This window comes from Pseudomonas chlororaphis subsp. piscium, assembly GCF_003850345.1.
GTDB lineage: Bacteria > Pseudomonadota > Gammaproteobacteria > Pseudomonadales > Pseudomonadaceae > Aquipseudomonas > Aquipseudomonas piscium.
Genome location: NZ_CP027707.1, coordinates 4401513 through 4627308, shown reverse-complemented (window position 1 = coordinate 4627308; position 225796 = coordinate 4401513). Strand labels below are relative to the sequence as shown.

Genomic DNA, 225796 nt, shown 5'->3' with positions numbered 1-225796 from the left:
CCAGTGCATCGAGCAGGGCACGGCGGATCAGCGCGATGTTGGCGCTGGCATCGCCGCCCAGCCGGCCTTCCAGCAGCGGCGTCACGGCCTCGGTCAGCTCCGGGAAGTCGCGATTGAAGTTCTTGCCGCTGCCGAACTCGAAGCGGCCTTGATGGGTGGCCTGGAACATCTGGGCGATGCCGATCGGGTTGGCCATCGGCACCAGCTCGATCACCCCCGTCAGGCGGCCTTGTTCTTCCAGCTCGAGCAGGCGCCGCTTGAGTTCGACGGCCACCCGCATGCCCGGCAGTTCGTCGGCATGCAGGGATGCCTGGATGTACGCCTTGCGCGGCCCGCTGCCGAAACGGAACAGCGTCAGCTGGCGTTCGGTGCCCGAGGCGCTCCAGGGCAAGCGGTATTGAATGTGCTCCATGACAGCTCCTTAGTGCTTGCGCGGTGCCAGGTACGCCAGCCAGCGGCGCTCGGCCAGCTTGAACAGACGCACCAGGATGAAAGTCAGGACCAGGTAGATGAGCCCGGCGGTGATGAAGGCCTCGAACGGCAGGTAGAAGCGCGAACTGATGGTGCGCGCGGCGCCGGTGATGTCGACGAGGGTGACGATGGACGCCAGGCTGGTGGTTTGCAGCATCATCAGCACTTCGTTGCTGTACTGCGGCAGCGCTCGGCGCAAGGCCGAGGGCAGGAGGATGCGCCGGTACAGGGTCAGGCGCGACATGCCCATGGCCCTGGCGGCCTCGATCTCGCCGTGGGCCGTGGCCTTCAGGCTGCCGGCCAGCAGTTCGGCGCTATAGGCGCCGGTATTGAGGGCGAAGGCCAGGCAGGCACAGAAGGTGGCGCTGGAGAGGTAAGGCCAGAGCAGGCTCTGGCGTACCGCTTCGAACTGGGCCAGGCCGTAGTAGATCAGGAACAGTTGCACCAGCATTGGCGTGCCGCGGATCACGTAGGTGTAGAGCCAGGCCGGGAAGTTGATCAGCGGCGAGCGGGACACCCGCATCAGCGCCAAGGGAACCGCCAGCGCCAGGCCGCAGGCCAGGGAAATCAGCAGCACTTTGAGGGTTACCAGCACGCCACCGAAATACAGCGGCAGGTTTTCCCAGATCAGGTGGTAGTCGAGAATCATGGGGGGCTCCCAATCACAGTTCGGCGGCTTTGAGGCCGACCGAGTAGTGTTTTTCCAGATAACGCAGCACCAGCAACGACAGGCTGGTCAGCAGCAGGTACAGCGCCGCCACGGCGAGAAAGAAGGTGAAGGGTTCGTGGGTGGCGTCCGCCGCGTTCTTGGCCTTGAACATCATGTCCTGCAGGCCGATCACCGAGATCAGCGCGGTGGACTTGGTCAGCACCAGCCAGTTGTTGGTGAAGCCGGGAATGGCGAAGCGAATCATCTGCGGCACCAGGATCCGCCAGAACACCTGGGCGCCACTCATGCCATAAGCCGCGCCGGCCTCGGCCTGGCCCTTGGGGATCGCCATGAAGGCGCCGCGAAAGGTCTCCGAGAGATAGGCGCCAAAAATGAAGCCCATGGTGCAGACGCCGGCGATAAAGGGATTGATGTCGAAATAGCGGGTGTAACCGAGCGCCAAGGCAATGCGGTTCACCAGATCCTGGCCGCCGTAGAAAATCAGCAGGATCAACACCAGGTCGGGAATCCCGCGAATCAGGGTCGTATACCCTTCGCCGAGCATCGCCAGCCATTTCAGCGGCGACAGGCGAAAGGCCGCGCCGACCAGGCCCAGGGCAATAGCCAGGGTCATGGAGGTCAGGGCCAGGTTGATGGTCAGCCAGGCGCCATCGAGAATGCTCGATCCGTAGCCGTGGAGCATGATGAAGTTCCTCAAGCGAGCGCCGCGAGGCGCAAGGCAGGCCCGGTGCGGCACCGGCAAGGGGCCGGCGCCAGGGCCCTGGGTAAGGCTTATTCGCCGTAGATATCGAACGCGAAGTACCGGGCCATTACCTGCTGGTACTTGCCGTTGGCGCGGATGGCGTCGATGGCCGCATTGAGGCGCGCGACATTGGCGCCATCGCCTTTGCGCACGGCGATCCCGGCGCCCCTGCCGAAATAGTTCGGGTCGTTGATGTCCGGCCCGACCAGGGCGAAACCCTTGCCTGCCGCGGTCTTGATAAAGCTCTCGTCGGTGTTGACGATGTCGGCGAGGGTGGCGTCCAGGCGTCCCGAGGCGAGGTCGAGGAAGGCTTCATTCTGCGAGGCGTAGCGCACCACCTCGACCCCGGCGCTGGCCAGTTGCTCGGTGGCGAAGCGGTCGTAGGTCGAGGAGCGCTGCACGCCGACTTTCTTGCCCTTGAGGTCCTGCAGCGGGTCGTTGATCACGTTGCCGGCCTTCATCGCGAACTTGCCCGGCGTGTGGTAGTACTTTTTGCTGACGTCGACCGACTTCATCCGGTCCTCGGTGATCGACATCGACGACAGCACGGCATCGATCTTGCGCACCTTGAGCGACGGGATCATGCCGTCGAATTCCTGGATGACCCACTCGCATTTCACCTTCATCTCTGCGCACAGGGCGTTGCCGATGTCGTAGTCGAAACCGCTGACGTTGCCCTCCGGTGTCTTGAAGGAAAAGGGCGGGTAGGCGGCCTCGATGCCGATGCGCAGGCTGTCTTCGTCGGCGTGGGCCAGGAAGCTTGCGGCGCACAGCGCCAGAGCACCTAGAAGTTCTGTCTTGTTCATATTGTTGACTCCTTGGAGGGGCGTTGGGGTGGTACGGGTACAAGCCGTCCGTTCTGGCGTGGTTCGGTCCTGGTGATCTTCGTGTGGTTATAAATGACATGTATTATTTCATAAATAAACATTGTGAAAATAATAATGTCAGAATGGCGCGTGCGGATATCGGGCTGTGCCGGTTGGCGCAGCCTGTTCAGGTGGATTCGGGGAGGGGGGAAGGGGGTGTGTGCGTGATGCAGGGGCAGGGTTATTACGGTGTAGGAGCGAGGCTTGCCCGCGATGGAGTCATCAGCGACGCCATCGCGGTCAGGCTTATGCCGCGCTGTTCGGCGTCACATCGCGCATCAACAAGGCAAAACGCAGATCCACCGCGTCCGGGATCGGCAGGTACACCCTGTGCCCGTCCCCCGGCGCGACCTCGATCGGCTCGCCATGGATGTTCTGCAGCTGGTGCAGGTCGAAGTGGAAGTTGCCCTTGGGGGTCATCAGTTCCATATGGTCGCCCAGGGCAAAGCGGTTCTTCACCTTCACTTCCGCCAGGCGGTCACGGCGTTCGCCGGTGAGTTCGCCGACGAACTGCTGGCGTTCCGACACCGAGCTGCCGTTCAGGTAGTTCTGGTATTCGTCGTGCACGTGGCGGCGCAGGAAACCTTCGGTGTAGCCACGCTGGGCCAGGGACTCCAGGTCGTTCATCAGGTTGCGGTCGAACTCGCGGCCGGCTACGGCGTCGTCGATGGCCCGGCGATAGACCTGGGTGGTGCGGGCGCAATAGAAGTGCGACTTGGTGCGGCCCTCGATCTTCAACGAGTGCACGCCCATGCGCGTCAGGCGCTCGACGTGCTGCACCGCGCGCAGGTCCTTGGCGTTCATGATGTAGGTGCCGTGCTCGTCCTCGAAGGCGGGCATCGCTTCGTCCGGGCGATTGGCCTCGCGCAGCAGGAACACTTGGTCGGTCGGCGCGCCCAGGCCCAGGGTCGGTTCCGGCTGGAACTGCTGGACGATCTCGCCGACGGTATTCTCCGTGGCCTCCTCGGCTTGGTATTTCCAGCGGCAGGCATTGGTGCAGGTGCCCTGGTTGGCATCGCGCTTGTTCATGTAGCCCGACAGCAGGCAGCGCCCGGAATAGGCCATGCACAGGGCGCCGTGGACGAATACCTCGAGCTCCATGGCCGGCACCTGCTGGCGGATTTCCTCGATCTCTTCCAGGGACAGCTCGCGGGACAGGATGATCCGGCTCAGGCCCTGTTGCTGCCAGAACTCGACGCTGGCCCAGTTCACCGTATTGGCCTGCACCGACAGGTGGATCGGCATCTGCGGGAAGTGCCGGCGCACCAGCATGATCAGCCCCGGGTCGGACATGATCAGCGCGTCCGGGGCCATGGCGATCACCGGCTCCAGGTCCTTGAGGAAGGTCTTGAGCTTGGCGTTGTGCGGGGCGATGTTGACCACCACATAGAAGCGCTTGCCCTGGGCCTGGGCCTCGCGAATGCCGAGGGCCAGGTTGGCGTGGTCGAATTCGTTGTTGCGCACCCGCAGGCTGTAGCGCGGCTGGCCGGCGTATACCGCATCGGCGCCATAGGCGAAGGCGTAGCGCATGTTTTTCAGGGTGCCGGCGGGGGCGAGCAGTTCGGGGCGGGTCAGGGGCGTCATGGCGAGTGTCGATGGCAAAAGGTCGCGAGGGTAAGGCCTGGGCTCGCGGCCTTCATTGACCTGGATCTATGCTCGACGAATAAAACAGGGCGCTTGAGTGAGCGCCTGGCGCGAACCGGGTTGCCGTTGCCTCAGGCGTGCAGGACGCGTTGCTCGATCTTTTGCGACAGGGCCTGGGCGGCGGTCAGCGAAGTGAGCGGGCCGCTGACTGGCTCGCCGTCGCGTACCAGGTACCAACACGCCAGCAACCCCAGATCCCTGAGCGAGGTAGGAACGGCGCTGCCGATAACGGACATGATCTGAACCTTGGGCATAAGTACCTCCATCAATCAATGGGGCTACCTTACGGGCCGAGAGGTTCTACGAAAAATCACCGCGCTCGATAGTGGACATCGATACCGGCGAAAACAGCGCCAGCCCGATCAGTCGACGACCTGATCGAGCATGTGGACCACTTCCGGGTCGTGCAACAGGCCCTTGCGCACCAGGTGCTCGGCCAGCAGGGCCAGGAACTTGGCGCTGCGGTGGCCTTCCAGATGCTTGAGTTCGGTCAGGGCGCTGTACACCTTGCTGGCGGTGCCCAGGGTGGGGGAGTGGTGGGGGTTCTGGGTTGGCATGGGCGTCGTCCTTGTTGTTATGTGGCCGTTTTGTGGACAGATCCGATCTTGCGGACCTGGCATGATATAAATATGACAGCCGCAGGCTTCAACATACGGGCTGCCTTTGGCAACACTATTGCCGGATTGAATCGCAAAAGCTGTCCCGGCTGCGACCTCTGCAAGATTTATTCAGACGTTTCAGGGTTGTTTCAAACGCAACAGGCCCCGCTTGCGCAAGCGGGGCCTGTCGGTGGGGGCTGTCTGGCTTACCAACGGCCAGGACCGTAATAGTAGTGGCGAGGCGGGCCGTAGTAGCCGCGAGGTGGGCCGTAGTACACCGGGGCCGGACGGTAATAGACCGGCGGGCCTTCCACGTACACCGGCTGTGGCTGGTAGTAGACCGGTGGCGGCGCGGCATAGATCGGTTGCGGCTGAACATAGACCGGTTGTTGCACGTAGACCGGGCGGCTCTGGTTGGCGATCACCGAACCCACTACCGCGGCGCCGACCACGGCACCGACTACCGCCGGTCCACCCCAACCACCGCCACCGTGGGCGGACGCTTGACCGGCGACAGCAAGTGCACCAATGAGCAAGGCTATCTTGGGGATTTTACGCATCATGGCTATTCCTCGGTTCCGACCCCAGCGCTCGGTCTGCAATAGACACGAGAACTGTCGCGGGGATACTTCTAAGACAGCGATTTTCCGAAAAACTGCACAGCCGCCGGGTAAATTTTGTGTAAGGTCTGTACCGGCTTCTTTACCCCTCATCCGTGGGCGGCGGGCCTGTTTTTCAGGCACCGTCGATATGATCGGGCAGAACCCGATGGCTGGCTAATCCCGTCTATCCGAAAGTGCGTTCCAAGGAGATCAACATGCAGATGAACCCCAACAAAGACACCCAATTGTGTATGTCGTTGTCAGGGCGTCCGGGGAATTTCGGCCTGCGCTTTCACAATCATTTGTATGAACAGCTGGGCTTGAACTTCTACTACAAGGCGTTCAGCAGCCAGGACCTGCCAGGCGCCGTCGGTGGGATCCGTGCCCTGGGCATTCGCGGCTGTGGCGTGTCCATGCCGTTCAAGGAGGCCTGCATTGCCCTGGTGGACGAACTGGACGCCTCGGCCAGCGCGATCCAGTCGATCAACACCATCGTCAACACCAACGGCCACCTCAAGGCCTACAACACCGATTACATCGCCGTCGCCCAGTTGCTCGACAGCCACCGGATCCCCAAGGACACCCGCTTTGCCCTGCGCGGCAGCGGCGGCATGGCCAAGGCGGTGGCCAGCGCCTTGCGCGATGGTGGCTACCGCGATGGCGTGATAGTCGCCCGCAATGCCGGGGCCGGGCAGGCCCTCGCCGACTCCCTGGGCTATGCCTGGCAGGCGGAGCTGGGCGAGCTGCGCCCGCAGATGCTGATCAACGTCACCCCGATCGGCATGAACGGTGGTCCCGAGGCCGATCAGCTGGCGTTCCCGGTCGAGGCGATCCAGGCCGCGCGCACCGTGTTCGACGTGGTGGCGGTTCCGGCGGAAACCCCGCTGATCCTGCGCGCCCGGATGGAGGGCAAGCAGGTGATCACCGGCCTGGAAGTGATCGCCATCCAGGCCCTGGAGCAGTTCGTGCTGTACACCGGCATGCGCCCCAGCGCCGAGCAGTTCCAGCAGGCGGTGGCCTTCGCCAGGGCCTGATCGGCGGGGGGAGCGGGGTATGTTGGTGGGGCGTGGAGCCGTGCCTATACTGGTCGCCAGCAAGCCAAGACTTGCCCCTGCTCCACGCCACCCTGATCGAGGTCTGTATGCCACCTGCCATTCTCAATCTGGATCAGGCGGATCTTCAGCCGCTGCCTGAAGCCCTGAGCCCCACCGGCGACACCGCCGGCCGTTATGTCCAGCGCATCGCCCGTATCGGCCAGCAACTGGGCGCGCAGAAGCTCGGTTACCGGCTGATTGCCCTGGGCCCGGGGATGCGCGCCAGCCCCTTCCATAACCATCGCGTCAACGAAGAAATGTTCTACATAGTCGCTGGCGAGGGCGAAATCCGCCTGGGCGCCGAGCGTTTTGCCATCCGCGCCGGTGACGTGATCGCCTGCCCGCCGGGCGACATGGACACCGCGCACCAGATCATCAACACCAGCCAGGGTGAGTTGCGCTACCTGGCGGTCAGCACCCAGGAAGCACCGGATATCTGCGAGTACCCGGATTCCGGCAAATATGTGGTGATGAAGGACTTCAAGATCGACGACCAGGGCAATGCCTCGGGATTCGTCGCGGTGGCGCGGCATGCGGACGAGGTGGATTACTGGGATGGGGAGTAGGGGGCTTTTGTAGCCTTCGAGGCGTTGCTCCGACTGCGGCAGCGGCTACCAGGCGCTGCCGCAGGAGCGGGGGTGATCAGCCTTCGAGTTTCGCCAGGCGTTCTTCGAGGGCGGCGATGCGCGCTTCCAGCTCTTCGATGCGCTCCGCCGATACGCCGCCGGCCGAGCTGCGTTCCACCGGGTTCTGCCGGGCGGCGAGGATCGCTTCGATATCCGCCGGGTCTCCCAGGGCATGCATGTAGCGATCTTCGCGCTGGCCGGCCTGGCGCGGAATCAGCAGCGCCAGGCCACGGGCGATCAGGCGCTCCAGTTGATGCACCACCTGTTCGCTGTCTTCGAAGTCGTGCATGCGCCCGCTGCGGGTCAGCAGTTCGTTGACGGTCTGCGGGCCACGCAAGAACAGCAGGCCAGCCAGTGCCACTTGCGCTGGCACCAGTTCCAGCGCCTTGTCCAGGCGATGCTCCCAGCGGTCGGCACGGCTGCCCATCACCAGGCGGGCGAAGCCGCTGTTTTCCAGGGCGCGCAGGCTCTGGCCGACCTGGCCCTGGGTCAGGTTCATCACCGGTTCGCGGCTGGTTTTCTGGTTGCAGGCGATGACCAGGGCATTGAGGGTCAGCGGATAGGTTTCCGGGCTGGTGGCCTGCTTCTCGATCAGCGACCCGAGAATGCGCAGTTCGGTGCTGCTCAGTTGCAATTGCTCGCTGGAGGTTTCTTGCTCGATGCTCATCGCGCTTTCCCTATGCTGTCGAAGGCGACTAGCCTAATCCTTGCTGGATAAAAGACAAGCCGCCGGCGAGGCCCAGGCAGGTCTATAATCGCGCCACCTTTGTTTCCGCTTTTTTCCGTCAGCCTGTCGAGATCACCATGACCATTTCCCTGTACGCCGCCTCCGTTCCTGTCTTCAAGCAAATGCTCAACGCCCTGAGCGATGTCCTGAACAAGGCCGAAGCCCACGCCACGGCAAAGAACATCGACCCGAATGCCTTCCTGCAGGCCCGCCTGTACCCGGACATGTTCCCGCTGATCCGCCAGGTGCAGATCGCCGTCGACTTCGCCAAGGGCGTTTCGGCCCGCCTGGCCGAAGTCGAGCTGCCGAAGTACGACGATACTGAAACCACCTTTGCCGAGTTGCAGGCGCTGCTGGCCAAGGTCCTGGCCTTTATCGACGGCATCCAGCCGGCGCAGATCGATGGCAAGGAAGGCATCGAGATCGTCACCCGTCCGGGCACCCCGAAAGAGAAGCGCTTCAGCGGCCAGTCCTACCTGCTGACCTACGGCCTGCCGCAGTTCTTCTTCCATGTCACCACCACCTACGCGATCCTGCGTCACAACGGCGTGGAAATCGGCAAGCGCGACTACATGGGCGCTTTCTGAGACAGCCGTCTTCTGATGTAGCCGGCTGCTAAGCCGATAAAAAAGCCCGGCAAGGTGCGAGCCTTGCCGGGCTTTTTAGTGCGCGCTGTTCATGCAGGCTCAGGCGGTCTGGCGGACCTTCTCTTCCTGGGCCATGCACGCGGCGGCGGTGAAGAGCACATCGGTGGAGGAGTTCAGCGCGGTTTCCGCCGAGTCCTGCAGCACGCCGATGATGAAGCCGACCGCGACCACTTGCATGGCGATTTCGCTGGGGATGCCGAACAGGCTGCAGGCCAGCGGAATTAACAGCAGCGAGCCACCAGCCACGCCGGAGGCACCGCAGGCGCAGATGGCGGCGACCACGCTGAGCAGCACGGCGGTAGGCAGGTCGACGGCGATACCCAGGGTATGCACGGCCGCCAGGGTCAGCACGGTGATGGTGATGGCGGCGCCGGCCATGTTGATGGTGGCCCCCAGCGGGATCGACACCGAGTAGGTGTCTTCATGCAGGCCCAGGCGCTTGCTCAGTTCCAGGTTGACCGGAATGTTGGCCGCCGAACTGCGGGTGAAGAAGGCGGTGATGCCGCTTTCACGCAGGCACATGAGCACCAGCGGGAACGGGTTGCGGCGGATCTTCCAGAACACGATCAGCGGGTTCATTACCAGCGCGACGAACAGCATGCAGCCGATTAGCACCGCCAGCAGGTGCATATAACCGAGCAGGGCGCCGAAGCCGGAGGTGGCCAGGGTCGAGGCCACCAGGCCGAAGATGCCCAGCGGGGCGAAGCGGATCACTACTCGGACGATCAGGGTCACGCCATTGGACAGGTCGTCCAGCACGGTGCGGGTGGTGTCGCCGGCGTGGCGGATGGCCACGCCCATGCCGATGGCCCAGGCCAGGATGCCGATGAAGTTGGCGTTCATCAGCGCGCTGACCGGGTTGTCCACCACGCTCAGCAGCAGGCTTTGCAGGACTTCGTTGATGCCGCCGGGGGCGGAGATGGCGACGTCATGGGTGCTCAGCACCAGGGAGGAGGGGAACAGGCTGCTGGCGACCACCGCCACCGCCGCCGCGGCGAAAGTGCCCAGCAGGTAGAGCCAGAGGATCGGGCGGATATGGGTTTCCTGGCCGTGCTTGTGGTTGGCGATGGAGGCCATCACCAGCACGAACACCAGGATCGGCGCGACGGCTTTCAGCGCCGAGACAAAGACCTTGCCGATAAAGGCGGTGGATTTCGCCAGTTCGGGGGCCAGCAGTGCCAGGGCGATACCGGCGACCAGGCCAATGACGATCTGCGTGACCAGGCTGGTGCGTTTGAGTTTTTCCAGGAGCGACGGGGGTGAAGCAGTCATAACGGTATCTCTGATTTTTTTAATGTGCCGTGCGTCGACGGGGGACGCCGTGCTGATGAGTTGCTAAAGGTACGGGGTGTTGCGGCAGGGGGCGGACTTTATCACACGGGGTTCACCCACGGATGTGACGATCTGCCACCTGAGCCTTCAGGGCAGCCTGTGGTTTTTTCGCCGCTGCCCCAGACATGCGCGGACACATTCTGTTAGGATTCGCCATCCTCTTCTCATCTCCAGTCAGCGGGCCCCCAGGCCATCGCTGATGTCGTTGTTTCCGGAGTTTTCCATGCTGTTGCCTATTCTGCTGTTGTCGGCCGCCGGTTTTACCGTGCTGACGACGGAGTTCATCATTGTCGGCCTGCTGCCTTCGATTGCCCGGGATCTTGCGGTCAGCGTGCCGCAGGCCGGCCTGCTGGTGACCTTGTTCGCCTTCACCGTGGCGGCATTCGGGCCGTTCCTCACGGCCTATTTCGCCCGTTTCCAGCGCAAGCGCCTGTTTATTTCGGTGCTGGTGATGTTCGGCCTGGCCAACACCCTGGCGGCGCTGGCGCCGAATATCTGGGTGATGGCGGTCGCGCGGCTGATCCCGGCGCTGGGCTTGCCGGTGTTCTGGGCCCTGGCCAGCGAAACCGCGGTGGACATCGTCGGCCCCGACTATGCCGGACGGGCCATCGCCAAGATCGGCTTCGGCATCGTCTGCGCCACGGTGTTCGGCATTCCGGTGGGCACGCTGATTTCCGATGCCTTCGGCTGGCGCAGCGCGTTTGGCATCCTGGCGCTGGTGGCCTTTGCCAAGGCGTTGCTGCTGTATGTCTACCTGCCGCAGACCCGCGTGCACAACGAGCAGGCCAGCCTGCGCTCGCAGTTCGGCATCCTGCGCAGTCCCTTGATGCAGGGGCATGTGCTGCTGTCGATCCTGGTGTTCAGCGGCATGTTCACCGCCTACACCTACCTGGCGGATATCCTCGAACGCCTGGCCGGTTTCAACGGCACGCTGGTGGGCTGGTGCCTGATGGGCTTCGGCGCGGTGGGGCTGATCGGCAACTCGCTGGGCGGCCGGGCGGTGGACCGTCATCCGTTGCTGGCGTCCATGGGCTTCTGCGCCTTGATGATCGGCGGCATGGTGGCGCTGGTGCCGAGCATCCACTCGCCGGTGGGTCTGGCGGCGGCCATGGGTATCTGGGGGGTGACCCAGGCGGCGCTGTTTCTGGTCAGCCATGTTCGCCTGATCAAGGCCGCGCCCCAGGCGCCGGCGTTTGCCGCATCGTTGAATATCGCCGGGGCCAACCTGGGGATCGGCCTGGGCGCCATGGTCGGTGGCCGGGTGATCGACACTCTGGGGCTGGGCAGCCTGGGGTTCGCCGCCGCCGGTTTTATCCTGGTGTCGATCCTGCTGGCCCTGCTGTTGATGACCCTCAAGCCACAGGCCAGCTGCGCCTGACTCTCCTCAAGCACCCATGGCGGTGAACAGCTCGCGGCGGGCGCCTTCGGTGATCGCCACGATGCCGGGGTGCTTGACCTTGCGTTCGACCGAAATGGCGTAGAACGACTCGCTGACCGCGTCGGTCTGGCCGATCAGTTGCACGCCGTATTGGCGCCGCACTTCGTCGGCGATCACGCTGGGACTGATAAAGATCCCGCTGCCCGACTGGCCGAATGCCTGCATCAAGGCGCTGTCGTCGAACTCACCGATGATCCTGGGTTGTATCTGTTGCTCGGCCAGCCAGCGCAGCAAGCGGCTGCGTACTACTGTTTCCTGTCCGGGAATCAGCAACGGAGCGCCATGCAGGCTGTGGGGGAAGTCCGTTCCATAGCGCTCGGCCAGTTCCTCGGTGGCGAAAAAACTGATGCCGCATTCGCCGAGTTTCTGGCTGTAGCCCTTGATGTCCAGGTGCGAGGGCATGGGGCTGTCGGAAATCACCAGGTCCAGACGCTGGATGGCCAGGTCGGCCAGCAGGCGTTCGAGTTTGTCCTCGCGGCAGGTGATGCGGATCGGCTCGTTCAGTTCCATGGTCGGGGCGATCAGGCGGTAGACGATCGATTTGGGCACCACATCGGCCACGCCGACCCGAAACAGGATCTGCTGCTCGTTGGGCTGGGCCTGGAGCATGGCTTCCAGCTCGCCGCCGAGCTGGAACATCTGCTCGGCGTAGGGCAGGGTCTGGCGCCCGGCTTCGGTCAGCTCCAGTTGCCGGCCGACCCGGCGAAACAGCTCGATGCCGTAGGTCTGTTCGAGCAGGGTGATCTGCCCGCTGATGGTTTGCGGGGTCAGGTTCAGTTGCTCGCAGGCTCGGACGATGCTGCCGGTCTTGGCGACGACCCAGAAGTAGTGCAGTTGGCGGTAATTGAGCATGGCTGGCTTTTGATTCGTAAAAACCGAAGTATAGCTGTTAAAAATACGAATTTTCCTGAAGTGTTCACCTCCATAGAATGCCTCGCTATTAACGGGCCATCCTCTCGGCCCGCTCCGTTCTAACGAGGAAAGCGCAATGACCTATAAATCCATCGCCGCATCGTTGCTGGCGTTGTCCTTGATCACCCTCGCCGGTTGCGAGCAAGCGGAAAAAAGCGCGCAACAGCTGTTGGGCAAGGCCGCGGAAAACGCCAAGCAGGCGATCGACGACACGCACAAGGCCGCCGAACAGGCGATCAGCGACGCGACCCAAGGCTTGATCAGCAAGCAGGAAAAGCCGGCTGACGAGGCCAAAGAGCCTACCTCGTCGTCCCAGGAAATCTGATCCCCTCATACCCCCGACTCAGGACTGAGCCATGGAATACCTTTTACAACTCGCCGCCAGCCCCACCGCCTGGGTCGCCCTGGCAACCCTGGTGGTCATGGAAATCGTGCTCGGCATCGATAACCTGATCTTCATTTCGATCCTGACCAACAAGCTGCCCGAGCAGCACCGAGCCAAGGCCCGGCGGATCGGTATCGGCATGGCCCTGATCCTGCGTCTGGCGCTGCTCAGCACCATCGCCTTCATCGTGCAGCTGACCGAGCCGGTGATCGATGTCTTCGGCCAGGTCTTCTCCTGGAAGGACATGATCCTGATTGCCGGCGGCCTGTTCCTGCTGTGGAAGGCCACCACGGAGATCCATCACAGCATGGACCCGGAGCCGCAGGACAGCAAAAGCGAGACCGCTGGCGTGTCCCTGGGTTTTGCCGCGGCGATCGGCCAGATCCTGATGCTGGACATGGTGTTCTCCATCGACAGCATCATCACCGCGGTCGGCATGACCGAACACTTGCCGATCATGATCATCGCGGTGGTGGTGTCGGTACTGGTGATGTTGCTGGCGGCCGAGCCTCTGGCCAAGTTCATCAATGACAACCCGACGGTGGTCATGCTGGCCCTGGGCTTCCTGATCATGATCGGCATGACGCTGATTGCCGAAGGTTTCGGTGCCCATGTGCCAAAAGGTTATGTGTACGCGGCCATGGCCTTCTCGGCGGCCATCGAAGGGTTGAATATGCTGGCCCGTCGTGCCCGGCAGAAGCGGGCGGTGGCGGAGGCTGAAGTCGAAGCCTGATTCGCGGCAACAACTGACGGCGGCCTGTGTTCAAGGACACAGGCCGCCGTTTTTTATTGGGTGGGAGAAACAGCGCCAGTCAGTGCGCAGTGGCGTGATGCCGGGCCGGGCTTGCGGTTTTCGCGGTGGGAGTCGGCAAGCGCGGATGATGGTGTCGGCGAGCGATCCGCAGGACGCCCCAGAGCATGGCAGCGGCGACGGCCAGCCAGCCGCCGATCAGCATCAGGATTGTCGTTGTCAGGCTCATACATGCCTCCTTTTTGCCCTGTCCGGGCACACTCTCTTTGCAATGGACAGTCTAGTCGTGGATGTGTTTCAAGCCATTGACCAATAGTCGAGTGTCCTCAAACTGTTTGCTCTATGGGGCGCAAATTACTGCGGCTGGACGCTATACCCCTGCATCGCGGCGCCCTATGATCAGCGTTTCGGCCGGGGCTCCTGGCTTGGCGTCTGCACAAGAGAGTCATGATGGAACGGATGTTTCTGCGATTTCGAACACTGTTGTTGGCGGGCGCCTGCGCCCTGACGCTGGCCGGTTGCGCCAGCAGCGTGCAGCCGGAGATTCAGCGCCTGCCCGAGCGGGTGGAACTCAACGGCGTAGCGTTTTTCCGCGGCGAAACCTTTCAGAGCGGCCCTGGCGCCCTGGCCAGCATGCTGTCCCAGCAAGGTATCGCAATTACTCCAGGTCTGCTGGACAAGCCGCTGCATCTGCCAGGCGCCGAGGCGAAGTTGCAGCAGAACATGCTGACCCTGGCGCGTGAGTACGGGATGGTGGTCTATCCGCTGGACGCCAATCTGGCGGCGCTGCTGACCCAGGTTGCCGCGGGATACCCGGTGATGGTGCGTTACACCGAAGGCTCGGCGTTCTGGGCCGAGCCTCGTTATGCCGTATTGGCCGGTTACAACCGGCACAAGCAGACGGTGTTGCTGCGAGCGGGAATGAATCGTCGCCTGTTGATAGACTTTGCCAAGTTCGAGTCGGCCTGGAGCAGCGCGGGGCGCTGGGCGGTGCTGATTCAGGGGCCGACCCAGGTGCCGGCCCAGGTCGATCGTCAGCGTTGGCTGAAGGCGGCCGATGAGTTGGCCCAGGCCGGGCAGGAGAACGCGGCGGCGCGGGCGACCAAGGCGTTGAGCGCCAACTGAGGTTGCAGAAACGCTGACGGCGCCCTTGGGCGCCGTCCTTTGAAAGGGCTGCGATCGACGGATCTGCAGCCTTTTTTGTGTCTGCCAGGTTCTATTCGGCAGTCTGGGCGACGCCGCTCTGACGACTTTTCAGGTTTTTACCGGCCTTGTAGCTCAAGGCGGCATTCGGTACCGAGCTGCTTTTACCGGTTTCCAGCCACTGGCGGATGCGGCTGGCATCGGCGAAGTGCGTGTATTTGCCAAAGGCGTCGAGAATCACCAGGGCGACCGGGCGGTTGCTCATGCTGGTCACCAGTACCAGGCAGTGGCCTGCTTCATCGGTAAAGCCGGTCTTGGTCAGCTTGATGTCCCAGTTGGCCTTGTTGACCAGGTGATCGGTGTTGCGAAAACCCAGGGTGTAGTTGGGTTTGCGGAACGCCACGGTCTTTTCCTTGGTGGTGCTCAGCTCGCTCAGCAGCGGGTATTTGCGCGCCGCCAGCAACAGTTTGCTCAGGTCCCGTGCGGTGGACACGTTATGGACCGACAGGCCTGTCGGCTCGACATAGTGCGTGCTGGTCATGCCCAGCGCCTTGGCCTTGGCGTTCATGGCGGCAATAAAGGCTGCGTACCCGCCCGGGTAGTGGTGGGCGAGGCTGGCGGCGGCGCGGTTTTCCGACGACATCAGGGCGATCAGCAGCATCTCCTTGCGCGGCAGCTCGCTCTTGAGCTTGACCCGGGAAAACACGCCTTTCATTTCCGGGGTGTTGCTGATGTCCACGGAAATGTACTCATCCAGTGGTTGCTTGGCGTCGAGTACGATCAGGCCGGTCATCAGCTTGGTCACCGACGCGATGGGCACGACCACGTCGGGATTGCTGGAATAGATGACCTTGTTGGTCTGCAGATCCAGCAGCAGGGCGCTGCCGGAGGCAATATGCAGTTGGGAAGGGTCGCGCGGCGCTTCGGTGGTTTCGCGAGCGACGACGCTCTGCGTGATAAAGGTGCCTGTAAATGCAAAAAATAGGCTCAGGATAGAAAGACGGATTTTCACGCGGGCGGACTCATAAAGTGGATATGCCGTTCTACAACGGGCTGCTTTCAGAAAAACGTTACATTTTATGAGTATGTGCCAGGAAAGAGCTACACGCCCGTAGGTAAAGGGCTTCAGGTAAATTAAATTTCATCCTGTATCAGTTTTGTATCAGTTCGATCCCCTTCTTTCTGGTGGGGTGATCGTCACTGCAAGCGGGGAGATTCGCTTCAGGGTTTCGGCGAGCAGAAACAAAGAACCCCGCCAGTGGCGGGGTTCTTTTATCCGGGCTATTTCCCAGGGTCAGTCGTGCAGCGTTTCTGCCGCATACAGCGTGTTTTCCAGCAGGCAGGCGCGAGTCATCGGGCCAACGCCACCGGGTACCGGGGTGATCCAGCCGGCGCGGGGCAGGGCGGTCTCGTAGACCACGTCGCCCACCAGCTTGCCGTCTTCCTGGCGGTTGATGCCGACGTCGATGACGATGGCGCCTTCCTTGATCCACTCACCCTTGACCAGGCCCGGCTTGCCGGCGGCCACGACCACCAGATCGGCACGCCCGACGTGGCCGGCCAGATCCTTGGTGAAGCGGTGGGTGACGGTAACGGTGCAACCGGCCAGCAGCAGCTCCATCGCCATCGGACGACCAACGATGTTGGAAGCACCGACCACTACTGCATCCATGCCGTACAGATCGGCACCGGTGCTTTCCAGCAGGGTCATGATGCCTTTCGGCGTGCATGGACGCAGCAGAGGGATGCGTTGGGCCAGGCGACCGACGTTATAAGGATGGAAACCATCCACGTCTTTATCCGGGCGGATGCGCTCCAGCAACTTGGAGGCATCGAGGTGTTCGGGCAGTGGCAGTTGCAGCAGGACGCCGTCGATGTTCGGGTCATCGTTGAGGCGGTCGATCAGGCCGGCCAGTGCTTCTTGAGTGGTGTCGGAAGGTAAGTCATAGGCTTGTGAAAGAAAGCCGACCTCTTCGCAGTCTTTACGCTTGTGCGAGACATAAACCTGAGAGGCCGGGTCGCTGCCGACCAGGATCACCGCGAGGCCTGGAGTACGCAGGCCTTGCTGGCGACGCTCGGCGACACGTTTGGCGATCTGCTGGCGCAGGCTAGCGGCGATCGCTTTGCCGTCGATTAGTTGTGCAGTCATGACGCGTGATTAACCATCGAGAGGGAGAGAAAAAGAGCACGCATTCTCGCATGCCAGGACGTGAGGGCAAAGGCGCTTGGTCTGCAAATTCCCCTAACTCCTTTAATTAAATGAATTTTTTTCAAAAAAGAGTTGACGACCTAGCGGCTCGTCTATAACATTCGTCGCACTTGTCGGGCACAGCCTAGCACTGGTTAAGAAGGTCGGGCGGAGTTGATGTTTAGCTCGTAACGACTGAAAGCACTTAGTTTGTAATCATTAAAGAATACAGATTAATAAGGCGCCCGTAGCTCAGCTGGATAGAGCATCCGCCTTCTAAGCGGATGGTCGCAGGTTCGAGTCCTGCCGGGTGCGCCATTAGGCAGCTTTGGCACAAGTAACGCAACAACGCAATATGGTGGGCGTAGCTCAGTTGGTAGAGCACAGGATTGTGACTCCTGTTGTCGTGGGTTCGATCCCCATCGTCCACCCCATATTCCGAAAGGCGCCAGATTAATAGTCTGGCGCCTTTGCTTTAAAAGCTTGATACGCGGACGTGGTGGAATTGGTAGACACACTGGATTTAGGTTCCAGCGCCGCAAGGTGTAAGAGTTCGAGTCTCTTCGTCCGCACCAATTAAGTAGCTATTTATATAGCAGATAACGGCGCAGCACCTGAAAAGGGCTGCGCCGTTTTCGTTTCAGAAGTCTGCATTTCCAGTGGGTCGCAGGTGCTGGGCCAGGGAAGCGACGAAACACTCGTCCTTTTGTCGCTGGAATGCTGGAGGTTTACCGGTCGGGTTGTGGTCTGGTCCGGCCATCAGGGATGTGATGCGCCATTCCTTCTATATATAGAAGCGTTGGTGCAGAGGCCCTGGTTTGATTCGCTGTATTTGCTCTCAGGGCGAGGCTCAACCCTTGGTCCCCGCCTTTAAATCGCCAGCTGTTTTTTTACCCGTTTTCAGTAGGGTGACTTCTTGAGTTTGACCCACTAGAATGCATGCCCTTGATTCTGGGGTCGGAAACGGCCGGCTAACGTCTGTGCAACGAGGAATATCCATGCAAGTTTCTGTTGAAAATACTTCTGCTCTTGAGCGCCGCATGAGCATCACCGTGCCGGCTGAGCGCATCGAGACACAGGTCAACAAGCGTCTGCAGCAGACTGCCCAAAAGGCCAAGATTCCAGGCTTCCGTCCTGGCAAAGTCCCAATGAGCGTGATCCGTCAGCGTTATGAAGCTGATGCGCGTCAAGAAGCTGTGGGTGACGTGATCCAGGCTTCCTTCTACGAAGCTGTTGTCGAGCAGAAGCTGAACCCGGCTGGCGCTCCTTCGGTTGAACCAAAGGTTCTGGAGAAGGGCAAGGATCTGGAATACGTTGCAACGTTCGAAGTGTTCCCTGAGTTCACCGTTGCCGGTTTCGAGTCCATCGCCGTTGAGCGCCTGAGCGCTGACGTGGCTGATGCCGATCTGGACAACATGCTGGAAATCCTGCGCAAGCAGAACATTCGCTTCGAAGTGGCCGAGCGTGCCGCCCAGAACGAAGATCAGCTGAACATCGATTTCGTCGGCAAGGTCGACGGTGAAGTGTTCGCTGGCGGTTCCGCCAAGGGTACTCAGCTGGTACTGGGTTCCGGCCGAATGATCCCGGGCTTCGAAGAAGGCCTGGTCGGCGCCAAGGCTGGTGAAGAACGCGTTCTGAACCTGACTTTCCCTGAGAACTACCAGAACCTGGACCTGGCTAACAAGGCTGCCGAGTTCACCGTGACCGTCAACACCGTTTCCGAGCCTAAGCTGCCAGAGCTGACCGAAGAGTTCTTCGCTCAATTCGGCATCAAGGAAGCCGGTCTGGAAGGTTTCCGCGCCGAAGTTCGCAAGAACATGGAGCGTGAACTGCGTCAGGCCATCAAGTCCAAGGTCAAGAATCAGGTAATGGACGGCCTGCTGGCTGCCAACCCGATCGAAGTGCCTAAGGCTCTGCTGGACAACGAAGTGAACCGTCTGCGCGTTCAGGCCGTTCAACAGTTCGGTGGCAACATCAAGCCTGATCAACTGCCGGCCGAGCTGTTCGAAGAACAAGCCAAGCGTCGCGTTGTGCTGGGTCTGATCGTGGCCGAAGTGGTCAAGCAATTCGACCTCAAGCCTGACGAAGCCCGCGTGCGTGAGCTGATCCAGGAAATGGCTTCTGCTTACCAAGAGCCGGAGCAGGTCGTGTCCTGGTACTACAAGAACGAGCAGCAACTGAACGAAGTCCGTTCGGTTGTGCTGGAAGAACAAGTTGTGGATACTGTTCTGCAGAAAGCTAGCGTGACCGACAAATCGGTCTCTTACGAAGAAGCGGTCAAGCCGGTAGAAGCACCACAAGCCGACTGATTTTTTACTCGTTCGAAAATACACACCATAAGCCAGCCTTCGTGCTGGCTTATGCGTATTCAAGACATGACTACTTGGGAGTGACTGCAGGACATGTCCCGCAATTCTTATTATCAGCAGAGCTCTGACATCCAGGCCGCAGGCGGCCTGGTCCCGATGGTTATCGAGCAGTCCGCCCGTGGCGAACGCGCCTATGACATCTACTCGCGCCTCCTCAAGGAGCGGGTGATCTTCCTGATTGGCCCGGTAGAAGACTACATGGCCAACCTGGTCGCGGCACAATTGCTCTTCCTTGAAGCGGAAAACCCGGACAAGGACATCCATCTTTACATCAACTCGCCAGGCGGTTCGGTGACTGCAGGCATGTCGATCTACGACACCATGCAATTCATCAAGCCGGACGTTTCCACCATCTGCATCGGCCAGGCCTGCAGCATGGGGGCCTTCCTGCTCGCCGGTGGCGCAGCGGGCAAACGTCATTGCCTGCCTAACTCGCGGATGATGATTCACCAGCCATTGGGCGGTTTCCAAGGCCAGGCGTCGGATATCGACATCCATGCCAAGGAAATCCTGCACATCCGTTCGCGTCTGAACTCGCTGCTGGCTCATCACACCGGTCAGAGCCTGGAGACCATCGAGCGCGACACCGAGCGCGACAACTTCATGAGCGCAGAGCGTGCGGCTGAATACGGCCTGATTGACTCTGTGATCACCAAGCGTCAAATGCCCGCCTAAGCAACTCAAATGTAGGTGGTTGGTTTAACCGGCCACCTGCGGACTTGAAAAAGCCCGCAATTGCCTTCATCTTGTGTTGCAAGCCTATCGGATTTGGATCGATCGAATGACTGACACCCGCAACGGCGAGGACAACGGCAAACTGCTTTATTGCTCCTTCTGTGGCAAGAGCCAGCATGAAGTACGCAAATTGATTGCCGGCCCCTCGGTCTTTATCTGCGACGAGTGCGTCGACCTGTGCAATGACATCATCCGTGAGGAGGTGCAGGAAGCACAGGCCGAAAGCAGCGCGCATAAATTGCCTTCGCCTAAAGAAATCAGCGGCATCCTTGATCAGTATGTGATTGGTCAGGAACGTGCGAAAAAGGTTCTGGCAGTAGCGGTATACAACCACTACAAGCGCCTCAACCAGCGTGACAAAAAGAATGACGAGGTCGAACTGGGCAAGAGCAACATCTTGCTGATCGGCCCTACAGGTTCGGGCAAGACTCTGCTGGCAGAGACCCTGGCGCGCCTGTTGAATGTACCGTTCACCATTGCCGACGCCACCACTCTGACCGAAGCCGGTTATGTGGGTGAGGACGTCGAGAATATCATTCAGAAATTGCTGCAGAAGTGCGATTACGATGTAGAGAAAGCTCAAATGGGCATCGTCTATATCGATGAAATCGACAAGATTTCCCGCAAGTCTGATAACCCTTCGATTACCCGTGACGTTTCGGGCGAAGGCGTGCAGCAGGCCCTGTTGAAACTGATCGAAGGTACTGTGGCTTCCGTTCCGCCTCAAGGTGGTCGCAAGCATCCACAGCAAGAGTTCCTGCAGGTCGATACACGCAACATCCTGTTCATCTGCGGTGGTGCGTTCTCGGGCCTGGAAAAGGTTATTCAGAACCGTTCGACTCGCGGCGGCATCGGCTTCAATGCTGAAGTACGCAGCAAGGAAGAGGGTAAGAAGGTCGGCGAATCCCTGCGTGAAGTCGAACCGGACGATCTGGTCAAGTTCGGCCTGATTCCGGAGTTCGTGGGCCGTCTGCCAGTTCTGGCGACCCTGGACGAGCTGGATGAGGCTGCGTTGATCCAGATCCTCACCGAGCCGAAAAATGCCTTGACCAAGCAGTATGCCAAGTTGTTCGAGATGGAAGGCGTCGATCTGGAATTCCGTACCGATGCCCTCAAGTCGGTCGCCAAGCGTGCGCTTGAGCGCAAGACCGGTGCTCGCGGATTGCGTTCGATTCTCGAAGGCGTGTTGCTCGACACTATGTACGAGATCCCCTCGCAGTCCGAGGTGAGTAAAGTAGTGATCGATGAAAGCGTTATAGAAGGTAAGTCCAAGCCACTGTATATCTATGAAAACAGTGAGCCGACTGCCAAGGCAGCCCCGGACGCTTAAGCGCCGGACTGCTGGTTTGACAGAAGGGGCCTTCGGGCCCCTTTGTTTTTACTGCCTTTAAAGTACTGTCTTTGAGCTTGTTTTTTTTCGAGGCAGCCCCCATCTTGGTTTCAAGCTTACTTCCATCTGTTTACGGCCTTATGGCCGCCGTAGAGGCGAAATCATGAAGACAACCATCGAATTGCCTCTCCTGCCATTGCGTGATGTCGTGGTTTATCCGCACATGGTTATCCCGCTGTTCGTGGGGCGCGAGAAGTCTATCGAAGCCCTCGAGGCCGCGATGACGGGCGACAAGCAGATTCTTCTGTTGGCTCAGAAAAATCCTGCTGATGATGATCCCGGTGAAGATGCACTCTATCGCGTAGGTACCATCGCCACAGTTCTGCAATTGCTCAAGTTGCCCGACGGCACCGTCAAAGTACTGGTCGAGGGCGAGCAGCGGGGCGCTGTGGAGCGTTTCAGCGAAGTGGATGGCCACTGCCGTGCCGAAGTCTCCCTGATTGACGAGGTAGACGCTCCTGAGCGCGAGTCGGAAGTCTTTGTCCGTAGCCTGCTGTCCCAGTTCGAGCAGTACGTGCAGTTGGGCAAGAAAGTCCCTGCCGAAGTGCTGTCGTCCCTCAACAGCATCGATGAGCCGAGCCGCCTGGTAGACACCATGGCCGCCCACATGGCGCTGAAAATCGAGCAGAAGCAGGAAATTCTCGAAATCATCGACCTGTCGGCGCGTGTCGAGCACGTGCTGGCGTTGCTGGATGCGGAAATCGATCTGTTGCAGGTCGAGAAGCGCATTCGCGGTCGCGTGAAGAAACAAATGGAGCGCAGCCAGCGCGAGTACTACCTGAATGAGCAGATGAAGGCCATTCAGAAAGAGCTGGGCGATGGTGACGAAGGTCACAACGAAGTCGAAGAACTGAAAAAGCGCATCGACGCCGCCGGCTTGCCAAAGGACGCCCTGGCCAAGGCCCAGGCCGAGCTGAACAAGCTCAAGCAAATGTCGCCGATGTCGGCTGAAGCCACAGTGGTGCGTTCCTACATCGACTGGCTGGTTCAGGTGCCGTGGAAGGCTCAAAGCAAGGTTCGTCTGGATCTGGCGCGTGCCGAGGATATCCTCGACGCCGACCACTATGGCCTGGAAGAAGTCAAAGAGCGGATTCTCGAATACCTCGCCGTGCAAAAGCGCGTGAAGAAGATTCGTGGTCCGGTGCTGTGCCTGGTCGGGCCTCCCGGGGTCGGTAAAACCTCCCTGGCGGAGTCGATTGCCCACGCCACCAACCGTAAATTCGTGCGCATGGCCCTTGGCGGCGTACGCGATGAAGCGGAAATTCGTGGCCATCGTCGTACCTACATCGGTTCGATGCCAGGAAGATTGATTCAAAAGATGACGAAAGTGGGTGTTCGCAACCCGCTGTTCCTGCTCGATGAAATCGACAAGATGGGCAGCGACATGCGTGGCGATCCGGCTTCGGCATTGCTCGAAGTGCTCGATCCCGAGCAGAACCACAACTTCAACGACCACTATCTGGAAGTCGATTACGACCTCTCCGATGTGATGTTCCTCTGCACCTCCAACTCGATGAACATTCCGCCAGCGTTGCTGGACCGGATGGAGGTGATTCGCCTGCCGGGTTACACCGAGGACGAGAAGATCAACATCGCGGTCAAATACCTGTCGCCGAAGCAGATTCAGGCCAACGGTCTGAAGAAAGGCGAGCTGGAATTCGACGAAGAAGCCATTCGCGACATCATCCGTTACTACACCCGCGAAGCCGGTGTGCGTGGGCTGGAGCGCCAGATCGCCAAGGTCTGCCGCAAGGCGGTCAAGGAACATGCGCTGGAAAAACGCTTCTCGGTGAAGGTCACTTCCGACCTGCTGGAGCATTTCCTCGGCGTGCGCAAATTCCGCTACGGCCTGGCCGAGCAGCAGGATCAGATCGGTCAGGTAACGGGCCTGGCCTGGACCCAGGTCGGTGGTGAGCTGCTGACCATCGAAGCCGCCGTGGTGCCGGGAAAAGGTCAGTTGATCAAGACTGGTTCGCTGGGCGACGTGATGGTCGAATCGATCACTGCGGCGCTGACGGTGGTGCGTAGCCGTGCGAAGAGCCTGGGGATCCCCCTGGACTTCCACGAGAAGCGCGACACCCATATCCATATGCCGGAAGGGGCGACCCCGAAAGACGGCCCTAGTGCTGGCGTAGGCATGTGCACGGCCCTGGTTTCGGCTCTGACCGGCATTCCGGTGCGGGCTGATGTGGCCATGACCGGGGAAATTACCCTGCGTGGTCAGGTGTTGGCGATCGGTGGTTTGAAAGAGAAACTTCTTGCAGCACATCGCGGCGGAATCAAGACAGTCATCATTCCAGAAGAGAATGTGCGTGATTTGAAGGAAATTCCTGACAATATCAAGCAGGATCTGCAAATTAAGCCAGTTAAATGGATTGACGAAGTCCTCCAAATTGCGCTGCAATACGCGCCGGAGCCCTTGCCGGATGTGGCTCCCGAGATAGTTGCAAAGGATGAAAAACGCGAGTCTGACTCTAAGGAAAGAATTAGCACGCATTAGCACGCATTAGTACGCATTAGCCTGGGGGGCTTCCTTGACAGCTTTTTAGAGCCCTTGTTATAAAGCGGCTCTTAAGTGTCTGTAGGCCATTCAGCACTGGTTTTTGCTTTCACCAAAAAACTTAGAATCATACTCAAATAGATATATAAGGGGACTTAGAGTGAACAAGTCGGAACTGATTGATGCTATCGCTGCATCTGCTGATATCCCGAAAGCTGCTGCTGGCCGTGCGCTGGATGCAGTAATCGAATCCGTCACTGGCGCTCTTAAGGCTGGCGACTCCGTTGTACTGGTTGGTTTCGGTACTTTCTCTGTTACCGATCGTCCTGCTCGCATTGGTCGTAACCCACAGACCGGTAAGACGCTGGAAATCGCTGCAGCCAAAAAACCAGGTTTCAAAGCTGGTAAAGCACTGAAAGAAGCCGTTAACTAAGCTTCCTTCAAGCCTTTGCCTACCCGGGTCGGGGTCTTTCCCGACCTGGCAGCGGAGCGGTAGGGCAGCCGGTTAGAAATCCGGTTTGTCACATCGGGGATCGAAGGTTCGATCCCCTGTCCGCTCCGCCAGTTACGAGAAAGGCGCATCCTCGGATGCGCCTTTCTTCTATCCGGACTCTACCCACGCTCCACGGTTGCTTAATTTGAAGTACAACCGTTTCTGGGGGACGCATGCTGCAGAATATCAGGGACAATTCACAAGGCTGGATTGCCAAGACCATTATCGGGGTCATCGTCGCACTGATGGCGCTGACCGGTTTCGATGCCATTTTTCAAGCCACTTCCACCAGTCAGGACGCGGCCAAGGTCAATGGCGAAGAAATCACCCAGAATGAGCTGAGCCAGGCGGTTGATATGCAACGCCGTCAGCTCATGCAACAACTGGGCAAGGATTTCGATGCTTCCTTGCTCGACGAGAAGATGCTGCGCGAAGCGGCTCTCAAAGGTCTGATCGACCGCAAACTGCTGCTGCAAGGCGCGGAAAACTCCAAGTTCGCCTTCTCTGAAGCCGCTCTGGATCAGGTGATCCTGCAAACGCCGGAATTCTTGGTGGACGGCAAGTTCAGCCCTGAGCGTTTCGACCAGGTAATCCGTCAGCTGGGCTATAGCCGGATGCAGTTCCGTCAGATGCTGGCTCAGGAAATGCTGATCGGCCAGGTACGCGCCGGTCTGGCTGGCAGCGGTTTCGTGACCGATGCCCAGGTGCTGGCATTCGCTCGTCTGGAAAAACAGACCCGCGACTACGCTTCCCTGACCATCAAGGCCGACCCGGCGGCAGTCAAGCTGACCGACGATGAGGTCAAGGCTTACTACGACGAACACGCCAAGGAATTCATGTCGCCGGACCAGGTGGTCATCGACTACCTGGAATTGAAGAAGGCTTCCTTCTTCGATCAGGTCAGCGTCAAGGACGAAGAGCTGCAGGCGCTGTATCAGAAAGAAACCGCCAACCTGTCCGAGCAGCGTCGTGCCGCGCACATCCTGATCGAAGTGAACGACAAGGTGAACGAAGCACAGGCCAAGGCCAAGATCGAAGAGATCCAGGCGCGCCTGGCCAAGGGCGAAAGCTTCGAGGCACTGGCCAAGGAGTTCTCCCAGGACCCGGGTTCGGCGAACAACGGTGGTGACCTCGGTTATGCCGGTCCTGGCGTCTATGACCCGGCCTTCGAGGAAGCGCTGTACGCCTTGAACAAGGATCAGGTTTCGGCGCCGGTACGCACCGGTTTCGGTTTCCACCTGATCAAGCTGCTGGGCGTCGAGGCACCTGAGGTGCCGAGCTTCGCCAGCCTGAAAGACAAGCTGACCCGCGAGCTGAAAACCCAGCAGGTCGAGCAGCGTTTTGTCGAGGCGACCAAGCAGCTGGAAGACTCGTCGTTCGAAGCTTCGGATCTGGCCCAGCCGGCTCAAGAACTGAAACTGACCGTGCACACTTCCGCTCCATTCGGGCGTGAAGGCGGCGAGGGCATCGCTGCCAACCGCGCCGTGATTCAGGCTGCTTTCAGCCCTGAAGTGTTGGATGAAGGTGCCAACAGCACCGCCATCGAGCTGGATCCGGAAACCGTAGTGGTCCTGCGCGCCAAAGAGCACCGCAAGCCAGAGCAGCTGCCGCTGGAAAGCGTCGCCAGCAGCATCCGCACGCAATTGGCCAAGGAGCACGCCAGTGCTGCCGCCAAGACCAAGGCCGATGCCTTGATCGCCAGCCTGCGTGAAGGCAAGACTGCGCTGAATGCACCTGTCGACGGTCAGAGCTGGAAGGTTGCGCAAGCCGTGACCCGAGGCCAGGAAGGCGTCGAGCCGATCGTGCTGCAGGCCCTGTTCCGCATGACCAAGCCAGCGGCCAAGGACAAGCCGACCTTCAGCAGTGTGACCCTGCCGAACGGTAGCCTGGTGGTCCTGCAACTGAGGGGCGTGAATGAAGCCGCTGCACCGACTGATGAAGAGAAGGTTCAGTACCGTCGTTTCCTCGCTTCGCGTGTGGGTCAGCAAGACTTCGCGGCATACCGCAAGCAGTTGGAAAACCAGGCTGACATCAAGCGCTTCTGATGCCCGACTGAAGTAACAAACAGAGACCCCGGCCAACGTGCCGGGGTTTTTGTTTTTAGCGTGCGGCGGGAAAGCCGTGATGCCGGGCATTCACGGCGACCAACAGACAAACCAGCAGCAGGCCGATGATCACCCAGGGAAACGACAGAACGCCCGGGCCTTCCAGCAGTACGCCACCCACCAGCCCGCCACCGGCGATGGCCAGGTTCCATGCAGTCACCAGCATCGACTGTGCGGCGTCGGCGGAGGAACCGGAGGTCTTCGCCAGGGCTGTCTGCAGCAGGGTGCCGAGGCCGCCGTACGACAGACCCCAGAGGACCATCGAGACGTAGACCGCGGCAGGCGCGTCAGGGCGGAACGCCAGCAGCAGTGCGCAGAGACCGAACAAGGTGCAACTGATGAGTACCAGCCGCCGCAACCAGCGATCGATCAGCAGACCGACGATCCAGATGCTCAGCACCGCGGTCAACCCGAATACCAGCAACACTCGGTCGATCTGCCCGGTGATACCGGCCGGCTCCAGGAGCGGCGCGATATAGGTGTAGAGGATGTTGTGGCCCAGGACATAAGCGAAGGTCACGAACAGCACCGGCTTGACCCCGGGCAAGGCGAATACGCTCTTCAGCGACAGGCGCTTGTCGCTGCGCAGGCCGGGAAAGTCCGGGACCTGCCAGCGCACCCAGCCGAGCAGAACCAGAGTCAGCACAGTCATCAAGGCAAAGCTGGCCCGCCAGCCGACCAATGCACCGAGCAGTGTGCCCGCTGGAACTCCCAGGGACAGAGCCAGCGGCGCGCCAAGCATGGCGACGGCGATGGCCCGGCCCTGCAAGTGCGGTGCGACCATGCGGCTGGCATATCCGGCCAGCAGGGCCCAGAGCAGCCCGGCGAATATCCCGGCAAAAAAGCGCGCGACCAGGATCAGGCTGTAGTTGCTGGAGAGGGCCGTGACGCTGTTGACCACGGCAAAACCGCCTATGGCGATCATCAGCAAGGGGCGGCGGCGCCAGCCTTGGGTGAGGATCACCAAGGGAATCGCCGCCAGTAGCGAACCAATGGCATACAGCGTGACCAACTGGCCGACCAGCGCCGGGGACACCGCCAGGTCCTGGCTCATTTGTGGCAGCAGGCCGGCTGGCATGGCTTCGGTAAGGATGGTGATGAAACCGGCGGTCGCCAGCGCCAGCAGGCCGCCCAGTGGAAGTCGGTCGCGACGCCTGGACTCGATGTCCAGCAGGTCGACGGTGGCAAGAGGTTCGGTCATGGTCTCAGGCTCGCTACAGGTTTCAGGAAGTAGGGAGGCTGAGGGTAGGGCGCTGTGATAAAGAGAAAAATAGGCTAAGGTTCCGAACTTATCGGACATCCATGTCCGCAATAGCGAGGTCGGCAATGGACTGGTTGAGCAATATCTCGGTCTTTCTGCATGTGGCGAAAACCCGCAGTTTTACCGAGGCGGGGCGGTTGTTGGGGGTATCGTCGTCGGCTGTCGGCAAGAGCATCGCACGGCTCGAGGAGCGCCTGGAGACCCAGCTGTTCCATCGCAGTACCCGCAGTATCACCCTGACCGCCGAGGGCGCGAGTTTTCTCGAGCGCTGCCGCCGGATTGTCGCCGAGGTCGAGGCGGCCGAATTCGATCTGTGCAAGTCTTCCAATGTTCCGCGGGGCAAGCTGCGGGTCAGCCTGCCGCAGGTTCATGCTCTGGTGATGCCGGTGTTGGTGGAGTTCATGCAGCGTTATCCGGAGATCGAGCTGGATATCGAGCTGACGGACCGCATAGTGGATGTCGTGGAAGAGGGTTTCGATGCCGTGATACGCACCGGCAGCCCCGGCGATTCACGGCTGGTAGCCCGATCGTTGGGGCAGTTCCGCCTGGTGCTGGTGGCCACGCCTGAGTACTTTCGCGAGCATGGCGTTCCGCAGACGCCCGCCGACCTGGCCAACCACGGATGCTTGCGGCATACCTTCCACAACACGGGCAAACTCGAACACTGGCCATTGCGACGAGCGGTCGACGCCCCGGAACCGCTGCTGCCGACACGTTTTGTCAGTACCTCTATCGAAGCCGTGGACCATGCGGTACGACGTGGCCTGGGGATCGCCTGCCTGCCCGATTTCATGGTGCACGAGGCGCTCGTGCGAGGAGAGTTGCAGCCAGTGCTCGACGAGCATCTCGAATACAACGGCACCTTCTGGCTGCTCTGGCCGGCGAGCCGGCACACCGCCGCCAAGCTGCGGGTATTCATCGATCATCTGTGCGCGCGACTTTTTCCGGCAAACCGTGGTCAGTAACCTTGTATTCACCTTAAGACACTAATCCGCGAGCCCTGTAGCCTCGAACTGTTGCACAATACGCCCCGGACCGTTTTCCTCAGGATTTTCGATGTATAGATCATTTCACCTGCGTGCCGCCGGGTTGACGCTGCTGCTGGCGGCCGTCGCTGGTTGTTCGTCGCAAAAGACCGCCATTTACGAGCATGAAAACTTCGATGACTCCGGCACCTTTTCGCGCAATTACCCGGTGAGTGACACGGCGTCCTGCGAGGCCGCTCGTCGTGCCTTGCTCAGCCAGGGCTACATCATCACCAGCAGCGATCCGAAACTGGTCAGTGGCCATAAGAGCTTCCAGCAGACGGGCGAAACCCACATGGAGATCAGTTTCAGCGTGGTATGCGCCCAGGACGGCAGCACCGATCACCGCTCCACGGTGTTCGCCAACGCCCTGCAGGACCGTTATGCGCTGAAGAAGGTCAACAACTCGGCGAGCCTGGGGGTGGGCGTGCTGGGTTCGGTGTCGATGCCGATCGGCTCGACCGACGACTCGATGGTCAAGGTCGCCAGCGAGACGGTTTCCTCGGCGAAGTTCTACGAGCGTTATTTCGCTCTGGTGGAGCTGTTCCTGCCACAGGAAGCGAAAAAGGCCGCGCACATCATCGAGAAACCGAAGACCGACCTGGGGGTGCCTGAACCCCAACCCGCCGAACCTGCCGCGGCCCCAGCTCCGGCGCCAGTGACGCCGCAACCGGCGCCTGTCGTACCGCCTGCTGTACCGGCTATCGAGCCTGCTCCGGCCACGCCGCCGGTTGTGCCGGCCGAATCGAGCCTCTCGCAGCCGCTAGCGCCACCTGCGGAAGCGGCGCCCATCGCGCCGGGCGCACCTGCCGCGCCGACGCCGTCCAGCGAGATCGTTACCCCACCTCCCGCCAGCACCTTGCCGGCCCCGACAGAGCCGATTCCGGCGCTGCCACAGTAAGCATCTGCGGATTGCTGCGAGATCGACCCAGGTGTCGATCCCGCGGTTGCCGAGCCTCTCTGAAGATTTCTTTGCCAGCCTGCGGGTAAATCCGTTGCCAGCTGCTACGTTCCATTTGAGGGACGAAGATTGCTCGCGGTATTTTTTCTGTCATGCCGGCACTTTATGCTGGTGCCCAAGGTCAGTTAAGAAGACTGCTCAGCAAGCAGGTTACCTACACCCCATACACAAGGAGTCCGCCATGGACGATTACCAAGAAGAACTGCTGGAATTCCAGGCTTTCGAACTGGACCCGCTGGAACCCGCAGAAGACGCCACCGAGCTGTAACGCCGGTGGCGTTTTTTTTCAGGCGGACTGCCGGTGGCTGCGACGAAACTCACCCGGTGTCTGGCCGCTCCAGCGCTTGAAGGCGCGTTGAAAGGCCTCGGCTGAGGCAAACCCCAACAGATAGGCAATTTCCCCGAAGACCAGTTCGGTATCGCGAATGTAGGTCATGGCCAGATCGCGACGGGTGTCGTTGAGAATGGCGCGAAACTGCGTCCCTTCCTCGGCGAGTTTGCGGCGCAGGGTCCAGGTTGGCAGCTTCAGGCGTGCCGCCACTTCTTCCAGGTCGGGCTCCCGGCCACCATTGAGCAAAGGCCCCAGCAACTGAGTGATGCGTTCACGCAGGCTGCGGGTGCGGGTCAGTTGTTCCAGTTCCCGTTCACAGAGTTGCAGCAGATGGCGCCAGGTACTGGGGCAGTGCTCGACATTGCGCTGGGCCAGGGTGGCCAGGCTCAGGCGCAGCTGATTGTGCTCGGCGCCAAACTGGATCGGGCAATCCCCCAGGCTGTTGTAGCGGTCGCGGTAATCGGTCTGGGCAAACTCGATCTCGATGCGTTCGGCCTTGACCGGCGAGCCGAGGCTGCCCAGTTGCTGCAGCCAGCCGGCCAGGATCGAGTCCACCACAAAGCGGTTGTAGGCGTTATAGGGGCTGATGGAGTAGAAACGCAGCCAGGCGCCGTCGGCGTCTTCATGGAAGCTCGACTGGCCACGATAGTTCGAGCCATACAAAGCTTCGAAACGGGTCAGGCAGCGCGCGGCCTCGCGTACGGTCGGCGCCTGGGCAGCGGTGACGCCCGCCAGCCCGGCCTGGCTCAGGCGGCTGAGCTGGCCCATGCACAACCCGAGTGCCGGATCGCCGGTCAGTTGAATCGCCGCGTGGCCCAGGCGCATATAACGGGGAATCGACAACCGCGCTCCGGCCTCGGCCAGGCGCGCGGCATCCAGTCCGTATTGCTCCAGCAGCGGCTGCGGGTCAAGGCCATGGCTGCGCACGGCGTCGGCCAGGCTATGGACGAAGCCCACCGACAGGTCTCCGAGGCGCATCGGCTGGGGCTTCATGGGTTACAACCAGATATTCAGCAAACGCGCGCCACGGGCATCGCCATCGGCGAAGTGCTCGCCGTTGCTGTTGATGAAGCTTTGCCCGGCGCTGCCCTGATCCCAGAACTGGCCGCGCAGAAACACGCTGACGCCGGCGCTGGCCAGGCTGCTGGGGGCGCGGCTGGTGAGGGTCAGGCGACGCCAGGCTTCGCCTTCGCTGACTTCCTCGGGCTTGAGGCTGACCTCGCTCGGGGTCGAGAGATTCTTGTAGCCGCGCCATGGCCTGTCCCAGGCGCCACGGCCCATGACGAAGGCCGGGACCGCCACCAGTTGCGCGCCCTGGGCGTTGAGCTTGCGATAGTTGTCCGGGTACCAGCTGTCGCTGCCGATCAGCACGCCCAGGCGGCCGGCCGGGGTGTCGACGACCTGGACAGCCTGGTCGGCGCTGGCCTGGATAAAACCGCGCTCGTCGAAGGTCGGGTACAGCTGGCGTTGCGGCTGGCCGATTGGCAGGCCGTCGCTGCCGAAGACCAGGGTGGTGTTGTACAGCGCGCCGCTGCCGATGCGCAGGTTGTTGTCTTCGATCACCGGTTCCGGCAGGACAATGGAGCCCGCGACCAGGGTAATGCCAAATTCCTTGGCCAGGCCGCCGAACAGCCGCTGGTACTGCTCGGCCATGCTCTGGGCCTTCATCCGCAGGTGGGCGTCGTTCAGGCGGTTGTCGCCCTTGGCGGTGATCAGGGCGCGTAGGAAGGGCAGGGGGTTGCTCACCGCCAGCCAGTTCATCGCCTCTTTCAGGCTGGCGGCCTGGTACAGCTCGTTTTTCTCGCCACTGACCATCAGCCAGGTGCCGATGTGCTCCGGCAGCACCACCACGGTCTTTTCATTCAGCAGCCCCTGGTCCCGGGCCTGTTGCAGGTAGGCCGCGAGCTTGCGGTGCAGGCGCTCGGGGCTCTGGTAGTCGGTGGGGAACAGCTCGGGCTGGATGCCCAGCAGGTTGCCGTGGTCGGCGGGGGTGCCCTGGTCCACCGCGAGCTGGATGCGCAGGTCGGACAGGTAATGACCGATCGGCCGCTCGCGGGTCCACAGGGCGTAGCTGGTGATGGCGGCAATCAGGGCCAGGGTGAAGGTGAAGTAAAGAAGTTTGCGCATGGGAAGACAGTCGGCAGCCGTGTGCGGGATTCGCTGACTAGGGTAGGGCCCATGTCCGCGATTGCCAAGGGCGGGCTGCGCATTTGGATCAATAAGTTGTCAGTTACGGTCATTGAGCACCTTGGGGGCTGCTCTTAGTCTGTCGAACATGACCGACGGAGGCCGCAGAGCTTCCGCATTTTTTCCGTGATCGTTCGATGTGGAGTTACCGATGGCCGCCGCTCACTACCCGCATTTGCTGGCCCCGCTGGACCTGGGCTTTACCATCCTGCGCAACCGTACCCTGATGGGCTCGATGCACACCGGCCTGGAAGAAAAGCCCGGCGGTTTCGAACGCATGGCGGCCTACTTCGCCGAGCGTGCCCGCGGCGGCGTCGGCCTGATGGTGACCGGCGGTATCGGCCCCAACGACGAAGGCGGCGTGTACTCCGGTGCGGCCAAGCTGACCACCGAAGAAGAGGCGCTCAAGCACCGTATCGTCACCCGCGCCGTGCATGAAGCGGGCGGCAAGATCTGCATGCAGATCCTCCACGCCGGGCGTTATGCCTACAGCCCGAAACAGGTGGCGCCGAGCGCGATCCAGGCGCCGATCAACCCGTTCAAGCCCAAGGAGCTGGACGAAGAGGGCATCGAGAAACAGATCCGCGACTTCGTCACCTGTTCCTCCCTGGCCCAGCAGGCCGAGTACGATGGTGTCGAGATCATGGGGTCCGAAGGCTACTTCATTAACCAGTTCCTCGCCGCGCACACCAACCACCGTACCGACCGCTGGGGCGGCAGCTACGAAAACCGCATGCGCCTGCCGGTGGAAATCGTCCGCCGCGTGCGCGAAGCGGTAGGCCCGAACTTCATCATCATCTTCCGCCTGTCGATGCTCGACCTGGTGGAAGGCGGCAGCACCTGGGAAGAAATCGTGCAACTGGCCAAGGCCATCGAGCAGGCCGGCGCGACCATCATCAACACTGGTATCGGCTGGCACGAAGCGCGGATCCCGACCATCGCCACCAAGGTGCCGCGTGCCGCCTTCAGCAAGGTCACGGCCAAGCTGCGCGGTTCGGTGTCCATCCCGCTGATCACCACCAACCGTATCAACACTCCGGAAGTGGCCGAGCAGATCCTCGCCGAAGGCGACGCCGACATGGTCTCCATGGCGCGGCCGTTCCTTGCCGACCCGGAGTTCGTCAACAAGGCGGCCGCGGGGCGGGGCGATGAAATCAACACCTGCATCGGCTGCAACCAGGCCTGCCTGGACCACACTTTCGGCGGCAAGCTCACCAGCTGCCTGGTCAACCCGCGGGCCTGCTACGAGACCGAGCTCAACTACCTGCCGGTGCAGCAGATCAAGAAGATCGCCGTGGTCGGTGCCGGCCCTGCCGGGCTGTCCGCCGCGACCGTGGCGGCCGAGCGCGGTCATCAGGTGACGCTGTTCGATTCGGCCAGCGAAATCGGCGGCCAGTTCAATGTCGCCAAACGCGTACCGGGCAAGGAAGAGTTCTTCGAGACCCTGCGCTACTTCAAGCACAAGCTGCAGACCACCAATGTCGAGCTGTGCCTGAACCGTCGGGTCGATGTCGAGCAACTGGTGGCCGGCGGTTATGACGAAATCATCCTGGCCACCGGTATCGCCCCGCGCACGCCAGCGATCCCGGGCGTCGACAACTCCAAGGTCCTGAGCTACCTGGACGTGCTGCTGCAGCGCAAGCCGGTGGGCCAGAAAGTGGCGGTGATCGGGGCCGGTGGCATCGGCTTCGACGTCTCCGAATTCCTCGTGCATCAGGGCGTGGCCACCAGCCAGGACCGTGAGGCGTTCTGGAAGGAGTGGGGCATCGACACACACCTGGAGGCCCGTGGTGGCGTCGCGGGCATCAAGCCCGAGCGTCATGCTCCGGCGCGGCAGGTGTTCCTGCTGCAGCGCAAGACTTCCAAGGTCGGCGACGGCCTGGGCAAGACCACCGGTTGGATCCACCGCACCGGCCTGAAGAACAAGCAGGTGCAGATGCTCAACAGCGTCGAATACCTGAAGATCGACGATGCCGGCCTGCATATCCGCATTGGCGAGAGCGGCGAGCCGCAGGTGTTGCCGGTGGACAACATCGTGATCTGCGCTGGCCAGGACCCGCTGCGCGAACTGCACGAAGGCCTGGTGGCCGCTGGGCAGAACGTGCACCTGATCGGTGGCGCCGACGTGGCCGCCGAGCTGGACGCCAAGCGTGCGATCAACCAGGGCTCGCGCCTGGCCGCGGAACTCTGATCCAGCGGTAATCATGGCCACCGCGGACTCTGCGAAGAGTCCCGGTGGCTTTTTTATGTCTGCTCCGACGCCATCGCGGGCAAGCCTCGCTCCTACAGAGCGAGCGGGCGGCGATCCGACTTGCCCGCGGTAGCGCCCCTGAGGCTGGTAAACTTGCCGCCTTCGTCATTCAGAACCCGCCCGCGATGCATTGCCTTCCCGCTGCCGTTCCAACCCGCCCATGAGCCTCGGACCTTTCCACTGGCTGCCGAGCGCGCCCCTGCAACCCCTGGTCCTCGATTGGCTGTCCCGCGCCGGGGTGGAAGTGGCGGTCCTGCGCCTGGACCGGATCGACCCGCTGATCTCCGGCAACAAGTGGTTCAAGCTCGCCCCGCATCTGGCGGCGGCTGGCGAAGCCGGCGCCCGGGGCATCATCAGCCTGGGCGGTGCTCATTCCAATCACCTGCACGCGTTGGCGGCCGCCGGCAAACGTTTCGGTTTCGCCACCGTGGGACTGCTGCGCGGCCATCCGCAGGACACACCCACCGTGCTCGACCTGCAAGGCTTCGGCATGCAGCTGCACTGGCTGGGTTACGCCGGCTACCGGGCGCGGCATGAGCCAGGGTTCTGGCAGCCCTGGCAGGCCCAGTACCCTGAATTGTTCCCGGTAGCGGAGGGCGGTGGCGGCCTGCTCGGGGCGACCGGCTGCATGCCGTTGGTGAAGCAGGTGCGCAGTCAACTGAATGCCTTGGGCTGGGACGACTATCACGGCTGGTGGCTGGCTGCCGGTACCGGGACCACCCTGGCCGGGCTGGTGTTGGGAGAGGACGGCGCCCGGCCGGTGTATGGCGCCTTGGCGGTGCCGGACGATCACGGTGTCGCGCAACAGGTGGCGGCGATTATGCAGGAGGCGGGCTTGCAGGCTGCGGGTTATGAGCTGCTCGACAGCAGTCGCGGCGGTTTCGCCAAGGTCGATCCGCTGCTGCTGGCGTTTATCGAGGAGAGCGAACGACACAGCGGCATCCCCCTGGAGCCGCTGTACACCGGCAAGGCTTTGCTGGCCCTCAAGCAACAGGTGGAGGCCGGGCGGTTTGCCGCGGGCAGCCGCCTGGTCTTCGTCCATACCGGCGGCTTGCAGGGCCGCCGGGGTTTCGCCGCTTAGCCGCGCTTGGGCAGCATGCGTTGCAGGGTGTTGTCGCGCATAAAGTAGTGGTGATAAAGCCCGGCCACCGCATGCAGCCCGATCAGCCAGTAGCCGACGGTGCCCAGCAGCACGTGCCAGCCTTCGACCTGCTTGGCGAACGCTTTGTCTTCAGCCACCAGCAGCGGCAGGTCGATGCCGTAGAACATCACTTGATGGCCTTCGGCGCTGGTAATCAGCCAGCCGAGGATCGGCATGGCGATCATGAACAGGTACAGGGCCCAGTGCATCAGCTTGGACAGCAGCATCTGCCAGCTCGGCGGTGTGGGCAGGATCTTCGGCGCCACCCCCAGGCTGCGGGCGAACAGGCGTAGCCAGACCAGCACGAACACCGTCAGGCCAAGCATGAAGTGAGCTTCCTTGATCAGCGTCCGGCCGCCGCTGCCCTTGGGAAAAATGCCGCGTAATTCGATGCAGGCGTAGACCGCGATCAACAACACCAGCATCAACCAATGCAATGCAATCGACACCGTGCTGTAACGGCTGTCGGAGTTCTTCCAGGGCATAGAGCCTTCCTCGTTCTTCAGGTCAGTAGCCTCCGTTCTTAACGACGGAGTGCTGTAACTGTAATCCTGTTTCCGAGGCTCTGCCCGGGGCAAATGCGCGGTTTGAGCGGGTATCGATAAAAAAACGGCAGCGCCATGCCGGGCTGCCGTTCGGGGGAGGCCAATGGCCGGTCAGCAGCCTTGCGGCATCTCGCCGTTGGCCAGGCGCTGGTTGATGTCGGCGATCACCTGCGGCAGGTCGCTGATGGTGTCGATCATGTAGTGCGGGCGCGAGCCCTCGAACAGCCCGTGGATACGCTGGCGCTCGCTGGCCAGGGTGTCGCTGCCCAGGGCGCGATAGGCTTCGTAGGTCAGGCCCAGGGCGTTGCCGGAGCAGATCAGGGCCACGGTCCACATGCCGGCGCGACGGCCTTCGAGAATGCCCGGCACGGTGTCGTCGATCTTCACGCAGGCGGCGACATCGTCGATCCCCAGGGCGATCACATTGGTCAGGGCCTGGGCCGGCCATGGGCGGCCGTTCGGCACCTCATCGGTGGCCACCACATGGTCGGCGACGTAGCCATTGCTCGCGGCCAGTTCCACCACCTTGTCCATGACCTGTTTCGGGTAGCCGGAGCAGGAGCCGATCCGGATGCCTTGCTGGCGCAGGTTGGCGATGGTTTCCAGGGCGCCGGGGATCAGCGCCGAATGTTCGGCGATCTTTTCGATCTGCAGCGGCATGAAGCGCTGGTAGATGGCGGTGACGTCATCGTCGGTCGGGGTGCGGCCGAACACCTGGCGATAACGCTCGGCGACCTGCGGGAGGTCGCACAGGGTGCGGATGTGGTCCCACTTGCCCATGCCCATCGGGCCGCGGGCTTCTTCGATGGAGACCTGCACATCGAACTCGGCGAAGGCCTCGACGAAGATCTGGGTCGGCGCGAAGGAGCCGAAGTCGACCACGGTGCCGGCCCAGTCGAGGATCGCGGCTTGCAGCTGCTTGGGGGTGTTGTAGTTCATGTGTTGAAGACCTGTGTAGGAGCGAGGTTTGCCCGCGATGAACGATGACGAGGTGAACCTGATGGAGCGCGGTGCCTGCGATCGCGGGCGAGCCTCGCTCCTACAGGTTGTGTGTTGGGGTCAGATATCCAGCACTTCCATTTCCCGCAGCACATCGGCGATGGCCTGGACCGCGGCGCGCATCCCGGCCGGGTCGACATGGCCGATGCAGCCGACGCGGAAGGTTTCGACCTGGGTCAACTTGCCGGGATAGAGGATGAAGCCCTTGGCCTTGACCCGTTCGTAGAACTCCTTGAATTGGTAGCGCGGATCTTTCGGCGCGTGGAAGGTGACGATGATCGGCGCCTGGATCGCCGCCGGCAGGAAGCTGCGCAGGCCCAGTCGGGTCATGCCATCGAGCAGCGCCTGGCAGTTGGCGGCATAACGCTGGTGACGCGCCGGCAGGCCGCCTTCTTCGTGATATTGCAGCAGGGCTTCGTGCAGCGCCGCGACCACGTGGGTCGGCGGCGTGAAGCGCCATTGCCCGGTCTTGGTCATGTAGCTGTGCTGGTCGTGCAGGTCCATGGCCAGCGAGTGCGAGTTGCCGGCGGCCGCGGCCAGGGCTTCCTTGCGGGCGAACACGAAACCCATGCCGGGAACGCCTTCCAGGCATTTGCCGGACGCGGCGATCAGCGCGTCGAATGGCACCTGTCGGGCATCGATCGGCAGCGCGCCGAAGGAACTCATGGCGTCGATGATCAGGCGCTTGCCATGACCGGCCACCACCTGGGCGATGTCCGGCAGTGGGTTGAGAATCCCGGTGCTGGTTTCGCAGTGGATCAGCGCCACATGGCTGATGGCTGCATCGGCGTGCAGCAGGCGATCGACGTCAGCAGCGGTGGTCGGCTGGTCCTCGGCGGTTTCGAAGGTGCTGAAGTCACGGCCCAGCACTTCGCAGATCTTCGCCAGGCGCTTGCCGTAGGCGCCGTTGATCAGCACCAGCACCTTGCCATCGCGCGGCACCAGGGTGCCAATGGCGGCTTCCACGGCGAAGGTACCGCTGCCTTGCAGGGGCACGCAGTGGTGGCTGGCGGCGCCATTGACGATGGCCAGTAGCTGTTCGCAAAGGCTGGCGGTCAGCTGGTTGAAACGGTCATCCCATGAACCCCAGTCCAGCAGCATCGCCTGGCGGGTACGGGCCGAGGTGGTCAGGGGGCCGGGAGTGAGCAGGATGGGTGCGGCGGTACTCAATTCGGGTGTCCTCGCAGAAGCGTTATGGGGTGCGCTTGGGATAAAAACTACGGGGCCTAAATTGCAGTTTGGCTCGCTATCAATCAAATTGTTTGTTGTTATGCCAGCCATAAGTGAGGCCGATAGATATGAACCTGTTCCAACTCCGCGCATTCGATGCCGTGGCCCGTGAAGGCAGCTTCACCCGCGCCGCCGCCCGGCTGTTCATCAGCCAGCCGGCGGTCACCGGGCATATCAAGGCGCTGGAGGAGCACTACCAGATCACCCTGCTGCGTCGCACCGCGCGCCGGGTCGAGCTGACGGAAGAGGGCACCAAGTTGGCGGCGATCACCCGCGCCATGTTCGGCCTGGCCGAAGAGGCCCAGGCCATGCTCGAAGCCAACCGGCAGTTGCTCACCGGGCGCCTGGAAGTGGCGGCCGATGGCCCGCACTTGGTGATGCCGATGCTCGCCAGCCTGCGCGAACGCTATCCGGGGATTACCGTCAACCTGCGCCTGGGCAATGCCCAGGAAACCCTGGCGGCCCTGCTTTCGGAGCACGCCGATGTGGCGGTGCTGACCGAGGTCGAACCGCGCAAGGGCCTGCATCTGCAGAGCCTCGGCGAGTCGCGGATCTGTGCTCTTGTGCCGCAAGGCCATCCCTGGCTGGCCGAGCCCGAGGGCGTGCGGCTGGAGCGACTGGACCAGGTGATCATGGTCCTGCGCGAACCCAGCTCGATTACCCGTCGCACCTTTGACGCGGCCTGCACCCAGGCCGGGGTCCACCCCAAGGTGCTGCTGGAACTGGACAGCCGCGAAGCGGTGACCGAGGCGGTGGCGGCGCAGTTGGGGGTGGGCGTGGTGTCATCGCTGGAACTCAGCCCGGACCCGCGGGTGCGGGCGCTGCCGATCATCGGCGAGGGGCTGCTGAACCGGCACATGCTCGGCTGCCTGGAGCGGCGTCGGGAATTGCGCTTGATCCAGGCCTTCCTGGGGCTGGCGCCCACCAGTTGATACTTCGGATTGCGCTGAACCTGTAGCCGCTGCCGCAGGCTGCGATAAGGCCGAAGGCCTTCGGCGATCTCAAGAGCACGTCTCCTGCGGAGCCGATCGCGGCCTGCGGCAGCGACTACAGGGAACGAGCCGGGCGGTCGCGCAGCCTATCGAGAATGGTCGCCACTTTGGGCAAACAGGGTTCCCGTGCGCAGTCGATGCGACATGCGCCTGGCCCTCGTCGCGGCGACGGCGGGCATGGCCGACAAGGGCTGAAGGGCGGGACAGGTGGTCGCGGATCTGACTTTTTGGTCGATTGGTGCCTTCAGGCCGTATAAACTTGCCCATCGCGTCGGCCAAATCCAACTCGACGCCACAGATCAAAGAGAGTGAGTAATGGGCGCACAGTGGAAGGTTAAACACAAAGAAGCAGCAGCCAACGCCAAGGGCAAGATCTTCGGCAAGCTGGTCAAAGAGATCACCATTGCTGCCCGCAACGGCGCTGACGTCGCCACCAACGCACACCTGCGTCTGGTGGTGGAGCAGGCGAAAAAGGCCTCGATGCCCCGCGAGACCCTGGAGCGTGCGATCAAGAAAGGTTCGGGCCAGCTCGGCGAGACCGTGCAGTACCACCGCGTGACCTACGAAGGTTTCGCGCCGCACCAGGTGCCGCTGATCGTCGAATGCGTGACTGACAACATCAACCGCACCGTCGCGGAAATCCGCGTGGCCTTCCGCAAGGGCCAGCTGGGCGCTTCGGGTTCGGTGTCCTGGGACTTCAACCATGTCGGCATGATCGAAGCCGCGCCGGACAGCCCGGACGCCGATCCGGAACTGGCGGCCATCGAAGCCGGGGCCCAGGATTTCGAGCCGGGCGAAGAGGGCGCGACCCTGTTCCTGACCGAGCCTGCGGACCTCGACGCGGTGCAGAAAGCCCTGCCCGAGCAAGGCTTCACCGTGCTCTCGGCCAAGCTGGGCTACCAGCCGAAGAACCCGGTCAGCGGCCTGTCCGACGAGCAGATGGCGGAAGTCGAAGCTTTCCTCGAAGGCCTGGACAACCATGACGACGTGCAGGACATGTTCGTCGGCCTGGCGGGTTAAGCCCGGCCCGGTGAATCGCGTTACCTGAGCGATTCTTGCGCCAGCCGGCGAGTTCCAGCAGGAACGAACTGGCTGGCGATGCTCTTCAAATCCCCCGCAACACGTCCCCGACTTCGGCAAACCCCGGCCGCGCCAGCACCTGCGGCTGACAGCAGTCGCTGACCAGCGCCTGCAGGCGTTCACGCTGCCGCGGGCTCAGGCCCGACTCGATTCTTTCCAGCAACTCCTCCAGCAGAATGCCGAAGGCCCGTACTTCGATGCGTTGCAGGCCCCGGGTTTCCTCGGTATCGGCCAGCGCATGGAAGGACGCCGCGCCAAAATCCCCCAGCAGGCACTCGCCCTGTGGGTTCCACAGAATGTTATGGCCGTACAGGTCGCCGTGGGTGATGCCCTGGCGGTGCAGGTGCGCGCCGACCGAAGCGATGCCGCGGGCCATGCGCAAGGCCGCGTCGGCGCTGAAACGGATGTTCTCGTCGTAGATATCCCGGGTGCAGGAGGCCAGGCTCGGCAAGGCCGCCAGGTTGCGGTAGCTCGGCTCGATCAACTGCATCACCAGGCCGTTCTGCCCCTGGGGATGATCGCTGATCCGGCCTTCGACCCGGATCAGGTTCGGGTGCCGGCCGGCGCTGATGCAGGCGTTCATTTCATGCAGCGGCGAGCCGTCGCTGGTCATGCTGCCCTTGTACAGCTTGACCGCCACCTCGCTTGGCGCCTGTCCGGGGCGCTGCCAGCGGGCCTGGTGAATCACCCCCGAGGCGCCTTCGCCCAGGCGCTGCTGCAACTCCAGTTCAGCCCAGGGAATCTGCGCCACCGACTCCAGCGCCGCCGCGTCGGCCTCGGACTCCAGCGGGTTGCCGGCATAGGCCAGCCAAGTCAGGCGCGGCAGGCCCAGCAGGAAGGCTGGCAACTCGCTGAGGTGGTTGGCGGCGATGCGGATCAGCTCCAGCTGGTGGCATTGGCCGAGGCTCTGGGGCAGCCGGGTCAGGCGGTTGCCGGAGAGCATCAGCTTTTGCAGGTGCGGGCGCTGGCCCAGTTCGTCCGGCAGCTCCTCGATGCGGTTGTCGGTGAGGATCAGCCAGCGCAACAGGGGCGGCAGGGCGGCGGCGGGCACCCGCTCGATCCGGTTGGCCTTGAAGCCGATCATGCTCAGCTGCGCACACTGGCCGACGCAGGCCGGCATTTGCGTGAAGTGGTTATCGGAGCAGAACAGCACCCGCAGGCGGGTCAGGCGGTGCAGGTCGTCCGGCAGGCTGCTCAGGGCATTGCCACTGAGGTTGAGCACTTCCAGCGAGTCCGCCAGGTCAAAGATTTCCCGGGGAAACTCGGTCAGCCCGCAAGACAGGTCCAGACGCTTGAGCCCGGCCAATTGACCGGCTCGCAGTTGGGCAAGGGTATCCATGAACAGATTCGACACTCAGGCAGGAGGAGGGCGCGCGGCCCTGGAAATGGCCGCCATGATAGCGGCGCGGGGCGGCGGGTGGCGAACGCCGGTTCAGGGTAGCGGCGTATCCGCGCTGATTTCCTGCAACTGGCCCAGGCGGCTGCGGGTGCGCGCCAGGTCGATGGCGTTGCCGCCCAGGCTCTCGCGCAGGGAGCGTTCGCCGATCAGGGTCAGGTGCTTGTCCTGGTCGTACAGCACGTCGATCAGGTTGATAAAGCGCTGCTGCACGGCGATCGGGCATTCGCCCAGTTCGGGCAGCTCGTCGATGATCCAGTGGTCGAAACGCCGGCTTAGTTCCAGGTAGTCCATGACCGCGGTCGGCTGTTCGCACAGGTCACTGAAGGCAAAACCCACGCTACGCTGTTCGCACAGCCGGACCTGGAGCTGGCGCGCGCCGACCATCAGCGCCGAGGTCGGACCGTTGCGCCGCGGCAGGCCCAGGCCCAGGCTCTGGCGCTGCTGCTCGCTGCCGGGCCAGAGGTAACGACCCTGGGTGAATACCTGCTGCGAATGGCTGCGGGGCTGGCTGCGGTAGTCGTGGGGGCCGCCGACCTCCATCACCTGCATGCGGCTGGCGATCAGGTCGATCACCGGTTTGAAGCGCGCGTGGTAGAGCGGATTGGGCAGCAAGCCCTGGGGGGCATAGTTGGAGGTCACCAGCAGCAGTATGCCGCGCTGGAACAGGGCCTTGAACAGCCGCGTGATCAGCATCGCATCGCCGATGTCGTGGACGTGGAACTCGTCGAAGCACAGCACGCGGCAGTGGCTGAGCAGTTCGTCGAGGGTGGCCTCCAGGGCGTCGGGCTGCTCGCGGTGACGGAACATACCCTGATGCAGCTGGGCGAAGAAATCGTGGAAGTGCAGGCGCTGTTTTTCCGCCAGCGGGATGGCGCGGAAGAAACCGTCCAGCAGCCAGCTCTTGCCCCGTCCCACCGCGCCATGGAGGTACAGGCTGCGGCTGGCGTGTGGCCTGGCGCCTGGCTGGAGCAGGGCGTTGGCCTGCTGGGCCATGTAGTCGATCACCCGCTGCTGGCTGTGGCTCAGGGTGTAACCCTGGTCGTGGGCCTTGTGCCGGAAATACTCGTGAATCACCCGGCCATGGCTGGTACTGGCAGCGGGCCGGGCGAAGGCCTTGCCGAAGAACGCGCGCAGCCTGGGCCAGCGCGATGGGCGTAGCGAGCGGTTTGGCGGTAAAGCGGCCAATGGTGTCACCCCGATTGTTCCAGGCCCGCTCCCCCCCTGGAACCGGCGCGGTAATTTAACCAATCCCCGGCCCGGCATCCAGCGCTGTCTGAAGGCGCTGGTTGGTTCTACGAAAAGCTCTGGTCGGTACAGCTTTTTGCCCGTGTCACTGTGCTCAACAAGGGTGCGCCGGGCGCTCAGTGGGGGTGGTTTAAGGTAGGGCAATTCGCCACCGCTGCTGGCGATTTCCCCGGTGCTGACTAACCTGAGCTGTACCTATCGTTCCTCAAAAGGATTGAGGCGTTGAATGGCAAGCTGGTTTTCGCAGTCATGAGCATGCTGCTCAGCGCGACGGCATGGGCCGTGGAGCTCCAGGTGGAGGTCCGGGTCAACGTGCAGCGTGGCTGCCAGCTGGTGGGACAGCAGCGCGATGCCGGCATCGAGCAGCTGGGCGTGCTGGATTTCGGCAGCAGCCCGCGTCTCGACAACCCCGCCGGCCCCCTCAGCGCGGCGTTGCTCGATGCCCGCCTGCCCAGGCTCGAATGCAATCCGGATACCCCTTATCAATTGCGCGTCGACGGCGGGCAACACGGGGGCGTCGGCGAAGTGCGTTACCTGGCCAGCAGTGCCGAACACAGCAAGCCCATTCCCTATCGCCTGTACCAGGACGCGGCCCGGCGCATTCCGCTGCCGGTGAACGTGCCGGTGAGCGGCCGGGTGCCGGACTCGGGTTCGGTGGACCTGCCGCTGTACGGGCGGATCGAACCGCTGGCCGAGATCCCGCGGGTCAGCCGTTATTCCGATCTGCTGAAAGTGACGGTTACCTGGTAGTGGCCGCGCACCGAGGCTGGGCAAGGGGAGAGAGCCGATGGATCTAGGATGGCGGCGATGAGGATCAGCAACTGGGCGCTGGCGGCCCTGGGTTCGTTGCTACTGCTGGCTGACGACACACAAGCGGCGATCAGCGGGCAGATCCACGCGCGGCTGACCATCATCGCCGGCTGTGAAGTGACCAATGGCGCGACCCGCACGCCCGAGAGTCCGGTCGAGGACTTCGGCCTGCTGGATTTCGGCCAGCATGGCCCGACCTGGAACGCGCCCCTGAGGGCCAACGTCAGCGGTAGTAGCAGCGGGCGCCTGGGGGTGGCCTGCAACCCTTCGGTGACCGGTTTCACCGTGACCATCGACGGTGGCCTGAATGGCGACGGCGGCACCCGCCGCCTGAGCAATGGCCGCCAGACCATTGCCTATCGGCTGTTCCTCGATGCCTCCGGCAGCGACAGCTACAGCATCGGTCAACAACGCAATTTCGCCGTTACCAGTGGGGCCCAGATACCGATCCCGGTGTTTGGCTCGGTGGTCGCGAATACCCACGCGCTGCCGGCAGGGGTCTATACCGACACCCTGACGGTGACGCTGGATTGGTAAACCCCAAGAGGACGAATGTCATGCACATGCTTGTATCCCGGATCGCCCTGTCGCTGCTTGGACTGGCCATGTTTTCCGTGGCCCAGGCCACGACGGTCACCGGCCAGATCACATCCAGCCTGATTCTCACCAGCAGTTGCCAGGTCAACGGCGCGGGCGGCAGCAGCGGCCTGAACTTCGGCGCCCTGAACTTCGGCACCACCGACAGCCTGTTCACCCAGGCCTCGGCCCAGGTGCTCGGCGGGGGCGGCGGCGCCTTGTCGATCCTCTGTTCCAGCGGCACCAGCCCGGTGGTGAAAGTCCGCGCGGGCGCCCATGACGGCCAGTCCGCCGGTGGCACCCGGGCCCTGGCCGACGGCAGTGGCAATTTCGTGCCTTACGACTTGTACACCGACTCCGGCCACTCGCAGCTCCTGGCCGTCGACGATGTCATCAACCTGGCCACCAGCACCGGCGTGGCACAGACCGTGAATATCTACGGCAAGGCGGTCGGCAAGGCCGGTCTGCCGGCGGGCACCTACACCGACACCATCGCCGTCGAACTGACCTTCTGACGCCATGGCCCGTCACGCGTGCGCGGCGCTGGTGCTGCTCGGTGCCAGCAGCCTGCCGCTGCCCCTGGCGGCGGTGACCAGCCAGAGCTTCCAGGTCAGCGCCACGGTGGTCGCCGGGTGCCTGGTGGTGGGTGGGGTGAGCAATTACGGCAGCCTGAACTTCGGCAGCCAGTCGGCGTTGTCCACCAGCACGCTGCAGGTCGCCCTGGCGAGCAGTGTGCAACTGCAATGCACGCCGGGGGTGACCCTGAACATGAGTGTCGACGGCGGCCAGTACAACAGCAGCGGACGGCACATGCAGCTCAATGGCGGCAGTGCGCGGGTGGCTTATCAGCTGTTTCGCGACGCGGCGTTCAGCCAGAGCCTGGGCATCGGCCAGAGCGTGGCGGTGGCCTACAGCGACGCGAACAACATCAGCCTGCCGATCTACGGCCAGGTGCAATTACCGGGCAACCAGCCTGGGGGGACGTACAGCGATGTGCTGCAGGTGCAGCTGTCGTGGTGATGGAGCAAGACCATAAGGAGTAGCGGTATGTATTCGACTTCCCGGCGGTTGCAGGTCGTTGGTTGTGCCGTGCTGGCCATGGCATTGCTCGGGGTGACCCAGGCCAGGGCCGCCAGTTCGGTGCTGATCTGGCCGATCGACCCGGTGCTGGAGGCCGACCAGCAGGCCAGCGCCTTGTGGCTGGAGAACCGCGGCACGGAAACCGCGAACCTGCAGATCCGGGTCTTTGCCTGGAGCCAGAACGGCTTCGAGGACCAGTACCAGAACCAGCGGGACGTGATCGGCAGCCCGCCGGTGGCGAAGATCGCGCCCGGGCAGAAGCAACTGGTACGCCTGACCCGCACCCGCGAAGTTCCGCCCGGCCAGGAGCTGGCCTACCGGATCATCATCGATGAAATCCCCTCGGCCCAGCCGCCGATCGCCGACAGCGAGGGCAAGACGGCGGCGGCGATCCGTTTCCAGATGCGCTATTCGGTGCCGCTGTTCGCCTACGGTGCCGGGCTCTGGAGCAAGGAAGACAGCACCCGCCAGCGTGATCCGAAAGGCGCCGGCGTGCCCGAGCTGAGCTGGCGCAAGGTGGCGGTGGACGGGCGCAATTACCTGGAGGTACGCAACCAGGGCGCGGTGCATGCGCGCCTGACCGACGTGGCCTTCAAGCAGGCGGGGCAGACCCGGCCGCTGGTGGAGGGGCTGCTCGGCTACGTGCTGCCGGGGGCGATCATGCGTTGGCCGGTGCCGGCTGCGCCCACCGCGGACGCGGCGTTGCAGGTGCGGGTCAATGGCGCGCCGCAGGTGCAGAGCGTTGCGCCGGCCCGCTGAGGCCACCCACCGCCGTGAGCCGGCAGGGTTGCGCGGCTGCCCGCCGATCGGCGACTCAGGCTGAGCGATAACGGGAACCACGGCTGGCCATGGAAGAAAGGTCTCCATCGATGGACGAAAAGCCACAATGAGCCTCGGCGCAGCTCGTCGTTTCTGGCGCCCGGGGTGGGCGGTGAGCGGGCTGTGTTGCTGGGTGTTCGCCTCCGCCAGCCTGGGTGGCGAACTGCCGCCGCCGCCCAGCGGCATGGACGCGATCAGCGATGCCCAGCTGTTCCTGGAACTGGTGGTCAATCAGATGAATACCGGGCGAGTGATCGCTGTCGAGCAACGTGCCGGGCGCCTGTTCGTACCGGCCCAGGCCTTGCGTGAAACCGGGATGAAATTGCCCGAGGGGCTCGACGCGCAGGTCGCCCTCGACAGCCTGCAAGGGCTGCACAGCGACTATGACAGCCAGGGCCAGCGCCTGTTGCTGGATGTGCCGCCGGACTGGCTGCCGGAGCAACTGATCGGCAGCCGCCAGGCCTATCCTCGAACCCCGGCGCTGAGCAGTTTCGGCGCCTTGCTCAATTACGATCTGTACCTCAACAACACCGACGATGCCGGCACCTACCTGGCCGCCTGGAACGAGGTACGGCTGTTCGACAGCTGGGGCACCCTGTCCAACACCGGCCAGTATCGGCGGACCTTTTCCGACCTCGGCGAAGGCACGCTGAACAACGGCTACCGGCGCTACGACACGACCTGGCGCTACTCCGACGACGAACGCCTGCTGACCTACGAGGCCGGCGACCTGGTCAGCGGCGCCTTGCCCTGGAGCAACGCGGTGCGCCTGGGCGGCGTGCAACTGTCCCGCGATTTTGCCGTGCGCCCGGACCTGGTGACCTACCCCTTGCCACAGTTCGCCGGGGAGGCGGCGGTGCCGTCCTCGGTGGACCTGTTTATCAACGGCTACAAATCCAGCAGCGCCGACCTGCAGCCGGGGCCCTACACCCTGACCAATATCCCGTTCATCAACGGTGCCGGCGAGGCGGTGGTGGTGACCACCGATGCCCTGGGGCGACAGGTGTCCACCACCGTGCCGTTCTACGTCACCAGCAGCCTGCTGCAAAAAGGCCTGAGCGATTTCTCGGTGGCCGCCGGGACCCTGCGCCGCGACTACACGCTAAAGGATTTCAGCTACGGCCCCGGCGTCACTTCCGGCAGCCTGCGCTACGGCCTGAGCGATAATCTGACCCTGGAAGGCCACGCCGAAGCCGCAGAGTCCCTGACCCTCGGCGGCTTTGGCGGCAACCTGCGCCTGGGCAACTTCGGCGTGCTCAACAGCGCCATCAGCCAGAGCCGCTTCGACGGCCAGGGCGGGCAGCAGGTGAGCCTCGGTTACCAGTACAGCAGCCAGCGCTACAGCCTGTCCTACCAGCGCATGCAGCGCCGCGATGGCTACGCCGACCTGACGGTGGTGGACAGCCCCTACGCCAGCCTCAGCCAGCGCAGTGAGCAACTGACCCTGAGCCTCAACCTCGAGCGCTACGGCAGCCTCGGTGTCGGTTATTTCGATGTGCGCGCCACGGACGATTCGCGCACGCGCCTGCTCAACCTGACCTGGAGCAAACCGCTGTGGCGCAGCAGCAGTTTCTACCTGTCGGCCAACCGTGAGATCGGCGACAGCAACTGGGCGGTCCAGGCCCAGCTGGTGATTCCGTTCGACCTCCACGGCAGCCTCAGCCTGAGCAGCGAGCGCAGCAAGGACGGGCAGAGCCGGCAGCGGGTCAACTACAGCCGGGCGGTGCCCAGCGAGGGCGGCGTCGGTTTCAATCTCGGATATGCCCAGGGTGATACGCCGGACTACCGCCAAGCCGACCTGACCTGGCGTTTGCAGTCGGTGCAATTGCAGGCCGGGGTCTATGGCTCCAGCGAGGCCGAAACGCGCTGGGCCGATGCCAGCGGTTCGCTGGTGTGGATGGACCATCAGGTGTTCGCCGCCAACCGCATCGACGACGCCTTCGTTGTGGTCAGCACCGACGGCTACCGGGATATTCCGGTGCGCTACGAAAACCAGCTGGTAGGAAGCACCGATAAGAACGGCCATCTGCTGGTGCCCTGGAGCAGCGCCTATTACCGCGGCAAATACGAGATCGACCCGCTGAACCTGCCGGCCAACGTGCAGAGCCCGCTGGTCGAGCAGCGGGTCGCGGTGCGTCGTGGCAGCGGCTACCTGGTGGAGTTCCCCTTGACCCGCATCGTCGCCGCTAGCCTGGTCCTGGTGGACGCCCGGCACCGGGAACTGCCCCTGGGCAGCCTGGTGACCCACGAGCAGAGCGGCGCCCAGGCGGTGGTGGGCTGGGATGGCCTGGTGTACCTGGAAAACCTGGCGCCGAACAACAACCTGCGGGTCAGCCTGGCCGACGGCGGCAGCTGCCAGGTGAGCTTTGCCCTGGAGCCGGAGCAGGAACAGGTGCCGCTGATCGGGCCGCTGGTGTGTCAGTGAGGATTCATGAACGGAATCGGGAGGCGGTGAACATGGACAGGTTGTGTCGCAATTGGGGGCGAGGGCTGTTGTTGATGGCACTCCTGTTGTCGGGCCAGGCTTTTGCCCTGTGTTCGGTGGTCAGTACCTCGCCGGCGAGTTTCGGCACCCTCAGTTCGATCCTGGTGCGCACCACCACGCAGTCCGCTTCCAGCACTAACGCCGGCCTGGCCTGTACCGGCTCGTTGGCGTCCCTGATGGCCAGCAACGACCATTTCTACGCCACCATCACCTCCTCGCAGAGCGGGTTGCTGGGCCCCACCGGCGATGTCATCGGCTATACGATCTACGGCGACAACAGCACCAACTACCCCATCACCCGTGGCGTGCAGTTCGACTTTGCGCGCAACTCGATTGTCGACGCCCTGGGGTTGCTGGGCAGCCCGACCGTGGCCAAGGCCATTCCGGTCTACCTGGGCAGCATCACCGGCAGCAACGTGGCCGCCGGCATCTACACCGAGACCCTGAGCATTGCCTGGAGCTGGAACTACTGCGCGGGGATCGGTGCACTGGGCGTATGCCTGGGGCGCGATATCGGCAGCGGCGTCGCCAGCCTGACGGTCAACATGACGGTGAGTAACGATTGTGTGATCACCGCGCCCAACATCAGCTTCGGCAGCGCGCCGGTGATCAGCGCCTTCGCCACTGTCAGCGGGCAGACCATCAACCTCGCCTGTACCAAGGGCAGTGCCTACACCGTGGGCCTGGACGATGGCCAGCATGCCGTCAGCGTCGGCGGGCGGCGGCGGATGATCTCGGGGAGCAATTACCTGGCCTACGACATCTTCAAGAGCGCCGGCACCACCCGCTGGGGCAGCGTGGGTGCGGCGCGGCGGGCCAGTTCCGATGCCGAGGTGAACCCGGGCAACGGCCTGGGCACCGGCAGCCAGGTGTTCAACTACAACGCCAGGATCTACACCGACCAGGCCACGCCGCCGGCGGGGACCTATATCGACAACGTGGTGCTGGATGTGGGGTTCTAGGCGGGGGAGACAAGCTATGGGGCGCAGGGTTACGGCTCATAGTGTGCTGGTCTCAGGCCCCGGCGGTGTTCTGGATATCCTGCGGCCGCTGCGCTGCCGATCGCAGGCTGCGATAGGTCCGAAGGACCTTTGACGGTTTCAAGGCTGGCCCACGGGGTGCGGGCGCTGTGGCTCAAAATTTCTGGGTGTTCTGCAGCCGCTGCGCCACCGCCGAGCCGCTCGGGCTGACCATGGCGTAGTTGTAGCCGCTGTCGGACCAGTAGTCGGCATGCAATTCGCCATCGCTGCGGCTGCCCCGGGGCAGCAGGTAGTTCTTCGGTCCCGGCGGGCGGATATAGAAGCTGATCCGGTGCCCGTTCCGGTCCTCGTACAGCACCATCGCCGCCGGCCCTTGATCGGTGCTCAGCAGGCGCCCGCTGACCGCCTGGAAGCCGGCCTCGCGCAGGTCCGGCAGGCGCTCGGCCTGGCTGAAGTAGCGGTCGAGCCAGGCCTGCATGGCGCCGTTGCCCTGGACCTTGAGGTCGGCCGGGAGGACGCCTTGCTGGGCGAACAGGCGGTAGGCCTGCAGGGCGTCGGTCATCGGCAGCGGAGCATTGGCCAGGGTCATTTCCCGGGCCTGCCAGCCACTCAGGCCGCCGACGCCGAGGGCGATCAACAGCAGCGCGGCGCTGGCCAGCTGGCGGCGCGACTGGCGCTTGAGGCGCTGGCGAATCAGCGTCGGGTCGAGGTTGGGGTTGATCGGTTGCCGCAGGGCGCCGCCGAGGGCCGCGCGCAGCTGCTGGGCGTCCTGTTGCCAGGCCTGGACTTGGGCGGCGAGCTGCGGGTGGCTGCTCAGGTAGCTTTCCAGCAGGCGCCGGTCGCTCTCGCTGAGCTGATGATCGACGTAGGCGTGCAAGTCGCGTTCGCTGGGGGGCAGGCTGATCATTTGAGTATCCGCAAAGAAGGGCTGCTGATTTCGCCGTCGCTGAGCTGGCGCAGGGCCTGGCGCGCCCGGGACAGGCGGGACATCACGGTGCCGGTGGGCACGTCGAGGATAGTGGCGACTTCCTTGTAGCTCAGGCCTTCCACCGAGACCCAGAGCAGCAGGGCGCGCTGCTCGGCGGGCAGGCGGTCGAAGGCTTCCAGGGTCGATTGCGCGACTACGCTGCGTTCCACCGAGGGCTGGGCGTCGTCGCGCCCGGTGAAGAATTCCAGCATGCGCGCATAACGCCGTGAGCGGCGGTGCGCGTCGAGAAACTGCCGGTAGAGAATGGCGAACAGCCAGGCCCGCAGATCGCCCTCGGGGCGTTTTTCGCTCCAGCTCGACAGTGCCCGTTCCAGGCACGCCTGCACCAGGTCGTCGGCGCTGCTGGGCTGGCGGCTCAGGGACAGGGCGAAGCGCCGCAACCGGGGGATGATTTCACGCAGCTGTTCGTCGATATCGTTCATGGGGTCCTGCGGGTCGTTGGCCAGTCGCTACGCTTGCAACAGCACACTTGCGCCAGACGCCCGGCAACGCAGGTTATTCCCTGGCTCGAAAAATAAATAGCGGGCCAGGGAATAACCGCTGCCGGGGTTCGTCTGACCTGTCCTTTCCACCTGTGGCCCGCGGCCCTGGAGATATTCATGGTAGATCGTCCATCACCCCCTGATCGTCCCCCCTTGAGCGCGGCCAGCCTGAGCCTGCGTCTGGCCGGGATCGCCCTGGTGGTCGCGGGCCTGGCCGGCGCCATGGCCTATGTGCACGGCACTTTCGATCCGCAGCGCCTGACCCCCAAGGCCCTGGTGGATGTGCTGGAGAAAAACAACGGCGTGCATCCGGGCTTTCGTCGCAACCACGCCAAGGGCGTGTGCGTGGCCGGTTATTTCGAGAGCAGCGGCGAGGCTCGCAGCTATTCTAGCGCCCAGGTGTTTAATGAAGCGCGGACCCCGGTGGTCGGGCGTTTTGCCTTGCCGGCCGGCAACCCCTATGCGCCTGACGGCAGCGTGTCGATCCGCAGCCTGGCCCTGCGTTTCACCCAGGCCAACGGCCAGCAATGGCGCACCGGGATGAACAGCATGCCGGTGTTCCCGGTGGGCACCCCCGAGGCGTTTTACCAGTTGCAGCAGGCCAGTTCGCCAGACCCGGCGACCGGCAAGCCGAACCCGGCCAGCGTGCCGGCATTTTTCGCTGCCCACCCGGAAGCCATGCCGTTCCTGCAATGGATCAAGGGCGCCAAGCCTTCGGCCAGCTATGCCACCGAGACCTACAACGGCATCAACGCGTTTTACCTGGTGAGCGCCAGCGGGCAACGCCAGGCGGTGCGCTGGGGCGTGGTGCCGCTGACCCAGGACGCGCCCGGCGCGGTAGTGCCTGAGGGTAACGACTTCCTGGAAAAAGACCTGGTGCAACGCCTGGCCGCGGGACCGTTGCGCTGGCGCTTGAACATCACCCTGGCCAACCCGGGCGACCCGACCGACGACGCCAGCAAGGCCTGGCCCAGCGAGCGCAAGGTGCTGAATGCCGGGACCCTGGTGCTGGAGCGCAGCCAGCCGCAGAACGATGGCGAATGCCGCGACATCAACTACGACCCGCTGGTGCTGCCGAGTGGCATTGCCGCCTCCGACGATCCGCTGCTGGCGGCCCGTTCGGCGGCCTACGCCAGCTCCTATCTGCGCCGTACCAGTGAAGTCGACCAATTGCCCCGCGCTGCCCAGGAGTCCCGCCCATGAGCGCCCAACCGAACCACTTCGCGCCACTGGCGCGCCTGCTGCACTGGCTGATGGCGCTGATGATCATTGCCATGCTGTTTATCGGCGCCGGCATGGTGGCCTCGGTGTCCGAGCGCCATGAGTGGCTGATCCACCTGCACAAGCCGTTGGGCATTGCCATTTTGCTGCTGGTGATCGTGCGCCTGTTCGTGCGCTTTACCACCCGGCAACCGCCGTTGCCGGCGGATCTGCCGGGCTGGCAGGCGTTGGCGGCCAAGGCCTCCCACGTGCTGTTGTACGCGCTGATGCTGATCCTGCCGCTGCTGGGCTGGGCGATGATTTCGGCGGCGGGCGACCCGGTGATGCTCGGCAGCTCGCTGCAATTGCCGTCGATCCTGCCGGCCAATGCCCAGCTGTTCGCCTGGCTGCGCAAGACCCACGGTTTTCTCGCCTACCTGCTGTTCCTGACGGTACTGCTGCATCTGGCGGCGGCGCTATTCCATGGCTGGGTACGCCGCGACGGGGTGCTGGAGAGCATGCTGCGCGGCAAGGACTGAGGGGAGGGCGGTGCGCTCGAAAGGGATCGCACCGGCCCTGTCTCAACCGGCACACACCAGGGCTTTGCGCGGGTTCAGGCTCCACAGCCAGTACAGCAGCGCCACGCCATTGATCGCGGCGCCCAGCAGGCACACCCCGGTCCAGCCGGCCCAGGCGTACATGGCGGTGGCGCCGATCGAACCGCTGGCGCTGCCGATCGAGTAGAACAGCATGTAGCCCGCGGCCAGGCGGCTCTGGGCCTCGGGGCGGGTGCTGTAGATCAGGCTCTGGCTGGTGACATGCACCGCCTGCAAACCCAGGTCGAAGACGATCACCCCCAGCAACAGGGCCCAGAGCGACGATTGGGCGTAGGCGATCGGCAACCAGGAGGCCAGCATCAGGCTCAGCGCCAGGCCGCTGGTCCACTGTCCCAGGCCACGGTCGGCCAGGCGTCCGGCGCGCGAGGCGCCCAGGGCCCCGGCGGCGCCGGCGAGGCCGAACAGACCGATCTCGGTATGGGACAGCGACAGCGGCGGGGCGCTCAGGGGCAGCACCAACGGGGTCCACAGCACGGTGCCGGCGCCGAAGATCAGCATCGCCAGCACCGCTCGGTCGCGCAGGACCTTCTCCTCGCGGAATAGGCCGAACAGCGAGCGGATCAGCTGGCCGTAGCTGTGCATTGCCGCCGGTTGCTCGACCTTGGGCAGCACCCGCCACAACAGCAGCGCCATCAGCAGGGTCAGCCCGGCCGACAGCAGGTACACCGAACGCCAGCCGGCCAGGTCGGCCATGGTTCCCGACACCGTGCGCGCCAGCAGGATCCCGAGCACGATGCCACTGGTCACGCTACCCACCACCCGGCCACGTTCGCCCGGCGCGGCCAGGTTCGCGGCATAGGCCACCAGTACCTGGGTCACCACCGCGAGCAGCCCGGTCAGGGCCATGCCCAGCAACAGCCAGGTGCTGTCCGCCGCCAGCGCCACCATCAACAGGGCAACGACCGACAAGCTCATCTGGCCGACGATCAGACGCCGCCGGTTCAGCAGGTCGCCCAGCGGCACCAGGAACAGCAGGCCGAGGCCATAACCGACCTGGGTCAGGGTGATGACCAGGCCGATGGTCGCTCGCGGCATGTCCAGGCTATGGGCCATGGCGTCGAGCAGGGGTTGGGCGTAATAGACATTGCCCACCGCCAACCCGCAGGCAATGGCAAAGAGCAGCACCACCGACGCAGGAATGGTGGCGGATGGCAAAGGGGCGATTGCGGCTGTCATGCTCGGCTCCGTGAGTCATGGTTGCTTTATGAAACCAGTTGTACGGTAGAGAGGCTGGTTTTATATTGCAACCACTTTCCTGTCGCGAGTCTGCATCATGGTCAAACGCACAAGCCTGGAGGGCGCCGAATGCCCGGTGGCCCGTTCGCTGGACGCTATCGGCGACTGGTGGTCGCTGCTGATCATTCGCGATGCCTTCGACGGCATCCGCCGTTTCAGCGAGTTCCAGCGCAATTTGGGGATGGCCAAGAACATCCTCGCCGCCCGCCTGCGGACCCTGGTGGCCCACGGCATCTTCGAAGTGCTGCCGGCGTCGGACGGCAGTGCCTATCAGGAGTACGTGCTGACGCAGAAGGGCAACGGCCTGTTCAACCTGATCATCGGTCTACGGCAGTGGGGCGAGGCGTATTTCTATGAGGCGGGGGAAGCGCATTCGCTGATGGTCGACCGCGAGCAGGGGCTGCCGCTGCGCCCGTTGGAATTGCGTTCGGCGGACGGGCGCTTGCTCGGGCCCGAGGATTGCCGGCGGGTGCCGGTGCAATAGGCGCTGGCCGCGGTACGAGCCGCGGCCAGCGCAGCAGGATCAGCGCAGGATGCCGACCATGTCGGCCACGGTGCTGAGGACGTCCTTGCCCAGTTGCATCGAGCGTTTGCCCGACCAGCCGGTGAGTGGGTTGGGGTTGTCGTCGTGGTCCTTGAACGGCATTTCCAGGGTCAGCGACAGGCAATCGAACTTCTCGCCGACGCTGTTGCAGGCCAGGGTCATGTTGGCTTCGCCGGGCTTGTCCCTGGTGTAGCCGTGGGTGGTCTGGAAGTCCCGGGTCTTGTGTTTCAGGTGGCTGCGGAAATGCTCCTCGAGCTTGGCCAGGCGCGGCGTGTAGCTCGGGTTGCCTTCGCAGCCGGCGGTGAACACGTGGGGGATCTCCTCGTCGCCGTGCACGTCGAGGAACAGGTCGACGCCGTACTGCTCCATCTGCTGCTGGACGAACAGCACTTCCGGGCTGAACTCCTGGCTGGCGCTCTGCCAGGCGCGGTTCAGGTCCTGGCCCATGGCGTTGGTGCGCAAGTGGCCGTGGAAGGCGCCGTCGGGGTTCATGTTCGGCACCAGGTACAGGTCGGCGCTGGCCAGCAGTCGGTTCAGTTCGGCGTCGTCGCGATGCTGCAGGCGCTCGATCACCCCCTCCATGAACCATTCGGCCATGTGCTCGCCAGGGTGCTGCTGGGCGATGATCCAGACCTTGCGCCGGCCTTCGCCGCCGCTGCCTTTGCGCAGCAGCTGGATGTCACGGCCCTCGACGCTTTTGCCGGTGGCCAGCAGTTCGGCGCCGGCCTTGTTCAGCGCCTGCTCGATCAGCCAGTCATGCCGGCCGCGGCTGTAGGGTTCGAAGTAGGCGAACCAGGCGTGGGTCTGGGTGGCTTCCAGGCAGAAGCGCAGGGTGTCGCCTTCAAAAATCGTCGGCACGCGGAACCAGTTGACGTGATCGTAGGACGCCACTGCCTGATAGCCGCTCCAGGCCTTGTTGTACGAAGATTTGCTGGCATTGCTCAGGCGGAACCAGTGTTCCTGGCCGACATGCAGGCCGCTGGCCTTGAAGTGGAACCACTGGAAATGCGCGCTGCGAGTGTCGGGCTTGATCGCCAGCAGGACTTGCGAGGGGTTGCTGGTATCCAGTACTTCGATATTGCCGCTGTCGAAATTGGCAGAGATTTGAAACGAGCTTTGAGCCACGGTCATGGTCGATTCCTGAACAGGATTTTTTATGGCCGTTACTTTAGCAAGGCAGGGAATTACCGGGGGTAATTTCCGCGGGAGAGGGGGGCGTCGTCCTTGACGCGAAAGCAGCTTAGAAGCTATGCGATTGATTCTCAAGCGCTGTTTTTACATTTGCGAGCCGTTGCGGCGGGCGTCGGCTTGCAATGAGGCATTCTTTTGCTATCATCGCCGCCAATTTAGCGGTACCCAGTCTTCATTAGCCTGAAGCCAAGCCAGAAAAACTGGCAGAAAAAAAAGACCCGGCAAAAAGCCGGGTCAAAAACCGTGATTAGCCTGATGAGGAGATAATCCAGGAGTCCGACCTAAGGTCTCTTGGGTTATCGACTGATCTCGCGACCAGTTGCTTGCAATAATAATCATTATCATTTGCAAGTCAAATGTTTTTCCCCGCCTTTTGGAAAATAATTTCCTGTCCCTGTTGCCAGCCCTGTTCATCGGCCGGATGAACCGTGGGCGAATTCCGCCGTGCATCTCATTCCTGGCGCTGGCTGTCCAGCGAGCGATCCACCAGCGCCTTGGCCATGTCGATCATGTGCACCACGGAAAACGCCAGGTCCCGACGGGTGCCCCGCAGGTGGTCGGCGGCCTCGTAGGCGCTGGCCGCGGCGCACCGCAGCAGGTCGGAAGCATGGATCATCGCTTCCTCGCTGCTGATGCTGTGCTTGACCTCGAAGAATTTCTCGTCGAGCGCCGATTCTGAAACAGCCGGTTTCAAGTAGTAGTCCATGGCCCGGCGGGCGGCCTCGCTGTCCTTGAGGGCGTTGAAGCCGACATCGACTTCCAGTTCTGGCGCGTCTTTGCTGGTTGTGCTCATGAGCGGTTCCATCCTTTGAAGTGGAATAAGAGGGTCTGAGGAATGGTAATACTTAATGTATTTGTGACTAGGTTTCAAATACTACAACTTGTGTGTTGAGGGCCGAAATACACAACGTATTGTTCCGGCCATGGACAAATGGATCGAGTTGGTTAAATCCAACATGAAGGACCGCAAGGTCACGCAAGAAAAGCTCGCGGAGCGCCTGGGTATGTCCCAAGGCGGCATCGGTCACTGGCTGAGCAAACGGCGCCAGCCGAAGATCGAAGACATGAACCGCGTGCTGGAAGAAATCGGCCTGGGTTTTCTCGAAGTCGCGCTGGTGATCCGCGAAAAACCACAGGTGGATGACGAGGGCCAGTTACTGCTGGAAGGACCGTCGTTGGTGCAGAAGTACAACCCGTATTTCCGCTATCCGGTCAGCGACTGGCGGGGCGTTGGCGAGGTGCGCGAGGCCGGTGGCGCGGGCTACGCCGCCGAGCGTTACGAGCTCTCTGACTACCAGGCCGAAGGCTCGGCCTTCTGGCTGGTCGTGGTGGGCGACGCGATGATTGCTCCGAGCGGCTTGAGCATCGCCCAGGACATGTTGATCCTGGTGGATCCGGCGGTGGAGGCGGTTCCCGGCAAGCTGGTGATCGTGCAATGCCCGGGCAGTACCGAAGCGATTTTCCGCAAGCTGGTGGAAGAGGGTGGGCAACGTTATCTGGTGCCGCTGAATCCGACTTACCCGAAGGCGCTTTATAGCGATGAGTGTCGGATCATTGGTGTAGTGGTGCAGGCCACTGCGAAATTCTGACGTAAAAATACGATCGTTCCCGCAAAGCTGCGGGAACGATCTTCTGCCTCAGGAGCTTATTCCAGCTCCACCAGGGCACTTCCCTCACTGACCATCTCGCCTTCCTGGCAATACAGCGCCTTGACCACCCCGGCTTGGGGGGCGCGGATGCTGTGTTCCATCTTCATCGCTTCCAGGACCACCAGTTGCGCGCCGGCTTCGACACTCTGCCCGGCCTGCACCAGAACCCGCACGATGCTGCCGTTCATGGGCGCGGTCAGGCCGCCATGATGACTGTGGCTGGCCTCCACCGCGGCAATCGGGTCGTAGGCCGTGACGCGGTGCATCTCGCCCTGCCACTGCAGGTACAGGCTGTTGCCCTGGCGAATCGCCCGGTGCTGCTGGCGCAGGCCCTTGTGTTCGATCGACAGCTGTTCGCCGTGCAAGGCGATGGCGGCGTTGTTGGTGTCCAGCTTGATCGCCCGGTCCTGGCCCTCGCAGTCGAGGTGCAGCACGGTTTCCCGCGGCAGGCCGATGCGCAGGCCACTGGCCTTGGCCCAGGGGGAATGACGGTCGTCGGTACGCAGCTGGTCCGGCTGGCTCTGGGCGAACGCCTGGGCGGCGGCCTGCCAGAACTCGTCGCTCAAGGCGGTGGCCGGTGGCAGCAACTGATCCTGATAGCGCGGGATAAAGCCGGTATCCAGCTCGGCGGCGGCGAAGGCCGGGTGGGCGATGATGCGTCGCAGGAACGCCAGGTTGGTCTTCAGCCCACCAATGGCGAACTCGTCGAGCATGCCCAGCAGGCGTAAACGCGCCTGCTCGCGGTCCTCGCCCCAGGCGATCAGCTTGCCGAGCATCGGGTCGTAGAACGGCGACACGCTGTCGCCTTCCTCGACGCCGCTGTCCACCCGCCGCCCTGGACCCGCCGCCGATTCGCGGTACAGCGCCAGGCGCCCGGTGGCCGGGAGGAAGTCGTTGCCCGGGTCCTCGGCGTACAGCCGCACTTCGATCGCATGCCCGATCAGCGGCACCTGATCCTGGGTGATCGGCAGCGCTTCGCCCTGGGCCACGCGGATTTGCCAGGCCACCAGGTCCAGCCCGGTGATGGCTTCGGTGACCGGGTGCTCCACTTGCAGGCGAGTGTTCATTTCCATGAAGAAGAATTCGCCGCGGGCGTCCAGCAGGAACTCCACGGTGCCGGCGCCGACGTAACCGATGGCCTGGGCCGCGCGTACCGCGGCTTCGCCCATGGCCTTGCGCTGTTCGACGCTCAGGCCAGGGGCCGGGGCTTCTTCGACGACTTTCTGGTGGCGCCGCTGGATCGAGCAATCGCGTTCGTTGAGGTACAGGCAGTTGCCGTGCTGGTCGGCGAACACCTGGATCTCTACGTGGCGCGGCTTGAGCACGTACTTTTCCACCAGCATCCGCGAGTCGCCGAAGGACGACTGCGCTTCACGCTGGGCCGAGGCCAGGGCTTCGGCCAGCTGGCTGACGTTCTCCACCACTTTCATGCCCTTGCCGCCACCGCCGGCGGTGGCCTTGAGCAGCACCGGGTAGCCGACGCGTTCGGCGGCGACGCGGAAGGTTTCCAGGTCCTGGGCTTCGCCGTGGTAACCGGGGACCAGGGGCACGCCGGCGGTTTCCATCAGCGCCTTGGCCGCCGACTTGCTGCCCATGGCGTCGATGGCCGACGCCGGCGGGCCGAGGAAGATCAGGCCGGCGGCTTCGATGGCGCGGGCGAAATTGGCGTTTTCCGACAGAAAGCCGTAGCCGGGGTGAATCGCCTGGGCACCGCTGGCCTTGGCGGCGGCGATCAGTTTGTCGATCTGCAGGTAGCTGTCGGCGGCCTTGCTGCCGCCCAGGTCGACGCGCAGGTCGGCTTCGCGGCTGTGGCGGGCGTCACGGTCGGTGGCGCTGTGCACGGCCACGGTGGTCAGGCCCAGGGCCTTGGCGGTGCGCATCACGCGGCAGGCGATCTCGCCGCGGTTGGCCACCAGCAGGGTGGTCAGGACAGGGGCGCTCATCAACGCGGCTCCTTGGTGGTCGGGGCGGGCTGCCAGCTGGGCGGGCGTTTTTGCAGAAAGGCGCGCAGGCCTTCCTGGCCTTCGGGGCTGACGCGGATGCGGGCAATGGCGTTCTCGCAGTAGCGACGCAGGGCCGGGGTCAGGGCGCCGTTGCCGACTTCGCGCAGCAGGTCCTTGCTGGCGCGCATGGCGCACGGGCTGTTGAGCAGCAGGTTGTCGATCCACGACGCCACCTGTTGTTCCAGTTCGGCCGTCGGGTAACTTTCCGACAGCAGACCGATTTCCCGGGCCCGCTGGCCGCTGAAACGTTCGGCGGTCAGGGCGTAGCGGCGCGCCGCGCGTTCGCCGATGGCCTGCACCACGAACGGGCTGATCACTGCCGGGGCCAGGCCGATGCGGACTTCCGAGAGGCAGAACTGCGCGTCGTCGGCGCCGATCGCCATGTCGCAGCAACTGATCAGGCCCAGGGCACCACCAAAGGCCGCGCCTTGTACCACGGCCAGGGTCGGGATCTTCAGCTTGGCCAGGTTGTACATCAGCTCGGCCAGCTCGCGGGCGTCGTCGAGGTTGGTGTGGTAGTCGAGTTCGGCCGACTGCTGCATCCAGGCCAGGTCGGCGCCGGCGCTAAAGTGCTTGCCACGGCCGCGTACCAGCAAAAAGCGCAGGGCCGGATCGCTTTGCACCTGATCCAGGGCGAGGATCAACTCACGGATCATTTCGGCGTTGAAGGCGTTGTTCTTTTCTTCACGGCTGAGCCACAGGGTGGCGAAACCACGCGGGTCCTTCAGCAGTTCCAGGGTGTTGAAGTCGTTCATGTCGGTTTCGCTCCGGGTCACATGCGGAACACGCCGAAGCGGCTCTGTTCGATAGGGGCGTTGAGGGACGCGGACAAGGCCAGCGCCAGGACGTCGCGGGTCTGCGCCGGGTCGATGACGCCGTCGTCCCACAGCCGGGCGCTGGAGTAATACGGATGGCCCTGATGCTCGTACTGATCGAGGATCGGCTGCTTGATCTCGGCTTCCTGGGCGGCGCTGAATGGCTGCCCGCCACGTTCGGCCTGCTCGCGCTTGACCTGCACCAGCACCCCGGCGGCCTGCTCGGCGCCCATCACGCCAATCCGCGCGTTGGGCCACATCCACAGGAAACGTGGGTCGTAGGCGCGACCGCACATGCCGTAGTTACCGGCGCCGAAGCTGCCGCCGATGATCACCGTGAACTTCGGCACCTTGGCGCAAGCCACCGCGGTCACCAGCTTGGCGCCGTGCTTGGCGATGCCGCCGGCTTCGTATTTCTGCCCGACCATGAAGCCGGTGATGTTCTGCAGGAACAGCAGCGGGATGCCGCGCTGGCAGGCCAGTTCGATAAAGTGCGCGCCTTTCTGCGCGGCCTCGGCGAAGAGGATGCCGTTGTTGGCGAGGATGGCGATCGGGTAGCCATGCAGGTGAGCGAAGCCGCACACCAGGGTGGTGCCGAACAGCGCCTTGAACTCATCGAAGACCGAACCGTCCACCAGACGCGCGATGACTTCGCGGACATCGAAGGGTTGCTTGGCGTCCGCCGGAATCACCCCGTACAGCTCATCGCTGGCATACAGCGGGGCGATCGGCGTGCGTTGCTGCAGCTCGCCCTGCTTGCGCCAGTTGAGGTTGGCGATGCTGCGCCGGGCCAGGGCCAGGGCGTGTTCGTCGCTGTCGGCGTAGTGGTCGGCGACACCGGAGATCTTGCAGTGCACATCGGCGCCGCCGAGGTCTTCGGCACTGACCACTTCGCCGGTGGCGGCCTTCACCAGCGGCGGGCCGGCGAGGAAGATGGTGGCCTGTTCGCGGACCATGATCGCTTCGTCGGCCATGGCCGGCACGTAGGCCCCGCCGGCGGTGCAGGAGCCCATGACCACGGCGATCTGCGGGATGCCCTGGGCGCTCATGTTGGCCTGGTTGAAGAAGATCCGCCCGAAGTGCTCGCGGTCGGGGAACACCTCGTCCTGGCGCGGTAGGTTGGCGCCGCCGGAGTCCACCAGATAGATGCAGGGCAGGCGGTTCTGCTGGGCGATGGTCTGGGCGCGCAGGTGTTTTTTCACGGTCAGCGGGTAGTAGGAGCCGCCTTTCACCGTGGCGTCGTTGGCCACGATCATGCATTCGACGCCTTCCACCCGGCCGATGCCGGCAATCACCCCTGCGGCCGGCACGTCTTCGCCATACACCTCGTACGCTGCCAGTTGGCTGACCTCGAGGAAGGGCGAGCCCGGGTCGAGCAGACGATTGATGCGCTCGCGCGGCAGCAGTTTGCCGCGCGAGGTGTGCCGTTCCTGGGCCTTGGCGCCACCGCCTTGCTGGACCTGGGCGAGCAGGGTATGCAGGGCGTCGACCTGTTTGAGCATCGCTTCACTGTTGGCGACGAACTCCGCCGAACGGGGGTTGAGCTGGGTATGCAGGATAGCCATTCAGGACTCCGGGTCGAGAGTGATTGCGATGCTCTCGGCTTTCGCCGAGTCGAGCCGCTCAGGGTCATAAACGAAGTGAACCCAGTTCGGCGTTTTGGCTTCTCTATTGATCGGCTCATAACCAAGCGTCCGCAATTGCTGTGCAATCTGTCCGCCGACGCGGCGTTGCTCGCTGGTCAAGGAGATCAATGCGACGAAGCCATCCGCAATGAAGTCCTGGACCATCTGTGCGATGGGGAAGGGGGAAGTGCTGTAGACCTTCATGGCGCTTCCTTACTTGGTTTCGTTGAACAGTTCGCGACCGATCAGCATGCGGCGGATTTCGCTGGTGCCGGCGCCGATCTCATACAGCTTGGCGTCGCGCAGCAGGCGGCCGGCGGGGAATTCGTTGATGTAGCCGTTGCCGCCGAGGATCTGGATCGCGTCCAGGGCCATCTGGGTGGCGCGTTCGGCGCTGTAGAGGATTACCCCGGCGGCGTCCTTGCGCGTGGTCTCGCCGCGCTCGCAGGCCTGGGCCACGGCATACAGGTAGGCGCGGCTGGCGTTGAGCTGGGTGTACATGTCGGCGACCTTGCCCTGGATCAGCTGGAACTCGCCGATGCTCTGGCCGAACTGCTTGCGGTCGTGGATGTAGGGCACCACCAGGTCCATGCAGGCCTGCATGATCCCGGTCGGGCCGCCGGAGAGCACCACACGCTCGTAGTCCAGGCCGCTCATCAGTACCTTCACGCCGCCATTGAGGATGCCGAGGATGTTTTCTTCCGGCACTTCCACGTCATCGAAGAACAGTTCGCAGGTGTTCGAGCCGCGCATGCCCAGCTTGTCGAACTTGTTGCTGCGGCTGAAACCTTTCCAGTCGCGCTCGACGATGAATGCGGTAATGCCATGCGGGCCCTTTTCCAGGTCGGTCTTGGCGTAGATCACGTAGGTGTTGGCGTCGGGACCGTTGGTGATCCAGGTCTTGCTGCCGTTGAGCACGTAATGGTCGCCGCGCTTGTCGGCGCGCAGCTTCATCGAGACTACGTCGGAGCCGGCGTTGGGTTCGCTCATGGCCAGGGCGCCGATGTGTTCGCCGCTGATCAGCTTGGGCAGGTACTTGCTTTTCTGTTCGTGGTTGCCATTGCGGTTGATCTGGTTGACGCAGAGGTTGGAGTGGGCGCCGTAGGACAGGGCGACCGAGGCCGAGCCGCGGCTGATTTCTTCCATGGCCACCACGTGGGCCAGGTAACCCAGGCCGGCACCGCCGTATTCTTCCGGCACGGTGATGCCCAAGAGGCCCATGTCGCCGAACTTGCGCCACATGTCGGCGGGGAACAGGTTGTCGACGTCGATCTGTGCCGCCCGTGGCGCCAGCTCGGCCTTGACGAAGGCCTGCACCTGGTCGCGGAGCATGTCGATGGTTTCGCCGAGGGCAAAGTTCAGGGTCGGATAGCTCATGGGGGCACCTTCAAACTTGTTTTTATGTAAGGGAGTCGGGCTGTGGAGAGCGGGTGATCCGGCTCTCACCTTTACGTTAACGTAAGCCTGCGACGGGTGGCTGTCAATCACCCTTTACGTAAACGTCAACTTGCGCCAGAGTAAGGGCGTTTTCGCTGGGGGCCAGGCTCCTTCGCTACATGCCTGGCTCATGCTTACCCACTAATAAAGACAATAGGGGTCATCATGGATCAACTCGCATCCGCGCCGGGGCGCAGCTACACTCGCGGCACGCAGGACAAAGCCTTGCTGGCGCTGACCATCGGTCAGGCGTTCGATCGCACGGTGGCGTCATACCCGCAGGGCGAAGCCCTGGTGGTGCGTCATCAGCAGCTGCGCTACAGCTGGCAGCAGCTGGCCGAAACCGTTGATCTGCATGCCCGGGCGCTGCTGGCCCTGGGGCTCAAGACCGGCGACCGTCTGGGTATCTGGGCCCCCAACTGCGCCCAGTGGTGCATCAGCCAGTTCGCCAGCGCCAAGATCGGCGCGATCCTGGTGAACATCAACCCGGCCTATCGCAGCTCCGAACTGGAATACGTGCTCAAGCAGTCCGGTTGCCAGTGGCTGGTGTGCGCCGGCGCGTTCAAGACCTCCGACTACCACGCCATGCTCCAGGGCCTGGCGCCCGAGCTGGCGCAGCAGTCCATCGGTCAGTTGCAGAGCGAGCGCCTGCCGGATTTGCGCGGCGTGATCAGCCTCGACGCGCAGCCGCCGTCGGGCTTTCTGCCCTGGTCGCAGCTGGCCGACCTGGGGGCCGGCGTCAGCCTCGAAGCGCTGCGCGAACGCCAGGACAGCCTGGACCCCGACCAGGCGGTGAATATCCAGTACACCTCCGGCACCACCGGTTTCCCCAAAGGCGCGACCCTCAGTCACTACAACATCCTCAACAATGGCTATATGGTCGGCGAGAGCCTGGGCCTGGGCCACGAGGATCGCCTGGTGATCCCGGTGCCGCTGTACCACTGCTTCGGCATGGTCATGGGCAACCTGGGCTGCGTGACCCACGGTACCACCATGATCTACCCCAACGATGCCTTCGATCCGCTGCTGACCCTGAGCGCCGTGGCCGAGGAAAGGGCCACCGGGCTGTACGGCGTGCCAACCATGTTCATCGCCATGCTCGACCAGCCACGAAGGGCCGAGTTCAACCTGTCGAGCCTGCGCACCGGGATCATGGCCGGGGCCACCTGTCCGATCGAGGTGATGCGCCGGGTGATCAGCGAGATGCACATGAGTGAAGTGCAGATCGCCTACGGCATGACCGAAACCAGTCCGGTGTCATTGCAGACCGGCCCGGCGGACGACCTTGAACTGCGCGTGACCACGGTCGGCCGCACCCAGCCGCAGCTGGAAAGCAAGATCATCGACGAGGCGGGCAATATCGTGCCGCGCGGCACCATCGGCGAGCTGTGCACCCGCGGCTACAGCGTGATGCTGGGCTACTGGAACAACCCCCAGGGCACGGCCGAAGCCATCGACCAGGCCGGCTGGATGCACACCGGCGACCTGGCGACCATGAACGAGCAGGGTTACGTGTGCATCGCCGGGCGCAACAAGGACATGATCATCCGCGGCGGCGAAAACATTTATCCGCGCGAGCTCGAGGAGTTTTTCTTCACCCATCCGGCGGTGGCCGATGTGCAGGTGATTGGCATTCCGTGCTCGAAATACGGCGAAGAGATTGTCGCCTGGATCAAGTTCCACCCTGGCCACACGGCCAGCGAGGAGGAGCTGCAGGCCTGGTGCAAGGCGCGTATCGCCCATTTCAAGACGCCGCGTTACTTCAAGTTCGTCGAGGAGTTTCCGATGACCGTCACCGGCAAGATCCAGAAGTTCAGGATGCGCGAGATCAGTGTCGAGGAGTTGCGCGGGCGTTCCTGAGCCCATTCCAGCAGGCTCCCGCAAGGTTGCGATACCTGCGGGGGCGGCTCGCGGTAGCACTCAAAAGGTCGCAGCCGGGGGCAGGAGAGGGGAAGAAAACAGGAAGGCCGGAAAGCACAAAGGGGAGCCGAAGCTCCCCTTTAATTTTTGTCGTTGCGTGCTCTTTTTTTATTATTGAGGGGCGGTCTGTTGTTGTTTTTGGCAACCGTTACCCTTTACCGCTGTTTTTGGCGATCCCCATCCGGGATCAAGAGCAAACGTATTTTTTTGAGCGCTGATCTATTTTCTCGCCGCAGCGACCAACCAGTTCGGGAGCTACCTTGGGGTAGTTTTATTGTTCTCTGCCCGGTTGCGGGTGGCTCTTATTGTTAAAGACACCCTGGAAAACACATCCTCTCCAAAAAAATCTGTTAGCTGCGTCTCTGCCGTGTTGTTTTTGTTATGTCAGAGTCGTTTCGTCTTATTTTTATTAGCTTTGCTGCTTTTTATTCTTGTTATGGCAGAGATATAGCAGAAGCCGTGCCAACTTTTTAAAGCCCTTTAAAATCAACAGCTTGATAAAAATGGCATTTCATCTGTACCGCTAGAAAATCGACAAACTGTTTCCGTGTTACCCGTTTCGAGCGTGCGCCAGAGCGGCCGGTAACACCCTGAAACAGGCAACCCCCCCTCAACCTGGGTAACGGGCCTTGGCGACGCGCGAGCCGGTGGGGCGCCCCAGCACGGAGCAGATCTGCTGGCCGGCGAGGATCAGGCGCTCCATGTCGATACCGGTTTCGATGCCCAGCCCATTGAGCAGGTACAGCACGTCCTCGCTGGCGACGTTACCGCTGGCGCCCTTGGCGTAGGGGCAGCCGCCGAGCCCGGCGATGGAGCTGTCGAACACTGCGATGCCTTCCAGCAGGCTGGCGTAGATATTGGCCAGGGCCTGGCCATAGGTGTCGTGGAAGTGCCCGGCGAGCTTGTCCAGCGGAACGTGGGCGGACACCACCTCGAACATGCGGCGGGTAGCGCCGGCGGTGCCGGTGCCAATGGTGTCGCCCAGGGACACCTCGTAGCAGCCCATGCTGTACAGCTCGCGAGCGACCACGGCGACCTGTTCCGGCGCTACCTCGCCTTCGTAAGGGCAACCCAGCACACAGGACACGTAACCGCGCACGGTAACGCCATGCTGTTTCGCCGCCTCCATGATCGGCACGAAGCGTTCCAGGCTTTCGCTGATGGAGCAGTTGATGTTGCGCTGGGAGAAGGCCTCGGAGGCGGCGGCGAACACCGCGACTTCCTTGACCCCGGCGGCCAGGGCATCTTCGAAACCGCGCAGGTTCGGGGCGAGGGCTCCGTAGGTCACCCCCGGCTTGCGCTGGATCTGCGCGAACACCTCGGCGGACCCGGCCATCTGCGGCACCCATTTGGGTGAGACGAAACTGCCGACTTCTATATAGCCAAGCCCGGCCGCGCTCAGGGCGTCCACCAGTTGCACCTTGTCGGCGACGCTGATGGGCTGGGCTTCGTTCTGCAAACCGTCGCGAGGACCGACTTCGACCAGGCGCACATGGGTGGGGAGGGACATGAGAGCTTTACCTATATTAAGTGGGCACTAATGTAGCCGCTGCCGCAGGCTGCGATCGTCGGCGAAGTCGACGCAAAACCAGGCGCTACGGTCTGTCTGGCAGATTATCTGTGTTACTGGTGCGGCCGCTTTGCGGGCGACCGCAATCGGGGTGGTTACTGCACGGCGCTTTTCTGATTCTGGATGGTCTGCTCCAGCGCCTGGGTGCAGCGCTCTTCCGCGGTGTCCAGTTCCAGCTTCATCTGTTCGATGTCCAGCAACTGCTGCTCCAGCTGTTCGCGGCGCTCGGCGATTTTCGCCAGCATGCTGTGCAACTGCTTCAGGTTGCCGCTGCTGGGGTCGTAGAGTTCGATCAGCTCGCGGCATTCGGCCAGGGAGAAGCCGATGCGCTTGCCGCGCAGGATCAGCTTCAGGCTGACCTTGTCCCGTGGCGAGTAGATGCGTTCCTGGCCACGACGTTCGGGGGCGAGCAGGCCTTGTTCCTCATAAAAGCGGATGGCCCGGGTGGTGATGTCGAGCTCGCGGGCGAGGTCGGAAATGCTGTAGGTCTGGCTGCTCATGGGGGCACTCGAAAAAGGTCTTGGCGTTAAGCTAATTCGAGGTTGACGTATACGTCAAGCAAGATGCAACCCTATCCGCAGGCACGAGGCTTGCCCGCGATGGATACGCTGAGGTTTCCCTGAACCACCACGTTCTCCCTTATCGCGGGCAAGCCTCGCTCCTACAGATTACTTCTCGAGTTTCTTCTCGTGGGCCGTCACCTGCTGGCACAGCTCGATCATCTGCTCGCGCATCCAGCGGTTGGCCGGGTCCTGGTCGGTGCTTTCGTGCCAGTAGAGGTGGGTTTCCAGCGGCGGCACGTCGTTGACCGGCAGGTTGAACGCCTGCAAGTCGTGGCGCCGAGCGAAGCGCTCGGGCACGGTCATGACCATGTCGGTCTGTTGCAGCACTTGCGAGGCCATCAGGTAATGCTGGGAGCGCAGGGCGATCTTGCGCTGGATGCCCATCTTGCCCAGGGCCAGGTCGACGTAGCCCAGGCCGCTGCGGCGGCTGGAGATGTGGATATGGGTCAGCGACAGGTAGTCGTCGAGGCTGAGTTTTTCCTTGTTCGCCAGCGGGTGGCTCTTGCGCATGGCGCAGACATAGCGGTCTTCCATCAGCTTGACGTGGCGGACCTGCGGGTCGGTGTTGAGCGGGGCATCGACGGCGAAATCCAGGCGGCCGGCGGCCAGTTCCTTGGTGGTTTCCCGACGCTTGGACAGGAAACTCTCGATGATCACCGTGGGGGCCAGGCGCCGCAGGCGCTGGAACAGCGGCGGCAGGATCACCGCCTCGGTCAGGTCGGTCATGCTGATGCGGTAGGTCTTGACCGCCTGCAAGGGGTTGAAGATGCGGCTTTCCTGCACCGATACCCGCAGCAGCGACAGGGCGTTGCGCACCGGGCCGATGATGTTCTGCGCCATGGGCGTGGGCACCATGCCCTGGGCGGTCCGCACGAAGAGCGGATCGTTGAAGGTTTCGCGCAGGCGGGCCAGGGCGTTGGAGACAGCGGGCTGAGTGATGCCGACGATCTGCCCGGCGCGGGTCAGGTTGGCTTCGGTGTAGATCGCGTCGAAGACGATGAAAAGGTTGAGGTCGACCTTGCTCAGATTCATTGCGCTGCACTCTTATTGTTAGGGCCGGGAGGGATGGACTGATGGCCTGCACGATCAGTCAATCATATATCGGTGATGAATGTTAATACACGCCGAGAATAGGCTAGGTAAATTTTCGTAAGCTGTTCTAGCATCGGTTCCATGCCCTCAACCACCTTGCCAAGAAGGTAGCTGCCCATGGATTTCGCCTATTCACCCAAGGTTCAGGAACTGCGTGAACGCGTGACCGCGTTCATGGACACTTATGTCTATCCGGCTGAAGCGGTGTTCGAACGCCAGGTCGCCGAAGGCGATCGCTGGCAGCCGACGGCGATCATGGAAGAGCTCAAACTCAAGGCCAAGGCCGAGGGGTTGTGGAACCTGTTCTTGCCCGAGTCGGAACTCGGCGCCGGCCTGACCAACCTCGAATACGCGCCGCTGGCGGAAATCATGGGCCGCTCCCTGCTGGGGCCGGAACCCTTCAACTGCTCGGCACCGGACACCGGCAACATGGAAGTGCTGGTGCGCTACGCCAATGAAGAGCAGAAGCAACGCTGGCTGGAGCCGCTGCTGCGCGGCGAGATCCGTTCCGCCTTCGCCATGACCGAGCCGGACGTGGCGTCGTCCGACGCCACCAACATGGCCGCCCGCGCCGTGCGCGATGGCGACGAATGGGTGATCAACGGCAAGAAGTGGTGGACTTCGGGCGCTTGCGATCCGCGCTGCAAGATCCTGATCTTCATGGGCCTGAGCAACCCGGACGCACCGCGCCACCAGCAGCATTCGATGATCCTGGTGCCGGTCGACACCCCCGGGGTGAAGATTGTCCGGCCGCTGCCGGTGTTCGGTTATGACGACGCGCCCCACGGCCATGCCGAAGTGCTGTTCGACAACGTGCGGGTGCCGTACGAGAACGTGCTGCTGGGCGAGGGCCGTGGTTTCGAGATCGCCCAGGGTCGCCTTGGCCCGGGCCGGATCCACCACTGCATGCGTTCGATCGGTATGGCCGAGCGTGCGCTGGAATTGATGTGCAAGCGTTCGGTGAGCCGCACCGCGTTCGGCAAACCGTTGGCGCGCCTGGGCGGCAACGTCGACAAGATCGCCGACTCGCGGATGGAGATCGACATGGCGCGCCTGTTGACCCTGAAGGCGGCGTACATGATGGACACCGTCGGCAACAAGGTGGCGAAAAGCGAAATCGCCCAGATCAAGGTGGTGGCGCCGAACGTGGCCTTGAAGGTGATCGACCGGGCCATCCAGATTCATGGCGGGGCCGGGGTGTCCAACGATTTCCCGTTGGCCTACATGTACGCCATGCAGCGCACCCTGCGCTTGGCCGACGGTCCGGACGAAGTGCACCGCGCGGCCATCGGTAAGTTTGAAATCGGCAAGTACGTGCCCAAGGAAATGCTGCGTAGCGGGCACTGAAAGCGATCGCGGGCAAGTCGGATCGCCGATTTTCCTTCCCTCAATACACCCAGACCTCCACCCGCCGATTCTTGATCCGCCCCTCGTCCGCGGTATTGGCCGCGACCGGCATCTGCGCGCCAAAACCGCGAATCTCGCGCAGCACCACACCGTTTCTCACCAGCTCCCGGCGCACGGTCATGGCTCTCAGCTTGGACAGCAATGCCGCGCGCGCCGGATCGTTCTTGGCATCGCCGAAGCCGACCAGGGTCACACGGTTGTTCAGCTTGTCGTGCCGCTTGAGAAAATCCAGGACCCGCGCCAGATCCTGGCGTGCCTTGTTGTCGAGGGTGGCGCTGCCTTCCTCGAAGCGGAAGTTCACGGTCAAGCGCTGCGCCTGCCGAGCGATGGCCTGGTAACCCTCGGGCATCTGCGGGGCGGGGGCGACGCTCATGGCCAGCACCGTCTGGGCGATAAAGCCGTTGGCCGCGACTATGGCCTGGCCTCTGGCGCTTTGGGCGAAACGCACCAGGGCGCGGGCCCAGGGGTTTTGCTGATCGGGCGGCAGGTAGAAGTACAGGCGCCGGGACAGCGGGTAGTCCTCGGTGGCGATCAGGCTGTCGAGGGGCAACATCGGTTGCGAGCCGCCGTCGACGAGCGCCACGGCCTTGGCCTGGCGTACATAAGGCAGGCCGATAAAACCGATGCCCTGGGGATCGTGGCTGACCGCGTCGGAGAGTTGCTCGCTGGACTCGAAGCGTTTCGCCGTGGCGCTCAGGTTCTTGCCACGGTGGGCCAGCACCAGCTCCTTGAAGGTGTCGTAGGTGCCGGACCGGTCATCTCGGGTGTACAGGTGAATGGCGCCGCCGACGCCGCCCAGTTCTTCCCAGGTATTCACCTCCCCGCTGAATACCCGCGCCAGTTGCTCGGTGTCCAGCCGCGCCAGCGGGTTTTGCGGGTGGAGGATGATGGCCAGGCCGTCGATGGCGATCACTTGTTCGGCGTCGGGGTCTTTCAGGTCGCCGAGGGCTTCCAGTTCCACCAGTTCGCTGTCCTTGATCGGTCGTGATGCGGCGGCGAGGTCGGCGCTGGCGTTCTTCAGCGCGGCAAAGCCGGTACTGGAACCATGGGCGGCGATCTCGACGAGAACGCGCCGGCCCTGGGCATCCTGGCCTGTCACCCGACGCTCGTTGTCTTTGCCCGCCGCCTCGATCCGGATGTCGAGCAAACCCTGTTCTTGCATCAGGCCCTTGACCAGGGCCGGACCCAGCGCGGCGCCGATGGTGTTGGAGCCCTGGATGCGCAGCACCGGCTGGTTGTCGCCGGCCAGGGGCAGGGCGGCGAACACCGACCAGGGTAGGGCGTAGCAGACGAAGCCGACCAGCAGCAGGCAGAGGGTGCGGCACCAGAGGTCCCGTTCACTGACGGTGGAAACGCGTGACATGCGGCGATGGCCTTCTATGGCGGGAGCGAGTGCGGCGAGATTAAGTCAGGGAGGTGACGGGGATGTGACAGTTGATGAGGGTAACCAGAGCCTTCCCATGGCTTTTCAGAATGCTCTTAAAGACCCGGCTCGGCGGGCTCAGTAGAGTTGAAAACTTTGTCTGGAGGGGAATTGGCGCACGCCGACTCTCGTCGTCACCAGGCGTCGATGCAGCCCTGGCTGCAATTTGCTTGTGTCAAAGGAGTATGAAATGAGTGGCTGGTTCGAGCTGAAGCAATATGGCAGCGGAGGTTTCAGGTTCTTGCTGAAGTCCAAGGACGCGCAGACCATGCTTCAAAGCGACCGTTACCCTTGTCGTGAGAGTGTCGAGGCAGCCATCGCGCTGTTCCGCAAGCACTGCACGTCCCCGGGTAGTTACGAAAAGAAGATCGCCCCTGGTGGCAAATCCTACTTCAATCTCAAGGCCGGCAAGGAGGTGATCCTGGTCAGCCATTTGTATGACTCGGAGCCGACCCGTGAGTCCGCCATCGAGGCCATCATGCGGGTCGGCACCAGCACTCGGGTCGAGCTGTGTTGAGACGCTGAAGCAATAAAAAAAGCCCATCGCAGGATGGGCTTTTTTGTGCCTGGCGATCAGCTCAGTTCGAGCCAGATCGGTGCGTGGTCGGAAGGTTTCTCCATGCCACGCAGGTCGTAGTCGACCCCGGCATCCTTGATCCGTGGCAGCAGGCCGCGGGAGGCCATGATCAGGTCGATGCGCAGGCCGCGCTTGGGCTCGTCCTCGAAGCCGCGGCTGCGGTAGTCGAACCAGCTGAATCGATCGGCCACCTCTGGGTTGAGGTGACGGAAACTGTCCACCAGGCCCCAGTTCTTCAGGCGGGCCATCCACTCGCGTTCTTCTGGCAGGAAGCTGCACTTGCCGGTTTTCAGCCAGCGTTTCATGCTGTCCGGGCCGATGCCGATGTCGCAGTCTTCCGGGGAAATGTTCACGTCGCCCATGACCACCAGCGGCTGCTCGTTGCTGAAACGGGTTTCCAGCAGGTGCTGCAGGTCGCTGTAGAAACGCTGCTTGGCCGGGAACTTGGTGGGGTGGTCGCGGCTTTCGCCCTGGGGGAAGTAGCCGTTCATGATGGTCACCGGGGTGCCATCGACGTCGGCGAAGGTGCCCCAGATAAAACGCCGCTGGGCATCTTCCTCGTCACCCTCGAAGCCCTTGTACAGCGCCAGCGGCGCCTGACGCGAGAGCAGGGCGACACCGTAGTGGCCTTTCTGCCCGTGGAAATGCACGTGATAACCCAGTGCCTGGACTTCGGCCAGGGGGAACTGGTCGTCCGATACCTTGGTTTCCTGCAGGCCGATGACGTCCGGTTGATGCTTTTCGATCAGCGCCGCCAACTGATGGGGGCGGGCACGCAGCCCGTTGATGTTGAACGAGACGATCTTCATGGTCGGCGGTCCTGGCAAAACTGCGATGCTAGCCGACAAGTCGCCCGGCGGCCAGCGTGGCGGCAGGAAGGATGCGCTGCTAAGGTCCATGAGCAGCGCGCAGTGGAACGATTGCGGGCCTGCAAGGCTCGTAGCTATGAGCACACCAAGAACTGGCACAAGTTTGCCGTCATCCAGCGCGGCCACTTCAAGCCGGGCCCAGGGGGAGACCAATCGCCATGCCTGAAACCTCGACTGCCATCGCCGACATTCATATGCTCGACAGCGGCTATGCCCGCGAAGCCCGTTCCCTGCTGTATCAGGCTTATCGTCACGAGCCGACCTTCGCCTATCTGTTCGAGTCCGAACGCCCGGGTTACGAACAACGGGTGCGGGCCACGGTGCGTGAACTGGTCAAGCAGCACTTCATTCAGGACCTGCCGGCCATCGGCCTGCTGGTCAACGACCGGTTGATCGGTATCGCCCTGATCGCGCCGCCCCAGCGTCGCCTGGGCATTACCGAGAGCTGGGCCTGGCGCCTGCGCATGGTGCTCAGTACCGGTTTCCGCTGTACCCGGCGCTACCTGGACTATCACGCGGCGGTGCTGGGTTGCCTGCCCAGCGATGCGGTGCATGTGCTGCCGCTGCTGGGAATTCATCCGCAGTTCCAGGGCAAGCATTTCGGTGAGCAATTGCTGCAGGCGGTGCACAACTGGTGCGCGGTGGACGAACATTCCCAGGGCGTGGTGCTGGACACCGGCAACCCGCGTTACCTGGCGTTCTATGAGCGCCAGGGTTACGAAGAGATTGGCGAGATCGCCGTCGGCCCGGTCCGCGAGCACATTTTCTTTCACGCCAACCCGCAGGTTCTGCAAAGCGCGACCGGCTGAATAGAACTTTCCTCACATTTGTGCGCTCTATCAGGCTCCCAGCTCGTGATAGCATTCGCGCCTATGAAGTTTTCAGGAAGATTCACCAGCAGCTTGTTGCTGCTGTTCACAAGCTGTGCGGCACTGGCGCAAAGCGAATTGGACGTCAGGGTCAAACCCTCTAACGATGAACTCAAGGCCAATGTGGAGGGCTACATTGGCGGGGTCGGCGATCGCGACGAGGAGGCTCTGCTGCGTTTCAGCCGTGGCGCCGAGGAGCAGGCCCGCAAGGCCGCCCAGGCCCTGGGCTACTACCAGCCGCAGATCAGCAGCGAAGTCAAAGGCGGCGAAAAGCCGCGCTTGGTGCTGAATATCGATCCTGGCGAGCCGGTGCATCTGCGCAATGTCACCATCCGGCTCGACGGCCCGGCGGCCTCCCTCAAGGGTTTTCGTGTGCCCAGGAGCGATCAGCTGAAAAGCGGCGCGGTCCTCAATCACGGTCATTACGAAGACGCCAAGCGGTTGATCCAGAACCAGGCGTCGCGCTACGGCTTTTTCAGCGGGCGTTTCACCCGGCAGAAGCTGGCCGTGGACCCCCAGGCTGGGGTGGCGGATATCGAGCTGGTCTACGAAAGCGGTCCGCGTTACGCCCTGGGCAAGGTCAGTTTTGCCGGCGACACGCCGTTCGACGAAGACCTGCTGCAACGCATGGTGCCGTTCAAGGCCGGTACTCCCTACGACTCCGAACTGATCGCCGAGCTTAACCAGGCGCTGCAATCGAGCGGTTACTTCGAAGGCGTGCGGGTCGACGCGGCACCGACCGCGGCCGCCGCCGAGGTGATTCCGGTGGCGGTCCAGCTGGAAACGCGCAAACCGCGCACCATGGGCCTGGGCCTGGGTTTCTCCACCGACGTCGGGCCACGGGCCAAGGCCAACTGGACCCGGCACTGGGTCAACGCCCAGGGCCACAGCTATGGCTGGGAAACGGAAGTCTCCGCGCCGCGGCAGAACGTCGGCCTGTTCTACGACATACCGCTGGACCCGCCGTTGACCGACAAGCTGCGTTTTGCCGGTGGCTATCAGAACGAAGAGATCGCCAATACCGACACCCTGAGCAAGTTGCTCACCCTCGGCCCCGAGTGGCACAGCAAGTTGCCCAGCGGCTGGCAGCGGGTCATCTCGCTGAAGTGGCAGCGCGAGGAATACCGGCTCGGCGACGATTCGGGCCTGAGTAACCTGTTGATGCCCGGCGTCAGCTATTCCTACCTGCGCAGCGATAACCGCATCGATCCGCACAACGGCTATCGCCTGCAATTCGATAGCAAGGTGGCCAAGGAAGGGTTGGGCTCGGACACCAACCTTCTGTATGGCACCGTGCTGCTCAAGGGCCTGACCACGGTGTGGGACAACCATCGGTTTCTCGGCCGGGTGCAGTTCGGCGGCAGCGCCACCAACGGTTACAAGAAGGTGCCGCCGTCCCTGCGCTTTTTCGCCGGTGGCGACCAGAGCGTGCGCGGTTACAACTACCAGAGCCTGTCGCCGGAGAACTCCGACGGCGACCGGATCGGCGGGCGCTACATGGTGGCCGGCAGTGTCGAGTACCAGTACTCCATCGCGGAGAAATGGCGCCTGGCGACCTTTGTCGATCAGGGCAATTCCTTCGACAAACTTGAACTGCCGAACCTCAAGACCGGGGTCGGTGTCGGTGTGCGCTGGGTGTCCCCGGTGGGGCCGATCCGCCTCGACCTGGCCCATGCGCTGGACGATGACGGCGGCATTCGCTTGCACTTTTCCATGGGGCCAGAGCTGTGAAGCGTGGTTTGAAGATTGCGCTACTGGTGCTGCTTGCGCTGGTGGCGGTGCTGGTACTGGCGCTGGCTTCGATACTCGGCACCCAGGCCGGCAGTCGCTGGGCCCTGGGCCTGGTGCCGGGTTTGACGGTGGAGAACTTCGCCGGCCGCCTGGGCGGGCAGTGGAGCGCCGATCATCTGTTGTGGCAGCAGGACAGCAGCCGGGTCGAACTCCAGGCGCCGAAATTCGCCTGGTCGCCGGCGTGCCTGATGCGCATGACCCTGTGCATCGAGCAACTGGACGTGGAGCAGGTCAGCCTGCAATTCCCGCCGGGTGCGGAAGAAGAGAGCAGCGGCCCGATCAGCCTGCCGGATCTGCAGCTGCCCCTGGCTATCGAACTGGGGCAGGTGCGGGTTGGCAGCCTGCACTTCAATGGCAGCGAGGAGCTCAAGGGCCTGCAACTGGCGGCGCAGTGGACGGCCAAGGGCCTGCAGATCGACTCGGTGAGCCTGCAGCGCGACGACCTCAGCCTCAATCTTTCGGGTTTGTTGTCGCCCAGTGGCGACTGGCCATTGAGCGCCACCGGTACCCTGACCCTGCGGGCGCCCGGCAGCGAACCCTGGGCGCTGGCGCTGAAGGTCGATGGCGACCTGTTGAAGACCCTGAGGCTTGCGGCCGACAGCAGCGGTTATCTGCAAGGCCAATTGAGCGGTGAGCTGCAACCTTTGGTGGAGAACCTGCCGGCCCAGGTACGGATCACCGCCGATGGCTTCAAGGCCAGCGCCGACCTGCCCGACACCCTGATGCTCAATCAGCTGGAGCTGACCGGCAAAGGTGACCTCAAGGCGGGTTACCAACTGCTGGGCAAGGCCACCCTGCCGGCCGAGCAGGGGCCGGTGGCACTGGCGCTGCAAGGCAAGGTCGACGCCAAGGGGGCGCAGATCGCCGCGCTGGACCTGACCGCCAACGACAAGCAAAACCTCAAGCTGACGGGCCAACTGGACTGGAGCCAGGGCCTGAATGCCGAAGCCAAGCTCGACTGGCTGGATTTCCCCTGGCATCGCCTGTACCCGCTGATCGAAGAACCCGCGGTGGCGGTGCGCCGTTTCAATGCTGAAATCGCCTACCGCGATGGCAACTACCTGGGCAATTTCAAGGGCGACCTCGATGGCCCGGCGGGGGCGTTCAGCCTCAGCAGCCCGTTCAGTGGCGACCTGACAAAAATCTTCCTGCCCCAGTTCAAGCTGGCGGCCGGCCAGGGCAAGGCCGAAGGCCACCTGAACCTGCAATTCGCCGATGGCATCGCCTGGGATACCGCCCTGGACCTGTCGGCGATCAACCCGGCGTACTGGGTCGCCGAGCTGCCGGGCACCTTGGCCGGGCCGCTGCGCAGCCAGGGTGAGATGAAGAATGAGCAACTCAAGCTCAACGCCGACCTCGACCTCAAGGGCAAGTTGCGCGGCCAGCCCGTGGTGCTGCAGGCCAAGGCCGATGGCGCAGGCGAGCAATGGAACCTGAGCGCGCTGGACATCCGCCTGGGCGACAACCGCATCAATGGTTCCGGCCGCCTGCAACAACGCTTGGCCGGGCAGCTCGATATCAAGCTGCCACGTCTTGGCCAGCTGTGGCCCGAGCTGCGTGGCCAGCTCAACGGCCGCCTCGATGTGGCCGGCATCCTGAAGGCGCCGCAGGGCAAGCTCGACCTGCAAGGCCAGCAACTGGTGTTCGCCGACAATCGCCTGCAGAGCCTCAAGCTCGATGCCAACCTGGACAGCGCGCAACGGGCGCGGATCGACCTCAAGGGGGGCGGCATCCAGGTCGGTGAAACCTCGCTGGGGACGCTGACGGCCAGCGGCCAGGGCGATATCAAGAACCAGAAACTGCAACTGGACCTGCAAGGCCCGCAGCTCAAACTGGCGCTGGGCCTGGACGGCAAGCTGGACCAGGGCAACTGGCGCGGCCGCCTGGCCAGCGGCGATATCCAGACCGGTGGCCAGGACTGGAGGTTGCAAGCTCCGGCGAAGCTCGAATACCTGGCCGACGGCAAGCTCAACTTCGGCGCCCATTGCTGGGCCAGCGGCGATGCCAGCCTGTGTGGCGAGGATCAGCGGCTGATGCCCGAGCCCAAGTTGCGTTACCACCTCAAGCAGTTCCCGATCGACAGCCTCGCGCAGTGGTTGCCCAAGGACTTCGCCTGGAAGGGCCGGCTCAACGCCGATATCAAGCTGGACGTACCGGCTGGTGGCCCGCAAGGGCGGATCCTGCTGGACGCCAGCGGCGGCACCTTACGGGTCAAGGAAAAGCAGCAGTGGCTGGACTTCCCGTATCAGACGCTGAAAATCGACACCACCCTCAACCCCAAGCGTATCGATACGCAGCTGGCGTTCAGCGGCGGCAAGCTCGGTGAACTGATGCTGCAGGCGCAGATCAATCCGTTGCCGAAAAACAAGCCGCTGTCCGGCGAGTTCCGCCTCAGCGGCCTGGACCTGGCGGTGGCGCGGCCGTTCGTGCCGATGGTCGAAAAGCTCGCCGGCACCCTGAACGGCAGTGGGCGCATCTCCGGTGGTCTGCTGGCGCCGCAGGTCAATGGCAACCTGGCCCTCAGCGGTGGTGAAGTCTCCGGCCCTGAATTGCCCATCAGCCTCCAGGACCTGCAATTGCAGGCACTGATCTCTGGTGAAAGCGTGCAATTGAACGGCGGTTGGAAGAGCGGCAAAGCCGGGCAGGGCAGCCTGAACGGCAATATCGCCTGGGGCCAGGCGCTGGTGGTGGACCTGAGCCTCAAGGGCTCGCAGCTGCCGGTCACCGTCGAGCCCTATGCGGTGCTGGACGTGGCGCCGGACCTGAAGATCTCGATGAAGGACGACAAGCTGGCGATCGCTGGCAAGGTCCAGGTGCCCAAGGGCGAAATCACCGTTCGGGAGTTGCCGCCGTCGACGGTCAAGGTGTCGGACGACACCGTGATCATCGGCCACCAGACCGAGGAGGGCAAAGCACCGATGGCCATGGCGATGGACATCGACGTGGTGGTTGGCGAGGACAAGCTCAGCTTCACCGGTTTCGGCCTGACCGCCAACCTGCAAGGCCATGTACACATCGGCGACAACATGGACACCCGTGGCGAGCTGTGGCTCAACGACGGTCGCTACCGGGCCTATGGCCAGCGCCTGACCGTGCGCCGGGCACGCCTGCTGTTCGCCGGGCCGATCGACCAGCCGTACCTGGACATCGAGGCGATCCGCCAGACCGATGACGTGATCGCCGGTATCCGCCTCAGTGGCAGCGCCGAACAGCCGACCACGCAGATCTTCTCGGAGCCGGCCATGAGCCAGGAGCAGGCCTTGTCCTACCTGGTGCTCGGGCGTCCCTTGAGCACCACCGGCGAGGACAACAACATGCTGGCGCAAGCCGCCCTGGGCCTTGGCCTGATGGGCAGCTCGAACATCACCGGCGGGCTGGCCAAGGACCTGGGGATCGACGACTTCCAGCTCGACACCCAGGGCAGCGGCAACACCACCAGCGTAGTGGCCAGCGGCAATATCTCCGAACGCCTCAGCCTGCGTTACGGGGTGGGGGTCTTCGAGCCGGCCAACACCATCGCCCTGCGCTACAAGCTGAGCAAAAAGGTCTACCTGGAAGCGGCCAGCGGCGTCGCCAGCTCGCTGGATATTTTCTACAAGCGCGACTTCTGATAGCCGTAGGCAATCCAGTCCCCTTTGGCGAGGGGACTGGCTACCACCAAGCAGCAACCCTCCAGCCGGTATTTCTTCCCCCGATTTTTTCGATTTCAAGACTTTCCCATTAATTAGCTTAATAGTAAGCATGCTAATTATTGTTTGGATATTGGCTGCCTAGGCAGTAACATCTCGACATACTTTCGCTGCCTAGGCAGCTAACAGGTGGTCAGATGAAGCACTTCACCCCAGACGGTTTCCAAAATTGCCACCTCGGGCTCTTGCTGGGCCGCGCGGCCCTGCTCAAGGACCGGATCATCGACACCCACATGGAACCCCACGGCATCACCGCCGCGCAGTTCAAGGTGCTGATCATCATGGCCCAGTTCGGCGTCGACACCCCGGCCGAGCTTTGCCGCCACCTGTCCCTCGACAGCGGTTCCATGACCCGCATGCTCGATCGCCTGGAGCAGAAGGACTTCCTTGCCCGCCAACGCTCGGAGCACGACCGCCGTCAGGTGCGCCTGGTGCTCACCGAGGAGGGCCAGAAGCTCGCCGACCGTCTGCCGCACATCGGCGCCGACGCCATGAATGAATTGGCCGGCGCCATTACCCCCGAAGAGTTGAAAACCCTGGAGCAGCTCCTCAAGAAAATTTTGCTGGCGGCCGGTGACCCGATCACTGTGTTGCGGGTAGGTGATAAGTAAATGAGCAGTAAAACCTTGCGTGCCCGTTTGAGCCTGGTATTGCTGGCCATGAGCCTGGCCGGATGTGCCAACTACAGTGGCCTGACAACCGAAGGGGTGAGCCTCGATGCCAAATCCCTCAAGGCCGGACAATCCCTGAATGGCGTGACCCTGTCGCCGGCGGCCTGGCCGAAGAGCGACTGGTGGAAGAGCCTGGGCGATCCACAGCTCGATGGCCTGATCCGCGAAGCCCTGCACGACAGCCCCGACATGCAGATCGCCAGCGCCCGTGCCCACCAGGCCAGCGCGGCGGCCTATGCCGCGGATGCGGCGCGCATGCCGACCCTGGATGCCAGCGGCAGCGTCAGCCGCTCGCGCCTGGCTCGCTCGCAGGACCCGAGCGGGCAGGGCGACAACTACAGCACCCTGCGCAGCCTGACAGCCAACTTCAACTACACCTTCGACCTCTGGGGCGGCCAGCGCGATACCTGGGAAGCCGCCCTGGGCCAGGCCCGTGCCGCCGAGATCGATCGCCAGGCCGCGCAACTGACCCTGGCCGCCGACGTGGCCCGGGCCTACAGCGACCTGGGCCAGGCGCATATCGTCCATGACCTGGCCGATGAAGACCTCAAGCGCACCCGGCAGATGCTCGAGCTGAGCCAGAAACGCCTGGGCTCGGGCATCGACAGCCAGTATCAGTACCAGCAGACCGAAAGCCTGGAGGCCAGCTCCGAAGCCAGCCTGATCGACGCCGAGAAAAACCTGCAGAGCGCCAAGATCGCCCTCGCGGTATTGCTCGGCAAAGGCCCAGACCGGGGCAACGAAATCGCCCGGCCGAAAGTCCTGCAGGCCAGCGCGGTGGCGCTGCCGTCGGTGCTGCCGGCGGAACTGCTGGGACGCCGTCCGGACCTGGTGGCCGCGCGCTGGCGGGTCGAGGCGGCGAGCAAGAGCATCGACGCCGGCAAGACCAACTTCTATCCCAACCTCAACCTGAGCGCCGCCGCCGGTACTCAAGCGTTGCTGGGGGACGCGATGTTCGGATCGGCCAGCCGCTTCTTCAACATCGCCCCGACCGTGTCGCTGCCGATCTTCGACGGTGGCCGCCTGCGTGCCGACCTGGATGCCCGGGATGCCGACTACGACCTGGCCGTGGCGCAGTACAACAAGAGCCTGGTGACTGCCCTGGGGGATGTCAGCGACACCATCTCCCAGTTGCGTGACATCGGTCGGCAGATCGCCGCCCAGCAACACGCCACCGACATCGCCCAGGACTCCTACGACACCGTGGTCCAGCGCTACGGCTCGGGTATCGGCAATTACCTGGACGTGCTCAGCATCGAGCAGCAATTACTGCAGGCCCAGCGTCAGCTGGCGACCCTGAATGCCCAGCAGATCGACCTGTCGATCCAACTGATGCAAGCCCTGGGCGGTGGTTTCCAGACCGACAATCTGGCCGCGGCCACCCCGACCCCAGCCTCGCGCAATCAATAATTCAAGGTACTCATCATGGCCACTGCCGAAAGCAATAACGCTCCTGAAAACACCTCGGACGCCGCTAACCCGCGCAAGCGCAAGGTCATGCTGCTGGGCCTGGTGGCGCTGATCGTCCTGGGCGGGCTGGGGGTCTTTGCCTGGTATGAACTCTACGGACGCTGGAATGAAGGCACCGACGACGCCTATGTGAACGGCAACGTGGTGGAAATCACCCCGCTGGTCAACGGCACGGTGGTCAGCATCGGCGCCGACGATGGCGACCTGGTCCACGAAGGCCAGGTGCTGATCAACTTCGACCCCAACGATGCCGAGGTCGGCCTGCAAAGCGCTGAGGCCAACCTGGCCCGCACCGTGCGCCAGGTGCGCGGGCTGTACAGCAATGTCGATGGCATGCGTGCCCAGGTGGCGGCGCAGAAGGCCGAAGTGCAGAAAGCCCAGGACAACTTCAGCCGCCGCCGGACCCTCGCCAGCAGCGGGGCGATTTCCCAGGAGGAACTGTCCCACGCCCGCGATGACCTGACCTCGGCGCAGAACGCCCTGGCCAATGCCCAGCAGCAGCTCAACACCACCAACGCGCTGGTGGACGACACCGTGGTCTCCAACCATCCGGACGTGCAGGCCGCCGCCGCGCAACTGCGCCAGGCCTACCTGACCAACGCCCGCAGCACGCTGATCGCCCCGGTGACCGGTTATGTCGCCAAGCGCACCGTGCAACTGGGCCAGCGAGTACAGCCGGGCACCGCGTTGATGGCGGTGATCCCCCTGGACCAGCTGTGGATCGATGCCAACTTCAAGGAAACCCAGCTGCGTGACATGCGCATCGGCCAGCCGGTGGACATCGAGGCCGATATCTACGGCAGCGAGGTCAAGTACAGCGGCACCGTCGACAGCCTGGGCGCCGGTACCGGCAGTGCCTTCGCCCTGTTGCCGGCGCAGAACGCCACCGGCAACTGGATCAAGATCGTGCAGCGGGTGCCGGTGCGCATCCATGTAAATGCCGAAGAACTGGCCAAGCACCCGCTGCGGGTCGGCCTGTCGACGGTGGTCAACGTCGACCTGCACGACCAGAGCGGCCCGGTACTGGCCCAGCAGCCGCCACAAAAGGCTTCGTTCAGTACCAATGTCTACGACCGCCAACTGGGCGAGGCCGATGCCCTGATCGCCCGCCTGATCCACGACAACAGCGCCGCCATCGGCAAGACCGCGCAGCGCTGATTCGCCGATCCCTCTGCTGCGGCCGCTAGCGGCCGCGGCGCCTGCCTCGCTTCATAGGATTCGCGATGAGCAATAACGCCTCTTTCACGCCGCCCAGCCTGTTGCTCAGCACCATCGGCCTGTCGCTGGCGACCTTCATGCAGGTGCTCGACACCACCATCGCCAACGTGGCCTTGCCGACCATCTCCGGCAACCTCGGGGTGAGTTCGGAGCAGGGCACCTGGGTGATCACCTCGTTTGCCGTGAGCAACGCCATCGCCTTGCCGCTGACCGGCTGGCTGAGCCGGCGCTTCGGCGAAGTGAAGCTGTTTATCTGGGCCACCCTGTTGTTCGTGCTGGCCTCCTTTCTCTGCGGGATTTCCACCTCCATGCCGGAACTGGTGGGCTTTCGGGTGCTGCAAGGGGTGGTGGCCGGGCCGCTGTACCCGATGACCCAGACCCTGCTGATCGCGGTCTACCCGCCGGCGAAAAGGGGCATGGCCCTGGCGCTGCTGGCGATGGTCACGGTGGTGGCGCCGATTGCCGGGCCGATTCTCGGCGGCTGGATCACCGACAGCTACAGCTGGCCGTGGATCTTCTTCATCAACGTGCCGATCGGCCTGTTCGCCGCCTGGGTGGTCAAGCAGCAGCTGAAGGCGCGGCCAGTGGTGACCAGCCGCCAGCCGATGGACTATATCGGCCTGTTGAGCCTGATCGTCGGCGTTGGGGCCTTGCAGATCGTGCTCGACAAGGGCAATGACCTGGACTGGTTCGAATCCAACTTCATCATCATAGGTACGCTGATTTCGCTGATCGCCCTGGCGGTGTTCGTGATCTGGGAAATGACCGACCGCCATCCGGTGGTCAACCTGCGGCTGTTCGCCCACCGCAACTTTCGCATCGGCACCATTGTGCTGGTGGGCGGTTATGCCGGCTTCTTCGGCATCAACCTGATCCTGCCGCAGTGGGTGCAGACCCAGATGGGCTATACCGCGACCTGGGCCGGCCTGTCGGTGGCGCCGATGGGCATCCTGCCGGTGCTGATGTCGCCTTTCGTCGGCAAGTACGCGCACAAGTTCGACCTGCGCTTGCTGGCCGGGCTGGCGTTCCTGGCGATCGGCCTGAGCTGCTTCATGCGCGCCGGGTTCACCAACGAGGTGGACTTCCAGCATATCGCCCTGGTGCAGCTGTTCATGGGTATTGGCGTGGCGTTGTTCTTCATGCCGACCCTGAGCATCCTGATGTCGGACCTGCCGCCGCACCAGATTGCCGATGGCGCCGGCCTGGCCACCTTCCTGAGGACCCTGGGTGGCAGTTTCGCCGCTTCGCTGACCACATGGATCTGGATCCGCCGGGCGAACGAGCATCATGCCTACATGGGCGAACACATCAGCACCTTCGAACCTGCTACCCGCGATGCCCTGGGCACCCTGGGCGGTGCCAGCAACCAGGCCTACGCGCAGCTGGACCAGGTGCTGACCGGCCAGGCGTACATGATGTCCACCGTGGACTACTTCACGTTGCTGGGCTGGAGCTTCATGGGGCTGATTCTGCTGGTGTGGCTGGCCAAGCCGCCGTTCACGGCCAAGGCCGGGCCGGCGTCGGCGGGGCATTGATGGTTTGTGGGGCTTGAGGGGTTATCGCCAGCCTGTTCGCTCCGACAGGGGATTGCACAATCCTTGTCGGAGCGAACGGGTTGGCGATTGAAGGCAAGACCCACCGGGCCTTAATTGCAGCCTGCGGCTACAGGCTTGAGCGGGGCAACGCCAACTGCGACGGCACGAAGTCGAAAGCCGCCAGCTGAAAGCCCTGTTCATCCACCTGCAAGGCCCAGCCCTGACGGTCCCAGTCCCCCAGCACGATGCGCTTGGCGGCCTGGTCGCCGATCTGCAACTTGTGGATGGCGGGGCGGTGGGTGTGGCCGTGGACCAGGGTCCGCACCTTGAACTCCTGCATGATCCGCGGCACTTCGTCCGGGGTCACGTCGACGATGTCGTTGGCCTTCATCCGGGTTTGTGCGCGGCTTTCGTTGCGCAGCTTGCGCGCCAGCTTGTGCCGGGTGCGCAGCGGCAGGTGCCTGAGGATCCACAGCGAAACCGGGTTGCGCAGGTAACGGCGCATGCGCATATAGGCTTCGTCACGGGTACACAGGCTGTCGCCGTGCATCAGCAGCACCGGCTCGCCGTAGAAGTCGACCACGCTCGGGTCCTTGAGCAGGGTCGCGCCCGCGGCCTTGCAGAAGGCCTTGCCGAGCATGAAGTCGCGATTGCCATGCATCAGGAAAACCTGCGTGCCGCTGTCGCTGAGCTCGCGCAGTGCCTGGCAAATGGAAAGCTGGTAGGGGGTCATGGCGTCGTCGCCGATCCAGACCTCGAAGAAATCTCCCAGGATGTACAGCGCTTGCGCCGAGCGGGCACGCCCGCCCAGTAAATCCAGAAACGCCCGGGTAATGTCCGGGCGCTCCTCTTCCAGATGCAAATCTGAAATCAGCAGTATCACTCAACGATCTCGGCTTTCTCGATGATCACGTCTTCTGCCGGTACGTCCTGGTGGCCGGCCTTCATGGTGGTGGCCACGCCTTTGATCTTGTCGACCACTTCGGTGCCGGCGACCACTTTGCCGAATACCGCGTAGCCCCAGCCCTGGACGGTCTTGCCGCTGTGGTTGAGGAAGCTGTTGTCAGCGACGTTGATGAAGAACTGCGCGGAAGCCGAATGCGGCTCCATGGTGCGGGCCATGGCGACGGTGTACTTGTCGTTGGAAAGACCGTTGTCGGCTTCGTTCTGGATGCTTGGACGCTTGTCTTTCTTTTCTTTCATGCCTGGCTCGAAACCGCCGCCCTGGATCATGAAGTTACCGATGACGCGGTGGAATACGGTGTTTTCGTAATGACCGGCTTTAACGTATTCGACGAAGTTGGCCACGGTGACCGGGGCTTTCTCGGCGTTCAGTTCCAGCACGATGTCGCCGTGGTTGGTGGTCAGTTTGACTTGAGTCATGATCGGTACTCTTTATAAGGAGGAGCGTTTTCAAGGAATTCCCGGGTTCCGGGAGGCAGGCCTGGGGCCCGCGGGCCGGAACCGCGCTGGCAAAAATCCGCCAAGGTGCGCAGTTTAGCGTGACGGGCGTGAAATTCGAGGCTGTTTTTTCATTTGCGACGGATTAATCGCGGCAGATTTAAAGCCCGCTCTGTCAGGGGCTTGACCGCATCGGCTATGATATCCGTTTTGATTTATCAGGCCGCACCGGCCGCGCACTTGTACGTTCAAGGATCCTATGAGCAAGCCCACTGTCGACCCTACCTCGAATTCCAAGACCGGACCGGCCGTGCCGGTCAACTTCCTGCGCCCGATCATCCAGGCGGACCTGGACTCGGGTAAGCACACACAGATCGTGACCCGCTTCCCGCCGGAGCCCAACGGCTACCTGCACATCGGTCACGCCAAGTCGATCTGCGTGAACTTCGGGCTGGCCCAGGAATTCGGCGGCGTCACCCACCTGCGTTTCGACGACACCAACCCGGCCAAGGAAGACCAGGAATACATCGACGCCATCGAAAGCGACGTCAAGTGGCTGGGCTTCGAGTGGTCCGGTGAGGTGCGCTACGCCTCGCAATACTTCGACCAGTTGCACGACTGGGCGGTGGAGCTGATCAAGACGGGCAAGGCCTATGTCGACGACCTGACCCCCGAGCAGGCCAAGGAATACCGTGGCAGCCTGACCGAGCCGGGCAAGAACAGCCCGTTCCGCGACCGTTCGGTGGAAGAGAACCTGGACCTGTTCGCCCGCATGAAGGCGGGTGAATTCCCGGACGGCGCCCGCGTGCTGCGGGCCAAGATCGATATGGCCTCGCCGAACATGAACCTGCGCGACCCGATCATGTATCGCATCCGCCATGCTCATCACCACCAGACCGGCGACAAGTGGTGCATCTACCCGAACTACGACTTCACCCACGGTCAGTCGGACGCCATCGAAGGCATCACTCATTCGATCTGCACCCTGGAGTTCGAAAGCCACCGTCCGCTGTACGAGTGGTTCCTCGAGAACCTGCCGGTGCCGGCGCAGCCGCGCCAGTACGAGTTCAGCCGCCTGAACCTGAACTACACCATCACCAGCAAGCGCAAGCTCAAGCAACTGGTGGACGAACAGCACGTCAACGGCTGGGACGACCCACGCATGTCGACCCTGTCGGGCTTCCGTCGTCGTGGCTACACGCCGAAATCCATTCGCAACTTCTGCGAAATGGTTGGCACCAACCGTTCCGACGGCATGGTGGACTTCGGCATGCTGGAATTCAGCATCCGTGACGACCTCGACCACAGCGCCCCGCGCGCCATGTGCGTGCTGCGTCCGCTGAAGGTGGTGATCACCAACTACCCGGAAGGCCAGGTCGAGAACCTCGAACTGCCGCGCCACCCGAAAGAAGACATGGGTGTGCGGGTACTGCCGTTCGCCCGTGAAATCTACATCGACCGTGACGATTTCATGGAAGAGCCGCCAAAGGGCTACAAGCGCCTGGAGCCGGCTGGCGAAGTGCGCCTGCGCGGCAGCTACGTGATCCGCGCCGACGAGGCGATCAAGGATGCCGACGGCAACATCGTCGAGCTGCGTTGCTCCTACGACCCGGACACCCTGGGCAAGAACCCGGAAGGGCGCAAGGTCAAGGGCGTGATCCACTGGGTGCCGGCCGCCGCCAGCGTCGAGTGCGAAGTGCGCCTGTACGACCGTCTGTTCCGTTCGCCGAACCCGGAGAAGGCCGAAGACAGCGCAAGTTTCCTGGACAACATCAACCCTGACTCCCTGCAGGTCCTCACTGGTTGTCGTGCCGAACCCTCGCTGGGCAACGCACAGCCGGAAGACCGTTTCCAGTTCGAGCGCGAAGGTTACTTCTGCGCGGATATCAAGGACTCGAAACCGGGCGCTCCGGTATTCAACCGTACCGTGACCCTGCGCGACTCCTGGGGTCAGTGATTCAGTCAAGGAACTAACGTGCTTACGATCTACAACACGCTCACCAAGAGCAAAGAAGTCTTCAAGCCGCTGGATGGCAACAATGTACGCATGTACGTGTGCGGCATGACCGTGTACGACTACTGCCACCTGGGCCATGGCCGCAGCATGGTCGCCTTCGACCTGGTGACACGTTGGTTGCGCTTCAGCGGTTACAACCTGACCTATGTGCGCAACATCACCGACATCGAAGACAAGATCATCAATCGGGCGCGGGAGAATGGCGAGCCGTTCAATGCGCTGACCGAACGCATGATCGTGGCGATGCACGAAGACGAGGCTCGGCTGAACATCAAGAAGCCGGACCTGGAGCCTCGCGCCACGGATCATATCCCTGGCATGCTGAGCATGATCCAGACCCTGATCGACAAGGGCTACGCCTACGCACCGGGCAATGGCGACGTGTACTACCGCGTGGCCAAGTTCATGGGTTACGGCAAGCTGTCGCGCAAGAAGATCGAGGACCTGCGCATCGGTGCACGGATCGAGGTCGATGAGTCGAAGGAAGACCCACTGGATTTCGTCTTGTGGAAAGCCACCAAGCCGGGCGAGCCGAGCTGGGAGTCGCCATGGGGCGCCGGGCGTCCGGGCTGGCACATCGAGTGCTCGGTGATGTCCACCTGCTGCCTGGGAGAGACCTTCGACATTCACGGCGGCGGCAGCGACCTCGAGTTCCCGCACCATGAAAACGAGATCGCCCAGAGCGAGGCGGCCACCGGCAAGACCTACGCCAATGCCTGGATGCACTGCGGCATGATTCGCATCAATGGCGAGAAGATGTCCAAGTCCTTGAACAACTTCTTCACCATTCGCGATGTGCTCGACAAGTACCATCCGGAAGTGGTGCGTTACCTGCTGGTGTCGAGCCACTACCGCAGTGCGATCAACTACTCGGAAGATAACCTCAAGGACGCCAAGGGCGCCCTGGAGCGTTTCTACCATGCCCTCAAGGGCCTGCCGAACGTACCGGCCGCCGGTGGCGAAGCCTTCGTCGAGCGTTTCACCGAGGTGATGAACGACGACTTCGGCACCCCGGAAGCCTGTGCGCTGCTGTTCGAGATGGTGCGCGAGATCAACCGTCTGCGCGAGAGCGATCTCAATGCGGCGGCCGGTCTGGCGGCGCGCCTGCGGGAACTGGCGGATGTGCTGGGTGTGCTGCAGCTGGAAGCCGACGACTTCCTGCAGGCCGGTGCCGCCGGCCGGGTCGACGCGGCGCAGGTCGAAGCGCTGATCCAGGCGCGCCTGGCTGCCCGTGCCAACAAGGACTGGGCCGAGTCCGACCGCATCCGCGACCAGATCACCGCCATGGGCGTGGTGCTGGAAGACGGCAAGGGTGGGACCACCTGGCGTCTGGCTGACTGATCGCTGTACTGGCTACAAACAGAAACCCGCCTTGTGCGGGTTTTTGTTTGCCTGCTATTTGGGGGGCTGGAGGGGCGATCAATTCTCCTGCTGACGCAATCTTTTATAGAGGGTATTGCGACTCACCCCCAGCCGCCGTGCCAATAGCGAGATATTGCCGCCCACCGCCTTGAGCTGGCGCTGCAGGTCGGCGCTGTCCTCCAGGTCGATGTCGCCGGGCGGTGAATGGCTGGTGGCCGGCTCCATGTCCAGGTCGACAAAAAAGTCGTCCGGCAGGTGCTCGGTGCGGATCGGTTGTTCTTCGGCCATGGCCAGCGCCACCTGCATCACGCTGCTGACCTGGCGCAGGTTGCCCGGCCAGGGGTGGCGCTCGAACAGTTCCTGGACTTCTCGACTGAGCCCGGCCCATTGGCCGGATTCGCGGTGCTGTTCCCAGATACGTTTGAACAGCGCCTGTTTGTCGCTGCGTTCGCGCAAGGGCGGCAACTCCAGGGTCAGGCCGCCGATGCGGTAATACAGGTCCTCGCGAAAGCGCCCGAGCTGCACCTGTTCGCGCAGGGAGCGGTTGGTGGCGGAGATGATGCGGATGTCCACCGGGAACAGTTCGCTGCTGCCCACCGGTTGTACGCAGCGTTCCTGCAGCACCCGTAATAGGCGAGCCTGGGTTGGCAAGGGCATGTCGCCGATTTCGTCGAGGAACAAGGTACCTTTGTCGGCCTTGCGGATCAGGCCGATGCTGCCTTTCTGGCTGGCGCCGGTGAACGCGCCTTTTTCGTAGCCGAACAGCTCGGACTCCACCAGTTCGGCGGGGATCGCCGCGCAGTTGACGGCGATGAACGCCTGCTTGCTCCGCGAGCTGGCCTGGTGCAGCGCCTTGACGAAGACTTCCTTGCCGACCCCGGTTTCGCCGTGGATCAGCAGCGGAATGTCCTTTTCCAGCAGCCGTTCGGCCTGGCGCACGGCTTTCTCCACCCGGCTGTCGCCGAGGTGCAGGGTGTTCAGGCTGATGGCATCGGTGTTGGTGGGAGAAGGGCGAGCAGGTGCCTCGGCGAAGACTCGGGCCTGGATCGGCATCTGTCTTGGACGCTTGAGCAGGCAATGGAAGCGGTTGCGACCGGCGGCCTGCAGGGCGAAGGGCAGGCCTTCGGGTTGGTTGAGCAACTCAAGCAGGGACACCTTGAACAGGCTCTCGATGCCGACCCGCGACAGGCTGATGCCCAGCAGGTTGTCGGCGCGGCGGTTGGCCGACAGCACCTGGCCGCTTTCATCGAAGATCAGCAGGCCGGCCCACTGGCTGTCGAGGTTGTTCAGGCCGGTGTTGAAGGTCAGCTGGAAATGCCGGCCTTCGAACAGGTTGAGGATCAGTCGGTTCTCCACCGTCTGGCTCATCATCTTGACCATGCCCAGGGTATGGGAGGGCGGCAGGTAGCTGTCGCTGGAGACGTCCAGCACCGCGATCACCCGGCGCTCGGCATCGAAGATCGGCGCGGCCGAGCCGGTCATGAAGCGGTTGGCCTTGAGAAAGTGTTCATCGTGCTCGATATGCACCGCCTGCTCGCAGGCCAGGGCGGTACCGATGGCATTGGTGCCGCTGCAGTGTTCCAGCCAGCTGGCGCCGGCGCTGAAACCACGGGCCAGGCTCGGCTCGATAAAACGCTGGGTGCCCCAGGAGGTCAGTACCTGGCCCTGGTTGTCGGCGAGCATGATCAGGCAATTGGAGTTGCTGAGGATGTTCTCGTAGTAGGGCAGGACTTCCTGGTGGGTGGTCTGCACCAGGGCATGCTGGCTCTCCAGCAACTGGGCGATGCGCTCGGCGGGCAGTTGATCGAAGGCGGGCGCGCTCTGGTGGCTGAGGCCAAAGGCCCGGCAGCGACTCCAGGAGTCCTTGATGATGGTCTCGTGAGACAGCGGCGAGGCAGGTGCGCTCATGTTGACTGGTCTCTTATTGTTCTTGTTATGACGACAGGGCGCTGCGTTCTCTGTAGCCGCTGCCGCAGGCTGCGATCGGCTGCGCAGCGGCCGCAGAACCTGAGCACGCGCTTTATCTGTATGAGCGCGGAGCCCTCTTACGATTCCTTCGGCCTCGATCGCAGCCTGCGGCAGAGGCTACAAGAAGCAATCTTGCCGGCAAAAACGTCCATCCAGTGTTGTTCACTCTTGTTCATTGTCAACTGCTGGACTGTTCAGTTGTTCAGTCCGGATTGTTCATTTCTGTTCAGCTATGAACCCTCGAGCAGCCTGCCTTGGCATAAATTCCAGGCTTATCAGTGGCTTGGTTTGACGTCACGGTTCTGGCATGAAAGTCGCTCTACTGCTCCGGTCGCTTGACTCCAATAATAAAAAAGGCCGAGCCATGTCATTAACGCTGGAGCACGTCAGCCGTGTCGTCGAGGGCCAGACCTGGATCGATGACATTTCGCTGCGCTTTGAACCCGGTTCCTTCAATGTCCTGCTGGGGCGCACGCTGTCCGGCAAGACCAGCCTGATGCGCCTGATCGCCGGGCTCGACAAGCCCGTCAGCGGACGCATCCTGATGAACGGCGTGGACGTCACCGGGCGTCCGGTGCGGCTGCGCAACGTGTCGATGGTCTATCAGCAGTTCATCAACTACCCGACCATGACCGTGTTCGAGAACATCGCCTCGCCGTTGCGCCAGGCTGGCGTCGCCGCGCAGTTGATCGAGAGTAAGGTGCTGGAGACGGCGAAGATGCTGCGGATCGAGAAGTTCCTGCAGCGCCATCCGCTGGAGCTGTCCGGCGGCCAGCAGCAGCGCACGGCGATGGCCCGAGCGCTGGTCAAGGATGCCGAGCTGATCCTGTTCGACGAGCCGCTGGTCAACCTCGACTACAAGCTGCGCGAAGAACTGCGCCAGGAGATGCGCGAGCTGTTCCAGGCCCGCCACACCATCGCCATCTATGCCACCACCGAGCCCAACGAGGCGCTGGCCCTGGGCGGCACCACCACCATCCTCCACGAGGGGCGCCTGGTGCAGAGCGGCAAGACCGCCGAGGTCTATCACCAGCCCCAGACTGTGCTGGCCGCCGAGCTGTTCTCCGAACCGCCGATCAACTTGATGCCGGGGCGCATCGCCGGCAATGAAGTGAGCTTTGCCAATTTCGTGCACTTTCCGCTGAACGTCGATCTGCGCCCGGTCGGCGAGGGCGAGTTCCGCTTTGGCGTGCGGCCCAGCCATATCTCCCTGGTGCCGAGCAACGACGACGACCTGGAGCTGGCGGTGACCGTCGAGGTCGCGGAAATCAGCGGCTCGGAAACCTTCCTCCATGTGCGCAACGAACAATTCCTGTTGGTGCTGCACCTGCCCGGCGTGCACGAATACGATGTCGACGCGCCGATCCGCATTTATATCCCCACCCACAAACTGTTCGTCTTCGATGCCCAGGGCCGTCTGGTCCAGGCGCCGGGGCGGCGCGTCGCGAGGGTTGCCTGATGGCCGAGATCCGTTTGCACAACCTCGCCCACAGTTACACCAGCAACCCGGCCGGTCCCGAGGACTATGCGATCCGCGAGATGAACCACATCTGGGAGCAGGGCGGCGCCTATGCCTTGCTCGGGCCGTCGGGCTGCGGCAAGTCGACCTTGCTCAATATCATTTCCGGGCTGCTCAGCCCGTCCCAGGGACAGGTGCTGTTCGATACCCGGGTGGTCAACGAACTGACCCCGGAGAAGCGCAATATCGCCCAGGTTTTCCAGTTCCCGGTGGTCTACGACACCATGACGGTGTTCGACAACCTGGCCTTCCCGCTGCGCAACCAGGGCCTGGCCGAAGCCAAGGTGCACAGCAAGGTGCAGGAGATCGCCGAGGTCCTCGACCTGCAGGCGCTGCTGAACAAGAAGGCGCGCAACCTCAGCGCCGATGAAAAGCAGAAGGTTTCCATGGGCCGCGGCCTGGTGCGCGACGACGTGTCGGCGATCCTGTTCGACGAGCCGCTGACGGTGATCGACCCGCACCTGAAGTGGAAGCTGCGGCGCAAGCTCAAGCAGATCCACGAGCAGTTCAACATCACCATGGTCTACGTCACCCACGACCAGCTCGAAGCTTCGACCTTCGCCGACAAGATCGCGGTGATGTACGGCGGGCAGATCGTCCAGTTCGGTACCCCGCGGGAGCTGTTCGAGCGGCCGAGCCACACCTTTGTCGGCTACTTCATCGGCAGCCCGGGGATGAACCTGATCGAGGTCCGGGCAGAGGCCGGCGGTGTCAGGTTCGCCGGCACCCACCTGGCACTGCCCGAGGCCTTGCAGCAACGGATCGCCGAGAGCGATTACCAGAGCCTGAAAGTCGGCATCCGCCCGGAGTTCATCCATGTCTGGGACGAGCCTTACGAGGAGGCGCTGCAGGCTGATGTGGTCCATGTCGAGGACCTGGGCACCTACAAGATCATGACCCTGAACCTCGACGGCGCGGTGTTGAAAGTGCGGCTGGCCGAAGACAAGCCGGTGCCGCAGGGCAGGGCCTGCATCAGCTTTCCCGCGCAGTGGCTGATGGTCTACGCCGATGAGTACCTGCTGGAGGCCCACGCCACGAACGAGGTTCAGCCATGAACAAAGTGCAGAACAACAAGGCCTGGTGGCTGGTATTACCGGTGTTCCTGCTGGTGGCCTTCAGTGCGGTGATCCCGATGATGACCGTGGTCAACTACTCGGTGCAGGACATCTTCGACCAGTCCAGCCGCTACTTCGTCGGTGCCGACTGGTACCGCCAGGTGCTGCTCGATCCACGCCTGCACGATTCGCTGCTGCGCCAGTTCATCTATTCGGCCTGCGTGCTGCTGATCGAAATCCCCTTAGGGATAGCCATTGCCCTGACCATGCCGAGCAAGGGGCGCTGGTCGTCGGTGGTGCTGATCATCCTCGCCATTCCATTGCTGATCCCGTGGAACGTGGTGGGCACCATCTGGCAGATCTTCGGCCGCGCCGACATCGGCCTGATGGGCTCGGCGCTGAATGCCCTGGGCATCGATTACAACTACGCGGCCAACACCATGGATGCCTGGGTCACAGTGTTGGTGATGGACGTGTGGCACTGGACCTCGCTGGTGGCGCTGCTCTGCTACTCGGGGCTGCGAGCAATTCCGGACGTGTACTACCAGGCCGCGCGCATCGACCGCGCGTCGAACTGGGCGGTGTTCCGGCATATCCAGTTGCCGAAGATGAAAAGCGTGCTGCTGATCGCGGTGATGCTGCGTTTCATGGACAGCTTCATGATCTACACCGAGCCGTTCGTGCTCACCGGCGGCGGGCCGGGCAACGCCACCACCTTCCTCAGCCAGACCCTGACCCAGATGGCGATCGGTCAGTTCGACCTGGGCCCGGCCGCGGCGTTCTCCCTGGTGTACTTCCTGATCATCCTGCTGGTGTCCTGGCTGTTCTACACCGCCATGACCCACTCCGACGCCAATCGCTGAGGACGGCCGCCATGACCAAGCGCAAGCTGATACCGCTGCTGATCTACATCCTGTTCCTGCTGGTGCCGATCTACTGGTTGCTGAACATGTCGTTCAAGAGCAATAACGAGATCCTCGGCAGCCTGACCCTGTGGCCCCAGGATTTCACCTGGCACAACTACAAGGTGATCTTCACCGACCCCAGCTGGTACACCGGCTACCTCAACTCGCTGTATTACGTCAGCCTGAACACGGTGATTTCCCTGAGCGTGGCGCTGCCGGCGGCCTATGCGTTCTCGCGCTACCGCTTCCTCGGCGACAAGCACCTGTTCTTCTGGCTGCTGACCAACCGCATGGCGCCGCCGGCGGTGTTCCTGCTGCCGTTCTTCCAGCTGTATTCGTCCATTGGCCTGTTCGATACGCACATAGCCGTGGCCCTGGCCCACTGCCTGTTCAACGTGCCGCTGGCGGTGTGGATTCTCGAAGGTTTCATGTCCGGGGTGCCGAAGGAAATCGACGAGACCGCCTACATCGACGGCTACAGCTTTCCCAAGTTCTTCGTGAAGATCTTCGTCCCGCTGATCGGCTCGGGGATCGGCGTGACGGCGTTCTTTTGCTTCATGTTTTCCTGGGTCGAGCTGCTGCTGGCGCGGACCCTGACTTCGGTGAACGCCAAGCCGATCGCCGCGGTGATGACCCGCACCGTGTCCGCCTCCGGTATCGACTGGGGCGTGCTGGCGGCCGCCGGGGTGCTGACCATTCTGCCGGGCATGCTGGTGATCTGGTTTGTTCGCAACCATGTGGCCAAGGGCTTCGCCCTGGGCCGGGTATGAGGATCCGTTGATGGAATGGATGAACTGGACCGCCCCGACGGCGGCATTCTTCGGTGTCATTGCCCTGATCCTGCTGGGCATGACCAGCTGGGAATTACATTCGCCGAGCATCCCTCGGCGCGGCTTCCTGCCGATTGCCACCACCCGTGGCGATCGTCTGTTTATCGGTCTTCTCGGCAGCGCCTACCTGCATCTGCTGGTAATCGGCGTCACCGACTGGAGCATCTGGGTGGCGTTCGGGCTGTCCCTGGTGTGGCTGTTGGCTGTGATGCGTTGGGGCTAGCCGGGCGCGTGCGCGGTGGTCCTGCTTCGAAATTCAACCGGGAGGTCTCTATGTTCGACAAAAACAATAAGCTGCGACATAGCGTTTCATTGGCGGCCATGCTGGCACTGAGCGGCTTGAGCGCGACGGCCTGGGCCGACGCCTATGAGGACGCCGCGAAAAAATGGATCGGCAGCGAGTTCAAGCCATCCACCCTGACCGCGGAACAACAGCTGGAAGAGCTGAAGTGGTTCATCAAGGCGTCCGAGCCGTTTCGCGGGATGAAGATCAACGTGGTCTCGGAAACCATCGCCACCCATGAATACGAGTCCAAGGTGCTGGCCAAGGCCTTCAGTGAAATCACCGGGATCAAGCTGACCCACGACCTGCTGCAGGAAGGCGACGTGGTGGAGAAGCTGCAGACCCAGATGCAGTCGGACAAGAATATCTATGACGGCTGGGTCAACGACTCCGACCTGATCGGCACGCACTTCCGTTATGGCAAGACCGAATCCATCACCGACCTGATGGCCAACGAGGGCAAGGACTACACCTCGCCGACCCTGGACATCAAGGACTTCATCGGTATCTCCTTCACCACCGCGCCGGACGGCAAGATCTATCAGCTGCCCGACCAGCAGTTCGCCAACCTGTACTGGTTCCGCGCCGACTGGTTCGAGCGGGCCGACCTGAAAGCCAAGTTCAAGGAGAAGTACGGCTACGAGCTGGGTGTGCCGGTGAACTGGTCGGCTTATGAGGACATCGCCAAGTTCTTCAGCGAAGACGTCAAGGAGATCGACGGCAAGCGGGTCTACGGGCATATGGACTACGGCAAGAAGGACCCGTCCCTGGGCTGGCGCTTCACCGATGCCTGGTTCTCCATGGCCGGCGGCGGCGACAAGGGCTTGCCCAACGGCTTGCCGGTGGACGAGTGGGGGATCCGCGTCGAGGATTGCCATCCGGTGGGCTCCAGCGTGACCCGCGGCGGCGACACCAACGGTCCGGCGGCGGTGTTCGCCACCACCAAATACGTGGACTGGATGAAAAAATACGCGCCACCGGAAGCGGCAGGCATGACCTTCTCCGAATCCGGGCCGGTGCCGTCCCAGGGCAATATCGCCCAGCAGATCTTCTGGTACACCGCCTTCACCGCCGACATGACCAAGCCGGGCCTGGCGGTGATGAACGCCGACGGCACGCCGAAATGGCGCATGGCGCCGTCGCCGCGTGGACCGTACTGGGAGGAGGGCATGAAGCTGGGCTATCAGGACGTGGGGTCCTGGACCTTCATGAAGTCCACCCCGGAGAAACAGAAACTCGCGGCCTGGCTCTATGCCCAGTTCGTGACCTCGAAAACCGTGTCGCTGAAGAAAACCATCGTCGGCCTGACGCCGATCCGCGAGTCGGACATCAATTCCCAGGCGATGACCGACCTGGCGCCGAAACTCGGTGGCCTGGTGGAGTTCTATCGCAGCCCGGCCCGTGTGCAGTGGACGCCGACCGGCACCAACGTGCCGGACTATCCACGCCTGGCTCAGCTGTGGTGGAGCCATATCGCCGAAGCGGCCAGCGGCGAGAAAACCCCGCAACAGGCACTCGATGGCCTGGCCAAGGACCAGGACGCGATCATGACCCGGCTCGAGCGTTCAAAAGCCCAGGCCACCTGCGCCCCGAAAATGAACCCCGAGCGCGACGCGCAATACTGGTTCGACCAACCGGGCGCGCCGAAACCGAAACTGGCCAACGAGAAACCCAAGGGCGAGACCGTGAGCTACAACGAACTGCTCAAGTCGTGGGAGGCGGCGCGCAAGTAAGGTTGTGGATCGGTAATGCGCAACGGCACCTTCGGGTGCCGTTCTGTTTTGGGAATGGTTGTTGTGGTGCCTGGGCCATCGCTGTCGTAGGCCAGGTGTCGAAGGATCACGTCACTCCGTTCTTCTGTAGGAGCGAGGCTTGCCCGCGATGACGTCCTTCGAACCAGCGCAGAGCTTCAGGCCAGTGCTGCCAGCCGCTCCACCGTATCGGGAAAACGCTGTACCAGGCGGATCAGGATGGTGGCCTGGGCGTTGGGTTTTGCGCGTCCTTGCTCCCAGTTCTCCAGGGTTCGAGTATTGGTGCGCAGGTACATGGCAAATACCGATCTGGACAGGTTCAGCTGCTCGCGCACGGCCAGCACTTCTTCGGCGGTGATCGGTAGCAGTGCGTTCAGCTTGACCTTGTGGGTGCGCAGCGTGAGCTTGCCTTGGCGCTCTTTGGCCAGGGCGTCGAAACCTTCGACCAGTTCGGAAAAGATGTCACGTTTCATGATGGGTTCTCGCCTCGACTTCTCTGTTCAGCAGTTGCTTGAGCAGTTTTTTCTGATGGGGTGTCAGGTCGTTCTGCTCGTTCTTTGCGTAAAGGGTGAAGAGCCAGAATTGGGCGCTTCCGGACCACCAGTAATAAATCACCCGGATCCCGCCGCGTTTGCCCTTGTGCCGTCGCTCATCGACAAAGCGGATCTTGCGCAAGCCACCGGTTCCCTCGATGAGATCTCCAGCTTCGGGGGCTTTCAGCAATTCAAGCTGCAAACTACGAAAAAGCTCGTCGTCCAGATAGTCCTGTCGATAGCGTTGGAACGGGGGTAACTCAATGAAAAGTGCGTCCATATTCTGTACGTAATCTGCGTATATTTTTGATTGGATGGGTCGAGAGGTCAAGACATTGCGCATGGCGCTCGTCGCCTTTTAATGACCTTAGACTTAGCAATCAGGATGAGACGTAGGACGCGTCTTTAAAGCCTGAAAGGCAATTCCTTTCAGGTGGCAGGAGGAAGGGCAGGGCGGTTTTTCTTTGGAAAACAAAACGGCGCCCGAAGGCGCCGTCTTGTTTTACTGCGGATCGTTCTTGAGCGATCAGCCCGCCAGACCGGATTGCTGAACCAGGATCAGCAGCGGTTGTGGGTAGACGCCGAGGAAGAACGCCAGGACCGCGATGGCCAGCAGCATCACGCCGCCGGCTTTCTGTTCCCAGTGCAGCTGGGCGTCGACGCGGCGCAGGTTCGGCTCGATCAGGTACAGGGTGACCATGACGCGCAGGTAGTAGAACACGCCGATGGCACTGCCCAGGACCAGGGAACCGACCAGCCACCATTGGTGCGCTTCGACACCGGTGGCGATGATGTAGAACTTGCCGATGAAGCCCGCGGTCAGCGGGATACCGGCCAGGGACAGCATCATCACGGTCAGTACGGCGGTCAGGTACGGACGACGCCAGAACAGGCCACGGTACTCGTACAGGGCATCCGCGTCGCGACCCTTGTAAGGCGAGGACATCAGGGTGATCACGCCGAAGGCGCCGAGGCTGGTGATCACGTAGGTGACCAGGTAGACGCCGATGGCCTCCATCGCCAGGCCCTTGCTCGCCACCAGGGCGATCAGCAGGTAACCGAAGTGAGCGATGGACGAGTAACCCAGCAGACGCTTGAGGTTGCTCTGGGTCAGCGCCAGCAGGTTACCGAACAGGATCGAGGCAATCGCGATCAGGGTCAGCACGGTGTTCAGGACACCGCTGCTGGCCACCGGCGAGATCTGGAACAGACGCACCATCACCGCGAACACCGCCACCTTGCTCGCGGTGGCCAGGAAGGCCGCCACAGGCGCCGGAGCCCCTTCGTAGACGTCCGGGGTCCACAGGTGGAAGGGTACCAGCGACAGCTTGAACGCCAGGCCGATCAGCATCATGCCCAGGCCCAGTTGGGCCAGCGGGCTAGGAAGGCCGGTCGCGGCCAGGGCCTGACCGATGCCGTTGAAGCTCAGGCTGCCGGCTTCGGCGTAGAGCAGGGCCATGCCGAACAGCAGGAACGCGGAACCGGCGGCCGACAGCACCATGTACTTGATGCCGGCTTCCAGAGAACGCTTGTTGAAGAAGGCATAAGCCACCAGGCCGTAGACCGGTACCGAGAGCAGCTCCAGGCCGATGAACAGGCCGGCCAGGTGCTGTGCGCTGACCAGCACCAGGCCACCGGCGGCGGCCATCAGGATCAGCAGGTACAGTTCTTCGCGGTTGCCCGGGTAACCGGTGCCGCCGTCGCCCAGGTAGGCGTGGGCGAGGGTGACGCAGGCCAGGGTGGCTACCAGGATCAGCGCCATGTACAGGCAGGCGAACTGGTCGATCTGCAGCAATGGAGTCACCGCCAGAGGGGTGACTTTCAGGGCCGGCAGGATCGACAGCAACGCCAGGTTCAGACCGGCGACCGACAGCAGGAAGGTTTGCGAATGGTTGCGACGCCAGGCGATAGCCAGCATCACCACAATGATGGTGAGGCTGGTGATCAACAGCGGCGCAAGCGCGATAAAGTGTTGAATCGTAAAGTCCATAGCGCTCTTACCGGGCCGAAGCGAGTTGAGTGAAGGCGGTACCGAGCCACTGCTGCACGCCACTCATCGTAGCGGCAGAGGTATCGAGGAACGGTTGCGGGTAGACGCCGATGTAAATCAGCAGTGCCGCCAGTCCAGTCACCATGATCAGTTCGCGAGCATCCATGCCGTGCAGTACTGCGTCCGATTTGGCCGGGCCGAAGTAGGCACGGTGAATCATGATCAGCGAGTAGACCGAACCGAATACCAGGCCGGACGTCGCGAGCACGGAAACCCATGGCGCGCTGGCGAAGGTACCGACTAGGATCAGGAACTCGCCGACGAAGTTACCGGTCGCCGGCAAGCCCAGCGAGGCCGCGGCGAAGAACAGGCTGATGGCCGGCAGGTAGGCGATCTTCGACCACAGGCCACCCATTTCACGCATGTCGCGGGTGTGGGTGCGTTCGTACAACTGGCCGCACAGGATAAAGAGTGCCGCCGCCGACAGACCGTGAGCCAGCATCTGGATCACCGCGCCCTGCAGGGCCAGTTGGCTGCCGGAGTAGATGCCGATCAGCACGAAGCCCATGTGCGAAACGCTGGAGAATGCCACCAGGCGCTTGATGTCGGTCTGGGCAAAAGCCAGGAAGGCACCGTAGAAGATCCCGATCAGACCCAGGGTCATGGCGATCGGCGCGAACTCGGCCGAGGCATTCGGGAACAGCGGCAGGGCGAAGCGCAGCAGGCCGTAGGCCGCGGTCTTCAGCAGGATCCCCGCCAGGTCCACGGAACCCGCGGTCGGTGCCTGGGCGTGGGCATCAGGCAGCCAGGAGTGGAACGGCACCACTGGCAGCTTCACCGCGAAGGCGATGAAGAAGCCGAGCATCAGCACGTACTCGGTAGTGGTCGACATCTTGGTCTTCAACAGGTCGGCGTAGTTGAAGGTAATCACGCCGGTGTCGTTGAAGTTGACCAGCACCAGACCGAGGATCGCCACCAGCATGATCAGGCCGGAAGCCTGAGTGAAGATGAAGAACTTGGTCGCGGCGTAGATCCGGGTTTTCTTGCCGTCCGAAGAACTGTGACCCCAGAGCGCGATGAGGAAGTACATCGGCACCAGCATCATTTCCCAGAAGAAGAAGAACATGAACAGGTCGAGGGCGAGGAACACGCCGACGACACCGCCCAGGATCCACATCAGGTTCAGGTGGAAGAAGCCCACGTGACGCTGGATCTCTTTCCAGGAGCAGAGGACAGAAAGCACGCCCAAAAGACCGGTCAGCAGGATCATCAACAGCGACAGGCCGTCGAGGGCCAGGTGCACGTTGATGCCGAAGCGCTCGATCCAGACGTGCTTGAACTCCAGGGTCCAGGTTGGATCGGCGCCAGGCGCCGGAGCGAGTGAGTAGTCGCCGTGGGCCCACAGCCAGAGGCCGAGGCTGAGCAACAGGGACATGGTGATCAGCGCAATCCAGCGGGGGAGGGTGGCGCCGAAGCGCTCACCCATCCAGCACAGCAGGCCGCCGATGAAGGGGATCAGGATTAGCCAAGGCAGAATCATGACGGGCTCAATTCCTTTCGCAAGTTCGCAAGGTTCATATCAGACCGCTACCAGCACGACGGCGCCGATAACCAGCACGGCACCAGCAGCCATCGAGGCGGCGTACCAACGCAGTTGACCGGTTTCCGTACGGCTCAGGGAGTTGTGGCCCCCTTTGGCCAGGCGCGGGATCAGACCGATGGTCTGGTCGAGCGGGTCTTTGCGCAGTACATGGCTGATCGCCAGATATGGCTTGACGAACAGTTTGTCGTAGATCCAGTCGAAGCCCCAGGCAGCGAACCACCAGGCCGAGAGGATGCGGCCGATGCCGCTGTTGGCGATGGCGGTAACGAAGCGACGCTTGCCGAGGAACAGCAGCGCGGCCAGCAGGATACCGGCGATGGCGATGGCGCCAGACGCGAGTTCCAGGCTGTGCTTGGCTTCGCCACCGGCATGGCCGACGCTGAGTGGCAGCACACCGTGCAGCGGTGGAGTGATCATCGCGCCGACGGCGGTCGACAGAACGATCAGCACTGACAGCGGCAGCCAGTGGCTGATGCCGTGGCCGGCGTGGGCTTCGGTCTTGGCTTCACCGTGGAAGGTGATGAAGATCAGGCGGAAGGTGTACAGCGAGGTCATGAAGGCCCCCACCAGACCGGCATACAGCAGGCCGTGGTTACCGCTGGCGAAGGCTTCCCAGAGGATCTCGTCCTTGGAGTAGAAACCGGCGGTGACCAGTGGCAGGGCCGCCAGGGCCGCGCCGCCAACGATGAAGCTGGCGTAGGCCAGCGGCAGTTTCTTCCACAGGCCGCCCATCTTGAAGATGTTCTGCTCGTGGTGGCAGGCAACGATCACCGCACCGGAGGCAAGGAACAGCAGGGCCTTGAAGAAGGCGTGGGTCATCAGGTGGAAGATTGCGCCGTCCCAGGCGCCAACGCCCAGGGCCAGGAACATGTAGCCGATCTGGCTCATGGTCGAGTAGGCGAGGATCCGCTTGATGTCGGTCTGTACCAGCGCGGCGAAGCCGGCCAGGACCAGGGTCACGCCACCGACGACGCCCACCAGGTGCAGGATGTCCGGCGCCAGGGCGAACAGGCCGTGGGTACGGGCGATCAGGTAGACGCCGGCGGTCACCATGGTTGCGGCGTGGATCAGTGCCGAAACCGGGGTAGGACCGGCCATCGCGTCCGCCAGCCAGGTCTGCAGCGGCAGCTGGGCGGATTTACCGACCGCGCCACCCAGCAGCATCAGGGTCGCCAGGACGATCCAGAAGTCGCCGGCCTGGAACTTCGCAGGTGCTGCGACCAGCAGTTGCTGGATGTTCAGGGTACCCAGCTGCTGGAACAGGATGAACAGGCCGATGGCCATGAACACGTCGCCGATGCGGGTGACGATGAAGGCCTTGAGTGCGGCGTTACCGTTGTTGCGGTTGCTGTAGTAGAAACCGATCAGCAGGTACGAACACAGGCCCACGCCTTCCCAGCCGAAGTACAGGAACAACAGGTCATCGCCGAGCACCAGGAACAGCATGCTGGCGATGAACAGGTTGGTGTAGGCGAAGAAGCGCGAGTAACCGTCTTCACCGCGCATGTACCAGGACGCGAACAGGTGGATCAGGAAACCCACGCCCACCACCACGCCGAGCATGGTCACGGACAGGCCATCCAGATACAGGGCGAAGGTTGGCTTGAAGTCGCCAACGGTCATCCATTGCCACAGCACCTGGGTGTAGTGGCCACCTTCCGGCGGGGCGACGTTGAATTGCCAGATCACATAAGCCGCGACAATCGCCGACAGGCCAACGGAGCCGACACCGATCAGGGCGGAGAGGTTTTCCGAGAGGCGTCCACGGGAGAATGCCAGCAGCAGGAAACCGATCAGGGGGAACAGGAAAGTCAGATAGAGAAGGTTCATCCGCGCATCTCGCTGGCAGCGTCGATATCGAGAGTGTGGAAGCGGCGATACAGCTGCAACAGGATCGCCAGGCCAATACTGGCCTCGGCGGCTGCCAGGCTGATCACCAGGATGAACATGACCTGTCCATCCGGCTGCGCCCAGCGGCTACCGGCGACGATGAAGGCCAAGGCGGAGGCGTTCATCATCACCTCCAGGCTCATCAGCACGAAGAGAATGTTGCGGCGCACCATCAGGCCGACCAGGCCGAGGCAGAACAGGATGCCGGCAACGGCCATGCCGTGCTCCAGAGGGATAGTTCCGATAGTAGGCATGGTCTTACTCCTTCGCCTCGTTGCGGCCCAGGTGGAACGCCGTGACGGCTGCGGCGAGCAGCAGCATCGAGGCGAGTTCGACCACCAGCAGATAAGGACCGAACAGGCTGATGCCCACGGCCTTGGCGTCCACGGTGGTGTGGCCGATACCGCTACCGCTCTGGTGGCTGAACAGCACGTACAGCAGTTCCACCAGCAGCAGGGCGGCGAGCACCACCGGCCCGAGCCAGATCCCCGGCTTGAGCCAGATGCGTTCCTGCTGAACCGAGGCGGGGCCCAGGTTCAGCATCATCACCACGAACACGAACAGCACCATGATGGCGCCGGCATAGGCGATCACTTCCAGCACGCCGGCGAACGGCGCGCCGAGGCTGAAGAACGTCATCGCCACGGCGATCAGCGAAATGATCAGGTAGAGCAGGGCGTGCACAGGGTTGGTGTTGGTCACCACGCGTAGCGTGGAGACAACGGCGACACCTGACGCGAAATAGAAAGCGAATTCCATCTTTCTTCCTTAAGGCAGCAAGCTCTTCACGTTGATCGGCTCGGCTTCGTTTTGCGCGGAGCCTTTTGGCTTACCGGCAATGGCCATACCTGCAACACGATAGAAGTTGTAATCAGGGTTCTTTCCGGGACCGGAGATCAGCAGATCTTCTTTCTCGTAAACCAGGTCCTGACGTTTGAACTCGGCCATCTCGAAATCCGGAGTCAGCTGGATCGCGGTGGTCGGGCAGGCTTCCTCGCAGAGGCCACAGAAGATGCAACGCGAGAAGTTGATGCGGAAGAAGTCCGGGTACCAGCGACCGTCTTCGGTTTCAGCTTTCTGCAGCGAGATGCAACCCACCGGGCACGCCACGGCGCACAGGTTGCAGGCTACGCAACGCTCTTCGCCATCGGGGTCGCGGGTCAGCACGATGCGGCCACGGTAGCGGGGCGGCAGGTAGACCGGCTCTTCCGGGTATTGCAGGGTGTCGCGCTTGCGAAAGCCATGGCCGAAGACCATCACCAGGCTGCGCAGTTGGGTACCAGTACCCTTAACGATGTCGCCAATATATTTGAACATGGGTCAAATCCTCACTGAACCGCGCCCGCTGGCGTGTTCAACAACACAAGCGCAGCAGTCACCAGCAAATTGATTAGGGTCAGCGGCAGGCAGAATTTCCAGCTGAAGTCCATCACCTGGTCATAACGCGGACGCGGGATGGAAGCGCGCAGCAGGATGAACAGCATGATGAAGAACGCGGTCTTCAGGGCGAACCAGACGAAGGACAGTTGCGGCAGGATGCCGAACGGACCGTGCCAGCCACCGAAGAACAGGGTGACCAGCAGTGCCGAGATCAGGATGATGCCGATGTACTCGCCAACGAAGAACATGCCCCATTTCATGCCGGCGTATTCAATGTGGTAACCGTCGGCCAGTTCCTGTTCCGCTTCCGGCTGGTCGAACGGGTGACGGTGAGTCACGGCCACGCCAGCGATGAAGAAGGTACAGAAGCCGAAGAACTGCGGAATGATGAACCACAGGTTCTGCGCCTGGTAGTCGACGATGTCGCGCATGTTGAACGAACCGACCTGGGCCACGATGCCCATCAGCGCCAGGCCCATGAACACTTCATAGGACACGGTCTGGGCCGAGGCCCGCAGGCTGCCGAGCAGGGCGAACTTGTTGTTGCTCGACCAGCCGGCGAACAGCACCGCGTAGACCGACAGGCCGGCCATGGCGAAGAAGAACAGCAGGCCGATGTTCAGGTCCGCCACGCCCCAGGTCGGGGTGATCGGGATGATCGCGAAAGCGATCAGCAAGGCGCTCATGGCCACGACCGGTGCCAGGGTGAAGATCACCTTGTCGGCAAACGGCGGGGTCCAGTCTTCCTTGAAGAACATCTTCAGCATGTCGGCGGCGATCTGGAACATGCCGAACGGGCCAACGCGGTTCGGACCGTAACGGTCCTGCCACCAACCCAGCAGGCGACGCTCGACAAAGCTGAGCAAGGCACCTGCGACCACCACGGCCAGCATGATGACCAGGGCTTTGACGACCGCCAGGATCACGTCGATCACTTCAGGGGTGAACCAGGTCATTGCGCTGCCTCCTGCAGACCGTCAACGGATTTGCCAAAGATCGCCGGAGGAATGCCCGCCAGGCCGGCCGGCAGGGCCACCAGGCCAGCGCCCAGTTCTTCGTTGATGCGCAGCGGCAGACGCAGGGTCTGGCCCGCCACGTTCACGGTGAGCAGTGCGCCATCGTTGACACCCAGGCGATCGGCTTCGGACTTGGCCAGGGAAACGTAGGTGGCCGGGATGCGTTCCTGGACCGGAGCGGCTTTCGAAGAGTTCTCTTCGCTGCCGAACAGGTGGTAGAACGGCACCGCCTGCCAGGTGCCCTGGGCAGGGGAGAAGGCGCGCGGCACGCTGGCGAACCAGCCGAGGCTGTCGCCCTGGCTTTCGATCAGGCGGGTGCCCGGATCACCGGCACGCAGGTGACCACCGACTTCGTCCTGGAACTTGTTCCAGGCTTGCGGTGAGTTCCAGCCCGGCGACCAGGCGAACGGCACCTGGGAGCGCGGTTCCACGGAGCCCGAGTAACCTTCCATGGAGAAGGAGAACGCGGTGTCCTGGTCCTGCGGGGTACGTGGCTCGTGCACGTTGATGTCGGCGCGCATGGCGGTACGGCCGCTGTAACGCAGCGGTTCGCGGGCCAGCTTCAGGCCCTTGATGCGGAACGACGCCGATGGCGCGGCATCGACGATGCGTGCCAGTTGCGGGTTGCTCTGGGCGCAGGCGGCGGTCACGTGGTCCAGTTGGGTCCAGTCCACCGGCTTGTTCAGCAGGGTAGAGCGCAGGGCATGCAGCCAGCGCCAGCCTTCGTGAACCAGGATGCTGGCATCCATGTAAGTCGGGTCGAACACCTGGAAGAAGCGCTGGGCACGGCCTTCCTGGCTGACCAGGGTGCCGTCGCCTTCGGCGAAGCTGGCTGCTGGCAGAATCAGGTGCGCGCGATCGCTGGTGGCGGTCTTCTGGTGGTCGGCGACGATCACCACTTTCGCGGCGTTCAGCGCGGCATCGACCTTGGCGGCGTCGGTGCGGGTGTACAGATCGTTTTCCAGCACGACCAGGGCGTCGGCCTTACCGTCGATCACCGCTTGCAGGGCGGCGTCCACCGATTCGCCACCGAGCATGGCCAGGCCGAGGCTGTTGGCCTCAGGCACGATCAGGCTGATGGAACCGTTCTTCTCGCGCAGCTTCAGGGCCTTGGCGATGTTCGCCGCGGCTTCGATCAGCGCCTTGGAACCCAGGGAGGTGCCGGCGATGATCAGTGGGCGCTTGGCGGCGAGGAGGGCGTCGGCGATACGCTTGGCCAGTTCCTGGGCTTGCGCGTCCAGACCTTCTACGGCCGGGGCGCTGGCGTCCAGGGCATGGGCCACGGCGAAACCGATGCGTGCCAGATCGTCGGGAGCGGCGTGTACACACTCCTCGGCAACGTCGTCGAGCTTGGTTTCCGCCAGGCTGGCGATGAACAGTGGGTTCAGCGCGTGCTGGCCGATGTTTTTCACCGCGGCGTCGAGCCATGGCTGGACGCGCATGGCGTCGGCCATCTCTTCGGCCTTGCCCTTGACCGACTGGCGCAGGGCCAGGGCCATGCGGGCGGCGGTCTGGGTCAGGTCTTCGCCGAGGACGAACACTGCATCGTGGTCTTCGATGTCGCGCATGGTCGGCACGGGCAGCGGGCTGTTTTTCAGCACTTGCAGGACCAGGCGGATGCGCTCCAGCTCGGCGGCTTCGATACCGCTGTAGAAGTGCTCGGCGCCTACCAGTTCACGCAGGGCGTAGTTGCTTTCCAGGCTGGCGCGAGGCGAACCGATACCGACGATATTGCGGCCGCGCAGCAGGTCGGCGGTCTTGTCCAGCGCCTGGTCCAGGTTCAGCTTGGTGCCGTCGTTCAGCAGTGGCTGGCGTGGACGGTCTGTGCGGTTGACGTAGCCATAACCGAAACGGCCGCGGTCGCACAGGAAGTACTGGTTCACCGAACCGTTGTAGCGGTTCTCGATGCGGCGCAGTTCGCCGTAGCGCTCGCCCGGGGAGATGTTGCAACCGCTGGAGCAGCCATGGCAGATGCTCGGCGAGAACTGCATGTCCCATTTGCGGTTGTAGCGCTCGGAGTGAGTCTTGTCGGTGAATACACCGGTCGGGCAGACCTCGGTGAGGTTGCCGGAGAACTCGCTTTCCAGGGTGCCGTCTTCAACGCGACCGAAGTACACGTTGTCGTGGGCGCCGAACACGCCGAGGTCGGTACCGCCGGCATAGTCCTTGTAGAAACGCACGCAGCGGTAGCAGGCGATGCAGCGGTTCATCTCGTGAGCGATGAACGGGCCGAGTTCCTGGTTCTGGTGGGTACGCTTGGTGAAGCGATAACGGCGCTCGTTGTGGCCGGTCATCACGGTCATGTCTTGCAGGTGGCAGTGACCGCCTTCCTCGCAGACCGGGCAGTCGTGCGGGTGGTTGGTCATCAGCCATTCGACGACACTGGCGCGGAAGGCCTTGGATTCTTCATCGTCGATGGAGATCCAGGTGTTGTCGGTGGCGGGCGTCATGCAGGACATGACGATGCGACCACGGGTGTCGTTCTCGTCGGTGTACTGCTTGACCGCGCACTGGCGACAGGCACCGACGCTACCGAGAGCGGGGTGCCAGCAGAAATAAGGGATGTCGAGGCCTAGTGACAGACATGCCTGTAACAGGTTGTCCGCCCCATCGACTTCGAGCGCTTTGCCGTCTACGTGGATAGTGGCCATGGTTCAAAGTTCTTCGTTGGCCCGGTGTCAGCGGGCGTGGCTAATGGAATCTTGGTGCTCGCCTGGCGCGTCGCGGCGTCTTCAGGCGATACGAGGGCGGCACGGACCACCCTCGTTCGATACGTTTACGCGCCGACTACGATCGGCCGGGCCAGGGGCGGGACGACGGCAGCACTGGTGGCTGCGATGCCGGCCTCGAACTCTGGACGGAAATACTTGATGGCGCTGCCCAATGGCTCCACGGCGCCCGGTGCGTGAGCGCAGAAGGTCTTGCCTGGGCCGAGGAAACCGACCAGACCCAGCAGGGTCTCGATATCGCCGGCTTGCCCTTCGCCTTTCTCGAGGGCGCGCAGCAGCTTGACGCTCCACGGCAGGCCATCGCGGCAAGGAGTGCAGAAGCCGCAGGATTCGCGGGCAAAGAACTCTTCCATGTTGCGCAGCAGCGACACCATGTTGATGCTGTCGTCGACCGCCATCGCCAGGCCGGTACCCATGCGGGTGCCTACCTTGGCGATGCCGCCGGCGTACATCTGCGCATCCAGGTGCTCGGGCAACAGGAAACCGGTACCGGCGCCGCCTGGCTGCCAGCACTTGAGCTTGAAGCCGTCGCGCATGCCGCCGGCGTAGTCTTCGAACAGCTCGCGCGCGGTCACGCCGAACGGCAGTTCCCACAGGCCAGGGTTCTTCACTTTGCCGGAGAAGCCCATCAGCTTGGTGCCGTGGTCTTCACTGCCTTCGCGAGCGAGGGATTTGTACCATTCCACGCCGTCGCCGATGATCGCTGGCACGTTGCACAGGGTCTCGACGTTGTTCACGCAGGTCGGCTTGCCCCAGACGCCGACGGCGGCGGGGAAGGGCGGCTTGGAGCGCGGGTTGGCGCGACGACCTTCGAGGGAGTTGATCAGTGCGGTTTCTTCACCGCAGATGTAACGCCCGGCGCCGGTGTGGACGAACAGCTCGAAGTCGAAGCCGCTGCCCAGGATATTCTTGCCCAGCAGGCCCGCGGCCTTGGCTTCTTCCACTGCACGGTTGAGGTGCTTGGCGGCGGTGGTGTATTCGCCCCGCAGGAAGATATAGCCGCGATAGGTTTTCAGCGCGCGGGCGCTGATCAGCATGCCTTCGATCAGCAGATGGGGCAGTTGCTCCATCAGCATGCGGTCTTTCCAGGTGTTGGGTTCCATTTCGTCCGCGTTGCACAGCAGGTAACGGATGTTCATGGATTCGTCTTTGGGCATCAGGCCCCACTTCACGCCAGTGGGGAAGCCCGCGCCGCCGCGGCCCTTGAGGCCGGCGTCCTTGACGGTCTGGACGATGTCGTCCTGGGACAGGTCGGCGAAAGCCTTGCGCGCAGCGGCGTAGCCGTTCTTGGCCTGGTACTCGTCGAGCCATACCGGCTCGCCGTCGTCGCGCAGGCGCCAGGTCAGCGGATGGGTTTCCGGGCTGCGCTGGATGCGGTTGGCAGGGCCGAAGGATGTCAGGGTCATACGTAGCCCTCCAACAGTTTGGCCACGCCAGCAGGCTGCACGTCGCCGAAAGTGTCGTCGTCGATCATCAGCGCCGGGGCCTTGTCGCAGTTGCCCAGGCAGCACACCGGCAGCAGGGTGAAGCGGCCGTCGGCGGTGGTCTGGCCGAGGCCGATGCCCAGCTCGCTCTGGATCTGGCTGACCACGGACTCGTGGCCGCCGATGTAGCAGACCATGCTGTCGCAGACACGGATGATGTGACGGCCGACCGGCTGACGGAAGATCTGGCTGTAGAACGTCGCCACGCCTTCTACGTCGCTGGCCGGGATGCCGAGGATCTCGCCGATGGCGTAGAGCGCGCCATCAGGCACCCAGCCACGTTCCTTCTGGACGATCTTCAGGGCTTCGATAGACGCCGCGCGCGGGTCTTCGTAGTGATGCAGCTCGTGCTCGATGGCCGAGCGCTCGGTTTCGCTCAGGGCGAAACGGTCTGTCTGGATAAGCGTGCTGTTCATGCTTAGCGGTCCACGTCGGCCATAACGAAGTCGATACTACCCAGGTACGCGATCAAGTCCGCGACCATGCTGCCGCGGATCACCGAAGGGATCTGCTGCAGGTGGGCGAAGCTCGGGGTACGGATCCGGGTGCGGTAGCTCATGGTGCCGCCATCGCTCGTCAGGTAATAACTGTTGATGCCCTTGGTCGCTTCGATCATCTGGAAGGACTCGTTGGCCGGCATGACCGGGCCCCACGAAACCTGCAGGAAGTGCGTGATCAGGGTCTCGATGTGCTGCAGCGTGCGCTCTTTCGGCGGCGGTGTGGTCAGCGGGTGGTCCGCCTTGTACGGGCCTTCCGGCATGTTGCGCAGGCACTGGTCGATGATCTTGATGCTCTGGCGCATTTCTTCGACGCGGACCATGCAGCGGTCGTAGGCATCGCCGTTGGCCGCCAGCGGGACTTCGAACTCGAAGTTCTCGTAGCCGGAGTAGGGGCGCGCCTTACGCAGGTCGAAATCGCAACCGGTGGAACGCAGGCCAGCACCGGTGACGCCCCATTCCAGGGCTTCCTTGGTGTTGTAGGCGGCGACACCGATGGTACGACCCTTGAGGATGCTGTTCTGCAGGGCGGCTTTGGTGTATTCGTCGAGGCGCTTGGGCAGCCAGTCGACGAAGTCCTTCACCAGTTTTTCCCAGCCGCGTGGCAGGTCGTGGGCGACGCCGCCGATGCGGTACCAAGCCGGGTGCAGACGGAAACCGGTGATGGCTTCGATCACGGTGTAGGCGCGCTGACGGTCGGTGAAGGTGAAGAACACCGGGGTCATGGCGCCGACGTCCTGGATGTAGGTACCCAGGAACAGCAGGTGGCTGGTGATCCGGAAGAACTCGGCCAGCATGATGCGGATGACGTCGACCTTCTCCGGCACCTTGATCCCGGCCAGTTTCTCGACCGAGAGCACGTACGGCAGGTTGTTCATCACGCCGCCGAGGTAGTCGATACGGTCGGTGTACGGAATGAAACTGTGCCAGGACTGACGCTCGGCCATCTTCTCGGCGCCACGGTGGTGGTAGCCGATGTCCGGTACGCAGTCGACGATCTCTTCACCGTCCAGTTGCAGGATGATGCGGAAGGCACCGTGAGCCGAAGGGTGGTTCGGGCCCAGGTTGAGGAACATGTAGTCCTCGTTGGCGCCGGAACGCTTCATGCCCCAGTCTTCCGGCTTGAAGCGCGCGGCTTCTTCTTCCAGTTGTTGCTTGGCCAGGGTCAGGCTGAACGGATCGAATTCGGTGGCGCGCGCCGGGAAGTCCTTGCGCAGCGGGTGACCTTCCCAGGTCGGCGGCATCATGATGCGCGACAGGTGAGGGTGGCCGGCGAAGTTGATGCCGAACATGTCCCAGACTTCACGCTCGTACCAGTTGGCGTTTGGCCAGATACCGGTCACGGTCGGCAAGCTGAGGTCGCTCTCGGACAAGGCAACCTTGATCATTACGTCACTATTACGCTCGATCGACAGCAGGTGGTAGAACACACTGAAGTCGGCGCCTGGCAGCCCTTGACGCTTGGTGCGCAGACGCTCGTCCACGCCATGCAGGTCATAGAGCATGACGTACGGCTTGGGCAGGTTGCGCAGGAAGGTCAGAACTTCGACGAGTTTGGCACGGGTAACCCACAGCACCGGCATGCCGGTGCGGGTGGCCTGGGCGGTGAACGCCTCAGGGCCAAAACGGTTATTGAGTTCGACGACCACATCCTGGTCGTCTGCCTTATAAGGCGGGATGTACAGAGCACTGCCTGTAGTCATGGTTTTTTATCGCTTTCGGTCAACGTAAAGAATGAAGCCAGTTTTTCGTTCTTTGTAAGAAGCGCTCTGGAATCAGACTTCGTCGGGGCTGCGCAGGTTGGTTACCTGAATACGCTGTTCGCGGCGCTGTTCCTTTTGCGACGGCATTTCGGCGCGATACACGCCTTGGTCACCGACGACCCAGGAAAGTGGGCGACGCTCCTGGCCAATCGACTCCTGCAAGAGCATCAGGCCTTGCAGAAAAGCTTCAGGGCGGGGCGGGCAGCCAGGCACGTAGACGTCCACGGGCAGGAACTTGTCCACCCCTTGAACGACGGAATAGATGTCGTACATGCCACCGGAGTTGGCGCACGAACCCATGGAGATAACCCACTTCGGTTCGAGCATTTGCTCGTAGAGACGCTGAATGATCGGCGCCATCTTGATGAAGCAGGTTCCGGCAATAACCATGAAATCCGCCTGGCGCGGTGATGCCCGGATAACTTCGGCGCCGAAGCGCGCGATGTCGTGGGGCGCCGTGAAGGCGGTGGTCATTTCCACGTAGCAGCAGGACAGGCCGAAGTTGTACGGCCACAGGGAGTTCTTACGCCCCCAGTTGACCGCGCCGTTCAGCACGTCTTCCAGCTTGCCCATGAAGATGTTTTTGTGGACTTGATCTTCTAACGGATCGGAAACGGTTTCCCGTTCGCCGATCGGATACTGCTCGTTAGGAGCATCGGGGTCGATCCTGGTGAGATTGTATTGCATCGCCAAAGCCTCATTGTTTTAGCTTCGCCTGCCGCTTACGGCGACCTTCCGGAGCCCAATCAAGAGCCCCCACCCGCCAAAGGTAGACAAGACCTGCCAACAGAATTGCTATGAAAACGAGAGCTTCGACGAATCCGGTCCAGCCGCTTTCGCGGACGGACACAGACCAGGCAAAGAGAAATAGGGCTTCGATATCGAAGATCACGAAGAGCATCGCGACCAGATAGAATTTGGCTGAGAGCCGCAAGCGGGCGCCACCGGTAGGTAGCATGCCGGACTCGAACGGTTCGTTTTTGCTGCGGCCCCAGGCTTTTGACCCGAGGAGGCTGGAGACGCCGAGCATGAAGGCGCAGAGGCCGCCTACACCCAGAAGGAAAATGGCAAAGCCCCAGTTGTGGGCCATGAGTCCTGTCGCTTCGGGCATGCTGGTAATCCTTAACAGAGAGCAAAGGTCTCTGAGCTTGATAAAGAAATAAAGCAGTGACGATATGTCGCAGTGCAGTCAATCGGCGTGATTTTATGGCTAAACACCGGGCAAGTAAATTTTCTATGGCGAAATTATTTAGTGAAATAAGGACATAGCCCCCTTGCAAGCCCCGTAAGCCACGGTCTGTGGGCATTAGCGGGTGTTTTGTTAATTATCTTTTGTCCTTGCTGTAACGAACATTGCCATCATCTAAATGATAATCAATATTATTTGGCGCTACTTTTAAACAATGGCTCCCATGAAGAGCCGCTAAGTTGTCTTTTATATGCTCGTTACTGCAAGTTGCGAGCGAGCCCCTTTTACCTGCTTTTTCCTCCACGCATACCGCTCTGGATCAATGTTTTGCCTGATTGGCAGGTGTCCGGGCCGACGTCGTCGCGAGCAGGCTCGTTCCTGTCGGAGCTTGGGGGGGGGCGGTGATGCTTGCAAAAGCCACAGGCAAAAAAACGCCCCGAACCAGTCGGGGCGTCAGATGTGCGGCACTGCAGTTAGCTTTTACCGGGTCTGCAATGGCCGTTTTTCAGTGCGAAGTCGAATCAGTGGAACTGTTCTTCTTCGGTGGAGCCGGTCAGTGCGGTAACCGAAGACGAGCCGCCCTGGATCACGGTGGTCATGTCGTCGAAGTAGCCGGTGCCCACTTCCTGCTGGTGAGCCACGAAGGTGTAACCCTTGGCGGCGTCAGCGAATTCCTGCTCCTGCAGCTTCACATAGGCGGTCATGTCGTTGCGGGCGTAGTCGTGCGCCAGGTTGAACATGCTGTGCCACATGTTGTGAATGCCAGCCAGGGTGATGAACTGGTGCTTGTAGCCCATGGCGGACAGTTCGCGCTGGAATTTGGCGATGGTCGCGTCGTCCAGGTTCTTCTTCCAGTTGAAGGAAGGCGAGCAGTTGTACGACAGGATCTGGTCCGGGTATTCCTTCTTGATTGCTTCGGCGAAGCGACGGGCTTCATCCAGGTCCGGCTTGGCGGTTTCGCACCAGATCAGGTCGGCGTACGGCGCGTAGGCCAGGCCGCGAGCGATGGCCTGGTCGAGGCCGGCGCGCACTTTATAGAAGCCTTCCTGGGTACGGGTGCCAGTCACGAACGGCTGGTCGTACGGGTCGCAGTCGGAAGTCAGCAGGTCGGCGGCGTTGGCGTCGGTACGGGCCAGGATGATGGTCGGTACGCCGGCAACGTCGGCCGCCAGGCGGGCAGCGGTCAGCTTCTGTACGGCTTCCTGGGTCGGAACCAGTACCTTGCCGCCCATGTGGCCGCATTTCTTCACGGAAGCCAGTTGGTCTTCGAAGTGAACGCCAGCGGCGCCTGCTTCGATCATGCTCTTCATCAGCTCGTAGGCGTTCAACACGCCGCCGAAACCGGCTTCGGCGTCAGCCACGATCGGTGCGAAGTAGTCGATGTAGCCTTCGTCGCCCGGGTTCTTGCCGGCTTTCCACTGGATCTGGTCGGCACGACGGAACGAGTTGTTGATGCGCTTGACCACGGTTGGAACGGAGTCCACCGGGTACAGCGACTGGTCCGGGTACATCGATTCGGCGGAGTTGTTGTCCGCGGCAACCTGCCAGCCCGACAGGTAGATCGCCTGGATGCCGGCTTTGACTTGCTGTACTGCCTGGCCGCCGGTCAGGGCGCCCATGCAGTTGACGAAATCTTTCTCAGGACGGAAGGACGGTTTGGCACCCTGGGTCACCAGGTTCCAGAGCTTCTCGGCGCCCATGCGTGCCAGGGTGTGCTCAGGTTGAACCGAGCCACGCAGACGGACAACGTCGGCAGCGGAATAAGTGCGAGTCACGCCTTTCCAGCGCGGGTTTTCAGCCCAGTCTTTTTCAAGGGCTGCAATTTGCTGTTCGCGTGTCAGTGCCATGGAGATAAACCTCGTCGCGTCTTGTGTGAAAAGTCGTTCTTGGGCGGAAAATTCCGACTCGCCAGATACGCAGGGTCAAAGGGTGCGTAGTTGGCTGCTCGCTGACCAGAAGCTTAGGCGGTCAAGTCGGGTATGGCGCGATGGCGACGGTTGAACGATGGGCTCAAGGGGAAAGTGAGCAGGTGAGGGCCAGCTGTCGGGCGCATTCGGGCGTCGTGGGCCTTCATACGAACCATCAGTGTGTTGCCGATCTACCTAATTAGCTTCCGTCCCTCGGGACAACCTCGTTCCAGTCGCAATCTCGTCAAACACACCTTGTGGGCGGTACAGACACGAATCGGCTCAGGTGGGTAGGTTAGAGCGGCGATCCGAAGGCCCTTGCCAGGGCCCCTGATTAGCGGGAGCGAGGCCATCATGCCTTCGGTTTTTTGCCTCGTCAAACGTTTTGTAGTGCTTTTTTTATAACACTACATCTTTGGTCTAATACGACTAATCAGTCAGTTTTCGGTGCTTTAGTCCAAGGCGTCGACTTTCACTCGCAAGGTCATGTCATCCCGGCCCTGAGTCGAGTAGCTGCGGGTTTCAGCCTGTTTGTCGGCCTGGTTCTGGCGATTGACGCCGGCCAGGGTGATCCACTCGCCAAGACGGCCGCTGACAGTTGTGTCGGTACTTTGCACATTCACTACATCGGGACGTTCCTGGCTCATGCGGTCACGGTTGGTACTGATGCTCAGGTGAACGGTTTCGCCGGTGACGCTGGCCGTGACGTAGAAGCCCTGGGTGACGTTGCGATACTGGGTCTGGTTCTGTAGGCGACCGTAAGGATCGGTCTGGGTGGTGGTCAGCGGCACGCTCTGGCCAACCTGGATCAGGGCCGGTATGCCTTCGCTGGCCTGGATCTGCTGTATGCCGCCATCGCGGCTGACGGTGCTGCGGGTGATGATGCGGGTTTGCGGTGCGCCGTTGACCGAATAACCCTGATTGTTCTGGGTGTTGTTTTCGTTGGTGTCGACCGTGATCAGCAGGCGTTTGGCGGCAGTATCCAGTTGCGCGATGAAGGCGCGCAGTTCTTCGATCTTCTCCGGTTCCGCATTGACGATCAGCTGGTTGCCGTAGGCGCTGACCCGGCCTTCCTTGCCGAGGAAGTTCTGCGCGACGGGCAGCAGGTCTGCGCTGGTGCGGTTGTTCAGGGGCACGATCTCGGTCGCGGCCGTGACTGAAAAGCTTGCAGTCAGTAGCAGCGTCGTGAGCAGGGTGCGTAGGGACATGTCCGTTATCTCCGCTAGGGGTGGAAGCCTTGAGTTTGACAGTTTGTCGGCTTGCGGTGGGGCAAGTTGAATCGCCGATAGCAAAACGCCCCGGCCTCCAAGGAGCCAGCTTAGCTTGCTGGATCCGGGGAGGGCGGGGCGTTTTGTGACGTATGGCAGGATATCGCCAGCAGGCTCGCTGCTGCGCAGGGCTTGCTCAGGCGTTGCCGCGGACCATGTCGACGTGAGGGATGCCTGCTTCCAGGAATTCCTCGCTGACGATGCTGAAGCCCAGGCGCTCATAGAAGGCGGTAGCCTGAACCTGGGCGCTGAGCATCAGTTGCTTGAGGCCACGTTTCTCGGCTTCGCCGATCACCGCCTGCATCAGTGCATCACCGACCTTCAGGCCGCGCCAGTCCTTGAGGACCGATACCCGGCCGACCTGCCCATCGGGCAGCAGGCGCGCGGTGCCGATCGGAAAGTCGCCTTCGAGCGCGAGGAAATGCACCGCGCTGTCGTCGTCGGCGTCCCACTCCAGTTCGGGCGGGACGGATTGCTCGATGATGAACACCGCTTCACGAATGCGCCGGATCTCGGCGTTATCCTTTTGCCAGTCTGCGACACGTACGCGAATCTTATTCATCGGCAAATCCCAGGCTTCCTTGCTTGACCAGTTCGCACAGCAGGCCGCGTCCATCGTCGTCCGCCAGCCATGGGCCGAGGTTGTCGAGGTGCAGCGCGTCGGCGGCGCAAATCATCTTCAGCAGTTCACGCAGCTTGCCCGGCAGGTAACGGCTCTGGCCGCTGGCGAACAGCAGCAGGTCGTCGTCGACTTCGGACCAGGCCAGGCGCGCGCTCGGGTTGCGGATCAGTATGGCGCCCTGTTCGAGGCTGCCGAGCAGGTCTTCTTCTTCCAGCTCGGGGCCGACCACCAGTTCCGGGTAGCGCGGCTCGGTCATGAACTGGCCGAACCAGGTCAGCAGCATGCGCTCGTCGCTCATGTGCTCGGCCAGCAGGCCCTTGAGGCGGTCGAGGGCGTCGTGCTGGATCTGGTGCGGATCGCTGACAGGTTGCACGTCGGCGTCGGTATAGCGCTCTTCATCCGGCAGGTACTGGCTGAGGAAGTCGGTGAAGTGGGTCAGCACTTCGGCGGCGCTCGGGGCGCGGAAGCCCACCGAGTAGGTCATGCAGTCGTTCACTGCAATGCCGTAGTGGGCCAGGCGCGGTGGCAGGTAGAGCATGTCGCCGGGTTCCAGGACCCAGCTTTCGGTTTCTTCGAATTCGGCGAGGATGCGCAGGTCCGCGTGCTGCAGCAGCGGGCTCTCGGCGTCGCACATCTGGCCGATTTTCCAGTTGCGCTTGCCGTGGCCTTGCAGCAGGAACACATCGTAGTTGTCGAAGTGCGGACCGACGTTACCGCCGGGAGCGGCGAAGCTGATCATCACGTCGTCGATGCGCCAGCTCGGCAGGAAGCGGAAATGCTCCAGCAGTTCGGCGACTTCCGGCACGAACTGGTCGACAGCCTGGACCAGCAGAGTCCAATCACGCTCCGGCAGCTTGCTGAACTCGTCTTCGGCGAACGGGCCACGGCGCAGTTCCCAGGGACGTTCGCCGTGCTCGATGACCAGGCGCGACTCGACCTCTTCTTCCAGCGCCAGGCCGGCCAGTTCGTCGGCGTCGATCGGGCTTTCGAAGTCGGGCAGGGCCTGACGGATCAGCAGGGGCTTTTTCTGCCAGTAGTCACGCAGGAATTCCCGTGCGCTGATGCCGCCCAGAAGTTGAAGAGGAATGTCAGGATTCATGTGTAACCTATTGAAAAAATGCACTTTTCATACGGGAATAAAAACGCCCGGCGCTGCCGGGCGTCAAAGGTCTTGCCATCGATCAGATGCGTTTGGCTTGAGCCACGGCATTGCCGATGTAGCTGGCCGGGGTGAGCTTTTTCAGCTCGGCCTTGGCGGCTTCAGGCATTTCCAGCGCGTCGATGAAGGTCTGCAGCGCTTCAGGGCTAATGCCCTTGCCGCGAGTCAGTTCCTTGAGTTTTTCGTACGGGTTTTCGATGTTGTAGCGACGCATCACGGTCTGGATCGGCTCGGCCAGGACTTCCCAGCAGGCGTCCAGGTCGTCAGCGATCTTCTGGGCATTGAGCTCCAGCTTGCTGATGCCTTTGAGGCTGGCTTCGTAAGCGATCACGCTGTGGGCGAAACCGACACCCAGGTTACGCAGGACGGTGGAGTCGGTCAGGTCGCGCTGCCAGCGGGAGATCGGCAGTTTGCTCGCCAGGTGCTGGAACAGTGCGTTGGCGATGCCCAGGTTGCCTTCGGAGTTTTCGAAGTCGATCGGGTTGACCTTGTGCGGCATGGTCGAGGAGCCGATTTCGCCGGCGATGGTGCGCTGCTTGAAGTATCCCAGGGAGATATAGCCCCAGATATCGCGATCGAAGTCGATCAGGATGGTGTTGAAGCGCGCGATGGCGTCGAACAGCTCGGCGATGTAGTCGTGCGGCTCGATCTGCGTGGTGTACGGGTTGAAGCTCAGGCCCAGCTCGTCTTCGATGAAGGCGCGGGCGTTGGCTTCCCAGTCGATTTCCGGGTAGGCCGACAGGTGCGCGTTGTAGTTGCCCACGGCGCCGTTGATCTTGCCCAGCAGTGGCACGGCGGCGACCTGAGCGATCTGGCGCTCCAGGCGGTACACCACGTTCGCCAGTTCTTTGCCCAGGGTGGTCGGCGAGGCCGGCTGGCCGTGGGTGCGCGACAGCATTGGCACGTCGGCGAAGCGCAGAGCCAGTTCGCGGATAGCCTCGGCGGTCTGGCGCATCAGCGGCAGCATCACCTCATCGCGGCCTTCGCGCAGCATCAGGGCGTGGGACAGGTTGTTGATGTCCTCGCTGGTGCAGGCGAAGTGGATGAATTCGCTGACGTTGGCCAGTTCAGGCAGCTTGGCGGCCTGTTCCTTGAGCAGGTACTCGATGGCCTTGACGTCGTGGTTGGTGGTGCGTTCGATCTCTTTGACGCGCTCGGCGTGCTCCAGAGAGAAGTTTTCCGCCAGGGTATTCAGCACGGCGTTGGCCTCGGCGGAAAACGCTGGCACTTCGCTGATGGCGGAATGGGCGGCCAGGCGCTGGAGCCAGCGCACTTCGACCAGGACGCGAGCACGGATCAGGCCGTATTCGCTGAAAATGGGGCGCAGGGCCTGGGTTTTGCCGGCGTAGCGGCCGTCAACAGGGGAAACCGCAGTGAGCGAAGAGAGCTGCATGGGGTGTTCTCGGACAGTCGGGCAACGAAATGGGGCGCGTATCATACATGAAAATATCCGCCGGTCCGTTGCCAACTGACCAGCGTCTTACGCGTTACTGACTACAAAAGGTCTTGCGGGCGCAGTTCAGCTGCTGCGCATCAGCGGATAAAGCTCTTTGAGCAATTTGCGGCGACTGATCACCAGCTGCCAGCGGTGGCCACCCAACTGGCGCCACAGGCGCGCCGAACGGATGCCGGCCAACAGCAGGGCGCGGATCTTCGAGGCGTTGCTCGGCTGCTGCAGGTTGCGCATGTCGCCATGCACCTGGATCCGCTGGCGCAGGGTGCTCAGGGTGTCCTGATACAGCGAGCCGCAGGCGGCAATCACGTTTTCGTGGGCCGGGCCGAAGTGTTCGACCTGGGACTGAATCTGCGGCAGGCGCTTGCCGATGATTTCCAGCAGGTCGTCGCGCTTGGCCAGCTGGCGCTCGAGACCGAGCATCGACAGGGCGTAGCGCAGAGGCTCGCGCTGCAGGGTGCTGGGGTCGCGTTCCAGGGCGCCGATCAGGGCGCGATAACCTTCACGCAGGTTGATGTCGTCGCCACCGTAGACTTCCAGGGTGTCTTTCGGGTCGCGGATCAGCAGGCTGCCGAGCATGCAGCTCAAGGCCGCTTCGGTGACCTGGCCGGTCTTGGCGATCTTGTCCACCAGGACGGCGGCGAGAAACACGCCGCCCAATGCCGTCAGTTGTTCCTGGGTCGGGCTCATGCCTTGCTGCTCCAGGGTTCTGCGACTTCGATCACGCCACCGCCCAGGCAGATTTCACCGTCATAGAAGACTACGGATTGGCCGGGGGTGACCGCGCGTTGCGGGTCATCGAAGGTGGCGCGGTAGCCGTTGGCGGTCTTTTCCAGGGTGCAAGGCTGGTCGCTCTGGCGATAGCGCACTTTCGCGGTGAGGCGGCGTGGTTCGCTCAGGTCGATCGGGTTGACCCAATAGATGTCGGAGGCGAGCAGGGCGCGGGAGAACAGCCACGGGTGATCGTTGCCCTGGCCAACGATCAGCTCGTTGTGCTCCAGGTCCTTGATTAGCACGTACCACGGCTCATCGCCGGCGTCCTTGAGGCCGCCGATGCCCAGGCCCTGGCGCTGGCCGATGGTGTGGTACATCAGGCCGTGGTGGCGGCCGATCACTTCACCTTCGGTGGTCTTGATCTCGCCGGGCTGGGCCGGCAGGTATTGCTTGAGGAAGTCGCTGAAGCGTCGTTCACCGATAAAGCAGATACCGGTGGAGTCCTTTTTCTTGGCGGTGGCCAGGTCGTGTTTCTCTGCGATCGCGCGTACTTCGGGCTTTTCCAGCTCGCCGACCGGGAACAGGGTCTTGGCGATCTGTTCGCCGCCGACGGCGTGCAGGAAATAACTCTGGTCCTTGTTCGGATCCAGGCCCTTGAGCAGTTCGGTGCGCCCGTCGATGTCACGGCGACGCACATAGTGGCCGGTGGCAATCAGGTCGGCGCCGAGCATCATGGCGTAGTCAAGGAACGCCTTGAACTTGATTTCACGGTTGCACAGGATGTCCGGGTTCGGCGTGCGGCCGGCCTTGTATTCGGCCAGGAAGTGCTCGAACACATTGTCCCAGTACTCGGCGGCGAAATTGGCGGTGTGCAGCTTGATGCCGATCTTGTCGCACACGGCCTGGGCGTCCGCGAGGTCGTCCATGGCGGTGCAGTACTCGGTTCCGTCGTCTTCCTCCCAGTTCTTCATGAACAGGCCTTCCACCTGGTAACCCTGCTCCATCAGCAGGAGGGCGGAAACGGAAGAGTCCACGCCGCCGGACATGCCGACGATGACGCGCTTCTTTTGGGTGTCAGAAGGGGCTGGATCACGCATAGGAATTCAACGGGTGTCTTGAAAAAGGACGCGATTCTAACAGGCTGAGGCCTGCAAGGCTAAAACTGCGGTTAAAGCGACGGACGGATCAGCTCGAGGCTGTGCAGTTGCCCGGCCAGATAGTCGTCGACGCAACGGATGATCAGCTCGCTGCGCCATTGCGGGCGCAAGGCCAGCAGTTCGTCGCGGCTCAGCCAGCGCGGGCCGATGATGCCGTCGTCCAGTGGGTAATCGGGGTGGTGCCTGAGCGGTTTGCCGGCAAAGCAGACGCGCTGGTAGGTCACGCCATTGCTGGGGGCGGTATACAGGTAGATGCCGACCACGCCGGTCAACTCGATGTCCCAGCCGGTTTCTTCCAGGGTTTCGCGAATGGCGGCCTGGAGCAGGCTTTCGTCTGGGTCCAGGTGCCCAGCGGGCTGGTTGAACACCGCCTGGTCGCCTTGGAACTCTTCGACGAACAGAAAACGTCCCTGATCCTCAACGATGGTGGCGACAGTGATGTGGGGTTGCCATTCCATATATAAAGCTCTGTCTTGAGTGGGTGGACATCATAAGGCCAACGCCAGTCCTGTAGGAGCGAAGCTTGCTCGCGATAGGGTCGCTGCGGTGAGTCAGGCGAAACGCGCTGCTTTCATCGCGAGCAAGCTTCGCTCCTACAGGGAAGGTATTGTCCAAAAAGCACAAACCCCGGCACCTGGCCGGGGTTTGCATTACAGCGGTGTAGCTTAAACCAGCGCAGCGATAGCCGCGTTGAGGGTGGCGCTTGGGCGCATGGCCTTGCTCACCAGCTCAGGGTTGGCGCTGTAGTAGCCGCCGATGTCCACTGGCTTGCCTTGAACGCCGTTGAGCTCGGCGACGATGGTCGCTTCGTTCTCGGTCAGGGTCTTGGCCAGGGTGCTGAACTGCGCTTGCAGGGCGGCATCTTCGGTCTGGGCGGCCAGGGCCTGGGCCCAGTACAGCGCCAGGTAGAAGTGGCTGCCGCGGTTGTCGATGTTGCCGACCTTGCGCGATGGCGACTTGTTGTTGTCCAGGAACTGACCGGTTGCCTGGTCGAGGGTCTTGGCCAATACCAGCGCTTTCGGGTTGTTGTAGGTGTTGCCCAGGTGCTCCAGGGAGGCGGCCAGGGCCAGGAACTCACCCAGGGAATCCCAGCGCAGGAAGTTCTCTTCCAGCAGTTGCTGCACGTGCTTCGGAGCCGAACCGCCGGCGCCGGTTTCGAACAGGCCGCCACCGTTCATCAGTGGCACGATCGACAGCATCTTGGCGCTGGTGCCCAGTTCCATGATCGGGAACAGGTCGGTCAGGTAGTCGCGCAGCACGTTGCCGGTGACGGAGATGGTGTCCTTGCCTTCGCGGGTGCGGGCCAGGGTGAACTTCATGGCGTCGACTGGCGACATCACGCGGATGTCCAGGCCGGCGGTGTCGTGATCCTTCAGGTAAGCCTGAACCTTCTCGATCATCACGCCGTCGTGGGCGCGCATCGGGTCCAGCCAGAAAATCGCTGGAGTGCTGCTTGCGCGAGCGCGGTTGACGGCCAGTTTGACCCAGTCCTGGGTCGGCGCGTCCTTGGTCTGGCACATGCGGAAGATGTCGCCGGCTTCGACGGCCTGTTCCAGCAGCAGGTTGCCCTTGCTGTCGGTGACGCGTACGACGCCGTCAGCCTTGATCTGGAAGGTCTTGTCGTGGGAGCCGTACTCTTCGGCTTTCTTCGCCATCAGGCCAACGTTTGGCACGCTGCCCATGGTGGTCGGGTCGAAGGCGCCGTTGGCCTTGCAGTCTTCGATCACGGCCTGGTAGATGGTGGCGTAGCAGCGATCCGGGATCAGGGCCTTGGTGTCGTGCAGCTGGCCGTCGGTGCCCCACATCTTGCCGGAGTCACGGATCATGGCCGGCATCGAGGCGTCGACGATCACGTCGCTCGGCACGTGCAGGTTGGTGATGCCTTTATCGGAGTTGACCATGGCCAGGGCAGGGCGCACGGCGTAGACGGCCTGGATGTCGGCTTCGATCTGCGCTTGCTGTTCCGCAGGCAGGGCCTTGATGCGGGCGTACAGGTCGCCGATGCCGTTGTTCAGGTTGAAGCCGATCTGGCTCAGCACGTCGGCGTGCTTGCTCAGGGCGTCCTGATAGAACTCGGCAACGATCTGGCCGAACATGATCGGGTCGGAAACCTTCATCATGGTGGCTTTCAGGTGCACCGACAGCAGTACGCCTTGTTTCTTGGCGTCTTCGATCTCGGCGGCAACGAAAGCACGCAGGGACTTCTTGCTCAAGACTGCGCAATCGAGGATCTCGCCGGCTTGTACGGCGGTTTTTTCCTTCAGGACGGTAGCGCTACCGTCTTGAGCGATCAGCTCGATCTTCACGGTGTCCTGGGCGTCGATCAGGGCGGCTTTTTCGCTGCCGTAGAAATCGCCCTGGCTCATGTGAGCAACATGGGACTTGGAGTCTTTGGCCCAGGCGCCCATTTTGTGCGGGTGCTTGCGCGCGTAGTTCTTGACCGACAGCGGAGCGCGGCGGTCAGAGTTGCCTTCACGCAGGACCGGGTTCACGGCGCTGCCCTTGACCTTGTCGTAGCGCGCCTTGGCGTCTTTGTCGGCGTCGCTGGTCACGGTTTCCGGGTAGTTCGGCAGGGCATAGCCCTTGGCTTGCAGCTCTTTGATCGCGGCCTGAAGCTGCGGTGCCGAAGCACTGATGTTCGGCAACTTGATGATGTTGGCTTCAGGGGTTACAGCCAGGTCGCCCAGCTCGGCCAGGTGGTCCGGTACGGCTTTGTCGCCCAGCAGCTCCGGGAAGCTGGCAAGAATACGCCCTGCGAGAGAGATGTCGCGGGTTTCCACGGCAATATCAGCGGAAGCGGTGAAGGCTTCGACGATAGGTAGCAGCGAGTAGGTGGCGAGGGCGGGGGCTTCGTCGGTGAAGGTATAGATGATCTTCGAGCGGGTGGGCATATTCGGATTAACTCTCTTCTTTGCTAAAGCGTGCGCAGAAACTCGAGGGGCGCCGGGTAAGCGCGTTCGTTCAAAGTCATCCATGAACCGAATATCGAGGTTTCTTCGCGGTGATGTTGGGTGCATCAGTCGAGCGTCAAGCGGGTGGGCTGCGGTAACAACCCGGCTTTGGGCGGAAAGTCTCGGCTCCTTTTTTCCAGTAGCAGAGCGCTCAGCCGTCGTGACTCTGTGGTCAGCGGCGGCATTATACATAGGTAGCTGGCAAAACGCCGACGGTTCATAGGCAGCCGATCTCGTCCATTGGTCTAAAGGTCGCAGGCGGGGTGGCGGCGTAGAGTCTTCCAAAGTGCTCGAGTTTGGCGCTTTTCCCTTTGCTTTCAGGCTTGTAGGCCACGAACTGCGCAGCCTTCACGGCATATGAGTGGAACATGAGGTTCCCGTCCAGATTCAACTGGGGTACGCTCGAACGCAGCCAGATGTTCAATCCACACAACGGAGTTCAGCATGGGATACAAGAAGATTCAGGTTCCAGCAGTCGGCGACAAAATCACCGTCAACGCAGACCATTCTCTCAATGTTCCTAACAACCCGATCATCCCTTTCATCGAAGGCGATGGTATTGGCGTTGATATCAGCCCGGTCATGATCAAGGTTGTCGATGCTGCTGTTAAGAAGGCCTACGGCGGCGAGCGCAAAATCTCCTGGATGGAAGTCTATGCCGGCGAGAAAGCAACTCAAGTGTACGACCAGGACACCTGGCTCCCTCAGGAGACTCTGGACGCGGTCAAGGATTACGTGGTTTCCATCAAGGGCCCGCTGACCACTCCGGTAGGTGGCGGCATCCGTTCCCTGAACGTGGCCCTGCGTCAGCAGCTTGACCTGTATGTGTGCCTGCGCCCGGTGCGCTGGTTCGAAGGCGTGCCGAGCCCGGTGAAGAAGCCTGGCGATGTCGACATGACCATTTTCCGTGAGAACTCGGAAGACATTTACGCCGGTATCGAATGGAAGGCCGGCTCCGCCGAAGCCACCAAGGTCATCAAGTTCCTCAAAGAAGAAATGGGCGTCACCAAGATCCGTTTCGACGAAAACTGCGGTATCGGCGTCAAGCCGGTTTCCCTGCAGGGCACCAAGCGTCTGGCGCGCAAGGCGCTGCAATATGTGGTCGACAACGATCGCGATTCGCTGACCATCGTGCATAAAGGCAACATCATGAAGTTCACCGAAGGTGCCTTCAAAGAGTGGGCCTATGAAGTGGCGGCGGAAGAGTTTGGCGCGACGCTGCTCGATGGCGGCCCGTGGATGCAGTTCAAGAACCCGAAAACCGGCAAGAACGTGATCGTCAAGGACGCCATCGCCGATGCGATGCTCCAGCAGATCCTGCTGCGTCCGGCCGAATATGACGTGATCGCGACCCTCAACCTGAACGGTGACTACCTGTCCGACGCACTGGCGGCTGAAGTAGGCGGGATCGGTATCGCTCCGGGCGCCAACCTGTCCGACACCGTGGCCATGTTCGAGGCAACCCACGGTACGGCGCCGAAGTACGCGGGCAAGGACCAGGTGAACCCGGGTTCGCTGATTCTCTCTGCGGAAATGATGCTGCGTCACATGGGCTGGACCGAAGCGGCCGACCTGATCATCAAGGGCACCAACGGCGCCATTGGCGCCAAGACCGTGACCTACGACTTCGAACGCCTGATGGAAGGCGCCACGCTGTTGTCGTCGTCGGCGTTCGGTGATGCGCTGATCTCTCACATGTAAGCAGTACGCATCAAACGAAGCGGCCGGTTCAAATGATTGAACCGGCCGTTTTTTTATGACTGTTTTTTAGGGTTGGATCTGGATACAGGTGTTTCAGCTCAGGACCGTTTCCTGCTGGGGGGAGGCTGCGGCGGAGGCATTCTGGGTCTTGATGGAGTTGATCTTCACCGCGTGCAGGCCCTTGGGCCCTTGGGTGATCTCAAAACTCACGGCCTGTCCGGCTTTCAAGGTTTTGTAGCCTTCCATCTCGATGGCCGAGTAATGGGCGAAAAGGTCGTCGCTCTTGCCCTCCTCATTAATGAAGCCATAACCCTTGGCGTTGTTGAACCACTTGACCTTGCCGCTTGCCATGCTCATATCCCTCTGCAACAGACTCCATCACTGGAGTATCATCCTGTTAATCCGTACCGAAATCCGCAATATAGGATTGACTGTACGGACCTTTATTACCCAATGTGGGCTCTATTGGTTGTAACACCGTTTTGCCGATAGTCAAGGTGACCCGGCGGTCGGAGTTGAAATCCCCCCAGAGCGCCCCCACCACTGTATTTGCACAACTAACGAACCTTTCTTTCCATGCATGCAATCAGCCAGATTCGACTAACATTCAATCAGGATCGCCCGGATTTCCAAGACGACGATTCCGCTGGCTTGGCTGTACAGGAAGCTAAGCCGACGTTGCAGGCTCCGCCGATGTACAAGGTGGTTTTGTTCAATGATGACTACACACCGATGGATTTCGTCGTCGAAGTGCTCGAGGTGTTTTTTAACCTGAATCGCGAGCTGGCGACCAAGGTAATGCTGGCCGTTCATACAGAAGGACGGGCAGTATGTGGATTGTTTACCCGCGACATCGCCGAGACCAAGGCCATGCAGGTCAACCAGTACGCCAGGGAAAGCCAGCATCCGCTACTCTGTGAAATCGAGAAGGACGGTTAACGCCGACCACTTGGGTATGAGGTGAAGCTATGTTAAACCGCGAGCTCGAAGTCACCCTCAATCTCGCCTTCAAAGAGGCTCGTTCGAAGCGTCATGAGTTCATGACCGTCGAGCACCTCTTGTTGGCTCTTTTGGATAATGAGGCCGCCGCCACCGTTTTGCGTGCCTGCGGAGCAAACCTCGACAAACTCAAGCACGACCTGCAGGAGTTCATCGACTCCACCACGCCGCTGATTCCTGTGCATGACGAGGATCGCGAAACCCAGCCAACCCTGGGCTTCCAGCGTGTACTGCAGCGTGCTGTCTTCCATGTGCAGAGCTCGGGCAAGCGCGAAGTGACTGGCGCCAATGTGCTGGTTGCGATCTTCAGTGAGCAAGAGAGTCAGGCGGTGTTCCTGCTGAAACAGCAGAGCGTTGCCCGTATCGATGTCGTCAATTACATCGCCCATGGCATCTCCAAGGTGCCCGGGCATGGCGATCATTCTGAAGGTGAACAGGATATGCAGGACGATGAAGGCGGTGAGTCTTCCTCTTCAGGTAATCCGCTGGATGCTTATGCCAGCAACCTCAATGAACTGGCACGCCAGGGGCGTATCGATCCGTTGGTGGGGCGTGAGCAGGAAGTCGAGCGTGTGGCGCAGATTCTCGCGCGCCGGCGCAAGAACAACCCGCTGCTGGTAGGCGAGGCCGGTGTAGGTAAAACCGCGATCGCCGAAGGCCTGGCCAAGCGCATCGTCGACAGCCAGGTGCCTGATCTGCTGGCCAACAGCGTGGTGTATTCCCTGGATCTCGGTGCGTTGCTGGCGGGTACCAAATACCGCGGCGATTTCGAGAAGCGCTTCAAGGCGTTGCTGGGCGAATTGAAGAAACGTCCGCAGGCGATCCTGTTCATCGACGAGATTCACACCATCATTGGCGCCGGCGCGGCGTCCGGTGGGGTGATGGATGCCTCGAATCTGCTCAAGCCGCTGCTTTCCTCGGGCGACATCCGTTGCATCGGTTCGACCACCTTCCAGGAATTCCGTGGAATTTTCGAGAAGGACCGGGCCTTGGCTCGCCGCTTCCAGAAGGTCGATGTATCCGAGCCTTCGGTAGAAGATACCATTGGCATTCTGCGCGGCCTCAAGGGGCGTTTCGAGCTGCACCACAGCATCGAGTACAGCGATGAGGCATTGCGCGCCGCGGCCGAACTGGCGTCGCGTTATATCAATGACCGGCATATGCCCGACAAGGCGATCGATGTGATCGACGAGGCGGGCGCCTATCAGCGTCTGCAGCCGTCCGACAAGCGCGTCAAGCGCATCGAGGTGGCTCAGGTCGAGGATATCGTGGCGAAAATCGCGCGGATTCCGCCGAAACACGTCACCAGTTCCGATAAGGAATTGCTGCGTAACCTCGAGCGCGACCTGAAGTTGACAGTGTTCGGCCAGGATGCGGCGATCGACTCGCTGTCGACCGCGATCAAGCTGTCCCGTGCCGGCCTGAAATCGCCAGACAAGCCTGTCGGTTCGTTCCTGTTCGCCGGGCCTACCGGTGTCGGTAAGACCGAGGCCGCGCGGCAGTTGGCCAAGGCGCTGGGCATCGAGCTGGTACGTTTCGACATGTCCGAGTACATGGAGCGTCACACCGTCTCGCGTCTGATCGGTGCGCCTCCGGGTTATGTCGGTTTCGACCAGGGCGGTTTGCTGACCGAAGCTATTACCAAGCAGCCTCACTGTGTATTGCTACTCGATGAAATCGAGAAGGCACATCCGGAAGTCTTCAACCTGCTGCTGCAGGTGATGGATCACGGTACCTTGACCGATAACAACGGGCGCAAGGCGGATTTCCGCAACGTGATCGTGATCATGACCACCAACGCAGGTGCCGAAACCGCGGCGCGGGCTTCCATCGGGTTCACTCATCAGGATCACTCTTCCGATGCCATGGAAGTGATCAAGAAGAGCTTCACGCCGGAATTCCGTAACCGTCTGGACACCATTATCCAGTTTGGTCGCCTCAGTCATGAGGTCATCAAGAGCGTGGTGGACAAGTTCCTTACCGAACTGCAGGCGCAGCTGGAGGACAAGCGCGTCCAGCTGGAAGTCACCGATGCGGCCCGCAGCTGGCTGGCGGCAGGTGGTTACGATGTGACCATGGGTGCTCGTCCTATGGCGCGCCTGATCCAGGACAAGATCAAGCGTCCTCTGGCGGAGGAGATACTCTTTGGCGAACTGGCCGAGCATGGCGGTGTGGTGCACATCGACATCAAGGATGGCGAGCTGACCTTCGAGTTCGAGACCACCGCAGAAATGGCCTGATAGGCCGCAATGAAAAAGGCGCCGCAAGGCGCCTTTTTTATATCTGTTGTGTAGGAATCGGAGTAAATCGCAAGCAAACAAAAACGCCCGGCATGGGCCGGGCGTCTTGTATTGACTTGCTTAGCGAGCGCGGTAAGTGATGCGCCCTTTGCTCAAGTCATAGGGCGTCAGTTCGACGCGCACTTTGTCACCGGTAAGAATACGAATGTAGTTCTTGCGCATCTTGCCGGAGATATGCGCGGTTACGACGTGCCCATTTTCCAACTCCACACGAAACATGGTGTTGGGCAGGGTGTCGACGACAGTGCCTTCCATTTCGAAGCTGTCTTCTTTCGACATGCAGTAAAGCCCTCGGTGTCCAATGAATGGCCCGGTGCAACTGCGCCAGGCAAAAGCGGCGTGCATTGTGCCCGAAAAGTGGGGTTCAAGCCAAGGGCTTCTAGTTCAGGATGACCCATCTCTGGTTAATCAGCAGCTCAATGGGCCGATATTGGGTCTTGTAGTTCATCTTTTTGCAGTTCTTGATCCAGTATCCGAGGTAGACCGCGTCCAGGCCCAGGCGCAAGGCTTCGCCGATTTGCCACAGAATGGCGTAGCGGCCGAGGCTGCGGCGCTCTTCATCGGGCTCGTAGAAGGTGTAGACCGCGGAAAGGCCATTGGGCAGCAGGTCGGTGACGGCCACGGCGAGCAGGCGCCCATCGAGACGGAACTCATAGAACCTGGAGAAGGGCAGGTCGCGAACCAGAAAGGTCGAGAACTGATCGCGGCTGGGTGGGTACATGTCGCCATCGGCATGGCGTTGCTCGATATAACGCTGGTAAAGGTCGAAATACTCTTCGCTGAACCCCGGTTTGACAGGCTGGACCTTCAGGTCGGCATTGCGTTTGAGAATGCGTTTTTGCTGACGATTGGGTACAAACTGCGCGGCAGGAATGCGTGCAGGAACACAGGCATTGCAGTTCTGGCAATGCGGCCGGTACAGATGGTCGCCACTGCGACGAAAGCCCATTTCCGACAGATCTGCGTAGACATGCACATCCATGGGCTGACTAGGGTCGAGGAACAGCGTGGTCGCCTGTTCTTCGGGCAGGTAGCTGCAAGAGTGGGGCTGAGTGGCATAAAACTTCAAACGCGCCAACTCGGTCATGAATCAACCCTCGGGATTAGCTTTGAATTAAGTGTAAGCCACACCGGCAAAACCCGCCTAGGAAACCCATATGGCGCGGCTGGGCTGGTCCAGATGGCGCTGCAGATAGCCGGCGAACTCCTGGCGCGGGATGGCGCGGGCGCCCAGGCTGTGCAGGTGGTCGGTGGGCATCTGGCAATCGATCAGGGCAAAACCCCATGCCCGTAAATGTTGGACCAGCGTGACGAAACCGAATTTCGACGCATTGTCGGCCCGACTGAACATCGATTCGCCGAAAAACAGCTGGCCCATTGCTAGCCCATACAGCCCGCCTACCAGCGACCCCTGATCCCAGACTTCGACCGAATGGGCGTGGCCGCGCTTGTGCAGTTCAAGGTAGGCATCCTGCATCGATTCGGTGATCCAGGTGCCGTCGGCATAGGTCCGTGGCGCCGCGCAGGCGCTGATGACGGCGGCGAAATCCTGGTCGAAGGTGACTTGGTAACGTTGCTTGCGCAGCAGTTTGCCCAGGCTGCGGGAGGCATGCAGCTCGTCTGGAAATAGCACTGTGCGCGGGTCGGGCGACCACCAGAGGATGGGCTGGCCTTCGGAAAACCAGGGAAAGCAGCCGTGGCGATAGGCCTGGATCAGTCGGTCGGCCGACAGGTCGCCGCCGGCGGCCAACAGGCCGTTGGGGTCGCGCAGGGCCTTTTCCAGCGGAGGAAACTCGAAGGTGTTGCGTTGTAACCAGGTCAGCATGGCATTCAGACTTGCGGAAGGGGAGGGCGGTGGCGGGCCTGCAGGGCCCGCCGCAAGCGTAGGTCGGGAGGTCAGTTGTCGTCGAGGAATTTCTCCGCATCCAGGGCCGCCATGCAGCCCGCGCCCGCGGAAGTGACGGCCTGGCGATACACGTGATCGGCTACATCGCCCGCGGCGAATACGCCCTCAATGCCGGTGGTCGTGGCGTCGCCTTCGCTGCCGCCCTTGACCAGCAGATAGCCTTCGCGCATTTCCAGCTGGCCCTTGAACAGGTCTGTATTGGGCTTGTGGCCGATGGCGATGAAGACGCCGGTCAGCGCCAGTTCCTGGGTTTCTCCGCTGAGGCTGTCGCGCAGGCGGGCGCCGGTGACGCCGCTGGCATCGCCCAGCACTTCGTCGAGGTTCTGGTTCCAATGCAGGCGGATATTGCCCTTGGCGGCTTTGTCGAACAGCTTGTCCTGGAGGATTTTCTCCGCGCGTAGCTTGTCGCGCCGGTGCACCAGGTGAACCTCTTTGGCGATGTTGGAGAGGTACAGGGCTTCCTCCACGGCGGTGTTGCCGCCGCCGACCACGGCAACCACCTGATTGCGATAGAAAAAGCCGTCGCAGGTGGCGCAGGCGGATACACCTTTGCCGGCGAAGGCTTCTTCGGAGGGCAGGCCCAGGTACTGGGCCGATGCGCCGGTGGCGATGATCAGCGCGTCACAGCTATAGATGCCGCTGTCGCCCTTGAGGATAAAGGGCCGCTGCTGCAACTCCGCGGTATGGATGTGGTCGTAGACGATCTCGGTGTCGAAGCGTTCAGCGTGTTTTTGCATGCGTTCCATCAGCACCGGGCCGGTCAGTCCTTCGACATCGCCTGGCCAGTTGTCGACTTCGACGGTGGTGGTCAACTGGCCGCCCGCTTGCAGGCCGGTGATGACGGTCGGTTTGAGGTTGGCGCGGGCGGCATAAACGGCAGCGCTGTAACCGGCAGGGCCGGAGCCCAGGATGATCAGGCGTGAATGCTTCGCTTCGGTCATAAAAACACCTCATAAGCCTTTGTCACAAAAGAGAATGCATGCTCAAATTGAATACTGCGTAAAGTGTTCCTGACTTATGCTACACCCAGTATTGAGCAGCGTGGCACGGCGCTTACAAACCCGTACAATGCGGGTTTGCGCGCGTATATGGAATACATCGGCAGTGCACGCGGCAGCTCTTACAGTTTCGCAATGCGTGGGCAGAATGTTAAAAGTAGCCCCAGTTACACTCGTCAACTTTTTTACCTGCCTGGATTGGGCAGTATTTTTTAGTCGATCAACAGTTGGACGCGCCCATGGCGCAGGAAAAGACGCGTTTTGAAGAAATCCACCGCAGCACCTAAAACAGTAGTCCCACTCTGGCGCCAGCATTTGCACTACCGCCTCAAGGAAGGTGCGTTGATCGCCATTGGGGCCTTGTGCCTGTTCCTGATGATGGCATTGCTGACATATGGCAAAGACGATCCGGGCTGGAGTCATAACAGCAAGATCGAAGATGTACAGAACTTCGGTGGTCCTGCCGGTTCTTACAGCGCCGATATCCTGTTTATGGTGTTGGGTTACTTCGCCTATATCTTCCCGTTGTTATTGGCGATCAAGACTTATCAGATCTTCCGTCAGCGCCATGAGCCATGGCAGTGGAGCGGCTGGCTGTTTTCCTGGCGCCTGATCGGCCTGGTGTTCCTGGTGCTGTCCGGTGCCGCGTTGGCGCATATCCATTTCCATGCGGCGACCGGCCTGCCGGCCGGCGCGGGCGGGGCGCTGGGCGAAAGCCTGGGCGACCTGGCCAAGAACGCGCTGAACATCCAGGGCAGTACCCTGATGTTTATCGCGCTGTTCCTGTTCGGCCTGACCGTGTTTACCGATCTTTCCTGGTTCAAGGTCATGGACGTGACCGGCAAGATCACCCTCGACCTGTTCGAGCTGTTCCAGGGCGCCGCCAACCGCTGGTGGGCCGCTCGTACCGAGCGCAAGCAACTGGTCGCCCAGTTGCGTGAAGTGGATGCCCGGGTCGACGAAGTGGTCGCCCCGACCGTGACCGACAAACGTGAGCAGGCCAAGGTCAAGGAGCGCCTGATCGAGCGCGAGCAGGCCCTGAGCAAGCACATGTCCGACCGTGAGAAACAGGTCCCGCCGGTGATCGCCCCGGCCCCGGTAAAAGCGCCCGAGCCAAGCAAGCGCGTGCAGAAAGAGAAACAGGTTCCGCTGTTCATCGACAGCGCGGTCGAAGGCACCTTGCCGCCTATTTCGATTCTCGATCCGGCGGAAAAGAAACAACTCAACTATTCCCCCGAGTCGCTGGCCGCCGTCGGCCATTTGCTGGAAATCAAGCTCAAGGAGTTCGGGGTCGAGGTGTCGGTGGACTCCATCCATCCGGGCCCGGTGATTACCCGTTACGAAATCCAGCCGGCCGCCGGTGTGAAAGTCAGCCGTATCGCCAACCTGGCCAAGGACCTGGCGCGCTCGCTGGCGGTGACCAGCGTGCGGGTAGTGGAAGTGATTCCCGGCAAGACCACCGTAGGTATCGAGATCCCCAACGAGGACCGGCAGATCGTGCGCTTCTCCGAAGTGCTGTCGACCCCGGAATACGACAACTTCAAATCCCCGGTCACCCTGGCCCTGGGCCACGATATCGGCGGCAAGCCGATCATCACCGACCTGGCCAAGATGCCTCACCTGCTGGTGGCCGGTACCACCGGTTCCGGTAAGTCGGTGGGGGTGAACGCGATGATCCTGTCGATCCTGTTCAAGTCCGGCCCGGAAGACGCCAAGCTGATCATGATCGACCCGAAGATGCTCGAGCTGTCGATCTACGAAGGCATTCCGCACCTGCTGTGCCCGGTGGTGACCGACATGAAGGACGCCGCCAACGCCCTGCGCTGGAGCGTGGCCGAGATGGAGCGGCGCTACAAACTGATGGCGAAGATGGGCGTGCGTAACCTGTCGGGCTTCAACACCAAGGTTAAAGAAGCGATCGAAGCCGGTACGCCGCTGACCGACCCGCTGTACAACCGCGAAAGCATCCACGACGAAGCGCCGCTGCTGACCAAGCTGCCGACCATCGTCGTGGTGGTGGACGAATTCGCCGACATGATGATGATCGTCGGCAAGAAGGTCGAAGAGCTGATCGCGCGGATCGCCCAGAAAGCCCGTGCCGCGGGGATTCACCTGATCCTGGCGACCCAGCGTCCGTCGGTGGACGTGATTACCGGTCTGATCAAGGCCAACATTCCGACCCGCATGGCGTTCCAGGTATCGAGCAAGATCGACTCCCGGACCATCATCGACCAGGGCGGCGCCGAACAGCTGCTGGGCCACGGTGACATGCTCTACATGCCGCCGGGCACCAGCCTGCCGATCCGCGTCCATGGCGCCTTCGTCTCCGACGATGAGGTGCACCGGGTGGTGGAGGCCTGGAAGCTGCGCGGCGCGCCGGAGTACAACGACGACATCCTCAACGGTGTCGAAGAGGCCGGTAGCGGCTTCGACGGTGGCAGTGGCGGTGGCGATGGTGACGACGCCGAGACCGACGCGCTGTACGACGAAGCGGTGCAGTTCGTCCTCGAGAGCCGTAGGGCGTCGATCTCCGCGGTGCAGCGCAAGCTCAAGATCGGCTACAACCGCGCGGCCCGCATGATCGAAGCCATGGAAATGGCCGGGGTGGTGACCGCCATGAACACCAACGGCTCCCGCGAAGTGATAGCGCCGGGTCCGATGCGCGACTGAACAATGACCCGACACAGGCGGCGCGACCCTGCGCCGCCGGTTTTTTCCACGAATCTAATGAGGACTCCCATGCGTCTTATCCGCATGTTGCTGGTACCGGTACTGGCTTTAACGACGCTGTCGGCCCATGCCGATCAGAAAGACGTGGCACGCCTGACCCAGTTGCTCGAAAAGTCCCAGACCCTGACCGCGCGCTTCTCGCAGCTGACCCTCGACGGCAGCGGCACCCAGCTGCAGGAAACCGCTGGCGACATGGCGCTGAAGCGCCCGGGCCTGTTCTACTGGCACACCGATGCGCCGCAGGAGCAACTGATGGTCTCCGACGGCAAGAAGGTTTCCCTGTGGGACCCGGACCTGGAGCAGGTCACCATCAAGACCCTGGACCAGCGCCTGACCCAGACCCCGGCCCTGTTGCTGTCGGGCGATGTGTCGAAAATCAGCGAAAGCTTCGACATCAGCGCCAAGGAAGCCGGTGGCGTGGTCGACTTCATCCTCAAGCCGAAAACCAAGGACACCCTGTTCGACAGCCTGCGCCTGTCGTTCCGCAACGGCCTGGTGAATGACATGCAGCTGATCGACAGTGTTGGCCAGCGCACCAATATCCTGTTCACCGGGGTCAAGGCCAACGAGCCGATCGCCGCTTCCAAGTTCAAGTTCGACATCCCCAAGGGTGCCGACGTGATTCAAGAATAAGTCGACGCCAAGAGGTTTCAATCGTCCGCCATGGATCTGTTTCGCAGTGACCCGATCGCCCAACCCCTGGCCGCGCGCTTGCGCCCGGCCAACCTGGACGAGTATGTCGGTCAGGAACATGTGCTCGCCCGCGGCAAGCCTCTGCGCGAAGCGCTGGAGCAGGGGGCCCTGCACTCGATGATCTTCTGGGGGCCGCCGGGGGTGGGCAAGACCACCCTGGCGCGGCTCCTGGCGAAAGTCTCGGATGCGCACTTCGAAACGGTCTCGGCGGTGTTGGCCGGGGTCAAGGAGATCCGCCAGGCGGTGGAAATCGCCAAGCAGCAGGCGGCCCAGTACGGGCGCCGGACTATCCTGTTCGTCGACGAAGTGCACCGCTTCAACAAGTCCCAGCAGGATGCCTTCCTGCCCTATGTCGAAGACGGCACCCTGATTTTCATCGGCGCGACCACCGAGAACCCGTCCTTCGAACTGAACAACGCACTCTTGTCCCGGGCCCGGGTGTATGTGCTCAAGAGCCTCGACGAGGCGGCGCTGCACAAGCTGGTACAGCGCGCGTTGAGCGAAGAGCGCGGGCTGGGCAAGCGTCAGCTGAGTCTCAGTGACGAGGGCTTCCAGATGCTCCTGGCGGCGGCGGACGGCGATGGCCGGCGGCTGCTCAACCTGCTGGAGAACGCCTCCGATCTCGCCGAAGACGGCACGGAAATCGGTGTCGAGCTGCTGCAAAGCCTGCTGGGCGATACCCGTCGGCGTTTCGACAAGGGCGGCGAAGCCTTCTACGACCAGATATCGGCGCTGCACAAGTCGGTCCGCGGCTCCAACCCGGACGGCGCCCTGTACTGGTTCGCGCGGATGCTCGACGGTGGTTGCGACCCGCTGTACCTGGCGCGGCGCGTGGTGCGCATGGCCAGCGAAGACATCGGCAACGCCGATCCACGGGCACTGAGCCTGTGCCTGGCCGCCTGGGACGTGCAGGAACGCCTGGGCAGCCCCGAAGGTGAGCTGGCGGTGGCCCAGGCCATCACCTACCTGGCCTGCGCACCGAAAAGCAACGCCGTGTACATGGGCTTCAAGGCCGCCATGCGCAGCGCCGCCGAACATGGTTCGCTGGAAGTGCCGCTGCACTTGCGCAATGCGCCGACCAAACTGATGAAGCAACTGGGCTACGGCGACGAGTACCGTTATGCCCACGATGAGCCGGATGCCTACGCGGCCGGCGAAGACTACTTTCCCGAGGCGCTGGAGCCACAGCCGTTCTATCAACCCGTGCCCCGTGGCCTGGAGTTGAAGATCGGCGAGAAGCTCAAGCATCTGGCGGAGCTTGACCGGGCCAGCCCCAAGCAGCGGAGAAAACCGTGATCCCATTGATCCTTGCCGTCTCGGTGGGCGGTATTGCCGGCACCCTGTTGCGCTTTGCCACCGGCAACTGGATCAGCGCCAATTGGCCGCGGCACTTCTATACCGCGACGCTGGCCGTTAATATCGTGGGCTGCCTGCTGATCGGCGTGCTGTACGGCCTGTTTCTGATACGCCCGGAGGTGCCCATCGAGGTGCGCGCCGGGTTGATGGTGGGCTTCCTTGGCGGCCTGACGACTTTTTCATCCTTTTCACTGGATACGCTGCGTCTGCTGGAAAGCGGACAGGTACCGCTGGCCCTGGGCTATGCGGCCATCAGCGTATTCGGCGGGCTGCTCGCGACCTGGGCCGGCCTGTCCCTGACCAAACTTTGATAAACGAGAGACCGACATGCTCGATTCCAAACTGTTACGTAGCAACCTTCAGGACGTAGCGGACCGCCTGGCATCCCGTGGCTTTGCCCTGGATGTAGCACGCATCGAAGCGCTGGAAGAACAGCGCAAGACCGTCCAGACCCGCACCGAACAACTGCAGGCCGAACGTAACGCGCGCTCCAAGTCCATCGGTCAGGCCAAGCAGCGCGGCGAAGACATCGCACCGCTGATGGCTGACGTCGAGCGCATGGCGGGCGAGTTGGCGGTCGGCAAGGTTGAGCTGGACGCCATTCAAACCGAGCTGGATTCGATCCTGCAGGGCATCCCGAACCTGCCTCACGAATCGGTGCCGGTTGGCGATGACGAAGAGGGCAACGTCGAAGTGCGCCGCTGGGGCACGCCGACGGCATTCGACTTCCCGATCCTGGACCACGTCGCCCTGGGCGAAAAACACGGCTGGCTGGACTTCGAGACTGCGGCCAAGCTGTCGGGCGCGCGTTTTGCCCTGCTGCGCGGGCCGATCGCCCGCCTGCACCGCGCCCTGGCGCAGTTCATGATCAACCTGCACACCAGCGAGCACGGCTACGAAGAGGCCTACACCCCTTACCTGGTGCAGGCACCGGCGTTGGTCGGTACCGGCCAGTTGCCGAAGTTCGAAGAAGACCTGTTCAAGATCAGCCGTGAAAACGAAGCCGATCTGTACCTGATCCCGACCGCCGAAGTGTCGCTGACCAATATCGTGGCCGGTGAAATCCTCGATTCGAAGCAGCTGCCGATCAAGTTCGTCGCCCACACCCCGTGCTTCCGCAGCGAAGCCGGTTCGTCGGGCCGCGACACCCGCGGCATGATCCGCCAGCACCAGTTCGACAAGGTCGAGATGGTCCAGATCGTCGAGCCATCGACCTCCATGGAAGCCCTGGAAGGCCTGACCGCCAACGCCGAGAAAGTCCTACAGTTGCTGGAGCTGCCTTACCGCACCCTGGCGCTGTGCACCGGCGACATGGGCTTCAGCGCGGTCAAGACCTACGACCTGGAAGTGTGGATCCCGAGCCAGGACAAGTACCGCGAGATTTCGTCGTGCTCCAACTGTGGCGACTTCCAGGCCCGTCGCATGCAGGCGCGCTTCCGCAACCCGGAAACCGGCAAGCCGGAACTGGTGCACACCCTGAACGGTTCCGGCCTGGCGGTCGGTCGTACCCTGGTGGCGGTGCTGGAGAACTACCAGCAGGCCGACGGTTCGATCCGTGTGCCTGAGGTACTCAAGCCTTACATGGGCGGCCTCGAGGTCATCGGCTAAATGGAATTTCTGCCGCTGTTTCATAACCTGCGCGGCAGTCGTGTGTTGGTGGTCGGCGGCGGGGAGATTGCCTTGCGCAAATCCCGCCTGCTGGCCGACGCCGGTGCGCTGCTGCGGGTAGTTGCACCTGAAGTGGAGCCACAGTTGCGCGAGCTGGTCACGGCCAGTGGTGGCGAGTGCCTGTTGCGCGGTTATGTCGAGGCGGACCTGGACGGCTGCGTGCTGATCATCGCCGCCACCGACGACGAACCGCTCAATGCCCAGGTCTCTGCCGATGCTCATCGGCGCTGTGCGCCGGTCAATGTGGTGGACGCGCCGGCCCTGTGCAGCGTGATCTTCCCGGCGATCGTCGACCGTTCGCCACTGGTGATCGCCGTCTCCAGCGGCGGCGATGCGCCGGTGCTGGCGCGCCTGATCCGGGCCAAGCTGGAAACCTGGATTCCCTCGACCTACGGTCAACTGGCCGGCCTGGCCGCGCGTTTTCGCAATCAGGTCAAAGGCCTGTTTCCGGATGTGCAGCAGCGTCGTGCTTTCTGGGAAGACGTATTTCAGGGACCGATCGCCGACCGGCAGCTGGCCGGGCAGGGCGATGAGGCCGAGCGCTTGCTACAGGCCAAGATCGCCGGCGAAGCGCCCCATGCGCCGGGTGAGGTGTATCTGGTGGGAGCCGGGCCGGGCGATCCAGACCTGCTGACCTTCCGTGCCCTGCGCCTGATGCAGCAAGCTGACGTGGTGCTCTACGACCGCCTGGTGGCACCGGCGATTCTCGAGCTGTGCCGGCGCGATGCCGAGCGGGTGTATGTTGGCAAGCGCCGCGCTGATCACGCCCTGCCCCAGGAGCAGATCAACCAGCAACTGGTGGACCTGGCCAAACAGGGCAAGCGCGTGCTGCGTCTGAAGGGCGGTGATCCGTTCATCTTCGGCCGTGGCGGCGAAGAGATCGAAGAGCTGGCGGCCCATGGCATTCCGTTCCAGGTAGTGCCGGGGATTACCGCGGCCAGCGGCTGCGCGGCCTATGCCGGGATTCCGCTGACCCACCGTGACTATGCGCAGTCCGTGCGTTTCGTTACCGGGCACCTGAAAGATGGCACCACCGATCTGCCTTGGGCCGACCTGGTCGCGCCTGCGCAGACCCTGGTGTTCTACATGGGCCTGGTGGGCTTGCCGGTGATTTGCGAGCAACTGATCCAGCATGGTCGCTCGGCGGATACGCCGGCAGCCTTGATCCAGCAGGGCACGACCTCCAACCAGCGAGTGTTCACCGGTACCCTGGCGGATCTGCCGAAGCTGGTGGCGGAGCATGAAGTGCATGCGCCGACCCTGGTGATAGTCGGCGAAGTGGTGCAGCTTCGCGAGAAGCTCGCCTGGTTCGAAGGCGCGCAGTCGCAGGTCTGAAAAGCATCGCGGGCAAGCCTCGCTCCTACAGACAATTGTGCTTCTGTAGGAGCGAGGCTTGCCCGCGATAGCGATCTCAAGAGCAATCGCTCTCCTGAGTTATTTCTTGTTGCCTTGCCAAACCCCACGCCCGCTCAAACGCTCGCGATCATGCGCCGCATCGAAGTCCTGCGCCGGCCCTTTCGGCACGACGCCGGTCGGATTGATGGTGCGGTGGCTGGCGTAGTAGTGCCCCTTGATATGGGTGAAGTCCACGGTCTCGGCGATCCCTGGCCACTGATACAGCTCCCGCAGCCAGTTCGACAGGTTCGGATAATCGGCGATCCGCCGCAGGTTGCACTTGAAGTGACCGTAATACACCGCGTCGAAGCGGATCAGCGTGGTGAACAGGCGGATGTCCGCTTCCGTCAGGTATTCGCCGGCCAGGTAGCGTTTGCTGCCCAGGCGCTGTTCCAGCCAGTCGAGTTCGGCGAACACATCGTCGAAGGCCGCTTCATAGGCTTGCTGCGAAGTGGCGAAGCCGGCGCGATAGACGCCATTGTTCACCGCCGGATAGATGCGCGCGTTCAGTTCGTCGATTTCGCGGCGTAGCGGCTCCGGGTAGAAGTCCAGGCCGTTGCCGCTCAGGTTATCGAAGGCGCTGTTGAACATGCGGATGATTTCCGCCGATTCGTTGCTGACGATGCGTTTTTGCTGTTTGTCCCAGAGCACGGGTACGGTGACGCGGCCGGTGTAGTCGCGGGTATCGGCGGTGTAGCGTTGGTGCAGGAAATCCAGGTGATCCAGCTTGTCGCCGCTGGAGCCCAGGGCCCGGTCGAAAGTCCAGCCTTGTTCCAGCATCAGCCAGCTGACCACCGACACGTCGACCAGGCTTTCCAGGCCCTTGAGCTTGCGTAGGATCAGCGTGCGGTGCGCCCAGGGGCAGGCGAGGGAAACGTACAGGTGATAACGCCCGGCTTCCGCGCGGAAGCCGCCTTCGCCGCTTGGGCCCGGCTTGCCGTCAGCGGTCACCCAGTTGCGGCGTTGCGCCTGTTCGCGCAGGAAGGCGCCGTCTTTGCTGCTTTCGTACCACTGGTCGTGCCAGCGTCCTTCAATCAGCAGGCCCATGAAAAAACTCCTCGGTCAGTGTGCATTGGCGTGCAGTTTAATCCGAGGAGTTCGAACTAATTACGCAAAAGTCGGGCAGTTATGATCGGCTAAATCGATCTGTCGCGAGCATCCCAGTATTGCCGAGCCTGCTCGAACGCCTGTTCCCGGGGCATGCCGAGCCCGCGCAGGGCCAGGGCCATGGTGGCGATCAGCGCCAGTTGCGGGTAGCTGTCCTGCACGTCGCCGCGCCAGACGGCTTTCAGGTGCTCGGGGTCGAGGCTGGCCGGTTTTACATGACGCTGCTCGGACAGCGCCGGCCATTCCTCATCCCAGCTGACGCCGCCGGTGGTGCCGTACAGGTGGCTGGCGCTGTCCGGGTTGATCTCGATTTCACCGCCGTCGCCCTTGATCACGATGACGTTGTCCCCCAGCAGGCCGCTGGCATCGCGGTGCACGCCCTGATAGCCGGGGTGGAAGATGCTTTGCAGGCCACAGCGCGCGCCCAGCGGGTTGAGGATGCGCGCCAGGGAGTGGATCGGCGAGCGCAGGCCCAGGGTGTTGCGCAGGTCGATCATGCGTTGCAGCTGGGGCGCCCAGTCGCCCAAGGGGATGAAGGCCAGGTTGCCCTGGTCCAGCGCGGTACCGACCGCCTGCCAGTCGCGGCACAGCGGGATCTGCAACTGCTCCAGCAATTGCTCGGTGTACAGCCGGCCGGCGGTATGGGCGCCACCGCCGTGCAGCAGGATGCGCACGCCGTTCTGCGCCAGGCACTTGGCGGCCAGCAGGAACCAGGGCAGGTGGCGCTTTTTGCCGGCGTAGCTGGGCCAGTCCAGGTCGACCTTGATCGGCGGCGTCTGCAGGCGCTGGCGCAGGGCTTCGGTAAAGCCCGCCAGTTCTTCGGGGCTTTCTTCCTTGTGCCGCAACAGCATCAGGAAGGCGCCGAGCTGGGTATCCTCGACCTTGTCGTCGAGCAGCATGCCCATGGCTTCACGGGCTTCTTCACGGGTGAGGCTGCGGGCACCGCGTTTGCCTTTGCCGAGAATGCGCACGAACTGCGCGAAAGGATGCTCGGCGGGCGTTTCGGTGGTCAGCGGGGCGAAATCGGTCATAGGCAATTGGTCGGCTTGGGCAGGCCCGCCAGCTTGGCGGCAAGTTTGGCGGGAGTGCCTTTGAACAGTCGGTTCAGGTGCAGGCTGTTGCCCTTGTCCGGGCCCAGCTTCAAGGCGGTGTACTTGATCAGGGGACGGGTCGCGGGCGACAACTGGAACTCTTGATAGAAGCCGCGCAGCAGCTCGAGGATTTCCCAGTGCTCGGGGGTCAGTTCGATCTGTTCCGCCGCGGCCAGGGCGTCGGCCACCTCGCTGGACCAGTCGCCCAGTTCCACCAGGTAGCCGTCCTTGTCCAGGGCGATGGCGCGTTCACCGACAGTCAGTGCGTTCATAACCAGCTGTTGACCTTGTCGTAGTGGATCGACAGGGCGACGAATGCTGGGTAGTCGACACTGGTGGCCCAGGCCGGAACTTCCAGGCCGCGGGCCTGGTGGTCTTCCGCCAGGACGTAGAGCGCCAGCGCCTCGCCGCGTGCCTGCAGGGCCGCCAGTGGCGCGCTGCCAGGTTGCAGGGCGTATACCGCATCGCCACACAGGAGGATGGCATCCTGCGGGCCGAGCAGGCGCAGGCAACTGGTCAGCCGGGAGTCGGTGAAGGGCGAGTGGGACAGCACGTGCAAGGTCGACATCAGAGGGTGATCACCTGGTCAAAACGGTCAATGAGTGCGCCGAGTTCGGCCGGGGCCAGGACCTGCACCTCGTCCAGGTTCAGCGCGGCCGGGTCGAGGCCGCGTTCCGCCACGCTGGCGCCACAGGCGAACACCTGCTCCACACCAAACAGAGACAGCGCCTGCAGATTGGCGCTGAGGTCTTTTTGCTGCACGGCAGCGGCTTGCTGCCCGGGGGCCAGCTGAAACACGCCGTCGTCGAGAAACAGCAGGCCGATCGGCAAATCGAAAGCGCCGCCGGCCAGCACGATATCCAGGGCTTCGCGGGCGCCGGGACCGGACCAGGGTGCCTGGCGGCTGATAATCAGCAGGGATTGCGCCATGTTTCATGGCCCTCCAAAACAGATCAGGCGGTCGGCCGCCTGTACGGCGTCGTGCAACTGGCCGAGCCCGGAAAGCTCCCAGGGTGCGCTCAGGTTGACGGCCGGGCGCTGGTAGCGCGCGGCTTCCTCCTGGTCCAACACCCCGCGGCGCAGGGCCGCGGCAATGCACACCACGCCATCGAGCTGGTGCTCGCTGACGAAGCTGCGCCATTGCGCGGGCAGGTCCAGTTCGTCCTGCGGGGTGACGATGTTGTCCGATGCGCTGTACACGCCATCCTGATAGAAAAACAGCCGCACGATCTCGTGGCCTCCGGCCAGCGCCGCCTGGGCGAATGCCAGGGCGCGGCGCGAGGAGGGCGCGTGAGCGGCGGAAAAAAGGGCAATGGCGAACTTCATGAAGAACTCTGTCTGCAAACCTGGGGCCATGATAAAGCTTTATGCCGGGCCCGGCGAAGTGGCTTTAGCGCGGCATATAGCCCAGTTGCCAGCGATGGGGGATCTTCAGCGACAACAGCCCCAGCAGCGCCGACAGCAGGCCGCTGACGAACAGTGCCGCGAGGCCGAGATGCTGCTCCAGAACGGCGCCCAGCACGGCCCCGGCGAACATGCCGCTCCAGGGCACCAGCTGGATGCGCCAGCCATTGCGCCGCTCGCCGAGCATCCAGCGGCCCAGGCCGCGGCCAAAGCGTGACAGGGCGCCGGTAACATAGGTCAGGCCCACGGGAAGCCCGTTCACTTCCTCGACGGCGGCATTGAGCATGCCCATGGAGATGATCGCCGCCAGCACGGCCGGTAGCCGTTGTTCAAACGGCCAGGCGGCCGCTGCGCACAGCAGCGTGGCAATGCACAGCAGCAGCGGCAAGGCCCGGCGGCCGCCAAAGCGGCTGACGACTATGCCCAGGGCGTTGCCGGCGATGAAGGTGGCCACCAGCAGCACCAGATGCAGGCTCAGGGCGAGGTCGGCATCGCTGATGGCGACGGCCAGGCGCGTGGTGTTGCCGCTCATGAAGGACACGAAGTCCCCGGTGGCCATGAAGCCGATGGCGTCGGTCATGCCGGCCAGCACCGACAGGCTGGCTACCAGGCACAAGCCTATGCGGCCGCGCCATTTCTCGCGGCGCAGCAGGCCCGGGTTAGTTCGGAGGCTGGTGGAAGAGGGCAACATCAGCGTTGACTCATGGTGACAGTGATCCTTTATCGAAGGCCCGAGCTGTGCTCAATCGCGTGGCAGGCCGTGTAGCTCGCAATACTCGGCCCAGGGCATGTCGGCCATTTCCGCCACTTCCCGGTGCACTTCGAGCCGCCGCGCGGCGAATTCTTCCGTGCTCTGCGCGGTCAGTTGCAGGCTCAGTTCCCAGGCAAACAGGCCCTGACGTTCCGCCTCGGCCTCGAAGGCTTCGTGCAGCCGCTCCGCACGGTATTGTTCCTGGGTTTCGCCCCTGGCCTGGGCGGCCAGGGGGTTGAGGTGATCGAGTGCTTCACGAAGCTCCGGGCGCGCCGCGAGAAACTTCTGCAGGGCCACTTCATGCGGGTGTTCGGGTGTGGCCATCGTCGATCCTGGATGGAGTTGGAGGAAGTCGTTTCGGGTTGGCAAGGTGCGCAAGCCCAGCGACCATAGCGCCTGGCCGGTCCAGCGTCAAAATGCGCTCGGCCGACGCTGCCGCGACTGAAGGTCAGGATCGTGCTCGCAGCGTGCCACTGAGCGGATTGGCCTGGCAAAAATGCGGGCTGGGTAACACTTTCCAGTGAATGCCTTGGTATGAGCTGCGTTCTTGTGACCTATTCTCAAGGGGCACTCTCTCCAAGTGGTCCCGCCAAGGAGGAATTTCCCATGCTCTCGATGGACGAGCTTTGCCAGATCCTGGAGTCCGGTTTCCTGCCGCTTTCCTGCACCTGCAGCGTCAACCTCGACGGCTCCCTGGCGATCAAGGTTTTCGAGCCGCAAAGCGGGCGGATCGATCTGTTCATTACCGGGGTCTCGACCGAGCATCTCACCAGTGTTCGGGCGGCGGCCAATTTTGTCGGTGAGTTGCGGACTGAAATCAGGGCGGGGCGTCGGGCATTTGCCGGCGGTTTCTAGCTGTTGTGCAAGTGGATCATTGGACAGGTTGAGCGCTTCCTTGCGCGAGTGTCGGACGGCTGAGCTGTGCGGGGGAGGCAGGGCTAGGTCTTTTCAGACAGCTCTCTCCATTTCGCCAACGTGACGCCGCTGCTCTCCGCGAATCTTTGCATGGTGCGGTAGGTCCCGCCGCAGGGGGTGTCGTGGGTAATCAGGCACCCGGAATGCAGGAAGGCCAGATACCAGGTGTCGCTGTCGCTCAATCGTGCTCCCTGGTAAGTGAAGGTCCTTTGCGAACCTGCGAAACAATAGCGAATCTCGAAAGTCTTGATGCTGTTCATCGCCGCGTCCTTTGGGCTTTGGGGGTGCTGGCGATCCAAGATATTCCCAAAAGGGCGCGTTGGCTTGCACCGCTTATCAGAACTGTAGGAACAGTCGCAGTTTGCTCCTCAAATGCCTCGCAGCATCTTCCTGCATCTATGGCGTCCCGGCTGAAATCGTCCTCAACAGGTGTCATGAACCAGGGTGCAGGAAGGTGCGCAGACGACAGGTAGCAGGAACTTTCCGCCAATCGAGGTCGACGCGGACAAACTGTTATTTGCCTGTTCGGGGACGTGATGGCGTTAACGTTTTTTTGACAGATATCAGGGGATGATCGCGGCTCGGCGATACCGTTCGGCGAAAGAGGCAAGTGCTGCTAACGATCGGCGCGGGTAAATGATACATTTCTCGATTTTTTAGGGATGAGGAAGACATATGCGAGTTTGGCTAGGGGCGTCGCTGATGGGACTGTTGGCCGGGTGTTCGTTACCCACGGCTTTGGCACCGGGCAAGCCGAATGTCAGTGAGCTGACTGGCAAAACGCCGAAAGACTATGCGCAGTGTGTCTTGCCGGTCTGGCAGCGGGAGACGCCCAGGACCATTCAGACCGATATCTCCAATGGCTATCGGATCACCGCTCCTGGCAGCCTGGCGTCGGATGAGGTCGTGGAAGTGGTGAAGTCGAAGAATGGCAGCCTGGTCTCGCTCTACCAGGGAACACCCTGGGCCAAGTCTGCCATGCTGAAAAAGGCCGTGCATGATTGCCTGTAGACCGCTTCATGTCTTGCGTGAAGGGCTTGTCAAAGTGACGGCCCGCTGCCGTTGAGTCGCGCGATCCCACCCACAAAAAAGCCCTGACCGTTCAGGGCTTTTTTGTGCCTGGTATTCGCCGGGTCTTGCCCAGGGCGCTCACCTTGCTCGCATTCAGGCAAGTTCTTGAATCATCAAGGTACTTTTCTGCATAAAAACAGGACAAATCTGACAGTTTTTTTGACGGCTTTATCCGTCCAGTAGACAATGGCGCGTTAGCCACCACCCATGATGGCCATTATGTCCGTTTTCAGCAGGAGGGCTGCCAGGGTTGGGGGCGATCCCTGTGGGCGATACCCGTGGCCTTGCCGCTGTCAGGCGGTGATCGAGGGCGTTGGCAGCAGGCCGATCGTGATACCGGGTGTTGTTGATTCACTCCTTTGGTTACACCCGACTAGTCTCTCTATGGGAATGTGGTTTTAGCGGGCGTTTCGGACCGTCGATCGATGCTGTCCGAAGGCGCCCCAACAAAATAGTGTCACTCAAGTAGCTGAAGCCAATAGCGAATAAGAAGTCAGCGCAGGAGCGACATATAAACTGAGGTCGATAGTGTCATGTCGGCCTTGTGTGCCCACCCTTCAGTTCTTCTGAGTGCGGGAACCCATGGCGGTGCCGGGGCGACTGATGATCGAGAATGGGGGGGCGGATGGCGTTCTATCGTAGGAACTACTGTATGTTGAAAAAAGTGAACACGGCCCTGCTGGGCTTGGCGATGACGATGGGGCTCAGCTCCGCGTACGCCGCCGAGACCAAAAAAGTGGATGTGCTGCTCATCGGTGGCGGCATCATGAGTTCGACCCTGGGTGTCTGGCTCAATGAGCTGGAGCCGGGCTGGTCGATGGAAATGGTCGAGCGTCTCGACGGCGTTGCCGAAGAAAGCTCGAACGGCTGGAACAACGCCGGTACCGGTCACTCCGCCCTGGCGGAACTGAACTACACCCCGGAAAACAAGGACGGCAAGGTCGAGATCGCCAAGGCGATCGAGATCAACGAAGCGTTCCAGATTTCCCGCCAGTTCTGGTCGTGGCAAGTCAAGAACGATGTCCTGAAGAACCCGCGTTCGTTCATCAACTCCACTCCGCACATGAGCTTCGTGTGGGGCGATGACAACATCAAGTTCCTGAAGAAACGCTACGAAGCGCTTCAGGCGAGCCCGCTGTTCGCCGGCATGCAGTACTCCGAAGACCCGGAGCAGATCAAGAAATGGGTCCCGCTGATGATGGAAGGGCGCGATCCGAAGCAGAAGATCGCCGCCACCTGGTCGCCGCTCGGCACCGACGTGAACTTCGGCGAGATCACTCGCCAATTCGTTGGCCACCTGAAAGCCCAGCCGAACTTCTCGCTCAAGCTGTCGAGCGAAGTGGAAGACATCAAGCGTAACGAAGATGGCTCCTGGCGCGTGGTGTACAAGAACCTGAAAGACGGTACTGAAACCCAGACCGACGCCAAGTTCGTGTTCATCGGCGCCGGCGGCGGTGCCCTGCACCTGCTGCAGAAGTCGGGCATCCCTGAAGCCCAGGAATATGCCGGTTTCCCTGTGGGTGGCTCGTTCCTGGTGACCGAGAACCCGGCGATCGCCGAGCAGCACCTGGCGAAGGCCTACGGCAAGGCGTCGGTTGGCGCTCCACCGATGTCGGTTCCGCACCTGGATACCCGCGTGCTGGACGGCAAGCGCGTGATCCTGTTTGGCCCGTTCGCGACCTTCTCCACCAAGTTCCTCAAGGAAGGTTCGTACCTCGACCTGCTGACCACTACCACCACTCACAACATCTGGCCTATGACCAAGGTCGGCATCAAGGAGTACCCGCTGGTCGAGTACCTCGCCGGCCAGCTGATGCTGTCGGATGAAGACCGCCTGAATGCCCTGAAAGAGTACTTCCCTAACGCCAAGGCTGAAGACTGGCGTCTGTGGCAGGCCGGCCAGCGCGTGCAGATCATCAAGCGCGACGAGCAGCTGGGTGGCGTGCTGAAACTGGGCACCGAGATCGTCAGTGCCAAGGACGGCAGCATTGCCGGCCTGCTGGGTGCTTCGCCAGGTGCTTCGACCGCCGCGCCGATCATGCTCAGCGTGTTGGAGAAGGTCTTCAAGGACAAGGTCGCGACTCCTGCCTGGCAGGCGAAGCTGCACCAGATCGTGCCGAGCTACGGTACCCAGCTCAACGGCAGTCCTGAGCGTGTCGCTCAAGAGTGGGCCTACACCAGCGAAGTGCTGCAATTGACTCCGCCTCCGGCCATCGGTCAGACCGCTGCTCCTCAGCAGCCGGCTGGCGACAAGCCGAAAGCGCAAGAGAGCAACCCGTCGGCTGACATGGCTCTGTAATACCCGGTTGCGCCCGACTCGGTCGGCTGCAGCCAATACCCGGAACCCGCTGTCCGTTCCAGGTTAAAAGAACGCCGCTCCCAGGAGCGGCGTTTTTGTTTGTGTGGCGGGCTCAAGAGCCTTTGCCCTGGTGTCCTGCGACCCTGCCTTGCGCCCATGGCGCATTTCTAACCGAAACATCCAGGTCACGCCTGCCCGGGAACTATTGCCGGGAAATCCCTTTCCATAAGCTCGACGCAATGATGCCTGGAGAAGGCGATGTTCAGAGCTGGCTCGTTAATCTCGATCGTCTCGATCTTGCTGTCGATCCCGCTGGATGCCGACGCCGCGCCCGGCACGCAGGCCAACGCCCGGTATTCCAACGACCATGGGAATTGGGATCGCCTTCCCGTGGTCAACTACTACCAGGTGAAAACTCTGTTGCAGGCTTCGAAGCGGGACTGGAGCCCGGCGGTGGCGCTGCCGGCCGATGCCAGGCAGAGCCTGCGCCGGGGCAGGATCTTGCCCAGGCAGCAGTCGCGACGCTTGAGCCCCAGACTGGTCCAGCGGTTGCCGCGTTATGACGGCTACCAATGGTGGCGTGCCGGCTCCGATCTGCTGCTGGTCAGGACCTCGAATCAGATGATCTTCGACGTCCTGGTCGATGCCTTCCAGTAGGGCAGGCCCCGATCAGAAGTTGATCGAGGCGCTCAAGCGCGCGGTCAGGGGCGCGCCCTGGAACAGGTAACCATCGCCCATGTACTCACCGGCGTCACGCCAGTAGCGCTTGTCGAACAGGTTGTCCACAGTCAGCCGGAATACGGTGTCGTAACCGTCGATGCGGGTGCTGTAGCGGCTGCCGATATTGAACACGGCGTAGCTGCCGGTCTGTACCTCACCTTCGCGATTGGCATACTTGCGACCGCTGTACTGCACCCCGCCGAGCAACGCCAGGCCATCGAACCAGGGCAGGGCGTAGTCGCCATAGAGGCTGGCGCGCAGGGTCGGCACGTTGAGCGCCTGGTGACCTTCATACTCCGGGGTGTCGCTGCCGGTGACCCGCGCGCGGATTGCCGCGACGCTGGCCGAGACCTGCAGGCGTTGCGTGGCCCAGCCATTGGCCGAGAGTTCCAGGCCGGTGTTCTTCTGTTCGCCCTGCTGGGTAAAGGTAAAGGTGCCGTCGCCATTCGGCCGGGAATACTGGTAGGGCTGGCGGATCTGGAACAGCGTCGCGGCCAGGCTGATGCGCTGCCAGTCGTATTTGATGCCGGCCTCGATCTGCCGCGACACGGTGGGGGCGAGGATTTCAAAGGCATTGCTGGCGAACCACGGTGCTTCGCCGCCCAGGGACAGGCCCTTGCTGTAGCGGGTGTACAGCGCCAGGTCCTGCACCGGCTTGTAGATCAGCGCGGCCTGGGGCAGGAACACATAACGCTGGGTGTGGCGGGGGGTGTCGCCCTGGCTGTCGAAGGTTTCCTCGTCCAGGCGTACCTCGCGCCCGCCGAGCAGGGTCTGCCAGTGTTCGTTGAAGCTGATCCGGTCGTTGAAGAACAGTCCGTACTGGCGGCTGTCCAGGCGTCGATAGGAGTCGTTGAGCGGGCCGTCGTAACGGGAGAAGTCCGCTGGCTCAGCGTTGATGTTGGCGCTGCCGATCATCTGGTTGATCGGGTCGCGCTTGTCCACCACGCGGCGGAACGCGCTGGTCCCGACGCTGAGTTCGTGACCCAGGCCGCCGGTGTCGAAGCTGCCGTTGAGGACGCCCTGCACTTCATCGTTGCGCCGGGTATCGTCGGGGCTGCGGAAGTCGTAGATGTCGTAGTCGCCCTCGGGGCTGAAGTGATTGGGCACCGCCGTGCCGGCGCAACTGGCGGCGCCGTAGCAACCCCAGGCGAACGAGCTGTAGTCGTCGATCACCACCCGGCTGCGCGAGGCGCTGAGGTTGCCTTTCCACTGATCGCTGAAGCGGTATTCGAAGTTGCCGTTGAGGTTCAGCGCGTCGGTGCTGACCGGCTTCGAACCGCTCTGGTGCGCCAGGAGTTTTTTCGGCGAGGCGTGGTGCGGCAGGCTGGAGCCGCCGAGCAATTGATAACCCGGGGCCGAGCGCTGTTCCTTGGTCTGGTACTCGACGTCCAGTTGCAGCAGGGCGTCGGGGCTGATGTTCCAGTCGAAGGCCAGGGAGGCGAAGTCGCGCTGGCCATTGGTGTGTTCGACGTAGGAGTGGATGTCCTCGTGGGCCAGGTTGGCGCGCAGCCCGAACTGCTGTTCGCTGCCGAACCAGCCGCCGACGTCGGTGGCCACATAGCCGCTGCCGCGATCGTCGGTGGAGACCGTGACCGAACGCACGTCGGTGGGGCGCTTGGTCACGTAGTTGATCAGCCCGCCGGGTTCGCTGACGCCGCTCTGCAGGCCGTTCAACCCCTTGAGCAATTCCACCTGCTGCTTGTTTTCCAGGCCGACGTTCTGCTCGCCGGTGATGCTGCGGCCGTTGATCCGGTAGCTGCTGGCGGCGTTCAGCGAGAAACCGCGCACCGTGAAGTTCTCGTAGTAGCCGACCGGCGCATAGCTTTCGCCTACCGAGGCATCGTTCTTCAGCACCTCGCTGAGCAGGCGGGCCTGCTGGTCCTTGATCAAGGCTTCGTTGATCACCGCAATCGAGGCTGGCGTGTCGAGCAGCGGAGCCGATTCGAAACCGCCGACCGCGGCGCTGCTGGCCTGATAGCCGGAGCGGTCTTCGCCGGTCACGGTCAGCGCCGGCAGTTCGGTTTCGGCGGCCTGGGTCACGGGCGCGGCACCGGCCAGCAGCAGGCCCAGCAAATTGCGTGCGAACCGCGGGGCGGGCAGCCCCTGGCGGGAGGCCCGGTAAAGCATATCCATGAAAAGCTCCTCGACGATGGCGATCCCGGACCAGGCGAATACCAGGCACAGAGGCCCAGGCGCGCTCGGGAAAGCGTCGTGCTGTTTAAGACGGGGGAAGCGCTGTGTGCCCTGAAGGCGTCAGGCCGGATTTGCTCCGGTGGTCATTGGCAAGACGAAATCCGCGACCCATTCTTGAAGCGCGCCATCATACAAGAGATCGGGCCCGCGGCATGCACGGTCCCTGTAGGCGCGAGGCTTGCCCGCGATGGCGGCCTGCCTGACCCACCGCGTCGCCTGGATCGCCAGCAAGCTTGGCTCCTACAAAGGCAGTGGCGCCATCGAACATGCGGCATGCCCCGGGAGAGTGATGTAGGAGCGAGGCTTGCCCGCGATGGCGGCCTGCCTGACCCACCGCGTCGCCTGGATCGCCGGCAAGCTTGGCTCCTACAGAGGCGGTGGGGGCATCGAGAACGTCGCTCAGCCGGCCTTTCGGCTCTGGTGCACGGGAAGCTCGACGCGGAAGGTGGTGCCGACACCGACCTCGCTGCGCACCGAGATGTCGCCGCGGTGTTTCTTGACGATGCCGTAGGACAGCGACAGCCCCAGCCCCGTGCCCTGGCCCACGGGTTTGGTGGTGAAAAACGGGTCGAAGATTTTCTGCAGGCTGTCCGGCGGGATGCCCGAGCCGTTGTCGGCCACTTCGATCCACACGTTTTCGCCCTCGACGCCGTTGCGCAGGGTGATGGTGCCCCGTTGGTTACCCATGGCCTGGGCGGCGTTGACGATCAGGTTCATCACCACCTGGTTGATCTGTGAAGGCAGGCACTCGATCTCCGGCAGCTCGGCGTATTCCTTGATCACGTCGGCTTTGTATTTGATCTCGGCGGCGACGATGTTCAGGGTCGAGTCGATGCCCTGTTGCAGGTCCGTCCATTGCCATTCCTGGGTCGAGTCGACCCGGGAAAAGTCCTTGAGGTCCCTGACGATCTGGCTGACCCGGCCGATGCCGTCCTTGGACTCCTTGATCAGCAGCGGAATGTCCTCGAGGAGGAAATCCAGCTCGATGTCCGTGCGCAGTTGTTTCAACTGATCGCGCAGCTCGCTGGCAGCGACCCCGTCTTCGGCGCTGACATAGGCCTGGAGCATCTCCTGCAGGCGCTTGAAGTAGTTGTCCAGGGCGCCGAGGTTGGAGGAAATGAAGCCGATCGGGTTATTGATTTCATGGGCGACCCCGGCGGCCAACTGGCCCAGGGAGGCGAGCTTTTCCGATTGCACCAACTGGCTTTCCAGCAGCTTGCGCTCGTCGATCTCCCGTTGCAGCGCGGCGCTGGCCTGCTTGAACGCCAGGGTGCGTTGCTCCACCCGTTCTTCCAGCTCGCTCATCTGCAACTGCGCCCGCAAGGTCATTTCCCATTTGGTGGTGAGGGTGTTGGCCATTTGCTGGACTTCAATATTGTCGAAGGGCTTTTTCAGGATCAGCAGACGGTCATGACCGTTCAGGCGGTCGAGCAACTCGTCCCAGGAATAGTCGGAGTAGGCGGTGCACACCACCACTTGCAGCAATGGGTCGTGTTTCCACAACTCTTCGATGGTTTGCGCGCCATCCCAGCCATCGGGCATGCGCATGTCGACGAAGGCCAGGGCATAGGGCTGCCCTTTGCTCGCCGCCTCCAGCAGCTTGCCCAGGCCTTCCTGGCCACCGTAGGCCGAGTCCAGCTCGAACACCGTGGCGGTGGTTTTCGGCGCGCTGCCGAACAGCGCGCTTTCCATCGCATCGAGGTCGGCGCTGTCGCCGGTCTTGGGGGTGAGGATCTTGCGGAAGTCGTCGTGGATCGCAGGGGTGTCGTCGATCAGCAGGACGCGCCGGTTTATCGGATTGTTCATGACTCACCTTCGGCGGCTATCAGGGGGATCTGCAGGACGAACAGCGCACCTTTGCCCGGACCGTCGCTGTGGGCGGTCAGGTGGCCATTCATCTCGATGGCCGCCAGCGCGCAACTGTGCAGGCCGAATCCGTGGCCTTCCTTGCGGGTGGTGAAACCGTGGGCAAAGATCCGGGTCATGTTTTCCGGGGCGATGCCTTCGCCTTCGTCGCGCACGCTGATCTGCAGGGTTTCGCCGTCGACCACCGCCGCCGCCAGGGTCATGTTGCGCGCCTGATTGGACAGGTCGGACATGGCGTACTTGGCGTTGCTGATCAGGTTGATCAGGATCAGCAGCAGACGGTGCTTGTCGCCCATGATCCGCGGCACATCGCTGTACTCCTTGAGCACCGTCACATGGTGGCGGGTGAGGGCGCCGGAGTTCATGCGCAATGCGTCTTCGAGCAGTTCGCTGACCGACAGGGGTTCCAGCAGGCTGCTGGCGCCCGCATAGGATTGCTGGGTGGCGACGATGTCCTTGATGTGATCGACGCTTTTGCTCAGTTGGGTCAGCTCCTCGGTCATGCCTTGCTGTTCCAGGTCGATGGCCTCGACCAGCTGGTTCAGGTAGCCGGGCAGCAACTTGCCCTTTTCATCCTCGGTGAGAAAACGGCCCAGGTCCTGCTTGTGCTCGTTGATCAGCTGCATCGCCTTGCCCAGCCCCTGGGCCTTGCTGTTGCGCAGCTTGCGGCTGACCAGCTCGGCGGAGATGTTCACGCTGTTGAGCACGTTGCCGACGTTGTGCAGGACGTTGGTGGCGATTTCCGCCATGCCGGCCTGGCGGGCGGTGTCGAGCAGCTCGCTCTGGGTATCCTTGAGCTGGCGCGTGCGTTCTTCGACCCTTTGTTCGAGTTCGTCGTTGGCGGCCACCAGGGCCCGGTTCATCTGGTTGATCTCGGCAAAGCTACGGATCAGGCGAATGCCCAGCCAGATCAGCAGCAGCACCAGCAGCGCGGAAAACAGCAGCAGGTAGAAATGGTAGCGCCGGTCGACGGCTTCGGCCTGCTGCTGGTCGCGGTTGAGCAGGACGGTGATGTCGTCCAGGCGTTCGTCGACCTGCACCACGTCTATTTCCTCGAGCAGGCGGTTGACCTTGGGTTGCTCGCGCAGGATCAGCTCGACGTGGTTGCTGAGGGTATCGATCAGGCCATGGAACTCCATGGGCAGGCGCTCCTTGTTGACCGCCAGCTTGTTCAGGCCCACCAGGATGTCCGCGGCCCTGTCGTCGGAGGTGACCTGGGCGAACTCCAGGCAGCTGAGCAACAGGTCGTAGGTATCGGTGGCGATGTTCTGCAACTGCAATTTGTCCGCGTCGGGCATTCGGGCCAGCGTCTGCTGGATGTCGTCCTCGGCGGTCGGCAGGAAGGCCAGGGAGTTGCGCAGTACGGAGTTGTGCGACTTGAACTGCTCCACCAGCCGGGTCTTTTCCTTTACCGCGTTCAGGTAGCCGTCGTGGGCGTTGCGCCACAGCAGGGAGTCGTTGCGCTGGTTCTGTGCCTCCATCGAGTCGAATTTCAGCCACAGGCGCGTCATCTCGCCCATCGGTGAAACCAGCGGATCGTAGTTGTGGGAGAGGGCTACCCTGGCCTTGAGTATTTCGTTCTCCAACAGCGAGTCCTGCTGTTTGATCTGGCGGATCAGGTCACGGGATTCGGTGTAGTTCACGGCCTGGTCGGACCTGGACTTGAGGTAGAGGAACAACAGGATCGAAGCCAGCAGGACCGCGAGGGCGGACAGCAACAGGATGCTCACGCGACGGGATACTCTCATAGGGGTTTGCCTTGCCACTCGCCGGTCAGGGTCTTGAGGAATTTGACGATCAGGCGTTTGTCTTCCTCGGACGGCGTACGTCCCAACTGGTACTTGAACATCACCGCCACGGCGCCTTCGAGGGTGGCTTGCGAACCGTCATGGAAGTACGGCGCGGTGACCGCGACGTTACGCAGGCTCGGCACCTTGAACACATAACGGTCTTCTTCTTCGCCCGTGACGTTGAACCGCCCCAGGTCGGCCTCGGTGGGATTGCCCCGGGCCGCGAAATAGTCGCCGAGCACGCCGAACTTCTGGAACATGTTGCCGCCGATATTCACCCCCTGGTGACAGGCGATGCAGCCGTATTCCTGGAAGCGCTGGTAGCCGTACTTTTCCTCGATGTCGAGGATCTCGGTGTTGCCCGCCAGGTATTGGTCGAAGCGTGAGTTGGCGCTGAGCAGGGTGCGTTCGTAATCGGCCAGGGCGTCCTGGATGTTGGCCTGGGTCACGGCGTCGGGGTAGGCATCGGTGAAGGCTTTGCGATAGGTCGGGTCATCGGCGATGCGCTGCAGCACGACCTTCCAGTCGCTGCCCATTTCACTGGGGCTTTGCACCACGGTATGCACCTGGTCTTCCAGGGTTTCGACCCGACCGTCCCAGAACTGGTGGAAGTTCAGGCTGGCGTTGAACACGCTCGGGGTGTTGACCGCCACGGGCTTGCCATCGAAACCCAGGGAGTGCGGGACGGTATCGGCGCCGCCCTGGTCGAGGCGATGGCAACTGGCGCACGACAGGCTGTTATTCACTGACAGGCGCGGGTCGTTGAACATTCGTCGTCCCAGTTCGACCCGCTTGCTGTCCAGCGCCGGTGCTGGGGGTAGGGGTTTGAGCGGTCCTTCCAATGGCGCGGCCCCGGCGCCTGGAGCAAGCAGCAGGCTAGCCGAAAGGAGCAATGCGAGTGACGACATGGTCGGTATCCTTACCAGGCACAGCTTTATGGGTGGGGCAGGTGAGGTCGCTGGGAGTCGGCCAGGAAGCGGGCGAATACCTCGGGTTCCACGGCTTTGCTGAAGTAGAAGCCCTGGCCTTCCTCGCAGTGGTGACGCTTGAGAAAGTCCAGTTGCTCGGCGGTCTCTATACCTTCGGCGATGATGCTCAGGTTCAGGCTTTTGCCCAGGTCGATGATGCTGCTGACCAGTTTTGCGTCGTTGCTGTCGGTACCCAGGTCACGCACGAACGACTGGTCGATCTTCAACACGTCGACCGGGAATTTCTGCAGGTAACTCAAGCTCGAGTAGCCGGTGCCAAAGTCGTCGATGGCCAGGCGTACCCCCAGCCGCTTGATGGCATGGAGCGTGGCGATGGTGGCGTTGACGTTCTGCATCAGCACGCTTTCGGTGATTTCCAGTTCCAGCAAGGTCGGGTCGAGCCCGGTCTCGGCCAGTGTGCGGGTGAGGCGCTCGACGTAGTCGTGCTGGCGGAAGTCGATGGCCGACACATTCACCGACATGCAGATGGGCGGCAGGCCCTGCGCCTGCCAGGCCTGTGATTGCAGGCAGGCACGGCGCAATACCCATTGGCTGAGGGCGACGATCAGCCCGCTGTCTTCGGCCACCGGGATGAAGTCCGAAGGGAACACCCTGCCATGGCCGGGCCGGTTCCAGCGCACCAGCGCCTCGGCACCGACCACCGTGCCCCGGGCCAGGTCCAGCTTGGGCTGGTAGTGCAGGACGAACTCCTCACGCTGCAACGCCAGGCGCAGGCCGGTTTCCAGGGTCTGTTGCTGGCGCGCGCGCAGGTTCATGTCTTCGATGAAAAAGCTGAAGTTGTTGGGGCCGCAGTCCTTGACGTTGCGCATGGCGGTCTCGGCGTTCTTGATCAGCGTGACGGCATCGGCGCCGTCGTAGGGGTAGATGCTGATGCCCAGGCTGGCGGTGACCGTCAGGTCGTGGCCCGCCACGGAATGAGGGGTGTTGATGGCAGCCAGGAGTTTTTCGGCCACCCCTCGGGTCTGCTGCGGGTGCAGGATGTCGCCGATAATCACCACGAACTCGTCCGAACCGTAGCGAAATACCGAGTCGGTTTCGCGCACCGTGGCCGCCAGGCTGCGGGCAACGAGCTTGAGCATCTCGTCTCCCGCCGGGTGTCCGAGTGCGTTATTGATGCGTTTGAATCGGTCCAGGCCGATGAACATCACCGCCAACTGGCGGTCATGGCGGCGAGACTGGGACAGATGCTGGGTCAGGCGATCACCCAGCAAGGTACTGTTGGGCAGCCCCGTGAGCACATCGTAATGCAGCAGGTGCGACACGCTCAGCAGTTCCTGAACCCGTTCCTCGATGGTCTGTTCCAGGTTGCGCATCTTGCTCGCGGCGTCCTGCGCCAGTTGCCATTTCCAGGTCAGGGCACTGGCCATCTGGCGGATCTCGAGGCTGTCGAACGGCTTTTTCAGGATCAGCAGCTGGTCGCCGAATTCGATGCGTTCGGCCATGGCTTCCCATGAGTAGTCGGAGAACGCGGTGCATAAGGCGATCTGCAACTGCGGATCGGTTTTCCACAGATGCTCGATGGTCTGCAGGCCATCCCAGCCCGGTGGCATGCGCATGTCGATAAAGGCCAGGGCATACGGCCGGCCTTCGGCCTGGGCGCGCTTGACCAGTTCCACGGCTTCCTCGCCCTGATAGGCCGAGTCCAGCTCGAAGTGCTGATGGGGTTTGCGGCTGGCGCCGAGCAGCAAGGCTTCGGTGTTGCCCAGAAGCCCTTCGTCTTCGGGGCTGAGAATCTTGCGAAAGTCCTGATGGATCGCCGGTGTGTCGTCGATGATCAGGATCCGCCGATTGGGCACCACGGATAAAGGGCTCACCTGAAGTCCTCCGACGTCGGATCCGCCGACCAGGCGCTGCCATCCACCGCGGCAGACCTGGCCTTGAGCAGTTCGCCAGCCTGGTCGCTGTCGACTGCCGTACCGAGCGAATGCCCCAGAGGCGTGCCGTTGGATATCAGGGTGGTGCGCTGCTCCTGGGTTTCCACCCCTTCAGCGGTGACCCCGATGCCCACCTCGCGGGCGAAGTTGAGGATGGCCCGCAGCGTCATGGCGTTGTCCGGGTCGCTGCTGGCGCTGTCGAGAAAGCGCTGGGCCAGCTTGAGGTGGTTGACCCTGTAGGTCTTGAGGTAGTCGAACGAGGAATACTCGGTGCCGAAATCGTCGATGGCGATCTTCACGCCCAGCTCGCATAGCCTGGGCAGGATGTCGTTGTGGGTCCATTTGGTCTGGGCCAGGGTGCCCTCGGTCACGTCGAATCTCAGGTCCCACGGGCACAGGTCCCAGCGCGCGGTGGTGCGCAACACGTCGTAGATCAGTTCCGGGCCGGTCTTGAGCTGGACCAGGGATAAGTGGATCGCGATCAACGGTGGCGCCACGTTCTGGTCGCGCCATGCGCGCATCTGCCGGCAGGCCTGGTCCAGCAACCAATGGCCAAGGGCGATGACGATGCCGGTCTTCTCGGCCGCGGGCATGAAATCCTCCGCCTCGAGCCAGCCGCGTTGAGGGTGGAGCCAACGGACCTGGGCCGCCATGCCGAGGATCTTGCCGGTACCGAGATCGACCTCCGGCAGGTAATGCAGGTGCAGTTCGTCGCGCTCCAGGGCCAGTTTCAGGTCGTTGGCCAGGGTCACCCGCTCCGTGACCTCCTGGTTGATTTCCTCGCTGTGGAAATGGAACTGGTTGCGGCCCTTGTCCTTTGAGCGATACAGCGCCATGTCCGACTGCGCCATCAGGCTGTCGGCGCTCAGGGTCTGCGGGCTGTAGAGGCTGATGCCGATGCTCACCGAGATGCGCACCTCGTTGCCTTCCAGGGAGTAGGGGAGTACCAGGGTGTCGCGGATTTTCGTCGCCAGCGCGGCGCAGTGCGTGGCCTCGTCGACGTCCAGTTGCAGGATCGCGAACTCGTCGCCGCCCAGGCGCGCCACCACGTCGTTTTCCCGGGTGCAGGCTTTGATGCGCCGGGACACTTCCTGCAACAGCAGGTCGCCGATGGGGTGGCCGAGGGTGTCGTTGATGCGCTTGAAGTGGTCCAGGTCCAGGTAGAACATCGCGAAGGGCGCGGCTCCCCGTCGAGCCGAGGCGAATGCCTGGTGCAGGCGCTCGATCAGGGTGGCGCGGTTGGCCAGCCCGGTCAGGCTGTCGGTGCGGGCCATCAGGGCCATTTTTTCTTCGGCCAGCTTGCGTTCGGTGATGTCGAGGATGATGCCTTCCACTTCGACCAATTGGCCCTGGTCGTTGCGCACCGGGATATAGCGGTTTTCCACCCAGCGAAAGGCGCCGTCGCCGGTGCGCATGCGGAACTCGATGGACGCCCCCGCCACATCCCGGTCGAGGATCCGCAGCATGGCGCTCCTGACCTTGGCCTGGTCCCCGGGGTGGATCAGGGTCTGCGCCCAGTCGGCCGAAGCCACCAGTCGCGCCGCCACATGGCCGAACTTGGTGATGTTGTGGGAAATGTACATCAGCGTGAACGAAGGCTCGCCTCGCAGGCGATAGAGGATGGTGGGGCTGTTCTGCACGATGATGTTGGCGTCGGCCAGCTCACGGGTGCGTTCCTCGACCGCCTGTTCCAGCTGATCCATTTTCAGCGCGGCGTCTTCGGTCATCTGCCACTTGACGGTCAGGGCACTGGCCATCTGGCGGATCTCGATGGCGTCGAAGGGCTTTTTCAGGATCAGCAGGCGATCGCCCAGTTGCAGGCGTTCGGAGATGTCTTCCCAAGAGTAGTCGGAGTAGGCGGTGCACAGGGCGATTTGCAGCTTGGGGTCGACCTGCCACAGCCGCTCGATGGTTTCCAGGCCGTCCCAGCCGGGTGGCATGCGCATGTCGATGAACGCCATGGCATAAGGCGCATCGTGGTCCAGCGCCGCTTGCACCTTGTCCAGCGCTTCGCGGCCCTGGAACGCCGAGTCGAGGAAAAAATGCTCCAGGGAGGTACTGACGGGCGTGCCGAACAGGGCGGCCTCGGCGTCGCTGAGGCTGTCCCCGGGGGCATCCGTGTAGGCGAGGATCTTGCGAAAATCCTCGTGGATCGACGCCGTGTCGTCGACGATCAGAATTCGCCGGTTGGTCCGGTCTGCCGACGCCATCATCGCCGTGCTCCAGCCCGGCGCGGGCACCTTGTATATAAGCTCATCGGGCTTCCCTTCCTGCTTCCTGAGCATGCAATCCATTTTCGCCTTGAGCATAGTCAGGCTCCCCCGTATGCGCTAATCGGCCGGCGTCAAATTCATAGCGAAAGGCTACAAGTCATCTAGCCTGTCCCAGAAGGAAGGTCTGATCGATGTCAAAAGGGAGCGGGGAGACATGGAAGAAGCTACAGCGGGCGGAGCCCAGAGCAGACCGACGGTATTGCTGGTGGACGATGAGGAATCGATTCTCAATAGCCTTCGCCGGCTGTTGCGCAGCCAGCCTTATGACATCCTGCTGGCCGACAGCGGCGCCAAGGCCCTGGAAATCCTCGAACAGCGGCCGGTCGACGTGATCATGAGCGACGCCCGCATGCCGAACATGGACGGCGCCACCTTACTGGCCCATATCCATCAGCGTTATCCATCGACGCTACGTATTCTGCTCACCGGTTATGCCGATATGACCTTGATTGCCAAGGCCATCAACGAAGGGCAGATCCATCGTTACATCAGCAAGCCCTGGAACGACGAGGACATGCTGGTGACCCTGCGCCAAGCCCTGGCCTATCGTCATTCGGAGAGCGAGCGCAAGCGCCTGGAAAAGCTCACCCGGCGGCAGAACGAACAGTTGAAGACGCTCAACGCGACCCTGGAAAAACATGTGGCGGCGCGCACCGCCGAGCTGCAACAGACTGCCGACATGCTCGATCTGGCGTATGAAGAGCTCAAGCGCAGCTACGTGACCGGCACCGAGGTGTTTTCACTGCTGGCGAACCTGCGCTTGCCCAAGTCCAAGCAGACCAACCGGCAGATCATCGAGCTGATTCGTGTCTACTGCACCACCCATGGCCTGGGGGAAGCTGATAGCCGCGACATGACCATGGCCGCCGCGCTGTACAACATCGGCAAGCTGGGCTGGACCGACAGCATGATGATCGCGCCTTCGGACCTGCTGCCCTACACCGAGCTCGATCTGTACCAGGCCTACCCGAAACAGAGCGAGTCGCTGCTGATGACCCTGGAGCCGATGAAGGACGCGGCGCGCATCATCCTGCATCACCAGGAGCGCTGGGACGGTAGCGGTTTTCCCGATCACCTCAAGGGCGAGGCCATTCCGCTGGGTTCGCGCTGGCTCAAGCTGGCGGTGGATTTCATCGAGCTGCAGCGCGGGCTGATACTCGAACGGCAGATGAACAGCGCTGAAGCGCTACTGTTCATTCGCAAGTACGCCGGCAAACTCTACGACCCCGGGCTGGTGGAGGACTTCGTCGGGGTCTGCGCAATCTTCCTCAGCGATGACACCCTGAGCGATCCGACGGTCAAGGTCCTGACCACTCGAGACCTGGCTGCCGGCATGACCCTGGCGCGCAACCTGAATGCCGACAATGGCATGCTGCTGCTCAATGCCGGCAAGGTGCTGAGCGGTCCGTTGGTGGAAAAGCTCATCGCCTTCGAAGCGATGGAAGGGGCGAATTACAGCATCTTCGTCAAAGTACCCGAAGAGGCGAAAGCGGCGGCCTCGGCCGCCGGTTGAGGGGCGCGCGGGCTAACCGCCGCTGGCGGTGACAATGCTGGCCACCTGGCGTGGCTGGCAGTTGAGGTAGGGCGAGGATTTCAGCCATCGCTGGTCGGGGTACCAGGAAAACATGAACTGGCCGTCCTTGAGACGGTCGATCACCTGACGCGCCACCTGTGGACGCACGGCCGGGCAACCCAGGCTGCGGCCGATGCGCCCTTGGCGTTGGCTCCACAGAGGGCTCACATAGTCGGCCGCGTGAATCACGATGTCCCGATCGCGGGCGAGGTCGTTGAAGCCTGGCTCCAGGCCGTCCATGCGCAGCGAATAACCGTGGCTGCCTTCATAACTTTCCTGGGTGCGGAACAGGCCGAGGCTGGACTGGAAACTGCCCATGCGATTGGAAAACTGGGTGGCGAAGTTCTCCCCGGATTTCTGTCCATGGGCGACCAGGTCGCGCAGCACCAGGGTTCTTTTATTCAGGTCGAAGATCCACAGGCGGCGAGCGGTGGAAGGCTGTGAATAGTCGATGACCGCCAGGTGCCGGGCCTTTCTGGCGCCACTGTTGACTGCGCATTGCATGGCGCTCAGGGCACTTTTCAGCACTTGGGGATTGAGTTCTGGAGCGGCGTGGGCGAGGCTGTTGTAAAGCAGCGGGGTCGGGTTGTTGGCGGCGAGCGCGGGGCTGCAGATCGCGCCTAGGGTGGTTATTGCCAGACAGAGTCGGCGCAAGAAGGTCGGCATTCTAGAGTGTCCCCACAGTCACTTTGGCTCCTGACGTCCTGTCGCTCTCCTGGCAGTTCTGGTTACCGGTGGTTGGACGATTTTTCGCAGCCACTGCCGAGGTTGACCATCACAATGATGGCCATGATTGGAGTAAAGCAGTTGTTCAAAAAACACGCATGTTACTTGAGCCTTTTCCTGCTCGCTGCGCCGTTGGTCGCGACTGCTCAGGATGTACCGGTCGATCATGAAAACCCTGTGCAACTGGTATTCACTCGATTGTCCGCTGCCTGTCCGGGGTTGGCGGCGCATCTGGATACGCCCACCCAGAACCTGTTACAGGCCTTTTACCAACAGCAGGGTGACCAGCCGCTCTGGTCATCCAGCGCGCGTTTGGAGGCGTTGCAGGCACAGTTGCAGCAACTGGCCGACGATGGCCTGGACCCGACCGACTACCGTTCACCGGCCAGTACGCTCGCGGGCGACGTGCTGTGCGCCGATCTGAGCCTCAGCCAGCATTACTTGCAGGCCCTGCATGACCTGCATTACGGCCGTCTGTCGCAGGCCCGTTTCGAGCCGATGTGGCATGCCCATCCCCTGCAGCTGGATCGCCAGGCGCAGGTGCTCGCCATCGCCGGGCCCGGCCTGCAGGACATCCCGGCGGCCTTTGCGCTGGCGCGGCCGAGCCTCGAGCAATATCAGAACCTGCGCCTGCTGTATGCCCAGCAGCGCCAGCTGGCGTTGCCCCATTGGCAGCCCCTTCCCAGCGGGCCGCTGCTGCGCCCGCAGATGCAGGACGCGCGGGTGCCGGAGTTGGCGCAACGGCTGTTCAAGGAGGGGTACCTGGGCACCCTCGCCAACGAGGGCGACACCCTTTACAGCAGCGATCTGGTGAGTGCGGTGAAAAGCTTCCAGCTCAGCCATTCGCTGCAAGCCGACGGGGTGATCGGCGCGGGGACCTTGAATGAACTGAACATCAGCCCGCAGATGCGCCGCGAACAGCTGCGCATCAACCTCGAACGCTTTCGCTGGCTGGCGCAGGACCTGGAGCCCGACAGTCTGCTGGTCAACCTGGCCGCGGCGCAGTTGACCGTCTATCAGGGCGGGGTGCCGGTCTGGCAGACCCGAACCCAAGTGGGGCGTGCCGAGCGCCAGACGCCCTTGCTGAAATCCCAGGTCACGCGCCTGACCCTGAACCCGACCTGGACGGTGCCGCCGACCATTTTTCGCGAAGACAAATTGCCGGAAATTCGCCGTGACCAGTCCTTCCTCAATCGGCAGAACCTGCAGGTGCTCGATAGCGAGGGACATCCCCTGGCGGTGGAAGATATCGACTGGGACAACCCCGGCAATATCCTCCTGCGTCAGGACGCCGGGCCGAGAAACCCCCTGGGGCAGATGGCGATCCGGTTCCCCAACCCGTTCTCGGTGTACTTGCACGACACGCCCAGCCAGGCGCTGTTCAACAAGGGGCCAAGGGCTTTCAGTTCGGGCTGCGTGCGGGTCGAGCATGCGTTGCAGCTGCGCGATCTGCTGGTGAGCCCGGCGGAACGGGTGCGCACCGATGAGCTGCTGAGTACCGGGCTCACCCATGAGTTCAGGCTGTCGACGCCGGTACCTATCCTGCTCACGTACTGGACGGCGCAAGCCGACAGCCATGGCCAGTTGTCCTATGCCCCGGATATCTACGGACGGGACGCGGCCTTGCTGGTGGCGCTGGACAGCAAGCTTTGAGGGCCTGGTCATTGGCATGGGGCGCCGTGCCTTTGGTCAGGAATTGCTGAACATCTGTCGGCGCGCGCCGATCTGAATAAGTAAGAGGGCCATAAAGGAGAACCGAAATGGTTCAGCGTCGTCGCCACCACATCTCGCAGCTGTCCCTTCGTATCGAAGGCCTGCGGGCCAATGTCCTGCAATTCAAGCAGGATGAGTTCCAGATCCAGGAAGCCCTGTGCGGCGCTTCGGCGACAGCGAAGGTGCGCGATCTGGAGGATGCCTTCGATGAGATCCGGGAATCGATCAATCACACCGAAGCCTTGCTGGAAGCCCTGGTCCAGGTTGCAGGTGGAGCGGGGGAAGAGGGCGCAGGAGCCTGCCAGGCCGCGGCCCGATAAAGGGGCCCGGCGCAGGATCGGACTCGCGGGTCCACCCGCAGGCACCGCTACGCGATTGATGAAAACCCGGCCACTGCGCCGGGTTTTTTATGGCGATACGAATGGCTATCATCGCTCAGTGATTTTTCAGCGTAGGTTGCCATGGCCTTTTTCGAGTTATTCGATCAATTCATGAGAAGCATGCTGGCGGCCTGGCTCTTTGTCGGTATCTGCCAGCTGGCCCGGTTCGTCCTCTCGCAGTCCCCGTCCAGGTTGTCGGGATGGATAACCCTCGCCGGGCTGGCCTTTCTGATGGTCTACCCCTGCGGTTGGGACTGGGCTTCCGGCTTCATGGAAAACGCCTGGGTGGCGATGTGCAGGGTCTACCAGCATTCGGCTTCGCAACTGGCGCTGTTTCTGGCGGATGCGACGGGCGCGGCGCTGGGCGGGCTGGTGGCCTACCTGATGTCCCGTTATGTCATGGCGGCCCCGGCGCCACTGAAGCCTGCCGGTTGAAGCGCTGACCGAGACGGAGAACGGCCTCGCCACTGTGCGGGGCTTTTTATTGCCTGCGGAAAATCTGGCAGGTCGTCTCTAACCCTTGGTGGGAGCCCCTCGACTGGCGTGAATCAACGGGCTGTGCCTTACTCGAATTTCATTTACTGAGGGATGCGGCCATGACTGAGCGTCATTTGAACTACAGTGAAACGCTTTCAAATGGGTGCCAGATCAAGGTGCGATCAGAGATCCTCAGAGATGGATCGCTCAAGATGTTCATCGGGATCTACAAGCCGGACGGCAGCGTTATTGTCGAAGACAATGACTTGGCCCCGGATGGCCTGGACATGGAAGATGCGTTTGAGTGGGGGATCGACAGGGCCAAGAAGATTGGCAACGGCCAGAAGGTTCAATGACAGGTAATGCCGAGTGCTAAATAAGCCGGCAATGGCAGAGAACCAGGGTAAATTGGCCGGCCTAGGAACTGAATGGATGCAAGAGCATGTTCAAGTTGAACGCCCTGGTGCCGGAACTGATCGTTTCGGACTTGCAGCAGAGTCTGTATTTCTACTGTGATGTGTTGGGTTTCAGGGTCGAGTACGACCGCCCCGAAGACAAGTTTGCCTTTCTCTCCTTTGGCAACAGCCAGATCATGCTGGAGCAGGACTGGCATGACGATTCACCCTGGCGCGTGGGCCCCCTGGAGCCTCCCTACGGCCGAGGCATGAACCTTTCCATCGAGTGTCCGGATGCACAGGTTCTGGTTCGCGCGCTTGAAAAGGCGGGCTGCCCGATCAGGAGGCCTGTCGAGGAGCATTGGTACCGCAGCAATGATCGGCAATTCGGGCAGAGGAATTTCCTGGTCCTGGACCCTGATGGTTATCTGCTTCGTTTTGCAGAAGATATTGGCGTGAAATAGCGGCCAAACAGCACCGGAAGCTCGAATGGTTCGACGGGTATCACGCTATTTGCCGGCTATCCGTTACGGCAGGGGCTGCCAGCGATTAAGGCGTAAAATGGCGGTGCTACCTCGTCAAAAGGAGCCGCATATGATCGCCGACCAAGTAAGCAAACAGGCGTCGGAACAAAGAGTCTGGGATCAATACTTCTGCGCTGCGTTGATTGCGGAAAGCAACCTGACGGCACCGATCGTAGGAGAGGCCACTCACGAAGACAGGCAGAACCTGTTGATCGCAAGAGCCAAAACTCTCGCCGACAAGATGATGGAATCCAGAAAATAACCAGAGCCCGGCCATAGTGCCGGGCTTTTTGCATCCTCCTCCTTGCGCATGACCAAGAGGTCTGCCGACCGTCATACCCATGATGGTGGCGGTGCTCTGTGGTATCGATTGCGCGGTCGACCCTCAAGCCTTCTCGATGCAGATACAAGCCAGTTCTCATGGGCAAATGTATGCCGTAGGCGTCGGCCTGGGGATGGCTTATGACACGGAGACTATGCGAGAGGGCAGGCGACTCCAGATCTGGATGGACGGCTGGATAGGTAACTTGTTGATACAAATATGAATATGTATCATTTAGTTTCACATCAAGGGTGCGAGGGAGTGCATTGCCCACATAAGAATAAGGTCAAGGTAATGCTCAAAATGCTGCTCGTGTATGGTCATCTGATTGCCACCTGTATTGCTCTGGGGAGGGTGTTACAGGCTGATCAAAAGCTCTGGAGCTGGCGCAAGGATGTGCTGAGCCAGGTGCAGCGTGAGTACCTCGACGAGACTCAAAAGATCGTCACGCTCGCGCTATTGGCTCTTTGGGGAAGTGGCTTGCTGCTGGTGCTCCAAGGCTACCTCTATGAGGGCAGTGCGTATCTGCTCAATCAAAAGCTCTGGGCCAAGGCCAGTGTCGTCGCGCTGCTTAGCCTCAATGGCGCTTTGTTGCATCGAATCGGTTTCCCGCTGCTGCAGAAAGCTCCTTTTGCCTTGTTACCCAACTCCGCCCGTACTCGCCTTGCTCTCTTGGGCGCGCTCTCCATGAGCAGCTGGTTATTTGCCGCATTCCTGGGAGTGGCTCGGGCGTGGAATAACGCACTGCCTTACTTGCATGTGATGGGGGTGTTTGCCGTGTTCGCGTTGTTTGCCTGTGTCGTGGCGCTGATAGTCGCCAATACCGCGGACGCTATGGATGATGAGTGGTCGCGCACTGGCAGCAAGTGAGGTTTGGATCTGTCAGCATCGTGCTGCGAGTGCCGCATAGCTTGCTGTCGATGCACTGGGCCTTCGGCGCTCCAAATGTAACCAGCGTCAATTAGCCCGTTCATGGTCGAACTTGCGCTTTCCATCAGAACTATCGCTGAGCGTAGTAATGGCATCTGGGGCATAGAAGCTGAAGTAAACTCCGGCGAATTTGACCGGAGGGACGCGATCATGAACTGGCAAATCAGACAGGCCGTCTTGAGCGATATCGAATGGTTGGTGCGTGTGGATCCTATAGCGGCAAAAGACCACGGCCGTCGGGCGCAAATAGAAAGGGCAGTAGGCACGGGCGAATGCTGGGTTGCTTGTGGGACGAACGATCCCAGTGTCCCGATCGGTTATGGCTGCTTGGACAAGAGCTTTTTCGGGGAGTGGTTCATCCCGCTCGTAGTCGTCTCAAACGTTCACAGACGTTCTGGTGCAGGTAGGCAAATCGTTGCTCACTTAGAGCATTGTTCCTCTGCCAGAAAGATCTTCACTTCGACCAACACGTCCAATACCCCCATGCGGCAGTTGTTGGTGCAGCTTGGATATCAATACAGCGGCACAGTGGAGAATCTCGACCCTGGTGATCCAGAGCTGATTTTTGTGAAGTTTTTGAATTAACTCCGCACAACAATGGCGGCAAGGTCTTCACCATCCATGTTGCGCTTCGACGCTGGTTACCTTTGCGGTGGCGGCTCCCAAAAGCAGCATCGATCCTCAAACCCCAGAAACGAAAAAGCCCCGAATAATCGGGGCTTTAGCGTGACGAATATGGCGGAGGCGATGGGATTCGAACTCATGGACCTGTTACAGTCGACGGTTTTCAAGACCGTTGCCTTAAACCACTCGGCCACACCTCCGTTTTTGTTGCGGGCGCCATAATACCTGAATGAAACACACTGTCAAACTCTGCGCATGGCTTGTTGCAGAGCGTCTGTTATGATCTTTGCCACTGAACGTTTCAAACCAACAGGAGTGTCGCCATGCGCGAACAGGATTACGCGGTTAATAACGGCGTGCAGGCCGAGCAGCTAGAAGTTAGCCGCGTCCTGCGCAACACCTACGGCCTACTCGCTCTCACTCTCGCCTTCAGTGGCGTGACGGCTTACGTGGCCCAGCAGATGCGGGTCGGCTATCCGAACATCTTCGTGGTGCTGATCGGTTTCTATGGTCTGTTCTTCCTTACCAACAAACTCCGTGATTCGGCCTGGGGCCTGGTGTCGGCGTTTGCCCTGACCGGGTTCATGGGCTTCCTGCTCGGCCCGATCCTCAACCGTTACCTGGGCATGCAGGGCGGCGCGGAAGTGGTCAGCTCGGCCTTTGCGATGACCGCCCTGGTGTTTGGCGGCCTGTCGGCCTACGTGCTGATCAGCCGCAAGGACATGAGCTTCCTCGGTGGTTTCATCACCGCCGGCTTCTTTGTCCTGCTGGGTGCAACGCTGGCCAGTCTGTTCTTCCAGATCAGCGGTCTGCAACTGGCGATCAGCGCGGGCTTCGTGCTGTTCTCCTCGGTGTGCATCCTGTACCAGACCAGCGCCATCATCCATGGCGGCGAGCGTAACTACATCATGGCGACCATCAGCCTGTATGTATCGATCTACAACCTGTTCGTCAGCCTGTTGCAGCTGTTCGGCATCATGGGCCGCGACGACTGATCGTCAGCCTTGAAACAAAAAAAGCCCGCTTCGGCGGGCTTTTTGTTGTCTGCGATCTGGTCGGCTCGGCCTGGGGGGCGGCACGAATTGTGGCTGCACAGGCAGCATTTGTTGCTGTACGGGGGCGCTAGTCGGCAATGATCATGCTGCCATCGGTTTGTTGCTGATAGATGGTGTAGGGCAGCAGCAGGGTATCGAGCACACCTGAAGCGGCGATGTCGATCAGCATGCCCCTGGTCGCCGTATCGCCGGTCTTGTCTGGTCGGTTTTCCTGATAGGGGGCAAAGACGCGACACAGGTCATAGCTCACGCCGCTGTAGATGCGCGGGACCGCTCCGCAATAGCTGTTTTCATTCTTGAGCGTCTGGCTGGCGGCCGCGTCGCTGCGAAACACCGTCTCGATGGTGCCGCAGCCCGTGAGCGTCAATGCCAGCAGCGCCAGAAGCGTTTTCATGCCGTCAATCCTTCGCCGGAAAAACTGAGTCTAGGCTGTTTTCGGTGCATTACGCCATCGGCGGTAACCGCCGTTTCACCGGGCTTTTCTTGACGATCGCGGTGTTGGTTTCCGCGCAGCTGTTGAGGTGGTCGAGCAGGCTGTCCAGTTGCTCCATGTCGCGCACATGCAGGCGGGCGATAAAGCAGTCTTCGCCGGTGACCTTGTCGCACTCGGTGAACTCGGGGATGGCCAGGATCTGTCGTTCTACTTCCTGGAGTTTCCCGGGCAGCGGCCGGATGCGCACGATGGCCTGCAATTGATAGCCGAAGAACCTGGGGTCGACTTCGACGGTATAGGCCTTGAGTACGCCGCGTTCTTCCAGGCGTCGCAGGCGTTCGGCGACGCTGGGCGAGGACAGCCCGCTGATCTGCGCCAGGGCCTTGAGCGAACGGCGTGAGTCTTCCATCAGGGCGCTGATCAGCGCCTGGTCAATTTCGTCGATCATGTCAGCCTCATTAGGTAAAACCTAAGAAATACCTTGATAAAAAAGGTGTAAGCCGATTTTGGCCTGCCGTTGAGTCTTGAGCGGGGCAGGAGCCGATTGTCATACTTTTGGCTCTTGTTGAGGAGAATGATCATGGACAAATTGTTACGCCGCGGCTCACTGGAAATGACCGCCGCCATGTTGATTTCCGGGACCATCGGCTGGTTCGTGCTGGTGTCCGGGCAGCCGGTGCTGGACGTGGTGTTCTGGCGCTGTGTGTTTGGCGCCGCGACCCTGCTGCTGATCTGTGCCGGCTTCGGTTTTCTGCGCCCCGGCTTCCTGACGCGCACCACCTTTCTCCTCGCCGTGCTCAGCGGCATGGCCATCGTCGGCAACTGGGTGCTGCTGTTCGCCTCCTATTCCCGGGCCTCGATCGCCGTCGGTACCGCGGTCTACAACGTCCAGCCGTTCATGCTGGTGGGGCTGGCGGCACTGTTCCTCGGCGAGAAAATCACCGCGCAGAAACTGTTCTGGCTGAGCATTTCCTTTGCCGGGATGCTGGCGATTGTCAGTGCCCATGGCGAGCAGGGGGCAGGGGGCAATGACTACCTGTTGGGGATCGCCCTGGCGCTGGGGGCGGCCCTGCTGTATGCCTTCGCCGCGCTGCTGATCAAGCGCCTGACCGGCACGCCGCCACACCTGATCGCGCTGATCCAGGTCTGCACCGGGGTGTTGTTGCTGGCGCCCTGGGCGAACTTCTCCGCGCTGCCCGCGGCGCCGAGTACCTGGGCCAGCCTGCTGACCCTGGGCATCGTGCACACCGGGGTGATGTACGTGCTGTTGTACGGCGCGATCCAGAAACTGCCGACCGCGCTGACCGGCGCGCTGTCGTTCATCTATCCGATCGCGGCGATCTTCGTCGACTGGTTTGCCTTCGGTCATCGCCTGGAATTGCTGCAATGGATCGGCGTGATCGCCATCCTGCTGGCGGCGGCCGGCATGCAGCAGGGCTGGAGCCTGGGCCTGCGCCGTCGGGTGGCGGCGCAATAAGCGCTGGGTGCCGCTGAGTGACTGGCCCACCGAATTAATACGAATGATAAGTAACTGCTGGATTTTCCGGCAGTTTGCTGCCTTGACAGGCGGGTGCGCACCACTAAGGTTTTAATTCACGGTGAAAGATTCAACCGCAACCCTTGGTCGCTGATTCAAAGGTTGCAAGTCCTCAAGCCCGGTTCCGGGTTGCATGTCTTTTTTTGCCGTGTGGCCGTGACATCTACCGCCCTCGATTCGGGCCAGTAGAGCGTTACCGAATGCCGCCCTGGCGGCGGATCCTAGGCAGCCGACGACTCTCGCCCTCAGGGCATGGGGCGTATGGGGAGCTATCATGACGACTCGACGCAAGGTACCCGGTGTTCGTAACTACGACGGCCCCGCTGGGGGCTGGGGGGCGCTCAAGGCCATCGCGACGGCGGTTCGAGAGCAGATGGATACGCTCAAGGCCCCCATCACCCTGATGCGCACCAACCAGCCTGACGGCTTCGATTGTCCGGGCTGCGCCTGGCCCGACAAGGAGCACAAATCCACCTTTCAGTTCTGTGAAAACGGCGCCAAGGCGGTGACCTGGGAGGCGACCAACAAGCGGGTCACCCCGGACTTCTTCGCCAATCATCCGGTCGCCTCGTTATTGCATCGCAGCGATTACGAACTGGAAGACCTGGGGCGTATCACCCACCCCCTGGTGTATGACCGCGCCAGCGATACCTACCAGCCGGTCGAATGGGAGGCGGCGTTCGCGCGAATAGGCGAGATACTCCGCGGGCTGCAACCGGAGCAGGTCGAGTTTTATACCTCCGGCAGGGCCTCCAATGAAGCGGCGTATCTGTACCAGCTGTTCGTCCGGGAGTACGGCTGCAACAACTTTCCCGATTGCTCCAACATGTGCCACGAGCCGACCAGCGTCGGGCTGCCGCGCTCCATTGGTATTGGCAAAGGCACGGTGTCGCTGGACGACTTCGATGCCTGCGAACTGATCATTTCCATCGGCCACAATCCCGGCACCAATCACCCGCGCATGATGGGCACGCTGCACGAAGCATCGCGGCGCAAGGTGCCGATCATGGTCTTCAACCCCCTGCGCGAACGGGCGCTCGAGCGTTTTGCCGATCCGCAGAACATGATTGAAATGGCCACTTACGGTTCCACCCGGATCGCCTCGTCCTACTTCCAGGTAAAGGCCGGAGGCGACGCGGCGGCGATCAAGGGGATCATGAAGGCGCTGCTGGAGCTGGAACAGACGGTCGGCCAAGTCCTCGACCATGACTTCATCGCCCAGCACACCCAGGGTTTCGATGAGCTGGTGGCCGATCTGCACGCCACGGCATGGCCCGATATAGAACAGGCCAGCGGCCTGCACCAGGCCGAGCTGGAAAAGGTCGCCGCCGCCTATGCAAAATCCAACGCCACCATCGTCACTTACGGCATGGGCATCACCCAGCACAACGAAGGTACGGCCAATGTCCGGCTGATCTGTGACCTGTTGATGTTACGCGGCAACTTTGGCAAGCCTGGCGCGGGCATTTGCCCGTTGCGCGGCCATTCCAATGTCCAGGGCAACCGGACGGTGGGCATTACCGAGAAGCCGTCGAAGGATTTTCTCGACAGGCTGGAGAAAGTATTCGGCTTCAAGCCGCCAGCGGCCCACGGCCACGACTCGGTAAAAGCGATGCAGGCCATGATCGCGGGTACGGCCAAGGCGCTGGTTTGCCTGGGGGGCAACTTCGCCGTCGCCTTGCCCGACCCGGGCCAGTGTTTCCCGGCCATGGGCAAGCTCGACCTGAGCGTGCATATCGGCACCAAACTCAATCGCTCCCATCTGCTGGTCGCCAAGGAGACCTATCTGTTCCCCTGCCTGGGGCGCACCGAGCTGGATGTGCAGGACGGGATGCGCCAGTCGATCACCGTCGAGGACTCCATGTCGATGGTCCACGCATCGGCCGGCAAGCTGCCCCCGGCCTCCGAGTTCCTGCGCTCGGAGCCGGCGATAGTCGCCGGCATTGCCCAGGCCACGCTGGCGGACACCAAGGTGCCCTGGCAGGCGCTGGTGGCCGACTACGACAAGATCCGCGAGCTGATCGAGAAAACGGTGCCCGGCTTCGAGGCGTTCAACCAGCGCATCCGGGTGCCGGGCGGGTTCCGCATGCCGCTGCCGCCTACCGAACGCCTCTGGCTGACCCCGTCGGGCAAGGCCGAGTTCTTTGTCTTTCCCGGGCTGCATGAAGACAAGGTGGTCGATGGCGCGGATGTCCTGCGCCTGATCACCATTCGTAGCCATGACCAGTACAACACCACCATCTATGCCATGGACGATCGTTATCGCGGGGTGTTTGGCCGCCGCGACGTGCTGTTCATCAACCAGGCGGACCTGGATGCCCGTGGCCTGGCCCATGGTGACCTGGTGGATATCGAGACGGTCACCCAGGGCCGGAAACTGCGCTACGAGAGAATCACCGCGATCGAATACAAGATTTCCCCAGGCTCGGTCGCGGCCTATTACCCTGAGGCCAACCAGCTGGTGCCGTTGGACTACATCGACGTGGATAGCGGGACGCCGTCCTACAAATCGGTTCCGGTACGGATCGTGCGCTCGACGCTGAACTGAGGCTGGCGATCCAAAGAAGGGGGCGCATACGCCCCCTTTTTTCATCGGTGACCCTGCATGAGCGCGAGGCTCGTGGCCGTGCGCTTCGACGGCTGCAGCGCAGCGATTATTTGCTACTCTCCGGTCTTCCCCGTGCCGCCGAGTACTAAACATGCCGATATCCGACGCCAGTCCTGAACCGCAATCCGTCTGCAACCCGATTACCAGCAGCGCGATCTTTATCGTCGCCACCCTGGCCCCGGCAATGACGCGACCGCCAAGGTGCGGGGCTGGTGCGAGGACGTGGCGGGCCTCACCCGTTCGGTCGGCAAGCGGGTACCCGCGGGTAACCTGTCGTGCGTCTGCGGTTTTGCTTCGGCGGCCTGGGACCGGCTGTTTGGCGGTCCGCGCCCGGCTTCCCTGCACGGCTTTCGCGAGTTCGGCCCGCAAGAGCGCCGGGCCGTGGCGACCTCCGGCGACATCCTGCTGCACATTCGCGCGGACCAGATGGACCTGTGTTTCGAGCTGGCGACGCAGCTGATCTCAGCGCTGGGCGATGCGATCTCGGTGGTCGACGAGGTGCAGGGTTTCCGCTATTTCGATATGCGCAGCATCATAGGTTTTGTCGATGGCACGGAAAACCCGGTCGGGCGCAAGGCAATCGAGTTCACCCTGATCGGCGATGAAGATCCGGCCTTCAGCGGCGGCAGTTATGTGCTGGTGCAGAAGTACCTGCATAACATGAACGCCTGGAACGAGCTGTCGGTCGAGGAGCAGGAACGGGTGATCGGGCGCAAGAAGCTGTCCGATATCGAACTCGACGATGCAGTCAAGCCGACCTCTTCCCACAGTGCCTTGACCACCATCACCAAGGACGGCGAAGAGGTGAAGATCCTGCGCGACAACATGCCGTTCGGCCGGCCGGGGGCGGGGGAGTTCGGCACCTATTTCATCGGCTACGCGCGCTCGCCGGAGCCCATCGAGCAAATGCTGGAAAATATGTTTGTCGGCCGTCCGGCGGGCAACTATGACCGCTTGCTGGATTTCAGCACGGCGGTGACCGGCGGCCTGTTCTTCGTGCCTTCGGCCGATCTGCTGGAAGCCTTGGCCGAACGCCAGCCTTGATCCGGATGCAAAGAGCCCGCGAGGTGAGGGCCTCGCGGGCTCGTTGTATCTGGCTGATTGAAAGCACAAACCGGGAAAGGCGCCGGCGCCTAACAATGTGCCGAGCCTTTACCGGTGCAGCCAGCAATCAGTGACTACTCATCCCGGCCATCTGCATCATCAACCGCAACAGACTGGCCACCGCACCCAAGGCCAGCACACTGCCAAACCAGATAGCCACCAGCCACGCCAGCCGCCGATACCAGGGGGCGGCCGGACCTTCAGTGCTCGATACCTCAGAGCCTTCCATAAGCCATCTCCATCATCAATGCGGTGGCGGCTGCCAGCATGACCAGCCCGCCGAGGAACAGCAGGCTCAGCTGCGCCACCTGCTGGTAGAAAGGCCTCGACCTGGCAGGGGGTCGAAGGGTTTTGCTGTCAATGGTAACCATCGCCGATCCTCACTTTGCCGCGGAACACGTAGTAGCTCCAGCAGGTGTACATCAGGATGATCGGCAGGATGAACAGGGTGCCGATCAGGATGAACAGCTGGCTGGACGGGGGCGATGCGGCCTGCCACAGGCTGATGGAAGGCGGCACGATGTTCGGCCAGATGCTGAAGGCAAGGCCGATGTAGCCGAGGAATACCAGCGCCAGGGTGAACACGAACGGCCAGTGCGAGTGATGCTGGCGCAAGGTGCGCAGCAGCCCGAACAGCGCCAGCAGCGCGAGAACTACAAGAGCGCCGAAGACCAGGATATGCGCATGGGTGAACCAGCGGCTGGCGATCTCCGGATGCAGCACAGGCGTCCACACACAAAGCACCGCGACCACCGCCATCAGCACGAACGCCAGCGGCCGGGTGTAGTGGCGCATCCGCGATTCGAGCATGCCTTCGGTCTTGACCAGCAGCCAGGTGCTGCCCAGCAGTGCGTAGGCGACGATCAGGCCCAGGCCGCAGAACAGCGGGAACGGCGCCAGCCAGTCGAGGTTGCCGCCGGCGAACTGGCGGTTGACCACCGGGATTCCGGCGATGTAACTGCCAATCACTATGCCCTGGCAGAAGGTCGCCAGCAGCGAGCCGCCGATGAACGCCATGTCCCAGATACGGCGTTTTTCCGGGCTGGCCTTGAAGCGGAACTCAAAGGCCACGCCGCGGAAGATCAAGCCGGCCAACATGAAGATCAGCGGCAGGTACAAGGCTTCCAGAATCACCGAATAGGCCAGCGGGAAGGCCCCGTACAGCGCTGCGCCGCCGAGGATCAGCCAGGTTTCGTTACCGTCCCAGACCGGCGCCACGGTGTTCATCATCACATCGCGCTCCTGCGCGTCCGGGATCAGCGGGAAGAGGATCCCCAGTCCCAGGTCGAAGCCATCCATGATGACGTACATCATCACCCCGAAGGCGATGATCACGCCCCAGATCAACGACAGATCTATACCTTGAATGCCCATGGGCAAGCTCCTTGTTCAGTTGGCGGGGTTGCCGGACGCGAAGGTCTCGGTGACCGCGGACAGCGGCCGGCGCGGCGTGCGGTCCTGGCCGGGGCCGCCTTGTGGCGGATGATCGTGATGGGGCTGCGGGCCTTTGCGGACCAGCTTCATCATGTAGGCGATGCCAACGGTGAACACCGAGAAGTAGATCAACACGAACAGCGCCAGGGAGATGCTCAGTTGGCTGACCGAGTGGTTGGACGCCGCGTCGGCGGTGCGTTGCAGCCCGTATACCACCCACGGCTGGCGGCCGACCTCGGTGGTGATCCAGCCGGCCAGCATGGCGATCAGCCCGGTCGGGCCCATGCACAGCACCAGGCGCAGGAACAGCCGGTTGCGGTACAGCGCGTCGTTGCGGCGCAAAGCCAGGCCGAGCAGGCCGGTGAGGATCATCAACATGCCCAGCCCGGCCATGATCCGGAAGCTGAAGAAGATGATGGTCGCGTTTGGCCGGTCCTCTTTCGGGAAGCTCTTGAGCGCCGGGATCTGTTTATCCAGGCTGTGGGTCAGGATCAGGCTGCCGAGGTAAGGCACTTCGATTGCGTAACCGGTCTTCTCGGCGTCCATGTCGGGGATGCCGAACAGCACCAGCGGCGTCGGCTCGTTGCCGATGTTCTGCCAGTGGCCTTCGATGGCGGCGATTTTCGCCGGCTGATGTTCCAGGGTGTTCAGGCCGTGGGCATCCCCGACCACCGCCTGGATCGGCGCGACGATCAAGGCCATCCACATCGCCATCGACAGCATCTTGCGCACTTGCGGCGTGTCGTTCTTGCGCAGCAGGTGCCAGGCCGCCGAAGAGCCGACAAAAAACGCGGTGGCGACGAACGCGGCGATCGCCATGTGCGCCAGACGGAAGGGGAACGACGGGTTGAACACAATGGCCAGCCAGTCCATCGGCACGATCCGCCCATCGACGATGGAGAAGCCCTGTGGCGTTTGCATCCAGCTGTTGGAGGCGAGGATCCAGAAGGTCGAGATCAGCGTGCCGATGGCCACCATGACCGTGGAGAAGAAGTGCAGCCCACGGCCGACCCGGTTCCAGCCGAACAGCATCACCCCGAGGAAACCGGCCTCGAGGAAAAACGCGGTCAGCACTTCATAGGTCAGCAGGGGGCCGGTAATGCTCCCGGCGAAGTCCGAGAAACGGCTCCAGTTGGTGCCGAACTCATAGGCCATGACCAGCCCGGAGACCACCCCCATGCCGAAGTTGACGGCGAAGATTTTCGACCAGAAGTGGTACAGGTCCTTGTAGACCGAATTATTGCTTTTCAGCCAGAGGCCTTCGAGCACTGCCAGGAAGCTGGCCAGCCCGATGGTGATGGCGGGAAAGATGATGTGGAACGAGACCGTGAACGCGAATTGAATCCGCGCCAGGTCGAGCGCTTCCAGGTTTGACATGACGATACCCTCAGAGTGGCTCGATACCTGTGCACAGCCCGGCCGACCGCGGTGAGCCTTGCGGCTCGCGGTCAACGGCAATGCAGGTTTCGAAAGGGCCGGGGCGACGCGCGCCGCCCCGGGCAGGTTCAATCGACGGAGGACTGGATCAGGTTGCTGGCCGGCGCCGGTTCAAGGCGGATCGCGATGAACTTCGAGGTCGGGGTGAAGGTGCGGTCGCCGTAGCTTTCCAGCGGCACCAGAGGGTTGGTTTCCGGGTAATAGGCAGCGGCCTGGCCGGCGGGAATGTCGTAGGCGATCAGGGTGAAGCCGCTCACCCGGCGCTCGCGACCGTCGCCCCACAGCGAGATCATGTCGACCTTCTGCCCCGGCTCGTAGCCCAGCTGGCGAATGTCCTGCTCGTTGACGAACACCACGTCGCGCATGCCGTAGACCCCACGATAACGATCGTCCAGGCCATACAGGGTGGTGTTGTACTGGTCGTGGGAACGCATGGTCTGCAGGATCAGTTGCGGCTTCACCTCCAGGTCGCGCACGCCCTTGCTCACCAGGTGCTCCGGCAACACGCCGGGGGTGAATTGGGCCTTGCCGGTGGCAGTTTTCCAGATGCGCTGGGCGGCGTCGTTGCCCAGGTGGAAACCACCGGGGTGCAGCAGCTTCTGATTGAAGTCCTTGAAGCCGGGAATGGTGTCGGCGATCAGGTTGCGGATCCGGCTGTAGTCCTCGATCACCCACAGCCAGTCGATCGGGTGGCTGCCCAAAGTGGCGTTGGCGATCCCGGCGATGATCGCCGGTTCCGAACGCATCAGCGGCGACTTGGGTTTCAGCTGGCCGTGGGAAATGTGCACCATGCTGAAAGTGTCTTCCACGGTGACGCCTTGCGGGCCCTGGGCTTGCAGGTCGATATCGGTGCGCCCCAGGCACGGCAAGATCAGCGCCTCGCGGCCGGTGACCAGATGGCTGCGATTGAGCTTGGTGGCGATGTGCACAGTCAGCTCGCAGTTGCGCAGGGCGGCGTGGGTGCGCGGGCTGTCGGGGGTGGCCTGGGCGAAGTTGCCCCCCAGGCCGATGAACACCTTGGCGCGACCTTCTTCCATGGCGGCGATCGCCATCACTGTGTTGTGCCCGTGCTTGCGCGGCGCCTTGAAGGCAAAACGCGCTTCCAGGGCATCGAGCAACTCGGCGGGGGCCAGTTCGTTGATGCCCATGGTGCGGTCGCCCTGCACGTTACTGTGGCCGCGCACCGGCGACAGCCCGGCGCCCGGCCGGCCGATATTGCCGCGCAGCAATTGCACGTTGACCACTTCCTGCACGGTGAGCACCGAGTGGGTGTGCTGGGTCACGCCCATGGCCCAGCACATGATCACCCGCTTGGCCTTGCGGTACATGCGGGCGGCCAGTTCGATGTCCTCCAGGGACAGGCCGGACTGTTCGAGGATGTGCTCCCAGCTGGTGGCGTCGACTTCGGCCAGATAGGCGTCCAGGCCCGAGGTGTGCTCGGCGATGAAGGCGCGGTCGAACACCGCTTCGCCGTTGTTGGCCAGGGCTTCGCGTTCCCACTGCCAGAGGAACTTGGCGATGCCGCGCATGGCCGCCATGTCGCCGCCCAGGGCCGGGCGGAAGTAGGCGGAGGAGGTGGGTTCCGAGCCGTTGGTGAGCATCTCCAGCGGATGCTGCGGGTGCTGGAAACGTTCCAGGCCGCGCTCTTTCAGAGGGTTGAAACAGATCACCTGGGCGCCACGCTTCACCGCTTCGCGCAGCGGTTCGAGCATCCGCGGGTGGTTGGTGCCAGGGTTCTGGCCGATGACAAAAATGGCGTCGGCTTCCTCCAGGTCATCGAAGGTCACCGTGCCTTTGCCCACGCCAACGCTGTCGTCCATGCCCAGGCCGCTGGCCTCGTGGCACATGTTCGAGCAGTCGGGGAAGTTGTTGGTGCCGTAGGCGCGCACGAACAGCTGGTAGAGGTAGGCGGCCTCGTTGCTGGCCCGGCCCGAGGTGTAGAACTCGGCCTGGTCGGGCGACTCCAGCCCGTTCAGGTGCTTGGCGATCAGGGCGAAGGCGTCGTCCCAGCTGGTTTCGACATAACGATCCAGGCTGGCGTCGTAACGCATGGGGTGGGTCAGGCGGCCCTGGTATTCGAGCCAGTAGTCGCTTTGCGCCGCCAGCGCCGAGACTGTGTATTTATTGAAGAAAGCCGGGTTGACCAGGCGCCCGGTGGCTTCCCAGTTGACCGCCTTGGCGCCGTTCTCGCAGAACTTGACCATGCCGTTTTCCGGCGATTCGCCCCAGGCGCAACCCGGGCAGTCGAAACCGCCGTTCTGGTTGGTCTTGAGCATGGTACGAATGTTCTTGAAAGCGTTTTCGCTGCCCAACCAGTTCCTGGTCACGGCAATCAGCGCGCCCCAACCGGCGGCCGCTCCCTTGTAGGGTTTGTAGCGTTCAACTTCGCTCATGGTTCTTCTCCAGGACATCGCACGTAGGCTGTGCCTAATGCCAAGTCATTGTTCATGACTGTTTTGTTGTGCGGTTAAATGCGCTTTTATTTGCAGCCAGTTACAAGGCATGCGCATTTATTCACTTCACGGGTGCCGCTCAAGTACTACGGGAACAAGCCTATGTTGGCCGTGAAGTGCCTGTCTAATCGCTATTAATGACCAGATGATCGAGATCCTCTATCAAGGAGAAAATCAAAATAAATCAATGGATTATTTGTTTAAGGTGGCGTGCTTTCAGGCACTTTTCTGCTTGATAGATCCTATTGATCAACCGGTTGTTAATAGCGATTAGACGGCGCTTTTAATTGAACTTAGTCTTGCCGCAACAAGGCCCCATATATAACGGTGGCCTTCCAATAACAGCCCTCGGGTCGATACGCCTGAAGTGTTGATGGAGGCGGTAATGTCAGATCGAATCCTGCGGGATGGTTTTTCCAGGCGAGTCGACTATCTGCGGATGTCGGTGACCGACCGCTGCGACTTTCGCTGTGTGTACTGCATGGCCGAAGACATGCAGTTCCTGCCGCGGCAACGCATCCTGACCCTGGAGGAGCTCTATCAGCTGGCGCACAGTTTCGTCGCCCTGGGCACGCGGAAAATCCGCCTGACCGGGGGCGAACCCCTGATCCGCCCGGGAGTCGTCGAGCTGTGTCGGCGCATCGCCGCACTGCCGGGGCTGCGCGAGCTGTGCATGACCACCAACGGCTCGCAGCTGGGCAAGCTGGCGGCGCCCTTGTTCGAGGCCGGGCTCAAGCGCCTGAACATCAGTATCGACAGCCTCGATGCCAGGCGTTTCCGCGAGCTGACCCGCACCGGCGACCTGGCCCAGGTCATCGCTGGTATCGACGCGGCGAATGCCGCCGGTTTCCAGCACACCAAGCTCAACTGCGTGGTGATGAAAGGGCGCAACGATCACGAGATCAACGACCTGGTGGGTTTTGCCATCGACCGTGGGCTGGACATCTCCTTTATCGAAGAGATGCCCCTGGGGGTGATCAGCGAGCACAGCCGCGCCGATGCGTTCTTTTCCAGCGCCCAGGTGCGCGAGCGCATCGCCGAGCGCTACACCCTGATCGACTCCACCGAATCGACCCAGGGGCCGTCGCGCTACTGGCGCCTGGCCGAGGCGCCGGAGATTCGCCTGGGGTTCATCTCGCCCCACAGCCACAACTTCTGCGCCACCTGCAACCGGGTGCGGCTGACCGTCGAGGGCCGGCTGCTGCTGTGCCTGGGCAACGAGCATTCGGTCGACCTGAAGCAGGTGCTGCGCAGCCATCCGGGGGAGCCGGAGCGCCTGGAGCGGGCAATAGTCGAGGCGATGAAAATCAAGCCGTACCGCCACAACTTCGAACTCAATGACGAGGTGCAAGTGGTGCGGTTCATGAACATGACCGGCGGCTGATCCGCGCGGTTTCTTTCTCTGCAAAAAGGCTGTCTTGCGATGATCGTCAGATCCAAACCCAACCTGATCAATGTGCTGATTTCGCTCAAGGGCTCGATCGCCAAGCGCATCGCCCTGCGCAGCCTGCTGGTGACCCTCCTGGCCTCGGTGATCGTGTTTATCGAGACCCTGTACCCGGCCTATTTCTCCAGGGTCAACGCCACGCCCTTCACCCTGTTGGGTCTGTCGCTGTCGATCTTCATGAGCTTTCGCAACAACGCCTGCTACGACCGCTGGTATGAGGCGCGCAAGGCCCTGGGCACGCTGGTGACGGAGGTGCGTTCGATGATCCGCGAAACCCAGGTGATCAAGGACCCGCGGCAGCGCGGCAAGATCCTGCGCGACCTCTGCGGCTTCGCCCATGCCCTCAACGCCAGGCTGCGCCAGGAAGACGAGTCGAGCGCGGCGGGCACCTGGCTGAGCCAGTTGCCGTCGGCCCAGGCGCCCAACGTGCCGGACAGCATCCTGCGCCACGTCGGCCAACAGTGTTCGGCCCTGGCCGAATCCGGGGCGATCAACGAATGGCGCTACACGCTGCTGGCCAATCACCTGAGCAGCCTGACCAATGCCCAGACCATCTGCGAGCGGATCAAGGGCACGCCATTGCCCTTTCCCTACACGCTGTTGCTGCACCGCACCAGCTACATCTTCTGCATCCTGCTGCCCTTTGCCATGGCCGAGCCCCTGGGCTGGCTGACGCCGATCTTCACGGCCATCGTCAGTTATACGTTCTTCGGTCTGGATGCCATTGGCGACGAGCTGGAAGACCCTTTCGGCCGGGACGAGAACGACCTGCCGACCAATGCCCTGGTGCGCACCATCGAGCGCGAGGTGCTGGATGCCCTGGGCGCGACCCAGCTGCCGCCGGTGCTGCAGCCGGTGGACTTCGTGCTGAGCTGATCGGCGCCCATGCGTTGGCCCTGGCTCCCCCGGGCGACATCAAATACTCAACCCAGCCAGCCGGCTGCGAGGATAACCATGCACCACGACTCCACCACCCTGACTCACCTGGATGCCGAAGGCCGGGCCAATATGGTCGATGTCAGCGACAAGCAGCCCACCGACCGCGAAGCCCAGGCCCAGGCCTGGGTGCGCATGCGGCCCGCCACCTTGCAGATGATCCAGCAGAACGGCCACCCCAAGGGCGACGTGTTCGCGGTGGCGCGCATCGCGGGGATCATGGCGGCGAAGAAAACCCATGAGCTCATCCCGCTGTGCCACCCGTTGATGCTCAGCTCGATTCACCTCGAACTGAAGGCCGTCGAGCCCGACAGCGTCAGGATTGTCGCCACCTGCCGGCTGAACGGCCGCACCGGTGTCGAGCTGGAAGCCCTCACCGCGGCCAGTGTGGCCGCGCTGACTATCTACGACATGTGCAAGGCGGTCGACCGCGGCATGGTCATCGACAGCATCCAGTTGCTGAAGAAACAGGGCGGACGATCCGGCACTTTTGAAGCGGGAGTCACCGCATGATTCTGATCAACTACTTTGCCCGTTATCGCGAGCAGCTCGGTATCGGTGGCGAGAAGATCGCGCTGGATGATTCGTTGCGCAGTGTCGGCGATCTGAGGACATTGCTCATGGCCAGGGGCGAGATCTGGCAGGCGGTGCTCGGCGAAACCAGCCTGATGTGCGCGCTGAACCAGGACCTGTGCAACCTCGATGCGCCCATCGAGGACTTCGACGAGATCGCATTTTTCCCGCAAGTCACCGGGGGCTGAACCATGACCGTGCACGTCCAGGCCGAGGCCCTCGACCTCGATCGACTGCATCGCGAAGTGCACGGCGAGGACCCGAGCATTGGCGCGGTGGTGACCTTCGTCGGTTATGTGCGGGACCTGAGCCTGGGACAACAGGTCGGCAGCCTGTTTCTCGAACATTACCCGGGCATGACCGAGCGCGCGTTGCAGCGCATCCTCGACCAGGCCAATCAGCGCTGGCCGCTGCAACGGGTCAGGGTCGTGCATCGGGTGGGGGTGTTGCAGGTGGCTGAGCCCATCGTGTTTGTCGGCGTCGCCAGCGCCCATCGACAGGCGGCCTTCGAGGCCTGTGCCTTCCTGATGGACTACCTGAAAACCCGCGCTCCGTTCTGGAAGAGAGAGCAAACGCCATCTGGTGAGCGCTGGGTGGATGGCCGCGAGAGCGACCAACTGGCCGCCAGTCGCTGGTAGGGCAGGGAGGCGCCCTGCGGCGCAGCACCTTTAGTCGGCCGTTGGCTCTGCTGCGGCAAACAGTTTCTTGGCTTCGGTAAAGCACTTTTCGGCGATGGCCGAGCGCGGTTCGGTCTTGCGCATCACCAGGCCCAGGGGCGCCAGCACGCTGGCATCCGGCAGGTTGATGAACGCCAGGTTCTCGATCGGGTTTTCCAGGGCGCTGGACAGCGGCATGATCGAGCAGCAGAAGCCTTCGTGGATGGCCTGGAACAGCTGATAGGTGGAATCGCTTTCGAGGATCGGCTGCGGGTCGAGGCCACGGCTGCGGAAACTCAGGTCGATGGATTTGCGGTAGTGCATGCCGTTGCTGATCATCCCCAGGGGCAGCTCGGCGGCTTCTTCCCAGCTCATTTCGCTGCCTTCGAAATGGAAGTGGCGGGTGTCGTACAGCAGGCCGACGCGGGTTTCGCCGATCTCGAAAAACTCGAAGTAGTTCGGGTTCACGTGGTCCAGGTAACACACCCCCAGGTCCAGCTGATTGTTGCCCAGGCCTTCGATGATCTGGTCCGAGCTCATGGACGACAGGGCGAACTTGAGTTCCGGGAAACTCCGGGACAGCCCCTGGACGTAGCCGATCGGGTTGAAGCTGCTCAACGGCACCAGGCCCAGGCGCAGGCTGCCGACTAGTTGGCCACGGCACGCGGCGGCTTCGGCGAACAACCCGTCATGGGCGGCGAGCAGGGTCCGTGCCCAGGCCAGCACCCGTTCGCCGGCCTCGGTGAAACCTTCGAAACGCTGGCCGCGCTTGACCAGCACCAGGTCCAGCTCGTCCTCCAGATTGCGCAAGCGCATGGACAGGGTCGGCTGGGTAATGTGGCAGCGCGCCGCGGCCTGGCCGAAGTGTCGGGTCTGGTCCAGGGCGATAAGGAACTTGAGTTGTTTGATGTCCACGGTGGCACCTGTTGAAGAAGGGGTTTGATGTCAGGGGGAAGGTCGCTGTCCAGGATGCACGAAGTGTCCGAATATCCCGATCCGACCTTTGGAGGAAAAGACTGTGCACCCGTTCGGTGGCACGCGGAGCTGCTAAAAAACGCTGTTAAAACAGTAGTTCAGGGGTGTTGAAGTTGCTCAGGCGCGGGTCGTCCTCGGCGCAGACCAGGGCCTGCGGCCGGTGCTTCGACAGGGCGCGCTGCAGGCTGCGTTCGCCGGTGTCCCAGTCTTGTTGCAGGCTCGCCAGCAAGGCCTTGGGGATCAGACTGAACATGGGTTGCCAGTGGCCGGCCTGTTGCACCATCAGCACCGAGTCTGCGGCGGGGCGCGCCGCCAGCATGGCGCTGATCAGCGCACCATCGATTTTCGGCGCGTCGCAGGCGAACACCAGCAGCCAGGGATGACGCGCCACCGCCAGGCCGGCGAGCACGCCCGCCAGCGGGCCCGGGAAATCCTTCTGCGAATCCTCCACCAGTTGGTCGGCATAGACCCGGTACTGCTCGGCGTTGCGGTTGCAGGAGATGATCAGGTCATCGCTGAAGGGCCGGACCGCCGCCTGCACATGGGCGATCAGCGGCTTGCCCTGCCAGGGCAGCAGGCCCTTGTCCCGCCCGCCCATGCGCGCGCCACGGCCTCCGGCCAGCAGCAGTACCGAGCAGGGGATGGACGACGGGGACGCGGGGCAGGTCGGGGTCATGGTTCAAGGCACGCTGGTTGGGTATCGGGACGATCTCATTGTCGCCCCTGCGAGTCCAATCGGAAGTATCGAATGGGCAATCAAAAGCCTCTATCGGCCGCGGATTTCACCAGGGCCGGCGCGCATTTTCCAGGGAAAAAAGCCTTGATAGATGGGCTCGATAAAGTGGTCGGCCAGAGTGATTAGACACTGACGGTTTCAGCGCTTTAGCCTCTGGCAATGGTTTTTATGACTGCCTGCCGGAGAAAGACATGAGCGTGAAATCGGATGCATTGTTTGTCCCCCTGAATATTGCCGTGCTGACCGTCAGCGATACCCGCGAATACGCCACCGACACCTCCGGGCAATTGCTCGTCAGCCGCCTGCTGGAAGCCGGCCACACCCTGAGCGAGCGCAACCTGCTCAAGGACGACCTGTACAAGATCCGCGCCCAGGTCGCGCTGTGGATCGCCGATGAAAATATCCAGGTGGTGCTGATTACCGGCGGCACCGGCTTCACCGGACGCGACAGCACGCCCGAAGCGGTGGGCTGCCTGCTGGACAAGCGGATCGACGGTTTCGGCGAGCTGTTCCGGGCGATCTCCATCCTCGATATCGGCACCTCCACCGTGCAGAGCCGGGCCCTGGCCGGGCTGTCCAACGGCACCCTGGTGTGCTGCCTGCCGGGCTCCACCGGCGCCTGCCGGACCGCCTGGGAAGGCATCCTTGCCGAACAGCTGGACGCCCGCCACCGGCCGTGCAATTTCGTGCCGCACCTCAAGCAGGTGCAAGCCTGCGGGACCCGCGGATGAGCCTCTCACCGCTGATGCCGGTGGAGGAGGCCATCGCCCGCTTGCTGGCCATGGCCGAGGCGCAACGCTTGCAGGACAGCGAGCCGGTGGCGCTGGGCGAGGCGCGGCAACGGGTGCTGGCCAGCGACCTGGTGGCGACCCTGGACCTGCCGCCCTGGCCGAACAGCGCCATGGACGGTTATGCCTTGAACCTCGATGGCTGGGACGGACAGCCGCTGAGGGTGTCGCAACGCATTTTCGCCGGCCAGGCCCCCGAGCCATTGCTGCCGGGCAGCTGCGCGCGAATCTTCACCGGCGCGCCGCTGCCCCCGGGCGCCAACAGCATCGAGATGCAGGAGAACGTCGAGCTGCTCGATGACGGTCGCGTCCGCTTCAAGCAGCCGCTGAGGGCCGGCCAGAATATCCGCGCCCAAGGCCAGGAGAACCGCGCGGGGCAAGTGCTGCTGCGCGCCGGCAAACGCCTGGGGCCTTTCGAACTGGCTATCGCCGCGGCCCAGGGCTGTACCCATCTGCCGCTGGTGCGGCGGCCACGGGTGGCATTGCTGTCCACGGGCGATGAACTGGCCGAGCCGGGCACGCCCTTGCGCCCCGGCTGCATCTACAACAGCAATCGTACCCTGCTCAGCCACTGGCTGAGTGCCCTGGGCTGCGAGGTGATCGATGCCGGGATTCTCCCCGACCAGCCACAGCAGACCCGGCTGCGCCTGGAGCAGTTGCAATGCGCCGCGGACCTGATTTTGACCACCGGCGGGGTGTCCGCCGGCGACGCCGATTGCCTCGGCCAGGTGCTGCGCGAGTGCGCCACCCCGGTGTTCTGGAAGCTTGCGATAAAACCCGGCAAGCCGTTGACCGTCGGGCGCTTCGGCAGGGTGCCGGTGATCGGCCTGCCTGGCAACCCGACCTCGGCCCTGGTGACCTTTGGCTTGCTGGCCCGGCCTTACCTGTTGCGCATCCAGGGCGTCGAGGAGGTCATGCCATTGAGCTTCCCGGTCAGCGTCGGTTTCGACTGGCCGAAAGCGGGTAGCCGCCGCGAGTATCTGCGGGCCAGGCTGGAGGAGGGGCGCGCCGTGCTTTATCCGAACCAGAGCTCCGGTGTGTTGCTGGGCGCTTCATGGGCCGATGGGCTGGTGGAGATCCTTGAGGGCAGCACCTTGCGGGCCGGGGAGTCGGCGCGGTTCATTCCGTTCAGTGAGCTGTTCTAGCAGGCGCGGTTTTGACGGCCAGCGCGGGGCACTCAGATCTTCCAGTGCTCCGCGCTTTTCGCCAGGCGCTGGCGCATCTCGTTGAGGTTGGCCACCAGTTGCCGGGTCAGCAGGCGGTAGCCGTCCAGCGCGCTGTAGACCGAGGTGTCGAGGGTCGAGGAGGACGGGCTATCCAGGGGCCGTCCCAGGCGTTTGGTGGCGCCGGATTGCAGGGCGCGGGCCATGCCCACCAGCTGGATGCGCACCTGCCGGTGCTCGTGCTTGAGCAGCTGTTGCAGTTGCTCGCGAGCCTGTGGGTCGCTGAGGTTCGGCCGGGTATTGCCGAGGATTTCCAGGGTGCTGAAGCACATGCGCAGGTTGCGCTGGATGGCGTCCAGTTCGGTCATGGAGATCCGCACTTCCTTGGACACCGAGGGCATCAGCGAGCGCAGTTGCAGCAAGGTGCTGTTGAGGCGCCCGAGCAATTTCAGGTGTTCATCGTCGGTCACCGACTGGCCGCCGATGATGCGTCCGTAAAGGGTGGCGCAGTCGCGCAAGGCGCTGGCCAGGTTGTAGCGCCAGGAATACACCGCATACAACGGAATGGCGAAGGAGAAGGCCAGGGCCAGGGCGATGCCGATCAGGATGTCCACCGTGCGCCACAGGCCATCGCTGACGTGGTTGTCGCCATGGCCGGCGACGATGAACACGGTGATCGCCGCCAGCAGCGCGGTGTAACCGCCCTTGCCGATGGCGTGATAGGAGAAATACCCGCACACCACCGACATCCCCAGGTAGGTCAGCCAGGACATGCCCAGGTAAGCCTGCTGCACCACCAGCACCAGGCCGACGCCCGCGCCGATCAGGGTACCGATGGCCCGTTCCGCGGCCTTCTTGCCGATATTGCCGTGGTGCTGCAAGCCGCCGATCACCACCAGCATGGTCACCGACGCCCATTCGCCGTGGGGCAGATTGAGGCCGGTGGTCAGCGCGATGGTGGCCAGCAACCCCAGGGCCACGCGCACCGCATGGATCAGCTTGGCGTAGCGGTAGCGCCGGTACGGGTCCAGTACCGGGAGCAGGAATCGACGCAACAGCGGTGGCAGGCGCAAGGAGCGCCAGGAGTTCAGCAGGCCCAGGGGATGTTCTCCGTTTTAGGCTCTGTACGAAAAGTGGCTGCGCTCGGTCATGCTGCGTTAAAAACAGGCTCGGAATGCTAATGTAGGCCCCTACACTCCGCTTCCTCGCCTGTTTTTGCCTTGCCTGACCTTCGCTCGCCGACTTTTCGTAAAGACCCTAGAAAATGTAATCGGTGGTCAGGAAGCTCGACTCGCGGTTACGGATGATGTCGCTGATCAACTCCTTGTTGCTCTCCTGGAACTTGGTGGCCACCAGGGTGCGGATCGAGAAGGTGCGCAACGCGTCATGCACAGACAGTGTGCCTTCGGCGGAGTTCTTGCGCCCGTTGAACGGGTAGGTGTCCGGGCCGCGCTGGCACTGGGCGTTGAGGTTGATCCGCCCGACCTGGTTGGCGAAGGCGTCCACCAGCCGCCCGACTTGTGCCGGTTGGGTGCCGAAGATACTCAGCTGCTGGCCGAAGTCCGACTCCAGGACGTAGTCGATCACGGTTTCCAGGTCGCGATACGGCACGATCGGCACCACCGGCCCGAACTGCTCTTCCTGATACACGCGCATCTGGCTGTTCACCGGGTAGAGCACCGCCGGGTAGAAGAACGACGCTCGCGTTTCGCCGCCGCCGGGGTTGACCACCTTGGCGCCCTTGTCGATGGCGTCGGCCACCAGGGCATGCAGGTAATCGACCTTGCCCGACTCCGGCAGCGGCGTCAGCGCCACCCCCGGTTCCCACGGCATGCCGGGTTTGAGGCTGAGCAGCTTGGCGTTGAATTTCTCGATGAAGGCATCGACCAGGGTTTCATGGACGAAGAGGATTTTCAGCGCGGTGCAGCGTTGGCCGTTGAACGACAGCGAGCCGGTGATCGCCTCGTTGACCGCGTTATCCAGGTCCACCTCCGGCAGCACGATGCCAGGGTTTTTCGCGTCCAGGCCCAGGGCGGCGCGCAGGCGGTGCGGCTTGGGGTGCAGTTTCTTCAGGTCGCTGGCGGCCTTGTTGGTGCCGATAAAGGCGAAGATATCGATCTTGCCGCTGGCCATCAGCGCGCTGACGGTTTCCCGGCCGCTGCCGTAGATCACGTTGATCACCCCGGCCGGGAAGCTGTCGCGGAAGGCTTCCAGCAACGGGCGGATCAGCAGCACGCCGAACTTGGCCGGTTTGAACACCACGGTGTTGCCCATGATCAGCGCCGGGATCAGGGTGGTGAAGGTCTCGTTCAGCGGGTAGTTGTACGGGCCCATGCACAGGGCCACGCCCAGTGGCACGCGGCGGATCTGGCCGAGGGTGTCCTGCTCCAGCTCGAAGCGGCTGGAGCGGCGGTCGAGTTCCTTGAGGGCGTTGATGGTGTCGACGATGTAGTCGCAGGTGCGGTCGAACTCTTTTTCCGAGTCCTTGAGGTTCTTGCCGATTTCCCACATCAGCAGCTTGACCACCGCCGAGCGCTGTTCGCGCATGCGCCCGAGGAAGGCTTCGACGTGCTGGATGCGTTCGGCCACGCGCATCGTCGGCCACGCGCCCTGGCCACGGTCGTAGGCGCGCACGGCGGCGTCGAGGGCAGTCAGCGCGGTGTCGGCGTCGAGCAGCGGGGTGCTGCCGAGAATCACTTGTTCGTCGCCATTGGCGGTGTCCAGGTACACCGGGCTGCGCACCAGGGCCAGGGGCCCGTTCCAGGTCTGCAACTGACCGTCGACCAGGTACTCGCGTTGCTCGACCTGGCCGTCCAGGCGGTACTGCTCGGGGATGTCGGCGGCGACGGGAAACAGCGTGTTCAACAGATGGGCTGTGGTCATGACTCTATTCCGTAATGGCAATGGGCAATGCACCGGCGGGCTGGATAGCGTGCCGGCACTGACGGGCGAGACGGGTCTTCAAGGCTTGTTTCTACGGGTATACGCCCTGGTGTCTCGGGTCTTTAGCAAAAAGCTGGGCCAAAATGGCGGAAAGTCGTGCAGCAGAGGTGTGATGGTGTGGTTCTTTGGGCCAAGAGTAGCCGCTTTTTCCCTTGGAAAAACAGCCTTTGTTTCAACCGGCGCTGAACAATTGGCGGATCAGCTTGGGTGTGCTGCCGGTCCAGCGCTTGAACGAGCGGCGGAAATTCGCCGCGTCATTGAAACTCAGGTACTCGGCGACTTCCTCGTTGCTCAGGCCCTTGATCCGGTACAGGTACAGCGCCACGTGCTTGCGCACCAGGTCCGCCTGCTGCTGGAAACCGCTGTCGTGCTTGTGCAGCTTGCGCTTGAGGGTGGCCGGGCTCATGCCGAAGGCCTGGGCCGTCTGCTCCAGGCTCGGTGCCTGGCGCACCTGGGCTTGCAGGTAGCGGTAGACGCAGTCGAGAAAGCTTGAGGCAAAACCCAGGTGCTCGAGCTGGCCCAGGGCTTCCTGGCGCGCCACCTGGCCGGCGGTGGCCGAGGCGTTGGGCCAGGGCTGGGTGAGGAATTCGCGGGGGATGCGCATCAGGTCCATGGGCCGCTTGAACTGGGTGTGCTCGCTCAGGTGCACCCAGTACTGCTCGACATAACGCGGCTCGGCATGGCTGAAGCTGCATTCCCAGGGCAGGCGCTGGCCGCTCAGCCACTGACTCATGGCCACCAGTGAGGTCATGCTGGCCTCCAGCAGGAAGCGCCACTGTTCGCCGGCGCCGCAGCTGTCCAGCCAGTAGAAGTAGGCGTGCCTGTCATCCAGCAGCAAACGCGGGCTGGCTAGTGGGCTGAGCAGCGCCTGTTGCTGCACCAGGGTGTCGAGGGCCTGATGCAGGTTCTGCGCATGGCGCAGGGCATGGCTGGCGGCGCCGTAGTGCCCGGGCAGCAGGCGCTGGCCGAACAGGAAGCTGCTGTCGTCGGCGTCCAGCAGGCGCCGGCTGTTGCCGATCAGGCCGAGAAACTGCTGCGGGCTGAGGCGGGTCTGGCCGGCCAGGATGTCCTCGTGGAACAGCCCGGTGCCGCGCAGCAGGCGATGGCTGTCGATGTCCCGGGACAGCGCCAGGTCGATCAGGCTGGCCGGCTGGTAATGCCCGGGAATGAAACGGCTGTCGTTCTCGTACCAACGGGTTTTCAGGGTCATGGCCGGGCCTCAGGCGCTTTTCGCCAGCGGCTGCTTGGCCCGGGCCAGGGCCAGGTTGAGGCGCTTGAGCAGGACTTCCGGGGTCTCGTCGAGGGCCATCACCACCGCGGTGCAGGCGGACAGCTGCAAGCGTTCGCCGTGCTGGCGGCTTTTGTGCGCCAGGCTCTGCACCGCCTGGCGCAGCTCCTGGGCCAGCAGCCGCGCCTGGCTTTCGCCGGTGTTCGGCAGCAGCACCACGAAGCGGTCGCCGGCCAGCCGGCAGAGCAGGTCCTGGCGACGCAGGTTGAGCAGCAGCAAATGGCTCAGCGCCTGCAGCACCGCGTCGCCCTCGGCATGGCCGAAGTCCTGGTTGAGCGCGGCGAAGTTGTCCAGGTCCAGGGCCAGCAGCGACAGCGGCTGCTGCTGGCGCTGGCTGTCCTGCAGGCTGTCGGCCAGCTGGCGCTTGAGGTAGTCGGCGCCGCCCAGCGGAGTGAGTTTGTCGAACAGCCGGTGCTCGCGGAACAGCCGCTCGCGTTTTTCCATCTGCGCGCTGATCGCCAGCTGTTCGCGGTGCCAGTGGTAGATGCCGATGGTCAGCAGGACCATGCCCACCGGCATCGGCCCGGACTCCAGCCAGTGGTCCCAGGTGATGCTGTCGGGCAGGCGGATGAACTCGTCGAGGCTGTCGATCCACCAGGAAAAGAAGATGCAGCTCAGGCCCAGCGCCAGGTAGTTGGTGACCCGTCCCGCCGGGCGGCTTTTCAGCACCAGGCCGAGCCAGATCAGGGCCAGCAGGGCGGTGCCGCCTTCGCCGACGATGTCCAGCCAGACCCATTCGCTGACCGTCTTCAACTCGCCACAGGCCAGGTGCAGGAGCAGGCCGAGATTGGCCGCCAGCAGCAGGGTGGCGAGTTTCCATCGATGGGGTTTGAGCACTGAGAACATGGCCGCGATCCTTTGGCGAAGAAGCAATGCGCGCCAGCACAGCAGATGTGTGTGACAGCCGGGTGACGGTGGTGAAGGGGGTGGGGGAGGTCGAATCAGCTCATCGTGAAAGAGGATTTTTTGTTGGTTCGATGTCTGTTGCAGCGGTGTCGACAGGGCCGCCGATTCGCGGGCAAGCCTCGCTCCTACAGAAGCACTCGATCTTCTTCTGTAGGAGCGAGGCTTGCCCGCGAAAGCGTCAGACCAGTCACCGCCAACCGCCCGGTAAAAGGTCATTTCAGCTCACTTTGCCCCTGGATCCCGGGCAAACCCCCGCTTCAAGGGCCTCCCCGCCAACCCCTGTCACAGAACCGTCATTCCCCGACCCTAGCTTGCCCTCCCAGTTGCCGGGCCCCTTGCCTGGCCGTCACCGGACTCTTGGGGGAGGACCATCATGTACAAGCGCAGCAGCACCGCCGGCCTGCTCGGCTTCACGCTCACCGCCCTGGCCATGGCGATCGCCAGCGAACGCCTGAGCGCCGCCGAAGCCGATTCGACTAAAAACACCGAACACCTGGAAGTGGTCGGCCAGGCCGCGAGCATCGACCAGGCGCTCAAGGAACAGCGCAGCGCCGACACGATCAAGAGCGTGGTGCACGCCGACGGCGTGGGCCAGTTGCCGGACGAGAACGTCGCCGAAGCGGCGCAGCGCCTGCCGGGCATCAGCGTCGAGCGCGACCAGGGCGAAGGGCGTTTTGTCAGCGTGCGTGGCCTGGGCCCGGACCTCAACAGCGTGACCATCAACGGCACCCTGGTGCCGGCCCCGGAAAGCAAACGCCGCGCCGTGGCCCTGGACGTGCTGCCCTCGGAGCTGGTGCAGTCGCTGTCGGTGATCAAGACCCTGACCCCGGACATGGACGCCAACTCCCTGGGCGGCACCGTCGACGTGCAGAGCCTCTCGGCCTTCGATCACAAGGGCCTGTTCTACACCGGCAGCAGCGAAGCCAGCTACGACCAGAACACCCACCAGACCAGCCCGAAATTTTCCGGGGCGATCAGCGACCGTTTCAGCCTTGGCGACGGCATCGACAACTTCGGCGTGGCCGCGGCCCTGAGCTGGCAGAAGCGCGACTTCGGTTCGGACAACGTCGAGACCGGCGGCGCCTGGGACTTCGAGCAGGGCGCAAAACTGCAGGAACTCGAACTGCGCGACTACGACATCAGCCGCGAACGCGCCGGCGGCGGCCTGAACTTCGACTACAAGCCGGACGACCTCAGCAGCTACTACCTGCGCACCCTGTACAGCCGCTACAAGGACAGCGAGACGCGCAACGCCGCCAGCCTGGAATTCGCCGAGCCCCAGGCGGCCAGCGAGCTGGGCGACGCCGAAGGTAAACGCAAGCTCAAGCAGCGCGAGGAAACCCAGGAAATCCAGTCCTACGTGTTCGGCGGCGAGCGCATGTTCGGCCTCTGGACCCTCAGCGGCCAGGCCGGCTACAGCCGCTCCAGCGAAGACAGCCCGGGGCATATCGCCAGCGCGGTGTTCAAGGGCAACGACGACTTTGCCGACAGCGGCTTCTACGACAATGACAAGCCGCGGCCGATCGTCGGCCAGGGGTTCTACAACCCGTCCAACTTCAGCCTGGACAAGGTCGAGTGGGAAAAGCAGCGCACCACCGACACCGAGAAAAACCTGCGCCTGGACCTGGCCCGCGACTACGACCTCAGCGGCTACGCGTCCCAGGTCAAGTTCGGCGGCAAGGTCAGCCGACGCAACAAGGACAACGACCTCGACGCCTGGGTCTACAAAGACTTCGACGAACTGGGCTTCAGCGACGAACAGCTCAACCTCAGTGGCTTCCAGAAAGGCAGCGTCGACTATCGCCTCGGCCGCTTCGGCCCGGGCATCAGCGGCGGCTCGATCAAGCAGTTGATCGGCGGCCTGGACCGCGATGGGTTCTTCGACGAGAGCGAATCCCGGGTCAACGATTTCAAGATCCGCGAAGACATCAACGCCGGCTACCTGATGAACACCGTGGATATCGATGACTGGCGTTTTATCGCCGGCCTGCGCTACGAAGGCACCGAGTTCGAGGCCAAGGGCACCGGTGCCACCGACGGCGAGTTCCAGTCCACCGAGACCAAGCGCCGTTACCACCACTGGCTGCCGGGCTTGCACGCCCGTTACCAGCTGGACAAGAACACCCAGGTGCGCGCTGCCTGGACCAAGGCAGTGGTGCGCCCGACCTTCGGCCAGCTGGCGCCGGGCTTTGTCATCGACGATGACGAAGCCAGCTTCGGCAACCCGGACCTCAAGCCGCTGGAGTCGAGCAACCTGGACCTGGGCATCGAGCACTTCATGGGCCGCGCCGGCACCGTCTCGGCCTTCGTGTTCTACAAGGACATCAAGAATTTCGTCTACAACACCGACCTGGCCGGCACCGGCGCCTGGGCCAACTTCTCCGAGGCGCACACCTTCGCCAACGGCGACAGCGCCAAGCTGTACGGCCTGGAGCTGGCCTACTCGCAGAAATTCGACTGGCTGCCGGCGCCCTGGAATGGCCTGCTGCTGGGGGCCAACGCCACCTTCAGCCGCTCCGACGCCGAGATCAAGGGCTTCGACGCCGCCAGCGGAGTCAACCGCAAGCGCAGCATCGACCTGCCGAACCAGTCGGACACCGTCGGCAACCTGATGCTCGGCTGGGAAAACGACAAGCTCAGCCTGCGCCTGTCGGCCAACTACAAGTCGGACTACCTCTATGAGCTGGCCTCGATCAACGACAAGGCCCACGACCTGCACGTCGATGCCCAGACCTTCGTCGATTTCAGTGCCCGCTACTCGCTGACCAAGAGCCTGCAGCTGAGCTTCGAGGCGCAGAACATCACCGACGAGCCGTACTTCGTCTACACCGGCCACCGCTCCTACAACGGCCAGTACGAAGAGTACGGCCCGACCTACAAGCTCGGCCTGACCTTTACCCACTTCTGATCCCGAGGCGGCGGCGCCCCGGCGCTGCCGCCGTGCCGAACGAACAATAAGGACCTGATCCATTCATGAGTATTCTGTTGACACCCGCGCGCTGCCTGCTGGCCGCGCTGATCTGCCTGGGCAGCGGCGCGGCCATCGCCGGCTCTTTGTCGGCGTCCACCGATCCCAGCCTGACCCTGAAACCCTGGCTGCCCAAGCAGGCCCTGGCCATCGAGGCCATCGGCTTTGTGCCCGGCACCAGCGAGCGCCTGGCCGCCAGCGAGCGCGACGGCCTGTTGCTGCTCGACGCCCAGGGCCAGGAACTGGCGCGCTTGAAAGGCTCCTTCAATGGCCTGGACAGCCGCGCCGCCGGCCAGCAGGTGCTGGTCGCCACGCTCGACAGCCAGCGCCAGCAGGCGCTGCTGGTCAGCCTCGATCCGCACAGGCGCCAGTGGGGCCAGCCGCTGTACCTGCCGCCGCGGGACTTCCCGGTCAACGGCCTGTGCCTGTACCGCGACGAGGCCAGCAACCTGTTCCTGTTCCTGGTGGGCGAGGAGGGCAAGGGCGAGCAATGGCTGGTGGGCGCCGGCGCCCGGCTGAGCGCCACGGCGCAACGGGTGCGCGGCGTACCGCTGCCGCCGGCGGCGCAGTTCTGCCAGGTGGACGATGGCGCTAACCAGTTGCTGGTCAACGAAGAGAACGTCGGCTGGTGGGCCTACCCGGCGCACCCCGAGGCGGATGTCGAGCGGCGGCCGATGGCCATGCGCGCGCCGTTCGGCGAGGTGGCCAAGGCCGCCGGCGCCATGGCCTTGGTGCCGGGCGGCGTGCTGGCGCTCGACCCCAAGGCGGCGCGGCTGCATCTTTATCAGCAACAGGGCGAAGGCTGGTCGCCCAGGGCCAATCTGACCTTGCCCGGGCTGAAGGAGCCGGAAAACCTCGCGGTGCAAGCCAGCGCCCAGGGTCTGCAAGTGCTGGTGCGCGACGATGACGACGGGCAGATCTACCAGGGCCGGCTGGACTGGCAGGCCACCCCGGTGCCGCTGGCGCCGGTGCTGCCCAATGTGCCAGCCCTGAGCCAGAGCGAGCCGGTGGGGCGCCAGGGCGATGCGGCGGACGACCCGGCGATCTGGATTCACCCCCGGCAGCCGGAGCTGAGCCGGGTGCTGGGCACCAACAAGAAACAGGGGCTGCTGGCCTACGACCTGCAAGGCAAGTTGCTCCAGGAGTTGCCGGTGGGGCGGCTGAACAACGTCGACCTGCGGCCGAACTTCAAGCTGGGCACCCAGGTGGTCGACCTGGCGGTGGCGAGCAACCGTGATCACAACAGCCTCAGCCTGTTCAGCATCGATCGCGCCAGCGGCGAGCTGCGCGAAGCCGGGGAGATCCCCACGCCGCTCAAGGAAATCTACGGCATCTGCCTGTTCCAGCCGGCCAGCGGCGAGCTTTATGCCTTTGCCAACGGCAAGGACGGCAGCTTCCTGCAATACCGCCTGAGCGCCCCCGATGGTCGGGTCCAGGGCGAGCTGGTGCGCCAGTTCAAGGTCGACAGCCAGCCGGAAGGCTGTGTCGCCGACGACCAGCGCCAGCGCCTGTTCCTCGGTGAAGAGGACGTCGGCGTGTGGGCGGTGGATGCCCGCGCCGACCAGCCGGCCAACCTCGCCAGCGTGATCAAGGTCGGCCCGCAACTACATGCCGACGTCGAGGGCCTGGCGCTGTACCAGAGCGAGACGCATGACTACCTGGTGATTTCCAGCCAGGGCAACGACAGCTATGTGGTGCTCGATGCCGAGCCGCCGTTCGCTTCCCGCGGGGCCTTCCGGGTCGGCCTGAATGCCGCCGCGGGCATCGACGGGGCGTCGGAAACCGATGGCCTGGAAGTCACCTCGGCCAACCTCGGCGGGCCCTGGAGCCAGGGGCTGCTGGTGGTCCAGGACGGCCGCAAACGCATGCCCGAGCAGACCCAGAACTTCAAGTTCGTGCCCTGGGCCGAGGTGGCCGGGGCGCTGAAGCTGCCTTGAATGCCGCCGTCATCAACGCTTCATCTGTATCCCATCGAATAGCCCGGGGCCGTCGTGCAGCGACGGCCCGAGGCGCACAGGCAAAGGAGTTTCACCATGCAGGCGACACTGGAACACATGACCATCTGGGGGCTGATCAGCGATGCCAGCCTGTTGGTCAAGGCGGTCATGCTCACCCTGTTGCTGGCGTCGTTGCTCAGCTGGTACCTGATCATCCAGCGCGGCAGCGTGCTCAAGCGCACCGAACGCCAGTTCGACGCTTTCGTCCAGCGCTTTCGCGGCAGCGCCGAACTCACCCCGCTGTACCGTGAAAGCCTGCAACAGGCGGACGGCGAGGGCGGTGTCGAGCCGATCTTCCAGGCCGGTTTCCAGGCCTACAGCCAGCTCCGCCAGCAAGGCGGCAACCCGGCCGAAGTGGTGCTCGAAGGGGTGGAACGTTCGTTGTACGTGGCCATCAGCGAGCAGGAAATCCGCCTGGAAAAAGGCTTGCAGTTCCTGGCCACGGTCGGTTCGGTCAGCCCCTATATCGGCCTGTTCGGCACCGTGTGGGGGATCATGAATTCCTTCCTCGGCCTGTCCCAGGTGCAGCAGGCGACCCTGTCCACCGTGGCCCCGGGCATCGCCGAAGCGCTGATCGCCACCGCCATCGGCCTGTTCGCGGCGATCCCCGCGGTGATCGCCTACAACCGTTTCGCCGCCCGTGGCCAGACCCTGCTGACCCGCTACTACGCCTTCGGCAACGAGCTGCAGGCGCGTCTGCATCGCCAGCTGCATGGCGCGTCGTCGAACCTGGCCGTCGCGGCCTGAGAGGAGAGTGCAGATGCTAGTCAGGCCGCAACGCAAGCATGGGCCCAAGGCCGAAATGAACGTGGTGCCCTACATCGACGTGATGCTGGTGCTGCTGGTGATCTTCATGGTCACCGCGCCGATGCTCACCCAGGGGGTGAAGATCGAGCTGCCCAAGGTCGCCAGCGAGGCCCTGGCCACTGACACCCGGCAGCAGATCCTGACCCTGTCGGTGAAGGCCGAGGGCGGCTACTACTGGAACCTTGGTGGTGAACTGGATGCACGGCAGCAGACCGACAGCGCGGTGGACCTCGACGAGATGCGCGCCAAGGTGGCGCAAATAGTCGCTGCGCGAAGCGATACCCAGGTCTACATTCGCGCCGACAATGACGCCGGCTACGGCCTGGTGGTGGCGGCCATGGCGGCGTTGCAGCAGGGCGGGGTGAGCAACCTGGGGCTGGTGACCGAGGCCCCGCAATGACGGCGATGATCATGCACAGTCCACAGCAGACCCTCGACGATTTTTCCCTGCGACCCTTGCGCGAACACTGGCGCCCCCATGCGCTGGCCGCGACCCTGGCGGTGGCGCTGCACGCCGGGGTGCTGGCGCTGCTGGTGGCGGGCTGGTCGGTGGAGCCGCCGGCCGCCGAACAGCCGGCGGTGTTGCGTACCCAGTTGGTGATGTTGCCGCCGACAGCGCCAGCTTTGGTCGAGCCTGAAGCCACCCCCATGCCCACGCTCGCGCCGCCGGAACCGGTGGTCGCGGCCTCGGTCGAGCCGGCCAAGCCTGCTGTCGATCCGCGGCTCCAGGCGCAGAAACTCGAGCAGGCGGCCCTGGCGCGCAAACGGGTCGAAGACAAGAAACGCGAACAGCTGGCCGAGCAGCAACGCCAGCAGCACGAGCGCCAGGAAAACGAAAGGCGCAACCGCGAAGCCGAGCAACAGCGCCTGGCCCAGGAGCAGGCGCAACAGCAACAGGCGCAGCGCACCGAACAGGCCCGCCTGGCCGCCGAGCGCGCCCGGCAGCAAGCCGCCCAGGCCGCGGCCGACAGCCGCCAGTACCTGCCCCTGAGCAAGGAGGCCCCGGACTACCCGCAACGGGCCCTGGACAAGAACATCGAAGGCGACTGCACCGTGGAATACAGCGTCAACCCGCAAGGCAAGGTGGAGAACCCCAAGGTGCTCGACGGCTGCCACCCGCTGTTCATCCGCCCCTCGCTGGCGGCGGCCAACACCTTCCGCTACCAGCCGCGCATCGTCGACGGCCAGGCGGTGTCGGTGCCCGCGGTGCGCAATACCTTCCACTACCGCATCAAATAGCCGCGGCTGTTGTTCTTCAGTAGAAGCGGCCGGCTGCCGCTTGATTGCCCGCGTAGCGATGGTCCCCAGGACACCGCGTTATCGTTAACGGTTTTTCGCGGGCAAGCCTCGCTCCTACAGAAGCCCCGCAATCCTGTAGGAGCGCAGCTTGCGCGCGATGAACGATAACGCGGTCCATCGGTAGACCGCGGCGTCCTCATCGTGGGCAGGCGTCTGCACCGGCCTGGCCGCAGATGCCCCCCTCGCTGGCCCGCAATGCCCTCAGGTCCTGGCGGCGCCTGCCTTAGTGTTGGCTCTGGGTCGATCCCGACCGTCACCCGAGAGGAACACCATGCCGGCACCGACTGCCTCGCTGCGGTTTTTATCCATCGCCAGGCTGTATCGCCTGGGGCGCGTGGCGCTGTGCCTGGCGCTGGGCGGGCTGCTGGTCGCCTGCGGCGACAAGCCCGCGCCGCCCTCTACGGCCGCGGTGCAACAGTTGCCCGACGATTCGACGCTGGCGCGGATCTACGACAGCAGCTGCAAGCTCTGCCACGCCAACCCGGCGTCCGGCGCGCCGCTGACCGGCGATGTCCAGGCCTGGCGGCCGCGCATCGCCCAGGGCGCCGACACCCTGCTGGACCACAGCATCAATGGCTATAACGGCATGCCGCCGATGGGCCTGTGCATGCAGTGTTCCGAGGAGCAGTTCCTCGCCCTGATCCGCTTCATGTCCGCACAAGACCTCCAATAACCCGGCACAGGGACACAGGCATGACCATGCACCTCACACGACGTCAGTTGCTGCAACGCGCAGGGGTAGCCGGAGCGTTCAGCGCCCTGGCCAGCAACCCGCTGCTGGCCGAGCTGGCGCGGGCGCCACGGCTGATTCCCTGGCGCAACTGGTCCGGCGCGCAAAGCTGCCTGCCCCTGGCGCGGCTGGCGCCCAAGGACCTCGACGAGCTGGTGCAGGTGATTCGCCAGACCCCGGGCAAGATCCGCCCGGTGGGCTCGGGGCACTCCTTCAGCGCCCTGGTGCCCACCGACGGCACGCTGCTGTCGCTGAGTTTCTTCAGCGGCCTGCTCAGCCACGATGCCGCGACCTTGCAGGCCGAGTTCGCCGCGGGCACGCCGATGTCGCGCATGGGCGCGCCGCTCAAGGCGATCGGCCAGGCCCTGCCGAACATGGCCGACATCGACTACCAGACCCTGGCCGGGGCCATCGCCACCTCGACCCACGGCACCGGCGTCGGCTTCAAGTCCTATTCGGCCCAGGTCTGCGGCCTGCAACTGGTGACCGCCAGCGGCGAGGTGCTGGACTGCGACAGCAGCCGCCATGCCGAGGTCTTCAGCGCCGCACGGGTGTCCCTCGGTGCCCTGGGCGTGGCCGCCCGGGTGCGTCTGCAGAATCGCCCGGCCTATCGCCTGCGGGAAAAACAGTGGATTGCCAAGACCGAAGAGCTGCTCGAGGACCTGGCGAAAAACACCCGCGACAACCAGCACTGGGAAATGCTGGTGGTCACCCATTCCGACTACGCGCTGTCGATTGCCCTGAATGAAACCGAAGACCCAGCGACCCCGCCGGTGGACCCGGCGGAAGAGGGCGGCAACGAATTCGTCAGCCTGATCGAAAACCTCGACAAGTACCTTAGCGACTTTCCCGAAACCCGCCGCACCCTGCTCAACAGCCTGCGGCATTTCGCCAGTTTCGACGACCGGGTCGGCGACTCCTACGAGGTCTACGCCAATGTGCGCAACGTGCGCTTCAACGAAATGGAGTACTCGGTGCCGGCCGAGCACGGCCCGGCGTGCCTGCGGGAAATCCTCAAGCTGATCCGCGACAAGGACCTGCGCACCTGGTTTCCCATCGAGTACCGCTACGTCCAGGCCGACGACATTCCCCTGAGCATGTTCGAGGGCCGCGACAGCTGTTCGATCTCGGTGCACCAGCACTACGGCATGGACCACCACAACTTCTTCGCCGCCGTCGAACCGATTTTCTGGAAGTACGCCGCCCGCCCGCACTGGGGCAAGTTGCACAGCCTCAACGCCCGGCAGTTGCAGGCGCTGTACCCGCGCTGGCGCGAGTTCACCCGGGTGCGCGAGGCGCTGGACCCCGGCGGCAAGTTCCTCAATGCACACCTGTCGTCCATCCTGGGCGTGGTCTGAAGGGAGATAAAAAGGATGAATCGACGCAACTTCCTGCTCGGTACCGCGGGTGTCGGCGCCTTGTTGGCGGGCGTGGGCGCCTGGCTGCGGCCCGCCGACCGGGGCGGGCCCTACAGTGACTATTTCCGCACGCTGAACCAGGAGCTCAAGGCCCACGGCCCGATGCGCCCGGTAATGTTGATCGACCTCGATCGCCTGGACCACAACATCGACGTGGTGCTGCAGTCGGTCAAGCGCGGCGGCAAGCAGCTGCGGCTGGTGGAGAAGTCCCTGCCATCGCCGGAGCTACTGGCTTACATCGGCCAACGCGCCGGCACCCAGCGCCTGATGTCGTTCCACCAGCCGTTCCTCAATCACGACGCCCAGCGTTTTCCCGAGGCCGACATCCTGCTGGGCAAGCCGCTGCCGGTGCGTTCCGCCGAGCTGTTCTACCAGGGCCACAAAGGCCCGTTTGACCCGGCCCGGCAGTTGCAGTGGCTGATCGACACCCCGGAACACCTGCAGCAATACCTGGCCCTGGCCCGTGGCCTGGGCACCCGGCTGCGGATCAATATCGAGCTGGACGTCGGCCTGCACCGCGGCGGGGTGAAGGACAGCCTCGAACTGGGGCCGCTGCTGACCCTGATCGCCACCAACCCCCAGCACCTGGAGTTCGCCGGTTTCATGGGCTACGACCCCTTTGTCGGCATGGGCGTGCCGGGTATTCTCGGCTCGCCCGAAGCGCTGTTCGCCAAGGTCATGCAGCGCTACCAGAGCGCTGTGGACTTCACCCGGCAACGCCATCCGGCGCTCTGGCAGCCGGGGCTGACCCTGAACACCGCCGGCAGCCCCAGCTACCGCATGCATGAGCAGGAACAGTTGAGCAGCGAAGTGTCGGTGGGCACGGCGATGCTCAAGCCGACCCACTACGACCTGCCGTCCCTCAGCGAACATCGGCCGGCGGCCTACATCGCCACGCCGGTGCTGAAAAGCACCGGCCCGGTGCGCATCCCGGCGCTGGACGACAAGTCGAAGCTGTTCGCCTGGTGGGACCCGAACCAGCGCGAGACATTCTTCATCTACGGCGGCAACTGGCTGGCCGAGTTCGAGTCGCCCTCGGGGCTGCAAAGCAACGGCTTGTTCGGCCGCAGTTCCAACCAGGAGATGGTCAACGGCTCGCCCGCCGTGGGCCTGGGGCCGGACGACCAGGTGTTCCTGCGGCCGATGCAGAGCGAAGCGGTGCTGCTGCAATTCGGTGACCTGCTGGCGGTGCGCGGCGGGCGGATCGTCGAGAGCTGGCCGGTCTACAGCTAGGTTCTTTGCGGCGGGGCTGAGGGCCTCATCGCGGGCAAGTCGGATCGCCGCCCGCTAGCTCCTACAGAGGCTCACACGTTCTTCTGTAGGAGCGAGGCTTGCCCGCGATGACCGTGACGCGGAATGTCTGGGAAACCGCGTTATCGTTCATCGCACGCAAGCTGTGCTCCTACAGAAGAAGATCGCGCAATCCGTAGGAGCGAGCGGGTGGCGCTCCTACGTTACAAGGAGAACGGAATCGTCAGCTTGGCCCACAGCATCTCGCCCTCGGGCCGGTTCTCCACGTCGAACTCCTTGGCCCAGCGGATCTCCGCGCTGGCGTACTTGAGGAAGGTCAGGTACAGCGCCGGGCCGATGGCGAACACCTGGCCGCGCACGCCATCGTCCACGTCCTCGCCGAGAAACTGCACGGTGCGGCCGTACTGTTTGTCGTCGGTGGTCTGCTTCAGGTAGTAGCCGTTGACCCCCAGGCTCAGGTTGTCGGTCACCTTGTAGCTGGCGGAATAGTCGAAGTGGAAGATCTGCCCGGACTTGTAGTCGGTGGCGTGGTTTTCCTCGTTGAAGCTGTAGGTGGTTTTCATCGACAGTTCAGTGCGCGGGGTGGGCAGCCAGGTCACCGAAACCAGCGGCTTGTAGGTGTAGAAGTTGTTGCTGGTATTGGCCAGGCGCGTCGCGTCGTACTTGCCGGTGGGAATGGTGATTTCCACGGCGGCGCCCAGGGTCAGGTTCTTGCCCATGTCCCACAGGATGATCGGCGCGATGGTGGTGTCGCCCATGCTTTCGCGCTGGTCCTTGAGGCCGAAGACCCCCACCTGCTGGCGCAGATAAGGCTGCGCCACGTAGCCGCCGAGGCGCCCGCCGAACACCCGCAGCGGGCTCAGGTAGTCGAGGCGGGGAATGATCGCGTCCGAGACGATCCGCACGTCCGGCACCTTGCCGCCCAGGGAGCTGATATTCAGCTTCCGCGCTTCGTAGTGGTTGTAATAGAGGTTGAAGGCGAACATGTGGTCCGGCAGGCCGTTGACGTCCAGCGGCAGGATGAAGAAGCCGTCGGTGCCGGTGCCGATATTGTCGACTCCGGATTCGGTGGCCGGTGCCAGGGCGGGCAGGGCGGCGATACAGGCCAGGCTGGCGGCAAGGCGCCGGGGGCGATGGGTGCGGGTCGAATTCATGTTCGGGCTCTTATTATTGTCAGTGGGCGCGCAGTTGGCCGGTTTCCGGCCGCCCCATAGGAATAAGCCTTCGGCGCCTGGCCAGGCAGGGTATTGGCGGCCACTGAGGGGGACTTTCGCGGCCAGCCTGCAATGACTTGTTACATCCTTCCATGGGCGCGAGCGGAAAACGCTATGCTGAGCGAGCGCTCGCCTCGCCCTGGCGGTGTCTGGGAGCGGGGCGCATAACCAGAATAAGAATTGCAGCCGAACCGGCTCGGGACCCGATGCCCATGCAGATGAAAGCCGTCGATCCACAGTACCAACTGGCCCTGGTTTCACCCTTCCTGTTGCAGACCCTGGCCGAAGTCGCGGGCAGCCACGGCGTCGACCCGCACGCCCTGTGCCGGGGCCTGGGCTTTACCCTCGACGACCTGCAGGACCCCGCACAACGCATCTCCTACCGCCAGGCCGTGGCGATGATCCAGCGCGCGCTCAAGGCCTTGCCGCAGCAGGGCCTGGGCCTGTGGGTCGGGCATCAGAACGTGCTCGGCACCCTGGGCCTGCTGGGGCATGTGCTGTCGCTGTGCAAGACCCTGCGCGATGCCTTCGACATCGGCCTGCGCCATCAGCACACCACCGGCGGCCTCGCCAACTGCACCATCCAGCAACAGGGTGACGAGTTTTTTGTCGAGGCCGAATGCCGGCTGCCTTACAGCGACGTGCAGATCTTTGCCGTCGAAGAGTTCTTCGCCAGCCTGCCGGTCTATGGCCGGGCCCTGGTCGGCGCCGACTTCAAGCCGCTGCGGATCGAGTTCACGCACTCCGCCCCGGTTTATCGGGACGAGTACCTGCGCCTGCTGGGGCCCGACGTGCACTTCGGCTGCCTGCACAACCGCATGGTCATCGCCGGCCACTGGCTGGACACGCGCCTGCCCAACCACCATGCCGTGGCCCTGCGCCAGGCGCTCAAGTTGCTGGAACTGGAAAGCGCCCAGGTGCACCGCAAGCTGGACCTGATCCAGGCGGTGGAGCGGGCCATCTCCCGCGACCTGACCCAGGGCAGCCATATCGAGCAGGTCGCCAGTGACCTGAACATGAGCGGGCGCACCCTGCGCCGACGCCTGAGCGAGCACGACCTGACCTTCGAAGCGTTGTTGGAGCAGGTGCGCCGGGCGCGCACCCTGAGCCTGCTGGCCAACCCGCAGCTGTCCATCGAGCGCATCACCGAGGCGGTGGGCTACAGCGACGTGCGCAGTTTTCGCCGGGCGTTCAAGCGTTGGACCGGCCTGAGCCCCAGCGCCTACCGGGAAGAGGGCGGCCAGTTGTAGGGCAGGGAGCCTGGCGGCGTGACGATTCACCACGTCGCTTCATGCGTGTCTAAACCCCCACAAATTGTGGTGCGCCGGGTAAACTCCGGGCTTTCTTCAAGGAGTCGCTATGAGTTACTACCAGCCGGGCATTCTTGCCACCCCCGTTCCGACCCAGGCTCGTCACCTGTTTTTCGCCCTCGAATCCATCGAGGCGCTGCCGGCGGCGATCGATCGCTTGCTGGCGCTGGTGGACGGGAAAACGGCGGTAGCGGGTTTTGGCGCGTCGCTGGTCAAGGTGCTGGGCGCCCGCGTGCAGGGGCTCAAGGCCTTCCCGGCGCTGACCGGGGTCGGCGTCGACAACCCTTCGACCCAGCATGCGCTGTGGGTCTGGCTGCATGGCGAAGACCGCGGCGAGCTGCTGCACCGCAGCAACGAGCTGGAGGCCGCCCTGGCCCCGGCGTTGCGCCTGGTGCAGATGAACGAAGCCTTCCGCCACAAGACCGGCCACGACCTGACCGGTTACGAGGACGGCACTGAAAACCCTCACGATGAAGAAGCCATCGCCGCGGCCCTGGCCGAAGGCGCCGACGGCCTGCGCGGTGGCAGCTTCGCCGCGATCCAGCAGTGGCAGCACGACTTCAAGGGTTTTGCCGCGATGCATCAGCAAGAGCGCGACAACATCATCGGCCGCCGCCTGAGCGATAACGAAGAGCTGGACGACGCGCCGGACTCGGCTCACGTCAAGCGCACCGCCCAGGAGAGCTTCACCCCCGAAGCCTTTATGGTGCGCCGCTCGATGCCGTGGATCGAAGGCGACAAGGGCGGCCTGATGTTCCTCGCCTTCGGCCACAGCCTCCACGCCTTCGAAGTCCAGCTGCGGCGCATGAGCGGCCTGGAAGACGGCATAGTCGACGGCCTGTACCGCATGAGCCGGCCGATCACCGGCGGCTACTACTGGTGCCCGCCACTGCAGGACGGCCGCCTCGACCTGCGTGCCCTGCAAGCGGTCTGACCGGCCAATGGGCACAGGAGGAGAGGGCATGCGGCCCGTGCGCTGGGGCATGATCGGTTGCGGCAGCGTCACCGAACGCAAGAGCGGCCCGGCCTTCTACAAGGCGCCGGGCTCGGCCTTGGTGGCGGTGATGGGTCGGCGCCTGGAAGCGGTGCGGGACTATGCGGCACGCCACGGCATCGCACGCTTCTACACCGATGCCCAGGCGCTGATCGACGACCCCGAAGTGGACGCGGTGTACATCGCCACGCCACCTGACAGTCACCACGCCTACAGCTTTCGGGTGGCCGCCGCCGGCAAGCACTGCTGCGTGGAAAAACCGATGGCATTGAACGCCGGGCAAAGCCTGGAGATGCAGCAGGTTTTCCAGCAGGCCGGATTGCACCTGTTCGTGTCCTACTACCGCCGTTCCCTGCCGCGCTTCCAGCAAGTGCGGCAATGGCTGCGGGACGGGCGCATCGGTGAGGTGCGCCACCTGAGCTGGACCCTGACCAAGGCCCCGTCCAAGGCCGATCGCAGTGGCGGCCGCAACTGGCGCACCGACCCGCGGATCGCCGGCGGCGGCTACTTCGCCGACCTGGCGAGCCACGGCCTGGACCTGTTCCAGTACCTGCTGGGGGACATCACCGAGGTCGCCGGTTTCACCGCGCGGCAGGCCGGGCTGTACAGCGCCGAGGACGCAGTGAGCGCCAGCTGGCGTTTCGCGAGTGGCGCCCTGGGCACGGGGGCCTGGAACTTCGTCGCGGACCGTCGGGTGGACCGGGTGGAGATCATCGGCAGCCAGGGGCGTATCGGCTTCTCGGTGTTCGACGAACATCCGCTGCAATTGGACGCCGATGAACAGTTGAGCCTCTTCATCGACAACCCCGAGCACATCCAGTGGCACCACGTACTCGGCATAAACGCCCATATCCGTGGCCAAGCACAGCATCCGGCCCTGGCCGCCGAGGCGGTGAAAACCGACCGGGTCATGGACCTGATCCTCAAGCGCGGTTAGGCCAAACCTTCACGCCCCTGTAGGTGGGGTGACGTCTGGATCCTGCTCTCGATCGGTGCTGCCCGATGCCGCCGTTATCAGTTTCAACACCCATCTCGCTCCTGTGGAACGTGCGCGATCTTCTTCTGTAGGAGCGAGGCTTGCCCGCGATGAACTATGACGCGGTGGATCAGAAATTCCGCGTCGCGGCCTTCGCGAGCAAGCTTCGCTCCTACAGAAGCCAAGCGCTATCCGGTGGCGCTAGTGCGCCGCGGTCATGTTCGGCCGGCACGAATGGAAGATGTCCAGCCGCGGCTGGTACAGGCTGGTCTTGACCTCGAACAGCCCGAGCACCGAGTGGAACAGGTTGTCGTGGCTCAGGTCCGGCTCGCCGCTCTTGCCTTGCAGGCAGTCGCGCTGGATGCCCAGGTCGCTCAGGGCTTGCTGGCCGAACCACATCAGCATCGGCACATGGGTCTGCGCCTGCGGCGCCAGGGCGTAGGGCGCGGCGTGCAGGTACAGGCCGTTTTCGCCGAGGGACTCGCCATGGTCGGAGACGTATAGCATCGAGGTGTCGAAGCGTTCCTGGTTGTGCTTGAGCAACTCGATGACCCGGGCCAGGAAGTGGTCGGTGTAGAGGATGGTGTTGTCGTAGACGTTCACCAGTTCCTCGCTGCTGCAACTGCCCAGCTGGTTGGTGTGGCAGATCGGGGTGAAGCGCTCCAGGCTCTTCGGATAGCGGTCGTAGTACTCCGGGCCGTGGCTGCCGTCGGCGTGCAGGACGATGATCGCGTTGTCGCCGAGGCGGTCGATGTACTGCTGCAGGTCCACCAGCAGGGCTTCGTCCAGGCAGTTCTTGCCGTCGCAGAAGGGGCTCGGCTGGGTCTTGGGAATGTCGCGGTTCGGCACCCGCAGGCAGGTGCCCTTGCAGTCGCTGTTATTGTCCAGCCACAGCACCTGCACGCCGGCCCGTTGCAGCACATCCAGCAGGCTTTCGTAGGTCTTGCCCTTCTTGTCGCTGTAGTCCTCGCGGGGAAACATCGAGAACATGCACGGCACCGAGACCGCGGTCGAGGTGCCGCAGGAGTGCACCTGGGTGAAGTTGAGGATGTCCAGCCTGGCCAGCTCCGGGTTGGTGTCGCGGGCATAGCCGTTGAGGGAGAAGTGGTCGGCGCGGGCGGTCTCGCCGACCACCAGGATCATCAGCGACTTCTTCTCCCGGGCGCTGGCCTGGGCGCTCATCGCCGCGTCCTGGCCGATCGGCTGGATCACCAGGTGTTGCTTGATCCCCAGGCTCTGCTTGGCGTATTTGCCGAGGGCGTAGAGGTAGTTGGTCGGGTTGATGAAGTGGGTCAGCTTGTCTTCTTCGCGAAAGATCGGCGCGTAGGTGGAATAGAAGGCGCCGACCGAGACCGCGATCGCCAGCACACAGGCGGCGATCACCAATAGCTTGTTCAGCAGGCCACGAAAGAACGGCCGGTAGCGCACCGGGGTGCGCCAGATCAGCACCACCGGCAAGGCGCCCAGCACCAGCAGGTAGCCCAGCAGCTTGAAGTTGAACAGCGCGCTAGCTTCGCCCGGGTTGGTCTCGAACACGTTCTGCACCATCACCGTGTCGATGGTGATGCCGTACTGGTTCATGAAATACGCGGCGGCGGCCGAGGTCAGGGCCACCAGGCTCAGCGCCGGTTTCAGGGTCCAGCGGAAGGACACCAGGGTCAGCAGCAGGGTGATGGCGGCCCACAGGAACAGCCCGAAGGAGGCGAAGAACGCCAGCTTGTGCAGGCCTTGCAGGCTGATCAGGTGGCCCAGGGCGCGCCAGGTGGCGAAGTTGTAGAGCGCCACCAGGGCCAGGGAAAACAGCAGCACCAGGCGGGTCGATGTGATTGACGGCAATCGCAGTCCTTTGCCCAAGACCATTTCAGTTCGTTCCTCTACCTATGATGAAAACGCCAGCCGTTGCACTGCCGACTATAGATCGGGATTGGTAAAAAAAGTGTCGAAGGGCCTTTGCCGTTGTGTCGAGTCGCGCCGCACAGGTCGCTATCGATATGGCTCAGGCCCCCGCGCTCGGCGAGAGGCGGGGGCGGGCAGCGGGTCAGCCGTTGCAGTCAGAGAGGCCGGGCGTAGACTTCGCGGCCGGCGAACCAGGTCTGCAGCACCTGGGTTTCATGCAGGGCCTTTTCGTCGACGCGGAACACGTCGCGGTCCAGCACGATGAAGTCGGCCTGTTTGCCGGCGCTCAGCGAGCCGATTTGCTGCTCCAGGCCGATGGCGCGGGCGGCGTTGAGGGTGTAGGCGTAGAACATGGTTTCGCGGTCCAGGCGCTCGTCGGCGTTGAGCACCCCCAGCGGCCCCTTGCGGGTGATGGCCTGGGCGATGGCGTTCCACGGGTTGGGCGAGGACACCGGCCAGTCGCTGGCCCCGGCGAGGGTCGCGCCCTGCTTGAGCAGGGAGTGCGCCGGGTACTGGTAACGGAAGGCCAGGGCGCTGACGTAGGGCTTGATCATGTCCAGGGTGTAGTCGTCCGCCGAGGCCCACAGCAGTTGCATCGAGGCGATGACCCCCAGCGGCTTGAAACGGGCGAACTCTTTCGGGTTGACCATCTGCAAGTGGGTGATGGAGTGGGCGATGCCGCTCTGGCGGTCCTGGCGCGCCTGGGCGATGCCATTGAGGGATTCGCGCACCGCGCGGTCGCCGATGGCATGGATATGCACTAGCCAGCCGCGCTGGTCGATGGCGCTGACCAGTTCGCCGAAATGCTCGGGATCGATCAGCAGTTCGCCCTGTTTGTGCGAGTTGCTGTAGGGATCGATCATCGCCGCGCTCTGGGCCGGGTATTCGATCACCCCGTCGGCGAAGATCTTGACGCCGGGCAGGGTCAGGTTGGGGATGCCCTGGAATTGCTGGCGCACCTGCTCCAGCACGTCGAGGTCGGCAGGGCGGCTTTTCGGGTTGGCCACCAGCAGCGCGGCGACATGGGCGCTCAGGCCGCCGCTCTCGGCGAGCGCCTTGTAGGCCGGCAGCACACCGACGGTCTGGGCGGTGGGCTTGAGGGCGAACACCGCTTCGCCGGGGCCGGCGTTGGCCGCCGGGTCCATCCAGGCGGTGATGCCCAGGCTGTTGTTGTAGCGCACCGCCGATTGCGCCGCGTTGAGCAGGGCGGCGCTGCCGGGCACCGGCATTTTCGCCGCGACCCGGTCCCAGCCGGCGTCCACCAGGAAGCCGTTGGGGCGGCCGTCGGCGAGCTGGCCGATGGTGTCGCGCTCGGCCTGCGGCAGGGTCTTGAGCAGGGCGGCGTCGATGCCGGCGCGCTCAAGCATCACCGCGTTGGCCCAGGCGGTATGGTGATCGCTGCCGGTGAACACCACGGGCACCTTGGCCCATTCGCCGGCGTTGAAGCGCTGGCCCAGGGCTTCGGCCTGGGCCCAGTAGGCCGAGCTCATGCCGGCGATGCTGAGGACATCGCCATGCCGGGCCTTGCCGTCGTCGCGCCAGGCGCGCAGCTTTCGCTCCAGCTCGTCGAGGCCGACCACCTGGTCCTGCATGTTGGCCGAGGTCATTTCCAGGCCGCCGAAGATCGCATGGGAATGGCTGTCGATCAGGCCGGGCATCAGGGTCTTGCCGCCCAGGTCGATGACCCGGGTGCCGGTTTCGATCAACGCCTTGATCTGTGCGTCGCTGCCCACTTGCAGCACCTTGCCGTCGGCCACCGCCAGGGCCTGGACCTTGGGCTGGGCGCGATCGGCGGTGAACACCTGGCCGTTGAACAGCACCAGGTCGGTGGCGGCCATGGCTTCCATTGAGGCAAAACTTACTGCAATCGTCAGCAGATTCGGGATGAATCTTTTCATTGAGTATTTCCTTGTTATTGCGTCTGATGCCCAGATTAGTGGCTTGCCAGAGCCGACAGAACGCCTCGCTGACGAAAAACGTTTTTGCCTGAATGGAAAAAGCATGGACAAGTTGGGTGCATTAAAAATGTTCGTGGTCACTGCGCAGCTGGGCAGTTTCAGCCGCGCCGCCGAGCAGTTGGGCAAGACCCCCTCGGCCCTGACCAAGGCGGTCAATCACCTGGAAGTCGAGCTGGGCGCGCGCTTGTTCGAGCGCAGTACCCGGCGGATCCTGCTGACGGAAGTGGGGCGGCTCTACCTGGAAACCGCGCGCCAGGTCCTGCAGCGGCTGGAGGAAGCCGGCGAGGAAATCGAGCAGTTGCAGCATGGCCTGCGCGGCAACCTGAAGATCACCGCGCCGCTGGCCTATGGGCAGGCCTTTCTCGACCAGGTGTGTGGCGGTTTCCTCGAGCAGTATCCGCAGATCGACCTGCAGGTGGATCTGTGCGACGAGTTCGTCAACCTGCTGGAAAGCGGCTACGACCTGGCCCTGCGCGAAGGCCATGACGACCTGCCGGGGCTGATCGCCCGGGTGGTCGGCAGCAATTGCCTGGCCTTGTGCGCCAGCCCGGCCTACCTGGCGCGCAAGGGCGTGGCGGTGACGCCGCAGACCCTGGATGAACACGAATGGCTGCTCTATCGCCATCCCTTGCTTAGCCGCGAGTTCTGGTGGGTCGAACGGGACGGGCAGCGCCTGAGCCTGCCGCAACCCCGGGCGCCGCGCTTGCGCAGCGACAATTACGACCTGCTGCTGGCCAATGCCCTGGCCGGGCGCGGGCTGCTGCACACCCCGCTGTGGAGCGCCGCGCCTTACCTGGCCGACGGCCGCCTGGTGCGGGTGATGGCCGGCTACGCCATCGACCCGGACTGCTTCGGGCCGCACATCCTGGCGGTCTACCCCAGCCACCGGCGGGCCACGGCCAAGGTGCTGGCGTTCATCGATTACATCAGTGCTTTCCTGGCGAGCCGTGGCCTGGGCTGACTGGCGGTTCTTGTCAGGAAAACCCGGGAGGAGTACAAATGTACTCCATGACCACTTTATCTCCCCGCCGCAGTGCCATCCTGACCTTTATCCGCGAGCGCATCGCCGAACATGGCCAGCCCCCGAGCCTCGCTGAAATCAGCGAGGCCTTCGGCTTCGCCTCGCGCAGCGTGGCGCGCAAGCATGTCATAGCCCTGACCGAGGCCGGCTTCATCGAGGTCAACCCCCATCAGGCCCGGGGCATCCGCCTGCTCAACCAGCCGCCGCGCCCCGAGTTGCTGGAGATCCCGGTGCTCGGCCGGGTCGCCGCCGGCCTGCCGATCGGCGCCGATGCCGAGGTGCACAGCCGCTTGCTGCTCGACCCGGCGCTGTTTTCCCGTACCCCCGATTACCTGCTGCGGGTCCAGGGCGATTCGATGATCGATGACGGCATCCTCGACGGCGACCTGGTGGCGGTGCGCCGTGACAGCGAGGTGCGCAACGGCCAGATCGTGGTGGCACGGCTGGACGGCGAAGTCACCATCAAGCGTTTCGAGCGCCTGGTAGATGGCGTGCGCCTGCTGCCGCGCAACCCGGCCTATGCGCCGATCCTGATCGGCGAAGACCGGGACCTGGCTATCGAAGGGGTGTTCTGTGGCCTGGTGAGGCAAGGCTGATGGGCGCCGTCGTGGCACTGGAGACGCTGTTCAATGCCGGCCGGGTGTGGAAGGGCCGCCCGACGGTGCCCGCCGCCAGCCCGCAACCCACCGGCCACCCCATGCTGGACGCGGCCTTGCCCAGCGGCGGCTGGCCGGAAGCGGCGCTGACGGAAATCCTTATCGCCGCCCAGGGTGTCGGCGAGCTGCAACTGCTGTGGCCGACCCTGGCCCGGCTCTCGGCCGCCGGCGAGCGCATCGTGCTGGTGGCGCCGCCCCATGTGCCGTATCCCCAGGCCTGGCAGAGTGCCGGGGTCGATCTGCGCCAGCTGTCGGTGATCCAGGCCGGCGAGCGGGACGCCCTGTGGGCCGCCGAGCAGTGCCTGCGTTCGGGCTGCTGCGGGGCTGTGCTGTGCTGGCCGCAACAGGTCGACGACCGTGCCTTGCGGCGTTTGCAGGTGGCGGCCGAGACCGGCCAGACCCTGGCCTTTGCCTACCGCCCCCTCAAGGAAGCCATCAACCCCTCGCCAGCGGCCCTGCGCATCGCCGTGGAGGCACGGCCAGCGCAGCTGCGGATACTCAAGTGCCGTGGCGGCCTGGCCCATGCGGCGCCGATCGCCTTCGCCCCGGGGCACTGAGGTTGCCATGCGCTGGGTCTGCATTCTGTTCCCGCAATTGGCGCTGGACGCGGCGCTGCGCCAGCGCCCCGAGCCGGACGCCGCGCTGGCGCTGCTCAGCGGGACGCCGCAGCGCCGGGTGATCCAGGCGGTGAATGCCGCGGCCCGCGAGCTGGGGTTGCGGCCCGGGCAGCCGTTGACCGCCGCCCAGGCCCTGAGCAAGAACTTCGCCAGCGCCGAATACGACGCCGACGAAATCGCCCATTGGCAGCAGTTTCTCGCGGCCTGGGCCTACCGCTTCAGTTCCCAGGTCAGCCTTCATTACCCGCGCACCCTGGTGTTCGAGATCGAGTCGAGCCTGGGCCTGTTCGGCCCCTGGCCACAGCTGGAGGCGCGCCTGCGCCAGGAGCTGAGCGAGCTGGGCTTTCGCCACCGCATCGTCAGCGCGCCGAACCCGGCGGCGGCCCGGGTGCTGGCCAATGCCTATGACGGGCTGGCGGTGACCGACCTGGAACAGTTGCGCCAGGCCCTGGGGCGCATGCCCGTGGAGCGTCTCGGCCTGCCGCCGGGCGCGGCCACAGCCCTGTCGCGCATGGGCCTGCGCACCTTCGCCCAGGTGCGCGGGCTGCCCCGGGACACCCTGGCCCGGCGTTTCGACGCGGGCCTGCTCAAGCACCTGGATACTCTGTTGGGCGAGCGTTCCCTGGCGCTGGCGTTCTATCAGCCGCCGGACCGTTTCGATCTGCGCATCGAATTGAATTTCGATGTGCTGTCCCATCAGGCCCTGCTGTTTCCCCTGCGCCGCTTGACCAGCGACTTGGCGGCATTTCTCTGTGGCCGTGACAGCGGGGTGCAGCGCTTCGACCTGCACCTGGAACATGTCGAGCTGCCCGACAGCCTGATCAAGGTCGGCCTGCTCAGCGCCGAACGCGAGCCGGGGATGCTGTTCGAGCTGGCGCGCGGGCGCCTGGAGCAGGTCCAGGTGCCGGCGCCGGTGCGTGGCGTGCGCCTGGTGGCCGAGGATCTGCCGCGCTTCGTGCCGCAGCACCGCGAGCTGTTCGACGAGCGTCCGCAGCAGTCCTTGCCCTGGGAGCAGCTACGCGAGCGCCTGCGGGCCCGACTGGGGGACGAGGCGGTGCATGGCTTGCGTTTCCACTCTGACCACCGTCCCGAATGCAGCTGGCAACCGGTCGGCGACAGCCAGGCCTGCCCGCTGCTGCCCGGGCCCCGGCGCCCGGGCTGGCTGTTGCGCGAGCCGTTGGCGCTGTCGGAGGGGGCGGCGCGGATCCTCATGGGCCCGGAACGCATCGAGTCCGGCTGGTGGGACGGCGGCGACGTGCGCCGCGACTATTACCTGATCGAGACCCGCGGCGGCCAGCAGGGCTGGGCGTATCGCCCGGTGGGCGAGGCGGGAGCCTTGCTGTTGCAGGGCTGGTTCGCATGAAGGGCTACGCCGAACTGCACTGCCTGTCGAACTTCAGTTTCCAGCGCGGTGCCTCCAGTGCCCGCGAGCTGTTCGAGCGGGCGGCGGCCCAGGGCTACCAGGCCCTGGCGATTACCGACGAGTGCAGCCTGGCCGGCATCGTCCGGGCCTGGCAGGCCTCGAAGGACTGCAACCTGCCGCTGATCGTTGGCAGCGAAATGCGCCTCGACGACGGCCCGAAGCTGGTGCTGCTGGTGGAGAACCTGGAGGGTTATCAGGGCCTGTGCCGGCTGATCACCCGTGGCCGGCGCCGGGCGCAGAAAGGCCAATACCAACTGTTGTGGGAAGATTTCGAGCAACCTTTGCCGGGGCTGTTGGCCCTGTGGCTGGCGGAGGCTCAGCCACAGGGCCAACAGCAAGAGACCGGGCGCTGGTTGCAGCAGGTGTTCGCCGACCGGTTGTGGCTGGCTGTGGAATTGCACTGCGGCCAGGACGATCAGCGGCGCCTGGGCGAGTCGCTGGCGCTGGCCCGGGAACTGGGCATTGCCGCCGTGGCCTGCGGCGATGTGCATATGCATGTGCGCGGGCGCCGGGCCTTGCAGGACACCATGACCGCGATCCGCCATCACGTGCGGGTGGCCGAGGCCGGCCAGCGCCTGCACCCCAATGGCGAGCGGCATTTGCGCAGTCTCGAGGCGTTGCAGGGGCTCTATCCGCCGGCCCTGTTGGACGAATCGCTGAGGATCGCCGAGCGCTGCCATTTCGACCTCGTGCAACTGCATTACCAGTACCCGCGGGAACTGGTACCCCAAGGGCAGACGCCCACCAGCTGGCTGCGCGAGCTGACCGAGCGCGGTATCGTCAAGCGCTGGCCCGGGGGCGCCAAGCCCAAGGTGCTCAAGCAGATCGGCGATGAATTGGCGCTGATCGCCGAGCTGGGTTACGAGAGTTATTTCCTCACGGTGTACGACATCGTCAGTTTTGCCCGCGGCCAGTCGATCCTCTGCCAGGGCCGGGGCTCGGCGGCCAACTCGGTGGTGTGTTTCGCCCTGGGCATCACCGAGATCGACCCGGACCGTTCGACCCTGCTGTTCGAGCGTTTTCTCTCCCGCGAGCGCAACGAGCCGCCGGATATCGACGTGGACTTCGAGCACGAACGCCGCGAGGAAGTCCTGCAGTACGTGTTCCAGCGTTACGGCCGCCATCGCGCCGCGCTGACCGCGGTGGTCAGCACCTACCACGGCGCCGGCGCGGTGCGCGATGTGGCCAAGGCCCTGGGCCTGCCGCCGGACCAGGTCAATGCCCTGGCCGACTGCTGCGGCCATTGGAGCGATACGCCGCCGGCCGTCGAGCGCCTGCTGGAGGCCGGTTTCGACCCGGACAGCCCGGTGTTGCGCCGGGTCCTGAGCCTGACCGGGCAACTGATCGGCTTTCCCCGGCACCTGTCCCAGCACCCCGGCGGCTTCGTGATTTCCGAACAGCCGCTGGACACCCTGGTGCCGGTGGAAAACGCGGCCATGGCCGAACGCACCATTATCCAGTGGGACAAGGACGACCTGGACGCGGTCGGGCTGCTCAAGGTGGACGTGCTGGCGCTGGGCATGCTCAGTGCGATTCGCCGCTGTTTCGACCTGATCCATGGCTATCGGGACCAGCGGCTAAGCCTGGCCAGCATCCCCGCCGAGGACCCGGCCACCTACGAGATGATCGGTCGCGCCGACACCATCGGCGTGTTCCAGATCGAGTCGCGGGCGCAGATGTCGATGCTGCCCCGGCTCAAGCCAAAGGATTTCTACGACCTGGTGATCGAGGTGGCCATTGTCCGGCCGGGTCCGATCCAGGGCGGCATGGTCCATCCGTACCTGCGTCGACGTGACAAAAAGGAGGAGGTGACCTATCCCTCTGCGGAACTGAAAGAGGTGCTGCAGCGAACCCTGGGCGTGCCGCTGTTCCAGGAACAGGTGATGCAGATCGCCATTGTCGCCGCCGACTACACCCCCGGCGAGGCCGACCAGTTGCGCCGCTCCATGGCCGCCTGGAAACGTCACGGCGGCCTGGAGCCCCATCGCCTGCGCCTGCGCGACGGCATGCGCGCCAACGGCTACAGCGACGAATTCGCCGCGCAGATCTTCGAGCAGATCAAGGGCTTCGGCAGCTACGGTTTCCCCGAATCCCACGCCGCCAGTTTCGCCTTGCTGACCTATGCCAGTTGCTGGCTCAAATGCCACGAGCCGGCGGCCTTCGCCTGCGCCCTGATCAACAGCTGGCCCATGGGCTTCTACAGCCCCGACCAGATCCTCCAGGACGCGCGTCGGCACCATCTGGCGATTCGCCCGGTGGACGTGCGCGCCAGCGCCTGGGATTGCAGCCTGGAACCGCTGGCCGGCGCGCAGCCGGCGTTGCGCCTGGGGCTGCGGATGATCAAGGGCTTTCGCGAAGACGATGCGCGGCGGATCGAGGCGGCGCGCCAGGACGGCCCGTTCGTCGACATCGCCGACCTCGGGCAACGGGCGCGCCTCGACAGCCGCGCCCAGGAACTGCTGGCCGATGCCGGCGCCCTGCGTGGGTTGGCCGGGCATCGGCATCGGGCGCGCTGGGAAGTGGCGGGGGTGCAGCAACAGCTCGGCCTGTTCGCCGGCCTGCCGCGCCAGGAAGAGGCACCCGTGGTTTTGCCGCGGCCGACGGTCGGTGAGGATCTGCAGGCCGATTACCTGAGCGTCGGCACCACCCTCGGGCCCCATCCGCTGGCCTTGCTGCGGGACGAACTCAAGGCCCGGCGCTGTCGCAGTTCCCGCGAGTTGCTGGAGGTCGAGCACGGGCGCCCGGTGAGCATCGCCGGGCTGGTCACCGGACGCCAGCGGCCGGGCACCGCCAGCGGCGTGACCTTCGTCACCCTGGAAGACGAGTTCGGCAACGTCAACGTGGTGGTCTGGCGCGACCTGGCCGAGCGCCAGCGCAAGGTCCTGGTGGGCGCGCAGTTGCTCAAGGTCGACGGCACCCTGGAAACCGAAGGCGAGGTCCGCCACCTGATCGCCGGCCGCTTGAGCGATCTCAGCGAGCTGCTGAGTGGCATCAGCGTGCGCAGCCGGGACTTTCGCTGACGGAGCGAGCGCTTGCCCAAAGGTGCAGGGGCAGGACGGAGCGTCCGGCAGTCAATCGACTGGCGCCAGAGTTTTTTATTTCTTTTCGCAATGATGGCACTTTGGCATAATCGCCGCCGCCGACGCCTCCTGCGTCACGTTTCAGTGTGCCCTGACTGCTATTTCCGAACCCGCAGAAGCCGTGTTTCGCAAGGCTGTGGCAGGGCGCAGGCACTTTTCTATGAATACTCAAAAGGAACGCAGAGTGAGACTGATCTCGAAGTTGGTGATGTCGGGCGTAGCGTTGGCTGTACTGGCGGGCATGAGCGGTTGTGCCACTGAAAGCTCCCGGGCGTTGCCGGTGGAGAAGGTCCAGAGCGCCAATCAGGTGTGGACCGGGGCTCGGGTACCGATGGCGGTGGGCAAGTTCGATAACCGCTCCAGCTACATGCGCGGGATTTTCTCCGACGGCGTCGACCGCCTCGGCGGCCAGGCCAAGACCATCCTGATTACCCACCTGCAGCAGACCCACCGCTTCAATGTGCTGGATCGCGACAACATGGGCGAGATCCAGCAGGAAGCGGCGATCAAGGGCCAGGCGCAGAAGCTCAAGGGCGCGGACTTCGTGGTGACCGGCGATGTCACCGAGTTCGGCCGCAAGGAAACCGGCGACCACCAGCTGTTCGGCATTCTCGGCCGCGGCAAGACCCAGGTGGCCTACGCCAAGGTGGCGTTGAACATCGTCAACATCAGCACTTCCGAAGTGGTGTATTCGACCCAGGGTGCCGGTGAGTACGCCCTGTCCAACCGCGAGGTGATCGGCTTCGGCGGCACCGCCTCCTACGACTCGACCCTCAACGGCAAGGTCCTCGACCTGGCCATGCGCGAGGCCGTCAACCGCATGGTCGAGGCGATTGACGCCGGCGCCTGGAAACCCAGCCGCTGATCGACACCGCTGACAGGGAGAAGAGCATGTTCAACACCAAGATGGCCCGGCCGCTGATGGCCGCCACGTTGCTGGGCAGCGTATTGCTGGCCGGTTGCAGTGGGCCGAAGACGCTTTACCAGTGGGAAACCTACCAGACCCAGACCTACGAGTACTTCAAGGGCGAGGAGGCCCAGGAGGCCCAGATCGAAGCGCTGGAGCGCGACCTGCAGAAGATCAAGTCCACCGGCAAGGCGGTGCCGCCGGGTTACCACGCGCACCTGGGCATGCTCTATGCGGGCCTGGGCAAGGACGACCAGATGGTGCAGCAGTTCAACACCGAGAAGGCGCTGTTCCCCGAGTCCACGCCGTACATGGACTTTCTGCTGAAAAACGCCAAGAAGGGAGCCGGCCAATGAACCTCTACACCTTGCGCAACCTGTTGGGCCTGTTGGCTGTCAGCCTGCTGGTGGGCTGCGCCACGCCCAAGACCCTGGACTACTCGGCCTACAAGCAGGCCCGGCCGAAGTCGATCCTGGTGCTGCCGCCGCTCAACGAGTCGCCGGACGTCAAGGCCACCTACAGCATGCTGTCCCAGGTGACCTTTCCCCTGGCCGAAGCCGGTTATTACGTGATGCCGATCGCAGTGGTGGATGAAACTTTCCGCCACAACGGCCTGACCAACCCGGCGGACATCCATGGCTTGTCGCCGGCCAAGCTCAACGAGATCTTCGGTGCCGATGCCGGGCTGTATATCACCGTCAAGGAGTACGGAACCAGCTACATGCTGATCAGCAGCGCCACCGTGGTCACCGCCAGTGCCACCCTGGTCGACCTGAAGACCGGCACCACGCTGTGGACCGGCACTGCCCGGGCCTCCAGCGAAGAGGGCAACAATAACAACGGCGGTGGCCTGGTGGGCATGCTGATCACCGCCGCGGTGAAGCAGATCATCAACACCTCCACCGACGCCGGTCACCCGATCGCCGGCATCACCAGCCAGCGCCTGCTGTCGGCCGGGCAACACGCGGGCCTGTTGTACGGTCCGCGCTCGCCGAAATACGGCACCGACTGAGGTCTTCAGGGCGGGCAATCCGCCCTGTGCCAGGCGGCGCCTGCGAGCGTCCGCCTGGACCTTGCGCCAGCGCCTATGCTGTTTGTTCGATAGTGTCCGGCGTACGCTGGTGGCGCTCGCGGGCAGGGCGACCGACCAGCGGCAGTGGTGATTCGGCCTCATGGCTGAAAATCTTGAAACCATCCGGGTGCAGGGTGCTCAAAGGCTCTGGAGGCTGCTGCGTCGCGACCTCCTGAAAATCCATGCTTGCCATGCTTTTCGTAGAGTTCGCTCATGCCGTTCTTATCCGATCCCCATGGTTGCCAGGGCTGGAAAGGCGAGATGGCCGGACGCATCCAGGCGTTCGACTGGTCCCTCACCGAGCTCGGAGCGCTGGAGCACTGGTCGTCGAGCCTGTGCAGTGCGGTGCAACTGCTGCTGGCTTCGCCGGTACCCCTGCTCCTGCTCTGGGGCCGCTCGGGCTACATGATCTACAACGATGCCTACGCCGAATTCGCCGGCGGCCGGCATCCGTACCTGCTCGGCCGCCAGGTGGAGCTGGGCTGGCCGGAGGTGGCGGATTTCAACCGGCATGTGCTGGACACCTGCCTGGCGGGCGGGACCCTGTCGTACCGCAACAAGGAACTGGTGCTGCTGCGCAACGGCCAGCCGGAACCTGTCTGGATGGACCTCTACTACAGCCCGGTGGCCGGCGACGACCAGGCGCCGGCCGGGGTCATGGCGATAGTGGTCGAGACCACCGCCCATGTGCTGTCCGAGCAACGCCGCCAGGAAGTCGAGAGCGCCTACCGCGTGGAAAACGAACGGGTGCAGCTGGCGCTCAATGCCGGGGCGCTGCTGGGTTCCTTTGTCTGGGACATCAAGGCCGATCGGCTGTCAGGCGACGAGCGTTTTGCCCGGACCTTTTCCTACCCGCTGGAGCAGCCGCTGGACGACCTGTCGATGGCGGTCGCCGACAGCCGGGTGCACCCCGAGGACCTGCCGCGGATCAAGGAGCAGCTGGCCTACAGCCTGCAAAAGGGCATGCCCTACAACAGCGAATACCGCATCCGCCGGGCGGACGGCAGTTACCTGTGGGTCATGGGTTGTGGCCGTTGCGAGTTCGACGAGGCGGGACAGGCCTTGCGCTTTCCCGGCGTGCTGATCGATATCCACGAACGCAAGATGGCCGAAGAGTCGCTGCTGCAACTGACGCGCAACCTCGAGCAGCGGGTGGCCGAGGAGGTCAACGCGCGGGTCTCGGCCGAGGAGCAGTTGCGCCAGTCGCAGAAGCTCGAGGCCATTGGCGGCATGACCGGTGGCGTGGCCCACGACTTCAACAACCTGCTGCAAGTGATCGCCGGCAACCTGCACCTGCTGGCGCGCCATGAGCCGGACAATGCCAATGTGCAGCGCCGGGTCGGCGCGGCCATTACCGCGGTCGAGCGCGGCGCCAAGCTGTCCGCGCAATTGCTCGCGTTCGCCCGGCGCCAGCCGTTGTCGCCCGAGGTCTACAACCCGTGCCGGATCCCCGACAGCCTGGGTGAGCTGCTGCAACGGGCCCTCGGCGAGACCATCGATATCGACGTGCAACTGCCCGCGCAGCCCTGGTGCATCAAGGTCGATCGCGGCCAGCTGGAAAACGCCTTGCTCAACCTGGCGATCAACGCCCGCGATGCGATGAAGGGCGAGGGCACCATCGGCATCCGTGGCGAAAATGTGGTGCTCGACCGCCGTTTCTGTGCCGGCAAGGGCATCACCGCCGGCGACTACCTGTGCCTGTCGGTGGCCGATACCGGCGATGGCATGCCCCCCGAGGTGCTCAAGCAGGCGTTCGAGCCGTTCTTCACCACCAAGCGTGACGGCCTGGGCACCGGGCTGGGGCTGAGCATGGTGTTCGGTTTCGTCAAGCAGAGCGGCGGCCATATCGAGATGCTCAGCGCGCCGGGGCAGGGCACCACGGTGCGCATGTATTTTGTCCGCAGTACTGAAACTGAGCCGGGAGAGGCGCCCCGGCGTGGGCAGCGGCCTGGCCACGGCCAGGAAACCATCCTGGTGGTGGAGGACAACGAGGACGTCCGCGCGGCGGCGGTCGAGTTGCTGGAGCACGCCGGCTACAAGGTGCTGGTGGCGGCCAATGGCGATGCGGCCATGCAACTGTTGCTGAACGGCGCCCGGGTCGAGTTGATCTTCACCGATGTGGTGATGCCCGGCCTGATCAAAAGCACCGACCTGGCGCTCTGGGCCAAGACCCAGTCGCCGGCCGTGGCGGTGCTGTTCACCTCGGGGCATACCCGCGACATCATTTCCTGCAATCACCAGCTCAGCCCGGACACCCACCTGCTGAGCAAGCCCTACAGCCCGGACGCCCTGACCGCCATGGTCAGGTCGGTGCTGGAGGCGTGAGGTCGTAAACACCTCAGGCAAAAAGCCCGCTGAAGGTTCGACATCCACGGTTGCTCAAAACCCCGGGCCCATGCACCCTGCATCTCGGTCGGGTGGCTGCCTGTCGTCGGTGCTGGCGCCGTGGGACTCTCTGACTTGAAATCTCGTCCCGACACCTCCGATACAAGGCTGTCCCATGACTTCAGCGCGCAACACGTCTTCGCCCCAGGTTTTGTCTTCCTTGCCAGCGCACAGCTCGGGTTTTGTCAGGGTGCGCGGCGCCCGCGAACACAACCTGCGCAACGTCGACGTGGATATTCCCCGCGATGCGCTGGTGGTGTTCACCGGGGTTTCCGGCTCCGGCAAATCGTCCCTGGCGTTCTCGACCCTGTATGCCGAGGCCCAGCGCCGCTATTTCGAATCGGTGGCGCCTTACGCCCGGCGCCTGATCGATCAGGTCGGGGTGCCGGATGTCGACGCCATCGAAGGCCTGCCGCCGGCGGTGGCCCTGCAACAGCAGCGTGGCACGCCGAGCACCCGCTCTTCGGTGGGCAGCGTCACCACCTTGTCCAGCCTGATCCGCATGCTCTATTCCCGGGCCGGCAGCTACCCGCCGGGGCAGCCGATGCTCTACGCCGAAGACTTCTCGCCCAACACCCCGCAAGGTGCCTGTCCCAACTGCCATGGCCTGGGCCGGGTCTACGAGGTCAGCGAGGCGTCCATGGTCCCGGACCCTTCGCTGACCATCCGCCAGCGCGCGGTGGCGTCCTGGCCCCTGGCCTGGCAGGGGCAGAACCAGCGCGACATCCTCGTGACCCTGGGCTACGACGTCGATATTCCCTGGCGCGACCTGCCTAAAGAACAGCGCGACTGGATCCTGTTCACCGAAGAAACCCCCACCGTGCCGGTGTACGCCGGGCTGACCCCGGAGCAGACCCGCGAGGCCCTCAAGCGCAAGCAGGAGCCGAGCTACATGGGCACCTTCAGCGGGGCCCGGCGTTATGTGCTGCACACCTTCACCCATTCGCAAAGCGCGCTGATGAAAAAGCGCGTGTCGCAGTTCATGCTCGGCAGCCCGTGCCCGCTGTGCGAGGGCAAGCGCCTGAAGCGCGAGGCGCTGTCGGTGACCTTCGCCGGCCTCGACATCGGCGAGCTGTCGCAGATGCCCCTGTTGCAACTGGCCGAAGTGCTGAAACCGGTGGCCGCCCAGGCTTACCTGGAACAGGCCGAGGAGGCCGGCGAGGTCTGGAGCCACGAACAGACCCAGGCCGCGCGCAAGCAGCGGATCGCCCAGGGCGCGCCGGGGCATGTCGGAGGGCCGGATGTGCGGCACACGCCGAACCTGTCCCTGGAAAAGCGCCTGGCCGCGCAACGCATCGCCCAGGACCTGCTGGAGCGGGTCAGCACCCTGACCGGCCTGGGCCTGGGTTACCTGGCCCTGGAGCGCAGTACGCCGACCCTGTCGTCCGGCGAGTTGCAGCGCCTGCGCCTGGCGACCCAGCTGGGTTCGCAGTTGTTCGGGGTGATCTACGTGCTCGACGAGCCCTCGGCGGGCTTGCATCCGGCGGACGCCGAGGCGTTGTTCGAGGCTTTGCAGCAGCTCAAGGCTTCGGGCAATTCGCTGTTCGTGGTCGAGCACGACCTGCAGACCATGCGCCGCGCCGACTGGCTGATCGACGTCGGCCCGGCGGCGGGCGAGCAGGGCGGTCAGGTGCTGTACAGCGGTCCGCCGGCGGGGCTGGCCCATGTCGCGGAGTCGCAGACCCGCGCCTACCTGTTCGCCGAGCAGGCGCCGGCCCGCCGCACCGCGCGCCAGGCCCAGGGCTGGCTGCGCCTGGAAGGCATCAGCCGCAACAACCTGAATGACCTGAGTGCCGAATTCCCCCTCGGCTGCTTCACCGCGGTGACCGGGGTGTCGGGTTCCGGCAAGTCGAGCCTGGTCAGCCAGGCGTTGCTGGAGCTGGTGGGCGCGCACCTCGGACGGCCGCAGAGCAACGAAGAGCCGGAAGAGCTGAACCTGGAAGACGAGGCCCCGCAGGCCAGCAGCGGCGAAGTCACCGCCGGGCTGGAGCGGATCAAGCGCCTGGTGCAGGTGGACCAGAAACCCATCGGCCGCACCCCGCGCTCGAACCTGGCGACCTACACCGGGCTGTTCGACCACGTGCGCAAGCTGTTCGCTGCCACCCCCGAGGCGCGAGCCCTGGGCTACGACGCCGGGCAGTTCTCCTTCAACGTCGCCAAGGGCCGCTGCCCGGCCTGCGAAGGCGAAGGTTTTGTCAGCGTCGAGTTGCTGTTCATGCCCAGCGTCTATGCGCCGTGCCCGACCTGCCATGGCGCGCGTTACAACCCGCAGACCCTGGCCATCAAGTGGCAAGATCTGAACATCGCCCAGGTCCTGCAATTGACGGTGCAGGAGGCGGTCGAGGTGTTCGCCGAGCAAGCGAGCATTCGCCGTTCCCTGGAAGTCTTGCGCGACATCGGCCTGGGTTACCTGCGCCTCGGCCAGCCGGCCACCGAGCTGTCCGGCGGCGAAGCACAGCGGATCAAGCTGGCCACCGAACTGCAGCGCAACCCCCGCGGCGCCACCCTGTATGTGCTGGACGAGCCGACCACCGGCCTGCATCCGCGGGATGTCGATCGCCTGCTGGAACAACTGGACAACCTGGTGCGGGCCGGCCACAGCGTGGTGGTGGTCGAGCATGAAATGCGCGTGGTGGCCCAGGCCGACTGGGTGATCGATATCGGCCCGGGCGCCGGCGACCAGGGCGGCAAAGTGGTGGTCAGCGGGACTCCGCAGCAGGTGGCCAGGCACCGCAAGAGCCGCACCGCGCCGTTTCTGGCCCAGGCCCTGGGGTGAATCGCGGCACCCTCAGCGGGCCTTCGGTCATGGCGGGTTTTGGGGGCAGGCGATGGGTCGCAGGAAATGCCGTTGAAGGCGACGAACGGTTAGCGCTGTGGTCTGATTGGCGGTCGACAGACAGCGGTGGTGGAGGTCATTCT

At 63.0% G+C, this 225796-nt stretch carries 203 protein-coding genes, 4 tRNA genes and 1 pseudogene (1 of these 208 running past the window's edge); 105 read left to right on the top strand and 103 right to left on the bottom strand.

Features of this window, described 5'->3' with window-relative positions; genetic code table 11:
* From C4K38_RS20835 to C4K38_RS20800, 8 genes are all read right to left on the bottom strand, one after another.
* Nucleotides 1-412 carry the start of a succinylglutamate desuccinylase/aspartoacylase family protein gene (locus C4K38_RS20835; protein WP_053279977.1) on the bottom strand. The gene continues 701 nt to the left of window position 1, outside the view, so only the first 412 of its 1113 coding nucleotides appear in the window; it begins with the start codon at nt 410-412; its stop codon lies off the left edge, out of view.
* 9 nt (nt 413-421) lie between these two features.
* Entirely contained in the window at nt 422-1120 is a 699-nt protein-coding gene (locus tag C4K38_RS20830; RefSeq protein ID WP_053279976.1) for an ABC transporter permease, read from the bottom strand.
* Between the two features lie 13 nt (nt 1121-1133).
* Nucleotides 1134-1823, bottom strand: coding sequence for an ABC transporter permease (locus C4K38_RS20825; protein ID WP_053279975.1), 690 nt, complete (start codon nt 1821-1823; stop codon nt 1134-1136).
* Nucleotides 1824-1912: 89 nt separating this feature from the next.
* On the bottom strand, nt 1913-2689 hold the full coding sequence (locus tag C4K38_RS20820) for an ABC transporter substrate-binding protein (protein WP_053279974.1): 777 nt from the start codon (nt 2687-2689) through the stop codon (nt 1913-1915).
* A 306-nt stretch (nt 2690-2995) separates the two neighbouring features.
* Nucleotides 2996-4333, bottom strand: a complete 1338-nt coding sequence (gene trhP, locus C4K38_RS20815) for a prephenate-dependent tRNA uridine(34) hydroxylase TrhP (protein WP_053279973.1) — start codon at nt 4331-4333, stop codon at nt 2996-2998.
* A gap of 131 nt (nt 4334-4464) precedes the next feature.
* Nucleotides 4465-4647: a hypothetical protein gene (locus C4K38_RS20810; protein ID WP_053279972.1), complete on the bottom strand. Its 183-nt coding sequence runs from the start codon at nt 4645-4647 to the stop codon at nt 4465-4467.
* Nucleotides 4648-4755: 108 nt separating this feature from the next.
* Entirely contained in the window at nt 4756-4950 is a 195-nt protein-coding gene (locus C4K38_RS20805; RefSeq protein WP_053279971.1) for a hypothetical protein, read from the bottom strand.
* A 248-nt stretch (nt 4951-5198) separates the two neighbouring features.
* Complete coding sequence (locus tag C4K38_RS20800) at nt 5199-5555, bottom strand: hypothetical protein (RefSeq protein ID WP_053279970.1); 357 nt, start codon at nt 5553-5555, stop codon at nt 5199-5201.
* Between the two features lie 254 nt (nt 5556-5809).
* Here C4K38_RS20800 and C4K38_RS20795 point away from each other — a divergent pair, with 254 nt between their 5' ends.
* Nucleotides 5810-6628 (top strand): shikimate 5-dehydrogenase, encoded by an 819-nt coding sequence (locus tag C4K38_RS20795; RefSeq protein WP_053279969.1) that lies wholly within the window; start codon nt 5810-5812, stop codon nt 6626-6628.
* A gap of 107 nt (nt 6629-6735) precedes the next feature.
* The gene (locus C4K38_RS20790; RefSeq protein ID WP_053280017.1) at nt 6736-7254 is read left to right on the top strand and encodes a cupin domain-containing protein; all 519 of its coding nucleotides are present in this window, start codon (nt 6736-6738) and stop codon (nt 7252-7254) included.
* A 76-nt stretch (nt 7255-7330) separates the two neighbouring features.
* On the opposite strand, the gene C4K38_RS20785 is transcribed toward C4K38_RS20790, so the two are convergent.
* Nucleotides 7331-7981, bottom strand: a complete 651-nt coding sequence (locus tag C4K38_RS20785; protein WP_053279968.1) for a YceH family protein — start codon at nt 7979-7981, stop codon at nt 7331-7333.
* 137 nt (nt 7982-8118) lie between these two features.
* On the opposite strand from C4K38_RS20785, the gene C4K38_RS20780 reads away from it, so the two are divergent.
* Nucleotides 8119-8628: a DUF1993 domain-containing protein gene (locus C4K38_RS20780; RefSeq protein ID WP_007927228.1), complete on the top strand. Its 510-nt coding sequence runs from the start codon at nt 8119-8121 to the stop codon at nt 8626-8628.
* A gap of 99 nt (nt 8629-8727) precedes the next feature.
* Here the strand turns inward: C4K38_RS20780 and sstT are convergent, their stop codons facing one another.
* On the bottom strand, nt 8728-9960 hold the full coding sequence (gene sstT / locus C4K38_RS20775) for a serine/threonine transporter SstT (RefSeq protein ID WP_053279967.1): 1233 nt from the start codon (nt 9958-9960) through the stop codon (nt 8728-8730).
* A 283-nt stretch (nt 9961-10243) separates the two neighbouring features.
* Here sstT and C4K38_RS20770 point away from each other — a divergent pair, with 283 nt between their 5' ends.
* The gene (locus C4K38_RS20770) at nt 10244-11398 is read left to right on the top strand and encodes an MFS transporter (RefSeq protein WP_053279966.1); all 1155 of its coding nucleotides are present in this window, start codon (nt 10244-10246) and stop codon (nt 11396-11398) included.
* Nucleotides 11399-11404: 6 nt separating this feature from the next.
* Here the strand turns inward: C4K38_RS20770 and nhaR are convergent, their stop codons facing one another.
* A complete protein-coding gene (gene nhaR, locus C4K38_RS20765; RefSeq protein WP_023964284.1) occupies nt 11405-12310 on the bottom strand; it encodes a transcriptional activator NhaR in 906 nt (301 codons plus the stop codon).
* 136 nt (nt 12311-12446) lie between these two features.
* Here nhaR and C4K38_RS20760 point away from each other — a divergent pair, with 136 nt between their 5' ends.
* Together C4K38_RS20760 and C4K38_RS20755 are read left to right on the top strand one after the other, a co-directional pair.
* Nucleotides 12447-12695, top strand: coding sequence for a hypothetical protein (locus C4K38_RS20760; protein WP_025804783.1), 249 nt, complete (start codon nt 12447-12449; stop codon nt 12693-12695).
* A 31-nt stretch (nt 12696-12726) separates the two neighbouring features.
* A complete protein-coding gene (locus C4K38_RS20755) occupies nt 12727-13488 on the top strand; it encodes a TerC family protein (RefSeq protein WP_053279965.1) in 762 nt (253 codons plus the stop codon).
* 79 nt (nt 13489-13567) lie between these two features.
* Here the strand turns inward: C4K38_RS20755 and C4K38_RS32365 are convergent, their stop codons facing one another.
* A complete protein-coding gene (locus C4K38_RS32365) occupies nt 13568-13735 on the bottom strand; it encodes a hypothetical protein (RefSeq protein WP_164487016.1) in 168 nt (55 codons plus the stop codon).
* Nucleotides 13736-13956: 221 nt separating this feature from the next.
* Here C4K38_RS32365 and C4K38_RS20750 point away from each other — a divergent pair, with 221 nt between their 5' ends.
* Nucleotides 13957-14631, top strand: a complete 675-nt coding sequence (locus C4K38_RS20750) for a PA2778 family cysteine peptidase (RefSeq protein ID WP_053279964.1) — start codon at nt 13957-13959, stop codon at nt 14629-14631.
* 91 nt (nt 14632-14722) lie between these two features.
* On the opposite strand, the gene pbpG is transcribed toward C4K38_RS20750, so the two are convergent.
* Complete coding sequence (gene pbpG, locus C4K38_RS20745; RefSeq protein ID WP_053279963.1) at nt 14723-15661, bottom strand: D-alanyl-D-alanine endopeptidase; 939 nt, start codon at nt 15659-15661, stop codon at nt 14723-14725.
* Nucleotides 15662-15943: 282 nt separating this feature from the next.
* Nucleotides 15944-16798 carry a bifunctional methylenetetrahydrofolate dehydrogenase/methenyltetrahydrofolate cyclohydrolase FolD gene (folD, locus tag C4K38_RS20740; RefSeq protein WP_007927213.1) on the bottom strand — a complete coding sequence of 285 codons (855 nt, stop codon included), beginning with the start codon at nt 16796-16798 and terminating at the stop codon, nt 15944-15946.
* Between the two features lie 280 nt (nt 16799-17078).
* Between folD and C4K38_RS20735 the strand changes: the two genes are divergently transcribed.
* The 9 genes from C4K38_RS20735 to C4K38_RS20690 all read left to right on the top strand — a co-directional run bounded on the left by C4K38_RS20735 (nt 17079) and on the right by C4K38_RS20690 (nt 26369).
* Nucleotides 17079-17155: transfer RNA gene (locus tag C4K38_RS20735), tRNA-Arg, on the top strand.
* Between the two features lie 40 nt (nt 17156-17195).
* Nucleotides 17196-17271, top strand: a tRNA-His gene (locus C4K38_RS20730).
* Between the two features lie 56 nt (nt 17272-17327).
* Nucleotides 17328-17412, top strand: a tRNA-Leu gene (locus C4K38_RS20725).
* 423 nt (nt 17413-17835) lie between these two features.
* Entirely contained in the window at nt 17836-19146 is a 1311-nt protein-coding gene (gene tig, locus C4K38_RS20720; protein ID WP_053279962.1) for a trigger factor, read from the top strand.
* Nucleotides 19147-19239: 93 nt separating this feature from the next.
* A complete protein-coding gene (gene clpP / locus C4K38_RS20715; protein WP_007927205.1) occupies nt 19240-19881 on the top strand; it encodes an ATP-dependent Clp endopeptidase proteolytic subunit ClpP in 642 nt (213 codons plus the stop codon).
* Between the two features lie 106 nt (nt 19882-19987).
* Nucleotides 19988-21271, top strand: a complete 1284-nt coding sequence (gene clpX / locus C4K38_RS20710) for an ATP-dependent Clp protease ATP-binding subunit ClpX (protein ID WP_007927204.1) — start codon at nt 19988-19990, stop codon at nt 21269-21271.
* 163 nt (nt 21272-21434) lie between these two features.
* Entirely contained in the window at nt 21435-23831 is a 2397-nt protein-coding gene (gene lon / locus C4K38_RS20705; protein WP_009044652.1) for an endopeptidase La, read from the top strand.
* A 160-nt stretch (nt 23832-23991) separates the two neighbouring features.
* Entirely contained in the window at nt 23992-24264 is a 273-nt protein-coding gene (locus C4K38_RS20700; RefSeq protein WP_002552737.1) for an HU family DNA-binding protein, read from the top strand.
* A 233-nt stretch (nt 24265-24497) separates the two neighbouring features.
* The gene (locus C4K38_RS20690) at nt 24498-26369 is read left to right on the top strand and encodes a SurA N-terminal domain-containing protein (protein ID WP_053279961.1); all 1872 of its coding nucleotides are present in this window, start codon (nt 24498-24500) and stop codon (nt 26367-26369) included.
* 55 nt (nt 26370-26424) lie between these two features.
* On the opposite strand, the gene C4K38_RS20685 is transcribed toward C4K38_RS20690, so the two are convergent.
* On the bottom strand, nt 26425-27630 hold the full coding sequence (locus C4K38_RS20685) for an MFS transporter (protein WP_053279960.1): 1206 nt from the start codon (nt 27628-27630) through the stop codon (nt 26425-26427).
* Between the two features lie 125 nt (nt 27631-27755).
* Here C4K38_RS20685 and C4K38_RS20680 point away from each other — a divergent pair, with 125 nt between their 5' ends.
* Together C4K38_RS20680 and C4K38_RS20675 are read left to right on the top strand one after the other, a co-directional pair.
* On the top strand, nt 27756-28655 hold the full coding sequence (locus C4K38_RS20680) for a LysR family transcriptional regulator (RefSeq protein ID WP_053279959.1): 900 nt from the start codon (nt 27756-27758) through the stop codon (nt 28653-28655).
* A 91-nt stretch (nt 28656-28746) separates the two neighbouring features.
* A complete protein-coding gene (locus C4K38_RS20675) occupies nt 28747-29616 on the top strand; it encodes a DUF2242 domain-containing protein (RefSeq protein WP_053279958.1) in 870 nt (289 codons plus the stop codon).
* 346 nt (nt 29617-29962) lie between these two features.
* On the opposite strand, the gene C4K38_RS20665 is transcribed toward C4K38_RS20675, so the two are convergent.
* Together C4K38_RS20665 and C4K38_RS20660 are read right to left on the bottom strand one after the other, a co-directional pair.
* Complete coding sequence (locus tag C4K38_RS20665) at nt 29963-31000, bottom strand: AraC family transcriptional regulator (RefSeq protein ID WP_053279957.1); 1038 nt, start codon at nt 30998-31000, stop codon at nt 29963-29965.
* A gap of 3 nt (nt 31001-31003) precedes the next feature.
* Nucleotides 31004-32134 carry a carbon-nitrogen hydrolase family protein gene (locus C4K38_RS20660; RefSeq protein ID WP_053279956.1) on the bottom strand — a complete coding sequence of 377 codons (1131 nt, stop codon included), beginning with the start codon at nt 32132-32134 and terminating at the stop codon, nt 31004-31006.
* Nucleotides 32135-32345: 211 nt separating this feature from the next.
* Here C4K38_RS20660 and C4K38_RS20655 point away from each other — a divergent pair, with 211 nt between their 5' ends.
* Together C4K38_RS20655 and C4K38_RS20650 are read left to right on the top strand one after the other, a co-directional pair.
* Nucleotides 32346-34385 (top strand): oxidoreductase, encoded by a 2040-nt coding sequence (locus C4K38_RS20655; RefSeq protein WP_053279955.1) that lies wholly within the window; start codon nt 32346-32348, stop codon nt 34383-34385.
* Nucleotides 34386-34605: 220 nt separating this feature from the next.
* Nucleotides 34606-35526 carry a 1-aminocyclopropane-1-carboxylate deaminase/D-cysteine desulfhydrase gene (locus C4K38_RS20650; RefSeq protein ID WP_053279954.1) on the top strand — a complete coding sequence of 307 codons (921 nt, stop codon included), beginning with the start codon at nt 34606-34608 and terminating at the stop codon, nt 35524-35526.
* Here C4K38_RS20650 and C4K38_RS20645 read toward each other — a convergent pair.
* The 3 genes from C4K38_RS20645 to C4K38_RS20635 all read right to left on the bottom strand — a co-directional run bounded on the left by C4K38_RS20645 (nt 35523) and on the right by C4K38_RS20635 (nt 38300).
* A complete protein-coding gene (locus C4K38_RS20645) occupies nt 35523-36071 on the bottom strand; it encodes a cytochrome b (RefSeq protein WP_053279953.1) in 549 nt (182 codons plus the stop codon). The two genes, C4K38_RS20650 and C4K38_RS20645, sit on opposite strands and share 4 nt — an antisense overlap.
* Nucleotides 36072-36242: 171 nt before the next feature.
* Nucleotides 36243-37070 carry a phosphonoacetaldehyde hydrolase gene (gene phnX / locus C4K38_RS20640; RefSeq protein ID WP_053279952.1) on the bottom strand — a complete coding sequence of 276 codons (828 nt, stop codon included), beginning with the start codon at nt 37068-37070 and terminating at the stop codon, nt 36243-36245.
* Between the two features lie 120 nt (nt 37071-37190).
* Nucleotides 37191-38300, bottom strand: a complete 1110-nt coding sequence (locus C4K38_RS20635; RefSeq protein ID WP_053279951.1) for a 2-aminoethylphosphonate--pyruvate transaminase — start codon at nt 38298-38300, stop codon at nt 37191-37193.
* 128 nt (nt 38301-38428) lie between these two features.
* On the opposite strand from C4K38_RS20635, the gene C4K38_RS20630 reads away from it, so the two are divergent.
* Nucleotides 38429-39292, top strand: coding sequence for a LysR substrate-binding domain-containing protein (locus C4K38_RS20630; protein ID WP_053279950.1), 864 nt, complete (start codon nt 38429-38431; stop codon nt 39290-39292).
* 375 nt (nt 39293-39667) lie between these two features.
* Nucleotides 39668-40372, top strand: coding sequence for a YebC/PmpR family DNA-binding transcriptional regulator (locus C4K38_RS20625; protein WP_025804764.1), 705 nt, complete (start codon nt 39668-39670; stop codon nt 40370-40372).
* 85 nt (nt 40373-40457) lie between these two features.
* Here the strand turns inward: C4K38_RS20625 and C4K38_RS20620 are convergent, their stop codons facing one another.
* Complete coding sequence (locus C4K38_RS20620; RefSeq protein WP_053279949.1) at nt 40458-41771, bottom strand: leucine-rich repeat-containing protein kinase family protein; 1314 nt, start codon at nt 41769-41771, stop codon at nt 40458-40460.
* 93 nt (nt 41772-41864) lie between these two features.
* Entirely contained in the window at nt 41865-43016 is a 1152-nt protein-coding gene (gene zapE / locus C4K38_RS20615) for a cell division protein ZapE (protein WP_053279948.1), read from the bottom strand.
* Between the two features lie 309 nt (nt 43017-43325).
* Here zapE and C4K38_RS20610 point away from each other — a divergent pair, with 309 nt between their 5' ends.
* From C4K38_RS20610 to C4K38_RS20580, 7 genes are all read left to right on the top strand, one after another.
* Nucleotides 43326-43826, top strand: coding sequence for a Csu type fimbrial protein (locus C4K38_RS20610; protein WP_414860353.1), 501 nt, complete (start codon nt 43326-43328; stop codon nt 43824-43826).
* Between the two features lie 57 nt (nt 43827-43883).
* Nucleotides 43884-44423 carry a Csu type fimbrial protein gene (locus C4K38_RS20605; RefSeq protein ID WP_053280016.1) on the top strand — a complete coding sequence of 180 codons (540 nt, stop codon included), beginning with the start codon at nt 43884-43886 and terminating at the stop codon, nt 44421-44423.
* Nucleotides 44424-44443: 20 nt separating this feature from the next.
* Nucleotides 44444-44977 (top strand): Csu type fimbrial protein, encoded by a 534-nt coding sequence (locus C4K38_RS20600; protein WP_053279946.1) that lies wholly within the window; start codon nt 44444-44446, stop codon nt 44975-44977.
* Between the two features lie 4 nt (nt 44978-44981).
* Nucleotides 44982-45482: a Csu type fimbrial protein gene (locus C4K38_RS20595; RefSeq protein WP_053279945.1), complete on the top strand. Its 501-nt coding sequence runs from the start codon at nt 44982-44984 to the stop codon at nt 45480-45482.
* A 27-nt stretch (nt 45483-45509) separates the two neighbouring features.
* Nucleotides 45510-46301, top strand: a complete 792-nt coding sequence (locus C4K38_RS20590) for a fimbrial biogenesis chaperone (protein ID WP_053279944.1) — start codon at nt 45510-45512, stop codon at nt 46299-46301.
* Between the two features lie 127 nt (nt 46302-46428).
* Nucleotides 46429-48786, top strand: coding sequence for a fimbria/pilus outer membrane usher protein (locus tag C4K38_RS20585; RefSeq protein ID WP_053279943.1), 2358 nt, complete (start codon nt 46429-46431; stop codon nt 48784-48786).
* A gap of 32 nt (nt 48787-48818) precedes the next feature.
* Nucleotides 48819-49808 carry a Csu type fimbrial protein gene (locus C4K38_RS20580; RefSeq protein WP_053279942.1) on the top strand — a complete coding sequence of 330 codons (990 nt, stop codon included), beginning with the start codon at nt 48819-48821 and terminating at the stop codon, nt 49806-49808.
* A 172-nt stretch (nt 49809-49980) separates the two neighbouring features.
* On the opposite strand, the gene C4K38_RS20575 is transcribed toward C4K38_RS20580, so the two are convergent.
* Together C4K38_RS20575 and C4K38_RS20570 are read right to left on the bottom strand one after the other, a co-directional pair.
* On the bottom strand, nt 49981-50733 hold the full coding sequence (locus C4K38_RS20575) for an anti-sigma factor family protein (RefSeq protein ID WP_053279941.1): 753 nt from the start codon (nt 50731-50733) through the stop codon (nt 49981-49983).
* Nucleotides 50730-51236, bottom strand: coding sequence for an RNA polymerase sigma factor (locus C4K38_RS20570; protein ID WP_025804753.1), 507 nt, complete (start codon nt 51234-51236; stop codon nt 50730-50732). Before C4K38_RS20570 ends, C4K38_RS20575 begins: the two co-directional genes overlap by 4 nt.
* 177 nt (nt 51237-51413) lie before the next feature.
* Between C4K38_RS20570 and C4K38_RS20565 the strand changes: the two genes are divergently transcribed.
* Together C4K38_RS20565 and C4K38_RS20560 are read left to right on the top strand one after the other, a co-directional pair.
* Nucleotides 51414-52499 carry a catalase family peroxidase gene (locus C4K38_RS20565; protein ID WP_053279940.1) on the top strand — a complete coding sequence of 362 codons (1086 nt, stop codon included), beginning with the start codon at nt 51414-51416 and terminating at the stop codon, nt 52497-52499.
* Nucleotides 52496-53035: a cytochrome b gene (locus tag C4K38_RS20560; RefSeq protein ID WP_053279939.1), complete on the top strand. Its 540-nt coding sequence runs from the start codon at nt 52496-52498 to the stop codon at nt 53033-53035. The genes C4K38_RS20565 and C4K38_RS20560 overlap by 4 nt, the downstream gene beginning before the upstream one ends.
* 42 nt (nt 53036-53077) lie before the next feature.
* Here C4K38_RS20560 and C4K38_RS20555 read toward each other — a convergent pair whose 3' ends face one another.
* Entirely contained in the window at nt 53078-54289 is a 1212-nt protein-coding gene (locus C4K38_RS20555; RefSeq protein WP_053279938.1) for an MFS transporter, read from the bottom strand.
* 97 nt (nt 54290-54386) lie between these two features.
* On the opposite strand from C4K38_RS20555, the gene C4K38_RS20550 reads away from it, so the two are divergent.
* Nucleotides 54387-54833 (top strand): winged helix-turn-helix transcriptional regulator, encoded by a 447-nt coding sequence (locus tag C4K38_RS20550; protein WP_053279937.1) that lies wholly within the window; start codon nt 54387-54389, stop codon nt 54831-54833.
* 39 nt (nt 54834-54872) lie between these two features.
* On the opposite strand, the gene C4K38_RS20545 is transcribed toward C4K38_RS20550, so the two are convergent.
* A complete protein-coding gene (locus C4K38_RS20545; RefSeq protein ID WP_053279936.1) occupies nt 54873-56024 on the bottom strand; it encodes a M14 family metallopeptidase in 1152 nt (383 codons plus the stop codon).
* Between the two features lie 511 nt (nt 56025-56535).
* Nucleotides 56536-56877, bottom strand: coding sequence for a DUF6124 family protein (locus tag C4K38_RS20540; protein ID WP_053279935.1), 342 nt, complete (start codon nt 56875-56877; stop codon nt 56536-56538).
* 130 nt (nt 56878-57007) lie between these two features.
* Here C4K38_RS20540 and C4K38_RS20535 point away from each other — a divergent pair, with 130 nt between their 5' ends.
* Nucleotides 57008-57673 carry a LexA family protein gene (locus C4K38_RS20535; protein ID WP_025804745.1) on the top strand — a complete coding sequence of 222 codons (666 nt, stop codon included), beginning with the start codon at nt 57008-57010 and terminating at the stop codon, nt 57671-57673.
* A 56-nt stretch (nt 57674-57729) separates the two neighbouring features.
* On the opposite strand, the gene C4K38_RS20530 is transcribed toward C4K38_RS20535, so the two are convergent.
* Genes C4K38_RS20530 through C4K38_RS20510 form a run of 5 tightly spaced genes read right to left on the bottom strand, consistent with a single transcriptional unit; the run spans nt 57730 to nt 63553 of the window.
* Nucleotides 57730-59676 carry an acetyl/propionyl/methylcrotonyl-CoA carboxylase subunit alpha gene (locus C4K38_RS20530; protein WP_053279934.1) on the bottom strand — a complete coding sequence of 649 codons (1947 nt, stop codon included), beginning with the start codon at nt 59674-59676 and terminating at the stop codon, nt 57730-57732.
* The gene (locus C4K38_RS20525; RefSeq protein WP_025804742.1) at nt 59676-60491 is read right to left on the bottom strand and encodes a gamma-carboxygeranoyl-CoA hydratase; all 816 of its coding nucleotides are present in this window, start codon (nt 60489-60491) and stop codon (nt 59676-59678) included. The genes C4K38_RS20530 and C4K38_RS20525 overlap by 1 nt, the downstream gene beginning before the upstream one ends.
* A gap of 17 nt (nt 60492-60508) precedes the next feature.
* A complete protein-coding gene (locus C4K38_RS20520) occupies nt 60509-62116 on the bottom strand; it encodes a carboxyl transferase domain-containing protein (RefSeq protein WP_053279933.1) in 1608 nt (535 codons plus the stop codon).
* Entirely contained in the window at nt 62117-62380 is a 264-nt protein-coding gene (locus C4K38_RS20515) for a hypothetical protein (protein ID WP_053279932.1), read from the bottom strand.
* Between the two features lie 9 nt (nt 62381-62389).
* Complete coding sequence (locus C4K38_RS20510) at nt 62390-63553, bottom strand: isovaleryl-CoA dehydrogenase (protein WP_053279931.1); 1164 nt, start codon at nt 63551-63553, stop codon at nt 62390-62392.
* A 225-nt stretch (nt 63554-63778) separates the two neighbouring features.
* Here C4K38_RS20510 and C4K38_RS20505 point away from each other — a divergent pair, with 225 nt between their 5' ends.
* Nucleotides 63779-65473: an AMP-binding protein gene (locus C4K38_RS20505; protein ID WP_053279930.1), complete on the top strand. Its 1695-nt coding sequence runs from the start codon at nt 63779-63781 to the stop codon at nt 65471-65473.
* A gap of 670 nt (nt 65474-66143) precedes the next feature.
* Here C4K38_RS20505 and C4K38_RS20495 read toward each other — a convergent pair.
* From C4K38_RS20495 to C4K38_RS20485, 3 genes are all read right to left on the bottom strand, one after another.
* The gene (locus C4K38_RS20495) at nt 66144-67043 is read right to left on the bottom strand and encodes a hydroxymethylglutaryl-CoA lyase (RefSeq protein ID WP_053279929.1); all 900 of its coding nucleotides are present in this window, start codon (nt 67041-67043) and stop codon (nt 66144-66146) included.
* A gap of 155 nt (nt 67044-67198) precedes the next feature.
* Nucleotides 67199-67603 (bottom strand): MerR family transcriptional regulator, encoded by a 405-nt coding sequence (locus tag C4K38_RS20490; RefSeq protein ID WP_007929654.1) that lies wholly within the window; start codon nt 67601-67603, stop codon nt 67199-67201.
* A 168-nt stretch (nt 67604-67771) separates the two neighbouring features.
* On the bottom strand, nt 67772-68698 hold the full coding sequence (locus C4K38_RS20485; protein WP_009044615.1) for a LysR family transcriptional regulator: 927 nt from the start codon (nt 68696-68698) through the stop codon (nt 67772-67774).
* A gap of 177 nt (nt 68699-68875) precedes the next feature.
* Between C4K38_RS20485 and C4K38_RS20480 the strand changes: the two genes are divergently transcribed.
* Nucleotides 68876-70105, top strand: a complete 1230-nt coding sequence (locus tag C4K38_RS20480) for an acyl-CoA dehydrogenase (RefSeq protein WP_016701915.1) — start codon at nt 68876-68878, stop codon at nt 70103-70105.
* Between the two features lie 40 nt (nt 70106-70145).
* Here the strand turns inward: C4K38_RS20480 and C4K38_RS20475 are convergent, their stop codons facing one another.
* The gene (locus tag C4K38_RS20475) at nt 70146-71528 is read right to left on the bottom strand and encodes a substrate-binding domain-containing protein (protein ID WP_053279928.1); all 1383 of its coding nucleotides are present in this window, start codon (nt 71526-71528) and stop codon (nt 70146-70148) included.
* Between the two features lie 250 nt (nt 71529-71778).
* On the opposite strand from C4K38_RS20475, the gene C4K38_RS20470 reads away from it, so the two are divergent.
* Nucleotides 71779-72105, top strand: coding sequence for a YegP family protein (locus C4K38_RS20470; protein ID WP_053279927.1), 327 nt, complete (start codon nt 71779-71781; stop codon nt 72103-72105).
* Nucleotides 72106-72161: 56 nt separating this feature from the next.
* Here C4K38_RS20470 and xthA read toward each other — a convergent pair whose 3' ends face one another.
* Nucleotides 72162-72974, bottom strand: a complete 813-nt coding sequence (gene xthA, locus C4K38_RS20465; protein ID WP_053279926.1) for an exodeoxyribonuclease III — start codon at nt 72972-72974, stop codon at nt 72162-72164.
* Between the two features lie 218 nt (nt 72975-73192).
* Here xthA and C4K38_RS20460 point away from each other — a divergent pair, with 218 nt between their 5' ends.
* The 7 genes from C4K38_RS20460 (at nt 73193) to C4K38_RS20430 (ending at nt 84277) form a co-directional block, all read left to right on the top strand.
* Nucleotides 73193-73843, top strand: coding sequence for a GNAT family N-acetyltransferase (locus C4K38_RS20460; protein WP_053279925.1), 651 nt, complete (start codon nt 73193-73195; stop codon nt 73841-73843).
* A 63-nt stretch (nt 73844-73906) separates the two neighbouring features.
* Nucleotides 73907-75634, top strand: coding sequence for an autotransporter assembly complex protein TamA (locus C4K38_RS20455; protein WP_053279924.1), 1728 nt, complete (start codon nt 73907-73909; stop codon nt 75632-75634).
* Entirely contained in the window at nt 75631-79305 is a 3675-nt protein-coding gene (locus C4K38_RS20450; RefSeq protein ID WP_053279923.1) for a translocation/assembly module TamB domain-containing protein, read from the top strand. The genes C4K38_RS20455 and C4K38_RS20450 overlap by 4 nt, the downstream gene beginning before the upstream one ends.
* A gap of 215 nt (nt 79306-79520) precedes the next feature.
* Nucleotides 79521-79994: a MarR family winged helix-turn-helix transcriptional regulator gene (locus tag C4K38_RS20445; RefSeq protein WP_025804726.1), complete on the top strand. Its 474-nt coding sequence runs from the start codon at nt 79521-79523 to the stop codon at nt 79992-79994.
* Nucleotides 79995-81464 carry an efflux transporter outer membrane subunit gene (locus C4K38_RS20440; protein WP_053279922.1) on the top strand — a complete coding sequence of 490 codons (1470 nt, stop codon included), beginning with the start codon at nt 79995-79997 and terminating at the stop codon, nt 81462-81464.
* Between the two features lie 15 nt (nt 81465-81479).
* Nucleotides 81480-82682, top strand: coding sequence for an HlyD family secretion protein (locus tag C4K38_RS20435; RefSeq protein WP_053279921.1), 1203 nt, complete (start codon nt 81480-81482; stop codon nt 82680-82682).
* Nucleotides 82683-82747: 65 nt separating this feature from the next.
* Complete coding sequence (locus tag C4K38_RS20430; RefSeq protein ID WP_025804722.1) at nt 82748-84277, top strand: DHA2 family efflux MFS transporter permease subunit; 1530 nt, start codon at nt 82748-82750, stop codon at nt 84275-84277.
* A gap of 127 nt (nt 84278-84404) precedes the next feature.
* On the opposite strand, the gene lpxH is transcribed toward C4K38_RS20430, so the two are convergent.
* Together lpxH and C4K38_RS20420 are read right to left on the bottom strand one after the other, a co-directional pair.
* Nucleotides 84405-85160, bottom strand: a complete 756-nt coding sequence (lpxH, locus tag C4K38_RS20425) for a UDP-2,3-diacylglucosamine diphosphatase (protein ID WP_041986260.1) — start codon at nt 85158-85160, stop codon at nt 84405-84407.
* Nucleotides 85157-85660: a peptidylprolyl isomerase gene (locus C4K38_RS20420; protein ID WP_007929634.1), complete on the bottom strand. Its 504-nt coding sequence runs from the start codon at nt 85658-85660 to the stop codon at nt 85157-85159. Before C4K38_RS20420 ends, lpxH begins: the two co-directional genes overlap by 4 nt.
* 277 nt (nt 85661-85937) lie before the next feature.
* Here C4K38_RS20420 and C4K38_RS20415 point away from each other — a divergent pair, with 277 nt between their 5' ends.
* Nucleotides 85938-87635 (top strand): glutamine--tRNA ligase/YqeY domain fusion protein, encoded by a 1698-nt coding sequence (locus tag C4K38_RS20415; protein ID WP_053279920.1) that lies wholly within the window; start codon nt 85938-85940, stop codon nt 87633-87635.
* A gap of 18 nt (nt 87636-87653) precedes the next feature.
* Nucleotides 87654-89036, top strand: coding sequence for a cysteine--tRNA ligase (gene cysS, locus C4K38_RS20410; protein WP_053279919.1), 1383 nt, complete (start codon nt 87654-87656; stop codon nt 89034-89036).
* 78 nt (nt 89037-89114) lie between these two features.
* Here the strand turns inward: cysS and C4K38_RS20405 are convergent, their stop codons facing one another.
* On the bottom strand, nt 89115-90965 hold the full coding sequence (locus C4K38_RS20405) for a sigma-54-dependent Fis family transcriptional regulator (protein WP_053279918.1): 1851 nt from the start codon (nt 90963-90965) through the stop codon (nt 89115-89117).
* 424 nt (nt 90966-91389) lie between these two features.
* Here C4K38_RS20405 and C4K38_RS20400 point away from each other — a divergent pair, with 424 nt between their 5' ends.
* The 6 genes from C4K38_RS20400 to C4K38_RS20375 are packed head-to-tail and all read left to right on the top strand — an operon-like array spanning nt 91390 to nt 97350.
* Nucleotides 91390-92484 carry an ABC transporter ATP-binding protein gene (locus tag C4K38_RS20400; protein ID WP_053279917.1) on the top strand — a complete coding sequence of 365 codons (1095 nt, stop codon included), beginning with the start codon at nt 91390-91392 and terminating at the stop codon, nt 92482-92484.
* Nucleotides 92484-93599, top strand: coding sequence for an ABC transporter ATP-binding protein (locus C4K38_RS20395; protein WP_053279916.1), 1116 nt, complete (start codon nt 92484-92486; stop codon nt 93597-93599). The genes C4K38_RS20400 and C4K38_RS20395 overlap by 1 nt, the downstream gene beginning before the upstream one ends.
* Nucleotides 93596-94462, top strand: coding sequence for a carbohydrate ABC transporter permease (locus C4K38_RS20390; protein WP_053279915.1), 867 nt, complete (start codon nt 93596-93598; stop codon nt 94460-94462). Before C4K38_RS20395 ends, C4K38_RS20390 begins: the two co-directional genes overlap by 4 nt.
* 11 nt (nt 94463-94473) lie before the next feature.
* A complete protein-coding gene (locus C4K38_RS20385; RefSeq protein ID WP_007929618.1) occupies nt 94474-95274 on the top strand; it encodes a carbohydrate ABC transporter permease in 801 nt (266 codons plus the stop codon).
* A gap of 10 nt (nt 95275-95284) precedes the next feature.
* Nucleotides 95285-95557 carry a DUF2160 domain-containing protein gene (locus C4K38_RS20380; RefSeq protein WP_053279914.1) on the top strand — a complete coding sequence of 91 codons (273 nt, stop codon included), beginning with the start codon at nt 95285-95287 and terminating at the stop codon, nt 95555-95557.
* 50 nt (nt 95558-95607) lie between these two features.
* Nucleotides 95608-97350: an ABC transporter substrate-binding protein gene (locus C4K38_RS20375; protein ID WP_053261847.1), complete on the top strand. Its 1743-nt coding sequence runs from the start codon at nt 95608-95610 to the stop codon at nt 97348-97350.
* Nucleotides 97351-97526: 176 nt separating this feature from the next.
* Here C4K38_RS20375 and C4K38_RS20370 read toward each other — a convergent pair whose 3' ends face one another.
* The 24 genes from C4K38_RS20370 to C4K38_RS20255 all read right to left on the bottom strand — a co-directional run bounded on the left by C4K38_RS20370 (nt 97527) and on the right by C4K38_RS20255 (nt 124613).
* Nucleotides 97527-97841, bottom strand: coding sequence for a helix-turn-helix domain-containing protein (locus tag C4K38_RS20370; RefSeq protein ID WP_053279913.1), 315 nt, complete (start codon nt 97839-97841; stop codon nt 97527-97529).
* On the bottom strand, nt 97831-98181 hold the full coding sequence (locus C4K38_RS20365; protein ID WP_231998601.1) for a type II toxin-antitoxin system RelE/ParE family toxin: 351 nt from the start codon (nt 98179-98181) through the stop codon (nt 97831-97833). Before C4K38_RS20365 ends, C4K38_RS20370 begins: the two co-directional genes overlap by 11 nt.
* Before the next feature lie 246 nt (nt 98182-98427).
* A complete protein-coding gene (nuoN, locus tag C4K38_RS20360; protein ID WP_007929613.1) occupies nt 98428-99891 on the bottom strand; it encodes an NADH-quinone oxidoreductase subunit NuoN in 1464 nt (487 codons plus the stop codon).
* A 7-nt stretch (nt 99892-99898) separates the two neighbouring features.
* Nucleotides 99899-101431 (bottom strand): NADH-quinone oxidoreductase subunit M, encoded by a 1533-nt coding sequence (gene nuoM, locus C4K38_RS20355; protein ID WP_053279911.1) that lies wholly within the window; start codon nt 101429-101431, stop codon nt 99899-99901.
* Between the two features lie 39 nt (nt 101432-101470).
* On the bottom strand, nt 101471-103324 hold the full coding sequence (gene nuoL / locus C4K38_RS20350) for an NADH-quinone oxidoreductase subunit L (protein WP_053279910.1): 1854 nt from the start codon (nt 103322-103324) through the stop codon (nt 101471-101473).
* Nucleotides 103321-103629, bottom strand: a complete 309-nt coding sequence (gene nuoK, locus C4K38_RS20345) for an NADH-quinone oxidoreductase subunit NuoK (RefSeq protein ID WP_023964387.1) — start codon at nt 103627-103629, stop codon at nt 103321-103323. Before nuoK ends, nuoL begins: the two co-directional genes overlap by 4 nt.
* A 13-nt stretch (nt 103630-103642) precedes the next feature.
* A complete protein-coding gene (nuoJ, locus tag C4K38_RS20340) occupies nt 103643-104143 on the bottom strand; it encodes an NADH-quinone oxidoreductase subunit J (RefSeq protein ID WP_025804708.1) in 501 nt (166 codons plus the stop codon).
* Nucleotides 104144-104152: 9 nt separating this feature from the next.
* Nucleotides 104153-104701, bottom strand: a complete 549-nt coding sequence (gene nuoI / locus C4K38_RS20335) for an NADH-quinone oxidoreductase subunit NuoI (protein ID WP_003223795.1) — start codon at nt 104699-104701, stop codon at nt 104153-104155.
* A gap of 11 nt (nt 104702-104712) precedes the next feature.
* Nucleotides 104713-105720, bottom strand: coding sequence for an NADH-quinone oxidoreductase subunit NuoH (gene nuoH / locus C4K38_RS20330; protein WP_007929607.1), 1008 nt, complete (start codon nt 105718-105720; stop codon nt 104713-104715).
* Entirely contained in the window at nt 105717-108431 is a 2715-nt protein-coding gene (nuoG, locus tag C4K38_RS20325) for an NADH-quinone oxidoreductase subunit NuoG (protein WP_053279909.1), read from the bottom strand. The genes nuoH and nuoG overlap by 4 nt, the downstream gene beginning before the upstream one ends.
* A gap of 125 nt (nt 108432-108556) precedes the next feature.
* Nucleotides 108557-109915, bottom strand: a complete 1359-nt coding sequence (nuoF, locus tag C4K38_RS20320; protein WP_009049785.1) for an NADH-quinone oxidoreductase subunit NuoF — start codon at nt 109913-109915, stop codon at nt 108557-108559.
* Nucleotides 109912-110409: an NADH-quinone oxidoreductase subunit NuoE gene (gene nuoE / locus C4K38_RS20315; protein ID WP_007929184.1), complete on the bottom strand. Its 498-nt coding sequence runs from the start codon at nt 110407-110409 to the stop codon at nt 109912-109914. Before nuoE ends, nuoF begins: the two co-directional genes overlap by 4 nt.
* 2 nt (nt 110410-110411) lie before the next feature.
* Nucleotides 110412-112193: an NADH-quinone oxidoreductase subunit C/D gene (nuoC, locus tag C4K38_RS20310; protein ID WP_053279908.1), complete on the bottom strand. Its 1782-nt coding sequence runs from the start codon at nt 112191-112193 to the stop codon at nt 110412-110414.
* 72 nt (nt 112194-112265) lie between these two features.
* Entirely contained in the window at nt 112266-112940 is a 675-nt protein-coding gene (locus tag C4K38_RS20305) for a NuoB/complex I 20 kDa subunit family protein (protein ID WP_053279907.1), read from the bottom strand.
* Nucleotides 112941-112950: 10 nt separating this feature from the next.
* Nucleotides 112951-113364, bottom strand: a complete 414-nt coding sequence (locus tag C4K38_RS20300) for an NADH-quinone oxidoreductase subunit A (protein ID WP_007929187.1) — start codon at nt 113362-113364, stop codon at nt 112951-112953.
* Nucleotides 113365-113963: 599 nt separating this feature from the next.
* Nucleotides 113964-115289: an isocitrate lyase gene (gene aceA, locus C4K38_RS20295; protein WP_025804703.1), complete on the bottom strand. Its 1326-nt coding sequence runs from the start codon at nt 115287-115289 to the stop codon at nt 113964-113966.
* A gap of 512 nt (nt 115290-115801) precedes the next feature.
* Nucleotides 115802-116557: a secretin N-terminal domain-containing protein gene (locus C4K38_RS20290; RefSeq protein WP_025804702.1), complete on the bottom strand. Its 756-nt coding sequence runs from the start codon at nt 116555-116557 to the stop codon at nt 115802-115804.
* Between the two features lie 196 nt (nt 116558-116753).
* Nucleotides 116754-117179: a GNAT family N-acetyltransferase gene (locus C4K38_RS20285; RefSeq protein ID WP_038577846.1), complete on the bottom strand. Its 426-nt coding sequence runs from the start codon at nt 117177-117179 to the stop codon at nt 116754-116756.
* Entirely contained in the window at nt 117172-118338 is a 1167-nt protein-coding gene (locus C4K38_RS20280; RefSeq protein ID WP_053279906.1) for a ribosomal protein uL16 3-hydroxylase, read from the bottom strand. Before C4K38_RS20280 ends, C4K38_RS20285 begins: the two co-directional genes overlap by 8 nt.
* 82 nt (nt 118339-118420) lie before the next feature.
* Entirely contained in the window at nt 118421-119791 is a 1371-nt protein-coding gene (purB, locus tag C4K38_RS20275; protein WP_053279905.1) for an adenylosuccinate lyase, read from the bottom strand.
* A 126-nt stretch (nt 119792-119917) separates the two neighbouring features.
* Nucleotides 119918-120541 carry a high frequency lysogenization protein HflD gene (gene hflD, locus C4K38_RS20270; protein WP_009049779.1) on the bottom strand — a complete coding sequence of 208 codons (624 nt, stop codon included), beginning with the start codon at nt 120539-120541 and terminating at the stop codon, nt 119918-119920.
* A complete protein-coding gene (gene mnmA, locus C4K38_RS20265; RefSeq protein WP_028682820.1) occupies nt 120538-121662 on the bottom strand; it encodes a tRNA 2-thiouridine(34) synthase MnmA in 1125 nt (374 codons plus the stop codon). The genes hflD and mnmA overlap by 4 nt, the downstream gene beginning before the upstream one ends.
* Nucleotides 121663-121733: 71 nt before the next feature.
* Nucleotides 121734-122180: an NUDIX hydrolase gene (locus C4K38_RS20260; RefSeq protein ID WP_053279904.1), complete on the bottom strand. Its 447-nt coding sequence runs from the start codon at nt 122178-122180 to the stop codon at nt 121734-121736.
* Between the two features lie 207 nt (nt 122181-122387).
* Complete coding sequence (locus C4K38_RS20255) at nt 122388-124613, bottom strand: NADP-dependent isocitrate dehydrogenase (protein WP_053279903.1); 2226 nt, start codon at nt 124611-124613, stop codon at nt 122388-122390.
* Between the two features lie 504 nt (nt 124614-125117).
* On the opposite strand from C4K38_RS20255, the gene icd reads away from it, so the two are divergent.
* Entirely contained in the window at nt 125118-126374 is a 1257-nt protein-coding gene (icd, locus tag C4K38_RS20245; RefSeq protein WP_007929208.1) for an NADP-dependent isocitrate dehydrogenase, read from the top strand.
* Nucleotides 126375-126467: 93 nt separating this feature from the next.
* On the opposite strand, the gene cspD is transcribed toward icd, so the two are convergent.
* Nucleotides 126468-126725 carry a cold shock domain-containing protein CspD gene (gene cspD, locus C4K38_RS20240; protein WP_009049775.1) on the bottom strand — a complete coding sequence of 86 codons (258 nt, stop codon included), beginning with the start codon at nt 126723-126725 and terminating at the stop codon, nt 126468-126470.
* Between the two features lie 225 nt (nt 126726-126950).
* On the opposite strand from cspD, the gene clpS reads away from it, so the two are divergent.
* Both clpS and clpA read left to right on the top strand, forming a co-directional pair.
* Entirely contained in the window at nt 126951-127313 is a 363-nt protein-coding gene (gene clpS / locus C4K38_RS20235) for an ATP-dependent Clp protease adapter ClpS (RefSeq protein ID WP_009044582.1), read from the top strand.
* Nucleotides 127314-127342: 29 nt separating this feature from the next.
* The gene (clpA, locus tag C4K38_RS20230) at nt 127343-129613 is read left to right on the top strand and encodes an ATP-dependent Clp protease ATP-binding subunit ClpA (protein WP_023964421.1); all 2271 of its coding nucleotides are present in this window, start codon (nt 127343-127345) and stop codon (nt 129611-129613) included.
* Nucleotides 129614-129733: 120 nt separating this feature from the next.
* On the opposite strand, the gene infA is transcribed toward clpA, so the two are convergent.
* From infA to trxB, 4 genes are all read right to left on the bottom strand, one after another.
* Nucleotides 129734-129952, bottom strand: a complete 219-nt coding sequence (infA, locus tag C4K38_RS20225; protein WP_002553999.1) for a translation initiation factor IF-1 — start codon at nt 129950-129952, stop codon at nt 129734-129736.
* A gap of 100 nt (nt 129953-130052) precedes the next feature.
* Nucleotides 130053-130760, bottom strand: coding sequence for an arginyltransferase (locus tag C4K38_RS20220; RefSeq protein WP_007929216.1), 708 nt, complete (start codon nt 130758-130760; stop codon nt 130053-130055).
* Between the two features lie 57 nt (nt 130761-130817).
* The gene (gene aat, locus C4K38_RS20215) at nt 130818-131498 is read right to left on the bottom strand and encodes a leucyl/phenylalanyl-tRNA--protein transferase (RefSeq protein ID WP_053279901.1); all 681 of its coding nucleotides are present in this window, start codon (nt 131496-131498) and stop codon (nt 130818-130820) included.
* 71 nt (nt 131499-131569) lie between these two features.
* Nucleotides 131570-132520, bottom strand: a complete 951-nt coding sequence (gene trxB, locus C4K38_RS20210; RefSeq protein WP_053279900.1) for a thioredoxin-disulfide reductase — start codon at nt 132518-132520, stop codon at nt 131570-131572.
* 318 nt (nt 132521-132838) lie between these two features.
* Between trxB and ftsK the strand changes: the two genes are divergently transcribed.
* From ftsK to cysG, 6 genes are all read left to right on the top strand, one after another.
* Entirely contained in the window at nt 132839-135247 is a 2409-nt protein-coding gene (gene ftsK / locus C4K38_RS20205; RefSeq protein WP_081001549.1) for a DNA translocase FtsK, read from the top strand.
* Between the two features lie 69 nt (nt 135248-135316).
* The gene (lolA, locus tag C4K38_RS20200; protein WP_007929220.1) at nt 135317-135940 is read left to right on the top strand and encodes an outer membrane lipoprotein periplasmic chaperone LolA; all 624 of its coding nucleotides are present in this window, start codon (nt 135317-135319) and stop codon (nt 135938-135940) included.
* Nucleotides 135941-135970: 30 nt separating this feature from the next.
* The gene (locus C4K38_RS20195; protein WP_053279898.1) at nt 135971-137296 is read left to right on the top strand and encodes a replication-associated recombination protein A; all 1326 of its coding nucleotides are present in this window, start codon (nt 135971-135973) and stop codon (nt 137294-137296) included.
* Nucleotides 137293-137667 carry a fluoride efflux transporter CrcB gene (gene crcB, locus C4K38_RS20190; protein WP_053279897.1) on the top strand — a complete coding sequence of 125 codons (375 nt, stop codon included), beginning with the start codon at nt 137293-137295 and terminating at the stop codon, nt 137665-137667. Before C4K38_RS20195 ends, crcB begins: the two co-directional genes overlap by 4 nt.
* A 16-nt stretch (nt 137668-137683) precedes the next feature.
* On the top strand, nt 137684-138964 hold the full coding sequence (serS, locus tag C4K38_RS20185; protein WP_053279896.1) for a serine--tRNA ligase: 1281 nt from the start codon (nt 137684-137686) through the stop codon (nt 138962-138964).
* The gene (gene cysG, locus C4K38_RS20180) at nt 138965-140359 is read left to right on the top strand and encodes a siroheme synthase CysG (protein ID WP_053279895.1); all 1395 of its coding nucleotides are present in this window, start codon (nt 138965-138967) and stop codon (nt 140357-140359) included.
* A 99-nt stretch (nt 140360-140458) separates the two neighbouring features.
* Here the strand turns inward: cysG and C4K38_RS20175 are convergent, their stop codons facing one another.
* The 8 genes from C4K38_RS20175 to C4K38_RS20140 all read right to left on the bottom strand — a co-directional run bounded on the left by C4K38_RS20175 (nt 140459) and on the right by C4K38_RS20140 (nt 145096).
* Nucleotides 140459-141466, bottom strand: a complete 1008-nt coding sequence (locus C4K38_RS20175) for a glutathione S-transferase family protein (protein WP_053279894.1) — start codon at nt 141464-141466, stop codon at nt 140459-140461.
* Nucleotides 141467-141555: 89 nt separating this feature from the next.
* On the bottom strand, nt 141556-142557 hold the full coding sequence (locus tag C4K38_RS20170; RefSeq protein WP_053279893.1) for a glycosyl transferase family protein: 1002 nt from the start codon (nt 142555-142557) through the stop codon (nt 141556-141558).
* Nucleotides 142554-142889 carry a TusE/DsrC/DsvC family sulfur relay protein gene (locus tag C4K38_RS20165; RefSeq protein ID WP_025804683.1) on the bottom strand — a complete coding sequence of 112 codons (336 nt, stop codon included), beginning with the start codon at nt 142887-142889 and terminating at the stop codon, nt 142554-142556. The genes C4K38_RS20170 and C4K38_RS20165 overlap by 4 nt, the downstream gene beginning before the upstream one ends.
* Entirely contained in the window at nt 142886-143185 is a 300-nt protein-coding gene (gene tusB, locus C4K38_RS20160) for a sulfurtransferase complex subunit TusB (protein WP_053279892.1), read from the bottom strand. The genes C4K38_RS20165 and tusB overlap by 4 nt, the downstream gene beginning before the upstream one ends.
* Complete coding sequence (gene tusC / locus C4K38_RS20155) at nt 143185-143547, bottom strand: sulfurtransferase complex subunit TusC (RefSeq protein ID WP_009049762.1); 363 nt, start codon at nt 143545-143547, stop codon at nt 143185-143187. The genes tusB and tusC overlap by 1 nt, the downstream gene beginning before the upstream one ends.
* Before the next feature lie 3 nt (nt 143548-143550).
* Nucleotides 143551-143943, bottom strand: a complete 393-nt coding sequence (gene tusD / locus C4K38_RS20150) for a sulfurtransferase complex subunit TusD (protein ID WP_053279891.1) — start codon at nt 143941-143943, stop codon at nt 143551-143553.
* 64 nt (nt 143944-144007) lie between these two features.
* Nucleotides 144008-144712 carry a YoaK family protein gene (locus tag C4K38_RS20145; protein ID WP_053279890.1) on the bottom strand — a complete coding sequence of 235 codons (705 nt, stop codon included), beginning with the start codon at nt 144710-144712 and terminating at the stop codon, nt 144008-144010.
* 51 nt (nt 144713-144763) lie between these two features.
* Entirely contained in the window at nt 144764-145096 is a 333-nt protein-coding gene (locus C4K38_RS20140) for a DUF6388 family protein (RefSeq protein WP_053279889.1), read from the bottom strand.
* Between the two features lie 282 nt (nt 145097-145378).
* Between C4K38_RS20140 and C4K38_RS20135 the strand changes: the two genes are divergently transcribed.
* Nucleotides 145379-145627 (top strand): DUF1652 domain-containing protein, encoded by a 249-nt coding sequence (locus C4K38_RS20135; protein WP_053279888.1) that lies wholly within the window; start codon nt 145379-145381, stop codon nt 145625-145627.
* Nucleotides 145628-145710: 83 nt separating this feature from the next.
* On the opposite strand, the gene C4K38_RS20130 is transcribed toward C4K38_RS20135, so the two are convergent.
* The gene (locus C4K38_RS20130; protein WP_053279887.1) at nt 145711-145947 is read right to left on the bottom strand and encodes a DUF6555 family protein; all 237 of its coding nucleotides are present in this window, start codon (nt 145945-145947) and stop codon (nt 145711-145713) included.
* A 415-nt stretch (nt 145948-146362) separates the two neighbouring features.
* Here C4K38_RS20130 and C4K38_RS20125 point away from each other — a divergent pair, with 415 nt between their 5' ends.
* The 3 genes from C4K38_RS20125 (at nt 146363) to C4K38_RS20115 (ending at nt 149714) form a co-directional block, all read left to right on the top strand.
* On the top strand, nt 146363-146698 hold the full coding sequence (locus tag C4K38_RS20125) for a hypothetical protein (protein WP_053279886.1): 336 nt from the start codon (nt 146363-146365) through the stop codon (nt 146696-146698).
* Between the two features lie 712 nt (nt 146699-147410).
* Nucleotides 147411-149057 carry a malate dehydrogenase (quinone) gene (mqo, locus tag C4K38_RS20120; protein ID WP_053279885.1) on the top strand — a complete coding sequence of 549 codons (1647 nt, stop codon included), beginning with the start codon at nt 147411-147413 and terminating at the stop codon, nt 149055-149057.
* A 258-nt stretch (nt 149058-149315) separates the two neighbouring features.
* Entirely contained in the window at nt 149316-149714 is a 399-nt protein-coding gene (locus C4K38_RS20115; RefSeq protein ID WP_053279884.1) for a hypothetical protein, read from the top strand.
* Between the two features lie 12 nt (nt 149715-149726).
* Here the strand turns inward: C4K38_RS20115 and C4K38_RS20110 are convergent, their stop codons facing one another.
* The 6 genes from C4K38_RS20110 to C4K38_RS20085 form a co-directional block, all read right to left on the bottom strand.
* Complete coding sequence (locus C4K38_RS20110; protein ID WP_053279883.1) at nt 149727-151910, bottom strand: TonB-dependent siderophore receptor; 2184 nt, start codon at nt 151908-151910, stop codon at nt 149727-149729.
* Between the two features lie 459 nt (nt 151911-152369).
* Complete coding sequence (locus tag C4K38_RS20105) at nt 152370-153776, bottom strand: ATP-binding protein (RefSeq protein ID WP_053279882.1); 1407 nt, start codon at nt 153774-153776, stop codon at nt 152370-152372.
* Complete coding sequence (locus C4K38_RS20100; protein ID WP_053279881.1) at nt 153773-155584, bottom strand: DAHL domain-containing sensor histidine kinase; 1812 nt, start codon at nt 155582-155584, stop codon at nt 153773-153775. Before C4K38_RS20100 ends, C4K38_RS20105 begins: the two co-directional genes overlap by 4 nt.
* Nucleotides 155581-156534, bottom strand: a complete 954-nt coding sequence (locus C4K38_RS20095; RefSeq protein WP_053279880.1) for a cytochrome-c peroxidase — start codon at nt 156532-156534, stop codon at nt 155581-155583. Before C4K38_RS20095 ends, C4K38_RS20100 begins: the two co-directional genes overlap by 4 nt.
* 26 nt (nt 156535-156560) lie before the next feature.
* Nucleotides 156561-158429: a putative bifunctional diguanylate cyclase/phosphodiesterase gene (locus C4K38_RS20090; RefSeq protein ID WP_053279879.1), complete on the bottom strand. Its 1869-nt coding sequence runs from the start codon at nt 158427-158429 to the stop codon at nt 156561-156563.
* Nucleotides 158426-160702, bottom strand: a complete 2277-nt coding sequence (locus C4K38_RS20085; RefSeq protein WP_053279878.1) for a GGDEF/EAL domain-containing response regulator — start codon at nt 160700-160702, stop codon at nt 158426-158428. The genes C4K38_RS20090 and C4K38_RS20085 overlap by 4 nt, the downstream gene beginning before the upstream one ends.
* A 214-nt stretch (nt 160703-160916) precedes the next feature.
* Here C4K38_RS20085 and nosR point away from each other — a divergent pair, with 214 nt between their 5' ends.
* The gene (gene nosR, locus C4K38_RS20080; protein ID WP_053279877.1) at nt 160917-162275 is read left to right on the top strand and encodes a response regulator c-di-GMP phosphodiesterase, NosR family; all 1359 of its coding nucleotides are present in this window, start codon (nt 160917-160919) and stop codon (nt 162273-162275) included.
* A 12-nt stretch (nt 162276-162287) separates the two neighbouring features.
* On the opposite strand, the gene C4K38_RS20075 is transcribed toward nosR, so the two are convergent.
* Nucleotides 162288-163001 carry a murein L,D-transpeptidase catalytic domain family protein gene (locus tag C4K38_RS20075; RefSeq protein WP_053279876.1) on the bottom strand — a complete coding sequence of 238 codons (714 nt, stop codon included), beginning with the start codon at nt 162999-163001 and terminating at the stop codon, nt 162288-162290.
* Nucleotides 163002-163142: 141 nt separating this feature from the next.
* Between C4K38_RS20075 and C4K38_RS20070 the strand changes: the two genes are divergently transcribed.
* The 8 genes from C4K38_RS20070 to C4K38_RS20035 all read left to right on the top strand — a co-directional run bounded on the left by C4K38_RS20070 (nt 163143) and on the right by C4K38_RS20035 (nt 168387).
* On the top strand, nt 163143-164714 hold the full coding sequence (locus C4K38_RS20070) for a L,D-transpeptidase family protein (RefSeq protein ID WP_053280015.1): 1572 nt from the start codon (nt 163143-163145) through the stop codon (nt 164712-164714).
* Between the two features lie 107 nt (nt 164715-164821).
* On the top strand, nt 164822-165094 hold the full coding sequence (locus C4K38_RS20065; RefSeq protein ID WP_053279875.1) for a hypothetical protein: 273 nt from the start codon (nt 164822-164824) through the stop codon (nt 165092-165094).
* Between the two features lie 171 nt (nt 165095-165265).
* Nucleotides 165266-165589 (top strand): hypothetical protein, encoded by a 324-nt coding sequence (locus tag C4K38_RS20060; RefSeq protein ID WP_170181106.1) that lies wholly within the window; start codon nt 165266-165268, stop codon nt 165587-165589.
* Nucleotides 165590-165750: 161 nt separating this feature from the next.
* Nucleotides 165751-165987, top strand: a complete 237-nt coding sequence (locus tag C4K38_RS20055; protein WP_053279873.1) for a hypothetical protein — start codon at nt 165751-165753, stop codon at nt 165985-165987.
* Nucleotides 165988-166073: 86 nt separating this feature from the next.
* The gene (locus C4K38_RS20050) at nt 166074-166490 is read left to right on the top strand and encodes a bleomycin resistance protein (RefSeq protein ID WP_053279872.1); all 417 of its coding nucleotides are present in this window, start codon (nt 166074-166076) and stop codon (nt 166488-166490) included.
* A gap of 130 nt (nt 166491-166620) precedes the next feature.
* Entirely contained in the window at nt 166621-166812 is a 192-nt protein-coding gene (locus C4K38_RS20045) for a hypothetical protein (protein ID WP_025804655.1), read from the top strand.
* A gap of 354 nt (nt 166813-167166) precedes the next feature.
* Nucleotides 167167-167742: a hypothetical protein gene (locus C4K38_RS20040; RefSeq protein ID WP_053279870.1), complete on the top strand. Its 576-nt coding sequence runs from the start codon at nt 167167-167169 to the stop codon at nt 167740-167742.
* Between the two features lie 102 nt (nt 167743-167844).
* Nucleotides 167845-168387 (top strand): GNAT family N-acetyltransferase, encoded by a 543-nt coding sequence (locus C4K38_RS20035; protein WP_231998520.1) that lies wholly within the window; start codon nt 167845-167847, stop codon nt 168385-168387.
* Between the two features lie 151 nt (nt 168388-168538).
* On the opposite strand, the gene C4K38_RS20030 is transcribed toward C4K38_RS20035, so the two are convergent.
* Nucleotides 168539-168626: transfer RNA gene (locus C4K38_RS20030), tRNA-Ser, on the bottom strand.
* Between the two features lie 123 nt (nt 168627-168749).
* Between C4K38_RS20030 and C4K38_RS20025 the strand changes: the two genes are divergently transcribed.
* Nucleotides 168750-169421, top strand: coding sequence for a Bax inhibitor-1/YccA family protein (locus tag C4K38_RS20025; protein ID WP_053279869.1), 672 nt, complete (start codon nt 168750-168752; stop codon nt 169419-169421).
* A 127-nt stretch (nt 169422-169548) separates the two neighbouring features.
* Here C4K38_RS20025 and C4K38_RS20020 read toward each other — a convergent pair whose 3' ends face one another.
* Nucleotides 169549-169875, bottom strand: coding sequence for a YceK/YidQ family lipoprotein (locus tag C4K38_RS20020; protein WP_053279868.1), 327 nt, complete (start codon nt 169873-169875; stop codon nt 169549-169551).
* 49 nt (nt 169876-169924) lie between these two features.
* Nucleotides 169925-170362 carry an Lrp/AsnC family transcriptional regulator gene (locus C4K38_RS20015; RefSeq protein ID WP_023964513.1) on the bottom strand — a complete coding sequence of 146 codons (438 nt, stop codon included), beginning with the start codon at nt 170360-170362 and terminating at the stop codon, nt 169925-169927.
* Nucleotides 170363-170494: 132 nt separating this feature from the next.
* Between C4K38_RS20015 and C4K38_RS20010 the strand changes: the two genes are divergently transcribed.
* From C4K38_RS20010 to C4K38_RS20000, 3 genes and pseudogenes are all read left to right on the top strand, one after another.
* The gene (locus C4K38_RS20010; RefSeq protein ID WP_053280013.1) at nt 170495-171391 is read left to right on the top strand and encodes a DMT family transporter; all 897 of its coding nucleotides are present in this window, start codon (nt 170495-170497) and stop codon (nt 171389-171391) included.
* Nucleotides 171392-171725: 334 nt separating this feature from the next.
* Nucleotides 171726-173999: an FdhF/YdeP family oxidoreductase gene (locus tag C4K38_RS20005; RefSeq protein ID WP_053279867.1), complete on the top strand. Its 2274-nt coding sequence runs from the start codon at nt 171726-171728 to the stop codon at nt 173997-173999.
* A gap of 151 nt (nt 174000-174150) precedes the next feature.
* Nucleotides 174151-175103, top strand: a pseudogene (locus tag C4K38_RS20000) (Dyp-type peroxidase).
* Nucleotides 175104-175230: 127 nt separating this feature from the next.
* Here the strand turns inward: C4K38_RS20000 and C4K38_RS19995 are convergent.
* From C4K38_RS19995 to C4K38_RS19980, 5 genes are all read right to left on the bottom strand, one after another.
* Entirely contained in the window at nt 175231-175392 is a 162-nt protein-coding gene (locus C4K38_RS19995) for a DUF2474 domain-containing protein (protein WP_081001548.1), read from the bottom strand.
* On the bottom strand, nt 175379-175534 hold the full coding sequence (locus tag C4K38_RS32360) for a hypothetical protein (protein WP_164487015.1): 156 nt from the start codon (nt 175532-175534) through the stop codon (nt 175379-175381). The genes C4K38_RS19995 and C4K38_RS32360 overlap by 14 nt, the downstream gene beginning before the upstream one ends.
* Entirely contained in the window at nt 175521-176537 is a 1017-nt protein-coding gene (gene cydB / locus C4K38_RS19990; protein WP_053279866.1) for a cytochrome d ubiquinol oxidase subunit II, read from the bottom strand. The genes C4K38_RS32360 and cydB overlap by 14 nt, the downstream gene beginning before the upstream one ends.
* A gap of 15 nt (nt 176538-176552) precedes the next feature.
* Nucleotides 176553-177974 (bottom strand): cytochrome ubiquinol oxidase subunit I, encoded by a 1422-nt coding sequence (locus tag C4K38_RS19985; RefSeq protein ID WP_053279865.1) that lies wholly within the window; start codon nt 177972-177974, stop codon nt 176553-176555.
* Nucleotides 177975-178102: 128 nt separating this feature from the next.
* A complete protein-coding gene (locus tag C4K38_RS19980; protein WP_053279864.1) occupies nt 178103-180427 on the bottom strand; it encodes an FdhF/YdeP family oxidoreductase in 2325 nt (774 codons plus the stop codon).
* Nucleotides 180428-180872: 445 nt separating this feature from the next.
* Here C4K38_RS19980 and moaA point away from each other — a divergent pair, with 445 nt between their 5' ends.
* The 5 genes from moaA to moaE all read left to right on the top strand — a co-directional run bounded on the left by moaA (nt 180873) and on the right by moaE (nt 184081).
* Nucleotides 180873-181871: a GTP 3',8-cyclase MoaA gene (gene moaA / locus C4K38_RS19975; protein WP_053279863.1), complete on the top strand. Its 999-nt coding sequence runs from the start codon at nt 180873-180875 to the stop codon at nt 181869-181871.
* A gap of 39 nt (nt 181872-181910) precedes the next feature.
* Nucleotides 181911-182810, top strand: coding sequence for a bestrophin family protein (locus C4K38_RS19970; protein WP_053279862.1), 900 nt, complete (start codon nt 181911-181913; stop codon nt 182808-182810).
* A 78-nt stretch (nt 182811-182888) separates the two neighbouring features.
* On the top strand, nt 182889-183383 hold the full coding sequence (gene moaC, locus C4K38_RS19965; protein ID WP_053279861.1) for a cyclic pyranopterin monophosphate synthase MoaC: 495 nt from the start codon (nt 182889-182891) through the stop codon (nt 183381-183383).
* Nucleotides 183380-183631 carry a MoaD/ThiS family protein gene (locus C4K38_RS19960; RefSeq protein ID WP_053279860.1) on the top strand — a complete coding sequence of 84 codons (252 nt, stop codon included), beginning with the start codon at nt 183380-183382 and terminating at the stop codon, nt 183629-183631. The genes moaC and C4K38_RS19960 overlap by 4 nt, the downstream gene beginning before the upstream one ends.
* Nucleotides 183632-183634: 3 nt before the next feature.
* Complete coding sequence (moaE, locus tag C4K38_RS19955) at nt 183635-184081, top strand: molybdopterin synthase catalytic subunit MoaE (protein WP_053279859.1); 447 nt, start codon at nt 183635-183637, stop codon at nt 184079-184081.
* 30 nt (nt 184082-184111) lie between these two features.
* Here moaE and C4K38_RS19950 read toward each other — a convergent pair whose 3' ends face one another.
* Together C4K38_RS19950 and mobA are read right to left on the bottom strand one after the other, a co-directional pair.
* Nucleotides 184112-185014: a LysR family transcriptional regulator gene (locus C4K38_RS19950; protein ID WP_053279858.1), complete on the bottom strand. Its 903-nt coding sequence runs from the start codon at nt 185012-185014 to the stop codon at nt 184112-184114.
* A 145-nt stretch (nt 185015-185159) separates the two neighbouring features.
* Entirely contained in the window at nt 185160-185750 is a 591-nt protein-coding gene (gene mobA / locus C4K38_RS19945) for a molybdenum cofactor guanylyltransferase MobA (protein WP_053279857.1), read from the bottom strand.
* Nucleotides 185751-186001: 251 nt separating this feature from the next.
* On the opposite strand from mobA, the gene moaB reads away from it, so the two are divergent.
* Together moaB and C4K38_RS19935 are read left to right on the top strand one after the other, a co-directional pair.
* Nucleotides 186002-186541 carry a molybdenum cofactor biosynthesis protein B gene (gene moaB, locus C4K38_RS19940; RefSeq protein ID WP_009049721.1) on the top strand — a complete coding sequence of 180 codons (540 nt, stop codon included), beginning with the start codon at nt 186002-186004 and terminating at the stop codon, nt 186539-186541.
* Complete coding sequence (locus C4K38_RS19935) at nt 186538-187743, top strand: molybdopterin molybdotransferase MoeA (RefSeq protein WP_053279856.1); 1206 nt, start codon at nt 186538-186540, stop codon at nt 187741-187743. Before moaB ends, C4K38_RS19935 begins: the two co-directional genes overlap by 4 nt.
* Nucleotides 187744-187775: 32 nt before the next feature.
* Here C4K38_RS19935 and C4K38_RS19930 read toward each other — a convergent pair whose 3' ends face one another.
* From C4K38_RS19930 to C4K38_RS19915, 4 genes are all read right to left on the bottom strand, one after another.
* Nucleotides 187776-188816 (bottom strand): FUSC family protein, encoded by a 1041-nt coding sequence (locus C4K38_RS19930; protein WP_053280012.1) that lies wholly within the window; start codon nt 188814-188816, stop codon nt 187776-187778.
* A gap of 202 nt (nt 188817-189018) precedes the next feature.
* Nucleotides 189019-190644, bottom strand: coding sequence for an NADP-dependent glyceraldehyde-3-phosphate dehydrogenase (locus tag C4K38_RS19925; protein ID WP_053279855.1), 1626 nt, complete (start codon nt 190642-190644; stop codon nt 189019-189021).
* A gap of 232 nt (nt 190645-190876) precedes the next feature.
* Nucleotides 190877-191914 carry an AraC family transcriptional regulator gene (locus tag C4K38_RS19920; protein ID WP_025804550.1) on the bottom strand — a complete coding sequence of 346 codons (1038 nt, stop codon included), beginning with the start codon at nt 191912-191914 and terminating at the stop codon, nt 190877-190879.
* Between the two features lie 9 nt (nt 191915-191923).
* Nucleotides 191924-192838: a GGDEF domain-containing protein gene (locus C4K38_RS19915; RefSeq protein WP_053279854.1), complete on the bottom strand. Its 915-nt coding sequence runs from the start codon at nt 192836-192838 to the stop codon at nt 191924-191926.
* 433 nt (nt 192839-193271) lie between these two features.
* Between C4K38_RS19915 and C4K38_RS19905 the strand changes: the two genes are divergently transcribed.
* The 8 genes from C4K38_RS19905 to C4K38_RS19870 all read left to right on the top strand — a co-directional run bounded on the left by C4K38_RS19905 (nt 193272) and on the right by C4K38_RS19870 (nt 203350).
* The gene (locus tag C4K38_RS19905; RefSeq protein ID WP_053279853.1) at nt 193272-195806 is read left to right on the top strand and encodes a TonB-dependent receptor; all 2535 of its coding nucleotides are present in this window, start codon (nt 193272-193274) and stop codon (nt 195804-195806) included.
* A gap of 65 nt (nt 195807-195871) precedes the next feature.
* Nucleotides 195872-197803, top strand: coding sequence for a phytase (locus C4K38_RS19900; protein ID WP_053279852.1), 1932 nt, complete (start codon nt 195872-195874; stop codon nt 197801-197803).
* A gap of 96 nt (nt 197804-197899) precedes the next feature.
* Complete coding sequence (gene tolQ / locus C4K38_RS19895; RefSeq protein ID WP_053279851.1) at nt 197900-198610, top strand: protein TolQ; 711 nt, start codon at nt 197900-197902, stop codon at nt 198608-198610.
* Nucleotides 198611-198623: 13 nt separating this feature from the next.
* Complete coding sequence (gene tolR / locus C4K38_RS19890) at nt 198624-199070, top strand: protein TolR (protein WP_053279850.1); 447 nt, start codon at nt 198624-198626, stop codon at nt 199068-199070.
* On the top strand, nt 199067-199909 hold the full coding sequence (locus C4K38_RS19885; RefSeq protein ID WP_053279849.1) for an energy transducer TonB: 843 nt from the start codon (nt 199067-199069) through the stop codon (nt 199907-199909). Before tolR ends, C4K38_RS19885 begins: the two co-directional genes overlap by 4 nt.
* A 331-nt stretch (nt 199910-200240) precedes the next feature.
* Entirely contained in the window at nt 200241-200642 is a 402-nt protein-coding gene (locus C4K38_RS19880; protein WP_053279848.1) for a c-type cytochrome, read from the top strand.
* A gap of 86 nt (nt 200643-200728) precedes the next feature.
* On the top strand, nt 200729-202057 hold the full coding sequence (locus tag C4K38_RS19875) for a D-arabinono-1,4-lactone oxidase (protein ID WP_164487043.1): 1329 nt from the start codon (nt 200729-200731) through the stop codon (nt 202055-202057).
* 84 nt (nt 202058-202141) lie between these two features.
* The gene (locus C4K38_RS19870) at nt 202142-203350 is read left to right on the top strand and encodes a DSD1 family PLP-dependent enzyme (protein WP_164487042.1); all 1209 of its coding nucleotides are present in this window, start codon (nt 202142-202144) and stop codon (nt 203348-203350) included.
* A gap of 221 nt (nt 203351-203571) precedes the next feature.
* Here the strand turns inward: C4K38_RS19870 and C4K38_RS19865 are convergent, their stop codons facing one another.
* Entirely contained in the window at nt 203572-204522 is a 951-nt protein-coding gene (locus C4K38_RS19865; protein WP_053279845.1) for a SphA family protein, read from the bottom strand.
* Between the two features lie 272 nt (nt 204523-204794).
* Here C4K38_RS19865 and C4K38_RS19860 point away from each other — a divergent pair, with 272 nt between their 5' ends.
* The 3 genes from C4K38_RS19860 to C4K38_RS19850 all read left to right on the top strand — a co-directional run bounded on the left by C4K38_RS19860 (nt 204795) and on the right by C4K38_RS19850 (nt 207823).
* On the top strand, nt 204795-205832 hold the full coding sequence (locus tag C4K38_RS19860; RefSeq protein ID WP_053279844.1) for an AraC family transcriptional regulator: 1038 nt from the start codon (nt 204795-204797) through the stop codon (nt 205830-205832).
* A gap of 109 nt (nt 205833-205941) precedes the next feature.
* Nucleotides 205942-206826 carry a Dyp-type peroxidase gene (locus tag C4K38_RS19855; protein ID WP_053279843.1) on the top strand — a complete coding sequence of 295 codons (885 nt, stop codon included), beginning with the start codon at nt 205942-205944 and terminating at the stop codon, nt 206824-206826.
* A gap of 28 nt (nt 206827-206854) precedes the next feature.
* Nucleotides 206855-207823, top strand: coding sequence for a Gfo/Idh/MocA family protein (locus tag C4K38_RS19850; protein ID WP_053279842.1), 969 nt, complete (start codon nt 206855-206857; stop codon nt 207821-207823).
* Nucleotides 207824-208063: 240 nt separating this feature from the next.
* Here C4K38_RS19850 and C4K38_RS19845 read toward each other — a convergent pair whose 3' ends face one another.
* The gene (locus C4K38_RS19845; protein ID WP_053279841.1) at nt 208064-209722 is read right to left on the bottom strand and encodes a phosphoethanolamine transferase; all 1659 of its coding nucleotides are present in this window, start codon (nt 209720-209722) and stop codon (nt 208064-208066) included.
* A 191-nt stretch (nt 209723-209913) separates the two neighbouring features.
* Complete coding sequence (locus C4K38_RS19840) at nt 209914-211656, bottom strand: amidohydrolase (protein ID WP_053279840.1); 1743 nt, start codon at nt 211654-211656, stop codon at nt 209914-209916.
* A 103-nt stretch (nt 211657-211759) separates the two neighbouring features.
* Here C4K38_RS19840 and C4K38_RS19835 point away from each other — a divergent pair, with 103 nt between their 5' ends.
* The 8 genes from C4K38_RS19835 to C4K38_RS19800 all read left to right on the top strand — a co-directional run bounded on the left by C4K38_RS19835 (nt 211760) and on the right by C4K38_RS19800 (nt 220432).
* Nucleotides 211760-212677, top strand: a complete 918-nt coding sequence (locus C4K38_RS19835) for a LysR family transcriptional regulator (protein ID WP_053279839.1) — start codon at nt 211760-211762, stop codon at nt 212675-212677.
* A gap of 38 nt (nt 212678-212715) precedes the next feature.
* Nucleotides 212716-213333 carry a transcriptional repressor LexA gene (gene lexA, locus C4K38_RS19830; protein ID WP_053279838.1) on the top strand — a complete coding sequence of 206 codons (618 nt, stop codon included), beginning with the start codon at nt 212716-212718 and terminating at the stop codon, nt 213331-213333.
* Nucleotides 213333-213950, top strand: coding sequence for a translesion DNA synthesis-associated protein ImuA (imuA, locus tag C4K38_RS19825; protein WP_053279837.1), 618 nt, complete (start codon nt 213333-213335; stop codon nt 213948-213950). The genes lexA and imuA overlap by 1 nt, the downstream gene beginning before the upstream one ends.
* Nucleotides 213951-213957: 7 nt before the next feature.
* A complete protein-coding gene (locus tag C4K38_RS19820) occupies nt 213958-215373 on the top strand; it encodes a Y-family DNA polymerase (protein WP_053279836.1) in 1416 nt (471 codons plus the stop codon).
* The gene (locus C4K38_RS19815; protein WP_053279835.1) at nt 215370-218453 is read left to right on the top strand and encodes an error-prone DNA polymerase; all 3084 of its coding nucleotides are present in this window, start codon (nt 215370-215372) and stop codon (nt 218451-218453) included. Before C4K38_RS19820 ends, C4K38_RS19815 begins: the two co-directional genes overlap by 4 nt.
* Before the next feature lie 268 nt (nt 218454-218721).
* Nucleotides 218722-219378: a CsgG/HfaB family protein gene (locus C4K38_RS19810; RefSeq protein ID WP_223816008.1), complete on the top strand. Its 657-nt coding sequence runs from the start codon at nt 218722-218724 to the stop codon at nt 219376-219378.
* Between the two features lie 26 nt (nt 219379-219404).
* Nucleotides 219405-219776 (top strand): DUF4810 domain-containing protein, encoded by a 372-nt coding sequence (locus tag C4K38_RS19805; RefSeq protein WP_053279833.1) that lies wholly within the window; start codon nt 219405-219407, stop codon nt 219774-219776.
* Nucleotides 219773-220432, top strand: a complete 660-nt coding sequence (locus tag C4K38_RS19800; RefSeq protein WP_053279832.1) for a DUF799 domain-containing protein — start codon at nt 219773-219775, stop codon at nt 220430-220432. The genes C4K38_RS19805 and C4K38_RS19800 overlap by 4 nt, the downstream gene beginning before the upstream one ends.
* A 73-nt stretch (nt 220433-220505) precedes the next feature.
* On the opposite strand, the gene C4K38_RS19795 is transcribed toward C4K38_RS19800, so the two are convergent.
* Nucleotides 220506-220676 (bottom strand): hypothetical protein, encoded by a 171-nt coding sequence (locus C4K38_RS19795; RefSeq protein WP_155772911.1) that lies wholly within the window; start codon nt 220674-220676, stop codon nt 220506-220508.
* A gap of 29 nt (nt 220677-220705) precedes the next feature.
* Here C4K38_RS19795 and C4K38_RS19790 point away from each other — a divergent pair, with 29 nt between their 5' ends.
* Both C4K38_RS19790 and C4K38_RS19785 read left to right on the top strand, forming a co-directional pair.
* On the top strand, nt 220706-222817 hold the full coding sequence (locus tag C4K38_RS19790; protein ID WP_053279831.1) for a hybrid sensor histidine kinase/response regulator: 2112 nt from the start codon (nt 220706-220708) through the stop codon (nt 222815-222817).
* 175 nt (nt 222818-222992) lie between these two features.
* Entirely contained in the window at nt 222993-225653 is a 2661-nt protein-coding gene (locus tag C4K38_RS19785) for an excinuclease ABC subunit UvrA (protein ID WP_053279830.1), read from the top strand.
* Nucleotides 225654-225796 lie beyond the last annotated feature (143 nt).

Excerpts from the sequence above, each read along its gene's own strand:
- C4K38_RS20830 (WP_053279976.1), bottom strand. The coding sequence starts at position 1,120 with ATGATTCTCGACTACCACCTGATCTGGGAAAACCTGCCGCTGTATTTC.
- C4K38_RS20825 (WP_053279975.1), bottom strand. The coding sequence starts at position 1,823 with ATGCTCCACGGCTACGGATCGAGCATTCTCGATGGCGCCTGGCTGACC.
- C4K38_RS20820 (WP_053279974.1), bottom strand. The coding sequence starts at position 2,689 with ATGAACAAGACAGAACTTCTAGGTGCTCTGGCGCTGTGCGCCGCAAGC.
- trhP (WP_053279973.1), bottom strand. The coding sequence starts at position 4,333 with ATGACGCCCCTGACCCGCCCCGAACTGCTCGCCCCCGCCGGCACCCTG.
- C4K38_RS20810 (WP_053279972.1), bottom strand. The coding sequence starts at position 4,647 with ATGCCCAAGGTTCAGATCATGTCCGTTATCGGCAGCGCCGTTCCTACC.
- C4K38_RS20805 (WP_053279971.1), bottom strand. The coding sequence starts at position 4,950 with ATGCCAACCCAGAACCCCCACCACTCCCCCACCCTGGGCACCGCCAGC.
- C4K38_RS20800 (WP_053279970.1), bottom strand. The coding sequence starts at position 5,555 with ATGATGCGTAAAATCCCCAAGATAGCCTTGCTCATTGGTGCACTTGCT.
- C4K38_RS20795 (WP_053279969.1), top strand. The coding sequence starts at position 5,810 with ATGCAGATGAACCCCAACAAAGACACCCAATTGTGTATGTCGTTGTCA.
- C4K38_RS20790 (WP_053280017.1), top strand. The coding sequence starts at position 6,736 with ATGCCACCTGCCATTCTCAATCTGGATCAGGCGGATCTTCAGCCGCTG.
- C4K38_RS20785 (WP_053279968.1), bottom strand. The coding sequence starts at position 7,981 with ATGAGCATCGAGCAAGAAACCTCCAGCGAGCAATTGCAACTGAGCAGC.
- C4K38_RS20780 (WP_007927228.1), top strand. The coding sequence starts at position 8,119 with ATGACCATTTCCCTGTACGCCGCCTCCGTTCCTGTCTTCAAGCAAATG.
- sstT (WP_053279967.1), bottom strand. The coding sequence starts at position 9,960 with ATGACTGCTTCACCCCCGTCGCTCCTGGAAAAACTCAAACGCACCAGC.
- C4K38_RS20770 (WP_053279966.1), top strand. The coding sequence starts at position 10,244 with ATGCTGTTGCCTATTCTGCTGTTGTCGGCCGCCGGTTTTACCGTGCTG.
- nhaR (WP_023964284.1), bottom strand. The coding sequence starts at position 12,310 with ATGCTCAATTACCGCCAACTGCACTACTTCTGGGTCGTCGCCAAGACC.
- C4K38_RS20760 (WP_025804783.1), top strand. The coding sequence starts at position 12,447 with ATGACCTATAAATCCATCGCCGCATCGTTGCTGGCGTTGTCCTTGATC.
- C4K38_RS20755 (WP_053279965.1), top strand. The coding sequence starts at position 12,727 with ATGGAATACCTTTTACAACTCGCCGCCAGCCCCACCGCCTGGGTCGCC.
- C4K38_RS32365 (WP_164487016.1), bottom strand. The coding sequence starts at position 13,735 with ATGAGCCTGACAACGACAATCCTGATGCTGATCGGCGGCTGGCTGGCC.
- C4K38_RS20750 (WP_053279964.1), top strand. The coding sequence starts at position 13,957 with ATGGAACGGATGTTTCTGCGATTTCGAACACTGTTGTTGGCGGGCGCC.
- folD (WP_007927213.1), bottom strand. The coding sequence starts at position 16,798 with ATGACTGCACAACTAATCGACGGCAAAGCGATCGCCGCTAGCCTGCGC.
- tig (WP_053279962.1), top strand. The coding sequence starts at position 17,836 with ATGCAAGTTTCTGTTGAAAATACTTCTGCTCTTGAGCGCCGCATGAGC.
- clpP (WP_007927205.1), top strand. The coding sequence starts at position 19,240 with ATGTCCCGCAATTCTTATTATCAGCAGAGCTCTGACATCCAGGCCGCA.
- clpX (WP_007927204.1), top strand. The coding sequence starts at position 19,988 with ATGACTGACACCCGCAACGGCGAGGACAACGGCAAACTGCTTTATTGC.
- lon (WP_009044652.1), top strand. The coding sequence starts at position 21,435 with ATGAAGACAACCATCGAATTGCCTCTCCTGCCATTGCGTGATGTCGTG.
- C4K38_RS20690 (WP_053279961.1), top strand. The coding sequence starts at position 24,498 with ATGCTGCAGAATATCAGGGACAATTCACAAGGCTGGATTGCCAAGACC.
- C4K38_RS20685 (WP_053279960.1), bottom strand. The coding sequence starts at position 27,630 with ATGACCGAACCTCTTGCCACCGTCGACCTGCTGGACATCGAGTCCAGG.
- C4K38_RS20680 (WP_053279959.1), top strand. The coding sequence starts at position 27,756 with ATGGACTGGTTGAGCAATATCTCGGTCTTTCTGCATGTGGCGAAAACC.
- C4K38_RS20675 (WP_053279958.1), top strand. The coding sequence starts at position 28,747 with ATGTATAGATCATTTCACCTGCGTGCCGCCGGGTTGACGCTGCTGCTG.
- C4K38_RS20665 (WP_053279957.1), bottom strand. The coding sequence starts at position 31,000 with ATGAAGCCCCAGCCGATGCGCCTCGGAGACCTGTCGGTGGGCTTCGTC.
- C4K38_RS20660 (WP_053279956.1), bottom strand. The coding sequence starts at position 32,134 with ATGCGCAAACTTCTTTACTTCACCTTCACCCTGGCCCTGATTGCCGCC.
- C4K38_RS20655 (WP_053279955.1), top strand. The coding sequence starts at position 32,346 with ATGGCCGCCGCTCACTACCCGCATTTGCTGGCCCCGCTGGACCTGGGC.
- C4K38_RS20650 (WP_053279954.1), top strand. The coding sequence starts at position 34,606 with ATGAGCCTCGGACCTTTCCACTGGCTGCCGAGCGCGCCCCTGCAACCC.
- C4K38_RS20645 (WP_053279953.1), bottom strand. The coding sequence starts at position 36,071 with ATGCCCTGGAAGAACTCCGACAGCCGTTACAGCACGGTGTCGATTGCA.
- phnX (WP_053279952.1), bottom strand. The coding sequence starts at position 37,070 with ATGAACTACAACACCCCCAAGCAGCTGCAAGCCGCGATCCTCGACTGG.
- C4K38_RS20630 (WP_053279950.1), top strand. The coding sequence starts at position 38,429 with ATGAACCTGTTCCAACTCCGCGCATTCGATGCCGTGGCCCGTGAAGGC.
- C4K38_RS20625 (WP_025804764.1), top strand. The coding sequence starts at position 39,668 with ATGGGCGCACAGTGGAAGGTTAAACACAAAGAAGCAGCAGCCAACGCC.
- C4K38_RS20620 (WP_053279949.1), bottom strand. The coding sequence starts at position 41,771 with ATGGATACCCTTGCCCAACTGCGAGCCGGTCAATTGGCCGGGCTCAAG.
- C4K38_RS20610 (WP_414860353.1), top strand. The coding sequence starts at position 43,326 with ATGAGCATGCTGCTCAGCGCGACGGCATGGGCCGTGGAGCTCCAGGTG.
- C4K38_RS20605 (WP_053280016.1), top strand. The coding sequence starts at position 43,884 with ATGAGGATCAGCAACTGGGCGCTGGCGGCCCTGGGTTCGTTGCTACTG.
- C4K38_RS20600 (WP_053279946.1), top strand. The coding sequence starts at position 44,444 with ATGCACATGCTTGTATCCCGGATCGCCCTGTCGCTGCTTGGACTGGCC.
- C4K38_RS20595 (WP_053279945.1), top strand. The coding sequence starts at position 44,982 with ATGGCCCGTCACGCGTGCGCGGCGCTGGTGCTGCTCGGTGCCAGCAGC.
- C4K38_RS20590 (WP_053279944.1), top strand. The coding sequence starts at position 45,510 with ATGTATTCGACTTCCCGGCGGTTGCAGGTCGTTGGTTGTGCCGTGCTG.
- C4K38_RS20585 (WP_053279943.1), top strand. The coding sequence starts at position 46,429 with ATGAGCCTCGGCGCAGCTCGTCGTTTCTGGCGCCCGGGGTGGGCGGTG.
- C4K38_RS20580 (WP_053279942.1), top strand. The coding sequence starts at position 48,819 with ATGGACAGGTTGTGTCGCAATTGGGGGCGAGGGCTGTTGTTGATGGCA.
- C4K38_RS20575 (WP_053279941.1), bottom strand. The coding sequence starts at position 50,733 with ATGATCAGCCTGCCCCCCAGCGAACGCGACTTGCACGCCTACGTCGAT.
- C4K38_RS20570 (WP_025804753.1), bottom strand. The coding sequence starts at position 51,236 with ATGAACGATATCGACGAACAGCTGCGTGAAATCATCCCCCGGTTGCGG.
- C4K38_RS20565 (WP_053279940.1), top strand. The coding sequence starts at position 51,414 with ATGGTAGATCGTCCATCACCCCCTGATCGTCCCCCCTTGAGCGCGGCC.
- C4K38_RS20560 (WP_053279939.1), top strand. The coding sequence starts at position 52,496 with ATGAGCGCCCAACCGAACCACTTCGCGCCACTGGCGCGCCTGCTGCAC.
- C4K38_RS20555 (WP_053279938.1), bottom strand. The coding sequence starts at position 54,289 with ATGACAGCCGCAATCGCCCCTTTGCCATCCGCCACCATTCCTGCGTCG.
- C4K38_RS20550 (WP_053279937.1), top strand. The coding sequence starts at position 54,387 with ATGGTCAAACGCACAAGCCTGGAGGGCGCCGAATGCCCGGTGGCCCGT.
- C4K38_RS20545 (WP_053279936.1), bottom strand. The coding sequence starts at position 56,024 with ATGACCGTGGCTCAAAGCTCGTTTCAAATCTCTGCCAATTTCGACAGC.
- C4K38_RS20540 (WP_053279935.1), bottom strand. The coding sequence starts at position 56,877 with ATGAGCACAACCAGCAAAGACGCGCCAGAACTGGAAGTCGATGTCGGC.
- C4K38_RS20535 (WP_025804745.1), top strand. The coding sequence starts at position 57,008 with ATGGACAAATGGATCGAGTTGGTTAAATCCAACATGAAGGACCGCAAG.
- C4K38_RS20530 (WP_053279934.1), bottom strand. The coding sequence starts at position 59,676 with ATGAGCGCCCCTGTCCTGACCACCCTGCTGGTGGCCAACCGCGGCGAG.
- C4K38_RS20525 (WP_025804742.1), bottom strand. The coding sequence starts at position 60,491 with ATGAACGACTTCAACACCCTGGAACTGCTGAAGGACCCGCGTGGTTTC.
- C4K38_RS20520 (WP_053279933.1), bottom strand. The coding sequence starts at position 62,116 with ATGGCTATCCTGCATACCCAGCTCAACCCCCGTTCGGCGGAGTTCGTC.
- C4K38_RS20515 (WP_053279932.1), bottom strand. The coding sequence starts at position 62,380 with ATGAAGGTCTACAGCACTTCCCCCTTCCCCATCGCACAGATGGTCCAG.
- C4K38_RS20510 (WP_053279931.1), bottom strand. The coding sequence starts at position 63,553 with ATGAGCTATCCGACCCTGAACTTTGCCCTCGGCGAAACCATCGACATG.
- C4K38_RS20505 (WP_053279930.1), top strand. The coding sequence starts at position 63,779 with ATGGATCAACTCGCATCCGCGCCGGGGCGCAGCTACACTCGCGGCACG.
- C4K38_RS20495 (WP_053279929.1), bottom strand. The coding sequence starts at position 67,043 with ATGTCCCTCCCCACCCATGTGCGCCTGGTCGAAGTCGGTCCTCGCGAC.
- C4K38_RS20490 (WP_007929654.1), bottom strand. The coding sequence starts at position 67,603 with ATGAGCAGCCAGACCTACAGCATTTCCGACCTCGCCCGCGAGCTCGAC.
- C4K38_RS20485 (WP_009044615.1), bottom strand. The coding sequence starts at position 68,698 with ATGAATCTGAGCAAGGTCGACCTCAACCTTTTCATCGTCTTCGACGCG.
- C4K38_RS20480 (WP_016701915.1), top strand. The coding sequence starts at position 68,876 with ATGGATTTCGCCTATTCACCCAAGGTTCAGGAACTGCGTGAACGCGTG.
- C4K38_RS20475 (WP_053279928.1), bottom strand. The coding sequence starts at position 71,528 with ATGTCACGCGTTTCCACCGTCAGTGAACGGGACCTCTGGTGCCGCACC.
- C4K38_RS20470 (WP_053279927.1), top strand. The coding sequence starts at position 71,779 with ATGAGTGGCTGGTTCGAGCTGAAGCAATATGGCAGCGGAGGTTTCAGG.
- xthA (WP_053279926.1), bottom strand. The coding sequence starts at position 72,974 with ATGAAGATCGTCTCGTTCAACATCAACGGGCTGCGTGCCCGCCCCCAT.
- C4K38_RS20460 (WP_053279925.1), top strand. The coding sequence starts at position 73,193 with ATGCCTGAAACCTCGACTGCCATCGCCGACATTCATATGCTCGACAGC.
- C4K38_RS20455 (WP_053279924.1), top strand. The coding sequence starts at position 73,907 with ATGAAGTTTTCAGGAAGATTCACCAGCAGCTTGTTGCTGCTGTTCACA.
- C4K38_RS20445 (WP_025804726.1), top strand. The coding sequence starts at position 79,521 with ATGAAGCACTTCACCCCAGACGGTTTCCAAAATTGCCACCTCGGGCTC.
- C4K38_RS20440 (WP_053279922.1), top strand. The coding sequence starts at position 79,995 with ATGAGCAGTAAAACCTTGCGTGCCCGTTTGAGCCTGGTATTGCTGGCC.
- C4K38_RS20435 (WP_053279921.1), top strand. The coding sequence starts at position 81,480 with ATGGCCACTGCCGAAAGCAATAACGCTCCTGAAAACACCTCGGACGCC.
- C4K38_RS20430 (WP_025804722.1), top strand. The coding sequence starts at position 82,748 with ATGAGCAATAACGCCTCTTTCACGCCGCCCAGCCTGTTGCTCAGCACC.
- C4K38_RS20420 (WP_007929634.1), bottom strand. The coding sequence starts at position 85,660 with ATGACTCAAGTCAAACTGACCACCAACCACGGCGACATCGTGCTGGAA.
- C4K38_RS20415 (WP_053279920.1), top strand. The coding sequence starts at position 85,938 with ATGAGCAAGCCCACTGTCGACCCTACCTCGAATTCCAAGACCGGACCG.
- C4K38_RS20405 (WP_053279918.1), bottom strand. The coding sequence starts at position 90,965 with ATGAGCGCACCTGCCTCGCCGCTGTCTCACGAGACCATCATCAAGGAC.
- C4K38_RS20400 (WP_053279917.1), top strand. The coding sequence starts at position 91,390 with ATGTCATTAACGCTGGAGCACGTCAGCCGTGTCGTCGAGGGCCAGACC.
- C4K38_RS20395 (WP_053279916.1), top strand. The coding sequence starts at position 92,484 with ATGGCCGAGATCCGTTTGCACAACCTCGCCCACAGTTACACCAGCAAC.
- C4K38_RS20390 (WP_053279915.1), top strand. The coding sequence starts at position 93,596 with ATGAACAAAGTGCAGAACAACAAGGCCTGGTGGCTGGTATTACCGGTG.
- C4K38_RS20385 (WP_007929618.1), top strand. The coding sequence starts at position 94,474 with ATGACCAAGCGCAAGCTGATACCGCTGCTGATCTACATCCTGTTCCTG.
- C4K38_RS20380 (WP_053279914.1), top strand. The coding sequence starts at position 95,285 with ATGGAATGGATGAACTGGACCGCCCCGACGGCGGCATTCTTCGGTGTC.
- C4K38_RS20375 (WP_053261847.1), top strand. The coding sequence starts at position 95,608 with ATGTTCGACAAAAACAATAAGCTGCGACATAGCGTTTCATTGGCGGCC.
- C4K38_RS20370 (WP_053279913.1), bottom strand. The coding sequence starts at position 97,841 with ATGAAACGTGACATCTTTTCCGAACTGGTCGAAGGTTTCGACGCCCTG.
- C4K38_RS20365 (WP_231998601.1), bottom strand. The coding sequence starts at position 98,181 with ATGGACGCACTTTTCATTGAGTTACCCCCGTTCCAACGCTATCGACAG.
- nuoN (WP_007929613.1), bottom strand. The coding sequence starts at position 99,891 with ATGGACTTTACGATTCAACACTTTATCGCGCTTGCGCCGCTGTTGATC.
- nuoM (WP_053279911.1), bottom strand. The coding sequence starts at position 101,431 with ATGATTCTGCCTTGGCTAATCCTGATCCCCTTCATCGGCGGCCTGCTG.
- nuoL (WP_053279910.1), bottom strand. The coding sequence starts at position 103,324 with ATGAACCTTCTCTATCTGACTTTCCTGTTCCCCCTGATCGGTTTCCTG.
- nuoJ (WP_025804708.1), bottom strand. The coding sequence starts at position 104,143 with ATGGAATTCGCTTTCTATTTCGCGTCAGGTGTCGCCGTTGTCTCCACG.
- nuoI (WP_003223795.1), bottom strand. The coding sequence starts at position 104,701 with ATGTTCAAATATATTGGCGACATCGTTAAGGGTACTGGTACCCAACTG.
- nuoH (WP_007929607.1), bottom strand. The coding sequence starts at position 105,720 with ATGACCTGGTTCACCCCTGAAGTGATCGACGTGATCCTGGCGGTCGTC.
- nuoG (WP_053279909.1), bottom strand. The coding sequence starts at position 108,431 with ATGGCCACTATCCACGTAGACGGCAAAGCGCTCGAAGTCGATGGGGCG.
- nuoF (WP_009049785.1), bottom strand. The coding sequence starts at position 109,915 with ATGACCCTGACATCCTTCGGCCCTGCCAACCGCATCCAGCGCAGCCCG.
- nuoE (WP_007929184.1), bottom strand. The coding sequence starts at position 110,409 with ATGAACAGCACGCTTATCCAGACAGACCGTTTCGCCCTGAGCGAAACC.
- nuoC (WP_053279908.1), bottom strand. The coding sequence starts at position 112,193 with ATGACTACAGGCAGTGCTCTGTACATCCCGCCTTATAAGGCAGACGAC.
- C4K38_RS20305 (WP_053279907.1), bottom strand. The coding sequence starts at position 112,940 with ATGCAATACAATCTCACCAGGATCGACCCCGATGCTCCTAACGAGCAG.
- C4K38_RS20300 (WP_007929187.1), bottom strand. The coding sequence starts at position 113,364 with ATGCCCGAAGCGACAGGACTCATGGCCCACAACTGGGGCTTTGCCATT.
- aceA (WP_025804703.1), bottom strand. The coding sequence starts at position 115,289 with ATGGCACTGACACGCGAACAGCAAATTGCAGCCCTTGAAAAAGACTGG.
- C4K38_RS20290 (WP_025804702.1), bottom strand. The coding sequence starts at position 116,557 with ATGTCCCTACGCACCCTGCTCACGACGCTGCTACTGACTGCAAGCTTT.
- C4K38_RS20285 (WP_038577846.1), bottom strand. The coding sequence starts at position 117,179 with ATGAATAAGATTCGCGTACGTGTCGCAGACTGGCAAAAGGATAACGCC.
- C4K38_RS20280 (WP_053279906.1), bottom strand. The coding sequence starts at position 118,338 with ATGAATCCTGACATTCCTCTTCAACTTCTGGGCGGCATCAGCGCACGG.
- purB (WP_053279905.1), bottom strand. The coding sequence starts at position 119,791 with ATGCAGCTCTCTTCGCTCACTGCGGTTTCCCCTGTTGACGGCCGCTAC.
- hflD (WP_009049779.1), bottom strand. The coding sequence starts at position 120,541 with ATGAGCCCGACCCAGGAACAACTGACGGCATTGGGCGGCGTGTTTCTC.
- mnmA (WP_028682820.1), bottom strand. The coding sequence starts at position 121,662 with ATGCGTGATCCAGCCCCTTCTGACACCCAAAAGAAGCGCGTCATCGTC.
- C4K38_RS20260 (WP_053279904.1), bottom strand. The coding sequence starts at position 122,180 with ATGGAATGGCAACCCCACATCACTGTCGCCACCATCGTTGAGGATCAG.
- C4K38_RS20255 (WP_053279903.1), bottom strand. The coding sequence starts at position 124,613 with ATGCCCACCCGCTCGAAGATCATCTATACCTTCACCGACGAAGCCCCC.
- icd (WP_007929208.1), top strand. The coding sequence starts at position 125,118 with ATGGGATACAAGAAGATTCAGGTTCCAGCAGTCGGCGACAAAATCACC.
- cspD (WP_009049775.1), bottom strand. The coding sequence starts at position 126,725 with ATGGCAAGCGGCAAGGTCAAGTGGTTCAACAACGCCAAGGGTTATGGC.
- clpS (WP_009044582.1), top strand. The coding sequence starts at position 126,951 with ATGCATGCAATCAGCCAGATTCGACTAACATTCAATCAGGATCGCCCG.
- clpA (WP_023964421.1), top strand. The coding sequence starts at position 127,343 with ATGTTAAACCGCGAGCTCGAAGTCACCCTCAATCTCGCCTTCAAAGAG.
- infA (WP_002553999.1), bottom strand. The coding sequence starts at position 129,952 with ATGTCGAAAGAAGACAGCTTCGAAATGGAAGGCACTGTCGTCGACACC.
- C4K38_RS20220 (WP_007929216.1), bottom strand. The coding sequence starts at position 130,760 with ATGACCGAGTTGGCGCGTTTGAAGTTTTATGCCACTCAGCCCCACTCT.
- aat (WP_053279901.1), bottom strand. The coding sequence starts at position 131,498 with ATGCTGACCTGGTTACAACGCAACACCTTCGAGTTTCCTCCGCTGGAA.
- trxB (WP_053279900.1), bottom strand. The coding sequence starts at position 132,520 with ATGACCGAAGCGAAGCATTCACGCCTGATCATCCTGGGCTCCGGCCCT.
- lolA (WP_007929220.1), top strand. The coding sequence starts at position 135,317 with ATGCGTCTTATCCGCATGTTGCTGGTACCGGTACTGGCTTTAACGACG.
- C4K38_RS20195 (WP_053279898.1), top strand. The coding sequence starts at position 135,971 with ATGGATCTGTTTCGCAGTGACCCGATCGCCCAACCCCTGGCCGCGCGC.
- serS (WP_053279896.1), top strand. The coding sequence starts at position 137,684 with ATGCTCGATTCCAAACTGTTACGTAGCAACCTTCAGGACGTAGCGGAC.
- cysG (WP_053279895.1), top strand. The coding sequence starts at position 138,965 with ATGGAATTTCTGCCGCTGTTTCATAACCTGCGCGGCAGTCGTGTGTTG.
- C4K38_RS20175 (WP_053279894.1), bottom strand. The coding sequence starts at position 141,466 with ATGGGCCTGCTGATTGAAGGACGCTGGCACGACCAGTGGTACGAAAGC.
- C4K38_RS20170 (WP_053279893.1), bottom strand. The coding sequence starts at position 142,557 with ATGACCGATTTCGCCCCGCTGACCACCGAAACGCCCGCCGAGCATCCT.
- C4K38_RS20165 (WP_025804683.1), bottom strand. The coding sequence starts at position 142,889 with ATGAACGCACTGACTGTCGGTGAACGCGCCATCGCCCTGGACAAGGAC.
- tusB (WP_053279892.1), bottom strand. The coding sequence starts at position 143,185 with ATGTCGACCTTGCACGTGCTGTCCCACTCGCCCTTCACCGACTCCCGG.
- tusC (WP_009049762.1), bottom strand. The coding sequence starts at position 143,547 with ATGGCGCAATCCCTGCTGATTATCAGCCGCCAGGCACCCTGGTCCGGT.
- tusD (WP_053279891.1), bottom strand. The coding sequence starts at position 143,943 with ATGAAGTTCGCCATTGCCCTTTTTTCCGCCGCTCACGCGCCCTCCTCG.
- C4K38_RS20145 (WP_053279890.1), bottom strand. The coding sequence starts at position 144,712 with ATGTTGCCCTCTTCCACCAGCCTCCGAACTAACCCGGGCCTGCTGCGC.
- C4K38_RS20140 (WP_053279889.1), bottom strand. The coding sequence starts at position 145,096 with ATGGCCACACCCGAACACCCGCATGAAGTGGCCCTGCAGAAGTTTCTC.
- C4K38_RS20135 (WP_053279888.1), top strand. The coding sequence starts at position 145,379 with ATGCTCTCGATGGACGAGCTTTGCCAGATCCTGGAGTCCGGTTTCCTG.
- C4K38_RS20130 (WP_053279887.1), bottom strand. The coding sequence starts at position 145,947 with ATGAACAGCATCAAGACTTTCGAGATTCGCTATTGTTTCGCAGGTTCG.
- C4K38_RS20125 (WP_053279886.1), top strand. The coding sequence starts at position 146,363 with ATGCGAGTTTGGCTAGGGGCGTCGCTGATGGGACTGTTGGCCGGGTGT.
- mqo (WP_053279885.1), top strand. The coding sequence starts at position 147,411 with ATGTTGAAAAAAGTGAACACGGCCCTGCTGGGCTTGGCGATGACGATG.
- C4K38_RS20115 (WP_053279884.1), top strand. The coding sequence starts at position 149,316 with ATGTTCAGAGCTGGCTCGTTAATCTCGATCGTCTCGATCTTGCTGTCG.
- C4K38_RS20110 (WP_053279883.1), bottom strand. The coding sequence starts at position 151,910 with ATGGATATGCTTTACCGGGCCTCCCGCCAGGGGCTGCCCGCCCCGCGG.
- C4K38_RS20105 (WP_053279882.1), bottom strand. The coding sequence starts at position 153,776 with ATGAACAATCCGATAAACCGGCGCGTCCTGCTGATCGACGACACCCCT.
- C4K38_RS20100 (WP_053279881.1), bottom strand. The coding sequence starts at position 155,584 with ATGAGAGTATCCCGTCGCGTGAGCATCCTGTTGCTGTCCGCCCTCGCG.
- C4K38_RS20095 (WP_053279880.1), bottom strand. The coding sequence starts at position 156,534 with ATGTCGTCACTCGCATTGCTCCTTTCGGCTAGCCTGCTGCTTGCTCCA.
- C4K38_RS20085 (WP_053279878.1), bottom strand. The coding sequence starts at position 160,702 with ATGATGGCGTCGGCAGACCGGACCAACCGGCGAATTCTGATCGTCGAC.
- nosR (WP_053279877.1), top strand. The coding sequence starts at position 160,917 with ATGGAAGAAGCTACAGCGGGCGGAGCCCAGAGCAGACCGACGGTATTG.
- C4K38_RS20075 (WP_053279876.1), bottom strand. The coding sequence starts at position 163,001 with ATGCCGACCTTCTTGCGCCGACTCTGTCTGGCAATAACCACCCTAGGC.
- C4K38_RS20065 (WP_053279875.1), top strand. The coding sequence starts at position 164,822 with ATGGTTCAGCGTCGTCGCCACCACATCTCGCAGCTGTCCCTTCGTATC.
- C4K38_RS20060 (WP_170181106.1), top strand. The coding sequence starts at position 165,266 with ATGAGAAGCATGCTGGCGGCCTGGCTCTTTGTCGGTATCTGCCAGCTG.
- C4K38_RS20055 (WP_053279873.1), top strand. The coding sequence starts at position 165,751 with ATGACTGAGCGTCATTTGAACTACAGTGAAACGCTTTCAAATGGGTGC.
- C4K38_RS20050 (WP_053279872.1), top strand. The coding sequence starts at position 166,074 with ATGTTCAAGTTGAACGCCCTGGTGCCGGAACTGATCGTTTCGGACTTG.
- C4K38_RS20045 (WP_025804655.1), top strand. The coding sequence starts at position 166,621 with ATGATCGCCGACCAAGTAAGCAAACAGGCGTCGGAACAAAGAGTCTGG.
- C4K38_RS20040 (WP_053279870.1), top strand. The coding sequence starts at position 167,167 with ATGCTCAAAATGCTGCTCGTGTATGGTCATCTGATTGCCACCTGTATT.
- C4K38_RS20035 (WP_231998520.1), top strand. The coding sequence starts at position 167,845 with ATGGTCGAACTTGCGCTTTCCATCAGAACTATCGCTGAGCGTAGTAAT.
- C4K38_RS20025 (WP_053279869.1), top strand. The coding sequence starts at position 168,750 with ATGCGCGAACAGGATTACGCGGTTAATAACGGCGTGCAGGCCGAGCAG.
- C4K38_RS20020 (WP_053279868.1), bottom strand. The coding sequence starts at position 169,875 with ATGAAAACGCTTCTGGCGCTGCTGGCATTGACGCTCACGGGCTGCGGC.
- C4K38_RS20015 (WP_023964513.1), bottom strand. The coding sequence starts at position 170,362 with ATGATCGACGAAATTGACCAGGCGCTGATCAGCGCCCTGATGGAAGAC.
- C4K38_RS20010 (WP_053280013.1), top strand. The coding sequence starts at position 170,495 with ATGGACAAATTGTTACGCCGCGGCTCACTGGAAATGACCGCCGCCATG.
- C4K38_RS20005 (WP_053279867.1), top strand. The coding sequence starts at position 171,726 with ATGACGACTCGACGCAAGGTACCCGGTGTTCGTAACTACGACGGCCCC.
- C4K38_RS19995 (WP_081001548.1), bottom strand. The coding sequence starts at position 175,392 with ATGGAAGGCTCTGAGGTATCGAGCACTGAAGGTCCGGCCGCCCCCTGG.
- C4K38_RS32360 (WP_164487015.1), bottom strand. The coding sequence starts at position 175,534 with ATGGTTACCATTGACAGCAAAACCCTTCGACCCCCTGCCAGGTCGAGG.
- cydB (WP_053279866.1), bottom strand. The coding sequence starts at position 176,537 with ATGGGCATTCAAGGTATAGATCTGTCGTTGATCTGGGGCGTGATCATC.
- C4K38_RS19985 (WP_053279865.1), bottom strand. The coding sequence starts at position 177,974 with ATGTCAAACCTGGAAGCGCTCGACCTGGCGCGGATTCAATTCGCGTTC.
- C4K38_RS19980 (WP_053279864.1), bottom strand. The coding sequence starts at position 180,427 with ATGAGCGAAGTTGAACGCTACAAACCCTACAAGGGAGCGGCCGCCGGT.
- moaA (WP_053279863.1), top strand. The coding sequence starts at position 180,873 with ATGTCAGATCGAATCCTGCGGGATGGTTTTTCCAGGCGAGTCGACTAT.
- C4K38_RS19970 (WP_053279862.1), top strand. The coding sequence starts at position 181,911 with ATGATCGTCAGATCCAAACCCAACCTGATCAATGTGCTGATTTCGCTC.
- moaC (WP_053279861.1), top strand. The coding sequence starts at position 182,889 with ATGCACCACGACTCCACCACCCTGACTCACCTGGATGCCGAAGGCCGG.
- C4K38_RS19960 (WP_053279860.1), top strand. The coding sequence starts at position 183,380 with ATGATTCTGATCAACTACTTTGCCCGTTATCGCGAGCAGCTCGGTATC.
- moaE (WP_053279859.1), top strand. The coding sequence starts at position 183,635 with ATGACCGTGCACGTCCAGGCCGAGGCCCTCGACCTCGATCGACTGCAT.
- mobA (WP_053279857.1), bottom strand. The coding sequence starts at position 185,750 with ATGACCCCGACCTGCCCCGCGTCCCCGTCGTCCATCCCCTGCTCGGTA.
- moaB (WP_009049721.1), top strand. The coding sequence starts at position 186,002 with ATGAGCGTGAAATCGGATGCATTGTTTGTCCCCCTGAATATTGCCGTG.
- C4K38_RS19935 (WP_053279856.1), top strand. The coding sequence starts at position 186,538 with ATGAGCCTCTCACCGCTGATGCCGGTGGAGGAGGCCATCGCCCGCTTG.
- C4K38_RS19925 (WP_053279855.1), bottom strand. The coding sequence starts at position 190,644 with ATGACCACAGCCCATCTGTTGAACACGCTGTTTCCCGTCGCCGCCGAC.
- C4K38_RS19920 (WP_025804550.1), bottom strand. The coding sequence starts at position 191,914 with ATGACCCTGAAAACCCGTTGGTACGAGAACGACAGCCGTTTCATTCCC.
- C4K38_RS19915 (WP_053279854.1), bottom strand. The coding sequence starts at position 192,838 with ATGTTCTCAGTGCTCAAACCCCATCGATGGAAACTCGCCACCCTGCTG.
- C4K38_RS19905 (WP_053279853.1), top strand. The coding sequence starts at position 193,272 with ATGTACAAGCGCAGCAGCACCGCCGGCCTGCTCGGCTTCACGCTCACC.
- C4K38_RS19900 (WP_053279852.1), top strand. The coding sequence starts at position 195,872 with ATGAGTATTCTGTTGACACCCGCGCGCTGCCTGCTGGCCGCGCTGATC.
- tolQ (WP_053279851.1), top strand. The coding sequence starts at position 197,900 with ATGCAGGCGACACTGGAACACATGACCATCTGGGGGCTGATCAGCGAT.
- tolR (WP_053279850.1), top strand. The coding sequence starts at position 198,624 with ATGCTAGTCAGGCCGCAACGCAAGCATGGGCCCAAGGCCGAAATGAAC.
- C4K38_RS19885 (WP_053279849.1), top strand. The coding sequence starts at position 199,067 with ATGACGGCGATGATCATGCACAGTCCACAGCAGACCCTCGACGATTTT.
- C4K38_RS19880 (WP_053279848.1), top strand. The coding sequence starts at position 200,241 with ATGCCGGCACCGACTGCCTCGCTGCGGTTTTTATCCATCGCCAGGCTG.
- C4K38_RS19865 (WP_053279845.1), bottom strand. The coding sequence starts at position 204,522 with ATGAATTCGACCCGCACCCATCGCCCCCGGCGCCTTGCCGCCAGCCTG.
- C4K38_RS19860 (WP_053279844.1), top strand. The coding sequence starts at position 204,795 with ATGCAGATGAAAGCCGTCGATCCACAGTACCAACTGGCCCTGGTTTCA.
- C4K38_RS19855 (WP_053279843.1), top strand. The coding sequence starts at position 205,942 with ATGAGTTACTACCAGCCGGGCATTCTTGCCACCCCCGTTCCGACCCAG.
- C4K38_RS19850 (WP_053279842.1), top strand. The coding sequence starts at position 206,855 with ATGCGGCCCGTGCGCTGGGGCATGATCGGTTGCGGCAGCGTCACCGAA.
- C4K38_RS19845 (WP_053279841.1), bottom strand. The coding sequence starts at position 209,722 with ATGGTCTTGGGCAAAGGACTGCGATTGCCGTCAATCACATCGACCCGC.
- C4K38_RS19840 (WP_053279840.1), bottom strand. The coding sequence starts at position 211,656 with ATGAAAAGATTCATCCCGAATCTGCTGACGATTGCAGTAAGTTTTGCC.
- C4K38_RS19835 (WP_053279839.1), top strand. The coding sequence starts at position 211,760 with ATGGACAAGTTGGGTGCATTAAAAATGTTCGTGGTCACTGCGCAGCTG.
- lexA (WP_053279838.1), top strand. The coding sequence starts at position 212,716 with ATGTACTCCATGACCACTTTATCTCCCCGCCGCAGTGCCATCCTGACC.
- imuA (WP_053279837.1), top strand. The coding sequence starts at position 213,333 with ATGGGCGCCGTCGTGGCACTGGAGACGCTGTTCAATGCCGGCCGGGTG.
- C4K38_RS19820 (WP_053279836.1), top strand. The coding sequence starts at position 213,958 with ATGCGCTGGGTCTGCATTCTGTTCCCGCAATTGGCGCTGGACGCGGCG.
- C4K38_RS19815 (WP_053279835.1), top strand. The coding sequence starts at position 215,370 with ATGAAGGGCTACGCCGAACTGCACTGCCTGTCGAACTTCAGTTTCCAG.
- C4K38_RS19810 (WP_223816008.1), top strand. The coding sequence starts at position 218,722 with ATGTCGGGCGTAGCGTTGGCTGTACTGGCGGGCATGAGCGGTTGTGCC.
- C4K38_RS19805 (WP_053279833.1), top strand. The coding sequence starts at position 219,405 with ATGTTCAACACCAAGATGGCCCGGCCGCTGATGGCCGCCACGTTGCTG.
- C4K38_RS19800 (WP_053279832.1), top strand. The coding sequence starts at position 219,773 with ATGAACCTCTACACCTTGCGCAACCTGTTGGGCCTGTTGGCTGTCAGC.
- C4K38_RS19795 (WP_155772911.1), bottom strand. The coding sequence starts at position 220,676 with ATGGATTTTCAGGAGGTCGCGACGCAGCAGCCTCCAGAGCCTTTGAGC.
- C4K38_RS19790 (WP_053279831.1), top strand. The coding sequence starts at position 220,706 with ATGCCGTTCTTATCCGATCCCCATGGTTGCCAGGGCTGGAAAGGCGAG.
- C4K38_RS19785 (WP_053279830.1), top strand. The coding sequence starts at position 222,993 with ATGACTTCAGCGCGCAACACGTCTTCGCCCCAGGTTTTGTCTTCCTTG.